Raw genomic sequence first — 230,686 nt, forward strand, 5'->3', positions numbered from 1 at the left:
GACCATCGTCTGGTTCGCTGCGGTAGGAGGCGTATTCTACAGAAGTTTTTCTCATTGTCAACGCTAATCTTTATCTATTTTTAATTCGCACATCGCACGATCTAAAAAACAACAAATCCAAACGCCAAAACTACTCAAACACTCCCTAAAACACTTAAGCTACTGTTTTACTTACTTATTTCTAAGCCAGTCACCGTCGCTGTGGGGTGCATTCTATACATTCCACATCAACTGTCAAACCCTTTCTTCTCTTATTTAATCAAGTGGTCAGTTTGTAGGCGGAAACGTGAAATTTGTATCGTTTTAAGGCGGTTTTAAGCTTTTTAGAATAGCGTGTTTTATTGCTCATCATAAACTGCAAATCTTCGGGCCAGTAGGCTACATGCCACAATGGTAAAAGACTGTACGGTGCTATAGCTAAATAAAGGAATCGAAACCACCAAATTGCCATATTTGTTTAAATTAAAGAACGAACTCATGGCTGGGCTATGACTGATGAAAAAGATGTACGGGACAACAAGTAAAAATATAGTCGCGAGAAGAACAGGTTTTTTGGCGAACTTATTTCTTTTAATAGCAAGATTCGCTTGATAAATTCTTTCTTTATTCAGACCCATTAGCACACATATAAAATAAATCAGAACCAGTGGAATATAAGCATCGACCAAGAATCGACAGGCACCGATTCCTCCACTATTGATAGATGAGGGTAAATAACCCGTATATCCATCTAATTCAGTCTTATACACCAATGCAATAACAGACAATACTAATCCGCCGATAAAGAAAAAATATCGGAATGGCTCAAAAAGCTTCACCGCATCGTAAATGAAGATTTCATTGATGGTGCTTTTCCAGACCTTGGCTCTATCGCGAATACTAATGACCCTATCTCCTATTTTCGCTGGCTCAAATAACAACCTGACTTGATACCATCTATTGTTATGCGTTGTCCGTCATCCGCTGCTGTAAAAAAGTGGTCAACGCTTCAACACGACCATGATTCGACAAAATACGCGGCAGGCCCAAAATGATTTCTACCTCACCATCAATCGTACATAAAACAACGAAGGGTGTACCTGGCTGCGGAAGCGCAACCATGTCGTCCACGATGAACCCTGGCGCACTCATGCCTTCAACATCCAACCGCCCCAAATTAGAGATCAAAAATGTCTCTAAAGGCTTCCGTGTCAAATAATTCTTCTCAGTACGCCCCAACAATTGATCAAACCAACATAGAGGCAACCAACGGGTCAAATTTAAAATCGGTGCAAAAGCTGCATCACGCTTGGCATCCAGTAAAGCCTGTAGCCGTTCTTTAAAAACGCCGATCCCATCGCCCTTTTCCAATCGCACCAACACCATGCTGCTAAAGTTGGTTGTCGAGATTAAACCCGGTGCATGACGACGTAGATCCACGGGGATCGCAACCATCACCGGCAATTCGCTACGCTGGTGCGCAAACTCGGCTAGTGTCACGGACAAATGAGCCAACAATTGCTTGCGTACAGGACCCAGCTTAATACGCCACCAATCATCGCCTTGCGTATCGCCTTCAGGCTCTCCTGTAAGCCAACATGTGGGTCGATGCATGGACTCACTTTTGGGAGCTTGTACCGCAAGCATCAAATCGACATCACTAAAGGAGGCATTACTGCCGAGCAATGGCTCTCCGCGCAAGGCACGAAACAACTCATAGAGCACATGAAAGCTGCCCATGCCATCTACAATAGCATGAAGCGTACGTAAAATGACCAGCACACGACCATTGCCTTGATTAGCGATAATGAATTCAACAGTCGGACCCTCACGCAGAGATAAAGGCGTCTCGGTAATGAACTCAGCGCCAGCACTTGAGCTCAAATCCCAATCACAATGATTAATCATACGTAATCGGGGCGGTAAACCATCACTGGTCCAACGTGAGAACCCCAGACTGCCATTCCAGCGCAGTCGGAGTCCAGGATTTACCGCAGTGATCTGGTCAATAGCGCGTTGCCAATCTTCTGCTTGCAGTGAACCATCTGTAACGCCTGCTAACACAAAGATGACCTTGCGGGGGCCTTCAAGTGTCTTCGGGCTTACGCCCACACTGGCGTGATAGTACTCCGGCGTTGAAACACGCCGATTGATTTCTGTCACGGGCGTTAAGGGGGGCAAGCGTGATAACGCATCAACCTGTTCTAAGGGCATCGACGATCTCCAGACGTGAAGCCCGTATCGCAGGCAAAACGCCACCTAATACACCCATGAATAAAGAGAACAACATGACTTGCAATACAATAGCAGGCGTCAAAATCAGTTTGAAGACCACCTCAGAAAAAGTCTGAATATTGGTCGTCGAAATTTCAACAAGCTGCATGAATGACGCACCGATTAATCCAAAAACACCAGCGATAAAGCCCAGTAACATCGCTTCTTGTAAAAATGCCGAGACGATATTACTTCTTTGAAATCCTAAAGCTCTTAGAGTACCAATTTCTCGCGTGCGATTCGCCACACTGGAATACATGGTAATCATCGCCCCGATCACGGCCCCCACCGAAAAAATAATCGTGATGGTATTGCCCAGAATATCGATAAAATTGGTCATCTTCTCAGACTGATCGGCATAGAATAAAGACTCACGGCGGATATCGACATTGAGGCGGGGCTGTTGTTTCACCGCTTCGGCAAAGACATCGTAACTGGCACGATCCCGCAGATTCACAACCACCGAAGAGTAGCTCTGACGACGGAAAGCTTGCATCATTTGCTCGCCGTCTCCCCACACCTCAGAGTCAAAGCCACTCGCTCCAGCGTCAAAGACCCCGACGATCCGCCACTCACGTAAACCAAAACTCATCGTATCGCCTAAACGTAATCCTAACTTTCCACGGGTTAAGCCCTTACCAATAATGACCTCCGAAGAGCCCGGTCTAAATTGTCTTCCAGATTGAATATGAATTTGGGGGCGCATATGCAGGCCATTTTCACTCGTACCCCGTACCACAATATTCGCCAGCCCCCCACCATCTTTACGTGGCATGTTCACCAGTACCAGTACTTCAGGTGACAAAATGGGATTGCCCACACCATCACTTGATAAGCCCGGTAATGAAGAGAGAATATTAGCCTGCTCACGACTGATCGTACTCTGTACTTCAGTTTGAGAGCCCTGTCGAATAATCATGACATTGTCATAGGAACCTGTCCCAGAGAGGGTTTGACGCAAACCTGCCGACGTCATGAGTACTGCCGCAAATACAAAGACCACCAGCGCCATACCACTCGCGGTCAGAATAGTAGTGAGTTTACGTACCACGAGATTACGGGCCACATATGAAAAAGATAATCCACGTTTCATATGTCCCCCTTAAGTCACAGCACGTAGGCCATCCACAATTCTCACTCGAGAACTGTTAATGGCTGGAGCCAGTGAAGCCATGATACCGATGAGTAAAGAGGCGATCACTTGCAACATAATCGTCATCGGCATCACTTCAAACACTAAAAACAAATCACGCGTGGCTGAGAAAAAAGCCTTCGATAAAGGAAAAGTCAAAGCAATCCCAAGACCACCACCAAGCAGAGCCATCGTGACCGACTCACCAATAATTAGACTGTAGACAAAGGCGTGACTAAAGCCCAAGGCTTTTAGCGTCGCATATTCACGGGTACGTTCACGCGCGGCCATCGCCATGGTGTTTGCCATCACCGCCATGATGATCAGGACGACCACATAAGCAACGGTTTGAATCGCAAGCAATATGGTATCGACCATCGAAATGAATCCCAGTTGAAAAGCTTTTTGCGTTTCGGTACGAGTTTCTGATAAAGAATTACGAAATAAGCTATCAATGCTTGCTGATGTAATCGCGGCATTGGCAGAATTGCTGCTATCAATCACAAAGATACCGACACGATCAGCAAGTGAAGGGACCAATGCTTTGATGTTTTCATTGACATAAGCCCAATGCATGAGGAATTGGCTGGTATCCACCTTGTCATCACGCCCGTGATAAATCCCGCGAATGGTGAAACTCCATGTCCCGGGATAGATCGTGCCTCTAAGCGGCACTTGATCCCCCACTTTCCAGCCATATTTATTGGCCGTTTTGCTACCGACGACCACGCCTCGGCGATCATGCTGAAATGCCGCAAGTTCAGTCGGGTCAATCACATATTCAGGATAGACCTTAAAATAGCTTTCAGGATCAACGGCAAATTGGGGAAAGAAATGTTTTTCATCAATATAAATACCGCCAAACCAGTTCGCCCACGTTACGGCATTGATACCTTGAAGACGGCGAATCCGCTCGCCGTAACTGAGTGGCAGAGGAAAAGCCAGTGAGGCCGCGTTGCGGGTGATCAAACGACCCGAAGCACCTAACTCAGCGCCTGCATACCAAGAATCCACCACGGTACGCAGTAAACCAAAAGAAATGATTGCAACTGCAATCCCTGCAATGGTCAGTACCGAGCGCAGACGACTCCGCCACATATTCCTACTGGCGAGACGAAAAATATAGGCGGCCTTCATCTCAGTGATCTTCTGTTGCGGAGATTAAAACACCTTTTTCAAGATGAATGAGGCGTTTGGCCCGTGCCGCCGATTTGGGATCATGCGTCACCATGACAATGGTTTTTCCTAGCTCAGAATTTAAGCGATCCAAAAGACTCAGGACATCATCTGCCGACTGGCGATCAAGATCTCCAGTCGGTTCATCTGCAACGATGAGCGTAGGGTCTGTGATCAATGCTCGCGCAATCGCCACCCGCTGCTGCTGCCCGCCTGAAAGCTCATTGGGATAATGATCCATCCGATCACTCAATCCCACCATGGACAATGCCGTCTCTACATGCTCACGGCGCTGAGACTTATTTAGTCCCGTCAACAAGAGTGGTAATTCAACATTTTCAAACGCATTCAAGACCGGCATCAAGTTATAAAACTGAAAAATGAAACCCACATTTCCTGCACGCCAAGTCGCAAGCTCACTTTCCGGCAAGGCAGCAATATCTACATTGCCAATCAGTAATGAACCGCTAGTTGGTTTATCAATACCCGCGATCAAATTCAGCAGCGTGCTTTTGCCTGATCCTGATGGCCCCATCAGCGAGACATAATCTCCCTCTGCAATTTCAAGATTAATATTCAATAGCACAGGAACCAGCTGATTAGCCCGTTGATACGTCTTGACCAGATTACTAATGCTAATCAGCGTAGGCATCAATGTGTCTCCGGCAGTTTTAATAACGTGCCATCAACGATTTTCTTGGCTGGCTCTAAAACAAGGACCTCTCCCACCTTAAGATTGCCTTGAATAGCACGCACACCGCTCAACTGTGCGCCCACCGTCACAGGGATCTCCTGTGCTGTGTTTTTTGCCGACAGGGTATAGACCACATCATGATCATGACGTTTGACAATCGCCTGCGGACTCACTGCAAGCACGGGCTTGTTTTGATCTGCAGGTACTTGCTTGGACAAGAAACTCACGCGAGCACTCATGTCCGGCAGTATTTTGGAGTCGATGTCAATAATCCGCACCTTGGTGGTCACCGTGGCACTGGCACGATTGACCGCAGGGACCACTGCGCTCACCTCACCACGGAAACGGCGATCTGGAAATGCATCTAAAGCAATTTCACAGGGTTGCCCGACACTGATACTCCCCAGTGAGGATTCAGACACATCGGCATTCACTTCTAAAGTACTCATATCCGCCATCACCGCAACAGCACCCTTTGCATCAGCCGCCGATGAGAGTGGCGTAACGATGTCCCCAACATTGGCAGAGCGGGCGATAACGACACCATCAAAAGGTGCGCGGATTTCGGTATAGTCCAGCGCGCTCTGCGCATTGTCCTGATTCGCTCTTGCCGCAGCCAAGGTGGCTTGGGCACCTGCAACCGATTGTTTTGCGCGTGTCACGCGTGAAAGTGCCTCATGCATCGTAATCTGCGCGACCAAGCCTTTGTTATAAAGAAAAGAGACACGGTGTAAATTGTCATTGGCATCGCTGAGTACCGTTTGCGCGGAGAGCACCCCCGCAGCTGCGCCATCACTGTTTGCGACCGCCGCTTTATAGGCTGAAGCAACATCATGGTTTTCTAGCCGAGCAATCACCGTTCCCTGTTTGACATGCTGACCTTCACTGACACCTAACCATTCCACTCGTCCTGTCCCTTTAGAGGCCACAGCCGCCTTACGTCGTGCTACCACATAGCCCGTAGAATCAAGTAGGACATACTGCTGAGATGGCCAAGCACTGACCACCTGCGTGGTCTGTACCAGCACTGCCGAAGGAAAGAAATGAAAATAAGCCAAAGCTGCAACGACGAGTAGCACAAGGATATGCCACACTTTGATACGGCGTTTCTTCGTCACGATTGGGGATGAAGTCTGCTGACGGTCCACCCTCAACTTATTGATATCAATGTCACTCAAGGTGTAATTCCTGTATTCGAAAAATGCTGTTGAAAGGCGGTGATGAGCTCATCAAGCTGACCATGATCGTTATACGTCGCTGGCGCCGCAAAAGTGACTGTCGTAAAGTTGGGGTAATTGGTAAAAACCACATTGATTTTACCGACCGCACCGGGAATGCCGTAAAGCATATGCGCATCAAACCCTGCGAAAGAGTAATCTTGGGCAACGAAATTCCCCATCGACACAATACCACCGCTGGGTAATGCGGGTGTCACCGTATGCAAAATGGTATCCACCTTTGGCATCAGTTGTCGCAGCATCAGCCAAACAGGCATCCAGAGCAGTTTATGAATGCCGGGGAATTGTCGGCAATCTGCTTTTGCACGAATTTTGCCAATGAGTTGCTGCATCAATTGGCGTGATGTTGCATCAGTTGGTACGGTCAGACGCACATAGCCGGTCAAATTACCGATACTCATTTCGTTCGTACGTAGGCCGCGATAATCAATTGGAATGGTAAAACCCACATCACCTTCTTCCCGCTTACGTGCCCATTCCGCCAAAAATATCGCAGTGCGGGTCAGCATCTGCGAGACATTATTGTCAATAACAGTGCGGCGCCAGATATAGGCGAGTGGCTTTTGTGCATGATCAACATCGGGCGGCACAACGGGAATACAATTGGAGGGAGTCTGAGGAGGCTCGGGCTCAATCTGGTCTTCGTACTGCGCTTGTATATCCAGATCAGTCAGAGACGAGTCTGAGCCTTGCAGGGTCTCACCACGCATCGCTCGGCAGACTTCAGTAACCCAATGCAAACAACCGCGACCATCAAAAGCGGCATGTAAGCCTCGAAAAACAATCCGCGTATAGCCATCACGGCATGGCACAATTAATACATCGGCAACCGCACCGCCACGCATCACATCGAAACGCTCTTTCAGAAAATCGGCATGTTGCTCGCTGCTACCATCCCAATCCGACAGAGGCATTTCACGCACCTGCGGTGAAATACCGCTATCCACCCATTTGGTATAGGCTAAGAAACCACGGAGACGTACGCGAATCGCAGGATTGGCGGCCGCAGCCTGATCAACTGCACTTTGTAAAAGAGCAGGGTTCACCTGCCCACGACCTTCAAGAATCGCATCGACATGGTAACGATAGACCCGATCCAGCACTAAAGAGTAACGCTCCAATGCAGATAGACGACGGATATAGCGAGGTTGACTCATATTGGCTCCTCAGTCGCTAGAGGCGCCGTCGAACTTGCACTGCAACAATAGATAATCGTCCGGCTCGGCACATTCGCCTGTGGCAAGTTCCAGAGACTTGCAATCTCTCCTGTGCTAAACGATTCAACCTGACCAAAACCACTAGCACGCAAATCTTGAGCAACATCGTCGCGATCACGTTGATCGTAAGCAAAATCACCCTTGCCAAATAGTTTCACTCGAAAAAAATGCAGAATAGCGCCTAACCAGCTCCGAGTTGGCTCCTCACTTAAGGGGATATAATCAAAGAGATAGACCCCTTCTGTCGCATTGACCAACCGCGCAATCGACTGCCATATCGGTAACTGTTGCTCGCGTGAAAAATACATCATCAACCCTTCGGTAATTACCGCCGTACGTCGATCAGCAAAATTTGCGGCAAAGTCGAGCGTCAGAATGTTATCGGAACGGAGTTTGAAGTTGGCACGGGCTAAGACTTCGCGGCCTTCAGCACTTTTTTGGAGTTGCCCTTCTTTGAAGGTGATCATATCTGGCAAATCGATTTCGATATATTCCTGTGCGGGGTCCGCACTCACGCTAGCGCCACGCGGTGAAAAACCACAAGCGACCTCCACCGTGCGCGTACAGCCAGACTGCGCACGCAAATAGTCTATTGCCGTGTGGCGATGCAAAAGCTGATGGCGCAGAGAAAACGTTCTGGGATTTAAAAAGGTATAAAACACCATATAGCGATTTACAAAACTGAAAACGCGTTCAGAGTCCGCTGGGGTCACCACATCAGCACCCGGTAAACCTGCCCATTGCCATGTGCCTGCCGTATAAAGCGCCGATACCGCGACATTGTCCTTATTTGTGTCCATTATTCGGATTCCGTGATGCGTTGTGTTTTTTTATTTAAATACTGTTCAAGGATTTGGCGTAGCGCATCGGGTGCCTCCACAGGCACATAATGACCGCAGTCCAACAAGCGCAATTCTGCATTGGGCAGAGTCTCATGCAAATGATGCCCTGCCGCAAGACACGGTGATGCACGGCCATAAATAAGAAGAACGGGCTGGGTATAGTCCCGAAGGTCCTCATCAGGTTCAGCATCCATCGCCAAGACATCGGCAACAATGCTCGTTCCAAACAAGAGCGACTCTAAACGCTTATGGATCCGTTCCCGTCGTCGGCCACGCACGTCGTTGGCCAAATAGGGTTGTTCATTGATCCACTGTGCCAACACAGAACTTGATTCTGCAGCCACCAAACTAGGTGCAACCCATTGCTTGGCTGGCATAGGTGCGTCGACTAGCACCAGTCGACGAACGAGGTGCGGGAAACGCAGTGCAAAGCGCAGTGCGATCAGAGCTCCCATACTATGGCCAACAAGATCAACAGGTTGACGCCCTGCCAAACAATAATTCAATACAGCAAGCAAATCCTGAACCTGACTATCTAGATCAAAACCTTGCTGTGGAAGACTACTGTTGCCATGTCCACGTAAATCATAAAGCACCACACGACTTGTAGTCGCAAGCGGGATAGCGATTGAGGTATACCACGTCGCCATATTGCCTGAAACTAAGCCGTGTAGCAGAATGACGGGCTCACCACCCTCTGGCCCTAAGCTCAACGTAGACAGCTCAACATCATGATGAATGACTGTCTGCATCCCTTAGCCACCTACTCGTAATTGCTGAGGCTGCAGTAAACTTTCCACAATCTCTGCAGCACCGTCTACACCGGGCGCGGCTCTTAAAGCTGCGCCTAAACGTGCTGACTCGACACCAAGCTGCAAATTGGCAAACAGCTCAAGGATGGTTTTACGTGCCGTATTGGCAGTCACTTTGCCATGCCGCATAAAGATCCCTGCACCCGCATCAATCACTTGCCGAGCAATAACGGGTTGATCATCACGGATTGGAGCCACAATAAGTGGCAGATCATGAGACAACGTTTCACACACTGTGTTATGTCCAGCATGTGAAATCACCGCATCCACCTTTTGTAGCAGCTCCCATTGCGGTACAAAATCAGAAATCAATACATTAGGCGGCGCTAGATCTTTCAGAACGGCAGGCGCCACCATGACGGCTTGTATATGATCCAGACCCGTCAAGGCCTCCATGATCACTTCGAAGAAACGCGTGTCTCGATCTCGACTCACCGTCCCTAAGCTCACATATAGTTTCTTTGTATCCTCTTTAAACCAATCCCAGGGGAAATCAACATGCCGACGTCCGCCACCCAGTGTTGGACCAACAAAGGCGTAAGGTGCATCAACCCGAGCGTGCTCCTGACCGAGCAGCGCTTCGATCGAAAACACAATGACGTGGTAAGGTGAGAAATCCGGGCGCTCCGTGGTCAGGTGAGGCGGCAGATAGCGCTTTTGTAATCCCAGATATTGCTCAGCAACCCACGCATCAAGCATAGGTGATAGCTTGAGGATGGATGCAGTTGTGGTGACGAGAGACACCCACGGCAACTGAAATTTGCGTGCGACCAACGCCCCTGCAGGCATTTGATGATCGACCACCATCACATCGGGTTTGAAGCTGCGGACCGCTTCTTCAATCAGAGGCAAACTTTGCTCGGCTAGCGGAATCGAATAATCCTCAAAGAATAAACGTACGCTTTCTATGCCACGGACCGCAGGAACTTCAATGCCATTGACCGCATCACCCGCATCCAGCGAAAAGACCCGTGCACCATCAGGCAGTCGAGAACCCACTCGCTCAGCATGTACAGCCCAAGCAATCTCATGTCCATGCCGCTCAAGGACCGCCGCAAGGGCAAGGGCTGGATTAAGATGCCCAACCAGTGGTGGCGCCGTAAATAGAATTCGTGCCATACGTTTTATCCTTTCGCTAATGCTGCGCTCACGTAATCAGTCAGTTCACCCACACTTAATCCAATCAATTCATGAATACTTTTTCCCGCTAGCCAATCGGCAATATTCAAATGCGTACCGTAATGTTGCTGGATGGCATTGGCAATTTTGACAAATTCAATGCTTTCAATTTCAAGATCATCATTAAAACGCGTCGTGGCATCAATCTCATAGTCCATGATCCAGTCTTCGTTAATGGATGTACGAATCCTCTCAATCACAACTGCTAAAACTGTTTGGTTATCACTCATAGTCACCTCTTAGACTTCCCTATTATTAATAATGTTATTAAAGAAATTCGTGTGTGGTTGATTCAGATTCTTCTTGAGAAAAGGACAACTGACTATCTAAACTCCACCCCAAGATATGATCATGCAGATGATGCGTGACGACCCAGCGATCATTAATGAGCAGGCAGTCTCCATCACGTGCCGTGACGATATAGTCACGTAAATGGCCGCCGAGCCCAGTCCCTGCGGCCTTGGCGACAACTTCTTTGGCCACCCAGCCTCGGGTATAGGAGACTTCCGGCAACTCGGCGGTCTGCATTAAGAGTGCTTGCTCTTGGTTACTAAAAACCATGGCAATAAAATCTGCATCCCGTGGTTCTACGCGTTCAATATCTATGCCAACCGGTTCAATACCCACAATCGCTGCTGCGAGATGGTCCTTATGCGAAATCGAAATATGTAAATGATCATCCCCATGATCATGCACACTCTTCGTGACATTTGCATGGACATGCGGCGCACCCTGCTCATCATTCACAATCACAATTTCTTGCGGATAGACTGAGCTTGCGCCTCGTTCACGAACCCAAGCCAGTACTGCATCCTTGGCTGCAACTCGGCCACTGAGCCACTGCCGACGCTTGCGTGGTGACAAGTTCTCATAGATGTGGCGTTCTTTTTCTGTCAGATAACGCCGACTCATGTAATCGCGCAATATTGCCGTATCATAACGATCATCAAAGAGCATGACGTTGGGCGGCACGCGCTTTGAGACGGTATGTTTAGACAATAATCGTGATGCTTCCCAGAATGCTTTGTCCATCTGATAACGGCGAGTGCGCCAGCCGTCGATGCTGATGCACACCTGATCCTGTGCGTTACGCAGCACAAGATCACTGACGCAATTGAGGGTATCGACTTCGCGAACACGCACCTCTGCCGTGGTCAGATCACCGGGTATGGGATCAGTGGCGTGAAAACGAATGCAATCCACACCGATCGGCATCGCCAAGCAATTATCCGGCTGTTCCATCACCCAATAACCCGCTAGCTGCCCCATGTTATCCAGTAAGGACCCACTGCCACTGGGCACACGCAGCACACCATCAATGCCATTGATCCCAATCTGTTTAAGCTGCTCCACCCCTTGATAGGCTGGACCATGGAACATCCAGCCTTGGCTATAGAGCTCTTGTGCACTCACCGCCGTATTCCGAGTCTGTTGTAATGGTGCCATCTTTTGAGTTTTCACGGCTGACCATTCAGCCGCCACGACAACTTGCGCTTTAAAATAACCGACGATTTCCACAGCGATCGTGTCTTCTGCAACGGACTGCAAGGTAATTTCAACCGTTACGGGCTGTGTGACCACCAACCAGTTATAGGCTTGAATGCTGCGCACTTCAATCACCTTCCAAGCTGGACGCAGATTTGCAATCGCCTGCTCGACAGCCTCCCGCACTAGCATCACCTCCATGGTCAATGGCACGACTGGATGGCAATCGGCCATGATTGGCCAGTTGGGTCGCTGCGGATAAAGCGCGTGATCCTTCACCCAAGGAATGGTGGTTTCTAAATCCAAAAGACGCGTAACCCGAGTATCGAGATGTAAAGCCGTTGATGTCGTCAACAACTCAGCTGGTAACGATGCTGGTGCGATATGACCCGCCCGATGTTGCTGCCAAAGCGCCAGTACGTCACGCCCAGCCTGCTCGATATCAGCCAAGGTATCGCGCATCAAACGACCGACAGGATCATTGGGCAATACGATGGAATCAGATAAGCGAGGTACTGCAACCGATCGCCCAGCATCCAAACGAGATTGACGAGGGAGAGGATCATGAACACGCAGCAATGGAACGCCCAGCGTTAAACGTCGGGATGTTGCACTCAGTGGCGAATCCATTGCCACTTGCGGCGGCTGTGTTTGTGTCGATTGCAGTAATCTTAAATCCAGCTCGGCCCCTTCGACCCAAAGCGCAGCACTCAGCATCTGTAACTGTGCAAGACCACTACGCGCTTCGTGATTAGCATGCAGTGCATGGTGTGGCCGACCCGTCAACGTGTCATCAATAAAACCGGGAAGTGAGCCGGTACCCACTTGAACAAAAACGCGAAAGCCATCGTCATAGAGCGCTTCTGTTAGCTCGCGAAAACGCACCGGTTCAAGTAAATGATCCAACGCCAACTGGCGCTTCGCATCCATGTCCTTGGGAAAAGGCTTGGTACTGGTCGCAGACCATACTGGAAGCGCGGGTTCACGCAGCTCTGCAGCCCCAAAGAAATCCCGATACCAATCCATATGATCGGCAAATAATGGAGAATGAAACCCTGAAACAATGGGTAAGATTTGGACAAAGATGCCCTGACTGCGTAAACGTTCAGCGGTCACCACAATTGCACTGCGCTGCCCACAGGCAATGACCTGATGTGGGCAGTTATCATGAGAGATCGCTATCTCGGATAGATCGACCAACGCGGCGCTTAAATTCGCTTGACCACAGGCAGCTGCAAGGAACTGGACATCGGGAAAACGCATGGCGTCAAAATCAAGACCTGCATTGGTCCGATCTGATAAAGCCTGATCCATCATACCTGAGGTCAGCATGGCACTCCATTCACCCACGCTATGCCCAGCGAATCCCTGTGGTTTAATGCCCAGTCCCGTCAAGATTTCAAATAAAAAGCGATTAAATCCGAGGAGGCCAAGGACGACTTTCAGCAGGTCTTGACTCGGGTCAAGCGTCTGACACCATGCAGGTAATGGCCGATTAAAGAAACCTGCAAGATCAGTTGCCTGAGGTGAGAATGTACTATCCACTCCCGGAAAGATAAAAGCCAACTTGCCTCCCGCCGTGAGTAATCCGCGCGGGGTAAACCAAATCTGTTGTCGTCCGGAATGTGGCTTGCCTGTCGCCACGACTTTTCGTGCAGTCACTAAACGCTTGGCATCAGGAGCAATCACCACTAAGCGACAATCGCCCAAACCTTGAGGCACCACTTGACCGGCTATCACGGCATCCAAATGAGTGAGCAATATTTCTGAATTTTCTGCGGCCAACATCAACACGTCGGGTAAGGCCGCCACCGAGTTACTTGTAGGATCACCGGGCAAGCCGCGCAGCACCAGGTGGGCATTGATACCGCCAAACCCAAACGCATTCAGTGCAGCAATCCGCTGTTCACGCGGTTGCAACCACGGTTCGCTTTTTGCCGTAACACGAAATCGCGTCGTCGCGAGTCGAGGATGAGGTTCCGCACAGTGCAAAGTCGGTGGTAGTACACCATGATGAATCGATAGCGCCGTCTTGATTAAACCCGCCATCCCTGAGGCAGGCATAGTATGACCGATCATGGACTTTACAGAGCCAATTACGGGACGCTCGCCACTCCCGGCATGTGGACCAAAAAATTCCGCCATGGTCTCAAGCTCGATCTCATCCCCTGTTGGGGTCCCGGTTCCATGTGCTTCAACCAAGCCGATATCATCACGTGTAAAGGGCAAGTTCTGCCAAGCACGCTCTAGTGCAATGCCCTGACCTTTAGCCGAAGGTGCGACCAAACTACTACTGCGACCATCACTGGATGAGCCTGTCCCTTCGATCACCGCATAGATCCGATCCCCATCCGTCACTGCATCCTCTAAACGTTTCAGTACGGCCATGCCCACGCCTTCGCCAGCCAGAATGCCATCGGCCTCTGCCGATAGTGGACTGATAACGCCACGCCGAGACAATGCCCCCAACTGACAAAATGTCGCCCAGAAGGTCAAATCATGTGTCAGATGAGCGCCGCCGACCAACATCATGTCGACATCACCCTGTGACAGCATGGCACAAGCCTGCTCAACGGCCAATAAGGAACTGGCACACGCGGCATCAACCGTATACGCAGGACCATGCAAATCCAGACGATTGGCAAGACGCGAGGCAATCAGATTTGGAATCAGGCCTGAGGCCATATCGGGGCCATAATAGGATAGCTCCGCTTGCAAGCGCGTACGCGCCTCCGCCAACGCCTCTTCGCTCATATCAGGAAATAAGTCACGCAGGGTCTGAATAATCTGCGGCAACATCCGCACATGCTGCTCTAACCGTAGCACCCCAGCACTCACATAGTTACCACGCCCGACGATAACACCCGTCCTAGCACGGGCAAAATCACGATCACTGTAGCCTGCATCCTGCAACGCCTGATAGCCAACTTTGAGGGTAAGCAGTTGATCCGGTTCAACGACCTCAGCAATATTAGGCATAATGCCAAATTGCAACGGATCAAAATCTGCATAGTCATCCACAAAACCACCACGGCGACAGTAGAAACGATCTACCGCCTTCGAGTTCGGATCGAAATAGCTAGCATCCCAACGTGCGTTTGGCACATCGCTGATCGCATCCACGCCATTGCAGATGTTTTCCCAGAACTGGCGCATATTAGATGCACCAGGAAACAAGCAAGCCATCCCCACAATTGCGATTCTAGCCATACACTAGATCTCAACCAATTTGGCTTTACGCGTCTCACCTGCAAAGCTTTCTGGTCGGCCGGACATCAGTACAATCTGCGTTTCAATGGACTGGCTACCCAGCTCTGCAAGAAGTGCAGCTACACCCTGCTGCTGTGGAATCAAGCCTATGCCCTTCCGGGCATATTCGTTTTTGAGCGACTCTGAGACCATGCCTGTATCTGCCCAGGGTCCCCAATTCACCGACAATACCCGACCATCAATTTGCGACTGCCAATGATGCGCCAATTTGTCGAGCACATCATTCGCAGTTGCATAGTCCACTTGTCCACGGTTGCCAAAAGCACTGGCAACGCTTGAGAAAAACACCACAAATCCGACATCTTTACGAATGTGCTGGCTTAAAATCACTGCGCCTTTTACCTTAGTGTCAAAGACACGGGAAAAACTTTCATCGCTCTTGTCACGAACCAGTTTATCCTCAACCACGCCGGCCCCATGAATCACACCGTCAATACGGCCACGCTGATGGTAAATACTGGTAATAAAATCACTAAAAATCTGATCATCACGGACATCCAGTGCCGTGTAATTCACTGTACTGCCCGCAGCACGAACGGCGGCAAGCGTAGCCCGAAAATCTCGATCGGCCAAAAGACGCCGCGCCAGTCTTTCGACCTCGGCAGGCTTACGGGCCTTGTCTTCGGTCAATAAAGCCTGACGCAGTAAACGCTGATCGCTAATCCCGCGCGTTGCCTCAGACTCCATATCTTGAGGTGGCGCAGAACGCCCCACCAATTCGACATGACATTGATAACGCCGAGCCAGCTCAACCGCCACCAGTGCTGTAATACCACGCGCCCCGCCCGTCAGCAGTACAACACTCTCTTGATTCAGTGGCAAATTCGCAATACTTGCAGGATCTAGTTCAGAATGCAGAATATTCAACTGACGACGATGTCCCTGACGCCAAGCCACTTCAGGTAATGCATCGGCTGAATGAAGTTCAGACTCGATATAACCCGCCAAGACATCAGGCGCTTCATGGCTATCAACATCAACCCAATGGGCACGGAGCTCGGTGAACTCCCGAGACAAGGACTTGATCATCCCTGCCATGCCACCACCACGTACATAGTCTGGGCTGGTCGCACTAAAATCACCACCCAGACCCGTCAACACCAACAGATGACGCATCTTATGTAAGAGTGCAGTACGGGTTGCGGTAAAGAAACGTTTGATATCATCGATCTGGCTCTGTGGATTTATACTCCACAGGTGAATCAACCCATCTATCTCAGTCAGTTCTGGGATCAACTCCACGCCACTCGTGAAATCGACCAATTGAACACTCGCTCCCAACCGCTCAAGGCGCGGCACCAGTAGCTCCGCGATCCCCAACCCATCATTGGTCATTAAAAGACGTAAACCTGACAAGTTTAAAGTCGCAGACTTCTGATGTTCGATGGTTTGGCTACGCAAGATATAACGTTCAAAGGGAATCGCATCTGCAACATGTTCTTCAACTAAAGCACTTGTCGTCGGTTGACTGGTAGCCTGATGATATTCTTGCAACCAGCCCAACATTGCTTTGAGTGTTTTGCAGGCTGCCAGATGATCCAGCATCGCGTCCCGATCAGAGCCACCTGTTGCATTCAGTTGATTAAGCAACTGACCCACGACCTCCAGACGCTTGATCGAATCAATCGACAAGTCCGCCTCAAGATCAAGATCAAGATCCAGTGCTTCAACTGGATAACCAGTACAGTCGCTAACGATCGCCAACAAGATATCAGCAACAGGTTGCTGGGTTTTCACAGCAGGTGTTGCAATTGTCTCTATCGGTTCAGCAGCGGACACTTGTGCATCCGGCAAATACTGTTTCAACCAGTCGAGTACTGCGCGTAATGTTTTTTGTGTTGCGAGCTGCTCAAGCAGTACATCCGCACCTGTGCCTAACGCACTGCGTAGCGACAACTTCTGAGACAACTCACCAATGATTTCCAGACGCTTGATTGAGTCGATTGACAAGTCCGCCTCAAGATCCAAATCCAGATCCAACATTTCGCTTGGATATCCGGTACGATCGCTGACTAAAGCCAGCAAAATACTGCGATGATCATGGCTGGACGGTGAGGCCAAAGAAGGTGTAACAACCTCTATCGGAGCTGTAACCGCAGACAACACAGGCGCTGCTGATGTAGAACTGAGTGCTGGGGCTCTAACCGTTGTCGGCGCGCCCAAGAAACCCAACAATACATCGCGCTGCGCATGGACCATGTCACGCATATTATTGAGATAACTGACGATCGCTTGCTCACCTGCATTGGGTGTGGTGCTGACTTGTGCAACAGCGTGCTGCACCACAGAACCTGCTGCAACTTGAATCACAGGATTCAATGTCACAACACCCGCATGTGCAGGCGCTTTACCTTTGAGTGGCCATGCACGTCCACCATTCACCATCCACGTCGAAGCAGACAAAACCTGTGGCTGATCCAAGTCAATGACCGTCGCTCGTCCCTTGTAAAGTGCACTGGCATCAAAATCAGGCAATAACGTTGCCAGTTGCGCAAGCGACTCAAGCAGCCCTTTTAGTCCTTTATGGTCATGATCAATGGCAATCGTCGTATGGGGTTTATCTTTTAAAATACGCCCCACCAGACGCGTCAATACCGTTCGCGGACCAATTTCAAGAAAAACCCGCGCGCCATCGGCATACATGCGCTCAATTTCAGCCACAAAACGAACTGGATGGCTAATATGCGCACTTAATGTGGTGCGGATATTGGCAGCGGCAGAGTCATAGGGTGCAGCGGTCAAATTGGAATAAACTGGCCATTGCAGCGCGCCAATCTCATAGTCAGCCAGTACCTCAGCATAACGTTGGCTAGCACCAATCATCTGCGGTGAATGAAAAGCGCAAGCCGTCTCAATCTGCCTACAGGCTACACCGTGTGCCTTCAGATGCGCCATTGCAGACAAAACATCTAGACTTGGGCCAGAAATAACTGTCTGAGTCGGACTATTTTGATTAGCCAAAACCACGGTGGAAAAATCTGCCAAAAGATGTTCAAGCGCCGTGGCATCCAGACTGACGGCCGCCATCTTACCTGGATCGCTACACTCGACGGATATCATGGCATTTGCACGTGCCTGCGATAGTTTGATCAGCGTTTTTACATCAAATGCACCGGCAGTCGCTAGTGCGGCCAGCTCCCCATAGCTATGACCGGCAGCCATATCAGGTTTCAAACCCAAATCCGACAACCAGCGGAAAGCAGCAAACTCAACTAGGCCGAGTGCTGGCTGTGCTTGACGGGTATCCGTCAGATGACGCTGCTGCTCGGCATGTGTCGCATCATCATAGGCCGTATTTGGATAGAGGATCGGTACATGCTCAGCACCCACTGCCAAAATATCCTGCAACTCGGGAAAGTAGACAAACAGTTCACGCAGCATGCCTGGATATTGGCTACCTTGTCCTGAAAACAAGTAGGCCAATTTTCCATGGCCAGCATTCACATCGCGATAGCTAATCCCTTGATCACGGCTTTGCGTTAATGCACCGCTGATTTTGCTTTGCAGTTGCTCTAAGTTTTCCGCAACAAAAGCCAACTGTACAGGACCCGAACCGACCTCCCAAAGTGTCGAGGCGAGGTCACGCAAGCAAAGCGCGGAACTTGAGGCCGTGATCAACGTGCTGAGACGACCCAGCGTGTTTGTCGCATCCGCCAGACTATGGCCGCGCACCGCAAATAACTCAGCAGGAAATGTCAGCGCCCCATAAACACTCTGATGTGCAGGCCATGCAGACAGTACCGCATGAAAATTCGCACCGCCAAAACCAAATGCGCTCACTGCAGCACGTGCAGGTGTGTGTTCAGGTGTCAGCCAAGGACGTGCCTGAGTATTTAAATTAAATGGACTACTGCTCGGTTGATACCAGTCATTCGGATTCGTAATAGACTGAGTTCCCGGCAGTACACGGTGATGCAGAGCTTTGGCAATCTTAATCAGCCCTGCCACACCCGCAGCACATTTGGTATGACCAATCTGGCTTTTCACCGAGCCAAGACCCGCCTGACCTGCAAGCGCCCCGCCCGCAGCGTACACCTCTGTCAAGGTCTGAAGCTCGGTGCGATCCCCAACGACAGTACCCGTACCATGCGCTTCAACCAAGCCAATGTCAGCAGGCAAGACACCGGCTTGCCAGTAGGCGCGTTCAAGAGATCGTTTCTGACCTTCTTTGCGTGGTGCCGTCAGACCTAAGCCCTTGCCATCACTGGATCCCGCAATTCCATCAATCACGGCATAGATCCGGTCGCCATCACGTTTGGCATCGGCCAAGCGCTTCAGGACCACCACACCCACACCCTCGCCTAAAGCAATACCATCCGCTTCATTATCAAAAGAACGACAACGCCCTCTAGCAGATAGCGCCCCTACGGAAGAAAACATCAAATAATCATTGATGCCATTATGAAAATCAGCACCACCGGCAAGCACCATCTCACTGGTATGTGCACGCAGCTCCTTAACCGCAAGTTCAATTGCAGTCAGAGAACTGGCACATGCCGATGTCACCGCATAATTCACGCCCCCTAACCCTAAGCGGTTGGCAATGCGCCCTGAAATAACATTGACCAACATGCCAGGGAAAGAGTCTTCGGTTAGCTTAGGCAACGTATTCGCCAGCTCTAGCGGGATATCCCCCCCATATTGCTGCCATAAATTGCGGAACGTGTATTGGCTGCTGAGATCCATCCCGGCCTCAGCTCCAAAAATCACGGAGGTTTTTTCACGGTCGAACCAGCGCTGCTCATACCCTGCATCCCGTAGCGCTTGGCCAGCAATTTCCAATGACAGCAGTTGCACAGGCTCAATCGCCGCTAAAGACGCTGGCGGAATCCCAAATTTAAGGGGATCAAAAGGCGTGTCGGGGATGAAGCCGCCCCACTTGCTCACACTCTTGTCGGCAGGTGCATTGGCACCGCGATAATACTGAGAAACAGACCAGCGTTCCTCAGGAACTTCGGTAACCAGATCACGCTCAGAAAGAATATTTTCCCAGTAACTTTCCAAATCTGGAGAGCCTGGATACAGACAAGCCATCCCGACTATCGCAATCGGTTCGGCCTGATGCGCAGGGATCAGTTCAGGTGGAGTCAACGCATTTAAGTATGCGACTGCACCTGTCGTCACTTCTTGATGCAGCTCAGCAATCGTGGTCACGGCACTTTTCATAGCAATGACTTGGCCGATCATATACATGCCTTCATCGGACTGGATTTGGCTGGATACTGCAACAAGCCGACCATTAATCCGATCAACGCCTTTGGTCGCAATACGCAAACGACCGACAGTCAAATCTTCAAGCTGTTTCCAAGCCTGCTTCTGATCCACCCCTTGTTGTTGTAACCGAGACTTTTCGTTGGCAAACAAGGTCATGAAACCCGAAGGGATACAACGAATCGCATGTCCCGGTGCGGTTTCAACCAATGCCGTCGTCGAACCTGCAAGCGCCCGACTTTGAAAATCGGCCAATACCGCACCAGCACTCACCGCCTCAGTCGTTGCGATATACGCAGTACCCATCAATATGCCAATTTTTGCACCGCGCGCGGCCAGTGGGGCCGCAATGGCTGCCACCATGGCACTTGATCGGGCATCATGGATTCCGCCAGCAAACAAAATATGCAAGCGTTCTGGATGCTCATATTCAGTCAAGTAATGCAGCACTTGTTCCCACAGCACAAAGCTATACCGCGGCCCAACATGACCACCACACTCACGACCTTCAAAGACAAAGTGTGTCGCCCCTTCCTTCAAAAAGAGGTCGAGTAATCCTGGTGAAGGGACATGGAGATAAGTCGCAATGCCCATCTCAATAAACGGACGTGCCTGTGAGGGTCGACCACCAGCCAACAGTAAAACATTGGGCTTAAATTCACGAATCAATGCGAGTTGAGGATCCAGAATTGTACGATCCGCAAAACCCAGTACCCCCACACCCCACGGCTGATCACCAACTTGCTGGCGTGTCGCTTCCAACAATTCCCGAGACGATGCTTCGTTCATGAGGGATAGTGCGGTAAAGGGTAAACCACCGGCATCCGCGACAGCAGCTGAAAAAGCAGCAGTATCACTGACTCGGGTCATTGGACCTTGTGCAATGGGGTAACGCGTGCCGTGTGACTTCGCCCAAGCATTGCCCTCTGCAAACACACTTAAACTTTGTGCCTGATGCAACTGACCGACTATCCGTGTTCGCAAGGTATTAATCAGAACGTCAATGGAAGAACACTTCGCGGATACCGCTCGAGCAAGTGCCGCATCTTGACCAATTGCCAGCAGTTGATCCTCACCTGTTTCCAGCAATCGTGCACGAACCTCATCAGCGCTCAAATGATCAAGCATTGAAGGTTGCGGGTGCTTTTTGGTCAATACTTGATAGCCGGATAAGCAGCGGACCTCACTACCATCCAGCTCAAGGATGCGCTGTTTGAACTCTGGCGTCAGAGAGCTTTCTGCAAAAGGCGCAAGCACGGCATCAAGTACCACACCGGTCGCGCCTCCAGCAAAGGCCGCAGCCGCAGTGTGTAATCCGATACCACCTTGACACCAAACCGGAATTTCACGGGTTCCGACCCATTCCAGCAAACGTTGTAACAAGACAAAACTACTTTCAGCACCACTTAAACCACCACTTTCCTGACCTTTTGCAATCAGGCCAAGTGCACCGCACTGTACGGCATCTTGAGCCGCTTCAACGGAACAGACTTGCGCCAATCGGGGCACAGCCTGCCATGAGGCAGGCAAACTCACCTGCTCAGCAACAATTAAGAACTGCACCGACTTGGGCAACTCCAAACCATCAACAACCACACCATCTGGAATGCGTAAACCCAGGCCAGCTAAATGCTCCTGTGCAAGCTTATGCAATACGCTTGGCCATAGGGCAGCATCGCGACCAATATCAATTGCGGTTGCGACATGGTGCTTACACAGAATACGTGCCAAAGGGAGATCGGGGATTTCAAAAGGCGTAATCGCCAACAGACGCGCAGCCGAAGGCACAAATTCAGGAAGTGTGAGCCGTTCTTTAGACAAATCTTTAGACATCCGCTGCATACGATCCTACCCTTAAAAACTCAATTCGACCTAACGTGAGAAATTGGTCACAAATCCATTTATCATGGCTAAAATTCAAAAGATATAATTTCTTAAAAAGATGTACTTCTTATTAAATACTATACTATCGACAACACTATACTAAAAAAATACTCGACTGAACTTAGTGTAAAAATGTCGAACCATGACAAAACTTTATGTGTGTTTATGTAAAAAATCATTAAAGGGTGAAGCAGGTCGCACAATCCGAAACATTCTCTTTGCATACTGGATTAATCTGACCGCATACTTGGCTTAAAACGTTTGTAACTAATCTTTACGGGTATCCTCAATCATGCTTTTGAACCTGCGTTTACTCCCCTTGACGGCTGCAATGGTGCTTGGCACATCAGCACATGCTATGGATCTTTTAGAAACGTTGCACCTTGCCAACCAAAACGATCCCAACTTTGCTGCAGTCCAAGCGTCTCGTGGCTTGGCGGAACAAACACCGGCAATTGCACGTTCATCCTTGTTGCCGCAAGTGGTTGTCAATGGCGGTATTAGTCGCAACAGCTGGAATCAGGACCCTGTTACAATCTCATCTGCTTTTCCGACAGTTGGTGGAAAAACATCTTATAACTCTACCGTTTGGGGAGCGCGGGTTACACAGCCGCTGTTCAACTGGTCGGCTTACCATCAGTTTAAGGCCGCTAAATCACAGCGTTCGCGCGATGAAGCCAAGGCTGATGAACAAAGTCAGAATCTCATGCTCCGTGTCGCCGAATCTTACTTCAATGTGCTGCGTGCCGAAGAAACACTTATCCTTGCACAAACCCGTGAAGCGTCCCTCAATAAAAACCTGGAAGAAACCCGGGCACGACTGCATGTCGGACTCATTCCAAAGGTTGATGTGCTGGAGAGTGAAGCACAAAGAGACAGTGCCACCAGCGAACGCTTAACCGCAGAGAATCAACTCAACAGTGCCAGAGAAACGTTAAACGCCTCAACCGGGGTGAGAGTCGACTCGCTTGCACAACTGGGAGATAACCTCCCGATCGTCGCCCCCATACCTAATGACGTGGATGCATGGGGAAAACTGGCCATCACCAAGAATCCGCAACTTATCGCGCTCAATTATGATACTGAGGCCAATGAGGCCAATCGAACTTCATTACGTTCCGGGTATCTTCCCGCAGTCAACCTCTATGCCAGTTATAATGACCAGAACAACTCAGGGAATAGTAGTGTTGCGACGGCATTGAGTTCGGGTAAATCATCAGCCGTAGGCATTGAAGCCCGCTGGGAGCTATATGCTGGTGGCCGAACGCTGGCCAGTGAACGACAAGCAGCCTATCAAACCGATTTATCACGTCTCAATATGCAATCGACACAGCGCACCATTGAAAATCAAACGCGTTCACTGTTTATGACCGTCAACACCGATGCTTCCCGAGTACAAGCCAGTCGCCGCAATGTGGCTTCTGCCGAGATGGCTTACAATGTGGTCGAATCTGGATATAGTGTAGGTAATCAAAGCATGGTGGATCTGCTGGCGTCCGAAGCGCGACTCTATGCAGCACGCCGAGATCTCGCTGATAGCCGCTATGACTATGTTATCCATAGCTTGCGCCTGCACGCCTCCGCAGGAATCCTGGATGAAAAAGTCATTACTCAGGTCAACAATTGGCTAGTTGGACAATCTAAATCCAGAGCTAATAAACGCTAAAAAATTTCAATCAAAAACAGTATCATGAGGTTTTATTAAGGTAACGCAGTCCAAAGTGTACATTGGCTTCTAAGAAACCCACACGGCTACCGCAATCAAAGCGCTTACCTGACAGGGGCACACCGATCATTTTTTCGGTCTCCAGCAAAACAGCGATCGCATCTGTTAATTGGATTTCCCCTCCCTTACCTCGCGCAATATGTGGCAATGACGCCATAATTTTGCCATCCAAGATATAGCGCCCCACCACAGACCAATTACTGGGTGCGGCTTCTTGTGTCGGCTTCTCGACAATACCCTTGATCACTATCGGAGTTGTTTCATCATTTTCTGGCTTAATTACGCCATATTTTTCAACCTCTGGCCAAGCCACCTGCTCCAGTGCCAACACACTACAGTGCTCTCTTTGGTGTACAGCCATCAACTGCTCAAGTGCCCCGACCGGATAACCATCGATCAAATCATCAGGTAAAAGCACTGCAAAATACTCATTCGGACTAATCAGGGAATTCGCGCAGTTCACCGCATGCCCAAGTCCTAACGCCTCAGACTGACGAACATAGACACATTGCACATGTGAGGGAATGATATTACGCACGATCTCAAGCGCCTCTTCTTTTTGTTTTGCCGCAAGCTCATTTTCAAGTTCAGGATTCCGATCAAAATAATCAGCGATGGCATTCTTGGTTCGACCCGTCACAAAAATCAGCGTTTCGCAGCCGGCCTCAATTGCTTCACGGACTGCGTAGTCAATGATCGGGCGATCAACCACCGTGAGCATTTCTTTTGGAATGGCCTTGGTTGCAGGTAAGAATCGTGTCCCTAACCCCGCAACAGGGAAAATCGCCTTCTGAACTGACATATCAGGGTATCCTTAAATGTTTGATGATTAAAAGATCGATAAAAATGACAGACTAAAGTAGAAAAGTGAGCGCATGATGAATCAAATCGATAGAAAGCAAAAAAATCGTGCAGATCAATCTTTGTCCTATCGCCACCATCCCACAGCATGACTCATATTCGTATATGGACTATACGACAAATGACAAAGTAATCACTACACGACGCATGCATATTCAATCAAACTTCAACTGAAAATTACTATCTCTTAGTCATATGTGCAAAGTAATCCTGATAAACACCAGTCACCCACTCCACAAAAACTTTGATGCGCGGCGACAATTGATGATGCTGCGGATACAGCACATACACGGGCAGTTCAGGACTCGCCCACGCCATCAATACCTCAACCAGTTCACCAGTCTGTAGATATGAACAGACCCCCAAGTGGGGCACTTGAATCAACCCAAATCCACGTAAAGCACCTTGGATATAAGCCTCGGAAGTATCGACAGCCAACCAGCCACCGACTTTATAGTCCTGCTTCTGACCATTGATCAGTAAAGTGAAGGGGTACTGAATATTATGTTGGCGAGTAAAAAATGTGATGGCTTGATGATGCACCAAGTCCTCAGGCTGAGACGGGGTACCAAACTGGCTTAAATAGTCAGGACTTGCGCAAATGACCTCTCTTAAAGAAGCCAATTTTCTACCAACAAGGGAAGAGTCTTTAGGAACCCCGACTCTGACGACACAATCAATACCCTCTCCCACTAGATCCACGAGGCGATCACCACCGCTGATCGCAATATTCAAGCGCGGATAACGTGCATGAAATTCGGCAAGCTTAGGCAAAATAATGCGGTTCGCGTGATTCCCGTGTAGCCCTAATCGGATCAGACCACTGGGATTTAACGCCCCCTCATCAAAACACGATTCAGCATCTTCAACATCCGCAAGGATTTGTCGACATCGCTCATAATAACTCTGACCATCCAAAGTCGCCTTCACATGCCGTGTGGTGCGTTCAAGCAGCCGCACACCTAACCGATCTTCCAACGCTTTAATCGTATGTGTCGCCGTTGCTCGGGGAATATTGAGCACTCCAGCCGCCTTGGTAAAACTGCCGAGATCCACGATGTGAACAAATAAATTTAACGCATCCAAACGATCCATGATGATTGTTGACTCATATTGAATTGTGTAATCAATACTAGTGTATTTATCCCAATATCACCAACGATCAAAATACCACTCAAGCAGGCTCCATAGCCTAATACCCCTCTCTATTTCAAAGGTACAGCATATGAATAACGTGATCAAAACCGCAATTGTCACTGGCGCATCTCGAGGTATAGGACGTGAAATCGCCTTACGTTTAGCTCAGGATGGCTTTGCAGTCGCCATCAACTATGCGGGTAATCAAGCCAGTGCAGATAACGTCGTATCCGACATTCAACAAAACGGCGGTAAGGCCATCGCCATCCAAGGTAATGTAGCGGATCAACAGGACATGGTTCATCTTTTTAGTGAAACAAAGCGGATTTTTGGTCGAATCGATGTGGTCGTCAACAGCGCCGGGGTGATGGCAAACACGCCGATCATTGACGGTAACCTCGCACAATTTGACAAGATGATCAGCACGAATCTACGAGGGGCTTTTATCGTTATGAGTGCTGCTGCACAGCATATTGAAACAGGTGGTCGCATTATCGCGCTCACCACCAGTGTCATCGGAGCCTCTCTGCCCACCTATGGCCCCTACATCGCATCTAAAGTGGGTGTCGAAGGCCTAGTCCGCGTCTTGGCCAATGAACTTCGCGGGCGCAATATCAGCGTTAATAGTATCGCACCCGGTCCTGTGGCAACCGAACTTTTCTTCACGGGCAAGAGTGACGAGTTGATTCAAAAACTCAGTCATGCCGCACCACTGGAGCGTTTAGGCACACCACAAGACATCGCTCATGTCGTTTCATTTCTTGCGGGACCCGAGGGGGCATGGATCAACGCACAAATTATTCGCGCTAATGGAGGATTTGTATAATCAGCAGAGTTCTACAGGACGATATGCAACAGCATGGAGCATGGCGACAGAGTAGATCAACTTTTCTGCTTTGTCGTATTCAATGCGTCGAAAGTTACGTAGTGCCATAAATCTGATAGTATCGTTAAACCTAAGAAAACAGGTATTTTATAACAACAATAATTTTTTATTTTTAAGTATTTAGTTTCAAAAAGGGGGGAAGGATGGGGAACAATGATTTAACGAATACACTCATAAGAGCTTTTTACAGGCTAAGCTTAACTCAAAAGTCGTCTAAAGCCCCCGCTTACAATAACTTAGCAGAGTCTGCGCACTTTATTTATTTAAGCCCATTATTTATTTAAGCCCATTTCTAAAGATCAGTAGCATCAATAAAGATGATAGATTTGATTATGATGACCTATTAAATAGGCTTCGATCATGAACAGCCTGGCTTGAAGAAGAATTAATATGTTTGTTCTCATTGATATGCAAGCATGCCAGTGCGGCAGTAAGTACAGAGGCATTGGACGCTATACGATTGCTATAGTTCGGGCAATGTTATTGCAAGCTAACGAAAATATAAAAATTAAACTGTTGCTCAATGGCATGTTTGAAGATTCTATTGCCTATGTCAGACATGAGCTCTATGGATATATCGATCATGAAGACATACTGGTCTGGTATGGCGTACCTGATGAGGACAATGCTAGCGGGCGTGAGTTATCAATAAAACTTTTACAACACTTTATTCTGCGGCTTGATCCTGATATTTATTTTATCCCTAGTTTTTTTGAAGGTTTTCGTGATCAGTCAATCACGACGGCAAGTTTTCCTGTCAGAAATAAGATCAAAACTGTCGTTACCATCCATGATCTCATTCCTCTATTGCAAAAAAATACTTATCTTGACCCTTATCCTAAATTTAATAAATTCTATCTGAATCAAATTACGCAAGTTAAGCAGGCTGATTTCTTTTTGACCACTTCCGAATCTTCAAAAAGTGAGTTACTTGAGCTACTGGATATTGATCCCCATCAGGTAATTAATACGTCTGAGGGAGCCGAAGCTTTTTTTCAGCCTCAGCCCTTAAATACCCATTACGAAAAATTGGTACTCGCGAAATATAATATATCAAAGAAATTTGTTCTTTATACGGGTGCAAGCGATGAAAGGAAGAATTTGCTACGCTTGATAGAGGCCTATTCTCAATTATCAAAAAGTTTACAAGATGAGTTTATTCTGGTTTTTGCCGGAGGCATGCCCAATGAACATATGATTAAATTTAGAAGATATGCAGAAATATGCGGACTAGAGCCAGAGCAACTGATATTGACGGGACGAATCACAGATCGAGAAATGCTACAGCTTTATAGTTGTTGTACATTGTATTGTTTTCCATCTTGGCATGAAGGTTTTGGACTTCCTGTTTTGGAGGCGATGTGTTGTGGTGCTGCGGTAATCTGTGCGAATGCTTCAAGTCTGCCAGAGATTATTGACAATCCAGAACAGCTTTTTGATCCCTACGATGTTATGTCTATTGCTCACAAGATGGAGCTGGCATTGTCTAATCCAGAGTTATTAAGTTCCTTTCGCGAATATGCAGCTCATCGGATTCAAACATTCAGTTGGCATCGTGCCGCAGATAGTGCATTACAGCGTTTTAAAGAGTTGATCCATGAAAACTCAAAAAACGTTACCTTAAGTACTCACGCACTTGACCAATGGATTGAAAAAACGATTAAGAAAGATATGCGTAAAGGGGTAAGTCAAGAAGTGCTATTAGGGAAAGTCGCAGAGGCACTATATAAAAATTATCGCACGCTCTCTCTCTCTAAAGGTTTAAAGAACGGTAGAGTGCTAATCCATCTGAATGATCTTTTTGAAGAAAACTCGACCATCTCTTATATAGATCGATTTGCACTACAACAATTTATTCTAGATTTTGTTCATAAAAATGATGACCAATATCATTTTGAATTTACGTTCTCTCAAGAAAGTAAACTATTTAAGTTTGCAAGTATCCTTGATTTTCAAAGCTGTTTTTTTCTCAACCAATCGCCAAAGTCTGTATTAAATGAAATCGTTTCGTTGAATGCAAATGATACGATGATTTTTGTTTTGATTAATGGCCGGTTGATGGGTGACAGTCAATTCATCAGCCAACTTAAAAAGTCAGGCGTTCGGACAAGTGCATTGATAGACGCGATCCCAATAGAATTGGAAGTCGAATCGTCACAGGAGCTTAAGAGAACTTTTTACGACATCATCTCTGAAGCCGTGAATACCAATAACGCCTCTTTGCACTATTTCGCACCATGGTACATCAACATATTAAGTATGGATAAAATCTTTACCACAACAGAAAAGTTAAGAACCGACGTCACGGACACCTTCGCAAAACTGAATGTCTCTATACCTCAGCAAGACATTCCAGTATTAAGCATAGATCATGATATGGTCACTTCTGATCAATATCAGCCAAAACCAAGATTTTTACAGCACTTGAATAAAGGTATGAAAAGTAGTGCAAACGAGATCGATATCTTGATCAATTGCTCTGCTGTTGATCTACAAATGAATATTACGATTTTTAAAAAGTTTAGAAATAAAATCTTAGCAAAGAATAAAAAAGGAGATTTCCTGCCAACCATTGGATTTTTAGTGCCACCCATTCATAAAATGGAGCTGCTTGAGGAACTTATAAGAATTGAACCCTTATGCAATGAAGCATATTTTCTGCTCAAGCCTACTGACTTAATGTCTATGACTATGACGATCGACAAGGCTTATGCTTTCATTGATTTGAATGCATCCTCTGGAATTAGCTTTTTACAACAGCTTGCCAAAAACAACCATATTCTTTATCGGAATGCTCAAGCTCTAGATGACCACTCTATCGATCATGTTTTTCAGCGACCAAACAAACCTTCGATGGGAAACTGGAGTGATTTTTTCGCTAAAAATGCGACTAACTTTGAGTTCAAAGATCGCTTTAAATCACTTTCGAATATAAATGAATCAGAGTCTTTTTTAAAAACTTCAGGTAAACACCTCAATTTTCCATTAGGGAGTGGTCAGACTCGCTGTAAGACAGCCATTGGCTCTCTTGCGGAAGATCATATCTCGACGACAGGATCTAAAGGCATTCTGGTGTATGGGCCTTATACAGAGCTCGCATCAGGGTCTTATATTTTTAAAATTCTATATACCTCAGATCATGAACAGCATGTGACTTTTGATATCGCGAGCGATAATGGAAGAAAAATATTAGTCCCAGCCAGAAAGTTGCTCTTATCGGCAGCGCAAGAACCCACGATGTTATCCATATATACAGTATTTCTCAAAAATAGGACGTCTCATCTTGAGTTTCGGACCATGGTCGATGAAACGAATCATCTAAAGATTTATGCGGTGACCATCGCTTTTGTTTCAGATGATTCTATTGATTTGGAAAAGGAGATCATCATTGCGTGATGGCATTAATCCCACATAAGTCGTCTTGGATGACTCAAGACAGCAAAAAGCCCTAGAGTTACGCTCTAGGGCTTTTTAACAAACTTAAATTTCTTTCAAACTAAATATGGTGGCGTGGCCCAGGATCGAACTGGGGACACATGGATTTTCAATCCATTGCTCTACCGACTGAGCTACCGCGCCGAAGGTCTGCATTAAATCGAAATCGCCTTTTCAAGTCAAGGGGCATATGCACGAATATGCGTTATATGGCGGATTCTTGTTCGTATTCGTTGAAATAAAGGTAATTTCGTTCAAATACCGACCTACAAAGGTGTGTGAATTAAACCCAAGTGCGCCAAGGTCCGATGAATCGCTCCGCAACCCGGTTGAAAACTCGTCACACCCAGCGCTTGCTCATGTTCCGTCACCGCACGAATGAGCTGCTCCGCAACACCACGACCCCGGTTAGCAAAATGCACAACGATATATTGCAGTATCCGCTCAGCACCACGGCCCGTCACCCAGATTGCTGCGATGACTTTATCGTTAAACTCTGCGGTATACAGTTTGGCATGAAAGTCCGTCGTATAAGATTGTGCGCTCAATGCCAACGCTTTCTCTAGACGTTCGACAGCATCCATCCCGTCCGCAAACTCAGGACTGATGTCGTATAAGTTCTCTAGTTGATCTTTTAAATTATCATCGAGCGTTTCATAAGCATGAATCGTAATCGGCATGTTTATCCTCATTGAATCAAATGATTCAGGTAGCAAGTCCCCAATTATACAACAGTTGCGCTATAATTCAGCGCTATCCCTATTTTTACTCTGAGTTCCAACCCGGCAGAAGCATGATGACTGAACAGAGCACCAATCCAAGCAGCGATCGTATCGCTGAAGTCGTGCGCAATACCAATGAAACCAAAATTCGTGCACGCGTCAACCTTGATGGGACTGGCGCAGGGACATTGAATACGGGCGTTCCTTTTCTTGATCATATGATTGATCAGATCAAACGTCATGGTTTATTTGATATTGATATCGAATGCGATGGTGACTTGGATATTGATGATCATCATACTGTTGAGGATTGCGGCATCACGCTCGGCCAAGCGTTTGCACAGGCACTCGGAGATAAAAAAGGCATTCGTCGTTATGGACATTTCTATGCGCCTCTCGATGAAGCCCTATCACGCGTGGTTGTCGATATCTCTGGCCGTCCTGGTTTGTTTATGGATATTCCATATACCCGCGCCCGCGTCGGATCATTTGATGTGGATTTATTCTCAGAATTTTTCCAAGGTTTTGTCAATCATGCTCTGATGACCTTGCATATTGATAATCTCAAAGGCAAAAACAGCCATCATCAGATTGAAAGCGTATTTAAAGCATTTGCGCGTGCGCTGCGCATGGCCTGTGAAGCCGACCCCCGCGCAGCAGGAACAATCGCTTCAACCAAAGGTAGTCTGTAAATGACCCGTATCGCGTTACTTGATTATGGGATGGGCAATTTACACTCCGCGGCAAAAGCACTGGAACACGTTGGTGCGACAGTTGATGTCACCAATGATCCGCTACTCATTACCAAAGCAGACAAAATCGTTTTCCCGGGTGTCGGTGCCATGCGCGACTGTATGGCGGGCATGCGTGATGCTGGTGTTGATGTTGCGGTCAAAAATGCCGTATTTAATAAGCCCGTATTAGCCATCTGTGTCGGCATGCAGGCGTTAATGCAGCATTCAGTGGAAAATGGCGGTGTCGACTGCTTAGGTATCTTTAAAGGAACGGTTGAACGCTTCCCCGATGTTGCCGGCTTAAAAGTGCCGCATATGGGCTGGAATCAAGTCCAACAGCAAGACCCAAGCCACCCCCTGTGGCAAGGTATCGCGCAGGACAGTCGCTTTTACTTTGTGCATAGTTTCTATGTGGTGCCACAAGACCCCGCACTTGCCGCAGCAACCTGCGAATACGGCAATCGCTTTGTCTGCAGTCTGACTAAAGAAAATCTCTTTGCTGTGCAGTTTCACCCAGAAAAAAGTCACACCGCAGGCTTACAACTTCTGAAAAATTTTGTGGAATGGCGAATCTAATTTCGCCATTTCATCTCGCATTATTAAACCATCATGTTTATATATCTATTTTAATTCATTTAATTTTTATAATTTAATTTGACTTATACACTCGAGGCATTTATATCTCATTGGGTTGTTACGCAATTTAAATTCACTCATTAAAGAATAAAGGATTTCAATCATGACCGAGCAAACATATACGCCGCCCCCACTACTGCCCAATGAATTGACCAATGATAAACCGTGGTCAGCCAAGGGTCGATTTGGGCGACTTTCATATTTGGCATGGACACTTGTAAGCACTATTGCTTTTTATATAATTTTGTTCCCAGTTGCATTTGTCTTTGGTGGTTTTAGCGCACTTGCTGGAGGCAGTGAATCAAGCTTTGCAGGACTGGGGATCGGTTTAATACTGGTGTTTGCCGTACTTTATATTGCATTTATTTACATCACGATTGTTTATGGTATACGACGGGCGCATGACATCAATATCAGCGGTTGGTGGTTATTATTATTTCTCATTCCTATTGTGAACATCATTTTTGGGCTTTACCTGCTCTTTGCAAGAGGAACTGATGGTCAAAATCGATTTGGCCCACCACGTAAAACGTCTGAATGGGAAAAAATATTAGGTTGGATCTATATCGCCTTAATCCCGATATCCATCATATTTTTCGCGGTTTTTGCCATCCCTGCTTACCAAGGCTATGTTACTAAATTACAAGAAACACAGCACAGCCAGACTATTGGCAATCAGACCTACACAGAAACATCGACCACTGAAACAACCACCGCTTACCCAGCAACGCCTGCCAGCTAAATTGAGTTCCCAATAAAGTTGCTTCACTGAAAACTTGCATTTCAGTGAAGCATTTTTTTTACCTACACCCACCACTAAGCCGCTTTAAATGTCAGCCATTAAATCTTTTTTCGACATGCACATGAATATGGCATAATGCGCGCCTTGATTTCTACCTTAGACAATTCGCACTTATGTTATTAATTCCTGCAATCGATCTTAAAGATGGTCAATGTGTACGCCTGAAGCAAGGCCGTATGGAAGATGATACTGTATTTTCTGATGATCCTGTCGCCACCGCGACCCATTGGGTCAACGAAGGTGCACGTCGTCTCCATTTGGTTGACTTAAACGGCGCCTTTGCAGGCACACCAATTCATAAGAGCGTTGTTGAAGCAATCGCCAAAGTCCATCCCACTTTACCCATTCAGATTGGTGGTGGCATTCGTTCATTAGAAACGATCCAACACTATCTAGATGCAGGTGTTTCTTACGTCATCATCGGCACTAAAGCCGTTCGTGAACCTGAATTTGTAGAAGAAGCCTGCCGTCAGTTTGCAGGTCACATCATTGTCGGCATTGATGCCAAAGATGGCTGGGTTGCTACTGATGGTTGGGCGAATGTCACCGATGTGAAAGCCACAGACCTCGCCAAACGTTTTGCCGATGCGGGCGTGTCGTCTATTGTCTACACCGATATCGCACGTGATGGCATGATGCAAGGCGTCAACGTTAGCCAGACTGTGAATCTGGCCACCGCCTGTGGACTGCCTGTGATTGCTTCTGGCGGCGTCACCAATCTTGATGATATCCATGCCTTAAAAGGCCAACCGGGTATTTTGGGCGCGATTACGGGTCGTGCCATCTATGAAGGTACATTGAACTTGCGTGAAGCCCAAGCGATCTGGGATAACTGATTTTTCCGCAAAAGAGTAGTACAAAAAAGGCACTCAAAAGTGCCTTTTTTTAATTCAGATTTTAAGCGACTTGCCGATTCTGCTCGACCGCCTTCAAACGATTGACACAGGCTACAATGGCTTGAACTGATGCCGTAGTGATGTTGTCATGAATCCCCACACCAAATGTGGATACATTCCGCGCTTTATCCACAAGTTCAATCACTGCGATCGCTTTGGCGCTGGCGCCTTGCCCTAATGCTCGCTCTTCATAACTCACGACTTCTATCTGCGGCAATGATGCATGGTTAAAGGCATTCAGCACTGCTGAGATAGGACCATTACCCTGTCCCACCCAGTGCTGGGTGATGCCGTCCTCCTCAACCACCAGAGTGACTTTTTCAGTATTCTCATCAATATGCTCAGGCTTGTAGCTCACATACTGATAAGGTTGCTGCACTTGAACATACTGCTGATGAAACAACTGCCAAATGTCTTGTGCCCGCACTTCAGAACCACTTTCATCCGTCAACACTTGCACCACTTGACTGAGCTCGATCTGCAAACGCCGCGGCAACACCACACCATAATTGGACTCGAGCAAATAAGCGATACCGCCTTTACCCGACTGGCTATTCACACGAATCACCGCATCGTAGTTGCGTCCCAAATCTTTGGGATCAAGCGGTAAATACGGCATTTCCCAGAACTCGCCTTCCTGACGCATTGAGAAACCTTTTTTGATCGCATCCTGATGCGATCCTGAGAAGGCCGTAAAGACCAAATCCCCAGCGTAGGGGTGACGTGGATGTACAGGTAAACGAGTGCACTCTTCGACAGTACGAATCACTTCATTGATATCAGAAAAGTCTAAATTAGGGCTAATGCCTTGGCTATATAAATTCAAAGCCAATGTCACCAAATCAACATTCCCTGTACGCTCGCCATGACCAAATAAACAGCCCTCTACGCGATCAGCACCTGCCATCACACCCAACTCTGCAGCAGCCACCGCACAGCCTCGATCATTATGGGGATGCAAACTCAAGATCACGCCTTCACGGCGCGCAAGGTTACGATGCATCCATTCAATCTGATCGGCATAGACATTCGGTGAAGCCACTTCAACCGTGGCAGGCAGATTTAAAATCACTTTGTTGGTACTGCTCGCCTCCCATACTTCTGTAATCGCATCACAGACCTCTTTGGCAAAGGGCAACTCCGTCGCGGTAAACGTCTCAGGACTATATTGAAAAGTCCACTGTGTCTCAGGATGCTGTGCTGCAATCCCTTTGATCTTTTGTGCGGCATGAACTGCAAGTGCTTTGGTTTCGGCTTGATCTAAATTAAAGACCGTCTGACGAAAAACGGGAGACGTCGCATTGTAGACATGGACGATAACTTTTTTAGCACCGCGCACCGACTCCATCGTCCGCTCGATCAAGTGATCACGCGCTTGGGTCAGTACTTCAATCGTCACATCATCCGGAATCAAATTGTTTTCGATCAAACCACGTACAAAATCAAAATCGGTTTGTGATGCTGAGGGAAACGCAACTTCGATTTCTTTAAAACCAATCGCCACCAGTGCTTTAAACATCCGTAATTTTTGTTCAGCATTCATCGGCTCAAACAATGCTTGGTTGCCATCCCGTAAATCGGTACTCATCCAAATCGGCGCTTTGCTGATGGCATTGTTTGGCCAAGTGCGGTCTGGTAAATCCACACGCTGGTGGGCTGGGCGATATTTTTTGCTGGGATCAGTTAACATCATGGTCATTACTCCACTCATAATTTAATTTTTACTTAATCTTATCAATATATTAGATAATTTTTTTAAATCGAAGACGAATCCTGTTCTGGCCAGATCCATTCAATAGATCAATTGAATGAACGATAGGACGATCAACATGGATCGAATCGGGTGTGCTATAAAAATAGCGCGGGGGCGAGGTGTTAAATTATATGCGCGCGACGCGCAGCAGCAGGTTCAGGCTAAGAGAGCCTGTCAAAAGAAGGGCGAAAACCGCAGTTGTAGAATTCATTATGGGTCGAAATTAAAGGATTTTGGAGAATCGGTCAAGCGCTATTTTAATCAGTGCTCAATCAAATCCTCCCAAGCAGCAACCGCGATACCTCTCGGCAAATGCATGTTCTCCAAAAAATGGCTATAAAAATCAAAGTTATTCTCTCGCTTTGGCAAAATAATGATGGCAATATCCTCAATAGAGAATTTAAACGTACTCGTCGATCGCCATTCACGTTCGCAATAAATCGTATCGAACTCGCTTTCATTAAACGTTTTGATGTAAGCTAGGAAATCAGCATAACTTTTTCCAATCTGATCCCTGCCATCTCCCAAATTCTCGAGTGCAGCGGATACGCTGAATGAATCCACTTTCTCATCAATCTCATTCGTGATCAGAATATCTTCAACTTCACTCTCAAAACTATCCAGCTCGCTTTGAGCCTCATAAGGATCAATCTCGTCGATCGCAGAATAGCCTTGGTAAATAGAGTTCAGCAGTGCGGTATCTTCAAGGGTATACATGACGGGGTTAAAACCAGCTCGAACAATGGCGTCTCGATGGAACCCAATCGCAATCTTCCCATATCGATGTGCATGATAAGCCAGATGCTGAAGCGGGATATCTGCGACACAGCAGACAGGACTGGATTCCACAACAACAGGAAAATTTACAAGATGCTCGACTTCTTTTGAGTCAGTGTTAAATCTTCTTTTTTGCGGAATGATAACCTTAACAACTTCACGATAATTGCCGACCCGGAGTTCACGACTACTCACTATAGATTTGAGCGCTTCATACGCGGATGCTGCGGGCTTTAATTGCGCTAATTGCTTATTGGCATGGATATCCCACTGTGGGCCACCGGTAAAATGCCACAGTATCTTTGAAACAGTTCCTGGTCTAAAACTCATGTTCTTCTGCACAATAGGGTGATGTTCAGCAATTTTATGGCGTGTCTTCAGGCGGATGCTCAGTAAACCATGCCGCAATGCCTGCCATATGACTCTCAAAATTACCGGGTATAGAGAAGTTTAAAACGCCTGCACGACTCGTACTTCTATTCTCAAAATCATGAGTCACGCCACTAGGCGCTAAAATAAAAGACCCTCTTGGGGCATCGACCCAACGATCTCCTAGCAAAAAACTCATCGTGCCTTCTACCACATAAAAAACATCATCTTCATCATGAGTATGCGCACCCGGACCTTGCGTCTTGGGTTCAAGCCACCATTCAGAAATAGAATATTGATTCTGCGTTTCGGCCTCATCGGCTTTAAAGGTCGCACTGATGCGCCCCATGGGATAATGCCGCCCTTCACTGGGTGCTAAAAAAATGCCTGTACGCGTGGGTTGCTTTTGTTCGGTACTCATCGGAAACCCTCTTTATTATTTTATGATTCGACTCATTCCTAGAGTCTTAAGGCCGTATAAAGCGCTGCAAAAATAAATGGCTTACCCTAACCATTTGTTCAAAGCTACTTGTTCAAAAAACACGCTTTCTGAAACTATCTTGAAAGGCAGTGACTGTCAATCTCTAAAACAAAATGCAGCACTGCCCTATCATTCATTCACTGTTTATTGGCAAACACTCTTCAGCCGATCCACCACCATTCTCCGCATTTCCTCAGGATCTTTTTCCATCACGTCCTCACCGACTCGACCCTCTGCATGATTCACACTGGCCACATCTAGACGCAAGAACCAGAAGCGACATGCTGCAATCGCCAGATAAATGGACAATGCAGCAAGCTCGTCATCCGTCATGGGGCGGATATGCTGATAAGCCGCCAAGAAGATACCGACTTTGTCGGCATTAAGCGCCACAGGATTCTGTACATCATCCCACGTACTGCAAAAGTCATTCAGTGTGATGGCAATATCCAACAACCAGTCATCAACCATGACTTCAGAGAAATCCAACAACCCACTGAGCTGTGATCCGACATAGAGCGTGTTATCACGGAATAAGTCAGCATGAATCAATCCCTTCGGAAGATCAGGATGTTGCCGTTTGATCAAATCAAACTTCGCAAAAACCTCATCAACCAATTGCTGATGCGCTAGTGGCATATGGACACGAAGTTCATCTTTGATCCGTCCCCACCACACATGACCCCGTGTCGTTTGCCGGGTCGTATTATGTTGTAGTGGATCCTCTTGCAACGCTAAGTGAAATTGAGCCAACGCAATACCAATCGCTTCAACCTGAGGAATCGTCGGTATCGCTTGCTGCGGGAGATGGGGAGATGAACCTGCCAAGCGTGGTGCAAGCTGCGCAGGCTTACCCGCAAGGATATGAATCCGTTGACCTGCATAATCTGCCAATGGCACTGCAACGGGTAGGCCATGTGTCGACAAACGATACATGAGCTCTGCCAATATGTTGGCATTCTCAAAAGGAATAATCTCAAATAGCGTCAACACAAACTCACGCCCATCAGAGGTCGTAACAAAGTAATTAGTATTTTCAATGCCCCCTTTAATCGGGTTCAACGCGACCACATGTAGGTTGAAGCACTGTGCAAAATCTTGCACCGCATCTAAAGAGACGACCGTATACACTGACATAGAAAAACCGTTTTACTTGACTGATGACATGGCCTTGCACCTTATAAATCGAGATTTTATAAGCCAAGGTTTGTTAATATAGCGCGATTGAATCGCCTTGTACGATTTGACTTTTGCAATCTGAACCACTTGGACAAAAATTATGCTGGCTAAACGTATCATCCCCTGCCTTGATGTTGATAATGGCCGCGTAGTCAAAGGTGTACAATTCCTCGATATTCGCGATGCAGGGGATCCTGTCGAAGTTGCTCGTCGTTATAACGACCAAGGGGCAGACGAGATCACCTTTCTCGATATTACCGCAACGGCCCATGGACGTGATACCACCTATCGCACGGTCGAACGCATGGCTGAAAGTGTCTTCGTTCCGCTGACCGTAGGTGGCGGGGTTCGCAAAGTCGATGATATTCGTCAATTACTGAATGCCGGCGCGGATAAGGTCTCCATTAATTCTGCTGCAGTATTCACGCCAGAGTTTGTCGAAGAGGCATCATCGCGTTTTGGGGCCCAGTGCATTGTTGTTGCGATCGACGCCAAAAAAGTTGCTGATGGCAAATGGGAAATTTTTACCCATGGTGGCCGTAAGCCTACGGGAATCGATGCAGTCGAATGGGCCATAAAAATGGCAAAACTGGGTGCTGGTGAATTATTGGTGACTAGTATGGATGCGGATGGCACCAAAGCAGGTTATGACCTCGGACTCATGAGCGCCATCACCTCTCAAGTCAATATTCCCGTCATCGCTTCAGGCGGTGTAGGCAATCTACAGCATCTGGCAGACGGTGTTCTAAAAGGAGGCGTTGATGCGGTGCTTGCAGCCAGTATTTTCCACTTTGGGCAATATACCATTCCAGAAGCCAAGCAATATATGGCTGATTTGGGCATTGAGATGCGTCTATAAAGTAAATTTTGTGACGTGATTCTCATGAATTATTACAAAACATTACTTGGCATAGCATTTGCGTTGTAGTGTGCGATGGTGCTGGCGGGGTGGTAAGTTCCGGTTTGACGATAGGATATCACCCATTACTCAGAATCTTGCACCCCCTGCCACCATCACCTTATTTTTGTTGAATATAATTTTAATAATGCACCAAATGGATCCATATTTGACGTACACTCGTCATGATAAAAATACCATCATCACCCTTGATAAATGGATGATCCCTTGCTCAATTCCAACGCTGCAATTCCCCTGCTTGAACAAACACCGTTGTTAGTCTTTATTCATTTGACTGCGGCGATATTGGCCTTTGTCTTCGGCCTAATCATGCTGATCAGAAAAAAAGGAACGCCCGTACATAAACGCTTGGGGAGAGTTTGGGTCGCGCTTATGGCCTTTACGGCACTTAGTTCTTTTTTTATTCAAACCCAAGGTCACTTCAGTGTGATCCACGTGTTAAGTGTCCTGACCTTGATTGCCTTATTTCGTGGGGTTTATGCCATTCGCCATGGCGATCAACGGACTCATCGACGCAATATGCTTCTTGCATATGGAGGCCTTGTGATTGCTGGACTATTCACATTAGACCCCCATCGCCTGCTTGGTCATTTACTATTGGGTTAGTCCCTTTTACCTAGGCGGGGCACAATTTGCTCAATATTTTCTTTGAGCAACTCTCGCCCTTCTTTCAAGGTTTCACGCCCCTCTTTGATCCCTTCTTTGAAGGTTTCTCGGCCCTCTTTAATCCCTTCTTTGATATTTTCACGTAGATTGTGTCGTAATGATCGTGCAGCATGCGTCAGACCTGCCGTTAGGCCACTCCGCTCTTCATGTTCATTTTGATGCAATAGATCATTACCCACCGTGAGTTCAAGCGCAAAGATCCGTTGACGTAGCTCAGCAGGCAGCGCTGCTTTCTCTAAGGTCTTTGCATCGACCATGACCGCAATTGCCTCGCCCGTTGCGACCAATTCTTGTTGTGCCGTACTAAAAAGCGTATATGCCATACGGAAACCAGAATTACGCACCTCGACCACTTGTACGCCGATTTCAAGCACATCCGGAAAAAATACGGGGCGTAAATAACGACAACTGCTGGATGCAATCACTGCCGATAACCCTTGAGCAAAGGCATCCAGTTTATTGAGATACTCCACACGCGCACTTTCGATATAACGGTAATACATGACATTATTTACATGTCCAACCGCATCCATATCGCCCCAAGCGACATTCTGAAGATAAATCACAGCAAATTCTTTGAGTGAACTCATGGTGGAAATTCCAAAGAAAATTTCAAATATCGATAAATAAGAACCGTCTATAAGATCCCGTTTTCAAAACAAAAACGATCCTACACACTGACTTAAAATGCATTATACGGCAGGATCTATGACGAAATTTTAAAAATCAACTTAATGCACGATATTATCGCAGATGAATTGTTGCGCATCATTGGCCTGTAGCCAGCTCAGTAAGGCGCTTCGTGTTGCATCATCCAAAGGTTTGTTTTCTTCAATGAGCCAAATGAGTTGATAATGCTGAATAAGCGCATACGATTGATAAGGCTCTAAACGTGCTTGTATAGCCAATAGACTCGCCTCATCCAAACCTTGTTTCTGAGCTTGATGTCGCGCAAAGCGAACTCGGGCCAAAACAACATCAGGCTGTGCAGGATAGCGCTGCTCTAGACTGACCAGTAGCGCGTTGATGGCATCCGTCGTCTGATTATCCGGTAACGTCAACGCAAGACTCATCCACTGATCCAGTAGATCAATCTCCAGTCGATCCGCCAATGTGCGCTGTGCGAGCTCAAACGCAGCTTGATCAGCCCCGACTCGGTGCAGCAAACCAAACAACAAACACACCTGTTGATCTTGAACGGTCTGTGGCATCAATTGCAATAAACGATCCACACGCTCCAACACATCATCAGGCTGCTGTGCGAGTGTCAAGCTCTTCAGCCACCCCGACCAGTCTATCGACTGCGTATGTGGAAAAAGACTATTGGACAACATCTGCCACGGCTGTAACACCGCCAACTGACTCCAAACCGATCCAACATGTTGATCAAATGCAGGCTGAAGGGATTCCCGCACCGGTTCGATAAAACCACGATCAGGATAACTGAGTAGAAAATCGAGTAATCCCTGCGCTTGTAATAACTCACCCGAATCTAGCGCTATCTTAGCGCGAAGCAGGGTGGCCAACTCATGATCATCACTGTCGATATGATTCAAATGCTCTAAAGCCGAAGGATAGAAGCCCGCTAAGCGCGCCACATCGGCCTGTAGTAAATGCAGAGCTGACCCCTTTTTTTTATTAAATGGCCTCAGGTTCAAGCTATTTTTAGTCAATGACTCTTCCATCGACATGAAGGAAGCTGGGATATTGCCGACTAAACGATGTCGAATCGACTCATCCAAACTCATCAAGGTCTTACGCCGTGTCAGTGCTTTACGCTTCTGATAATAATAAGAGGAGCCAAACAAAATAGCGCGAATAATAAAAAACAGGAGCAGGAAGACAACCGCAAGCAGCAGAATCATAAGCAGTGAAAAACCAACGCTACTCTGCACTTGCCAATGTTGCCAAACCAGCAACACATAACCGGGATCATCAGATAACGCGTTCGCAAGCAGCGCCAGCGCGAAGAGTAAGATTAAGCTAAATAGCGTCAGCAGAATGCCACTGGTCATGATGCAGCACCCTGTGTCACAGTGGCTTGTGGCTGCGGTGCTTTTAACTGCGGCTCGGGCGGTAACCATTGAAACGCTGTCAGATGTAACTTCACATGCTGGGCCACGTTGAGGGAAGCCAGCGTAGACTGAACCTGATGCGCATCGGCATCGACAAGCCCCGATAATTGCGCGTTACTATCCGCTAGTAACTGCATCACACGTTCAGACTGGCCTTGCGCCAAGGCTTGTCTCGCCAACCCTAGAGTCAATGCCGCTTCACGGCACAATAAACTCCGCTGAAGCATGTTGGCACGCACATCAGTTGCAGGCTCTTCAATCACGACGAGTTGACTAATGCGCTGCAAAAAAGAACGTTCGGAGGGTGCAGTCTGAGCGGTGCTTTGATTCGTTTTTTGAGTATTCTGATTTGCAGCACTGGTCACATGTAAACTCGGACCTTGTCTTGCCATATGATCGAGCTGCTGTTGGAGCTGGGCAATACTGCGGTCTAAGATTTGGTTGCTTTGAATCTGCTTTTGTCCATTTTCATCAATCATGACAAGATCGGCATCTATCGCCTTAGTCAATGCAGAAGCCGTTAGCTCAGAAATTGCCTTACCCTCAACTAAGGAAGGCAACGACTCTTTGATCTGATTGAGGGAGTCTTTCGCTGCACTATACGAATTGGAATTAGCGGTATTTAATTGTTGTGGACTAGTGAGTACGGCAGCTTGATCCAATTGCGATTGAGCCAGTTGTACGGTTTGCCTAAGCCAATGCTGTGGCAATTGTTGCGCATAAATCGCGATTGCCGCGTCGTTATTACTCTTGGTATCGTTTGGGGCAGAGGACGGCTTAGTACCGCGAGTCACTGCAATTAAGCGATCATTCAGGTCCGAGACCTGAAGTGCGAGCTGAGCCTGACGTGCTTCGATATCTTGATAATGTTGATTGCCAGTTTGATAGAGCTGATCGCCCACAAAACCAATCCCCGCAATCACGGCTAAAGAGACCGCCATACTCGTCCAGCGCTTCATCTCACCCACCTAACTGCAAAAATCGCTAAAAAATCTGTCGCCATATTTGAATCCTGTCGTCCCATTCTAATCACGATGCGCTCCCCAATTCAGCCAAAACACTGACTATATGCGCTGGCTGCAAGTCTATCAGTTGCTGAACACGCGATGTATATTGACCCACATCTATCATCAGTCGCTGTCCTAACACCAATAACCATGGCTCCAGCGCACGCGCGCCAGCCAATCTTTGCCAATACCGCCAAGACTCACCGCTACTTAATAACACAACATTGGGAAAATCACTGTCACTTTTTTTTTCTAAAGATATCCATTGCTGCTGGCTAGACTCCGGTAATTGTCGACAATACAGGTTAATAATCTGTAAGGAAACCCCGCGTGCAAGGAGCCGCTCTTGCACCAACTCACGTCCACCCTCGCCGCGCCAGACCATAACGGTCTCACCCACAGGCAACGACGCCAGCACATCTGACGCAATCAACCCTTCACTGGTCTCAATCATGGGGATATCAGGATTTAGATTCTGGGCCTGCAAAACCTGTGCTGTACCTTGCCCAACGGCAAGCCAACGAACTGGCAGCGTATCAGGTGCAATGCTCAGCATAGCCAGCGCTTGTAGACCCAAGCTTGCCGCAGTCGGACTCACGACCACAATCACACTGACAGGATTGGATGTCAACAATTGCAGACGATTGAGCTCGGACTCACTCAGCGGCAAAGCAACCAACTCAAGTAAAGGCAACTCCGATACGCGCCAGCCCGCTTGCTGAACAGCAGTGGTCAGTGCTGCTGCCCGGGTACTTGGGCGAGTATTCAGAAAATGTCCGATCGGCATAGGCCTACTCGACCCACTAGTGCTTTTGATCAGAGGGAGAAATTAACTGGGCATCCTGACTGGGGAAAATATTCACTTGAGCCAGCAATCGATCCGCACCAGCAGCCAATAAGCGATCAGCCAATGCCTTGCCGAGTAATTCAGCCTGTGCTGGATCACCGACTATCTCGTCCTTAAGTAGTTCTTGACCATCAATGCTGCCGACTCGGCCCTGAAGAGTCATTTGCCCCTGTTTAAGGGTGGCGAAACCTGCAATCGGTACCTGACAGCCGCCCATCAGACGGTGATTGAATGCCCGTTCTGCACGCACACAACTGTTGGTTTGGGCATCTGCCAGTAGTGCAATTAGATCAGTTACCCGAGTATCCCCTACTCGGCACTCCAGCCCCAAGGCGCCTTGGCCCACTGCGGGTAGGGATAACGCAGTATCTAATCGTTCACGAATTCGATCACCTAGCCCTAAACGCAATAAACCCGCGCTTGCCAAAATAATCGCATCGTACTCTCCAGCATCCAGTTTGGACAATCGCGTGCCCACGTTACCCCGTAAATCCACAATACTAAGATCAGGGCGATAATGCTGTAATTGGCTACAACGGCGCAGGCTCGATGTCCCTAACCGCGCACCAATCGGTAGATCTGCAAGCGTCATATATTGGTTTGAGACAAACGCATCCGTCGGATCTTCCCGCTCACAAATCACGGCAAGCTCTAAGCCTTCAGGTAAATCCATCGGCACATCTTTCATCGAATGCACGGCCAAATCTGCCCGTCCATCTAACAGCGCCTGCTCAAGCTCTTTGACAAACAATCCCTTACCACCAATTTTAGACAGGGATGTGTCCAAGATCTTGTCGCCCTGCGTCACAAAAGTGACGAGATTCACGTGCAAATCAGGATAAAGCACCAGCAAACGGGCTTTGATATGCTCCGCTTGCCACAAAGCCAAGGGGCTTTTACGAGTGGCAATATTAAGAATCTGTGGGATGTTTGGGCTTGAAACTGGCGTAGACGACGCGTTGGGAGGATTCATATGATCAGTTCCAAAAACAACTTTTGCAAAAGCGCTCTATTTATAAACTAAAACCGAGCATGTGATGCTCGGCTAACTGCATGTAGACGATTGAGCTACGAGGAAAACTGATGCTCAATAGTTTTATCATTAAACGACCCAGAGTCGCCTATAACATATGCATTTTATCCTTTAATTGAGGCAAATGGCGACGACTGACCGCCAATCGTTCATCAATTCCACGGAATCGCACCTGGTATTGTCCTGTAGCCACCATTTCGATGCCCTCAAGGAAAGGAATTGCGAGGAGTGCATTGCGGTGTACACGAATAAACCGATCACCAAACTCCGCTTCAAGTTCTTTTAACGTTTCATCAATCAATACTTCACCACCAGCGTGACGAACCGTGACATATTTCTGATCGGCCAAGAAGTAATAAATACTATCCAAGGGAATCAACTCCATGCCACGATGGGTACGCGCCGTGATGTGCTGCCTGGTTGAGCTATCCCCATGATTTGCAGCACGCAATTGATTGACTTGGGCAGCATTCAAACGACTGGCACGGTTTAACGCCGCAGAAAGATCATCTCGATTGACGGGTTTCAACAAGTAACCAATCGCTTGTTTTTGAAAGGCTTCTATCGCATGTTGATCGGAGGCCGTCACAAAAATCACAGCAGGGGGGTTTTGCAAGCCAGTTAGAGCTTCTGCGCACTGTATACCGTCCATTTCTGGCATGCGTACATCCAGCAATAACACATCCGGATGAAACTCACTGACTTTGGCCAACGCATCTAGGCCATTGGGAGCCTGCGCTACAACATGATGACCCGCCTCTACCACCAAGCGACTCAAACGCTCCCGACCCAGAGGCTCATCATCACATATTAGGATATTCATTTAAACCTCCCTCTTTCCTCGTCCTTGTTTTCGTGCACATGACCTGTTGGCAATATTATTCATCGGCACGTTTAGGCTACGTTAGTTTGGATAACTAATTTTAATAATCATTCTATCCCAAATTACATTTCCGTATATATTCAACACTGAATACTAACCTACATCATACACCCTATATAATGCGCTGAATAAAATCAATAACCCTAAACATTTCTTGTAAATGGATAGCAAAGATACGCGGTAAAAAACTCACGCGCACGATGCGTCGTTAAGCGAGCAGTCGTTCCATATTGCGCTTGCAACCGTTCATGGATATTGCTCAAAGCCATTTGATTGCCTGATCGCCCACTGTGGTGTGCATTGCCCATATGGATCGGATTGGTGACTACAATTTTGATTTCATCAGCAGCCCACTCAATCAATACCGTGATCAAACTCTTATTCGCACTGACCTCTACCCCATGCACGACCGCATTTTCCAGAAGGGGTTGTAATGTTAATGAGGGAATTTTTAGAACTTTCAATATGCTTTCATCCGGAATATGCCACTCAACCTGCAGACGTTCTCCTAGACGCAGCGATTCAATGGCTAAGTAACGCCGACACAGCATGACTTCATCCGCAAGGGTAACCTCTCCTGATGACTGTAAGCTCGCGCGAAACAGCGCCGATAAGTCCTCAACCACCGCACCCGCTTGGTGGCTATCCGTTTCTATTAGGGAAAGTAATGTATTCATGGAATTGAATAAAAAGTGAGGATGGATTCTGGCTTGCAAGGTATCTAATCGAGCAAATAATTCAGCTCGCTCGCGGATTAGCAATTGCTCACGCATATATAAGTAATGCAAAACCACACCACTGATAATCATGGCCAGCACTAAATGATGAATGACCTGCTCTTGTAACGCGAGTGAATCCCAAGGTTTTAAATGCGTCAGAACCTCGACCGTGTTCACCAATATCGTGTACACAACCACGATCACCCCAATAATCACATAACAAACAAATACGGCACGAATCCGTGACCAGCGCATCAGGCGCTGTCTTAAAAACTCTGCCACAATAGCAAAACTCACCGCAACCCAATTCATAAAGAACGTAAAAACGAATAAACGCTCCCACGTCAGCATCTCAAAACTTGACGAAGTAGACAGGGCAAAGAACAAAGCCAATAGGCTGGCAAGTACCATCAAACGAATCAGAGCACGCCCTTCAGAAAAACGCGGGATGAAGAATGCATGATCAATTTCGACAGAAGCATTCGGCACCACAGGTTTATTGGTCTGTTTCTTCGGTGAATTTGCTATACTCGCATTTATTTTGTGTTTGCGTACCGATGATGACCACACCTGACAATTCTCCTGTTTTAAATAACACCACAACTTCTGACACATCTGCTGTAAAAGCTGAATCGTCAGGCATGTGGGGTGGTCGCTTTAGTGAAGCGACGGATGCCTTTGTTGCTCAATTTACAGCATCTGTGCAATTTGACCAACGTCTATATCGTCAAGATATCCAAGGGTCGATCGCCCATGCCACGATGTTGGCTTCCGTAGGTGTACTGACCGATGCTGAGCGCGATGACATTATCAAAGGTCTCAGCAGCATTCAGGCTGATATTGAGGCAGGTCGTTTTGAATGGCGTATCGATCTTGAAGATGTACACATGAACATCGAACATCGCCTGACTAACCTGATCGGAATTACGGGTAAGAAGCTACATACAGGCCGCAGTCGTAATGATCAAGTCGCAACCGACATTCGTCTCTATTTACGAGATGAAATCGATCAACTGATGCAGCTTCTAGCCAAACTTGAGCGCGGCATTCTGACACTCGCAAGTCAGCATACCGACACGATTATGCCCGGATTTACCCATCTGCAAACGGCACAACCCGTTACTTTTGGTCATCATCTGATGGCGTGGTTTGAAATGCTGCTGCGTGATGGCGAGCGCCTGATTGATTTACGCCGCCGCGTCAATCGGTTGCCATTAGGCTCTGCTGCACTTGCAGGCACCACCTACCCGATCAATCGTGAATACACCGCCCAACTCCTAGGATTTGAAGCCGTTTGTGAAAACTCACTAGATGCGGTCTCTGACCGTGATTTTGCAATTGAATTCACCAGTGCTGCGGCTTTGATTATGATGCACTTATCGCGCATCAGCGAAGAACTCGTGCTGTGGACTTCTGCGCAGTTCCGCTTTGTGCAAATTCCGGATCGTTTCTGCACGGGCTCATCCATCATGCCACAGAAGAAAAATCCCGATGTACCAGAACTGATTCGCGGCAAGAGTGGTCGGGTATATGGCGACTTGATGAGCCTCCTCACCCTCATGAAAGGTCAACCGCTGGCTTACAACAAAGACAATCAAGAAGACAAAGAACCGCTGTTTGATGCGATTGATACCGTTCGTGGTAGCTTGCTCGCCTTTGCTGACATGATTCCTGCGTTGGTGCCGAATATCGACGTGATGAAAGAAGCTGCACTGCGTGGATTTTCAACTGCCACCGATCTGGCAGATTATCTGGTGAAGAAGAATATTGCCTTCCGTGATGCGCATGAAATTGTCGGTAAAGCTGTGGCGCTCGGTGTACGCGAGAACAGAGATTTGTCAGAACTGACGCTTGCTGAACTACAACAGTTCTCCAACCTCATTGAGCAAGATGTCTTTGCGGTATTGACCTTAAGTGGTTCAGTAGCAGCACGTGATCATTTGGGTGGTACTGCGCCACGCCAAGTCAAAGCGGCGATTGAACGTGCGGCGGGGAGATTGGAAGTATTGCTAGGGTAAGCAAGTATCTCGCTTTTAACCTCACTCTTTTAGAAAAAAGTAGGTGATCTAAAATCAATGCGGGTGGATAAATTGCTTATCCATCCCGCATCTTTATACGTTACGCTTCAACATCACTTCGAATAAATCTGATCAAAGATGCCGCCATTTGCAAAATGGACTTTCTGCGCATTGCGCCAGCCGCCAAACACTTTATCGATGGTAAACAATTTGATCGGTGCAAATTGACTCGCGTATTTAGCTGCAATCTTAGGGTCACGAGGACGATAGAAGTTCTTCGCCACAATTTCCTGACCCACAGGGGTATATAGGTAATTTAAATACGCCTCAGCGATTTTACGTGTGCCATGCTTATCAACCGACTTATCCACGACCGCAACGGAAGGTTCAGCCAGAATTGAAATCGATGGCGTCACGATATCGAATTGATCAGGACCAAGTTCTTTGGTGGCCAGCAATGCCTCATTTTCCCAAGTCAGGAGCACATCACCAATGCCGCGTTGGGCAAAAGTCGTTAATGAACCACGAGCACCGGAGTCAAGAACCGCGACGTTTTTATAGAGTTTGCCGACAAAGTCCTGGGCCTGTGTAGCATCACCGCCTTTGTCTAGGACATAGCCCCATGCAGACAGATAAACCCAGCGCGGTGCACCACCGGTTTTTGGATTAGGGGTAACAATGCTCACACCGGGTTTAACCAAGTCATTCCAGTCTTTGATGTGTTTTGGATTACCTTTACGCACCAGAAAAACGATGGTTGATGTATAAGGAGCAGAGTTATATGGCAGACGTTTCTGCCAATCTTTGGCAATCTGACCAGAATCACTGATTGCATCGATATCATTCGCCAAAGCCAAAGTCACTACATCGGCGTCGAGCCCTTCGATCACGGCACGGGCCTGTTTACCTGAGCCGCCGTGGGATTGCTTCACCTTAACGTCTTCACCAGTTTTGCCTTTCCAATATTTAGCAAAAGATTCATTAAAGTCGGTATATAACTCGCGCGTAGGATCATAGGAAACGTTCAATAATTCCGTTTCAGCCCATGCAGATAAAGGAAGAGAGAGTGACAATGCCGCGCTGACGACAAATATCGTTTTTCTAATAGTAGATTGAGACACGTGATACCCCGTTATTACGCCTAATGTAGGGCTTCAGGGTATCAACTCCGTGTTTTCTAAAAAAATAATTAAATCAGGTTTGCTTATTGGTAAAAATGCTAAGCAGACTTATCTATAGATTCGACTGACACATGCTTTAAACGATTGGCATAGCGCTGGGCCAGCACAGCACACACCATGAGTTGCAGTTGATGAAACAGCATCAGCGGTAGAACTAACATCCCAATCGGGTGTCCGACGAACAAGACTTTTGCCATAGGTACACCGCTAGCCAGACTCTTCTTTGAGCCACAAAATACGATCGTGATTTCATCTTCTTTATTAAAGCCAAGCAAACGACTGCCATACGTAGTTAATAGCATCATCAGAGCTAGCAAAATCGCGCTCACGACAGCCACACCAATCAACGCAGGTAACGGTAATTGATGCCATAAGCCTTCAACCACTGCCTGACTAAACGCCGTATAGACAACGAGCAGAATAGACCCTTGATCCACCACTTTGACCAAAATGGGATGGCGTTGGATCCACGCATAAATCCAGCGCCGCGCAATCTGACCTAAGATAAAAGGCACCAAAAGCAGCATAATGATTTGCAGCACCGCCGAACTAGAATCATAACCACCCGCTCCGGAGTGTGGCATGATCAAAAGTCCAACCATGATAGGCGTGATAAAAATCCCAATAATACTGGATGCCGATGCACTACAGACGGCTGCTGGGATGTTGCCATGCGCCACCGAGGTGAATGCTATGGATGACTGGACAGTGGACGGGAGCACGCAGATATAGAGGATACCTAAATAGAGCGCAGGGGTGACCAATGGTTCAAGGAGTGGACGCAAAACCAACCCAAAGATTGGAAACATCACAAATGTACAAACCAAAACCGTCAAATGTAGGCGCCAATGCGTCAACCCAGCCAAAGCCGCCTCACGCGACAGTTTTGCGCCATGCAAAAAAAACAGCAAGCCGATTGCGATATTGGTCAGATGATCAAAACCAACAGCGGCGCTCCCCTGACAAGGCAGCACACTCGCCAAAATCACCGCAGTAATCAGCATTAAGGTAAAGTTATCCGGTAAAAAGCGCGGTCGTCTCATTCATCTCGTCCAATTCAAAAGCGATCTGCCCGTCTCTCCCATGGACAGACAGGCAGTCAAAAATAATATGCTGGTCTGGTGCTTAGTCTTTTGACCACTCAGCACGTGGTACGTCTAAGGACTGACCCGTAACCCCTTTACTATCAGGACCGATCAGATACAAATACGATGCCATTATATCTTCAGGCTTGGGCAGTGTGTTTGGATTTTCACTGGGGTATGCCGTGGCACGCATCTGTGTACGAGTGGCACCGGGGTTCAGACAGTTAAAACGAATATTCGAGGTATTGGCAAGTTCATCGGCAAACAAATGACTTAAACCTTCAATCCCTTGTTTAGAGATCGCATACGCCCCCCAAAACGCCTTCACGGTCCGTCCCACACTACTCGACGTGAAAATCACTGAGGCATCATCGGATTTGCGCAAAGTCGGCAGCAGAGCTTGCGTCAGTTGGAAAGGCGCGCGGAGATTGGTGTTCATCACGTCATCCCAGATGGTAGGGTCATACATCTGCAGGGGCGTGAGAGGTCCCAGTATCGCAGCGTTATGTAAGATGCCATCCAAACGGCCAATTTCTTCATCAATCGTGCGCTGAATCGACAAATAATCATCGAGTTTCGCAGTGGCGAGATTGAGGGGCAAAAGCGCGGGCTGTGCCCCACCCTGCTTCTCAATCTCATCATAAACCGCTTCGAGCTTGCTCAGTGTCCGCCCCAAGAGCAGCACTGTTGCGCCATGTTTGGCAAAGGCCAATGCCGCTGCTCGGCCAATCCCATCACCTGCACCAGTCACCAAAATGACTCGATTTTTCAGTAAATCTGGTTCTGCATGATACGTCGATAAATCTATAGGGAGATACATAAGACGTTCCTTTCTAATGGGTTGAATCGGTGTTGATCAAGTATTAAAAAATGCATTACTCATCTGAATTCAAGATATTCATTTAAAACGGTATACAGGATTCTCATGACAGTGATGTTGACAATTCCTCACAAACCCCATCACAACACTTCACCACATCAAGCCGCCCACAAGGCCTGTAACTCTTTGGCGTGATGGACGATAAAATCCGCTTGCCAACTGGCTAAATCATCAGCTCTCTCAGGTGGCAAATAGCCATACGCCGCCAAAATCGTTTGCATGCCTGCCGCACGCCCAGCATCGATATCACGCGGATGATCGCCGACATACACAATGTCCTTAGGCAAAATATCCAGAATCTTCGCCGCCAGATACATTGGTTCTGGATCTGGCTTGGTATGTCGAACATCATCCGGACAAACCAACACAGCACAGCGCTCACTTAAATGCATGGCCTCAAGCAACAATGCCGATAATCCCCGTGGCTTATTGGTGACGATACCCCACGGGATTCCCTTTGCTTCCAAAGCCCGTAACACCTCATCCATACCGTCAAACAACGTGGTATGCACCGCAATGTTTTCAGCATAACGCCGCAGAAACTCGTTGCGATAGCCTGTTAATTCAGGACTATCGTCGCTGAGCTCTGGATGTAGCGCACGTACCATTGCTTTAGACCCTTCGGAGACCTGTACACGGATCACCTCATCGGCAGGAGGAATCACCGAAGCTTCTGTACAGAGTTCCTTAATGATCCGGATAAAGTCAGGCGCGGTATCAATCAACGTGCCGTCCAAATCAAACAGTACCGCTTTAATATTCAAGAGCTGACTCATGGGGCAACCTTACGGGTTGCCAACATGTAGTTCACATCCACATTCGGCGCTAACCAGTAGTTTTGGGTCAACGGATTAAAGTGCAGCCCGATCATATCTTGTAGCGTAAGCCCTGCATCACGAATAAAACCAGCAAGCTCAGAAGGGCGGATAAACTTCTGATATTCATGGGTTCCGCGCGGCAGCATCCTCAAGACATATTCAGCCCCAATAATGGCAAATAAATATGACTTTGGATTGCGATTGATGGTCGAAAAGAACACATAACCACCGGGTTTTACCAATCTCATACAGGCTTCCACAATCGATGCTGGATCGGGTACGTGTTCCAGCATCTCCATACAGGTCACGACATCGAACTGTTCTGGCATTTCTACTGCAAGCTCTTCTACAGGAATCTGACGATATTCAATGTCTTGTACATTTTCTTGCTCGGCATGCAGACGCCCCACAGCCAGAGGAGCAAGCCCCATATCAATACCCAATACATTCGCGCCACGTCTTGCCATCGACTCAGCCAGAATCCCCCCACCACAACCCACATCCAGTACGCGCTTACCCGCTAAGCCAATACTTGCATCGACATGATCGCTAATCCAGTTGAGACGTAAAGGATTGATCTGATGCAGTGGACGAAATTCAGAGTTTGCATCCCACCACTTCGATGCCAATGCTTCAAACTTTGCAATCTCTTGTGCATCAACATTGTGTACCGTACGCGGCTTAGCTTCAGCAGTATCGACTGAATTTAATTGGGAATCTGGTGCAGCATCTAATGTAGTCATGATATGGAGACAATTCCTAATTCGAGCAAGATGAAAAGACTGCGTTGTGTGAATGCTTTATATAAGAAAGAGTTCAACGACCTCGTGGTCTAGCCTAAGTGTAAAACAAAATCAGGGCAAACAAACTGATTCCTATAAAACTTCACACTGTGGACATGAAATTCACAGACAAACTACTGAATTATTCCGATTATTATCCTATGTTACACATGTAAATTCAGTGACAATAGGATCACCAGCACACAAACTGCTCTCCCAGACTTTTTAAGGTGCGTGCTGTCTTTTTTAGAATCGCGTCCGCAATGACGATGCTACAATGATACCGCTGCGATCACAGCGTGACGACTACTCTGATCGAAACCACAGTATTCCAGCCAAGGATGTAAAGGATATTTCATGACCACTCAGACGTTAAACCCTATGAACATGCTCTCTATGACTACACCACGCAGTTTTATCAAAAAGACCCTTTTTGCAGCAGTCGTCACTCTCACCTTCGCAAGCCTATCAGGCGCAGCCAATGCGGCTACTGAAGCGTTCACAGCGGGTAAAGATTACAAAGTCCTGTCTAGCCCAGGCCCAGTCGACAAGCCAGGTCAAATCGAAGTCCGCGAGTTCTTCTGGTATGGTTGCCCGCATTGCTTCCGCCTTGATCCCTTCGTTCAGCAATGGCTTAAAACCAAGCCTTCTGATGTGAACTTTGTGCGGACACCCGCTGCGTTAAACCCAGTCTGGGAACAAAATGCACGCGGTTTCTACGCGGTGGACATGCTGGGACAAACCGAAAAAGTTCACAGTGCATTGTTTAACGCGATTCAAGTGAAAGAACAACGTTTGTTTGATCAACCTTCACTGGCATCTTTCTACGCAAGCCAAGGCATCGATGCAAACAAATTCAATGGCCTCTATAATTCATTTGCAGTCACTGGTAAGGTCGCTCAATCTAAAAAGTTAGCGATTCAGTATCAACTTGAAGGCGTACCTGCTGTCGTCGTAAACGGTAAATATGTTGTACAGGGTGAAGATGGTAAAGTTCTGGAAGTCGTGAACTTCCTCGTGAATAAAGAACGCACTGCAAAGAAATAACAGACAAAATGAGGTACATCCTCATTTGAGAAACTTTGCGAAAAAAACCGCCGCTTACTCGATGCAAGCGGCGGTTTTTTTTCACTTACTCAGTCTAATGCATCATGGCACTTAGACCTTGATCTTAACTTCACCCAGAATCAGCAATGATGTGTGATTGGAAAAGGCGATGAGTGAAAGCGTGTGTACCCCATGCTTTTACAGCCTGATTTATACCTTTGCAGTGATGAGCTCAGGATTACTTTGCCAATTTGAAACACCGCGATTGAGAAGCTGAGCTTGACGCGTAGCGCGCTGCATCAATTGTTCTTGCTGCTCTTCAAGAGAAAGCTCTTCATCCGATGAGGGTAAGGTGATCCAGGTCATCGCCCATGTAAAGGCAAGGTTAACAAGCACCTCAGAGATAATGGTCAGATCTTCACGCTCAAGCAAAGAGAATGCTGGTAACTTATGCAGATCCTCTGCCATATCCACCGTAAAAAAACGCACTTCTTTATCAATCGCACGGCGCACCACAACCGATGCTCCCCAGCGCTCACGAACCAGAAAAGCCCAATAGTTTGGCTGTTTGGCAATCGCTTGAAAGAAACGTTCGATGCTATCTCGTGTTGTTGATGTCTTGGTCGGTTTGCTGGATGAGAGTGCAAAGCCATCTCGTAGGCTCATGCGTAAACGATGGAGGGTGCCTGAGACATAATCGACCAGATCGGCTCCAAGCTCATCCATATCCTGGAAATGTCGATAAAACGCTGTGGGAACAAGCCCCGCCTCTCGTGCAACCTCACGCAGGCTAATCGTACCAAAAGACCGTCCGCCTTCACTACTCAAGCTAAGCGCGGCATCAAGCAAGGCTTGTCTACTTTGCTGTTTGCGCTCGTCGCGTAAAGACATAGGCGAATCATCCAACTACTAATATGAAACAGATTAAAGAAAATAACTTTAAAAAAGCGACTATTCGATCAAAACAAATAGCCCATAAAAACCAAGGGTTCGAGTCTAACAAATTCGGCGCAACATCAAAAAACAAATTTAATAAAAATTTTCAGTGTACAAGTGTTGACTAAAATAAAATTTCACGTATATTAGTGTACAAGTGTTCACAAAGATTACATGCGTTCACTTAAGAACGTATTGTACATAATTTAATTAAGCACAACCAAATGAAAGCGCCAGCCGCAGCAAACTGCACATGGCAAGCTAAGGGGAATGACATGCAAGCCACTCTAACCAGCAGCACAAACTATCAACCAGCCGCTTATAAACCGCACTGGGTTCGTGAAGATTTTGTCGATTTTGTTTTAGCAAAGATCAATCCATTATGGACTGTCACACGTACGATGGCTCGTGTTGAGAACATCGAATACATTGAAGACGACATGGTGAAAGTGACGCTATCAACCAACCATTTGTTGAATCGTCGTTTCAAGGCCTTTAAAGCCGGTCAATTCATCATGCTGACCGCAACCATTGCAGGTGTCCGTCATCAGCGTGCGTATAGCTTGGTCAACACACCAGAAAACTATGCCAAGACAGGTCGTTTGGTGATTGGGGTTAAACGCCAAGGCCGTGTTTCAAATTATCTGGCAAAACAAGCCAAGATTGGTGACGTACTTGAGATTGCACCAGCTTCAGGCGAGTTCATGCTGACTGAGGAAGCCACACCTGCTCTGTTCATCTCTGCGGGTAGCGGTATTACCCCGATCGTCCCAATGATTCAGCAAGCGTTGGAACGTTCAAAGCTTCCTGTGACATTGATTTACTACTCACGTGATCCAGCTTTCCGCATGGAACTTGAGACCCTAGCAGCCGCTTATCCACAGTTCGACTTGAACATCATCGTTGACTCTGCTGAAAAACCAGCCTTCTTCGATGTCGAAACCTTAGAGCGCATCTGCCCTGACGCTGCAACTCGCGAAACTTATGTCTGTGCAGCTCCAGGCCTTATGACAGCGACCCGTAAAATTTGGGAATCCTTTGGCTGGTCAGACAAGATGCGCCAAGAAAGCTTCTTGCCAATCAAAGTCGATGAAAATGCCGAAGCACAATTGGTGAACTTCCGCCGTAGCCAACGTGAATTCGAAGCCAAAGGTAACCTGCTCGCTTCTGCTGAAGCCGCCGGACTGACACCAACTTATGGTTGCCGCATGGGTGTATGTAATGCCTGTGTCTGTACCAAGGTTTCAGGCTCTGTGCGTAACCAAGTTACTGGTGAAATCAACGATCAAAACAATGTCCAAATCAAGCTTTGCGTCAATGCAGCGATCAGTGAAGTGGTCATTGATCTGTAAGCCTTATCGATCTGCAAACACAAATACCATATTAGACCTAATTAACTGAATTAAAAGAGAGAATAATCATGAGTACACTGTATCCTGAAGTTCGCTTTAACCGTAAAAGCCGTGTGTTATCGCCTGAAGAAGTTGCTGAGTTTGGTCGTCGTATCGATGCCCTGCGTGATGAAACCCGTGCCAAGATCGGAGAACAAGATGCAAAATACATCTACCGTGTGCGTAACTTCGTACGTTACACAGAAATCGCGAGCCGCAGTGCACTGATGTTTGGCGGTTGGATTCCACCCGTCTGGTTATTGGCATCAGTAGCCCTTGGCGTGTCCAAAATTGTAGAAAACATGGAACTCGGTCATAACGTCATGCACGGTCAGTTTGACTGGATGAACGATCCCAGCATGAATGGCGCGAGCTACGACTGGGACACTGTATGTTCAGGCGAAGACTGGAAACATACTCATAACTTTATGCATCACACCTATACCAATGTGCTGGGTGTAGACCACGATATCGGCTATGGCGTACTGCGTATGACCGATAGCCAAGAATGGAAACCGCGTAATCTGGCTAATTTGCCAATGGCATTTACCTTGATGGTGGGCTTTGAATGGTTATTGGCTTTGCAAAACTTGCACTTGGAAGATTTCTTAGATGGCAAAGCACCCTTAACGAAGGTACTCTCGAAAGGCGGCAGCTTTGCCAAGAAAGCGACCCGTCAATTTACCAAAGACTATGTGATCTTCCCTGTACTTGCAGGTCCAATGTTCCTGCCAGTGCTTGCAGGTAACGTGACAGCCAACCTGATTCGAAATGTCTGGGCCTTCTCGATCATTTTCTGCGGTCATTTCACTGAAGACGTCGAAATGTTTGAAAACAATCTAGATAAAGAAACCAAGGCCGAATGGTATCTGCGTCAGTTGAAAGGCTCAAGTAATATGATCGGCGGCAAGGTTTTCAACTTCTTGACAGGTAACTTGAGCTTCCAGATCGAACATCATATGTTCCCTGATATGCCAGCTAACCGCTATGTGGAAATGGCACCTGAAGTGCAAAAAATCTGTGCTGAGTTTGGTCAACACTACAATACCGGTAGCTTTGCCAAACAAATGACGGGTGTGGTGAAACGTATCGCGATTCACTCTCTGCCGAACGAAACAGTAAAAAGTATTCGTACGACACTGAACCTGCAAGCTGAGAAAAAAGGCATTACCGGTAAAGTATTCAAACGCTTAGCGAAAGCAGCAGAATACGCACCGCTGTAATAACAATAAAAAATGAAACAATAACAACATATTATTTCATTTTAAACCACGATTTCATTGACTTGAGATCGTGGTTTTTTATTTTCTCGATAGCTGCTTAGTTTAGTGGCACCGGATTCAAATTCAACTGTAGATAAGGGATCTGTGGGATAGCCAGCGGACAGGTCATCGAAACACGCAAGCCCTTTAAAAATGCCCGGCGCGTGATACCCGCGGCAATCGTGGATGCAATCTTCTTGGAATATCGCTCAGCTCCAGTTAGCTTCCGCACCCAACTTCTAAAGGGTACAACCCCTTCTGTCGTTCTACGTAAGGCCCCTATAGCACGAGACCCTGCCTCATCCATGCCTTGATCGACCCAATCATGCTCACTCGACTTGGGCATATCATAATCTGAGCCAAGTACTCTATTTAGCGCATGAATGTCGCTATCCAAAGTAGCGCAACTCAGGTCATTAGGAATTTTATAGGGCTGTTTTGAGGCTTCTATTAACACGTCAGGAATTTCTGTACGGACGATATTCAAGTCACTGAGCGGTACCACAGCTGCATCAACATAGCTCGGCTGCTTAGTCATGGTACAAGAGATGAGCAAAAAGACAGATAACAGTGACGTTATCTTAAGAACAATACCACCCAAAATTTTCCTTTGATTTTGCTGCATTTTCTTCCATAGTGACGGTTCGCCACCCCTCTTGGATTGCAGTTTTATAGTCTATTTTTATTATATTGAGGCGAATATTGATTATACCAGAGCAAAAAATACTCGGCTTTAGTCTGAGATCATCGATAAAATCGATAAGAATTTTTCTTCTTATAAATAGCATCTTATTGTGCAAGCGGCAGCACTCACGATGATTTGTCACTTTATCCAATAGTTTTACAGAGCAGATTGGGTTATTATTTTTTTTGATCGACTTATCGTGCAAACTTATATAACAATTTGGGAGAATAAGCCCATGAAAAAGCTAGAATTTCCAATGCAATGGTATCAAGAACATATCAATTGGATGCTTAGAGTTGTAGCTGGCATCTTTGCATTAGGATCGTGTTTTGCGCTCTCCGACGACATCTTAAGTCTCTTGGATGAGTATTCACTTGAGCTCAGCATCTCAGTCGTACTCAATGCCTATTTTATTTTGGTAATGAGCAATGTCTTTTTTTATGGACATACGCCAAAACACTGGAAAAATATGGACGAAGCCAAAAAGCAGCTGTCCAAAAGACATTGATCAGTCCTGTCACTTCACACGATCATCAGACCTATCCAGCATCTTAATGCTTTACTGATGATCTGTGTCATACCTTATTATAAGAGCGCAAATATTTCATCTTGATGAAACCTGTCTATCGAAACACTCTTCTCGCTCAGAGCAAAAAGTGTGGCCGTTTGAATCATTTTTGAAGATATAAAACAATCATTCTGGCCACTAATCCTTTGGATGTTCATCCTTGAATCGCTGCTCTGCTTTCACCAAATGACTGATCAAAATATGCGAAATCATATTAATGCCGATCCCAGCAAACAAAGCTGGCAATATATACAGCGCAATAGAAACTTCTGAGACAAATACAGCATCATCCATCAAAGACACGGTATGCTTGGCGAGTGTTGCCAAGCTACGCAGCAAATAAACATCGATCCCTGCAATGACCACTAGCACAAAACCCAAAATCAGCACCGCATGGCGCGAAATGGCTCTCTTGGCAAGCAATATCCCGTAGATTCCAAATGGGATAACCAGTGAAAAGACAATGAGTAGCCAGAATCTGAGTTCGGTGAATATGGTGGTCGTCATAGTTTTAAACTGAACATTTATGAAGAAGGAGCCTGCTCAATGAACAGGCTCTTTACAGAGAGGAAAAAATCTTTAAATACGGGGATTAACCCAACTTCACACCACTCACACCAGCCGGAGTTACTTTCGCAATCTCCACTTCAAACACCACATTACGCCCTGCCAATGGGTGATTGAAATCCACTTCAACTTTGTCGTCATTGACTGCCTTAACCACGCCTGCAAGCGTGCCGCCGCCTTTATCCTGAAACTCCATCATCGTGCCAATCTCAGGCGTTGTATCGCCAGCTTTAACGAACTGAACAGTATCAAACGACTGAACGTTTTCTGGATTCCATGGACCAAAAGCATCTTCAGGTGGCAAATGCACCGTACGGCGATCACCCGCACGCAGTCCGATCAATGCATTCTCAAAACCTTCCAACAAGTTACCATCACCGATCACTAGGCTGACTGGCTCTGGATAGCTGCGGGTATTGTCAATTTCAATACCGTTTTCAAGGGATACAGAAAAATGCAGCGCCACTTGCGAACCTTGCGCAATCCGCGTGTCTTCGTTGGGATTGGTAAAGGTCGTGATGTTATTTTGAGTCATTGCTTGCCTGATCCTTTTTGCTCTGACGAATCTTGTCCAAGAACAACATATCAATAATTAAAAAAATGGTACCCAGCGTAATCGCGCTATCGGCAAGATTGAAAGACGGGAAATAATGACCGTTATAGTAAACACTAATAAAATCGACCACATAGCCCAATGACATCCGATCAATCAGATTGCCAATTGCACCGCCAAGCACCAAGGCGATGCCTGTCGCCAGTACTTTGGTATCACGCGGTAAGCGCAGCAGCCAACCAATAAAAAGGACTGAAACAATGATGGCAAGGCCCGTAAACAAATAACGCTGCCAACCACCAGCATCAGATAAGAAGCTAAACGCTGCGCCATGGTTATGCAGCAGGGTCCAATCCAGACTAGGGAATACTGGTTGCGCCTCACCATAAGTCAGATGAGTCGAAGCGATATGCTTGGTCCATTGATCAAGCAGAATTGCCAGTACACTGAGTCCCAGCCAGACCAAGTTCTCACGGCGGAAAGATTGGATAAGCTTAAGCATAGTGACGTACCTCACCGCTACCATCGACATTTTCGACGCAGCGCAGACAAAGATCAGGGTGCGCAGGACTGCTGCCCACATCGGTACGCACATGCCAGCAGCGTGCGCATTTCACGCCTTCTGCCGCAGTCACATAGGCATGTAAGCCACTGAGTTCTGTCGCTTCACCTTCCCCGACACCATTATGATTCAGCTCAACATCACTCACGATCAGCACGAAGCGTAACTCGTCTTTCAGTTTAGCAAGCACTTGATAGATATGCGGCTCTGCCCAGATCTGTACTTTAGCAGAGAGATTCGCACCCACAGTTTTGGCATTGCGTGCATTTTCAATCAGTTTATTGATTGCAGACTTCACATCCCATATCGAGAGCCATTCAGCATCACTAATTTTTTCTACACTCGTAACCGGAATATCATACCACTCAGTCGTAAAAACATATTTATCAACGAGTTGATTCTCATTTTGTGGAATCAATGGCCATACTTCTTGCGCGGTAAAAGTCAAGATTGGGCTCATCCAACGCACAAAGGCATTGACCAAGTGATACAGCGCCGTTTGCGCTGAACGGCGCGCCAGTGAATCCGACTTGGTGGTGTATTGACGATCTTTGATGATATCAAGGTAAAAACCACCCAGATCACTGGTACAGAACGCGACCATCTGGCTACATACCACATGGAAGCTCATTTCATCATAAGCCGCTTGGATGCTATTTTGTACCGCCGCAGCACGCTTCAAAATAAACTGGTCCAAAGCAACCATATCTTCAATTGCGACCAAATCAGTCGCTGGATTGAAGCCATTCAGATTCGCCAATATAAAACGCAAGGTATTGCGGATACGGCGATAGCCATCGGTAGTTCGGTTAAATATTTCTTTACCTGCAGTCATTTCGTAACGATAGTCACTGGATGCAATCCAGAAACGCACACCATCGGCACCAATGTCTTTGATCACATCTTGCGGGGCAATGATATTACCCAGTGACTTCGACATTTTGCGGCCGTTTACATCAACCACAAAACCATGTGTCAGCACTTTCTTAAACGGTGCAGTATTGTCGATCGCCAGACCCGTCAACAGTGATGTCTGGAACCAACCGCGATGTTGGTCTGAACCTTCGAGGTATAGATCAGCTGGGAATGACAATTCAGGGCGTTGTTTGAGGACGCAATAGTGCGTCACACCCGAGTCAAACCAAACATCGAGGGTATCGGTTGCTTTGTTGTAGTGTGCAGCATCCGCACCGATTAAATCCGCAGCGTCTGCTTTAAACCATGCGTCCACACCGCCTTGCTCAATCAGGTCAGCAACCTTGTCGATCAGCTGTTCGGTATCTGGATGTAATGCACCGGTGTCCTTATGGATAAAGAACGGGATTGGCACGCCCCATGTGCGCTGACGCGAGATACACCAATCTGGACGACCATCAATCATCGCCTCAATCCGGTTTTGACCCCAATCCGGAATCCAAGTAACCTGTTTGATCGCATCCATGGCTTCAGCGCGCAGATTTTGTTTCTCCATGCTGATAAACCACTGCGGCGTGGCACGGAAGATAATCGGCGTTTTATGGCGCCAGCAGTGTGGATAACTATGGGTAATCGCAACATGCGCCCAGAGCTTACGATCCGACTTCAGTTGTTCGATGATTTGTGGATTGGCTTTATAGATATGCTGACCGGCAAACACGGCGGCCTCGGGTAAATAGACACCGCTACCACTTACCGGATTTTCAACTTTCAGGTTGTATTGCAGACCAACTTTATAGTCGTCCACACCATGGCCCGGCGCAGTATGCACCGCACCCGTACCACTGGAATCCATGACATGCTCACCCAAAATCACAGGCACCTGACGTTCTACGATCAATGGATGCTGCAGCGTTAAATGTTCCAGCACGGCACCTTTGAAGGTTGCCAAAACTTTAGGATTTTTCAATCCATAACGTTCAGTCGCTTCACCAGACAGTTTCGCAGCCAGAATCAAAGCGATAGTGCTCGCCTCTGACTCAACTTCAACGAGTTGATAATCCAGATCCGCATTCAGCGCCACCGCTTGGTTGGCAGGCAGTGTCCATGGTGTCGTGGTCCAGATCACCACTTCAACAGGATTCTTCACCTCAACATGGATGCGTTTCGAGAGATCAGCAAGATCAACCACACCAAAGCCGACGTCAATGGCATCAGATTTTTTGTCTTGATATTCCACTTCCGCTTCAGCCAAGGATGAACCACAATCCAAACACCAGTTCACTGGCTTGAGACCCGGTTGCACATGGCCCGCTTCAACAATTTTACCCAGCGCACGAACCGTATTGGCTTCTTGCTTAAAATTCATCGTGAGGTAAGGGTTATTCCAGTCCCCCAACACACCCAGACGTTCAAAGTCTTTCTTTTGTAGCTCAACTTGGCTTGCGGCGTATTCACGGCACAGCTCACGGAACTTGGTCGCATCGACTTTGACACCAACTTTGCCGACTTTTTCTTCCACTTTCTGTTCGATCGGCAAGCCGTGACAGTCCCAGCCGGGAACATACGGTGCATCAAAGCCCGACAAGGTTTTGCTTTTGATAATGATATCTTTCAGAACTTTATTGACCGCATGACCCAAGTGGATCTGGCCGTTTGCATAGGGCGGGCCATCATGCAGCATATATTTTGGCTTGCCTGCGCGCGCAGCACGGACTTGCTCGTATAGACCGTCTGCTTGCCAATCCGCAAGCCACTGCACTTCACGGGTTGCAAGTTTAGCTTGCATCGCAAAAGGCGTATCTGGCAGGTTCAGCGTATCTTTATAGTCAGTTTTAGAATCAACTTTGTCGTCTTTACGATCACTCATCAGGTTCTACGATCCAATTAAAAATTAGCAGTTAATTTGCAGTTTAATGTTTAAAATCACTCAAGCTCTTGTTCCCTATATGAGGGACTTATTACTTCAAAACCATCTTTTCAATATTAATTTTTTCAATATCAGCATCATCGACTACCACATGCAAATCCGTGATCTCTATCGGAAATACGCTATTTGACTGCCGATAATCCATCAATTGCTTCACATCATTCTGGATGCCGTTTTGCAGTGCTTCCAGTGAGGGGTAATTTAGTTCACCGTGCAAGAAGTGCAAGAATGTCACGCTCACCCGTAAACCATACAGATCCACAGACAACTTCTCTGGATGTGCGGTATGCGGTAAAAACACTTCTAGACGCCAGGTCTTTTTGCTCTGATCTTTGATCGCAGGGCGAGTACCCACATGCCCCGCCCCAAACACACTACCAGTTGCATAAGCAGGAATCGCTTGTCCACCAGTCAGATCGAAGAGACTGGTACCATCTGCCAAGTCCATTTGCACGGCATAAATACCATGCAAACACGGTGTCAAACGATTCAAGGCGACATTAGCCGTTGGGAAATCAATGGTTCGACCAATCTGATCCCCGTATTGCACCCGCCCGGTAATGCGATACGGACGCCCTAGTAAACGGGCGGCAGCCACAAAATCACCGCTGGCCAGTAACTCCCGAATACGCGTCGAACTGACCCGTGCGCCATCCACCAAGATCGTCGGTAAAACCGCAACGGGAAAGCCATAGTCCTTCAAAAACGCTACATCACCAGCCCGATCACAGCCAAAACGGAAGTCATCACCAATCACCAGTTCACGTGCATTGAGAAGGTTTTTGAGCAGATCGGCAAAGGCTTGTGCCGTCAATGAGCGAAACGACTGATCAAATCGCACCAGAAGCACGTAATCCACATCAAGCGACTTCAGGATTTCGACTTTCTCACGCCATGACGTAATCCGCGCAGGCGCTTCTTCACCGCGAAAAAACTCTTGGGGTTGAGGCTCAAACAGCATGACGAGCGTCTTGAGACCCAGTTCCTTTGCTGTATCTTTCAACGTTTGGATCATCGCTTGATGACCCAAATGTACGCCATCAAAATTACCAATCGTGACCGCAAGCGGCGGCAACACACAATCATGGGGCAAGCTGTGTAAACGAAGCAGTTTCATGCGCGATAAATAATCAGCAATAGAGAATATGTATAGTGTGCCAGATTTGTGCGCTGTCGTCTGCTACCCAACCTTGCACGCCTAAGTACACACTGCCTAAAACACATGAATCAATTCATCTTTAATCAATGGTGTCGAATCTGACTCGGTCTAAATCCAGTCAGTAATAAACCGACACCGTAAGCGGTTGCACCCAGCAAACATAATGACGCCAATTCGGCAATGCGCTGTAGTTGAGGAGCATCGTGTTGATAGAACTGCAAACCACCGACCAAGACAACCGCCATCAAGACATTGCCACAGAGATAGCGGAAACCAATCACTTTCCAGTGCGATTCAATACGATAGACACCATCCCGTGCCAATGCACGATAGAGCATACCCGCATTTAAGAAAGCCGATGCTGTGCTGGCGAGAGACAAAGCCGCATGCAGTGGCCATTGCAGCAAATGGAAAATTCCGACCAAAATCAGGTTAAATACCATATTGGCAACCACCGCAATCAAGCCAATCTTGACCGGGGTCTTGGTATCTTGGCGGGCATAAAAGCCCGGTGCAAAAATTTTGATCAACATAAACGCCAAAATACCGCCGGATAAGCCACGCAGTGCCCAGACGGTCATATCAACATCCGCCTGCCCAAAGCGACCATGCTGAAATAACGCTTGGATCATGGGTTCTGCGAGCAAAATCATGGCAAGACTGGCAGGAATCCCTACTAGAGCAATGACTTGAGTGGCCCAATCCAGCATACGTTTGAAGCGATCATGATCTTTTTCGGCATGGATCGCAGAAAGTGAGGGCAAAATAACAGTCGCAATCGCAATACCAATCAAACCCAATGGCAATTCTGTCATCCGCTCTGCGGTATACAACCACGACACAGAGCCTTCTTTCATAAAGGACGCCAACACGGTGTCTAGCAACAAGTTGATCTGTACCACAGACACGCCAAAGAGTGCCGGAAGCATCAGCTTCAAAATCCGCACTACACCTTCGTGCTTAAAATCGACTTTTGGTGGAATCAGCAGTTTTTTCTTCCAGAGTTCCGGAATCTGGATTGCAAGCTGAATGAAACCCGCAGCCATTACGCCCCAGCCGAGCGCCATGACAGGTATACTCATTAGCGGCGCAAGCCACCACGCGGCGGCGATCATCGTCACATTCAATAAGACGGGTGCAAAAGAAGCCGTGGCAAAAGAGCCATAGCTATTCAAAACGCTACCCGCAAAAGCAGTCATTGAAATGAGTAACAAATACGGAAATGTCAGGCGCAGCAGCTCCACAGCCAACTGAAATTTGACTTCCTGACCATGAAAGCCCGGGGCAAAAATAAAAATCACTAAAGGGGACGCGACAACTGCAAAGGTGGTTAGCACACCTAAGATGAGCATGAGCGAACCCGATGCTCGACTGATCAGAATCTGGACTTCTTCATGTGTTCTGGTGGTTTTATATTCAGATAAAACAGGTACAAACGCTTGCGAAAACGCCCCTTCTGCAAAAAGTCTGCGCAGGAAATTGGGAATTTTGAATGCCACCAAAAAGGCATCCATCACACCGCCTGCACCAAAGACATTGAGCAAAACCATATCCCGCACTAAACCCAAGATACGCGACAGCATTGTCATTGCACTGACAATAAAGGTGGAACGCCACAACGATCGCGCCATGCTATGCCTCAACACTTCTAGCAAAAAAGAGCGCTATTGTAGAGGATTTAAACAAATGGATTGCACTAATCCACACAAAGATTTTATAAAAAATAGACTTTCGTGACATAACCGCAACGATTTAAAGCTATAGATCAGGCATTGATCGCTGTTGCATAGCTTTGCACCATTTAGCCCATTATGATGATGGTCTCCTTAGAGTCTCTCCAATCATGACCACGATAAAAATACATCCTCAGAAACCCAAAGCCCTCATGTGCTGGAGTGGCGGCAAAGATTCCGCCATGGCATTGCATCGCGCTAGTCAAGATTTTGAGGTCGTCACATTAATGACGACACTCAATGTTGAGTTTAAGCGCATCTCTATGCACGGTGTACGGGAGGAATTATTGGATGCTCAAGCGGATGCCATTGGTTTACCCTTGATTAAAGTCTGGGGCAGCACAGGCAGCAATCAAGAATACGAAAAGCAAATGACAAACGCATTGAATCAAGCCAAAGCGATCGGCGTGACTCATGTTATTTTTGGTGATATTTTTCTGCAAGATCTGCGTGAATATCGTGAGCGCCAACTCGCCAAAGTCGGCTTAATTGCTGAGTTTCCACTCTGGCAATCCAATACGACAAAGCTTATCCAAGAATTTGTGACTCAAGGCTTCCAGACCATCACCTGTTGTATCAATGATGGATATCTTGATGAGTCTTGGGCAGGACGTGAGATCGACACGCAATTTATTCAGGATTTACCTCCAATTGTCGATCCTTGCGGAGAGAATGGCGAATACCATACTTTCTGCTTTGCTGGGCCGATATTCCACCAGCCCATCAGGTTCACACGCGGTGAAGTGATCTATCGACCACTGCCAACGCCTATGCCGATCAGCACTCAAAATCACGATCGAGACGATTCAAGTTCTGATCAATACGAGTGCATATCCCTCGTAGAAACCAAAGGGTTTTGGTTTTGTGACTTAGAAACATTACCAACTTAAGCTATAATATAGCTGACTATTTGGTTTGATCATGCGCTATTCGCTTTAGATTTTTACCGTAGCCCTTTCCCTTTGAGCAGCTCCTGATGAATAAAACCTGCCAGCGATGCCAAGCCAGCTTTGGTTGTTCAGCACTGAATAATGAGCCGTGCTGGTGTATGGATTATCCTAAAATACTGCGCTATCCAGACCCAGAGACTGAAGTGAGCGACTGCCTGTGTCCGACTTGCCTCACGTCTATCATCAAAACGCGGATCGAACAGACCATTGATGATCGCAAGGTTCATCTATTTGCCCCTGCGGTGGCAATGGCTCTAAAAGATCAACCGTTGATCGAAGGTTTGGACTACACCATTGAAAATGGTAACTGGGTACTTTCACGCTGGTATCTGCTCAAGCGTGGAGATTGCTGTGGGAATGCTTGCCGTCATTGTCCATATGGGCATGCCAATGTCAAAGCCTCATAGAACGATACTTCGTCTTGGCCCCATTGTTTTTTTTAAGACAATATCGATTTAGACACTGCTTGTAGCACCTCTTCAGACAGGGTTTCGTCATCCACTGCGCGGGCGATTACCATCGCACCAACCAGACTGGCAACAATGGCCAGAGATCTTTCGCGTTTAACTGCTTCTGATTCATGGGTAACTAAGCCTGCGAAAAGATCAACCAGCGACCTGAACCCTTGCGTTAGTTTATGACGGATTGTCGTGCTTTGGCGCGAGGCGTCAATACCGAGTGTCGCCATGACACACCCCGCACCAGGCTCTGCACAGTGTTTTTTCGACAGATAAGCCTGCGTAATGACTTTTAGCGCACTACCCGCCTCCCGTTGCTCCGCAAACGCTGCAATCTTATGCCAGTTGCCAATCGTCTCTTGAAACGCGCGGTCACTGGCCTCGGCCATCAACTCTTCTTTGGAATCAAACTGACCATAGAACCCGCCATGGGTCAGACCTGCATTTTTCATCAGTTCGGCAACACCAATGCCGTCAAAACCACGCTCACGGAATAACTTTGCGGCAACATCCAGTACGCGCTCACGATTTTGTTCCGCCTGAACTTTACTGACTTTCATCCTGTTCACCATTATTTTTGAGTATGCTTGACATTATACATGACAAGCGTAATATATAAAAATAAATGATGACCATAATTTAAGAGTACAACTTAAAGCGACTTCATTTATACAATATCTATTCTGATCACAGGAGAAATCCATGAAAACCCTACAGCGCGTTGCAATTCTTGGTGGTTCCCGCATTCCTTTTGCTCGGCAAAATACCAACTATGTCACCACCAGCAATACAGAAATGCTGACCGCTGCACTCAAAGGTGTGGTCAATAAATTTAAGCTTGAAGGCGAACGCCTCGGTGAAGTTGCGGCTGGTGCCGTACTCAAGCACTCCCGCGATGCCAACATCAGCCGTGAAGCCGCATTGGATAGTGGCCTCTCCCCCAACACACCCGCTTATGATGTCCAACAGGCTTGTGCCACATCATTACAAACAACGATCAGCGTGGGTAATAAAATTGCGCTAGGACAAATTGAAGTCGGTATTGCGGGGGGTGTTGATTCATCCTCTGATGCACCTGTCGCATTGAATGAAAAATTGCGCCAGTTACTGCTGAAATTTAACCGCAGTAAGACCCGTTCAGAACGCTTTAGTGTGATAACCGAAATCCGTCCGGACATGTTTGTACCGTCTATTCCCAACATTAACGAACGCCGCACAGGGCTTTCAATGGGTGAGCACTGCGAACTGATGGTCAAACGCTGGAAGATCACGCGTGAGGCACAAGATGAGCTCGCACTGGCCAGCCATCTGAATGGCGCAAAAGCTTACCAAGAAGGCTTCTACGATGACTTGATCGTGCCGTTTCAAGGACTCAGTCGCGATAACAATCTCCGTGCAGATACCTCAGCCGAAAAACTGGCGAAACTGAAACCCGCTTTTGATAAGACCTCAGGTCAAGGTACATTAACGGCGGGCAACTCGACTCCCCTTACGGATGGTGCAGCAGCAGTATTGCTCTCCTCTGAAAGCTGGGCCAAAGCTCATGGCTTTGAACCCCAAGCTTGGTTGATCGATGCTGAAAGTGCTGCGGTAGACTTCTTTGGTCCCAATCCTGAAGGTCTGCTCATGGCGCCCGCACATGCAGTACCCCGTTTACTTGCGCGTAATGGTTTAACCTTACAGGATTTTGATTTTTATGAGATCCATGAGGCCTTCGCAGGCCAAGTCCTGTGTACTATAGCAGCGTGGGAGAGCAGTGAATACTGCAAAAATACACTGGGCTTAAAAGCCGCATTAGGTGCGATTGATCGAAACAAACTGAATGTAAAAGGTGGATCAGTTGGATTGGGGCATCCTTTTGCCGCAACAGGTGCGCGTATCCTTGCTACTGCTGCAAAGAATCTTGCTGAACACCGTGCCAAAACGGGTCAATCAGGACGGACATTGATCTCCATGTGTACCGCCGGCGGGCTTGGCGTCACCGCAATTATAGAAGGCTAGTTTGACTCTGACGTAACATCTGCTACATGACTCAAATGAAATAAGGGCTTGATACCAAGCCCTTATTTTTTTAATTAAACCACTCTGTACCATCAATAAGTGTATTTCAGCTCGCCAAAGAACGTGCGCTCAGTAAACGGATGGAATAAAAAGTAACGCTCATTATTCAGGTTGTCGACCCCAACAGCCGCACTCCAATGCTTGGCAAAGTTATAATTCACCCGCGCATCCATCACAAAGAAGCTCTGAAAACCTTGATAAGTTTCAGGATTAGTATCGGTATTATCCACCGTCGCATATTGCTTGCCGCTATAGCGCCCTGCCAAGGTAAACGCCCAGAGCGGATTAGGACGATACGTCGCGACCAACGTTGCCCGCCAGTCAGGCACATAAGGCGTATGCTTGCCCACTGACGTTGCGCCAGCAATCGTCGGTACGTAGCTATCATTAGCCAGTATCTTGGCATTGACATAGGTCACGTTACCAGACAACTCCAATCCTTGAACCAAAACATTGTCATGCTGCGCAAATAACTCAATACCACGCTGACGGGTTTTATCAACATTCTGAGTAAAGGACACGGGGTTTGTCACACCCGCAATCATTGATGTTTGAGAAATCAGCGCATCGGATACGCGCTCTTCAAACAAAGAGATACGCAGCTTGCTCTCTGCCGTTTTACGCTCAAAAGCCAGCTCATCCGATAGTACGCTCTCAGGCTTTAGATAAGGGTTTGGTTGTGAGAACGTCGCTCCCGTCTGTACGCTCTGATAAAGCTCGCCAACCGTTGGGAAACGAAGAGCCTTGCCGATCGAGCCCGTTACCGTCCATAAATCATTCGCTGTCCATGCGAGTGAGGCTTTGGGCGAGAATCCTGATTTATCGACATTAGGCTGATTGATCGGAAAACCTTTACCATTACTGGTGACCGCATAGTTAAAGCCATCATTCGCCTGCCATTGCTCATAGCGCCCTCCCAGTGTTGCCTTCAGGACTGGCGTCAACTGCCAGACATCCTGCAACCACAGCGCACGAGTTTGTGTTTTACCGCGTGCATCGGTATAGAGACTGGTTGGGTTACCCGCTGACCAATTGTTGGTATTAAACGTTGGGCTGGATAATTGATACCAATCCCCATGCACCCCAAAACTAAAATCATGGGCAACCAATGCCTCAGTGGGCGCTTGCAAGCGTCCCTTCAAATCCAAGGTCGTCCAGCCTGTGCCTTTGGCATCTGCAATACGCCCTGCGCCGCCATACTGTGCCGCAGGATAAATCCCCGTTGAGGTGCGCGTGAGGTCTTCAAGATATCTAAAATTACTGGCCACCAGTTCCCAGTTGAAAGGTCCAGCATTATGGCTCTTCACATTTAAGCTCTGCATCAAACGCTGCTGTTCCACTGAATTACTGGCAAATTGGCCTGCAATGCCGCTGGCACTGTAGGCATATCCACCAATATTAACTTGCCCAGTAGATGCACCGTAATAAGAATTTCCGGCACTGTCAGCCAGATATGAACGCGCTGTTGCATTGGCATCATTTTGCCAATAGCCAATCATATAGTTCGCGCTCAATGTCGGACTAAAATCATAGCCAAGCTTGAGCTTGAAGTTATCCTGCACGGTATGATTGATATTGCCTGCACCCAGATACTGAATTGCACCGCCCGTACGGTTCTGATCCGCGATCGCACCGCTAATCACAGGAAGGTTACCTCCTGCCTTGGTCGTTGACTGAGCAATGCTGCCGAAGGTGATTGGCTGACTATCACTTTCTAGATGATTGGCGCTAAATACCCAAGAAAAATCTCCAACGCGGTCGCCTAAGAAGACACTGTACTGCTGCGCTGGATATTCATCTTTGGTTCCATACTGGGCGTAACGCTGTGAAGTGCCACGAATCGTTGCACTGGCTTCGAAGTGATCAGGCATGCGCGTGGTGATTTCAGCGACCGCGCCATAAGAGTTACCTGCGTAGGCGGCAGAATATGGACCATACATCAGGTCAATCCGACTAATCTCTTCAGGCGCAACCATAAACCACTGCGGTGAGCCGTTGCCGTTATTGTTATTCACCAATGTAGACAGCAACACGCCATCGGCAAAAATCAAACTGCGGGCACTGCCATTCACACCGGTTGTACGCGTTGCGAGCGGTGCATTGGTGTCGCCGATATAGCGTTTACGCACCAAGACATCAGGCAAATATTTCAGCGCATCTTCGGTATTGACCACGTTGATCGTTGCGGCGGCTTGTTTAGCCGTGATACTGGCAGTCGTGGCTGGAAATTGATTGTTTTTTTCAGCCATAGGGGACTTACCCTTAACGACGATAGTGGCCATTTCAGCTTCTGGCGTTACTTCGGCATGCACAGTCAATGATGTTGCAGCACAAGCAAAGGCCAAAGCGGTTCGTTTAAAACGGACCTGTTGAGTCACATGACGCATAGATTCTATTCCTGATAAAACTGGATGAATAAAAAGCTGAATGCGTAGAACACTTGCACTGACAATCATCAATGCAAAGCGTGACGCGGCACATTCAAGCTTTTTGGGATCGTTTTGATAGATCAGGAATAAACAGGTGGTGCGTGAGGTTGAGGTCTAAAGAAGACAACAGATTTTGAATGAAAAGTACGATAAACACTTCGAACAATCGACTTCGATGAAGTCAATAACAGCATGAGCAACACCAGCACAATCGCCAGTGTTGGTAATAATCCGCCATCCAGTCCATGCGAACACAATGGACAGCTTTTCATAATTTTTGCCGCAAGCTCCATAACTTCATGTACGCGTGCATCATGATGATGCAGCATGCTGCTATCCATCATCGGCGCAGGCTTAACAATCGACTCAGGTAGAGCTGGCATCGACATCCCAGACATATCCATTCCGGACATGTCGTGCATGTCGTGCATGTCGTGCATGTCGTGCATGTCGTGCATGTCGTGCATGTCGTGCATGTCGTGCATGTCGTGCATGTCGTGCATGTCGTGCATCATTGCGGAAGGCGTAGCGGGTGTCGAGGAGATTTGGATAGACAGTGGTCGGCAATGCTCAGAGAGCCCGTAGATGGCTGGCATCAGACCAAAGTTGATAAAGGTTGGCAACATTAAATGCCACAGCAAACAAAGCAGCGCCACTGAACCAATGCTGGTTCGCGTCGCTTTAGATCGCATGTGTTGAATGATCAAATGTTTGCCAAATCGCCTATTTATCGCGGTGGATTGTAGCAAGATGTAACTCAAAAGTGGAGAAATCAGGGGGAAATAATGATTCTGTCCTCATTGCATGGACATCTTATACGCTATAGCTCATCCCAAGTCGGCTGTTGTGCAAACCACCCCACCAGAAAATCTAGCATGGTTCGAAGCGTTGCGGGCATGTGCTTACGCGAGGTGTAAACACCATAGATACCTAGCTCAAGCGCATGATAATCAGGCAAAATCACCGTAAGCTCACCGGTCCGAACCAAAGGCGCCACTAAAGATGTGGGGAGTAGCGCAACACCCGCCCCTGCAATAGCGGCTTGCATCAAAATCGATGCTTCATTCGCGCATATTCTGCTATGGATGGAAAAATGCTTAAGTTTGCCCTCATGCTCGAATTGCCATTCATTTTTGCCATGATAGGCATGCGTTAAACAATGATGACCTGCCAAATCTTCCCCACATAAAGGCGTGCCGTATTCACTGAGATACGCTGGAGAGGCGCAGACCACTGAACGGCAAACGGATAATTGACGGGCAATGAGATTCGGCTCGAGATGGTTCGTAATTCGGATCGCTAAATCAATGCGCTCATCCACCAAATCAACCGTATGGTCAAATAACAATAACTCAACACTCACCTCTGGATATTGCTTCACATAATCCGTGATCGCTTGCATGATCTGAACCTGAGCAAAAGATGAACTGGTCGTAATTCGTAGTAAACCATGGGGCTGACTTTCTGTTGGGGATAGCACTGCCTGCATATCATTGGTCATCTCCAATATCTGACGGCAGCGTGTCAACATTTCGCTCCCTGCCGCAGTGAGACTGAGTTTGCGCGTGGTGCGATGCAGTAAACGACTGCCAGACCACTGCTCAAGTTCCGCCAAATAACGCGAAACAACGGGGCGAGACAAATTCAGTTTTTCAGCGGCCGCCGACTGACTACCCGACTCGACGACAGTCACAAAGACCTCCATCGCTGACAACTTATCCATCGTTTCCCCTCATGATTTGACCGATTTACGCAACAAACTATATCGAATAGTACGCTTTTTCACAGGAATAAAAACGCCTATCGTACAGATACAGCAACAATGACATTAACAGCGCACCTTATAAATCATTTGGAGTAAATCATGTCTCAGTTACGTTCAATCGCAATCCTCTCAAGCACGCTACTCACCATCGCGGCAACCTCATATGCGATGGCCGCACCACTCAAACTAGATATCTATAATCCGGGTAAAGACTCGATTTTCCCTGTCTCATCGGTGCTGGTCACCGGTAAAACCGATGCGATTCTAGTGGATGCGCAGTTTGGCAAATCACAAGCTGAAAAAGTGATTGAAAAGATCAAAGCCAGTGGCAAAAAACTCACCACCATCTATATCAGTCATGGTGATCCTGACTATTATTTTGGTCTAGATACCATCAAAGCGGCTTACCCAGATGCCAAAGTCTTCGCGACCCCACAAACCGTGGCCCACATCAAAGAAACGGTTGCAGGTAAACTGGCGTTCTGGGGACCTAAACTGGGTGCAGATGCGCCGAAACAAACCATTATTCCAGATGTGCTCCAAGGCGACAGCCTGACCCTTGATGGCAAGAAACTCAACATCATTGATCTTAAAGGCAATCAACCTGAGCGCAGTGTGGTCTGGATCCCTTCGCTTAAAGCAATTGTGGGTGGCGTAGTAGTCGACGGACCAAACATTCATGTCTGGATGGCCGACACTCAAACCCCAAAATCACATACAGACTGGCTGGCGACCTTACAAACGATCAAAAATCTGAAGCCTAAAACAGTCGTCCCTGGACATTACTTACCGGGTGCTCCCCTAACCCTTCAATCCGTAGATTACACCGCAAGCTACATCAAAACATTTGATGAAGAAACCGCTAAAGCAAAAGACTCTGCCGCACTGATCAATGCGATGAAGAAACGCTATCCTCAAGTAGACGACGTGTCATCACTTGAACTCAGCGCGAAAGTGGCCAAAGGTGAAATGAAGTGGTGATTGATATCATTTTCTTTTTCCCATTTATCTGATTATTCAATATTAAATTTATTTTAGGAGTTATCTCATGAGTCATATTGCCATCATCGGCGCTACAGGTCGCGCTGGAAGCCAACTGTTTGAGGAAGCACTGCGTCGTGGTCATACCGTCACTGCAATTGCACGCAAAGCATCAAGCTTAGCAGGGCGCGATGGCGTCACCACCAAAGATGTGGATATCCTGAATGCTGCTGCACTTGCAGATGCTGTAAAAGGCACTGATGCCGTATTTAGTGCAGCGCATTTCTCCTCAATTCCTGCGCATGCCATCATTGATCCGGTCAAAAAAGCAGGCGTACCTCGTCTACTGGTTGTCGGTGGAGCAGGTAGTTTGTTTGTCGCACCGAATGTCAGAGTCATTGATACCCCGAACTTCCCTGAAGAATATAAAGCGGAAGCCACTGCAGGTGGTGTCTACCTCGATACCCTGCGCTCAGAAAGCGAACTCGACTGGACGTTCCTCTCCCCTTCAGCGTTGTTCATCGAAGGTGAGCGCACAGGTAAATTCCGCATTGGACAAGATGACTTGCTGGTGGATGCCACAGGCAAAAGCTGGATCACCTTTGCAGACTACGCGATTGCTTATATTGATGAGTTAGAAAAACCTGCTCACTCACGTCAGCGTTTTACTGTGGGTTATTAATCCTATCGTTTACAGATAAAAAAATCCGCGTATCTACGCGGATTTTTTTATGAATGACCTTCAAAACGCGCGATGCGCTCCGATGTCGGGGGATGTGTTGAGATATAATTTTTAAGACCATTTTTCAACGAATCATTGCCATCATTTTCACCACCGCCCACTGTCTCCAAACGTAGCAAGATATCGGAGAAATAATGCAGCGGAAGTTCCTTTTTCACCATTAACTCATAGGCATAATCATCCGCTTCGCGCTCGAATTCACGAGAATAGGTCAGCCCAACCAACTGTGCGGGCGTTTCATTCAGCAAGCTCGTGGTATTTCCAGTCACTGCGATGATCAGCGCTTTTAAAGAATCATTAGTAATGGATTGCCGCAGTGCATGGCGGCGTTCGATATGTCCCGTCTCATGGGCAAGTACCGCCAGCAACTCATAATCATTAGCCACCAGATTGACCAGTTCATCCGTTACCACAATTCGACCATCAGGCAGTGCAAACGCGTTGGGACCCAACTTCCCCCCTTGACGAAAGATAATTTCCCGCTCCGGATTTGCAGAAATCCAATGCTTATATTCCTCACGAATCTCGATCCGCCGAGAGATTGGCAATTCACTGTGCTTAAGCGTGTCATGATCAAGTGTTGCCAATGTACTGACACCAAGATCGTCTAAGGTATGCTCAGGCAGTGCATAAGCCGTCTGCTTAGCAATCAACGGTATCCCATACTGTAAGACTAAAACTGCAAAAATAATGGTGACCACAACACTGACCAATATCCAGCGCGGACTACTCTCCCAGCGCCAAATCCGGCTCAACCACATCCGCTTTAACCATGCGAGGCGTGACTCCGTCCAGTCCGTTGGCGTCAACCAATCGGGTAAATCCATTTGCAGTAGCTCTATACACACATCATGCGCGAACTCAATCATTGGCGGAGTCTGACCAATGGCAGCGCGAATCAAACCATCTTTTAATCGAAACGACTGCGCGTCACTATCTCCTTCTAAATCGACCCAAATCACCCCGCTATCATCGCTGGGATACATACGCCCCTGACGCTCACGCGAACTCTGCCCATCAAAGAATCGGATCGCGATGGCTTGCTTCAGATGACGATGTTGCTTTGAATCCATAGATGGGAATACCTTGAGATTGATAAAAGTCTGACTTCAGGCTTACAAGGAGAGATCGATTCCGATCAGATCATTAAGCTCCTCGCCAAATGCTTTTAGGTCGGCTTGCATCACTGCAAGAATCTCTTGTGGATTGTCCTGCCACTCGATACTGACCGAATTAATCCGATAGCGCTGGACACGAATAATGGCCCAAGGGATCATCATGCCGAGCGTCATGACACAGATCCAAAAATTACTATAGGCGATCCATAAATACTTAAAGACGCTAAGATCACTGGTAAAAGCACTCCGCCCCAGTGACACCCGTGACCAGCACAACCGAAAGACCAGCGCAGAGGTAATCCAATACATCGATGCGAGCACCATCAAAAATACAAAAATCAGCGGACTTAAGCGCCATAGAATATTCTTGGCATCCTTCCAATCTTCGATATGGATATCCATGTTGGATAGATAGATCGCCAGCGCAGTCAACCCAGCATACAAACCGACCAATAACAGCATCGGAAACCACATGGCGACATAAAAGTGTCGCACCTTCGCGTGAAATTGAAACTTTAACCGCCCAAGCTGTAAGTTACTGAACTGATATCGCTTGTGCCGATAAATATAATAGGGCAACAGCAAACCTAGACTGATGATTACCAGCAGACCAAAGCCCCAATAGGTCATAAACGCCTGTCGCCATGTTCCGGTGAACTTAAATCGCACATGACGATAGACCGTATTTCTGGCTTTAAAGCGGTAGGTTGCCCGAAACAGATAAGGAATGATGGCATAAATAGCAAAGAGCAGCACACCGGCAACCCACTGTAACCAAGAGCCCTTTAAGGCGCCTTCAGAATGCGCCCCGAAATACACGGCTAAAGCCGCAATCCGCCCAATAAAGATGGCACGCGCTTGACCCGTGAAGTCAAAACGAGCCCCTTCAAGTGCGGTATGCGTATAGAAATAACGTAGGCGTCTCACCTTAGCCCAAGGGGAATACAAGCTTAAGGTCATAATTGTCAACAGCCAATTGACCAACCAAATGCCGAAATATTCACTCGCTTTGCCATAAAAACGAAAACGGCTCTTTTGCCCAAACAATTCCGGCAGTGCACTTTCAGATTGAGGCTCGCTTGAAACCGTAGGCAGAGTAGGGACATTCGACTGAAATGGCAAAGTCGTCATGGCTGCATCATCGATAAATCATGAGAAAGGAGAGTTTCCATTTTTGTCCTTCTTGCTATCCTATTTTTAAAATCCTATTTTTTAAAACGCAAAATTCGTTCCATAGTGAACAGACGAGCAAATCAATGATGTTTAATCTGCTGTAACAGTACTGCCTATTTATATTTCTTTATTCCCTTGGAACTCAGATATTCGGAAAAAGTTATGGACAGTAATACCCCATTGAAACCTCATGGAGGGCATCCACTTTTGTGATAATACCCTAATCCAATCAACACTTAGAATAATCTAAGTGGTCGTAAAAATATATAAATAGAAATGAAATTGGACCAATTAGACAAAGGCTTCAACATGAAAAACAACATGATCAGTCATCACACTTTGAATAAAATAATAACCATGATCATAGTGCGCATGACGGCGTAGTTGCAGCGGCTGCCCAACATGAGCACAGGCTGCCTCAAAGAGATCAGGATTAAGTTGATTTAGGAATTTATCCTCCAAGCCTTGATCAATCAGGATGTTGTTAAACAGCTTGCCTTTAGCCCGCACCAAACGCGTCGCATCGTGTTCAATCCATGTCGATTGATCCGTGCCCAAATACGTTGAAAAAGCCTTAATCCCCCATGGACAATCAATCGGTGCGGCTATCGGCGCAATGGCGGAGACCGAGCGGAATAAGTCTGGATGGCGGAGTGCCAGTGTCAACGCGCCATGGCCCCCCATAGAATGCCCCATCAGCCCAAGGCGTTGTACGGGGAAACTGTCCTGAATCAGCGTATACAGCTCACGGGTGATGTAGGACTCCATCCGATAATGCTTAGCCCAAGGCTGCTCAATTGCGTCTAAGTAAAAGCCAGCCCCTTGACCGATATCCCAATAGTCTCCAGTTGCAACACTCTCTCCGCGAGGACTGGTATCAGGAGAAATCAAAATCACTCCCAAATCAGAGGCAATTTGCTGCGCATGGGCCTTAATTGGGAAAGTTTCTTCATTACAGGTCAGTCCTGCAAGATAGATCAATGCGAGGCAACGTTCACCGACCAAAGCCTTTGGCGGTAAATAGATGCCAAATTTCATTGGTAAGCCGATCTCTTTTGAATCATGCTGATAGAAGCGTTGTTCACCGTTGAAGCAGTGGGTGGTACTTAATAATTGCATGAATTTTCTCATAAAGAATTTAGTGGGTTTGGGATAATTTTTAGCATTACTTATTTATGCAAAGACCGCTTCAGCTAAAACAAAATTCATTTTATTCTACTATTTTGAGTTATATTTTTTGAAAATGAAATGAAGTTTATAGTTAACTTGCTAGAACAAAAAAAAATTTTAAGTTAGGCAGAATCTTATGTCCTCAGACTCAAAACAAACAAATAAGCCGCTGACCAAAGAACAGTATTATTTCAAAAATGACAAGGAATGGCGTAACTGGTTGCATGAAAATCATCACTCATCCAAAGGGATTCATTTGATCTTTTATCGTGTCGATAGCGAAACTGAAAGCATGCGTTGGGAAGAAGCGGTACAAGTTGCTATTTGCTATGGGTGGATTGATTCTACGGTCAAAAAATTAGACGATGAACGACGCATTCAATTATTTGCACCCAGAAAAGACAAAAGCGTCTGGAGTAAACTCAATAAAACTTATATCGAAAAGCTCATTAAACAGAACTTGATGCACGAAAGCGGCTTGCGGAAAATTGAACTTGCAAAGCAAAATGGCTCTTGGGAATCACTCGACGATGTTGAGAATCTAGTCATCCCTAAAGATTTGGAGTTAGCTTTCGCAGCTCATCCAATGGCGCTTGAGAATTATCAGCGTTTCAGCCCGTCCTATCGAAAAAACTATCTGTATTGGCTAAATCAAGCCAAACGAGTAGAAACACGTGACATACGAATTGCTGAAATTGTGCGGCTTTGCGAGGAAAATATAAAATCGAGGCAATAACATCAATGTAAAATGTGGCCAGCCGAAGGACATTGCATTCATTTCAAAATAGATTACCCTCAGTCAATGACTCATTCATTTATTGGTCGAATAATATGTCTGAAGAATCACCCTCATGCCCAATGGCATACACTTTGCGATTACCCTCCTTGGAGGAACTTTTGTTTTTTTAAGTGCTGTGCTTATTTACCAGCTATTAACCAATCCATTCGAATGGAAGTTTTTTACTTTGACCGCGGGGATCTTTTGTATCACGATAGATTTTCTGAGCGGGGGCATTTACGCAGCGTTATCCTTTTTTAGTGCTGATCTGGTTGGTTCCCGAACAGTATGACTGACTCATCTGCATTGACTCTCTAGATCCATGCTGATAGCTTCGAGATACTTAAAGACTTCTTCTAGATGAGTTCGATAGAGCTTCATGATTTCAACCCAGTTCATCAGCCGAATCACACTAAAGCGAGAAAAAGTCGAGTCATTTGATCGCTATCCCTTTTCGCTCCCTGCGGTCCGTTCCTTTGAGCACCTAAACATCCATCCCAAGGTGACCTATTTCATCGGTGAGAATGGTTCTGGAAAATCGACGCTGCTGGAAGCAATCGCAGTCTCTCTAGGGTTCAATCCCGAAGGCGGTACTAAGAATTTTAGCTTTGGCACTCGACGTTCGCATTCTGAGCTCCATGAATATCTTCGGATTGCCAAGGGCGTTCTTCGTCCACGCAATGGATTTTTTCTAAGGGCAGAAAGTTTCTTCAACGTCGCGACAGAAATCGAAAGACTGGATGATGGACCTGGTGGCCCACCTATTATTAACTCTTATGGCGGGCGCTCTTTACACGAGCAATCTCACGGTGAGTCTTTCCTCGCGCTCATGACTAACAGATTTAGTGGGCAGGGTTTATACATCCTTGATGAACCCGAAGCAGCGCTGTCGCCGCAAAGACAGTTGGCTGTTTTATCACGCATGCACGACCTGATTTTGGATAACGCTCAGTTCATCATTGCCACACACTCCCCCATCCTCATGGCCTATCCAGACGCATGTATCTACCAATGCAGCAAAGAAGGTATCTCACAGATTGCATATGAAGACACTGAACATGTGCAAGTCACCCGAGATTTCCTATCCAATCCACAGCGAATGCTAAAAATTCTGATGGAACGGTAAAGCAAAACATGATTCAAACTCAAAGACTCATCATTCGTCCATTTCAGAAAGCAGATAGAAATGCTCTAGTCAAATTGCTCATGGATGAAGAGTTTATGGCATTTTCAAACTCAGGGGCATTCGGCAGCGAAGGTGCTCATCAACGATTTAATCAAATCATATCGTTCACGTCAAAAGGCTTTGGAAAACAAGCCATTATTTTGGCGGAATCGAGTGAGCTCGTGGGATATTGTGGAATCGAGCCATTTGAATTAAATGGTTCCCAAGAAATGGAGCTGGGTTATAGAATAGTTTCACACCAAAGAGGTCAGGGAATCGCCACTGAAGCGGCCCTTGCAGTTTTAGCTCACTCATCTATGCATCAATTATTTGCTTATGTTGAAGAATTGAATCGCAAGTCGATTAGAGTTTTGGTTCGCCTTGGCTTTAAAAACCAAGGCGAATACATAGTCAATGGAAAACCCTATCAATTATTCGAATATGACCGTGACTCGATCAATACACAATCACCGACCGAATTGACTCCCCTCGCTTCATCAAATCAAAACCTTCATTGATCTGATCTAGACGCAGATGATGGGTGATCAAGTCATCGATATTCAGCTTACCATCCATATACCAGTCAACAATCTTCGGTACATCGGTACGGCCACGTGCACCGCCAAATGCCGATCCTTCCCACTTACGACCCGTCACCAGTTGGAATGGACGAGTGCTGATCTCTGCACCCGCTTCAGCCACCCCAATGATGATACTACGTCCCCAACCTTTGTGCGAAGACTCGAGAGACTGGCGCATGGTGGTGGTATTACCAATACATTCAAACGAATAGTCTGAGCCACCATCAGTCAATTGAATGATGGCATCGACAACGTTTTCGACATTTTTGGGATTGATGAAGTGCGTCATGCCAAACTTACGCGCCATTGCTTCACGCGCAGGATTGGTATCGATACCGATAATCTTGCCAGCACCCACCATCTTGGCACCCTGAATGACATTCAAACCGATGCCACCCAATCCAAATACCACAACGTTAGCACCCGCTTCCACTTTGGCCGTAAACAAGACTGCGCCTACCCCTGTAGTAACGCCACAACCTATATAGCAAACTTTATCAAATGGCGCATCTTCACGGATCTTGGCCAAAGCGATCTCAGGCACGACAATATGATTAGCAAAGGTCGATGTGCCCATGTAATGCAGAATCGGTTGACCATCCAGCGAGAAACGCGAAGTGCCATCGGGCATCAGCCCTTGACCTTGGGTCGAGCGAATGGCTTGGCAGAGATTGGTTTTTTGCGATAGGCAGAATTTGCATTGACGACATTCTGGGGTGTAAAGCGGAATCACGTGATCACCGGGTTTGAGTGAAGTCACTCCAGCACCCACTTCAAGAACAACCCCCGCCCCCTCGTGACCAAGGATCGCCGGGAAGCGCCCTTCAGGATCTGCGCCGGATAGGGTGTAATAATCGGTATGACAAATCCCTGTCGCTTTGATTTCAACCAAGACTTCACCCGCACGCGGCGGTGCGAGATCAACTTCGTGAATGGTGAGTGGCTGACCTGCTGACCATGCAATCGCGGCACGTGTTTTCATCATAAGACTCCGCTAGATGAATTTGAAAATGAACTAATGTTTCGGGAAAGGCGATACTACATGTTTATCAGAAATGACCTTGTTCCGATGCGGTGTTTGAATCGGAACGCCGCTGATCGAAGAATCAATCGCAGGGGCAATCGACAATGTAGAAGGCAAGTTCACCGCAGAATCACTCGGAAATAAGCGGCTCTCTAATTGCGGTAAAACAGCCGCGATATTACTACCTATCCGCATTTGTGGGTTAGACGCGGGAAAGTCATCCTGCTTTTCACGTGCGCGGATACTGGTTTGAGCAACTTTAAAAGCATCCGTCAAAGAATTCTGCGTACGCATCGCTTCTGCAAAGAAGGCACGCCCAAAGTAGGTGTAGTCCGCTTCAGCCTGACAACCAAACGACGCGCGATCAGCCGCAGATGCAGTAATAACGATCGTATCTGGCGATTCTAAAGCGGGAATAAAGCTTCCTGAATAACACGCAGAAATGACCAATACACGCCAACGAATTTTGGCATGATCCAGCGCACCGCGCAGCCACTGCGGATCAATTGAATTCATCCCTATAGGATCATTGGCCAATTCAAAAATATTTTGATTACCATGTGAGGTCATAAATAAAAACAGCACATCGCTGTCTGGATTCATATCCTGACCAATACGATCAAGCGTTTGCGCAATGCTGGTCCGGCTGGCGATGGGCAATGTGCCTTGCGTATTCGCATTGTTGATCAAGCCTACCGAGCGTCCAAGCGTCCCAAAACGGGTATCGAACTGACGCTGTGTCGTCTCCACTTCTGTCTTAAACACGTCCTGATAACCCGCACCTGCCACACCAACAAAATACCAGTGCGTTTCCCCAAAGATGCCTTTTTGCAGTTGATTGAGGACATTATCCAATAAGCGCGGCTGAGCATAGAGCGCATCTTCGGACAGCATGACGGGTTGAATCTGCTCTTCAACTTTCCAGATTGGCTGACTGCTGACGGTTTGCTGCCAGATGGCCAAGGTCACAATCGTTCCAGCGAGGATCAGGATTTGTTCCCACCACGGCCATTTTTGTTGTCTTGCGAAAATCCAGAGGAGTGAGACGGTCTGCCAAATAAACAGCACCAAGAATAAGGAGTTCATCCACGGTAAGATGAAATCAGGGAGGCGATCAATCAACCCTAAATATTGTAATAAGCTCTGGATAAGCGCGATATAGATATCCGCGGCCAACCATAAGATGACAGGGACCAACATCAAACGCCCAAGCCCGCTGCGTTGGGCTAAAAAAATCCCTGCAATCAGTGCAATAAATGGCCAGAGCAAATAACTGACTAGTCCTTGACCATTAAAATGACCCGCACCATTTGCGGTAAGCCAGCTAAACAGGGTATTGGCAAGGATCGCCAACACCCCCAAAAACACCAGTTGCACTGCGCTCGGAGTGACATAACGGAATGCACGACGCGAACCCAGCAACATCCATAATGCAGCTTTCTGATTTGCAAACAAATCCGCAAAAAAACTTCGAGAAGGTGGCAATTCAATCATGGGATTTTCAGCTGGATACTCTCAAAACGCTTTACGTTATACATGAATAACATCACAAAACTGGATGATATCAGCTCAACAACAAAAATGTTAACTAGTTCTCTTTTTTTGAATATTTTCCCAAAAACATTGCAAAAGCTAGAGTGACAAATTAAGACCGAAAATGACATAAATTGATACAAAATATTTGTAAATCTGCCCATTTTCTGCACAATCAATTTGACCAATTAATCCAACTTTAGCCCACCACAATTTCCTCGCCCGGCAGACGAATCAAATCCACCAGCGCATCAATATCCAACGTCTCCTGGAAAGGTAAAATACCTAAACAAGGGGCACGCAATCGCTCTCTTAAGGACTGGATCTGTGCGGTCACATAATCGGCATCTTGATCGGTGTCTAAAATGGTCACCACCCAGCCCGCCAAGGGCAAACCATCACGCTGGATCGCCTCCGCAGTCAATAATGCATGATTCAGACAGCCTAAGCGAACACGAATCACCAAAATGACTGGCTTTTGCAATTGTTTGGCAATGTCAGCCAAAGTCTCTCTCGCATTGATCGGTACACGCCAGCCCCCAGCCCCTTCCACGATCACCAGATCAGCTCGTGTCGATAGCGCAGCACGAATCTGTCCAACAACGCGATCTGCACGTAATGCTTGGCCTGCGGCTGCCGCAGCCAGATGAGGTGAAATGGGATCAGGTAAACGGATGGGTGCACGGAGCATTGGATCAATGTCTATGCTGGAATAGCAATGCATGTTTTCCGCATCTTCGCTTATGAGCTTACCCATGCTATCCATTGCACAGCCCGCTGTAATCGGCTTAACCCCAAAGGCACTCCACCCTAATCGCTTTGCTCGCGCCAAAAGCACACAGGAAACCACCGTCTTGCCGACTTCGGTATCCGTTCCCGTGATAAAGAAAACCTGCCTGAGTTTCAGAGGCGCAGGATGATTGGATGAAGAGTTGGATGAAGGGCTGGGCACTACGGAATCAGTCACACATATTCTCGCTTTATCACACGGTGAACAAAAAACAGATTTTTTTACTGATGCAATTGAAGCAGATCTATCGTTTTCTAAGCTGCATATAGAGTACTTGATATTCCAATGTGATGGGTTTGTGATCTCGTAACCATGCCCGAAACTGCGCTGGAGGTACAGGTTCTTGCACCCGACCCAAGCGATGCCCCCCCATCAGTTTGAGCGTATGAAGCAGCTCTTGCAAATTGGCAAACGGTTGCGACCACACTTCCTGAGTCATTGAAACCAACTCGACATCCAGAGACTGCACTTGTTGCAGCCACGCTTCCACCGCTAAAAAGTCAAAAATCGGCAATTGTGGATAGCGCGCGCTTACGGTTGCAAAAGACCCCAAAACAGGTAGGGCCAGCCATAACATGCCATTACTTTTCACGATCCGACTCAACTCAAGCAATACACTGGGTTCAAGCCAGTGCAAGGCGAAATGACTCACGACATGATCCACGCTACGGTCAAGAAGCGGCAAATCACGCATATCGGCCTGTATCGTTTGAATCCCCGCAAGAGATTGCAACTGGGCCAACATGGCTGGGGATTGATCAATGGCAAAAACCTGATGTTGTTGCTCGACCAGTCGCTTCGCCAATGCGCCCGTACCAGTACCTACATCAGCCCACTGAGATACAGATTCGGACTTAAACGCATCGCCAGTGATCATTAGCTGAAATAAAAACTCCGCGGATTGACGTTGCAAAATGCTCACACGATCATAACTTGGTGCGGCAAGGTCAAAGGCCTGCCAGATCGCATCATCTACTGTAGATTTAATGACGGTCATGACTGAGCGTCGTCCTGATCCGTCAAGGCGGACTCGATATTTATGGCGTGCGGCTGAAAATAACCATCGAATCGACAAGCATCCCCCACCCAGCGATGGTCTGGCTCAATACCTGACAATGGCTCGGCCAATTTAGGTCGCTTTACAATCACCCGTTTTGCCACTTTCTGGGCTAGGGGTAACAGAGCATCCCCCCAATCCACGACCACACTGTCATCAGATGAATGCAATAGATACTGCAGTATCTGCATTTCTTTTTTAACAAGAGGTTGTTTTTTCTCCGTTGCACTTTTGGGAAACATTGGATCGAGATAAATCACATCAAACTGAGTATCTTCTTTTGAAAGCTGGATAGATTCAGTCAATAACTCTTCAGACTTGGCATGAACAAGCGTTATGCGTGACAAAGCTTGCTGCAATCGTTTATCCGCATGTGTCATCGCCTGCTCTTTCGCCGAGATGAGTAATAACGCAAGAATGGGGTGGCGCTCGACCAGCGTCACAGTCGCTCCGCACCATGCGAGGAGTAAGCCATCATGTCCAAGCCCCGCAGTGGCATCCATGATTTTTGGCGACTCTGTAGCTAGACATGCGCGCGCCAACACTTCACTCCGCACACCAGCACGTTGTAAACGCGGTAACTCCCCCACCCAATCCGGCTGCATTTTCATGCCATTGACCGCCAGCCATAATCCGGCATGATCGCAGATCAATGCCAGTTCTGGGTGCAAACGCAATTCACGCGCAGTCGGCGTGACCTCTTGTTCATGCAACGTCAACGTGAAATGATAATCACGCGGATGAGTCGCAGTATGATTAGCTGCGTGATTAACGATATAGTCATCAAGCCACTGCTTTGCTGCAGAAGCCTGCCTTGCGGTATCAGGCAAATGGATCAGACGTAAGTTCATCAAATGATGATGAACCGATGTGCATGAGCATGCAAGTTACGCATTCCAGTTGACCCAACCGAACCAAGAGGTAAGTAGGATCAATATCCCAAAACCAATGCGATACCAAGCAAAGATTGTAAAATCATGCTTTGACACATAACGCACCAGTGCCTTAACTACCAATAACGCCACGATAAAAGCCATGACAAACCCAACAGCGATCACGGGAAAGTCGGTCAACAAAAACTCATGGCGATGCTTGGCAACGGATAATACCGTAGCGCCCAGCATGGTCGGAATCGCTAAGAAGAATGAAAACTCCGCCGCAGTCTTCCGCGACAAACCAAAAAACAAACCACCGATAATCGTCGCCCCTGAACGGGAGGTGCCGGGAATCATAGCAAAGCACTGGGCAAAGCCGACTTTCAGTGCTTGCTGCCAGCTCATGTCATCAACTTCTTCAGCAGATACTTGGTGTGTTCTACGCTCAGCCCACAAGATCACAAAGCCGCCGAAAATCAACATAAATGCGACGACAAGTGGATTAAACAAATAGTTCTGGATCGTGTCGTGCGCAATAAAACCAATAATTGCGGCGGGCAAAAACGCCACTAACACATTGCGCGTAAAACGAATGGAGCTGGCATCGCGGCTGATCAATCCGGCGGTGACATGAATCAATTTTGCACGATATTCAAAGCAGATGGCCAGAATCGCACCCAACTGAATCGCAATTTCAAACACCACGCGTTTTTCAGCAGTCCAAAAGTTCAGTAGCTCACCGACTACGATCAGATGCCCCGTACTGGATACAGGCAAAAACTCGGTCAAACCTTCAACGATTCCCATGATGAAAGCTTGAAACAACAATAATAAATCCATGCGATTAACTCTAAAAACTGATGAATAAGCCTCTGAACATCCAGAGGCTCCGCCTAAGTTCAATACTACATCTTGCGTTGCTGATCTAATTTTTTCCACGCATCGTCGCGTAGATAGACAGGGAGAGCCTGTTCTGCAGGCAGTGCCGCCCCCTGTTTGAGTAATTGCCAACCCAGCACCGCAATATCCTCTGCGGTTGCGATGCAATCAACATGACGTGGCAAACTCGATACCGCATCACTATTGATCAAAAGACTGCCACTGCCTACCAAGGCCTGCACACCATCTATAATGGTCACCACATGATAAGCCGCTAGTTGCTCCTCACCGATCAGTTGCATCATCCCCTGCTCATCCACTTGATAGGACGCGGCGTAGACTTCATTCATTCGCGCATCAATCACCGCCAAGACCTTGGTCAAACCTAATTTTAAATAAGCGTGCTGCGCCAAGGCTTGCAACGTCGAAACAGGAATCACGGGTAAATCATGTGCCCACGCTAAAGCCTGCGTCACTGCGGCATTGATCCGCACACCGCTAAATGAGCCTGGTCCACGACTGAAAGCGACTGCTGATAAGTTTTTAAAACTCAACCCTTTTTCAGTCAATATTTCATCGATCATAGGTAAAATCAGACGTGTCTGCTCACGCGCACGGAGGTCCAAACGCTCGGCCTGTATACCATCCGCATCATATAAAACAACTGAGCATTGATCTGTGGCGGTTTCTAACGCAAGTAACATGGTCATCCTTCAAAACAGCAGGAAATCAGTGCAGCGGATCATTGAGGCAATTGCTATTAGAGCAAGTCAGGATTAGCATATCATTAGCTCAATACTGCACGATAATAAATGAACATCAGAAACGCAGAAATGGCGAGATTACCCATTTCTGCATATCACTGATAAAAATTAAAGACAGGATTCTAAGCCAATTATGCCCACTCTGCTCACCTCACCCCATAAATCTCCTGACAAATTTCAGGAGCAAATGCTCCCGCCACTGTCCGCAATTATCCTCGCAGGCGGTGAAGGACGACGCATGGGGGGTGCCGACAAAGGGCTGGTTGAATATCAAGGCAAACCACTGGTGCAATGGGTCAAGGAAGCACTTCCCGACCATGTCGATCAGGTTGTGATCAGCTGTAACCGTAACCAAGCCATTTATGCAGCGTACGGTCAGACTGTCCATGACTTACCCAGTCATGAGACTTACGCAGGCGCACTTGCAGGCATTTTAGCAGCGCTTGAAGTTTGTACCCATGATTGGGTCATCATTACGCCTTGTGATTTGATTTATTACCCGACCCACTTTGCAAAATACGCTTGGGCAGCACTGAGCGCTCATCAAAAAATCGATCCGAACACCAGTCGAATTGTGGTGGCTCATGATGGTGAACGACGCCAGAATCTCTGTCTATTGGTCCATAAAAGTGAACGCGCTGGCATCCATGAAGCACTCAAAACCAGTCATGCGGTCCATCACTGGTTAGAGTCAAGGAAAGCGTTTATCATTCAATGGCATGATAAACAGGCGTTTATCAATGTGAATGATCCAGCGCAACTCAGTGCGCTGGATACAAAGTAAACGCGATGTTCTGAGACGATGACTGTCTCCAAACGTAGCGATTAGATCGCAACCATGGCACGGATATTTTTTTCCTGCATCTCTGCACCAGGCCCACTGGCAACCACTTCACCACGTGCCATCACGATATAAGCATCCGCAAGTTCCTCAGCAAAGTCGTAGAACTGCTCGACCAAAATAATCGCCATGTCCCCACGATCCGCCAACTTACGAATGACACGTCCGATGTCTTTAATGATGGAAGGCTGAATCCCTTCCGTTGGTTCATCCAGAATGAGTACTTTAGGTTCAGCCGCAAGCGCACGTGCAATCGCCAACTGCTGTTGCTGCCCGCCAGACAAATCCCCACCGCGGCGATGCTTCATTTCCAATAAAACCGGAAACAGCTCGTACAAATACTCGGGGACTTTCGATGATTTCTTTGCGGAAAACCGCGCCATCCCGATTAAAATATTTTCTTCGACGGTCAACATCGAAAAAATCTCACGGCCCTGCGGCACATAGGCCAATCCTTCGCGGACGCGATTCTCTGGAGTCAGTGTTTGAATCTCCTTTTGATTCAAACTGATGGCACCACTCTTGATCGGGAGTTGCCCCATCAGGCATTTCAACAGGGTCGATTTCCCCACACCATTGCGGCCTAGTACCACGGTACATTTGCCGATCTCGGCCGTGATCGACACATCCCGCAGAATATGACTACCGCCATAGAATTGATTTAAGCCTTTTATTTCTAACATATAATTGAGACCTCTATCTATTTTCTAAACACGGGTTAGCGACCCAAATATTTTTCAATGACATCACTATTGGCTTGTACGCTCGCCAGTGTCCCTTCTGCCAAAACTTGCCCTGCGGCAAGCACCGTGACTTTCTCACTGATGCGATCAATGAAGCTCATGTCATGCTCAACCACGATCAACGTGTGGTTTTTCTTCAGTTCCAGACACAGTTCAGCCGTGAGCTCAGTTTCATAATCCGTCATCCCTGCCACGGGCTCATCCAAGAGAATCAGATGAGGTTTTTGCATCAGCAGCATGCCGATCTCGAGCCATTGCTTCTGTCCATGCGACAGTAGACCGGCTTGTTTATTGCGAAACTCACCAAGACGCGTCATCTCAAGCGAAGCTTCAATATTGGCCTGTGTTTCGCCTGATAACTTACTGAACAGACTTTTGCGTACCGTTTTATCTTTTGGCGCAGCCAGCAGTAAATTTTCTAACACCGTAAAGGCCTCAAATACCGTCGGCTTCTGAAATTTACGCCCAATCCCGGCCTCTGCAATTTCTTCAGTACTCATTTTGGAGAGATCATGATGCTGTCCGAAGAAAGCAGTGCCTGATGTTGGACGGGTTTTTCCAGTGATCACATCCATCAACGTTGTTTTTCCCGCACCATTGGGACCAATGATGCAGCGTAGCTCTCCTTCATCGATATATAACGACAAATCGGTTAATGCACGGAAACCATCAAAATCGACATTTACTTTTTCTAAGTAAAGCGCCACGCCATGGCGCATATCCACGCCATCAGTTTTAAAGTTAATCCCCGTCTCATCACCAATCAGCAGGTCTTGCTCCGCGTATATAGCATTGGTACTGGAAGATATGCTGGTCTGTTGCAGTGCATGTTGTGCAGTCATCATCTTTATTTACCCTCACGCTTTGCAAAAAACTTGCTGTGTTGTAATTGTTTAAACAGCCCAACGATGCCGTAAGGCAGAAACAAGGTCACCACGATGAATAAGCCGCCCAGCAGCAATAACCAGACTTCTGGATAAGCCACGGTAAAATAGCTCTTTGCCGCATTCACAATCCCAGCACCCAGCAGTGGCCCAATCAAGGTGCCACGTCCACCCATAGCGACCCAAACCGCCATCTCGATTGAATTAGATGCTCCCATCTCACTGGGATTGATGATCCCGACTTGTGGCACATAGAGCGCACCCGCAATCCCAGCGATCACCGCAGACAATGTCCAAGCGGTGAGCTTGTACCACTGGGTGCGATAACCCAGAAAGCGCAGACGATTCTCACTGTCGCGAACGGCACCGAGCACACGCCCAAAGGGGAGCGACATCAGATAGCGCAGTCCGACAAAACACAACATCAAGGATACGGCCGTCAACATACAAAGCACGACACGCGTGGTCGGTGAAGTAATCGAATAACCCATGATCGTGGTGAATCCGGTAAAGCCATTGTTTCCGCCAAATCCGGTCTCATTGCGAAAGAACAGTAAGGTCGCCGCAAAGGTCATGGCTTGGGTAATGATCGAGAAATAAACGCCTTTGATTTTTGAACGAAATGCAAAGTAGCCGAAAACAAATGCAACTAAACCCGGAACAAGAATCACCAGTAAACTGGCCCACCACAAGTGCTGAGAACCCGTCCAATACCAAGGTAAAGCTTTCCAGTCGAGGAAGACCATAAACGGTGGCAGAGCATCGGGCGATGCTTCACGCATTAGATACATCCCGAAGCAATACCCCCCGAGTGCAAAATACAAACCATGACCCAGACTCAAAATACCCGCATAACCCCAGACTAAATCCAAGGCCAAAGCTACCAGTGCAAAGCACATAATCTTGCCCAGCAAGGTGATCCAGTAAGCCGACAGATAGAAAGCAGAATCACTGGGCAACAGATGCAAAAGAGGTAAGAGCAGCAAAATCAGGAAGCTGACTGCAATACTCATCGCACCCCATTTATTGCCCGCAAATAACTTCAAAACATTCGAAATGATCATCATTATTACTCCACGAATCGACCTTTCACCGCAAACAAACCTTGCGGACGACGTTGAATAAACAGAATAATCAAGCCTAATAACAATATTTTGGCAAGCACTGCACCCATCATCACTTCCAAGAACTTGCCGGATACACCAAGTCCAAATGCAGCCAGCATTGCCCCAAGCAACTGGCCCACTCCCCCCACCACCACAACTAAGAAAGCATCAACAATATAGTTCTGCCCAAGATCAGGACCGACATTGCCAATTTGCGATAACGCACAGCCTGCAAGGCCTGCAAGTCCTGAACCCAAACCAAAAGCCAGCATGTCGATACGACTTGAGCGAACACCGATTGCACGTGCCATTTGACGGTTCTGCGTGACTGCACGGACAAACAATCCAAAACGTGTCCCTGAAATCAACCACTTCACAGCAAGCAATACCGCAAGGGTAAAACCAATAATCGCAATCCGGCTATAAGGCAGGGTGAGTGAAGGGGATATGATGACCCCGCCACTCATCCAAGACGCATTGGCGACTTCGACGTTTTGCGCACCAAAAATCATGCGCACCAATTGCATTAGAATCAGACTCACTCCGAATGTCGCAAGCAAAGTCTCTAATTGACGCCCGTATAGAGGACGAATCACTATTCGCTCGATGATCATGCCAATGACCGCACTGACCAGAAATGCAGCAGGAATGGCGGCAAATAGATAACCATCGGCAATGCTCGGCAAATAATGGTTGAATAACCCCTGCATCACGTAGGTGGTATAGGCGCCAATCATGATCAGCTCACCATGCGCCATATTGATGACGCCCAGCAAACCATAAGTGATCGCAAGCCCCAGTGCTGCGAGCAGTAAAATACTTGCCATGCTCAACCCTGAAAATAAATAACCACCCCACTCACTGCCTTTGATTTTGAGCGCAATCTTGTGCTCAGCACTGATTAGCGCCGCCTTAAGTGTCGGTGAAATGCTCGGATCAGCCAGTTTCTCTTGAACAAGATTAAGAATCTCTGGATCGTTACTACTCGCCAACGACTCCGCACCCGCAAGCTCGCGCTTGGCATCGCCTGAAGCCATATCTTTCTGCGCTTGAATGCGCGTCAGGATCGCAAGGACACTCGGCGCTTTTTCGACTTTAAGACGCTCGGTCAAAATCGCATCATCGACACTCAGCGGGTCTGCCGCTAATGTTGTCGCCGCAGCTTGTCTGGTCGCCACATCTGCCGCCATAAGCCCTGCTTTGGCACGATGTTCATCAATCGCAGTCCGCATGGCATTATTCAAACTGATCGCCGTTAATGCGTCTGCAGAAATATTGGCTTTTTGATCCGTCACATAGTCTGTAAACGTGCCATCACTTTGCATCAAATAGGCATGACCTTTGGCATCGGCATAGAGCTGATCATTTTCAAGCGCTGTGAATAACTTCTCCAATGACGCAGGAGAATCAGGCCAATGTTCAATCAGTGCCATTTGTCCATCAAAATCAGCCAACACAAACTTCGACACCGGCGAGATTGCAACAGCGTCGGCAGCCGTACTTACAGGCGCAACAGACGTGGTGACGTCATCGGCAAAGACAGGCGATAGACAGCTGATGGATAACAAAAGGGTGAGCATGGGACGCAACATAATCTGCTCCAGACAATCAGGATATAAAATACAAACGCAAAGATTTTTCACGCATCAACCAGTAGAGCATTCAAAAATCTTTCAAAAAAAAACCAGAGAGGTCAGTGCGTCAATCTCTCTGGCTTGCACAGGCAAAAACGCATAACTCAAAAAACTCGTTAACTTCTATTCAACATTAACTTATTTAGGAACGTAAGGACTCCATGGCTCAGCTCTGATTGTCGTTGGTGTCTTGTAGACCACATTAAACTGACCATCAGCACGGACTTCACCAATCATGACGGGCTTATGCAGATGATGATTAGTCTCATCCATGGTTAAGGTATAGCCAGATGGTGCTGCGAAAGACTGGCCTGCCATAGCATCACGTACTTTATCCACATTGGTGGTACCGGCTTTTTTCACCGCTTGTGCCCACATGTTGATCCCTACATAGGTCGCTTCCATCGGATCATTGGTCACGACTTTGTCCGCATTAGGCACATTGTTTTTAGCCGCCCAAGCGCGATACTTGGCAATAAACGCAGTGTTAACTGGATTTTTCACCGACATGAAGTAGTTCCATGCAGCAAGGTTACCCACCAAAGGCTTGGTATCGATACCACGTAGTTCTTCTTCACCGACTGAGAATGCAACGACAGGAACCTGGGTTGATTTCAGACCTTGGTTACCCAGTTCTTTGTAGAACGGTACGTTTGAGTCACCATTAACTGTTGAAATAACGGCTGTTTTCTTACCGACTGAAAATTTCTTGATATTGCCCACGATGGTTTGATAATCACTAAAACCAAATGGGGTGTACACTTCCATAATGTCTGAATCAGCAACGCCTTTTGATTTCAGGAAGGCACGAAGAATCTTGTTGGTGGTCCGTGGATAGACGTAGTCTGTACCGAGTAAGAAGAAGCGTTTTGCACTGCCGCCTTTTGGACTCATCAAGTATTCTACCGCTGGAATCGCTTGCTGGTTTGGCGCAGCGCCAGTATAGAAAATGTTTTTAGATAGTTCTTGGCCTTCATATTGCACTGGGTAGAACAGTAGGCCATTTAACTCTTCAACGACAGGCAATACTGATTTACGCGATACAGAAGTCCAGCAACCAAAAATGACATCGACTTTATCTTTGGTGAGCAGTTGGCGGGTTTTTTCCGCGAACAGTGGCCAGTTAGAGGCTGGATCAACCACGACAGGTTCTAATTTTTTACCGAGCAAACCGCCTTTGGCATTAATTTCTTCAATCGCCATGAGTGCGGTATTTTTCAGAGAGGTTTCTGAAATCGCCATCGTGCCAGATAATGAATGTAACACCCCGACTTTAATAGTATCTGCAGCCTGAACAAGGCTTGTGCTTAATGCCAATGCGGTGGTGACTGCGGTCAGCATAAAATTACGACGACTTATCATGTTGTGATCACTCCGAATACTTGCTTTGATTGAATGCGTACTTTGATTAAGTGTTACCCGAGCATATTGTTGCTGCTTGGTATAACCTTATGCGTAATTATGCTATCGGGCTATACGTCACTTACCGTATAGCCATGCGTAGAGGGAGTCGGCAATCTGTGCTTTTATCGTGCGTCGACCATGTAAAACGTAGCAATCCTCATCATTAGACGGCTTAAAAGAGTCTGTAAAACGATGCAAAATGTAATATTTATAAACCCTATAAACACTGATGGTTGTCCATGACTGTGAATCACGCACTAAATCATCAAGCCAAAGAGAAGAAACCCATCGCGCCGCAGCGCATTATTAAAATCAGGCGCGATTACAATATTTGGGTTGCTGATGAGACTCTAGAGGACTATGCGCTCCGCTTTACACCGCGCAGTATGCGGAAGTGGTCAATTGCCCGGGTTGCCAACACCGCTTATGGGGCGGTGGCCTTCTTAGCACTGGAGGCAATTGGCGGCACAATTGCATTGAACTATGGATTTACCAATGCGGTATGTGCGATCTTGGTGGTGTCACTGATTATTTTCTTAAGCAGCTTACCGATTAGCTATTACTGCTCGCGCTATGCCATAGACATGGACTTGCTGACGCGCGGTGCAGGTTTTGGTTATCTGGGTTCCACCTTAACCTCACTGATCTACGCCTCATTTACCTTTATTTTATTTGCCATCGAAGCATCGATCATGGCCATGGCACTCAAGCTGTATTTTGATATGCCCTTGCCCATCGCCTATCTGGTCAGCGCCTTGGTCGTTGTGCCCATCGCGATGCGCGGCATCACTATGATTAGCCGCTTGCACGTCTGGACGTTACCGTTGTGGTTGATTTTAATGATCACACCCTTTGTATTTGTGTTGATTCAACATCCGACGTTAATCAGTGAGGTCACCTCTTTTACGGGGTTCAACAGTGACCATACCCCGCGTGCAAACAATGCCTTCAATCTCCTATCCTTTGGTGCGGCATCGACGCTGATCTTTGCACTGATTGCACAGGTGGGCGAGCAAGCCGACTATTTACGTTTCTTACCCGAGAAGACCAAGCAGAATAAATGGCGCTGGAACTTTGCCATGATGTTTGCAGGACCCGGCTGGATCTTCTTGGGTGTGCTGAAGATGCTGGGCGGCGTGCTACTCATGTATCTGGCGCTGCAATATCACACCCCGATTGAACATGCCGCTGAGCCTGCGCAAATGTATTGGATTGCCTATACCTTTATTTTTAGCAATCCCCAAGTCGCACTCGCCGTGACCGTATTACTGGTAGTGATTTCTCAGATCAAAATCAATGTGACTAATGCTTATGCTGGCTCGCTCGCCTGGTCAAACTTCTTTTCTCGCCTCACCCATAGTCATCCGGGACGCGTGGTGTGGCTTGTGTTTAACGTGCTGATTGCCATTTTACTCATGGAAATGGGGGTATTTCGCGCAATTGAACAAGTCCTTGGCCTCTATGCCAATTTGCCCATTGCCTGGATCGGTACTCTGGTCGCGGATCTGGTGATCAATAAACCGCTCGGATTAAGCCCCAAAGGCATCGAATTTCGCCGCGCGTATCTTTTTGATGTCAACCCTGTGGGTGTTATTTCGATGGTATTTGCCTCGATTTTGTCGATTACGGCGTTTTGCGGCGTTTTTGGCGAAACCACTAAAGCTCTCGCCTCCTTTATCGCTTTAGGTAGCGCTATGCTTTGCACTCCGCTGATTGCATGGCTCACGAAGGGTCGCTACTACATTGCACGAAAACGCCCCAGTCACTTGACCGCTAATAGCAGTTGCTGTATTTGTGAAAAGACCTATGAGTCAGAAGATATGGCGCATTGCCCCGCCTATAGCGGTCCGATTTGCTCACTGTGCTGCTCACTGGATGTGCGCTGCCACGATCTCTGCAAACCCGACGCGCGACTAGCCGTTCAATTCTCAGGCGCGATGCGTAGATTCTTACCACGTTCGATTGCCAGTAAAGTCAATACACGACTGGGAATCTATATTCTGGTTGTGGTGACGCTCTCGCTCATCATGGGTGCGATGCTGGGTTTACTCTATATTCAAGAAATCCAGTCTGCGGGGGTATCCTCATCTATCGTGCTCCAAGAGCAATTGCGCTTCTTATTTATCAAGATCTTTGCCCTGTTGTTTGTCTTGATTTGTGTCGGCTCGTGGTGGTTAACCCTCACCCAAGAAAGTCGTAGCGTCGCTCAATCCGAATCCAATCGCCAAACCAGTCTGTTGATGGAAGAAATCAGTGCCCATCAAGAAACAGACACCCAGCTCCAAGCCGCCACCAAAAATGCCGACAGCGCCAATCGGGCAAAAAGTCGCTATATCACGGGGATCAGCCACGAGATTCGTACACCGCTGAACAGTATCTTGGGCTATGCCCAACTGTTGATGCAAGACAGCACTTTGTCTCATGAGAACAAGAAATCACTCGATATCATTAAGCGTAGTGGTTCGCACCTCGTCTCTTTGGTCGATGGCCTTCTGGATCTCGCCAGCATCGAAAGTGGTAAACTGAAGCTCGAAACGATCGAAATCAACTTGCCGATTTTCATCCAACAGATTATCAGCATGTTTCAACCACAGGCTGCTGATAAAGGCATCCGCTTTATCAGCCATATCTCTGAACAACTGCCGATCTTTGTCCGAGTTGACCAGAAACGACTTGAACAAATCCTGATTAACATCTTGGGCAATGCTATTAAATTTACCCAACAGGGTGAGGTCGTCCTCCGCGTCTACTATCGCTCGGTGACTGCAATCTTCGAAATTCAGGATTCCGGTTGCGGGATTCCTGAACATGATTTACAGCGGATCTTTAGCCCGTTTGAACGCGGTGGAGGCATTTCAGCAAACTCGCCATCGGTTAGCGGTACTGGGTTGGGATTAACGATCTCAAAACTCCTAACGGACTTACTCGGCGGGGAGCTCACGGTTTCAAGCACCTTAGACGTGGGCAGTACGTTTCAGTTGCGTTTATTCCTACCTGCGGTGCGTTTACCTCAGCATATTCCACTTGAAGATGTGACGGATATTTCAGGCTATCGCGGTGAACGCTTACGCATCTTGGTTGTGGATAATGAACCTAATGATCGTGAGCTACTCTCGAAGTTGCTGAGCAAGTTGGGCTTTATCGTCCAAGAAGCTGTTTCTGGGATCGAATGCTTACGTCTCGTTGCAGAATTCCAGCCCGCTTTGATTATTATGGACATCAACATGCCGATGATGGATGGCTGGCAAACCAGTGAATTACTAAGGCGTAACCATCTCAGCTTTGCACCGATCTTAATCGTGTCTGCCAATGCCTTTGAACGCGGCAAAGAAAATTCCGCCGGAATTGCGGAAAGCGACTTCTTAGCTAAACCCATCGATTTTACTAAATTACTTGATAAAATTCATCGGGTTTTGGATCTCGAATGGATTTCCCCTTCAACTGCTACAGAAGACGCTCATCAAATCATCCACGAGGCCCACTCTACTCAAGAAGAGGGTATCCTCTTTGAGGATCATATCCATCAGCGTGATAACCCCTTACCGAGCCCAGTAGATATCAATGTGGAGATTAAACATATTTTGAATCATGTTCTCTCTCAGGATGATCACCAATCACTGGTTGATCTTGCGCATATGGGTTATGTCCGAGGATTACTCAACACCTTGGATCACATTGAAGCACAGCAGCCGGAGGTACTTCCCCTGACCCGTCTACTGCGTGAGTGTGCCATTCACTTTCGATTTCCAGCATTGATTAGACTCTTAAAAACAGGGGAACGTGAATGATCAGCCCCCTACCTAATCCGCAAAATGCCATGGTGTTAATTGTCGATGATGCCCCAGAAAACCTCTCGCTCTTGCATACCATGCTCGAGCAAGCGGGTTATACCGTATTGGTTGCAACCGATGGTCAAACCGCGCTTGAGCGTGTTGCCAAGTTCACCCCCGATGCAATCCTGCTGGATGCGCTGATGCCAGGTTTAAACGGCTTTGAAACTTGTCGTTTGCTGAAGACCAACCCACTGACCCAATATATTCCGGTCATTTTTATGACAGGTCTGACGGAAAGTGAGTATGTGGTCAATGGTTTTGAGGCAGGGGGGGTGGATTATGTCACCAAGCCGATCAGGCCCAGCGAGGTGCTTGCGAGGCTGGCAACCCATATCAAAAATTCACGCTTGGCCAGTCAAAATCGACAAGCCATCGATGCTGCGAAAGTTGCAATCCTCGCTGTATCGCAAACCGGGAAATTACGCTGGCAAACCGATGCCGCCATGCATTTGCTTGCACATTATGATTGGGCGGCGAGTTGGCAGAATAATGAGCCGCCACTAGAGATTTTCAATTGGCTTCAACACCCCGAGCTCGAATCTCTAACCCTCAACTGGCTAGACCAACGTTTAATCTTGAGTAAACTCGGCGGGACAAACGACGGAACACAGCTGATCTTACTCAAAGAAATTGATGCCCCCAAAGATACGACACCCAAGCCAGACCTCATTATGCAGGTCTGTGGCCTCACCCATCGTGAAGCCGAAGTCATTCATTGGGTGACTCTAGGCAAAACCAATCGCGATATCGGAGAAATTCTCGAACTCAGCCCACGTACAGTAAATAAGCACCTTGAGCACATCTTTACCAAACTCGGTGTAGAAACTCGAACGGCGGCTGCATCCATGATCGCAGCAAAGATTCGTCAACGCGTGGATGTCACTTAAACGATGTCGTTGTCTACGCGTTCATTATGCAAACGTATGGATGCGTAGTCCTGTCTTAAAACGCTTGCAATGCTCCGCATAGTGCAATGCGCTCATACGAATCATCGCCTCAACGGCTTCGCTTGCGGGTTTCACAATCTTACCCGGAGAACCCATCACAATGGAGTTATCCGGAATCACCATGCGCTCTGGAATCAGGGCATTGGCGCCAATAATGCAGTTTTTACCAATCACCGCATGATTCAGAATCACGGCATTGATTCCGATCAAACTATTGTCACCGATTTGGCAACCGTGTAGTGTCACTTGATGCCCAACCGTCACGTATTGTCCAATGCTCAGGGTAATTCCAGCATCAGTATGCAGCACTGAATTTTCTTGAATATTACTAAAGTCCCCAATCTCGATCAGCGCGTTATCGCCACGAATCACCGCACCAAACCAGACACTGACCGACTGACCTAATCGTACCTGCCCAATCACCGCAGCACTGTCAGCGACCCACCCTTCCCATGGTGTTACTAAAGAATCAACCGTAGTCGTGGGGCAATACTCTTCAAAACAATACAACATACACGCAACTCCATTTGAATCCGATAAACAGCACTGCCGCTAGCGCACGATAAGACTAGACTCATCAGCAATGTCCGAAATAGCGGTCATTTCACATAAAAGATGGGCCAATCAATTTTTTTGCCGAGACCATAACGAACCAGATCGACCAAGATCCGTCCTGTTAAGCCCCAAACCACTTCATTCTCCACCTGAAAACTGGGGACAACAAATGCGCCAGCTTTCATTTGTACACGGTATTGAGTAGGCTTTTCATTCAATAAAAAAGACAGACGCACGAAGAATAGTTTCTCAATTTCATCAGGCTGAGCCACCAGTACCGCATCACGCGGAATAACACCAACGATTGGCTTCACACGCAAACCACTGCGTGCCTTTTGTGTCGGGAGCTCCCCCAGTAAACGCACTGAAAACGGGTCTAATGCAGTCTCTTCCCACGCCTCCCGCAGCGCCACAGCGATATTGCTGGTATCACTCGGATCGCGCTTGCCACCCGGAAAGGAAACTTCTCCCGCATGCTGATTCAAATGCCCTGCTCGCTTAGACAACAAAATCTGCGGATCATCTTCATCCGTCATTGCTAATAACACTGCGGCATCGGCCATGGTACGATGCTTGGCAAAACGCAGCTGTGACTCCAGACGAGTCAATAACGATGATGCCGCTGCAGGCTCAGAATGCATGGTTCGATGACTTCTAAATTTAGGTAAAGTTAAGTATTTTTTCATATTTAAATCTTAAATTTATCCTTGAGCGCAAACTAGCAGTTTTTCGTTATTCTGACTTGATTCCATCTGCATTATCGCAGTTTATCGGCTGGGTTTGCAGACAATAGTTCTGGGATTTTGAATGGTTGTTTGATATTGTTGACGGTCATCCAGAGTAACCAAATGCAGTGATGCAGGGTTGATTAGAAATGCCCGTTTTTGGGGCTAGGTTTAGGAACAGGCTTTATGTCTTTTTGTTTGAAATGTGGTCATGCAACAGAGAATGCCATTCCCGCAGGTGACTCACACTACCGTGAGGTCTGTCCCAATTGTGGTTTCATTCACTACGAGAACCCCAAAATCATTTGCGGTGCGCTTGCCCTGTGGAAAGACAAAGTCCTGCTCTGCCGCCGCGCCATAGAACCCCGTTACGGACTCTGGACACTGCCTGCTGGTTTCATGGAGCTGCAAGAAACCATGGAACAAGGTGCCGCACGTGAAACCTGGGAGGAAGCCGAGGGTAAGGTTGCCATCGATCAACTCTATTGCAGCTACAATATTCCTAGAATCGGGCAAGTATATATGCTGTTCAAAGGACAGCTTGAAGAAGGGGCTTTCGGTGCTGGTGAAGAGAGCCTAGAGTGTGCATTATTTGATGAAGCCGATATCCCGTGGGACAATCTGGCTTTCCCCAGCATCTACCGCACGCTCAAGCATTACTACCATGACCGTAAGACCTATGACTTTGCCAAAGATCAAGTGCCTTTTCATCTAGAAACCATTTCAGGTGATGACACCGTCATTGAGTAAACATCCTAATCAGCATCATGCAAAAAAGAGACCGTAAAGGTCTCTTTTTTAGGCCTATATTACTTGCCTATAGGTTGTGCGTAACACTGAGTCAACGCCATGGTTACCGTACCTGAACTGCGTGCAGTAATAGTCTTGTCAGTTGCCGTTTGGGTGGACTTCAGCGAATTCCATGAATCATAAAAATTCGTGTATGCAGCAGGAAGTACACTTTGCTCACCAGTACTGACCACAGTGACGACACCCGTTTGAGAGTCTGTTGTCGTGACATTGGTATTATCACTGATATTGATATTGCGGCTCGAAATCCCCGCCACATTCACTTTGACAGAATTCACTTGGGAAATGATCGTGCTTAATGTACCGACTTGAATCCCATCTAAGGTCCCTGTGACTACACCATTACTATCTAGTTGATCAAATTCATGACCACTGAGCATGATTACTGGGCTGATATATAAGTTGTTGATGTTTGAAACGCCTTGGAATGCCGCACCGACTAGACCAATACGCTTTTGCTGAGTGGGTTTGGTCGGATCAGCTGATGGACTTAAGAGCGTCGTCGGATCTGCAGGGCTGCAATCCTGTTTCATATCGGTAATGATATTGCCATTTGCCAAAATCACAATGCCTTGGGTTCCAAGCACACAGCCCGCCGTACAATTGGTGGAATTGGTATAGTGGAACGTCAAGGTAGCATACAATGGAAAAATCGCTTTATTTCCCGGACCAACATTCGATGCGGTTTTGAAAACCACAGGGTCTAAAAAGCTGTCTACGCTTCTTGATTTAGTCAATGTCATCGTGCCATTGTAGTAACTTGGATTTGAGTTTCTTCCTTGCTGCCAAGTCGCAATCTCGTTAACAGGTGCTGTGGCTGCTGGTGAAGGCTGAGTCACGTTTTGCCACAACGTATTGCTCCCGACAATATACGTCCCACCGATTAAACGACCATTCGTAAAGGTCGCAATACCTAATAAATTATTCGGATCCATACTTGCCTGCGGCTGCCAGAACCCGTTGGTATTCAGCGTAACTGCCTCAGGCTTCCAGACGTAGTTACTGTTCACAAAATTATTGACTGGATTTAAGAATGAAGGAGCGCTTACCGAGCTATTGTTTAAAGAGAGCCGCGTAAAGCCTGATCCATTGGTGAGCAAGGTATAAGCCGTTGCGGTCGCTGAAGTTGGTGCTCCTGTACTATCTCTTGGTGTGGTATCACCATTCCATTCAGCACCCTGACCAATCAGGAACCCACTGCGATCAATCACGTTATACAGGCCCAGCAATGCCTTATCATTGGTTGCAACACCTGTAGCCTGCGTTGCCACGTCGGCTCCACCCAGCAGTCCACTCAAAATGAGCCCAGGGGAGGAATAATACGAACCCGCTTGTAAAACTTGCAAACCTTGATTTAAGCGCGCAGTCGCGTCGTCTTTCGAAATCAACGTACGACCCAATTGATTCAGGATCGGCTGAAAGGTATCGATAAACGCGCCATTTGACATATCGGTTGCAGCGATATCTTTAGTGAGCGCATTCATGGCATCTTTAACCGTGCTATCAAGCACTAAACGACTCGTCGGCTCAGTGGGATTATAGGAGTAGTTCGGACTTCTGAGCGTCTCAAGCAATTGGGTAATATTAACTGCACCTGCAGTAATGGTACCTATCGCAAGTGTTGACGGTGGAACGAGATCATTGGGGGTGATACGAATCAGTGTGGCAACACCTTTTTTCAGGGTATAGGTGCCCAAGGTTACTTTACGCTTAGCATCGGTGGATTGTAAAAAGAATGTGATATTCGAGTTATTTTCGCAAGAGACGGTGCCTGTGGCATCCGTGATATTGTTGTATGTTCCGCAAGTATAATTGAGTCCTGCAACAGGAGAATCAACAATAAACTGTGTCGTAATACACTTGGTCGTATCGGTACAAGCAACGATGCCTGTAGTTGGTGAGACAGTAGGATCTGCTAAGTTATTACTCCCTCCCCCACACGCACTCAAAGCACCGGCCAAGGCCATGATCGACAACGCTGGCAATGCAACACGTCCCATCGATTGAGACTTTCCTGCATTTATCGGTTTATTTAAGTCCATTTTCATTAACCTCATCTCATCAATCATATAAATTACGAATTAAAACGGCATACACCGATTCATTATCGCAGGGGCAGTAACCGCACTTGTCCGACTGGGGATAATGTGGTCCCCGGTAAATCAATCGCCTCAACAAGCGGTGTCAGCATCAGATAACGCGTATGATCCGGCACATGTAAAGTTCCGATTAAAATCGAAGGTTGCAGCAATGTAGCAGGGAGTTTCTTTTGGTAAAAGCCATTGACGCCTTCCAGTACACAGCCTCGTTCATCTAAAAAAATAGGCAAAGGCCAATAGTAAGCAGATTGCTGGCTCAGAGGTGCAAAAGATTGTAGCGATATGTCTTTTATGGCTGATCGAAACTCAACCAACTCATAATTCAAGCTCGCCTTATGATTCACCGCAGGCTTATCAGAACGCGGCCACAGAATAAGCAATTGATCACGGAGCAATTTTGATTGCTGCAGTTCTGAAATAGGCAGACAGGTCTTATTAATGAGCGGTGTAATTTCTGAGGCAGGGACACGCTGATATTTTGAAGACAACGTCACCAAGACTGGCGGTTTATTGGCTTGAATCTTGGGTTGTGGTTGGGGCTTCTGAATGGCGCCAGGCACACGTTCAATGACTTCAGTCCCACCCTGACCATCGGGAATCGGATAAAATCTGGATTTACCCTCCAAATTAAATTCACGTTTCTCTAGGTAATCGCTATCAACGTACTTTTCACCATTCAACGTCAACGTTGGTGATTCTGGTGTCACCGCTTTACTCGGTGCAGGCGTAGCAGAGATAGGGGCTTGATCCGTATCGCGCTGAATAGTCCGCATATGACCATCCGAATCAATCACGGTATAAAACTTGGATTCTGCGTCGTCCGCATAAGCCTGACCCATGAAAGCCGCATCAAGTGCCGCATACTGCAATACGATCCCAGACACACATAGGAAGAGACGACTACAGTACCGCAATAAACTCATCACATCACCAACGTGTACGATAAGCAATCCCGAGGATCGCAATTTTGGTATTGGTTTTCACATCCAAACCTGCATAAGGATTCAAAATCAAGTTATCAATAGCGGTACTGTTTGACAGATTACTGGTGTTGGCAGGAATACTATCTTTACTGCGGATAAACGCAGCAGTTAAATCAATATCGGTATCTTTATCAAATCGATAGCCCAAACCTAAACCAAACAGTTGTGCACCATTCACAGGAACCAGCGTACTGCGTTGGTTGTCTGGAATAGCACTGGTCCGGGGCTCATATCCTGCCCGTAATTTCAAACGGTCGGTCATACTATACTCAATACCAATTCCATAATTCCATGGACTTTGGTAATTCAGTGGTACGGTCAGTGAGTCAGCAGTCACGCCAGGTGCCAGTAATTTTGCAAATTGCAGTACCGCGAGAGGACGGTCAAATACAATCGGCAAGCCCTGCCACGCGGCATAATCGGTCCAGCCAATGTCAAAGTTAACTTGTAGGTCTGGGAAAACTTTATATTTGATACCCGCTTGAAAGTGCGCTGGGTACTCTTGCGTCATTGACGCAATTCCTTCGGATGTGGTTGGAATGGCACCAGGAAAACCCAGCAGTGCGGATAGAACCTGCCCCGTTACGGAAGAATTCAGAGCTGCAATCAGTTCTGGTGCGCCTGGATCGATGGTCACCTTATAATGACCTTTGAGCTTTTCGGTCGCGCCGCTTTGGTAGACCATACCGAACGCAAAATCATTGCTCGGTTCCCAAAGTAAACCTAAGTTATAGCTGGGTGATAGCGTTTGCTGCATGGCAACTTCCATCGTTGCCACTTTTTTAAAGGGACCCAGTGTATCTTTCGCATTACACAGTCCGAACAACAACAGATCGGTGACAATACTGCCATTCTGTTTAAATGGCGCACAGATATTCTCATCAACTAAGCGCAGCACACCAAATAACTCATTGGGAAAGCGTAAATCTGTTTTTAGAGCCACTGCGGCATAGTTAAAACCAACGGAAGCACCCACCGATAGATTGTCGCTGATTTGATAGGACGCAGATGGGGAAAGATAAGTAATCCGCTCCAATGCAACCTGCTGACCCATAAAATTACCCGGATCACCATCTTTTTGATTGAAGCCCACCGCAAGAGGTGCGTAGAACGCATCAGCATAAGTAATCTTTGAGCCTGGCGCGCGATACGCAATCGCAGCAAAAGGAATGGTCACGGGCAGACCGGCTGGCCAATTCACAAACTTATCTAAGATGGGAACATAGAGCGAAACACCATTTACTTTGCTAGAACTGGTCTTAAAGTTCGGACACAATCCATTGCTGTTCACTTGTGTTTTAGGCACGTCACAGACGACAGGGTCGTCTGAATAACCAAACACGTTGAATCCCGGCGGTGCACTAAATTCACGTTTAATATCCAGATTGAGCATTAAACCTTGAACATCAGTTTGTAAACCCTGAATATGGGACAAACCTGCAGGGTTAAAGTGAATCGCACTGATACCCGGTGGATCTGCGGTCACCGCGTTACCCAAAGACAGAGAACGGATATCAACCGATAAGTTTTGAGCAAGCTCAGCATGCGCAAACTGATTGGCGACTAGCAATAGCAATGCCGGTACCGCTTTAAGACTCATTGCTTTACTGCTAGAAAAATCCATGTTAAAGCTCATTTTTTTTGTTTGCTCAGTCCTTTTCTTCAGACCAAAACGACTATTCTCAATTGAGTCCATTCTCGTAGAGCCAACACCATCAGGATCACGCTTTATCAGTGACTGCAAATTCATGCTTGCCTCCTTACTTCACTTGACGACCAATGCCTAAGAAATCAAGTGGGAGCGATAGGCCAAGCAAAACATTGGGTGAATCTGGGGTTAAACCAAAACCTAAAGAGACGTTTACGATCGTTTTTGGAGACACGCGAATACCCAGTGAGGAGTTCAACGTTGCCGCGCTGGCTACAGAAGATCTGGACACATCACCGTTCGTAAACTTGTATTCACTACCAAATGTGAAACTTTGTTGATAGGAAATGGTCAGGGAAACGTCGTAGTTCAATGAGTACGCAAAACCAAAACCAATCCCCGTGGTATAGCCTGGTGTAAAGGATTTTAAAACTCGGTTACCAATCGCTTGATTCAAGCCACCGACATTTAACCCATAATTTCCAGATAAGGTTCCAAATAACACAATCGGATCAATAAATTTACTGGTACTGACACCACCGCCAAACGAATAATAGCCACTGCCCGTCGACAAATCGGTCTGCGGATTAATCTTGTATGGGCTATCCCCTGTGGGCGCCGTCACAGTTCCAAACAGTGTAATCGGTAAAGGGGTTGTGCCTGATGGGAAAGGCTGCCAGCGCGCACCGACGTTAACATCACCTAATCCAACGGTACTGGTGTCATTGGGCGGATTCACTTTGGCCACAAAAGGCAGGCCTGCGGTTAGAGTAACGTTATTCAATAAACCGTACTGAAAAGTGAACGTATTGGTAATCGCATGCTGTGCGTTGTTCTCAACACGGAGTCGGTTAATGGTGGAACTACTTGAATCCAAAGCCAGATCAAGTGCGGTATTGGCATAATAACTATAGCCAAAGTCATAAATCAGGGAATAAGAACCTTCCTTAGACAAGGAATATTGACGCTCTGACGCTTTAAAGGTTTGATCTAAGTTTTTTTCGACCGTGGTATCAGTCGCTTTTTGTTTGAGGGCGCTGCTGGCCGTACTTGCAGAAGCTTCAGTCGGAACCATGGATGGTGTGGGCTGCTGTACAGGTGCAGGAGTAGCAGCGCCTACGGCTGGTACAGCTACCGCACCCGCCGTCGGAACAGCGGCATCAGGAGTTGGGACACCTGGAGCCGGAGTAACTGGCGCCGGTGCGTCAGAATTCGCTGGAGCTGTCGGTGCAGGGGCACTGGCTGGTGCAGCAGGGGCTTTGGATGGATCAGCGTCTGCAGCATATGCTCCCATACCACTCATCACCGCGATCACACTCGCAGCTATCGTGGTGCGACTTACATTCTTAGCCCATACGTTCTTTTGCATATTTTCATCCATAACAGCCATCACCCTTAATTATTTATTCATCAACAAAAATCACAACTTTTGTCAAAATTCCCTGAATACCCTATTTTTCATGCGACACAATCAGATCAATGTTCTCTATCGACCACTGTAATAAAGCCTGAGTGAAGTATTAATCGCTTTATTATACGTTGGTGAGTTAGGATCACTATCGATCACGCGTTGCATGGTTGCTGCAGCATCACGCTGTTGCTCACGACCCAATTCAGGATATTTCACATCAACCAATGCAAACTGATTGATCAACGCGTCATCAATAACGCGCATATCCCCATCTTGTAATGCCAATAGATTATTCGTCGGCTGACCGACATCTGGCGTAATGATAAACATAATACTGTTATCCCACACTTCCTGAAAATGTGCGGCAGTAAAACTGATATTACCCAGAGCTGGATCTGCTACAAAGACATGTCCGTCTTTGAATGCTTTATATACCACAAAATGTTTAAAACCTGCATAGGCGATCGGAACAATGGCAGGTTTATCCAGACTAACGAGATCCTGGAAAGTCCCGCGAAATCCATTACTGTTGAAACCAATCGCATTCACATAACGCTTCATGTCCAGCAATGAAAAGCTACGGCGCTGAATGATCCGATCATATTCACCATACTTCAGCAGGCCATCCATGACCTCGCGTTCATTTTTTGTTTGCGCCATATAGCCATTCAGCAACGTCGTGAGTGCAGCCGATCCACAGCTATAATCATAGGCCTGCTTCACAATACCGCGAAACTGTGTTGAAGACAGCGGCTTCACAACCACAGGACGTTGATGCATCAGCGCGCTGCTATTATTGGTTAAGCGCGAATCTGTTAATTCGGTGTAGTAAACAGAACCGCCAGGGATATCTGCGGTATCAAATGTGTCGGCCGCGAAGTTATACATCAGCGCCGAACCAAGCGTGAGAAGTAGCAGCATAATGAACTATTTTCTTTTATTCGCCAGCGTAACTGCTGAACCATCCTGATAAAATCAGACCCACAATAAGCGCTTCACCAGCGAGAAATGTGAATCCGCGTCCGTATAATTGAAGAAGATACCGTTTTTCTGTAATGAGTTCACTCTTTTTTTACATTTGACCAAGAGTTTTATGTAATGTTACATACCACTCACACCAATTTTCAGGTTGGTGGCGCCCATACCCACAACACCAAACGACCCCATAGGCGCATTGCCCATGCCAGCCGCAAAGGCAGTACCCGCAGGTAATGACGTATTGGTTGAAACATTGCCGGGTGTTCCTGCAGTAATACTAGAGAAGACCATACCGGCATCGGTCAAAGCACTTTCTTGAAGTAAAAGCCCACCCGTGGTCGCCGTTGAAAATACGCTTTGCATTTGACTCGTTGTGAGCAAATCTACTGTTGCCCCCGTCAGATTTAAGCCAGTAATAGACGGCGTCACACTCAAGCGCGAAGAACAAATATTTGTTGTACAGTTTGTGCTGCCTGCATTCGGACTTTCCAGATTCAATGCCTGACCATTGAAATCAATGGATGCAATATTCAGATTATTAAAGGCAATCATGGGTCCGGATCCAAATGCACCCAACTTCAGACCAATACTTACATCACTGGCGAAATTGATATTCATCCGTTGCGGAGATGTTGAAACTGTAGAAATAGGCGTTGCCGCAGTACCCGAATATGCATAAGTACCTACGGACAGAATCGGAGTAATCGTCGGATCATTAACGGACAGCGCGCCAGCAAGATTTGCACCCTTAGGTACAAGACCAAGCAAATTTCCCGCACCGTTAATATTGGTATTAAAGAAAACACCAATCGTCCTGACCTGAGCCAAACTTAGATTGGCAGATAAAGTCGGATTCGCACCAATACCAGCACCCGCCGCGCCACCACCAGATACATCCATAGTCAAACCCATGGAATAGGTATTCAGTGCACCAGTGTTGATGGTGTTACCCACGCTATCTACCACGGTACTTGCTGAACCAAAAAACTGCACTTTGGTTAAGTCGGTACGCAAGGATGCAGCACTACCATAGCCCGCCAGACTACTGGCAGGAATGCCGTCAGAGTCACCCAAAGTCACACTCTCAATCGGAATGGTTGGGATATTTGAAACAGAATTAGGAATAATTAAAACAGAAAGACCGCTTTGTCCAGTTGTGGCATCCAGTTGACCATCAGTCAGCGTATCCATCGACCACACAGATACAGGGAGCAACACCGAACCCAATAACAGGCTTGGCGCAATAAAAGTACTACATAGACCTCTCATACCCATACTCCCTAGTACACAATTAAATCCATTTACATCTTGAATTTTACATAAAATTATTATTTAAATTACCAAACACTAGATAGAACTAAGGCAGCTCATCGCCGCCTTAGTAATTACATCTTTAGGTCAAAGGACTAAGAATTAGTGCCCTTGAATAACAACTTTAGCACCAGTCAAGTCCAAACCAGTAACACGCACATCACCCAATGTTGATGCTGCGTCACCCAAGGTTACACCTTGCATGTAAGCATTGTATTTGGCAGATCCGGCAGTTGCATTACCCAAACCAATCACCATACCACCAGCAGTGACAGCAGTACCGTCAGCATTGGTGATCCCTTGGGTAGTCAAATTTGCAGCTGTACCGAAGTCAATATTCGCAATAAGTTTCAGATCGCTTGCACTCGCCGCACCACCACCTGTCAAAGTCAGATTACCTATACCAAGAGTACCAGTATAGTTCGTGCTCCCATCGATCAAACCAATGTTCGCAATGCTCAAACCGTTAGTAAGCGTCGCATTAGCTGCGATCATTGCACCCTGAGCCGCAGTTGGTGTACCCAACTGGATATTCAAGCTTGCACCACCTAGACCAATGGTCATGCTGTTCAGGATTTTCACAACACCTTTACCAGTTGTTGTATTCGCATCCACTTTATATGCACCCGCAGCACCTTGAGCACCCGCCACACCAATATCACCAGTAGTTACGTTCAATGTCGCAGGCAGTTTAACTGCAATATTCAATATAGGTGCTGCACCCGTCGTTGCACCTGAAGCACCGCCACCGCTAGAATCAATCACTACGCCGATAGGACCGCTAGCCGCAATACTGAAACCTGTACCCAGGGTTGGTGCAGTACCTGCAGCAATTCCCGCACCATTTGCAGTTTTACCCAATACAATGGCACCAGACTCAAGGGCGCCCGTAGTACCATCGCCATCAAATACTGCAATTTGATCAATTTTTAGAGTATTACTTGGCAAGGAAATAAGGATAGTAATCCCATCTTGACCAGTCGCGTTACTCAGCGCCGCGTCATCCATGCTTTGCATCGCAAATGCACTACTTGTTGATGCAATCGCGCTAACCAGTGCGAGTTGAGTAAATAATTTCATCTATGTTCTCCTAGAACACTAATAATTAATAATTTTTTTTAAAACGATCCCAATAATCCAATGTCAGTACATCGGATCACTTACAACCCCTTTGATACTGCATTTCCATAGCACAACTTTCTTCAGCAAAGATACAACGAAGCAGGCGTTGATCGCAAGTTTTTCTTATACTTTTTGTAATCCGCCCGACAAGTGGTTCATTTTTTATTACCAATACATTCAACATACTAGTAACCTAAACATCTACAACAATATCTTCGACCACATATATTTTACAATTCTTTCACTACCCTACCGCAATACATTCACTTACATCAAACTTTAACGCTCAATATCGGCTCTCTTTTCTTTAAGTCTTTATTCACCCATTACAAATATAAAAAAACTAAGGCAGCACAAAGCCGCCTTAGTTTTTATTGCTTTCAAAGCACTAAATTAAATTAGTGACCTTGGATCGCAATATGAGTACCAGCAGATTGAACATTGATCAATTGCAGGTCGCCCAGAGTTGAGTTCGCTGAACCCAAAGTAACGTTTTGCAGCATGATGTCGCTTGCATTACCCGCAGTAGTGATTACCAAACCACCCGCTGATGCTGCGCCGCCCCACAATGTGCCCACATCTTTAGTCACAGTGATGCCAGCATTCAGAGTCAGGTTAGCAGAGCCAGTATCAGTTACTGTCAAACGGCTTACACCCAAATCACCGCCCAATGATACGCCATCATAGGTTGCATCATGTACAGACAGGTTCGCGATTGACAAACCACCAGTGATGGTACCCGCTGCATTGATGAATGCACCTTGTGGGGTGTGACCCAACTGGATGTTCATTGTCGCGCCGCCCAAAGCGATGTCCATGCTGTTCAATACTTTAACCGCATTACCAGTAGTACCACCAACAGCAGCGTTAGCAGCAGTAGCGCCTGCAGCACCAACAGCAATCGCACCACGGTTAGAACCGTCTACAGAAATGTCACCAGTACGGATCAGCAGATCAGATGGCAAGCCTAGTTTAACGTTCAACACTGGTGAAGTACCTGATACAGAACCAGCTGCGCCGCCGCCAGAAGCATCAAGAACAACGCTGATTGGTGTGCTACCGAAGATACCCAATTGAGTACCAGCAGTGTTTGCTGCGTTAGCTTGTTTTGCATCACCGATGATGATCGCACCACCAGAAGTACCAGTTGTATTGGTCGCGTCAACAATACCGTCTTTATCATGCAACACAGCTGCACCGATCAAAATACCATTGGTTTGAGTCACGCCCAATGATGTTTGCTGTGCGCCTGTCAGTTTTGGCGGAGCAATCAGAATCGTGATACCGTCTTGACCAGTGGTTGCACTGAGATCAGAATCATTCATCGTTTGCATAGCGAATGCACTGCCGCTAGTAGCGATTGCAGTAACGAGTGCGAGTTGTGTAAATAATTTCATTGCTTACTCTCCCAGAGCATTTATTGATAGTTGACTTTTGCCTGTATCGCATCAGACTCAACTTTAGTTATCAAACTAAACTTCGCGTCCTTGCATTGCGTTTTTAATAGCATGTCTAACAGGGATCAAAGTACAATGAAGTGTGTGTTTGTCGCAAGTGTTTTTTGTGCTTTTTGTAATCCTCCCGACAGGCGGCTGAGTTTCAGAATAAACGGTTTTCAGGTTTTTTTACTATATTTTTCAATATATTATATTTATTAATTTTCGCTCTTCGATTTTCCAAAAGACACAAAAATGACAGTTTCTCCATCTAACGTAATCCAAAGACTACAAGCAACGTCAGTCAAAACTTCTTCTATTTTGAAGCGACTTTCTGAACCCTTTTTTTTCGACGGAACTCCGACGGATTGGTCCATGGGTCTGGTCTATTTTCATCGATTTGCAGTAACTGAATTTGACGACTCAGCCACACTGCCATCTGAGCAAGAGATCATCGCTTTTTGTCCAAAATGGCTGCTGACTGCGCATGCCACTCCAGCTTCACACAAAACAACGCTGTTCAAGCGTTCCGCTTTAGCTGAGTTAAATCCAGATCACGAGTCCTCGACGTCTGATTTTTTTTCACAATTACACACCGTGCACCCTGCCCATGAGCAAACCTTTAGTACCGAATATCTAGAAGTCATTAATCAAAGAACCTTTCAAGGCGGCTTAGCAGGCTTTATCGGATATGACTTGGCAGGAAGCCCACACAATCACCCTACTTCGAGCTCAACTACACCGCAACAACTCATCGCGGCGATGGGTGATTATGATATTTTTCTCAAAAAAGAAAAAAACGACTGGGTGCTATATGGTCCTGATGATCAGGCGCTGTCTGATTTATATCGACGTATTCATTTCAGATTGACCAACATTCTGAGTGCCTCTGGTGATAGTGCCTCTGATCAAACCGATGATTCGATCGCTGCGTCAAACTTCCGTGTGTTAAAATCGTTCCGGCCGATATGGTCTAAAACGCAGTACTGCGATGCATTTGATCAGATCCAGTCTTACTTGCATGCGGGCGATTGCTACCAAGTCAATTTGACGCAGCCTTTTATAGCTAAAGTCTCTGGAAATCTGCTAGATACTCTGGATGATCTGCTACAACTCACACAAGCGCCTTATGCAGGCTATATGCGCGTTGGTGCACATGAATTATTAAGCTGCTCGCCAGAACTTTTTTTAGCCTTTACAGGGCATACGGGCCAAGAAGGCAACACAGTGATTACCCGTCCCATCAAAGGGACTTTTCCACGTTCTGCAGACCTACACACGGATATAGAGAATAAAAATAAGCTCTTTGATTCAGAGAAGGATCAAAGTGAGAACCTGATGATCGTTGATTTATTACGCAATGATTTGAGCCGTCATGCCATCGTTGGGTCAGTCAAGGTCCCCGTACTCTTTGAGATCGAAAGTTTTGCACAGGTTCATCATTTAGTCAGTGAAGTGCGGGCGCAGTTAGACGTTGGGATATCACCACTGGATGTTCTTATCGATGCGCTCCCTGGTGGGTCCATCACGGGTGCGCCAAAAAAACGCGCCATGGAGATTATTGCTGAACTTGAAGCAAGACCACGAGGTGCGTACTGTGGATCGTTTGGCTATCTAAATCATGATGGCTCAGGTCAGTTCAACATTCTGATTCGCACGCTACAAAAAAATCATGATGAGCTGGTCGCTTGGGCGGGCGGAGGAATCACTGTCGCGTCGCAAGTGGATGCGGAATATCAGGAATGCCTCGATAAAATCGGCGCTATATTAAGTTGCGTCAACCAATATTACACTCCATAGATATAATAGTTGTTTTGATCACCTACATCACAGACTTCTCACATAAAAAATACGCTCAGATATAAATAGCGTTTGACAGAATTCTGTCAAAGGTTGAAACTAGGAATAATTCTCATTTATACCTAGGTTATCTGTTGCTGTGCGCCTTTCCGACTTATCCAAAAATACGACTGCCACAATCACATCTGTCGAAGAGACCCAAGCTGTCCCGAGTGAAGCAACAAAGGTAACTACAGTCATAAATGCACCGATAGATATGATTTCACATCGTCTTAAAGAGCTCGGATTTGTGCCGGGTGAGCGGGTTCGGTTGATTACGACCGCACCCTTTGGCGGAGATCCCTTGTTGGTTCAGATTGGTTTTACGCGTTTTGCACTGAGGCGGAGCGAAGCAGCCCGTGTCCTCGTCGAGGAGATCACTGAATGACCGCTGCAGCGATGAATGCTGATCAGATGATCAATGCCATCCAACATATTGCATTAGTGGGAAATCCCAATTGCGGTAAGACCTCCTTGTTTAACCAGCTTACGGGCGCACGCCAAAAAGTGGCTAATTACGCTGGCGTCACCGTTGAGCGTAAAGAAGGCTTTCTGACTTTAGCATCAGGTCGCCACGTGCGTATTTTGGATTTACCTGGTGCGTATAGTCTGGATGCGACGAGCCCTGATGAAGCCGTGACGCGTGCAGTTTGCTTAGGTGAGCTTGCTGGTGAAGCACTCCCCGACTTACTGGTCTGTGTAGTCGATGCAACCAACTTAAGACTACATCTGCGCTTTGCTTTGGAAATCCGTCGCCTCGGTCGCCCGATGGTACTCGCCCTCAATATGATGGATGACGCCAGACGTCGTGGTATTCAAATTGACGTCGCTAAACTGTCTCATACACTCGGGGTTCCGGTCATTGAAACCGTTGCGGTCAAACGTCATGGTGCAGCTGATCTGCTGAAGGCTTTTGAAAATCAGACTCCTCGCGCACCCCACATTACAGAAGATGCCGAGCAAATCGATATTCATGCTCAAGTGCGTGCACTACTTGCAGAAACCGTCGTCATGCCACGGACCACCGATCAGCGCGATGATGCATTAGATGCTGTTCTGCTGCACCCCGTATTTGGCCTTGCGATCCTTGCAACACTGATGTTCTTTGTCTTTCAGGCCGTATTTACATGGGCCGCCCCCTTTATGGATGGCATTGGCTACACCGTTACAGCGCTCAGTGATTGGACGACGTCATTCCTTGCTGACGGCATGCTAAAAAGTTTACTCAAAGATGGCATATTTGCCGGGTTAGGTACGGTTTTAACTTTCCTACCGCAGATTCTGATTTTGTTCTTCTTTATCTTGATGCTTGAAGAGTCAGGTTATCTACCGCGCGCCGCATTTTTGCTGGATCGATTAATGTTTGGTGCAGGCCTGACTGGTCGCGCTTTTATTCCGTTGCTCTCCAGTTTTGCCTGCGCGATTCCAGGCATCATGGCGACACGCAGCATCAGTGATCCACGCGACCGGCTGACCACCATCATGGTTGCACCGCTCATGACTTGCTCAGCACGGCTACCGGTTTACGCCCTGTTGATCAGTGCTTTTATTCCCGTCAAGACGGTGTGGGGACTGTTTAATCTGCAAGGTTTAGTGCTATTTGCCCTGTATTTTGGGGGCATCATCAGCGCGCTGTTGGTCGCTCTGGTGATGAAGCGCTTTCGCCGTGACCAAAGCGATCATGCCCTACTCATGGAGCTCCCCAGCTATCGTTTACCCAGCTGGCGCAGTGTCGGCATAGGCCTTTATGAACGCGCAACAATTTTTATCAAGCGGGTCGGTGGCATCATCTTATCGCTGATCGTGATTTTGTGGTTTTTGGCTTATTTCCCACAGCCACCTGCTGGAGCAACCTTGCCACCCATCGACTACAGCTTTGCCGGTCAGATTGGTCATGTGATTGCACCCATCTTTGCGCCGATTGGTTTTACCTGGGAAATCTGTATTGCACTGATTCCGGGATTGGCTGCACGGGAAGTTGTGGTTGCAGCGCTCGGTACGGTTTACGCGCTATCGGGGAATGAGGACGCTGTCAGTCATCAATTGGGTAGTCTAATTGCAGCTCAGTGGTCACTGCCCACCGCACTGTCGTTGTTGGCTTGGTTTATCTTTGCCCCGCAGTGCCTTGCGACTATGGCAACCGTACGCCGCGAAACAGGCTCCTGGAAATACGTCGGGATTATGGCGCTGTATTTGTTTAGCCTAGCCTATGGCGCATCCCTCATAACCTACCATGTTGCGGAGGCACTACTATGAATTCGATCATGAGTGAACTCGTGCAAACCGGCATTATTGCCGCTTTGCTAGGTTGGAGTGTGTTTTTTATGCTGCGGCGGATGCTGCCCAATGTGGTGCACCGTCAGCAACAGCGTTTAGCGCAAATGGCTCAAATGCATGGTTATCCTAAACTCAGCAAATGGCTTGCACCGGTCCTGAATAGTGGTGGCGGTTGTGGCAGCGGCTGTAGCAACTGTAGTTCCTGCGCATCGAATCCAGCGACTTCTCAGGAACAAGCAGTCCAATGGAAAACCCCACCTTCCAAAAGCTCAGGCTGTCATTAATCGCAAATAACAGCACATTGACGTCGATTCAAGGCAGGCAAAGCCTTGAATCAGGTTCTGTAATCATTGTGCTGACTTTCGTGTTATACAATACACTCCATCACGACCCATCAAAACAGATTCTGCTGACATGACTTCGCGCCCTGCCCGTAAACCGCGCTTACCCACTCCAGTGACGATTCCTGATGACGCACCCTACTTACAAGTCTTTCGCGATAATCTGGTGGCTCAGGCCGTTAGCCCGCATACCCGTAATGCCTATTTAAGCGATTTAAAACAAGCCCAACTGTTTGATGACACGCCGTTGCCAACATGGTCCGCACAACACGTGAATGATTATCTGTTGACCCTCACGCGCGCCGAACGTAGTCCACGCTCCATCGCCCGCAGCCTGTCTGCCTTTAAGCAGTTTTTTAAGCTCCAACTGGCACTAGGCACGCGTGAAGACAATCCCACCGCCAACCAAAAGACACCAGCCTTAGGTCGCCCACTCCCCAAAGACCTCTCTGAACAGCATGTGGAAGCCTTACTGGAAGCCCCTAATATAAACACCGCGATTGGTCTGCGTGACAAAGCGATGCTTGAAGTGCTCTATGCCTGTGGCCTGCGGGTCTCTGAGCTCACGGGGCTCACCTTAAATGGCATCAACTTAAAATCTGGCATCATCCGAGTCAAGGGTAAAGGCAGCAAAGAGCGACTCGTGCCTCTTGGTGAAATTGCCGTAGATTGGCTGTCACGTTACTTGCATAGCGCACGTCCAGAACTGACGCATGGCTTAGTCACTGATGCGCTCTTCGTCACCGTCCGCGGTGGCTTTATGACTCGGCAGAATTTTTGGTATTCGATTAAAAACTACGCCAAAATTGCGAATATTCAAAGCGAACTCTCACCGCATACCTTACGTCATGCTTTTGCAACGCATTTGCTTAATCATGGTGCAGACTTACGCGTAGTGCAAATGCTCTTGGGACACAGCGATTTATCCACAACACAGATCTATACCCATGTCGCGCGTGCACGCCTACAAGAACTGCATGGCACCTTTCATCCACGTGGATAGTGCAATGATCGAAAATATCATTCTTAATCGCGTTCTCACAAGCGCACTACAATGATTCCGTGCTTGGGTTTGCTATGATATTGCCTAATCAAAATTGAACATCTCAAGACCGTTTAAAACTAAGGATTTTTTCGTATGAAAATGCTACTCCCTATTGCGACCACACTCCTCTTAGCGATCAGCGGTTGTAGCAAAGCTGCACCGGAAGCGGCAGATAAAAAAGCGCCGGCTCCTGTCGCCGCAGCGACACAACAAAGCGCTGAAATTACAGGGAACGCTCCTGAATCAGTGCGTAAGGCGATTATTGAACACCTCAAAACTGCAGAAATTCCTGCGCATATCAATGCCATCACCAGCACCGAATTACCCAATATCTATTGGGTCACATTTGATGATGTCCCGCCGGTCTTTATCAGCGGCGATGGACTGTTCTTATTGCAGGGCAATGTGGTGAAACTGGGCAAAGGTACTGTCACCAATGTCTCTGACGCGCTCAATGCCACTGAAGCCAAGCGTTTACTGGCTACTGTTGCCGATAAAGACATGATCATCTTCTCTCCAAAAGGTAAACCCAAAGCCGTGGTCTATGCCTTTACCGATGTCGATTGCGGTTATTGCCGTAAATTGCATGCAGAAATGGATCAAATCAATGCCAAAGGCATTGAAGTCCGCTATCTGGCTTGGCCAAGATCACCCGCTGATGTCGCCGTCAATAAAGCCGTGTGGTGTAGTGAAGACCGTAAATCAGCGATCACAACCGCCAAGCATGGTCTCCCAGTACAAGCCCCAGCCTGTGCAGACCCCGTCATGGCTCAACGTCAAATCGGTATGAAGATCGGTGTCAATGGCACTCCTGCACTCTATACCGTTGATGGTGATTATCTGGGAGGTTACATCCCTGCTGATGACCTGGCCAAAGCACTGAAAATCGCCAAATAAGCGATTTTTGCAAAAAATACACCTCTTCTGACTTCCTACGCTTTGTGAAAACTTTGACAAAGCGGCGGGAAAGCGCGGGATTGGACTAGAGAAAATAACCACTTTTGGCTATGATAAGCGCCTTTAAAATCTGTACGCGAGGCATCTGCTTGTGAAACCAGTCAAACTGGCAATTTTGGGTCTAGGAACCGTAGGTGGTGGCGCAGTGCGCTTACTACAGGACAATGCAGCAGAAATTGCGCGGCGTACAGGTCATGAGATTCAAATTACTCACGTTGGCAGCCGCCGCCCACGTCCAGATTTAAGCTTAGAGGGCATCAAACTCAGCGATGATCTGCTGGATATCGCCAAGCAAGATGATGTCGATATTGTTGTCGAAGTGATCGGTGGCACCACCCTCGCCCATGATGTGGTGATGACTGCCATCAAACATGGCAAACATGTCGTGACTGCTAACAAAGCTTTATTAGCCGAATACGGCAATGAAATTTTCCAAGCCGCTGAAGCTGCGGGTGTCTATGTGGCCTTTGAAGCCGCAGTTGCAGGCGGGATTCCCATCATTAAAGTCCTGCGCGAAGGACTGTCTGCAAACCGCATTGAATGGCTGGCGGGCATCATCAATGGCACGGGCAACTTCATTCTGACTGAAATGCGTGAAAAAGGCCGTGCTTTTGAAGATGTGTTGACAGAAGCACAAGCGCTCGGTTACGCCGAAGCTGATCCGACTTTTGATGTTGAAGGCATCGATGCCGCACACAAGCTGACCCTATTGGCATCACTGGCATTTGGTATCCCGCTGCAATTCGAAAAAGTCTATACCGAAGGCATTACCAAACTCACCGCAGAAGATGTGACCTATGCTGAAGAACTCGGTTATCGCATCAAGCATCTGGGGATTGCCAAGCGTACTAACGCAGGCATTGAACTGCGTGTACATCCAACCCTGATTCCTGAAAATCGCTTAATCGCCAACGTCAATGGTGTAAAAAATGCGGTTCTCGTACAGTCTAATGCCGTCGGCTCTACCCTGTACTACGGTTCAGGCGCAGGAGCAGGACCGACTGCATCGGCCATTGTTGCGGATGTTGTCGACTTGGTACGTAATTTTGGCAATGAAGGCACAGGCCGTGTTCCTCACTTGGCATTCCAACCAGACGCCTTGCATAACACCCCAATCCTGAATGCGGATCAGATGACCACCGCCTATTACCTGCGCCTTACCGCACAGGATCATCCGGGTGTGCTGGCAGATGTTACAGGCATCTTGAGTCGTGCTGGCATTAACATTGATGCGATTCTACAAAAATCAGTTCAAGCGAAAGGTAATGTACCTGTGATTATTCTGACACAGCCTGTACTTGAGGCCACCATGAATACAGCGATTCGTGATATCGAAGCATTAAGTGCAATCGAAGCCCCTGTCGTGCGTATCCGTCTTGAAAATTTAGATGGTTAAGGCCTCCCTGCTTAAAGGGTAGAAAACAATCTTCCTCAAAAAAGCCTTCAATGATTGAAGGCTTTTTATTTTAAATATTCATCTCAGTGAATAACATCGACAAGCACAAACTTCACGCATTAAAAAAGCCCAGAACTCATAAATGAGATTTGGGCTATCAAAGCATCCTTTCTTGTAGAGGTACATCCCTTCAAGGTCTACTATAACTCTTTAATATTTCAATAATATTAAAACGGCTATGTAGATGACTGACGAGTATTTGCAAATATGTGATGTGGTTGGCATTATATGCACCGTATATTTGCTTTATTTTTTAGGTTTTAACAATGCAATCGATCTTGATTAACTATGAAATTGAATCAGGCGAGAACATGGATTTTCTTTTAGACCGCTTCGAAAAAGTCACTGGAACCTTCTGGCACAAATTCTCGGAGTCGGCGTGGGTCATCAATACGCGTCATCATCCAGATCACATCCTTGAACTGATCAAGCCGTTCCTCTATCCAGACGACAAAGTCTTTATTGTCGAACTGGGCAGTAAGGCCATATGGCAAGGCTATTCCTATCGCGAACTGGACTGGCTCAACCACTCCTTCGCCCTCAAAAGACACGTCTTACTCTCATAAAAAGACGCTTTAAAAACGCCCTTTTTTAAATATTTAGTCCTTAGCCAAAGCATAAAAAAAGCTTAACTCGTGAGAATTAAGCTTTCTATACTTCGACTTCAATACATTAAACACAATAAACTTTCTAAAACAACAATAAAAACAGCCCACCCCTTTGGAAAAATGGACTAAAACGATCAAAAATGTTCGTTACAACATCACTCGGCAATGGTTAAAAAACTATCATGTCTAGTATGTTGAGTCAAGCCATTTGGTATCTACAGCATATACTCAAAAGAAATCGAGAAAAGACACTCTCCCAATTGCACATCCTAATGTACAAGCGCTTGAGTCGTGTACTGCATCAGCTGTTTGATACGCTCATCATTCAAGCGGATAAGGCAATCATTTTGAGTCGCTTCAGCATGGGAAAAATCCGCATCCAGATACTGACAGGACTTATCGCGGTAAAGTCGCCAAGCATCCTGCGCCTGATACAGCGCCTTAATCTGATCTAATTTAAACTGCTTACCCAGCACTTCAACCAGATGCATATAGGCATCATTGACCTCTGTATCACTTTGCGCAAGGGTGCAGCTTTGTGTACTTGAGCGCGTTGTCGCCGACTCGCAGCCGTCTGCCCATGCCTGCGGGCTTCCTATCAGCAGTATCATGAGACTCAGCAATATGCCCTTCATGATCCGTCTCTTTTTTAAGGTATTGAATGATTCATGCATTAAATTTTAAGCACAAGGGTGTAAGAATGGTATAAAAAAACATCGTTTCTCAATAAAGAGACAGTAATCATTTCTGCTATTTTTTAGATAGCCACTTAAAATTAGTCGCTTAAAAATAAAAACCGCCATCTAAGGCGGTTTATGTTTTCTAAATCTTTATAAGTTTTCTTATCATGAATTGGGGATGACCGACTATAGACATAGTCGCGAATCATCGAAGAGGATATTAAGTGAAATCAGCGCCACAACAAACCAAGATAACTTCATCATCATATGAAGTATTTAACTATAGACAAACATTTTCATCTGCTATTTTAGGATAACGTATTGAAAGCCTTTTGGTGCGTTTTGTCATAAACCTTTTGCTATAATCGCACCGCTTTATTTCAATCTCTTTTATAGACTCCGCAGGTGATGAAAATGGGTAAAGATAAAAGTAAGTCAGATGATGATCAGATCAAAGATAAAGACGATGCCAAGAAGAAAAAAAGCCGTAAACACTGGAATGAACTACAACTCGATCAATTGATTGAGGACAAGAAAAAAAAGAAGAAAAAGAAGTAATGCGTTTATAGCCACAAAATGCCGTTCATGGCATCGTTTTTGCCTATATATTGTTCGAGAGGTGCGTCTACTGCATCTTTAAGAGAGGCTAGGGTTCCGGCTTGCGTACTGCAAGTGACTGGTCCGAGAGCCACTCGGTCTTATGGCCTATCCTATGATTGATAGACCCTAAGGCTTCACGGAGGGATAAAAGCCCGGGAGGTCGCGAATGTATTTCGTCGCCCCTCTCTTTTTATCTATCCCCTCTTCCGTGGAGCAACTTATGTCATCGACTACTGTTACGTCCGACCGCGCACCAAAAGCACTCCTCACGTCCTTCTTCAAACGCACCATCTTACCGATGGTGGCACTGATCTGTTCATTAGCCGTGCAAGCGGCACCGCCGTTAAAAATTGCTTATAACGATTGGCCCGGTGCAATCGCTTGGCAAGTTGCCATCGATAAAGGCTGGTTTAAACAAGCAGGGGTGGATGTCAACTTCATGTGGTTTGATTACTCCGCATCTCTTGATGCCTTTGCTGTGGGTAAGCTGGATGCCGTAGGTACCACCAATGGTGACCTGCTTGTCACTGGGGCTTCTGGCGCAAAAAGCATCATGATCATGCTCACCGATTACTCCAGCGGCAATGACATGATTGTCGCAAAATCGGGCTTCAAAAGTCTAAAAGACCTTAAGGGCAAAAAAATTGCAGTAGAAAAGGGGCTGGTTGATCACTTGATGTTGCTGGATGCACTGAAAAAATCAGGCATGCGTGAATCGGATGTGGTTCTGGTCAACGCCAAAACCAACGAGCTGCCTCAAATCTTGGCTTCACCAGACATCTCAGCCGTTGCACTCTGGCAACCCGTGGCAGGTCAAGCGATAAAAGGCGTAGCAGGAGCACGCCCGATCTATACCTCAGCCAACGCTCCCGGTCTGATCTATGACGGTATCGCAGTGAGTCCCGCCAGTCTGGCTGCACGTCGAGCGGACTGGATCAAAGTGGTGAAGGTCTGGGATCGGGTCGTCAGTTATATCAATGACCCTAAAACACAGCCTGATGCCGTAAAGATCATGGCGGCTAGAGCCGGAATCAAACCAGAGACCTTTTTACCACTGCTCAAAGGAACCCATCTGCTCAATCTCAGCGACAACCGTAAGGCCTATGTCAAAGGAGATGGTTTTGACTCACTGTATGGCTCATGCAAAGTGGCAGATGCCTTTAACGTCAGCAATTCAGTCTATGCAAAATCACAAAATATCGACCCTTATCTCGATAGTTCATTGGTGAACGCCAAATAAATAGTCTTTTGGACCAGTTCCGTCATCCCATGAAGGAACTGGTCATTTGCTTAATATCATTGGCATCATCGAAGGGATGAGAAAAAATATGATCACGTCAGTAATAATTTCCGATTTTCAAAAGACCCTGCCTGTCGCAAAGACATGGTACCAACGTCTCGATCTAGCCCATGGCGTGACTCGTTTTTGGGAACCGCATGTCCACCCTTTAGAGCAAGCCAATTTTTGGCATATCAAAGGCAGCGACAGGGATCTCCTAATTGATAGTGGTATGGGCATCGTGCCCCTGCGTACCAGCTTTCCAGACCTTTTTGACCCTCATAAAGAAATCATCGCGCTAGCCACCCATACCCATATCGATCATATCGGTGCGATCCATGAGTTTGAACACCGCTGGGTGCACGCAGCAGAAGCGCATCAGATGGCTCATCCATCGGGCGTGGTCACTTTGGTCTGCGCGGATATTCCCCCGCTACTATGCGAACTGTTTGTCGCTGCTGGGTATCCGCCTTTTGAGGACTTGCTGCTTGATGCCTTGCCTCATGTGGGATATAACCCGCACGACTACAGGCTACACGGGGCCGCACCAACGCGACTCGTTGCAGATCAAGACATCATTGATCTGGGGGACAGAACCCTACAGGTATTGCATCTGCCCGGACACTCCCCCGGCAGCATCTGCCTGTGGGAGGCGGCTACGGGCACGCTCTATACGGGTGACCTGATTTACGATGGTCCACTGGTGTATGAAGGGCCGGGGATGGATTTAAACGTCTATGCCGACTCCTTACGCCAGCTCAAAGCGCTTCCGGTTCAGATCGTCCATGCCGGTCATGACCCCAGCTTTGATCACAAGCGACTGATTGAAATTATTGATACGTATCTGGCACGCTGGAACATGGCGTCGTAGGGTTAAGCTCGCCCTTAAGAAAAGCTCTACAGGCTATCTGCTAAAAGGTCATTCTGATAAAGAAGAGCAATAAAAAAGGATAGTCTGACTATCCTTTTTCTTCGAGAGGGCACTTTAAAAGTGAGTCCAGCATTAGACCCGCTCTGGTTGAACGCCAATTTCTTCTTCGCCTTCATCCAGCAAGAAGCCGCCACTTTGGTGCTCCCAAAGTCGCGCATATAGGCCATTTTGAGCCAATAGCTCTTGATGGGTACCCTGCTCCACCACCTTGCCTTGATCCATGACGATCAATCGATCCATCGCCATGATGGTGGACAACCGATGCGCAATCGCAATCACGGTTTTACCGCGCATCAATTGATACAAGCTATGCTGAATTGCCGCTTCCACCTCAGAGTCCAGCGCACTGGTCGCTTCATCCAAGAGCAGGATCGGGGCATCTTTCAGCATAACCCGCGCAATCGCAATTCTCTGACGCTGACCACCGGAGAGCTTGACACCGCGCTCACCGACATGGGCATCATAACCCGTACGTCCACGGGGATCGGTCAGATCAGCAATAAACTCGTCGGCCTCAGCCTGCTCTGCCGCAGCGACCATATCCGCTTCTGTCGCATCAGGACGACCATAAAGGATATTGTCTCGTACCGAACGATGTAGAAGCGACGTATCTTGCGTCACCATGCCGATTTGAGCACGCAGGCTCTCTTGCGTCACCAAGCGGATGTCTTGTCCATCTATCAGGATACGCCCCGCCTGCGGCTGATAAAAATGCAGCAGTAGATTGATCAGGGTTGATTTGCCCGCACCCGAACGCCCGACCAGCCCGACCTTTTCACCCGCATGAATCGTCAGGGATAAATTATCCAGAATCTGCTGATCGGCATGATAACCAAAGGTCACATGATCAAATTGAATCTGACTATGCTGTACGTTAAGCGGTTTGGCGTCTGGCACATCCTGAATCAGATGCGGTTTGGTCAAGGTGGTAATGCCATCCTGCACCGTCCCGATGTTTTCAAACAGCGATGACATCTCCCACATGATCCAGTGCGCCATACCATTTAAACGCAGCGCCATCGCCGTTGCTGCCGCAACCGCGCCAATACCGAGTAAACTTTGTGTCCACAACCACAGCGCAACGCCAGCGGTAGAGACAATCAATAGCATATTCAGAGCATGATTGATGATCTCAAATCCGGTCGCAAGGCGCATTTGGCCATGGACCGTCGTCAGAAACCCTTGCATCGCATCTTTGGCAAAACCCGCCTCACGACCCGCATGGGAAAACAGCTTGACGGTCTGAATGTTGGTATAGGCATCAGTCACTCGGCCCACCATGATCGAACGTGCATCAGCTTGCTGCTTGGCGATACGACCTAAACGCGGAATGAAATAGAACAGACTAGCGATATACGCCGCAAGCCAAATCAAAAACGGCGCCAGCATCCACAGATCAAACGAGCCCATCACCACGGTCAACGTGACAAAGTAAACGATAATAAAGGCAAAAATATCCGCCATCACCATCCAGAAATCACGCACCGCCAGCGAGGTCTGCATGACTTTGGTCGCAATCCGTCCGGCAAAGTCATCACTAAAGAAACTGATACTTTGACTCAGCATCAAGCGGTGGAAATTCCAGCGCAGACGCATCGGGAAGTTACCCAGCAGTGCCTGCTGCTTGATCATCGATTGCAGCGCGATCAAAAACACACTACCCAGAATAATAGCTGCCAAGATCAGCAGATGATGGGTTTCTTTTGCCCAGAGCTGTGCGGGTTCAACGTGACTCAGCCAATCAACCATCTTGCCCATCATGGCAAAGAGCAGTGCTTCAAAGACACCAATGATCGAGGTGAGGATAGCCATACTAAACATCAGCGTTCGCAAACCTTGAGTGCTCTGCCAGACAAAGGCAAAGAAGGTCTTGGGTAGCGCTTTGAGAGGTTGCTCAGGATAGGGATCAACGCGGCTTTCGAACCAACGCAGCATGACTGTTCAACCTGTATCTTCAGAATAACTTGGAAGCTTATTACAAAAATGGATGCCTAGCATCCATTTGGACAAAATTTTCGGTCTATCGACACCATCTTTAGCGGGAATGACTCAGCCGATCACGAGTCGCGCCTTCAGTCCAGGATGATTATCTTCGAGTTCCAATCGTCCCCCGTGTAGTCTTGCCACAGCATCGACGAGCGTCAGCCCCAGCCCCACACCGGGCATATCGTTACTGGCGCGACCTCGAAAAAAACGCTCGGTGACTTTCGGTTTTTCGGCATCGGGGATGCCCGGACCATTATCCGCGATACTGATTTGCACCGTCTCCCCACTCAGACTCGACACTTCGACGGTGATCATGCCATGACTACCCACGTATTTAAGGGCATTGTCCATCAGATTGCTCACCGCTTGCGCCAGCAACACGGGGTCGCCAAGCACTGGTGCACCGCCGTTATGGTGAAAAATAAGTTCGATATCATTCAACTCGGTCACAGGCAGATAAAAATCCACCGCATCGGTGACGATCTTGACCGCATCAACCAATACAAAGCCTGAACGACGCAGCCCGGCATCAATCTCGGCAAGCCGTAGCAGCGCATTAAAAATACGGATGACCCGATCCACATCACTCACCGCTGCATCAATCTCGGCAAAGGTTTCTTCAGGTGTCGGCTGGGTCAGTGCAAGCACTTCCAATCGCGAGCGTAGCTCGGCCAGAGGAGTCCGCAGATCATGGGCGATGGTATTGGAGACATTGCGAATCCCATGAATGAGCTGCTCGATCTGATCCAGCAATTGATTGATGGTAATGCTCAAGGTATCCAACTCATCACCACTGGATTTGGTCACCAGCCTGTGACCAAGGTCGCCTTGCACGATGGCAGACACTGTCTGATCAATGCCTTGAATACGAAACATCAACGCACGGCGAATCAGTAACCCGCCCAACATGCCGTCGATGATCAGGATTAAGATCGCACCAGACAATCCATACCAGAATCGGGTTTCAAGCGGTGCAAAGCGCGACAGGTCACGCCCGACCAATAAGTTATAACCATTGGGCAAGTAAGAGCGCACCACCACGACTTGCGCGGGAGTACCGCCCAGATTCATCGAGATAGTATAGATACCGGGTTTATCGGAGACATTTTGCGGCCATGCAGGCATGTTGCCTGCCAGTAAGTGCTTGTCGCTATCGGCCAAGATCAGAATGCGTTCACCGGGAATCTGCATGCCGACCCGCGCATTAATGAAGTTGATCAATTGCATCGCGCCATCACGCTGAAACACGGCATTAAAGCGCTGGGTATCGGCTTGCAAGAGTTCCGCACGCCCATCGTTGATGGTCACTCGCCATGCATACCACAGGGGCGTAGCAAACATCCCCAGCGCAAGAATGCCCAAAAAGACATAGCCGACAGCCAGAAAGAAGGCGGAAGAACGGATGAGTTTCATAGCGTGATTGTCATAACATTGTGCGCCTATTCGTCATGGGCCGTCAGCATATAGCCTGCATTGCGTACCGTGCGCAGCAACGGTCGCTCAAAGTCACTGTCAATCCGCTGACGCAGCTTACTGATATGAACATCGATCACATTGGTCTGCGGGTCAAAGTGATATTCCCAGACATTTTCAATCATCATGGTACGCGTCACCACTTGTCCCGCATGACGCATGAGGTATTCCAGCAGTTTAAATTCCCGCGGCTGGAGCAGGATATTGCGCTGCCCGCGCGTGACCTTGCGCGACAGCAGATCCATATGCAGATCCCCGACATCCAAAGACGTGGCCTTCGGGTTACTCTGGGTACGACGCGCCAAGGCATCCAAACGCGCCAACAATTCGCCAAAGGCAAAAGGCTTGGTCAGGTAGTCGTCGCCACCGCTCTGTAAACCTTTGATCCGCTCATCCACATCAGACAAGGCACTCAAGATCAGGATCGGCGTACGCACGCCAGCACTGCGCAGGGTTTCAATGATCGCCAGTCCATCCACATTATCCGGCAGCATGCGATCCATGATGATCACATCAAACGCGCTACTGGCGGCGAGAAAGATACCATCACGACCATTATCGGCATGATCCACCGTATGCCCTGCTTCCTGCAGGCCTTTTACGATAAACATGGCGACGCGCTCATTGTCCTCGACCAGCAATACTTTCATGATCAACCTTTCCCCAAAATAAAGTCATGCCAGACCACGGACAGCCTAGGGGCTGCGACGAATATTGTCAAAAAACCTATGACTTCTGTACCAGCGCCGCCTGCTCCCGACGTGCCTTACGCGCCTCACGGCGACGCGCCAAGCGTAGACTAAAACGATCCAAGTACAAATACACGACCGGTGTGGTAAACAAGGTCAACGCTTGACTAAGCAGCAAGCCACCGACCATGGTATAGCCCAGCGGTTGGCGCAGCTCCGAACCCGTACCATGTCCAAGCATCAGCGGCAATGCCGCCAGTAGCGCTGCCATGGTGGTCATCATGATCGGGCGGAAGCGCAATAAACACGCCTGACGGATTGACGCCTCAGGCGACAGATGCTGCTCCCGCTCGGCCTGAATCGCAAAATCCACCATCATGATACCGTTCTTCTTGACGATCCCGATCAGCAGGATAATCCCGATCAAGGCAATCACCGACAGCTCAAAGTGAAACAACATCAGCATCAACAGCGCCCCTGCACCGGCCGAAGGCAAGGTCGAGAGAATGGTCAGCGGATGGACATAACTCTCATAGAGCACACCCAAAATCAGATACACCACAACCAATGCCGCCAAAATCAAATACGGCTGACTCTTGAGCGAAGATTGAAAGGCTTGTGCGGTGCCTTGAAAGGTGCCCGATACGGAACTCGGCATGCCGATCTTGCTCGCAGTATTGTTAATCGCATCCACCGCCTGACTCAGCGCAATGTTCGGCGCAAGGTTAAACGACAGCGTCACGGCGGGGAACTGCCCTTGGTGATTCACAGAAAGGAAAGCGACATGCTGGGTATCAAAATGCGCAAAGGTCGATAGCGGCACTTGCTCACCGGTCAGCGGTGAGGTGATATACAGTTTGTTCAAGGTATTCGGATCAGCTTGCAGGGTGGGTGTCACCTCCAGAATCACGTGGTAGCTGTTGAGCTGGGTAAAGTACTGCCCGACTTGACGCTGACCAAAGGCATCATATAAGGTCTGGTCAATCAACGATGGCTGAATGCCAAAGCGTGCCGCCTGATCCCGATCAATGACCAGTGACAGCATGGTACTGTTGGTCTGCTGGTCAGAGGCGACATCGCGCAATTGGGGCAATGCCTTCAATGCCGTGAGCAACTTAGGTGCCCACTCATCCAGCTCATCCAGATCCGCATCCTGAATCGTGTACTGATACTGCGTGCGTGACAGCCGCCCACCGACATTCAAGTCCTGCGATGCTTGTAAATACAACGTCGCACCCGGCACTTTTGCCAGTTCTTTGCGTAGTCTGGTAATGATCTCATCAGCCGATGCCGTACGCTCATCGCGCGGCTTGAGACCGATATTGATCTGACCATTATTCAGCGGTCGTGACCCCCCAACCGAAGCCGCCCACCCTGCAATGTCGGGATCTTTGGCAATCACATCGGTCAGGCGGTGCTGAACACGCACCATTTCATCAAAGGAGATATCCTGGGCTGCATCAGACAATCCCGCAATGATGCCGGTATCCTGCTGTGGAAAAAATCCTTTAGGGATCGCAACGTATAAGAATCCGGTACTGACGATGGTGAGGATAAAGACAATCATGGTCAGGCCTTGATGGCGTAGCACTTTATCTAAGGCACGGGTATAACCAGCAAGCAATTTATCAAATAGCCCCTCGATAAACATATAGACCTTACCGTGCTGGGCATGGCGTTCATCACGCAAAAACAGCGCGCACATCATCGGTGACAGTGTCAGCGACACCAGCGCCGATACCGCAATGGTCATGGTCACAGTAATTGCAAACTCACGGAACAACCGCCCAATAATCCCGCTCATCAACAGCAGCGGAATAAACACCGCAATCAGCGAAATACTGATGGTCAAAATGGTAAAGCCAATCTCTTGCGAGCCTTTCAGCGCGGCTTCCTTAGGCGTCATGCCCTCTTCGATATGGCGATAGATGTTTTCCAGCATCACGATGGCATCATCCACCACAAAACCCACCGCGATGGTCAAGCCCATCAGTGACAGGTTATCGAGGCTATAGCCCACTGCATACATCAACGCCGCCGTACCCATCAATGCTAAAGGCACCGTAATGCCGGGAATGATGGTCGCCCAAAAGGTGCGTAAGAACAGAAAAATAACCATCACCACGAGGAAAATGGTCAGGATCAAGGTGAACTGCACATCATCCACCGACGCCTTGATGGTGGTCGTTCGGTCAATGATCTTGTCCATCTTGAACGACGCAGGCGCCGCTGCCATCACGTCTGGCAGCACTTTTTCAATATTGGCGACGGTGTCCAAAATGTTAAAGCCGGGCTGTTTAAACACTTGCAGAATGATGCCGGGCTTGCCGTTTTGCCATGCTGCGAGCTGAGTGTTTTCTGCACCATCCACCGCGATACCGATATCACGTACCCGAATCGGCGCGCCATTTTTATAGGCGATGATCACGTCATTCCACGGCGCGGCTTTCTGCAATTGATCGTTGTTATAGATGGCAAAGCTATGTTTGGTGCCGCTGATCGATCCCTTGGGTCCGTTGACACTCGCTGTGGTGATGATATTGGCGACATCTTCAAGCTGTAGACCTGTCGCAGCCAGCTTAGCGGGATCAACTTGAACGCGAATCGCGGGCTTCTGCTGACCACCAATCGACACCTGCGCAACGCCCGCAATCTGCGATAAGCGCTGTGCCACTACAGTCTCGGCATAGTCATCGACTTCGGTGAGGGGCAAGACATCGGAGTGCGCGCTATAGGTCAGGATCGGCGCATCGGCAGGATTGACCTTGCGGTAAGACGGCGGCGAAGGCAGGTTCTTCGGCAGTTGACCACCCGCAGCAGTGATCGCCGACTGGACATCCTGTGCGGCAGCATCGATATTGCGATTGAGATCAAACTGTAGCGTGATCTGGGTCGAGCCCAGCACACTGGTCGAGGTCATCTGACTGACCCCGGGGATCTGGGCAAACTGGGTCTCTAGCGGCTGAGCCACCGACGACGCCATGGTCTCAGGGCTGGCACCCGATAGCTTGGTCGACACCAAAATGGTCGGAAAATCCACCTGCGGCAGCGGCGCAACTGGCAGCATGGGATACGCCACCAGACCAATCAAAAAGATGCCCGCCATCAACAGTGACGTGGCAATCGGGCGGTGAATAAACGGTGCGGAAATATTCATGATGCCGCACCTGCCTTATACGCTGATGCGTCATCTTTGGCGTGTGATGCCTTATCTTTTTGGGCATCTTTATCTTTAACCTTGACGCTACTGCCCGGTTGTAGGCGGTATTGGTTATTGGTCACGACTTGCTCACCCTCAGCAAGACCACTCTCCACCACCATGACTTTACTGGTATCAATACCGACTTTGATCGGTCTTGCCTCGACCGTCGAGTCCGGTTTCAACACATAGGTAAACATGCCATTCGGGCCACGCTGTGCGGCGCTATCGGGAATCGTCAAAGCTTGCTGATGGACTTGCAGCAGCAAACGGGCATTGATGAACTGTCCCGGCCAGAGCTGGAGATGGTTATTGGCAAAGGTTGCTTTGAGTTTGATGGTGCCCGAGGTTTGGTTGATCTGGTTATCCACCAGTGCCAGCGTGCCTTGATCCAGTATCTTGCTGCCATCCCGCGCCAGTGCAGCGACGGGCACTTTGCCCTTCTCCAGCGCCTGATTGACTTGGCTCAGAGCCTCTTCAGGCAGGGTAAAGATCAGCGAGATGGGCTGCATCTGGGTCACGACCACGATGCCTGTGGTATCGGTGCTATGCACCATATTGCCGACATCGACCAAGCGAATCCCGGTGCGACCCGTAATCGGTGAAGTGATGGTGGTGTAGTCGAGTTGGGTTTTGGCATTATCCACTGCGGCCTGATCCGCTTGTACCTGTGCAGCAAGCTGGGCAACCGTGGCACGCTGGGCGTCCAGTGTTTGTTTACTGGTGAGCTGCTGGGGTTCTAGCACTTGGTAGCGCGCCAGATCGCGTTTGGCATTGGCAAGCTGGGCTTCATCTTTGGCTTTATTGGCCTGTGCCAGTAGCAACGCCGCTTGATTGGGCCTGGGATCAATCTGCGCCAAGACATCGCCGCGATTCACGGTTTGTCCTTCGGTAAAGCCAATCTTTTGCAATTGTCCATCCACCCGCGTATTCACCGTGACAGTGTTGAACGCCTGTACCGTCCCCAGCCCTTCCAGATACTGCGGCATGTCCATACGTGTGACGCGAGTGGTTTCGACCGTCACGGCTTTGGGCTTACCCGTATCAGGCTTGGCGGCTTTGTCATGCGAACTGCTGCCATACCAGACCAGTCCACCGATCACCACCACGGTTGCCCCGATCAGGATTACGCGGGTCTTTTTACGCTCAGGCTGAACTGGGGTTTGCGGTGTTGCGGCTGGCGCTGGAGTCGGGTTGGGCGTGGGATTAGTCATGGGTATTTCCTAAACGGGCTTGCGCGATCGCAGATGAGGTGCTGGTTGGTGAATGTTGTGGTTCTTCTTGCTGCCAGCCGCCACCAAGGGCGTTATACAGTGACAGCAGGGCTTGCAGATGGGCGAGTTTGACTTGGGCCAGTTGATCATCGCTACTGAATACGGCTTGCTGGGTACTCAGCACGGTGAGGATATTGACCGTACCCGCATGCAGTTGGGCATTGGCAAGGCTATAGGCATGTTGTGCCTTATCAAAAGCGGCCTGCTGTCGGCTTTGCTGCTCAGCGGTTTGCTGTACGGCGACCAGTGCGTCCTCGACATTGGCATAGGCGCTGATCACGGTCTTGTGGTAGTCCGCCAGTAACTCGGCATAGCGCGCCTTGCTATAGTCGTATTGCCCGCTGATCGCCCCGCCTGCAAAGATCGGCTGCGTCAGACCTGCCGCAAGGCTAAAGACCCGATTGGCAGGACTCAGTGCCGTGGACAGCGTATTGCTAACAAAGCCGCCATTCGCGGTCAGGCTGATACTGGGGAAATACGCGGCACGCGCCACTTTGATATTGGCATTGGCAGCGATCAATTGCGCTTCCGCCTCGGCGACATCGGGGCGGCGCGCCAGTAACTCAGAGGGCAAGCCTGCTTCGATCACGGGTGTGGTCAGCCCTGCTAGACTACCGCTGGGGATATCAACAGCCTCGGGCAGTTGTCCCGTCAGGATCGCCAATGCATCACACAGTTGACGCAGTTGTTGTTTCAGCGGGGGGATCGAGGCATAGAGGGTCGCCACGGCTGTTTCTTGCTGTGCGGTATCCAGCGCGGTGATGATGCCGACGCTTTGCTGGGTTTGCAGACCTTTTAGGGTGGTTTGGGCATTACTCAAGTTGTTTTCAGCGATGTTGATGCGGTCGCGCAGTGCTAAGGCTTGGAAGTAGTCACTGACTACACTGGTCATGACGGCAAGCTCTACGGTCGCTCGGTCATAGCGACTGGCTTTGGCAGCGGCAACGGCGGCTTCGCGTGCAGCGCGATTCTTGCCCCAGAAGTCGACCTCGTAACTGGCGGAGAGTAGCGGGCTATATTGGGAGTGGGTTTGCATACCGCCACTGGAGGCTTCTGAGCGGGCATGGGTTGCGGTGGCACCAAGGTCTACTTGGGGCAGTAGGCTTGCACCTGCGATCCGTGCTGTCGCATCCGCTTGCTCGACCCGAGCCATGGCGGCGGCGAGGTCATCATTTTTATGGGTGGCCTTCTCAATCAGGCTATTTAATTCTGGTGAGCCAAAGCGCTGCCACCACTGCCGATTGGTGTCCTGCGCGGTTGCTCTACCCTGCTCGGTTAACCATGCGCTGGGCTGTGGTGTGCTTGGGCGCACATAGGTCGGACCGACACTACACGCAGTCAAGGTGACGCTTGCGCAGATGAGTAATCCGCAGGTGCGGACCAGGGAAAAATGATTGAAGGCTAAAGGTTTATCTTTCTGACGGGACATAGCAGCGCATCACAGGGTGTAGTGAGCAATGATACGCGTGCGCGGATGAAGGGAGAGCTGGGTGAATTATTAAATTCTGTTCATGTATTCACAAATGAATAAGAGAATAACTGCTCTATTGTTGCATCGCCAAACATCACGCTAACGCAACTTAGAACATATTATTTAAAGAGATCACCATTATTGAAATAAAAACTAGAACTACATCTTATAAAAATCGCACTCACGATAAAATTTAAGTTTTTACTTAATAGCCCACTCCCCCATTTAAAATTTAGAATATATCTCCTTATCGCCCAAGATTAAGAATCTATAACGTCTAGATAGTATTAATGAAGAAAATTAATAGAGGTGTTTCTTCAAATCCGACTATCATCGAAGATTCATATTGACAAAATTAGTGTAGTCTTTCTGACCCTTCATATGATCATGTCCAGATTGTTCAGCATGACACCTGACACACAATACTTTCAAGTTACTTGGCTCATTATCATCTTTAATATGATTAATATGATGCACATGAAGATATTGTTTTAAATTGCGTTGAGACAATCTGACATTACATTCTTGGCATGTCCATGAATAACTTTCTCTTAAAGACTGACTGATACTCTCCCATTCAGTAACATAATTATGCCCGCCTTCAATTTCTTCAACAGACCCTAATAATCCTGCCGCGAGCTCCTTATCAGAAACTCCACTCCCAGGACTTAGCATGTCTTTGGCCAGCTTACGCTTACCATTCAATAAGCGATCAAGCTTCACCTCGAAGGTTTCAATATCTGTTGAAAATACTGATGGGTAATACACAAATACTTCCTTCTCTTGCCCAATTCGATAAGCGCGATCCGTTGCCTGATCCTCTTTCGCCGGATTCCAGCAACGAGTGTAATGAATCACATGATTTGCTTTCTGAACATTTACCCCAAAGCCAACAGCTACGGGAGACATAATAATGACATTGAATCCAGGCTTTGCTTGGAAGTGATCAATAATCTTCTGCCTCGTGACCCCGCTTTGACTTGTACTAGCAGTATCACCATTCACCGTATCTACTGGCAACCCAAAGAACTCTTGAATCAATCTTCTTAAGAATATTTGAATATCTCTAAGCTCTGTAAAAATAATGACTTTTTCTTGTCTTTGTTGGATATCTTTAAGACCTTTGAGCAGCCATTCCACTTTTGGAGACTCTTCCCGAGGTTGTCTGGGGTCTATCTGTAGTGGATGAGCACAAATCATTCTCAACTTGTGCAGTGCACTAAGCATTGCAGTCCCTCGCTCACTAGCAGGCTTATTACTGTAGCTCGCCATTAGACCGCTGTATAAATCACGTTGCAATCTGGAAAGCGGAATCTGCTTACAATCTTCTCTTTCTGTTTTAGGCGGCAGAGCAGCAACATCAGACTTCATACGCCTTAAAGTTTGAGGTTCAATTAATAGCTTCAATTTCTCACGAATTTCATCATCCTCATCATCTTCGATTGGACGCTTATAAATTCTATTGAACTCTTTTAATGAACCCAATAAACCACTCTGGATGAAATCAAATAAACACCATAAATCAGTAAGCGAATTTTCAACTGGCGTGCCTGTGCATGCAATCTTAAAGTCTGCATTCATGGCTAATGCTGCTCTAGTTACCAATGCACTTGGTGTTTTAATCTTTTGTGCTTCATCACAAATCATCATGCTCCAGTGCTCTTTACCTAAAGAGAATTGGAGATCACGTAATGTTTCATAGGTAGTCAGGACAATGTCAGCCTCACCACGCCAATCTTGTATTAACAGATTTTTAATACCTTTTGAGTTTACCGGTACATCTCGCATTTTCCGTTGCTTCAACTGCTCTCCGTACAAACTCAAGATTTTTCCAAATTTTGAACTAAAGAACTTATTAGCTTCAGCTTGCCAGTTTTCTAACAACGATACTGGAGCAACAATCAATACTGGCTTTCTATTATCTTTATTCGCCTCCAAATATTGACCAATAAAACATAACAATTGAATGGTCTTTCCTAAGCCCATGTCATCGGCCAGCAAACAGCCATTTACTTGCTCTGGGGCTAAACTAAATAAATGCTGAAGCCAAGCAATGCCATAATGTTGATGAGGCTTTAGCTGAAACTCTTGCGACCTAAAACTGCTTGGTAATGTTGGCGAAGCCAATATATCTAGATTTAGTAGCACACCGCGGTTATGGATATACTCCTCATCATCAATATTACTTTTAACCAATAATATCGCGGGTTTGTCATTAGGTTTATCAGATGGCTCTTTTTCTATGGGCTGTCTTTTCTGCAAGAACTCTTTAACCCTGTACTCAACATCCAGAGCCGTAGGCATTGATACTGGATGATCAATATATGGCAAAATAACCTCTGATGACTCAGCCTTCGAAGCCACCTCAATCGCTATCTGGATATATTCTAAAGTTGAACTTGTAATATGCGGTTTTATTTCATCAAAGAAATGCTCTGATTGTGGTGTTGGCAGCCAAGCCTCGCCACTACTTTTATTGGAAACACTTCCTGCTGGAGGCTCTCCAACCCCAATAACACGATCAGAGTATGCTGATATATTGAATATACCCTGTAAGAGTTCTTGACCATTTCTGCCGATGATTGCAGCCAAATCTGAGCGTAATCGCTCTAATTGCTGAATAGATTTAGGCGATAAAATGATTGGATATCCATTCCAATAAAACTGATTTTCCTCGTCTTTCTTAGCTGTATTGAAATTCTCAATGAAATAACTAGCATGATTAGAATCATTAAGAGCCAGTTCTAAGGTAGCTTCATCTTGTTCTGTGCAAGGATCCAACTTCAAATCCGCAGATTGAAAATACCCGGCCTCGTCATAATGACTATCAATCGTTAAATCATATTTAAAGATGCCTGCTTCAGATTTTGACTTCTCAAAATCTGAAGCATCTATCACTTTTGCTGCAGAATCGCCTAATTGAGCAAATGGATTCTCAATGAATTTCTGGGCACGTTCACCAGCTACACGTCTCGCAGGCATGCTTTTTATTTCACTTAAAACCTGTTTGACCTCATCCTCAATCAATACATGGACAACCGCGCCATCAGGAAGATTGACACTGTATCTCGACTGAACTTCGTTATACTGATCAAATGATTCCAGCCAATTATTTGGAGCACCTTCAAAGACTGGCTGAATCTCAATTAATGAATCATTTGCAAGGTGAACCTGACGCATTTTTAATTGTAATGCTTCTGGATGCAGCACAATGGTTTTACTTAAAAAAGAATCCATGTGTGCTTGAGCTTCATTGGCTAGTTTGCGTATCTTTCCCCAATATCGCTCATTATCTTGACGGGTTTTGTCATTTTCTAACCGCGCCATTTTTTTTATTTGCTTAGTCAGTTCAAATGATGCTTCAGGCAATAAGTACTTTTGTCCATTTAGAGCGATAACAGCGCCAACTCGCTCTACTTCAGCATTACTTTTAACCGAACCAGTTTCATCTTTCCAACCGTTTAGGCTAATTCCAAATGATGAATCTGATAGTGCACCCTTACTATTAATGACTGGCCTTAAAGAGGTTTTGGCAGGGATTTGGAGAAGATTAATGACAGCTGCATGTTCCTCATCTTTAAGTAATTTATAAAGCTCACTCCACGGCAAAACATAATGGCTTTCAGTTGGATACGCTATACACTCTTGCTCAAGATCCTTCCAATAATAGTCCGCATCAGATTGAGGTATAGAAAAATATGGATACAGCACTCCATCCTCATTGCACTCAAAAGGACGAGCTGCCGCAACACTTACGGCTTCTACAGACTGAACTTTAGATTTAAAACGTTTCCAAAATGAAAGTGCCAATTTTAAAATCCTTTTAATATGTTCTGTTTGTTTGGTCAGGTGAAATGCCTAAGGGTTTTTTAAGATAATTATCGAATTTTCCCTCCCACGAACCACTATGACTCAAGGCTTCCTTAAAGTACCCTGAAGCCTTATTACTTAAATCACCCCGCTCTGTAACTCTACCAACACGTGCAGGCATTCCACTATAAAAATAACAAGCATTCCCTGTTTCTGAAAATTCAACAATATAAATAGAACCTATCTTGATCATGAAAGCATTTAATGTTGATTGACCTCCACGAATTTGAGCATAACGCTCACTATTTTCATCTAGAAATTTCTTCCTAGCTGGATGAGTAGTTCGGATTGAATCGCGCCCAAAAAAAAGCTGAGAGTAAGAGATCTGCTTAATGAATCTCATCCAGTAGTTGAATCGCCGTTTATCTGCATTGTCTGTGAATGTCATAAAGAATGCCTCTAAATCGGCCCGAACAAACCACTCCATGACCATTTCCTTGGTCTTAGATTCAACATTCTGCCACCCCCTATTCTCAGAAAACTGCGGAGCCTTCCAGAAATCTAATGAAATTTTCTGAAGTGTCTCATGAACCTCACCCCGATATTTTGATGTAGCGTAACGATTCATCGTTTTTGCGAGGATTTCAGTTTTATGAGATGGATGTTCAATCATAAGACCAACTAAGCTATCAATCCTTTGTTTAAACTCTGGATCAGACATATCACAAATAACTGAGACAATCTCACGAATGAATTGATCCCAAAACCAACCATTACTAGGAACCCTCAACTGATTTGTAAGCTCTTTAACAAGGCTATCGTTTCCTGAAGAAACACTTTCCTTTGCAAGCTGCAGTGTTGGTTTTTCCCTTAGCAACTCTGGATATTTACTTAAAGTCCCTATCCAATCTCTTGGACGCCTCGCTCTCTGCATCACATTATCTTTGGTAGAAGTCAGAATACCTCTTAATACCAACCAATTTTCTGCAGCTTCCTCAACCTCAAGTTTTGTCAGTGCAAAATAGCTATACAGCAAGGGAAAATATATAGAGCCTGTAGCTATCAGATCCTTTTTATTTTCATCAATATATTTAAGAACTGTGCCTCCATCCGTATGAAGAATGAGTTTTTTTCTCTGAGGAAACTGAACACTTAGTCCCCAAGCAATATTTCGCCAATCTTTTAAGGATAAGTCGATAAGCGGTAGTCGTCCTATTTTTTGTATTGCTTCAAGAAGTAAATCTTGATTAGGTCGTCCATCTCCGCTTATATCGTATTTTCTAAGCAATTGATCAACACTTCTATTCAATTTGTTTGGCTGATGTAAAACAATAGGATTACTCTCGATTACAAGGAGTAATTGATCTTTTAAGGCCCGATCTAAAGATAAAATACTCATTGCACTACCTCGTCAATTGGCATGACTCTAATGGAGCCGACACAAAATGAGGTTGCTGACTCATATTCTCTTTTTCTTTTAAGCCATAGAACTGTAACTTCAACTCAACACGTCTTGATGCATCCTTACTATCTTTGGCACCATTAAAAGCCACACCACCAGCCAAGAATAACTGCTTAACCTGATTCTTTTGATCCTCAGTCAACTTTGAACTAGAAAACAACGGATCCAATAAAACACACATCACCCATTCTGAGCGTCTTAAGCTCAAGTCCAAGTTATACAAATATGAACCATCAGTATCCGTAAAGCCCTCGATCACAATTTGCTTAAACCATTTCTGGCCTTCTTTGCTATTAGCCGCACTCAACACAATTGGTACCAGCGTATTCAAAGCCTGATTTCCTGCCGGACTTAACCTATAGTCATTATGACCAAAACGCCCAGCTTCACCGAAGCTAATACGGTTATCCTTACAATCAACTTCAATCACTTGATTCTTTAATGCTGAGTTATGTTTTATATCCTCACATATTTGCAGGATATCTTTCTTCCTCGAGTTTTCAGCATTGGTTGCTTCATTAATACGCTTAGTCACAACCATCAATGAGACCGCCATAACAACAAGGAATAGAGTCATGAGTGCTGTCATTAAATCAGCAAAGGAAATCCAGAAAGGCTTTTCTCCTTCATCTTTTTGATGAGGTATTCTTTGATACCGGTTATTCAACATGATTTAACACCTTATCAAGAGCGTTTGGAAACCAGACCTTCCATATCATCAACTAGGTTTCTAAAGCCATCCGTTACGCCAGCAATGCTGGTTGTCGCCCTGCTGAGAGCTGTTTCATAAGCCTCTAATGTATTGTTCAGACTAGTACCCACTCCATCTGTGAAGCCTTTAAAACTATTGCTAAGTACATCATTTACTTTGCTTAAATAGCCATCCATATCGTTTCGGACACCTTCTAGGGCATTAGTCATCTGCTTCATGTCATTTAGCATTTGACTACTCATGCCAGCTTCCTGTTTTGCATTAGCAACAACAGCTTCTAGGGCTTGTATTGCGGTATCGACACTCTTACGGGACTGTTGATAATCAGATAACAATGTATTGAGCTGTGTTCCAGCCATTGTTAGCGCACCAGAAATACCTTCCATTTGAGTAAAGGAATTGCTCAAGGACATACCAGCATTTGTAAACCTATCAGCAGCAGTAGTCATTTTCTCAGCACCATCATTCATGCCTTTGATGCTACTTGTGGACACATCAGATAATTTATTAATGTTTTCTTTAAAGCTTTGACTTGCCAGAGCACTGGCTTCCAATACTTGAGACATTTGAGACGATAAGTTATCCAGAATTTCCGTTTTCATATGACCCGTAATGTCACTCAACGTACGGGCAACACCTTCATTAATCAGTTGTGATGCATTCACACTGGTTTGACTAACTTCTTGCGAACTTTTTTTCATCTCCTCTACCATAGAGCTGATGGAGCTGGCCATTTCTTCTTGCTTGGCTTTAATAGCGTCTAGAATCTCGACCATTTTTCCTTCTAAAGCATTTGATGATGCCTCACTGGTATGTTGCATATCATCAATCAACTTAGTAAAACCAAGCTGCATATCACGCATCGCAGACACAGACTGAGCCATCATGTCACCAAGACCTTTCATTTGATTACCAAATGTAGTCTCAAGCTTTTGCATGAACATGGTCAGAACATCGGTAATCAAATTTTGAACAGAAGAGCTCTGATCTCCACTCACTTGCTGCACGCTATTGGCAATTTTGCTTAATGGTTCATGGAAAGCGTCTTTAATCGAGTTACTAATCTTGGATGCAATATCATCACCTGATTTTTCATAGGACTGAGACAACTGTGATGCAAAAGCCATTTGACTTTGCTGGTTAGCCTCAACCAAATTGGTCATCATAACTTTGAGCTCATCAACCAAGCTATCTTTCAGTATCTTGGCTTGATCCACGCTATCACCAGCGTATTTCACCAACTGAGCAAGTCTTTTCTCACCCACTTCGTCCGCCTCAAACAAACCATCTATTTCCGCACATAAATTCTCAAGTTGCGAATAACAAGTTCTTAACCAACGTTTTTCGATTGTGGTGACGACCATAGCCATAAAAATAGCAAAGCCGGATGCAACAAAAGCCTCACCAACTGCGTGCAATAGAATCTTTAAGCTACTTTGAATATGACTCGGGTCACCATCCGGATCAAACTGAAACAAACCAATCAATAAACCAAAGAAAGTGCCGATAATACCTATACCCGTCATCAAACCGGGCAAATGCTTAAAGAACTCGATATGCAAAGGGGTATCGATAAGCAATGTCTGGCTAAAAAGGTTTGCACTACTTGTTGTTGCACGTGATCTTACAACCCGTTCCTCACCCTCAATCGTTTCAACTTCATCATGCAAAGTACTTTCATACATACCCCATACATGGTTGAACTCCGTTGATGCAAAGAGATGTCTTAACTTCAACTTCGCCTGACTGTTATCACACGTTTCTTTGATTGTGTTCAACACTTCGATAGATTGCGTCAATTGACCACTCAATCGTTTTGCTGTGTTTCGGTACCTTGACCAGAATCGATAAGTCAAACCAATGATGAGCAAAATAACGAAACCGGGAATGATCCAAAATGATTGTAAGAACTGTGCAATTGCCAACATTGTCCCCCCCTAATCTTTTTTGAATAAACATATGTTTTAAAATAATCTTTTAAAGATACCATTCATTCCTGTACGCTCAAAGATTTATATTTTAGATACCTCTAATGAAAATAATTTGGAGAGGGTGGTAGATATTATTACGTCATGGTTTGTTTAGCAGACCTCGAAATGAAAAGGCTGTATATATGGAGTTGGTCGAGATTAAGAGAAACTGACGCAGAAAAATAAATCTGTTTACTATAAACCAATGTCTAGATATTGCTGTGAAGCAAGCAGTCTATTCCTTGTATACGCAAAGAATCTAGTACTTCACCATTATATGTGACGCGATGAAAACTCGTTTATGACAGCAGAATTTGGCTCATATGTTTTCTATAGGAAGTTACTTTACTGTGAGGCCGGATGGGACTGCGGCTTCACATTCATTCGTTTTGAACGGACAACAAAAAACCCAGCACCTTTCGGTTACTGGGTTTTTTTAACTATATCCGGATCATATAGGTCTTACATTTTTTGGCGAGAGAGGGAAGCGATCCAATCATTCAAAACATTGATTTATATAATTTATTTTTAGTTTGTGTTTTGGTTGTACCAACAAAAATACCAACATACCACATTTCCTTAAACTACTGATAATATTGAAAAATAATTTTTGTAAAAATTCTGTTTTTCGCTACCAAGGGCATTCAATCAATAGCTGGCTACAACGCATGGATTTTCAGCTAGTATAGAAAGCTCGCTACCGAGTTCGATGGTCTGTGCATAAGAATGAAATGATTAAATGACTGAGATAATGCTTCGCGCTAATATAAACCAATTCTTCAGTCAGGCATTCACAATAGGAAACAAGGGGGAGTTTGTGGAGTATGAGCACATTTCACACAAACCTTATCCATTTTAACCAAAGCATCTGAGGATCGTGACCTAAAAAATCCTGTTCAACACCTACTACAACAGCACTGCATCTAAAATTGCCGCCAAAATACGGGAAAGTCAGAAACGCATGTTGGGCATGGAGGATTGAACATTAAAGCCCGCTATCATTTGCAAGCACAAGAATTTTTCTTAGGTGAGCTAGGGGGTCTTCGTATAGTGGCTCTTTTTCTAAAAGCTTCATAAGCCCCATGAACAGGCTTTTGCCATAAGTGCGCGCCTTTCTATCTTGAGCAGGAGTCAACTCGGTCTCTGGATCATTATCATTTATTTTGAAAATCTCCAGATATTTTGCATGAATGTAAAATATTTCCTTTAGTGTGGATTCAAGATTTGTATTTATTTCTTTTACTTTGTTATATTTTAACAGCAGTTCACTATTCTTTAATTGTTCTCTTTGGTTTTTTACCCTCAGTTGTTCAACTTCGTAATTTGTTACTTTTTTTAAACGACTGAATTTTTCTTCATACTCTTTTTTTATAACGCTTTCTATGTTGCTAGTGTTTAATATAAGCTCTTCCAGAGATTGGCTAATCGTTCCTTTTGGGTTGAGCTGCTTCAGCTTCGCTTCAATCTCATTGCTCATAATAAAATTATAAGCTTTTCTGCCATTCTTGGTACGTAGCTTTTTCTGACTCCATGCCGCCTTTGTCTTTTTCATTAGAGTTTCATAAAAATAGATACGATCCACATTCGCATCAATGTCACTCTGAATTTGCTGATCCAAACGCATTAGCCATGCTTGGTTATTAGGAAACATGCTCCTATCAGCCAATGGCACTTTTTGTTTCAGCAAATACCGTTCAATCCACAGTTGATCCTCAATGCTTCTGGGCTTAAACCATGCGAACCAGTTATCTCTGCTCACTCTTCCCCTCCTACATGATGAAATGGATCGACATCTCCTGATCAAGAGAAGGTACATCAAAATTCAATTGATCACAAGTGATCACAATGTCTTTTATAAAGACACAAGTGAAAAAATCACAAGCAATCATTATTATTTAACTTAAATCACAAGTGAAAAAATCACAAGTGTTTTGATACTCACAAGTGAATCACGAAGCTTAAAGCTTGCTTTTCATAGTATGTTTTTCGCATCTGGCGTTGCTTCTAGGAGTCTAATCGACTAAGGTAGGCACTCATCTACAGTACAAGGACTGAGCAAGCGATGCAATCAAATATTATTAAGTATTGCTATATTGTGATACGCCTAGAAGATGAAAAGCTGACTGTTGCTGAGAAGTACTTACTGCTCCGTGTATTGTTGATGTATGGTCTTGAACCAGTCGAGGGTTCAGCTAACAAGCTGGTGAAGGGTATGGGCCTGACCGTGTCTCAAATCAGGAAATCAAGAAATGAACTGTTGGAGCTAGGCTACCTAGAAAGAAGACGAATTGAGCCTTTAGTTGAGGATCATGCAGGCAAGTCACTTGAGGGGTTTGCTTTCTCAGAAAGCCATGAGCATTTTAAAAATCAAAGAAACTTGAGCGCTTGGGAGCTTTATTTGTGGGGGTCATGGATCCAGCCTATATTGATACAACCCAAGCGAACGCGTGATAACAATCATCCACAAAAAGAACTTCTTTATTCTACACGTGTACTATTGGCCGTGCTCTATGCGCAGGCCGATGAGTTGGGCGTGATCAGCAATATGGGCACGTCCAGACTATTAAAGCTGACTGGGATGGGGAAGGATGGATTAAAGGCACAATTGGAAAATATATCTAAGCTTGGATATTTGATGGTGCGCGTTGCGGGGATGATGGAGTCGAATATCTTAAAAAACTTTTCTGGTGATTTTTATCTGAATGTTTACGATTTCTATCCATCGGCAGATCATACGCCATGTACGCTGGTGTCTTTCAATAGCGCCATGACTGATCGTTACAACACGACTTTTGGCGGCAAAATGATTGTTGATCATAACAAGCCAAATCAATCGCAGAGGGTGCAGATCGTCGAACAGAATGACAGCGCCTTGCTATGGAAGATCGAAGTTGATGAAGAGTCTTTGGCTAAAATTAGGAAAGAAGAATTAGATAAATTGAATGAGTTAAAGCAGTCTTATGAAAATGCCAAACAGGCTTTTAGTGCGAAACGCATATTTGGCGGTAACTTTCAGGGCAATATCCGTGAAAACGCCAGACGCATACTGGTTGGTATAAAATCTGATGAGTCTTGGGGATGGCTCGCTTTTTTTAAAGATTTCGACCTCGGCATGTTCTTGCAAAGCCCAAAACCGCTAGTTTTTGCCAAAACCCTGGAGTTCAAGGTTTATCACTACGCGTCAGTGCTGCTTAGCCAGCATTGGGCGGGTATAGACTTGGATATTGACCTTGAGGATAAAATCCAGCCGACGATCCTAGAGAAGATCAAGCAGGATCTGTTTCTAAAACATGATTTTGACCCTGACAATACAACATTTGAACATCAGATTGAGGAGCAAAAAATAAATGCCTTATGTTTGCTGTTGTATCGGAACGCGTTTGAACTTGCTTTGATTGGCAAGGCGATGGTGCTTGTTACAGCGGATAATTACTCAATCTCAACTAATCTTTTGCAAGATGGACAGTATCGCATTGTTCCTTTTGATTTAAGCATGAGCATGAAGGATCAACATAAAAGGTTTATGATTGCGTTTCGTCTAAATCATACGTCCTGTGCACCCAGCCTATCATCCTGCGTTTTTATAAAACCTGTATTAGATAGCACTAGGCATTTTGATCTAGATGTTCGTAGCAAGGAAAAAACGGGCAATGCTCAATGGCCTGTGGGTGAAAGACAGACCTTTGAGCGCTTTGGCTTCTTTCAAACCAAAAGTATAAATTACATCTAGGCAGTCGGTCACGCAGCATGGATACGTGAGGATTGCACCAATTCAACGCCGACTCTTGGTTATCCTCGACTCGATCCATGTCTGCATCTCGCTTTCGAGCCAACCGATTGAAGATTGAGTCAAATGGATACTTCTTGGAAAGCTCGGATCGTGGCGTGGAGAGTTCTTGTCCAGTAAATCGTAGACGGTTGATCTGGATAAACCAGTGCATTCTAGCACTTGTTTCAGGCGAAGGATTTTGTAGGGAGGTTGCACTGATTGGGCCGATGGTTTTGGCTTGATCTCTTGATGCGTGGTCATTTTCATTGATCTCGAAATTGTACGCGGGTTACTCCGCATATCATTCCGAGTGCTGTAAAAATTTACACGCGATAGCACTGCCCTACACCTCTGAGGACAGCTTGTGCTATTCCTAGAGTGATGCATTTAAAGGTGGTTAAAAAATATGCCCTCTCTGTTGTGAATTCGGCTAACCCTACAAGACCTGCATCACCCCTATTTCTATCGTGTTTACAGTCATAATCACTTGAAGAGTCTGGCTGGCCCAGCGAAAAACGGTTCTAGGCTTTCCCTCATTCGCAGGTATATTAATTTATTGCCTCTGCTCTTTGTTCACCCTCTTAACCCTATCAGTAAACCCCTCAAGGGTTTACGTTGAATATTGAGATTAAAAAATCCGAATCTTTTAAAGATGGTCTAAGTCACGCCCTATGCAAAGCAATGCTGAATGACGTCTAGTTTTGGCTGTTTTACGAAGGGATTGTAATTCAAGTACGATGATGGCACCTGTGGAACATGGTGCATGTGAGTGCTCAGTAAGGTCAGTCTTCTGCTTTTTGTGTAAAAAAATATCAGATCACCTCTTGTATGTGTATTACCACATCCAAGGAGCCCTGAAATGCACAATACGTTAGATCGATCACCTGAGCCTGTTTATTTAGTTGGTCAAGGCCAGATTACATTAGAAATTGAAAAACTGGTCAATGACATCAAGGCAACGTTTAAGCCCATTGCTCTGTCTAGGAGCGGTTTCACGGAAAGCGCGTATTTTGATGGAATGTTCTTTATTCGCCTGAAAAACTCTTTAAACAGATACTTTACACAGTTCAGTCCGCATTATCAGTACTCACCCCATCTGAACGTTTTCTGGCAAGCATGCCGTGATATTGGATTATGGCCGGAAGGTCAAGGACTTATGACCCGTGGCTTATATCAAGTAACTATGGATCACATCATTGGGCTGGTCAGAAAAATTGCTGAATACTCCCGTAGTAAACAGTTCGATGAGGCGGTGAAGCGCAGACATTATCAGGTTCGGGAGAATCAAAGAAGCCTGCGTAATTTTGCCAGCCATATTCATGACCACTACGCTAGAGTGCTTTTGATCAGGGTGGATCTGAGTTATAAGCCGGAGTTCTATGGGTTTATTACCATCGATGATGTGTTAGAACACCGATCATCCTTCTTTAGGAGGAAAGAATACCATCCTGTTTTTAATCACTTGGTGGCTCATGCTTGGGCGGTTGAACAGGGCAATGATACGGGAGGCTTTCATATCCATGCAGCGTTCTATTTTCGCGGAGATCGGCGGCAATATGACTGGGCCATAGGGAAAGACATTGGTGAGTTATGGGAACAGGTGACAGGTCATGGTCGCTACTTTAACTGTAATACGCCTAAGCACAAGGAATACTTTAGACAGCGTAATAAATTGGGTATTGGCATGATCCACAGGGATCGACCGCTAGAAGTGCAGAATGGCATCAATACCACCACGTATTTGACTGATCCGACCAAGCAGGACCAACACTTACGAGTTCAGCCTATTCAATCACGCGTATTTGGTTCTGGATGTATCGCCGCTCTACGAAAGGATAATCGCCATGTGTGATGAATATGGAAGTGTCTTAGTGCACGGTGACTTATCAGACTACGATAAGATCCAATTGGCACATTTTGCGAATGATGAACCGCCAGAAGACGACATGATCTCTAGTAAACCCGCAGAGATTGAGCCTGAGGAAGACGATTGCGACGATGATCTCTACTCCGCACCTTCTTCACTAGCAAACGGGAACAGCCGATGCCCTGATGGTTTTTTAGGTAACATTGATAAAGTCGTGATAGGGTGGTCAGAGCCTTTTTAGTCGTTTACGGCAAAAAAATAGAGAGAAGCATTAGCCTCTCTCTATTTTTGATTCACTTAATTGATTTACCAACTTTTATTGAAGATCAGTTGATTGAATCTAACTCAGACGAACATGGAATGTTGTCATTTCCAGACTGGGTATCGCTACAGGATGTAGTGAACGGTAATAAGTCCTTTGGCGAATATACATCAGTTTTTCAGAGCGCTGCTGACGGAGGCTTATTGGATAATCCATGAGACATCACCCGTATCGATGCAGATGAATTGTTTTCTGAAGTTTGAAAATCTTTGCGGATTACTTTTTCATCAGAGAGCACAGTCGATTAACCAAGCGCATCGTTATACTTAATTTCTAATGTTTTTTGAACTACACTTATCAGCTATCCCATAATTCGAGCCGCCTCATGAGTGGTTTATTTGCAGTCCCTATTACTTCAGTCACTCAACTCACCTCTGAGCAATTAGTCCATGTAATACGCGCTGTACTACGCTCAGAATGTAGATACGCGAAGGTCAGGCCATCCTGCTTAACCATTTCAAACAGACTAACTGTTGCTGATGGTGGAATTGACGCAGAAATCTGTACCGATTCAGGGCATGTTGTTCCTACAGACTGCCTCTTTCCTTCGGGATTGTCTGGCATCCAAATTAAATCGGGCACATCTTTTAAGCCATGGACAAGTAGCTCAATTAAAGGAGAGTTGCTTAATTCAGCCGATAACTTATATCCCGAGGTCGCTCGCCTTGCTGAACGACGTGGACGCTATATCGTTGTATGTTCAGGTCATGACTTAACACCTGAACAAAGGAATGATGCTAAGGAACATATTAAGAACACTCTGGAATCAAAAGGGCATCTGAACTATAGCGATCTAATAGATGTCATTGGAGCCAGCCAACTCGCGGAGTTCATTGAGCGCTATCCTGGTATCGTATCAATGGTCACCCCTGATCCAGTGGAAGAAGCATGGGTACTTGAGGAGTGGCAGCAAGATGCCCACATGAACAATCCATTTGCTCCTTCAGAAGAGCAGCTAGCACTGATCCAACATATCCGTGAAGGAGTTATCCTCGGCGAAAGTAAACATATCCGAATTTTAGGTGAACCTGGCATCGGTAAAACGCGTCTCGTCTTAGAAGCACTAAAAGATCCTAATATTGCGCCCTACGTTTTATATATTGCACATGGATTAGACTTTGCTAAAACAGCAATCTTCCGTAGGCTCTTAAAAACCACTTATGACAAACCACTTGTGCTAGTCATTGATGAACTCCCAGAATATGAGCTCTCGGAGATTTGGAATAATTTAAAAAGACGTTGTGGCTTTCTAAGGATCATCTCACTAGATCATGGTCATGATGAAACACGAGATGAAGAAATAGAACGTATTCAAGCTCCTCGACTTACAGATGAGGCAATAAAACAGATTTTGGTCAATTGTATTGGTGAGTCTCGAGCTCTGGATCGATGGACTACTATTTGTGATGGGTCTCCTCGGGTTGCTCAAGCAGTCGCTGAAAATCTCCGCGCCAACCCAGATGATCTTCTCAAACCACCATCAACAGTTCCTCTTTGGTCAAGATTTGTCCATGGCTATGGACTCGCTGATAGGATATCAACACGTCAAATTGATTGTGTCACACAACATTTAGCACTTTTCAATCGATTCGGTTTTGAATTCCCTGTGCATGATGAAGCAATCTATATTGCGGAAATGATTGAAAGTGTAGACTCCACAATCGGATGGGCGCGCTTTCAGGAAATTGTACAAGATCTCAGAGCACGTAGGGTTTTACAGGGCAGGCATACACTCTTCTTTGTCCCCAGAGCCCTGCATTTGTACCTATGGCTACAATTCTGGAAAAATTACGGACGTAATTTTGATTTCGCAACAACGTTCAAAGAAATGCCTGAGTCTCTACAGGTCTGGTTTATGAACATGTTTAAATATGCCGATGACACGGCGCGACATGTTATTGAAGACATCATCAATCCAGCAGGTGTTTATGCTGACTCTTCCTTTCTAACTTCTGCCAAAGGATCGCGCTTTCTCTCAATCTTGGCTGAAGCCAATCCATCTGGAGTAATGAGGCTCCTTGAGGCTACGATTGGCACTTGGTCAGATGCAGATCTACTGGCATTTCAAGAACATCGCCAAAATATCGTATGGACTTTAGAAAAAATCGCGGTTTGGACACCCTTTACAGTTAGAGCAATTCGGTTACTAGTACGCTTGGCCATTAACGAGAACTCTAAATTCTCGAATAATGCCACAGGTACTCTATTCGCATTATTTAAAATCGGGCCTGAATGGGCGGCTACAGAATCTACACCAGAAAATAGACTGCCTGCGATGCTTGAACTTCTCAATTCAAGTTCTGATGCTTTAAGGATACTGGGACTCAAAGCCATGGAATCAGCACTTGATGCTCGTGGATTTGGCAGTCGTATAGTTGGTCCTGAATATCAGGGCTTAAAAGATCGAGCCAAGTTATGGATGCCTGAAACTTATAACGACTTATGGAACGCCTGTTTTCTATACTTCAATACATTAGTCAATGAGACACAGAGCTGGCCAGAACACCTTAGACCGCAAGTCTGCGAAGCCTTACTCAATGCTGTTGAAAGACAAATAGATATTCCTCCATGCACAGATTTGGCATTCGATGTACTTCAAACTCTTATGAATGACAGCAATACGTCAGCCAGTAAATTGAATCATTTTTTTTGGTTCCGGCAAGAGTACATGGATGAGGATCACTTAAAAGGAACATCAGACCGACTAAAAGCTTTAGAGAGATATAACACTCAGAAAAGCTTAGCTACTCGCTTTCAAAGATATGTTATCGATGTGGAATATGCCGAATGGGACGAACACTTCAGAGAAGGCAGTAATAAACCTAAAAATCGAGCTAAACATCTTGTAGATGCATTTGCTAAACGCATAGGAGGTCATCCTGAAAAATTCACTGAAATACAGCATCTCATTACGCCGAACTTTGATAAATACACTCAAGCATTCTGGTATTTCTCAGAGCAACTAGGACGTTATGATGCCAATCATAAGCTGCTACCCACTCTCATCCACATAGCGTTAGAAACAAAGCATCAGGGGTGCTTACATGCCTATCTTAGTACGGTCAAAACAACTAGGCCGGATCTGTATACCCGCACGCTAACTGAACTTCTTGAAGAAAAAGAATCCGCTTGGCTAGGCGCTAGTATTACACTAGGGTCTAGCTACGATCCCGTGTTATTTGATCTTTGTATATCTGCATTAGAAAAGCAGTGGGTTGACGGTTGGCCTTTCAGGCGACTAAGCTTTGGTAAAGCTTACGCAGAAATTCCTTCGGCTCAAATAAATCGCTTACTCCAAATATTTGATACAAGAGATGATCAAAATTCACTATCACTTATTATCGATCTATTAGCCGCGATTCCTTTCGATAGTGATGCACCATTCACCTCTGACTTTGTTTTCAAGAGTGTATCGCAATCAACCATAGGAGAAACCAGTCAGGATGGAATAGAAGGCTATCGCTGGAAAGAAGTCTGCGAAAAGCTTATCCGATGGAATCATGGATACACAATGCCATTGTTTAGTGCATTACTAACCAAAATGGAAAAATCGTATCGTCTAACCTACGATTCATACGTTGATCCACTAGCCAAGGAACTTGTACTCACGAATCCCTCAAATGCTTGGCAAATTATCAAAGAACACCTCGATAGCCCATTGACAGAATCAAGTTATCACTTACTTAATTGGATGGGTGGTGGCTTGTCTGTTTTTCAAAATAGAAAGGTCACACCCATTTTAGCCCTTTTACCAATTGATGAGATTTTGCAATGGATTGAAATTGATCCTGAAGAACGAGCAAGACTTATTGCTCATTATGTCCCCAAAACGCTTAGTGACGAAGAAGGCGGACAACTGACCCGAGACATATTATGCCGCTTTGGTCAATACAAAGGTGTTCAAAGTGGGGTTTCGGCTAGATTCCATTCTGGAGGATGGCAAGGTCCGACAAGTCTATACCTCCGGGGTAAACGCGAAAATTTTCGTCAATGGTTAACGATGGGCTTCCAATCTGAAGTAACACTCTGGATTGAGTCAGAAATTGAGTACCTTGACAGAAGAATCGAACATGAAGAAATTAGTGAGGAGCGCTCAAATTTCGATTGAGAAGCAAATTTATCAAAAAATAAAGACAAAAAATAATGGAGGCAAATTTGCCTCCATTATTTTTCATAAAGCTCAAAGGACAGCGTTAGTTCACATTGTCGAGCTCTGATGAGCATGAAATATTGTCTTTTCCAGACTGAGCATCGCTACAGGATGTATCAGGTTGTCCGTTCACCAGTCTGAATACCTTGCCATCTTTAAATGAAAGGCCAGTCCCAGAGCCATCTTTCAGTTGAATCGGATTGGTAAATTTGCCTTTGAATGAAGTGACAAACTTTGAATTCTGACCAAAATCGCTGTGAATTTCTTTGATGATGACAGTCCCATCACTTTTAATGGTGATGTGTTGAACAGTCTGCGCTCCGCCATCAAAGTTGTACTCTCTGGTTCCAACGAATGGTAGAGCTTCAATCGGTGCTAGCGTTGCCGCAACAGTAGTCTGGGTTGGCGCGGACGCGACGACATTTCCTTTGTGATCTACGGTCAGATCAGCGGCATCTGTAGCAAGTGGCACGGAAGCTGAAGGCGTAGCTGATGCTGATGAACTGGCTGACTCTTTGGCTGAGTTGCTGGCGTCGTCTTTATGACCACAGGCTGAAAGAGAGATCACCAGAATTGCGAGTGTGACGGCATTGAATTTGTATTGCATGATAAAGTTCCTAAAATAAGCATCTATGAAATAAATGAGATTGTTCAAAATCTCGTTCACCTAGGTAATGTGGATTTGAAATGATTTGGGATCATGGGAGGGTCAACTGATTGCGATTGATCCATTCTTCATTAGCCACTTCAGTACGGAAGGAAATACAAAAGGGGCTAGATGAATGACTCATCATGGTGCACACATTTTTATAGGTTTGAAGCTTGACCAGATTGCCTTTGATCTCAATGACTAATCCTTGAGCGGCTCGATCCCCTTCCCTGACGTTTTGGCGGAAAAGGGCTGTGCGACGTGCTAGATTTTCTTGCTGGGTTTGGGCTGCTTTGGCTCTCAGTTCAGGAAGCTTTAATACATAATTTGCGAATTGCAAAACCTGCGGATAAGTGTTTCCTGTAGCCCCGCCCCGAACCAGTCGAATTTTTAAAAGAGATGTCGGCGAATCACTATCTTGGCGATAGGCTTTAGGAAAATATTGGGTCTTAAGTCCATTTAAATTTAAAGTATAAGAAGATGACCACTCATTAAAGCCGCCTCCATTGGTAGTTTCATAACTGAAGTTGTCAGGAAGCATATGAGAAGGTATTTCTTGATCCTGATCGTAGTTGCAGTTATGAATAATTAAACTTTGGGTGTCATTCACTAATTCGTAGTATTGATTTCCATAGCTCATGCTATCAATTCCATTAAGACAACTTAGGATTCCTCCATACTCTCGCAATGTAGGGACTCGCCAATCATTGTATCCTCCGAGCCTTTCATCTTTTGCGGCAAGCATGGCATGCGGCCAATCAAATTGCTTTGGTGTCCCTACGCAGCTCTTGCCATTCCAGTTTTCTCCCACACGGCATAAACTCCAGATCAATCCTGTACTCGGGTCATGCCATAGACCTTTTGCGAAATAGCCTTGATCTTCGGCAGTCATCGGTACAGTAGTATTAGCTGGAGCTGGGATTGATTGCGCTAAGGCTTGAGTTGAAGATGCTGAATTTGTGCTAGATGGTGTAATGGCTTGATGGATGAGATTTCCTAAGAGCGATCCCACGGCATTTCCTATTGATGTCCCTTGAGAATCTGAATCATCGGCAAGCGCATGTACGCTGCAAATAGATAATAACACCCCACAAATGGACGCTTTATTTAGTTGAAATAGCATACGAATTCCCTTTTATATGTTTGGCGGATTGAGCGGCACTGACAGCCACATCTTGTTCTCAAGTGCCCAGAAGACGCTGAAAAAGAAGCCGAGCCAACACCATCCTTGTTTGACAGCTTTTACAACGCCTGAGCTATTGACATATATCTTGTACTCTTTCATCTCCCTGTACCTTTAATTAAATAAATCTCAACTAAATTAACTGTCTATCTCACCTTTCATCCTAAGTTCTAAGCAGCCCACCTCAAACACACGACCATGCGCAACTGAAAACACAGTAGTAGCGTTCAGATTCTTTAAAGCTCTTTTGATGAGTCCTGCGAAGCGGCGGAAATATACGTTTTTCGAATATATACGATATTCGTATGACTAGCCAAGAGTTTTTATACGAAATTCGTATTTTAATTTCGTGATTAATTTTCGAATGACAAATGATGCAAAAACGATCTTTAGTAGGCGGTTAAAGGAGGCACGACTTGCTCGGAAGCTCACGCAAGAAGCTTTGGGAGTTGCAATTGGATTGGATGAGTCGGCTGCTAATACCCGGATTAGTCGCTATGAACACGGAATCCATGCCGTAGAGCCCAACACGGCAGAACGGCTTGCGCAAGCATTGAACTTGCCGTTAGCGTACTTCTATGCTGATTCAGATGAGATGGCAGATCTGATTAAAAACTTTGCTCTCTTGAGCGATGAGCAACGACTAAGTTTTTTAGAAAGGATGCGTGAGTCTGTAAACGACTATTCGCAAAAGGGATAGCAACACATTCGTATATAACAAAGCGAACATGGAGATTAGAGTCGCCAGACTGGACGCTACATGGGTTCGTCTCGTGTGCCAAGTATGTGATGCATAAAGCGAGATCGTTAGATAAATCTTACACATCTCGATTGACAGGATTCGCTTCTTCGGTATACTTGCATAAGGGAGCCAAAATTTGGCGCCGATTGCAGGATACTTTATGAGCACCCCTACAGAACGCCGCACTAGTCTTCGTCTCACGAATGCGCAATACGAAGCTATTGATCACCTATGCCATTTGGACGGTGGCAAGATTCCCATGAGTACATGGATTGCTCAGGCTATTGACGAAAAAATTCTACGAGAGACTGAGCTTGCTCATACTAACCCAGTGCATTCTGGTCGCGTTGGTCGTCGTTTCTATGAGTTCTTTGCTGGCGGAGGCATGGCTCGTGCTGGGTTGGGTGCGGAATGGGATTGTCTGTTTGCCAATGACTTCAATCCGATGAAAGGCCGTGTCTACCGTGACAATTGGGATAATGGCTTGGATCTATTGGTAGAAGATATTAATAAAATTAGTAGTACACATCTTTCTGATCAGGCGGATCTAGTATGGGCCTCATTCCCTTGCCAAGATCTGTCGTTGGCTGGTGTTTATAAGGGTATCGGTCATGAGAAAGACAAGGATCAAACTCGTTCGGGGACATTCTGGCCATTTTGGCGACTGATGCGTGATTTGATAAGCGAAGGTCGTGCACCGAAGGTTATAGTACTTGAAAACGTCTATGGTGTAATGACTTCCAATAAAGGCAAAGATTTTGCAGCGATTGGAACCGTATTTTCAGATGCCGGCTATCGCTTCGGAGCGATGGTGATAGATGCTCGTCTTTTTGTACCACAATCGCGTCCTCGTGTTTTTATTGTAGGTGTACGGCCTGACGTGGTGTTGCCTAAAGATTTATTATCCTCAAAGCCAATTGATCCGTGGCACCCAGATCGCATGATTGCTGCATATGGAGGATTGTCGAAGAAAGTTCAGCAATCATGGGTGTGGTGGAATATGCCGCAGCCACAGGAGAGGACAACGAAGTTCGCTGATCTGATTGACGATCATCCGGAAGGTGTGAAGTGGGATGGTGCAGAGAAGACCGAGCGTCTGCTGGCTATGATGACTCCGACTAATCTTCATAAAATCCATATGGCTCAGAAGACTGGTAAGCGCACAGTTGGAGGGCTTTACAAGCGCACTCGCTTAGATGAAAACGGGGATAAGGCGCAACGCGCCGAGGTTCGATTTGATGATATTGCTGGTTGTTTACGAACACCAGCAGGTGGCTCAAGCCGCCAAAGCATTATAGTCGTAGAAGGTGATAGTATTCGTTCACGTTTGCTCTCTCCACGTGAAGCTGCTCGTTTGATGGGGTTGCCCGATACCTACAAGCTTCCGAGCAACTACAATGATGCTTATCACGTTGCTGGGGACGGCGTGGTGGTTCCAGTAGTACGGCATCTTGCCAAATTTATTTTTGAACCTATTCTGGCTGGGTCGGGCGGCATGGAATCTATTCGGAAGACAGCTGCATAATGAATCAACCTATATCTGCGCTTATAGCAACCTTAGAGGCTTTCGCCACGGATAAATCAGCCAATGGCAATAAGGGGCCTATTGCTGCTCTACTTGTGATCAATCGACAGGCCTTTGATTTGCAGAAAGCTGGCACCTTAGTATGGCCACTGAACAGCGACGATTGGAAGACCAACAAGCAGGGGCAAGTAAAGGGGTTGGGTGGTCCTGCAACGCAGAAGATTCTTAAAGAATATGAGATAACGCGAACATTGGCTAGTGAAGGTGGTAGAACAAGCCGTGGCAGTATGCAGCTTATGCTCGACTATATCGACCTACTTAATCAGTATCAGGCATCATACGTCGAGGTGGATCTTGGAGCGTGCGAGCGTTTTTGGGTTGAAAAAGCTCGTGAATATTTTGAACGAAAACCGTATGTTTTAAGTGTTGACCCGCTATGGGGAACGCGTAGAGCCATTCGGCATTTGCTACAGCAAGCACAAGCCCGACAGAAAGAAGGGACGGGTACTAAGTTCGTGGGAACCCTGATGCAGCATATGGTTGGCGCGAAGTTGGAAGTGCTATTAGGTGAAGGACATATAACTCATCACCATTCTAATCAGAATGATGCTGGATCGAATCGTAACGGTGATTTCGACTACGAAGACATGGTATTCCATGTTACAGGCATGCCAAGTGAAGCTTTGTTAGGTAAATGTATTGAGAATCTGAACAGCGGCTGTAAGCCAGTTGTGATCACTTCATCAAAAGGAGCTTTGGTATTGGAAGCGTTGCTTGAAGATTCGAGAAATGGCACCTATGATGGTCGCGTAGATATTCTTGAGTTCGAGCAGTTTTTGGCTTCCAATGTGATCGAACTCGGTCGATTTAACGCTTCAGGGCGTAGAGCTACTTTGCAAAAAATCATCGAGACCTACAATCTGATTATTGAAACTGTCGAAAACGATTTCAGCATGAAGATTGATCTCGGCGATAAATAACTTATTGCTCAAATTTTTACATTATTTATAAAGAAGAAATCGGATATAACGAAGGAATAAAAATGCATCTTGCAAATTTGAAAATTCTTAATTTCCGAAATTTTGAAGCGGTTGATATTCCTCTGGCAGGCAACATGGTTCTTTTGGGGGAGAACCGTGTTGGGAAAAGTAATTTACTTTTCGCTATTCGACTCGTGCTTGACCAAACTCTTTCAGATTCCGCACGCCAGTTAAAGCTCTCTGACTTTTGGGATGGTTGTGATTTGTCACAAAGCCCACAAATTGAAGTCCATCTCGATTTTGCCGACTTCGGTAGCGACCCAGCTTTAGTAGCGTTATTGACTGACTATCGTACTGCTGAAGATTCTACGGTTGCGAGGCTAAGTTATGTTTTTCGCAAAAAAGTAGAAGTTGCTGGTGCGCCTCGGACAGGTGAAGATTGCGAGTTCTTGATCTTTGGTGGTGGGGATGAAACTCGCAACGTATCCAATCGGGTACGTCGTAGAATTGCACTAGACATGTTGGATGCTTTACGTGATGCAGAAGGTCAACTTGCATCTTGGCGCAACTCACCATTACGACCATTAATAGAGGACGCAATTGCGTTAGTAGATCGGACTGAATTAGAAAAGGTCGCCGCTGATCTTGAATCCGCAACTAAAAAAGTAGAAGGCTTCCCATCAGTAAAAGCATTAGAAGACTCTCTGCGAGAGGGGATTCTTGACCTGGCAGGGAGTGCTCAAGATATCGACGCAAGATTGCGTTTTGCCCCTACTGATCCGTTACGTTTATTTCGATCAATCGGAATGTTCATTGATGGCGGAAAGCGCAGTATCAGTGAGGCTAGTTTAGGCTCTGCGAACGTTGCACTAATTGCTTTGAAGCTCGCAGAGTTTGCATGGCGAAGGTCTAAGAATGAGCGTAACTATTCTTTGCTCTGCATTGAGGAACCCGAGGCCCATCTCCATCCTCAACTCCAAAGAGCTGTTTTCGACAAACTCTTTCTAGATTCTGATCCAGAACAAGCGTTAATAGTCACTAGCCATTCGCCTACCCTTGCGGCGATTGCACCACTACGTTCAATCGTGAATCTAAGAACAGTAAAAGGCAGGACACAAGCCTACTCTCTTGCAAAACTACCTGTTTCACCCGATGAACTTGATGATATAGAGCGTTATCTAACAGCTACTCGATCAGAATTACTTTTCGCACGAGGTGTCATTTTTGTCGAAGGAGATGCTGAAGAGGCTTTAGTGCCGGGATTCGCAGATGCTCTAGGCCATAATTTAGACGAAATTGGAATTACAGTGTGCAATGTTGCTGGAGTCAATTTTACTCCATATGTGAAACTTGCTGGTAGCTTAGGTTTGCCTTTTGCGGTTATTACAGACTGGGATCCTTTGGATGGAACCAAGCCTCCACTTGGAAAAGCACGGACAATTGGAATATGGGACGCCTTATGTGCAGTATGTAAATCTGCCCCCGTTTTGAAAACAAAAGGCCGGAAATGGTGTGATACAGCAAACTTTCTTGCTTTCAGCAAAGCTTGGGCGCGTAGAGGCATTTTTTTGAATGATCAAACTTTTGAGGTTGCAATAGCTGACACTCCTGATTTACTTGACACTTTACTTGATATTCTGGATGAACAAGGATTTGGCCCAAAGCGCACGGCAAGAATTAAAGCATGGCGTGCAGGTAATCCAGTAAATAGTACACAACTATTGGCAATGGTTGCAGATATTGGAAAGGGGCGCTTAAGTGCCAAACTCAAGAAAAAAATCTCGGGATTAGAACCGCCAGCCTACATAGCCTCCGCTATTCAGTATGTAGTGTCTCATGTTTAATCGTACTGCAATGTTACAGGCGCTAGAAGATCTCAAGCGTAATCAAGAACAATTTGATGCAGTTCACGAAAGTGGACATTGTGTAGTGCTTGCTGGTCCCGGCAGTGGAAAGACCAAAACCTTAACAACTGCAATTGCACGCGTGCTTATGGACGAAGTCATAGATCCCCAAGGAATTGCGTGTATCACCTATAATAATGAGTGCGCGATAGAGCTTGAAACACGTTTGGCGAAATTCGGTGTGATGGGCAGTGACCGTAATTTTATTGGGACTGTTCACAGTTTTGCTCTGACTCAAGTAATCATGCCCTATGCTCGATGTATTCCTGGGCTTCTTCCTAATGATTTTCGAGTCGCAACTTATGATGAGAGAAAGGATGTAGTGGAGGCGGTCTATAACAGGCTCTATAACGATGGAGGTGATCCGCATAAACAGTGGGGGTTTGCCGAGGAAAAGCGTCGTAGTGAAGTTGATCGTAGCCTCTCATCGTGGAAAGGACGGAACCTTGAGCTCGCTGAATTCATAGAAGCGTATGAAGAGGAGCTACACCGAAGAGGATTGATTGACTTCGATGATATGCCACTGATTGCCTTCCGAATGATCAAAGATCATTCTTGGATTCGAGAAGCTTTATGTGCCCGTTTCCCAATCCTATTTGTCGATGAGTATCAAGACTTGGGACATGCACTTCATGATTTGGTATTGTTGCTTTGCTTCGAAGGGAATATTCGATTGTTTGCGGTAGGTGATGCCGATCAATCTATCTACGGTTTTACAGGAGCAAATCCTGAGTTGCTACAAAGTCTCACTCAACGACCAGATGTACGGACAATTCAACTGCGTTTTAACTATCGCTCTGGTGCGAAGATTATTCGAGCATCTTTAGGCGCACTTGGTGAGGAGCGAGACTATCGCGGCGTTGATGACGCGCCTGATGGGGAGCTAACTTTCAGGCCAATCAACGGCGATCATGACTTACAGGCTCAATATATCGCAGACACTGTCTTGCCAAGTTTGATAAATAGAGGCATTCCACCTGAGGAGATCGCAATTCTCTATCGTGCTGCTTGGCTCGGAGATAAGGTCGCAAACGCTCTCGAACTCAGAAGTATTGCATTTCAGCGTAATGACACCAATGCCTTGGTGAAACGCAGTTCTCGATTCGCTCGATTTATCGAGGCATGTGCTATCTGGGTAACGGGTGGGTGGAAAAGTGCAGAGCCGCCGTTCATGCGGTTACTTAATCAGGCACTTAGCATTGTATTTGGCAGGCACTTCAGCGAATCAGAAGAGCAGATGTTGACGCTTCAGCTAATAAGTTTCTTACAAAGCAGTATTGATGCTGGAGAGACGACTAATGCTTGGCTATTACGATTTTATCAAGAGTTGGTCTTGTCGTGGCAAAAAATTACTCGCAATACTGATCCTGAATGGGACGTTTGTTTGAAGTTAATTGAGCGGACAGATCCATCGAAAGAGCTTGACATGCCACTTAACATTTTTTCTGGCCGAATTGAAGGTAGTGGTCGAGTTACATTGACCACGCTCCATAGCTCTAAAGGCCGTGAATTTGATGCGGTCATTTTGTTTGGAATCAACGATGGTGATCTGCCAAATTGGCGTGACCAAAAAAGTGATCGTTCTCTTCGTGAGGCGAGGCGTCTCTTCTATGTAGGGGTGACCCGCCCTAGAAAAGAACTGTGTTTAGTCTATCAAAGTAAAAATCACTCACCATGGGTTGCTGAGCTTTATCGCCGAAGTCAGCAGGTTTAAGTAAAAATCTACTCTGGTAAATAGCTACTATAATCCTAGACGATGATTGCATTAGCTCCCTCTTTCACCTTTAAAGGTGAAAGAGGGAGCTATATGTCTTAGTACGTTTATGGACTACAAAATGAAGCTTCCTTGGTCCGAAAAACCTGCAGGCTCAATTACTGCTTGAGCTACCCGTGCCTGTATAACACGTTTGCATGAAAAGCCTTCGCCTCCGTCCATGATCCACGCGCCCACTGTTCGCTCCAGCCAACCGTGCGCAAAAGCCATCCCATAAGTTGTTCCATAGCATTCAGAAGCATTAACCTCGTTATTACGTGGAGCAAGAAGCACATGGAAGGTTAATGCACCCCCGCTGGATGCCATAACACTGGCTATTGCTGGGATGTTGCTATCAAATAAGAATTGATATTGATAATGTGCGCTTTCTCCTCTTGGCCACCAATTCTCTTCTGGCGATAAACCAAAGAGTCTTTGCTCTAAGCCCGCGTTGATTGCTGATACCATGAGGTTGCGCCATGCTTTCCAACGTACACCACGAAACTTGCGAAGTGGGTAGTTACGAAATGGCGAATAGGACTCGTCAAAGGCAGGTAAAATAATCAGATCATCTGGTATTGAATAGCCAAATCGTACTAAGCATTCGATCAGTTGAGTATTATCGGGTTTATTAACCTCTGCAGTAGCATTTCCAGCAAACTTTGCTCGAAGTGCTGCATAGGTCTTGAACCCCAGAGCGGCTGCAATTCCTTCGCTCAGGTGAGATGAAGAAACGTCACTTAAGTGGCTCTTCGCCGACTTTTTTAGATTGCGGAATGCAACCTTAGAAATGAAGATGGTAGATTTAGACATGCCTATTTCCTTTTTGCTAAGTCGATGTCTGCCGATTACACATCGACCGCCAAAGAAAAGGCGAGATCGGATATAAAATGCAAAGAACGTCGTTTAACCCGGCAGAAGGTTCAGCATGACGCGGCTTGATATGGTTATCTTAGCACATCTATTTCGAGAGGCAAGAGTAAGGAGTTGGCCTTGCCTAGTCACTGCTGAAGACAAAAAAATCATTTCTTATTTAATTACTTAAAATGAATATGATGACTTTTGTGCAATGATGAATGTAGAAAAATAAAAATTCAAATAGATTTAAAATGAAAAACCACATCCATCTCACTGGGAGACAGATGCGGCTTGTTAAGCTGCCTGATTTGATGAGCTTAAGGATTTTTGATCCAACTTCTGCTTTAGACTTGATTTTTCACCAGTGATTGGTGGAGGTGCAGTATTAGTCTGAACACGTTGGATTTCCCCATTCTCTTCCGTCGAGTAGAACTCCTCCAACACTTCAGGAATCTCATCCTCACTAAACTCATATGCCGCATTGCCAAAACCAAGCCGAGCAGCATTCTCTAAAGCCTGTTGATCATAACCACAGGCTTTACGATGGGCATTGAGCTGAATGGCATCCGTAATGGCCTGCTCAATCGAAATGCCGTCTCGGATGGTCAGATCGACATAATAGATCGCCGACCGATGACTCTGCGTAGTGCTCTTGCCACGAAGCCTAAGCTGGAGTGGCAAGCATGAGAGCAAGTCACCCGACACCGCTTGGTAATAACTCAGCCTCGCAGCAAGGCTACGAATGCTGTTATACCCCGTGGTTCTAAAGATGAATGTCCCCATCTCATCGTCATCGCCAATCTTCACATTGAGCCTGCCATATGGTTTGCACATGTTGTTCTTGGCTAGAGGGCAATGATCTGGCGATGGGCAAGGCAAGGTTTCAACGCCGTTATCGGTATAACGACGGCATGTCTCTCCATTGCCAACGCAGAGCGGTCGCCCATTCTGCCGATCAAACATACTGTATTCCGCACGCAGATTCAGATCAGGATCGTTAAACAGCATCCTGACAGGGATTGAGCGGATCTTGCCATTGGGTGAGTCCTTACGAAGTAGCTCATCAAGCGGATGGTTGACCCATCCGTCTCTGGTTTGTACCTGTGAGGTAATGGTAAATTGGTCGTCCTTTTCAGGTAGACGTTTACCATCCTTGACCACTACTCGACCGATACTTATTCGCCCCAGAATCGGCGGTGTGATTGCGAGACCTTTAATCATGATGCTGCTCCTGAGGTTCAGATTGAATGGTTTGAGTTGATGAATTACTTGCTGCCGATGCTGCATTGACTAGAAAGCGACGGCTCCCTGACTTACTGCGCTTCCACGTCACACTCCCAGATCGAAAGATAGCTTTACTGGCCTCACCCATGCACTGTTGAATCGTTTGCTTGAGCTCAGATTCAACCAGCTGACGTGACTCGATTTCGGCACGCATCTTCACCATGCCAACGAATGCCGTCGTCATGGCTGGATCATCGGTGAGATCCAGAGAGTTGCCTGAGTCGTAGGGATACAAAGCCCGTAGCGCTTGCCCAGCCGAATCAGACCCATCAGCCGGTGGCTCCGTATCAGTTATCACGTACTGCCAGAACTTACGCTCTAGCTCGATGAGACGATCAATCAGCTCATCATCGCGTTCAATACGATAGACCCGGATCTCCTGACCACAGATCAGCACACAGACATCTGCTGCTTTCTTGCCTGTGACTGCCAGTTGATGCTGTACCTGACACTGCACATAGTCCGGCACGCCATCCCGCCACAAACGACTACCAAATTCACCTGCCGTCTTGCACTCCAGAATCTGCACCTCATCATTACCGACTATCGAATAGTCTAGATTGGCCAGCATCCAGCTTTTGTCTGGATCGGTGTGCTGAAGGACAGAGTTGATGCGCCGTACCTTGTGGCCGGTGCGTTTGGTGTAGTGCTGCGCCACAATCGGCTCTAAGATATGGCCCCAGTACATCGGTGAGGTTTCATCATCGGGATCAATCTTTGGCAAGTTGTCATCACGACCTGTTTTAATCATCCATAGCTCAAGCTGGGATTGGTAGGGATTAAGACCCACCGCAGCAGCGGCATCACTGCTACCGATCCCTTGTTTACGAGCTTCCAGCCATTCGTCACGGCTAAGGGCTTTGGTTGAGACTAAACGCAATGCACCATGTACCCTACGTGAAGAGTTTGAATCATCAGGTGGTGTATTGGATGGAGTAGCTGTACGGCCTCGTTTGGCTATAACAGGCTTGGCCGTGGTAATAGCTGAGACTGAAGAAATAGCGGTATTCATAAAAATCTCCTTAAACGCATAGAGGCTCTTTACCAGATCGGTAACGAGCCTCTATGCCGTGTTGAATTTAAAATGGGGTGGATTAAAACGCTGTAGCTGAGCTGTGAATGTGTAGCTGGGGTAAAAGTGATTGCAGGTTTAGATATTAAGGCTTAAAAAATTTCTGAAGCAAATAACTGATATGGGCCTGTGCACACGCCTGATCTGGTAGATGTCCTGTATGTAGCACGGCATGTTGTAGCCATATCCCGAATGCCACAATCACCTCATACTCAAAGACGCCTGCAAAGTCCGTATCGACATGATCCCAGATATTCGCGACTTCATCCCAAACCAGTGGCAAATAGCTACAAGCAGCCATGACTAGCTCCAGACAACCCTGATTCCAATGTGTCAGGACTGTATCGAACGTCTTAGGATCAGATTGGATAGCAAATATGCCTTCATACAGAAAAGCTCCCCAGACCGCCGCAACAGCAACGGGTAGAGAGGAGCCTTTTTGTGGTGTTTCAATAATAACCATGACGACCTCCTCGAATTGAATCAGCCGTCATGCCGCCATCAACACAGCCTGCTCTAAAGCTTTCTGCTTAATCAGCGCACCCTGCCCAAACCATGCAGAATCGAGACGATGATCAGTGCTGCGTGCACGGCGCTCAAAATCGATGTATTCCGTGACCGCATTGAGTAACCCGAAGGCTGTTCCTTTGGCTGAATCCAGATCAGCACCTTTACCCCGACCTTGGTAGAGCTCTAAGGCTTTAGACATGGCACGCTCATTGGCCTGACCCAGAGATTTAGAGTTAAGGTTTTGATCGCTAAAGACGCGGAGGAAGTAAAGTTCCGCTTCTACCGATTTGACTTTACGCTCACTCAAGCCTTTCATGCGATACATGAAATCATCCCATGAAGAGACAGTAATCCCGAGTTGCCGTTTGACAGCATCTGGATCGAAGCTGGTACTGTGGGGGACTTTGACAGCTTGCGCTCCACCAGCCAGTGCAACTGCTAAAGTATTGTTGCAGACGACGCGGATACTGGTGAATTGAGCGGTAGTAGCGAGTGTGCCATCACAAGCGGTTGCCAGTAAGACATAGCCATTAGTCACGTCTTTGCCTTTCAATGCTGTGGATTGACCTGTTTTAGCCAGTGCCCAGATCTTGCGACCACCTTTAAGAACTCCCGCAGTTTCGAGTTCAAAGCCAGATTGTTCGGTCCAATCACGGTAAAATTCTAAGATCGCACGGGGTTGTACGACTTGGTAACGCTGACTGACGACGGACAGTGGTACATGGGTATCAGAACGGAATAAGACCTTGTTATCCATAAAGGCATGAATAGATCCTGATGTACCACTGGCTTCAGTCATGTAGCGAACTGGTGATTCCAAGATCGACCAGTCCATGCCTGCTTGCTCTGCCCAGACCTCTAAAGGTTGATGCGGTGAGAGCTGATTACCGAGGCCATGCCAAGGGGTTGAGCCTGTAAAAGCCATTGTTTCGATAAGATGTGCCATGATGTATTTCCTTAAATGATTTGATAAATAGCGCGCACAGCAAAGCCACTGAACCCTGTCAGTTGGGATTTAGACCATGCGGATTTGGGGTTAAACAGAAAAGATCGCGTTTGAAACGGTACGGTGAAGCTTGTTAATGATGCTCACTGCTAAAGTTATAGCCGCAGTCGATACAGTGGTAGTTATTGAGAATCTTGTCATCGATGACTTCACCGAGTGCTGCACCCGTGGCATAGCCTGTTAGACCCCCGACTAGACCACCAAGAATTGCGCCGGCAAGGCTACCGATTGGACCTCCGATGAAACCAACGGCGGCACCGATTTCTGCACCGCCCATTGCACTGGCTGCACCAGCAGCAGTACCAATAGCACCGCCTGTTTTACGGGCATAGTCTTTGGTTTCAACGCGGGCTGAATGACATCTTGGACAGATGATGGGCATGTTGAGTTACTCCTGAAGGTAAAGAAAATGGATATAAAAAAAGCCTGCCATTGGCAAGCTTCTCTAGTTTCTAGAAAAAAGTAGAAGAGGAGTATTGGCTCCATCTATATGTTATATATCTGAAAAAATTTACTTTTCTAATCTAAGCAAAAGCCTCAATTACTGAGACTGCTCTCCGGAAAGTCGTCCTGATAACTCGTCAGTCCTTGTCTTATATAGCTGGCGAATACATTCAGTATTCGTACACTGATTGCGAGCATGCAGCCAGCCTCTTTGCTCATGTTTGAGATCATCAGTTTTTTTAAGTGCGGCATACTCGCTATTTAATTTAGAATCAGCAGCAATAAGCTGTAGATCATTACAAATGATGTGCTCAACACTCGTTCGAGCAAACTCGCAGTTAAATGATGCGGATAGATTAGATGGTGAATTATTCACAGTTGCAGATGCTTGCGAGGCTTCTGTATTTTGTTGAGTAGGTGCTGTATTGGTTTCGGCTGTACGTATCGTCTGTATTGCTTGAAATTTTAGGTTCTTAGTGAATCCAAATACTCTGCCCATTCTTGCATCATCTTACGTCGGTAATCTAAATGCTGTGCATGGTTGTATGCTGAAGATACAGCGCTGCCTACCGTATGCGCCAATTGAATCTCAATGGCATCGTGCATGTAGCCTTGCTCATGCAAAGTTGTAGAGGCCAGCCCCCTGAAGCCATGTCCCGTCATACGCCCCTTATAGCCCATACGCCATAGAGCACTCAGCACAGCATTTTCGCTTAACGGTTTATAAGAGCTTTGATTAAAAAATACGTACTGGCGCTTACCCGTTAGTGGCACCAAGCTCTTCAATACTGCAATCGCTTGGGTTGATAATGGCACGATATGCTGAGCCTGCATCTTCATTTTCTCTGCGGGGATGCGCCACTCTTTCTTTTCAAAATCAACCTCTGTCCATTCCATAAACCGCATTTCTACGGTTCGAACAAAAGTTAGGCACATCAAGTTTAAAGCAGCTACAACAAGTACATCTCCTGTATAGCTATTAATATCTGCAAGGAGTTTTGGAAGATCTTTCGCATCAATCCTCGCCATGTGCTTCACTTTACGCGATTTGAGCGCTTCAGCTAAATGCGGCGTGGGATCGTTCTCTATCAAACCTTGCCTAATTGCATAACGAAAAATTGCCCCTGCTAATGGAATGCTACGCTTGGCCATCTCCAGGGCACCACGAGCTTCAATTTTCTTTGCCGCAGCAAGAACATCTTTGCCCTTGATAGTATCAATCGGCATATCACCTATTTCAGGGAACAGATCTTTTTCGAACGTGGACAAATCGCGAGTCATAGTCACTGGCTTGATTACATCTCGACGATCATCCATCCAAGCTAGCGCGAGTGTTCTAAATGTCGACTTGCCACTGTCTACATTTTTGGCTTCATGCTTTGAGGCCGTTGGATCTATGCCCTGCTGTATTAGCTTGCGAGCCTCATCACACTTCAGCCGCGCTTCCTTAAGAGTCACCTCGGGGTAAATGCCTATGCTATATGTTTTCTGCTTACCTTCAAACCGATACGCCATACGCCAATACTTACCACCATTAGCAAACACATGGAGTTGCAGCCCTTTCCCATCAGAATGTTTGACGGGAGCCTTCTGACCTAGGGGTGGCAACTCGACTTTTCTTAAAAATGCATCTGTAAGCATGGCTATTTGCCTTCGCAGTGTTGGTATGTTGGTATTTCTTCAAACACCGTTATATACCAACAAATCTACCAACACAATAGCTCGGATTCGGCGACATCAGACTGGACATCATCGGACATAAAAAACCCCAGAACCTTGCGGTTACTGGGGTTTTCAGACTATATCGGATCATATAGGACTTACATTTGGCGGTGAGAGAGGGATTCGAACCCTCGATACGGTATTAGCGCATACACACTTTCCAGGCGTGCTCCTTCAGCCACTCGGACACCTCACCAAGGGGCGGTAGTCTAACGAAAAACCGATTGAAAGCCAATCATATTTTTTGAAACCCTGCACTGCGACTGTCATTCATTCAATGTTACCATGTGCGCTACAGTACAGATTGGATTTAGACCTATGCAGGCTATGCAACAGCGCCCAGCAATGTCCGCGTTGACTCTCGCAGCATTGGGTATCGTGTTTGGCGATATCGGAACCAGCCCTCTTTATGCATTAAAAGAATGCTTCCACGTATCTCACGGTATCGCGCTCAACCATGCCAATGTTTTGGGCGTATTGTCCCTGATCTTCTGGTCACTGATGATCGTGGTATCCATCAAATATGTCATGGTCATCATGCATGCGGACAACAACGGCGAAGGCGGAATCATGGCGCTGCTGGCGCTAAGCCTCAGAAGCAAACGCATCGGCGCCAAGACCCGCGCCGGATTGATCGCGATTGGTCTCTTTGGCGCGGCGTTGTTCTTTGGGGATGGCATCATCACCCCTGCGGTGTCCGTACTCTCAGCGGTTGAAGGCTTGTCGATCATGACGCCCGTCTTCACCCCCTTCGTGATCCCGATTACCATCGCGGTGCTGATCGGCTTGTTTATGATTCAGCGCAAGGGCACAGGCTCGGTCGGTCGTTTCTTTGGTCCGATTACCCTGCTGTGGTTTGTCTCCTTGGGTGTGCTCGGGATCATGAGCATCATTCAAAATCCTTCGATTCTACAGATGGCAAGCCCGCACTGGGCGGTGATCTTTGTGGTCAGTCATCCAATCGCTTCCTTTATTACCATGAGTGCGGTCGTGCTGACCATCACCGGTGGTGAAGCGCTCTATGCCGATATGGGTCACTTTGGGCGTAAGCCAATCCAGATGGCGTGGTTTGTTGTGGTGCTGCCCAGTTTGCTACTGAACTATGCAGGTCAAGGCGCACTGCTGCTGCGTGATCCTGCGGCGATTGCCAATCCGTTTTATAAGCTGATCCCTGAGATGGCTCTGCTGCCGATGATCGTGCTTGCGACGATTGCAACAGTGATTGCGTCTCAAGCAGTGATCTCTGGCGTGTTCTCGATTGCGCGTCAGGCGATGCAATTGGGCTATCTGCCCCGCTTTACGGTCATGCATACCTCAGAGTCTGAGATTGGTCAGATCTATATTCCTTTTTTAAACTGGCTGCTGCTGATCGCCATCCTCGTGCTGGTGGTGATGTTTAAATCCAGCTCGAATCTGGCCTCAGCCTACGGTCTGGCAGTCACCATGACCATGCTCTGCGATACCTTGCTGGTCGGTTTTGTGATGTACAACCTGTGGCGCTGGAAAGCCCCAAAAGTCCTGCTCATCGTGCTGCCCTTCCTGACTCTAGACTTGGTGTTCTTTGGCGCAACATCGATGAAGATCATCGCGGGCGGCTGGTTCCCGCTGCTGATTGGTTCGATTGCCTTCACCATCATGATGACGTGGAAACGCGGTCGTCAGTTACTGTTTGCCAAGCTGCAAAAAGATACCCTGCCACTGGATCTGTTTATCAATAGCGTCAGTACCACTGCACATACCGTGACAGGTACGGCTGTCTTTATGACTGCCAGCCAAGCCATTGTGCCGCATGCGCTATTGCACAACCTGAAGCACAACAAGATCCTGCATGAAACCAATATCCTGATGACGGTGCAGACCGAAGATGTACCTTACATCGATGAGGCGAAGCGGGTCACGGTTGAGCGGATCAATGAGCGCTTCTCGCGGATCATTGCGCGCTATGGCTTCAAAGAACAACCGAATGTGCCCGATGCAGTAGAGTTGGGTTTAAAAGAGTTGGGCTTGCCGTTTGATATGATGATGATCAGCTTCTTTGTCTCGCGCGAGCGTATCCTGCATACCGTAGGCGATGGCATGGCGCCATGGCGTGAGAAGCTGTTTATCTCGATGTCACGCAATACCAGTGCGGTCAGTGACTTCTTCCAGATCCCGACCAATCGCGTGGTCGAGATGGGCAGTCAGATCGAGATTTAGGATTGCGATGTGGCAGGATATTCCGCTGAATGTCCTGCCTCTAAACGAAGACAAAGTTGAAACCTCGGCTTTGTCTTTATTTTTGAGCTTCGATTTGAGCTTTTGTCTTTAAGCTTTTGCTTATATGTCTAGTTTCTTAATGTTTAACCGATTAACACGAGTGTCCATGTTCACTGTTTACCGATCCCTCCCTGCCGTACTGTTGATCTTCGCCATACCGTGCAGCACGCTCCATGCAGAAATCGCCACGGCTTATGCACCGGGCTATAGCAAAACTGACACTGCGACCAGCTCCGCATCGCAAGCGACTGCCACGGCAACGACTGAACCTACGGCGGATGAAGAAGCTACAGAGGCCGATGATCCGCTGTGCAGTCAGAACTATTTTAAGGGTGAGGCGCCAGACTTTAACAATCCTAACCTGTCGCAAAGCACGCAGGAATTGTGCTTTGATGGTTTTACCGTGATGTATTCGGGGATTACCCGTACCCCGCTCTGGTCCGCCGAATACCTGACCCGCGACCGCATCGAACGTGCACAAGCACTCAGTCGCATGAATAACTTCCACGAAGAAACCCGCATTGACTATACAGAGCGGTCAACACTCTCTGACTATAAAGGTAGTGGCTTTGATCGTGGTCATATGTCTCCCAATGGCGACATGGGCACGCGCGCGCAACAGTTTAATAGCTTCTCGCTGGCCAATATTGTGCCGCAAAATAGCTATAACAACCAAAATCCATGGCGGCTGCTTGAAGAAGCCACCCGAGAATTGGTCAAACAAGAAGACGAAGCTTATGTCATCACGGGGGCGGCGTTCTTGGGCAATAGCCTGCAAAAGATCGGCAATGTGATTGTGCCGTCGGATATCTATAAAGCGGTGTACTTCCCGAAACGCCAAGCCGTTGGAGTGTACTTCTCGCCCAATGATTCATCGGGGCAGGTGCAAGTGCTGACGCTTGCTGAGTTGAATGCCAAGATCGGCTTGGATCTGTTTCCACAGCTCTCCAATGAGATCAAACAAAAGCGCGTCAACATGCCGCTCTCGACCATGATGGCAACGCGGCGCGGGGATTTTGCAGGGCGGGATACACGTAGTGCGCGTAGTGACAGCTATCGCAATTATGGCGTCTCATCAGAATCACAACTCCAGCCCTCTCCGCGAGGGTTACTGGAAAGACTCTGGCGTGCGCTATGGAAGCTGAATTAAGTCAGTCGCGACTGGGCATGTTTATCCAAGGCGATACGCGCGCAAGAAGCGTTTGACGATTTCGCGGGCATATTCTTCGTCTTCATTAGCATCAGATTGAGACTCCAGGCCAAAATTACGAAGCAATTGCTTGCAACTCCCGCCAAAAGCAGACAAAAAGTGCTCGGATGCAAAAACTGGATTGGGAATGTCCAGCTTGCCTTGATCATGGGCTTGCTGCAATAAGCGCTTCATTTCATCTTGGGTATGCTGTGGGCCCGCATTGTAAAAAAGCCGAGTCAACTGCGGATTTTGCTTAGCCTGCGCCACCATTAACCGATTCAGCTCAATCGCTTCTTGCGTCTGTAGCATGCCTTGAAAACGACGCGCGATTTCATACAGCGCTCTAGAGACGGGCAACTCTTCCGGCAGATCAAATAAAACCGAAGGCAACTGATGTTCACAGTGAGCTTCGATCGCGGCGGCAAATAACGATTCTTTGTCATTAAAGTGGCTATAAACCGTCAGCTTAGACACGCCTGCCTCTGCTGCAATGGCATCCATACTACTGCCTTCAAACCCTAAACTTAAAAACAGATCCTTGGCGGCCTGCAAAATAGCAGCGCGCTTGACCATGTCCTTTGGGCGGCCGGGGCTGGCTGGAGCTGGAGATTTAAGAGGGAGTTCTGCGCTCATAGTGTTTTCAAACCATCTTCGATCCTCGGCTTATATAAGGATCAAAGAAGTATTGAACTTTTTTCACCAAATATTGAACCAGAGGGTTTACTAATATTAATATACTGCATAGTATAGCAATAATTCACCACGCTGACGACTTTTTGAGCATGGCTTTTATATCAAGGATATCGATGACATCGTCGCGATCAAAGTCGTATTCAAAGATGAAACAACAAACACAAGATCTTCTGTCTTAAAGGATACATCCCATGATTTCTCAGCAAATCAACCGCCCCATCCTCTTGCTCTCTATCGCAGTGCTCAGTGCCTGTAGCAAGCAGGAACCTGCCAAACCACAGCCGCGTCCTGCCATGGTCACTCAGCCGATCTCCGCAGGCCTACTGCTCAATAGCTATGCAGGGGATGTGACCGCACGCGTACAGCCTCAGCTCTCTTTCCGTGTGGGCGGCAAGGTGATTAAACGCATGGTGGATGTCGGCAATACCGTGAAGACAGGACAGATCCTTGCTGAATTGGATCCACAAGACGCACAATTACAACGCACCGCCGCAGCCGCACAGCTTGCCAGTGCAGAATCCGCTGAACGCGTCGCCAAGTCAGAGCTGGATCGCTACAAGCAGCTCCTTGCACCGAACGCCATCAGCCGCTCGCAGTACGATCAGGTTGAGAACCAATATAAGTCAGCAACATCCGCACTACAGCAAGCCAAATCACAATTCGATGTCGCCTCCAATCAAGCCAACTACAATACGTTGCGCGCACCTGAAAATGGCGTGATCGTACAGCGCCAAGTCGAAGCCGGGCAGGTGGTGACTGCAGGTCAAGCCATCTATACCTTAGCTGCACAGGGCGACCGCGAAGTGGTGATCGGGCTGCCTGAGCAGGACTTGCCGCGCTTTCATATTGGACAGCACGTGACCGTCACCGTCTGGTCGCAACCGGATGCTCGCTTCCCTGCCCACGTACGCGAATTGTCGCCCGCAGCGGATCAATCCCATACCTTTGCGGCACGCATCGCCTTTGACCAGCCCAATCCATCAGTCGATATCGGACAGAGCGCACGCGTGTATGCGGCAGATCCTAAAACCGCGAGCGCCCTATCTATTCCACTTTCGGCAGTGACCGCAGAGCAAGGCGCTGCCTATGTCTGGGTCCTGAACCCTTCCACCTCTGCCATCAAGCGCACCTTTATTAAAACGGGCGCTTATGATCGCGACATCGTTCCGGTGCTGTCTGGATTAAATCCCAGCGACTGGGTGGTGGTTGCCGGTGTTCAACTCCTGCATGATGGACAGAAGATTCAACCCGTAGATCGACAAAACCGCCCTGTAACCGCGACGACTGGAACACAAAGTACACCTGTGGTCGCAACGGCCCCAAACAGCAAACAGGGTTAATGCCATGAACTTTAATCTTTCTGCTTGGGCACTCAAAAACCGCCAGCTCGTGCTGTACTTCATGGTGCTACTCGGCATTATCGGTGCCATCTCCTATACCAAACTCGGTCAGAGTGAAGACCCGCCGTTTACCTTTAAAGTCATGGTGGTTCAGACCTACTGGCCAGGTGCCAATGCCGAGGAAGTCTCCAAACTGGTCACCGATCCCATCGAAAAGAAACTGATGGAGACCGGTAACTACGAAAAGATCGTCTCCTACTCTCGTCCCGGCGAGTCGATGGTGACCTTTGTTGCACGGGATTCGATGCACTCCTCCGAAATTCCCAACCTCTGGTATCAGGTGCGTAAGAAGATTGGTGATATCCAACAGACTTTACCTGTGGGCATCCAAGGGCCTTATTTTAATGATGAATTCGGCGATACCTACGGCAACATCTATGCCTTAACGGGTAAAGGCTACGATTATGCAGTGCTGAAAGACTATGCCGATCGTATCCAATTGCAATTGGAGAATGTTCCTGACGTTGCCAAAGTCGATCTGGTCGGTCTACAGAATGAAAAAATCTGGATTGAGGTATCAAACACCAAGATCGCAAGCCTAGGCTTGCCCCTACAAGCCGTACAAGAGGCCCTGCAAGCGCAAAATGCCATCGCGCCTGCGGGCTTCTTTGAAACCCCGACTGATCGTATTCAACTGCGGGTCAGTGGACGCTTTAAATCGGTGGAAGAGATTCGTAACTTCCCGATCATCATTGCAGGCAAGACCTTTACGCTGGGCACGGTTGCCGATGTCCATCGCGGTTTTAGCGACCCTGCGCAGCCGCGTATGCGCTTTATGGGGGAGGATGCACTGGGTATCGAAGTATCAATGAAACCGGGTGGCGACATCTTGGCTTTGGGCAAAAATCTGCAAACCACCTTTGCCTCCTTACAACAGACGCTACCTGTCGGGATGCAGTTGAGCAAGGTCTCCGACCAACCCGCCGCCGTAAAATCTGGTGTCAGCGAGTTTGTCCATGCCTTGGCTGAGGCAGTCATTATCGTGCTCCTCGTCAGCTTCTTCTCCTTGGGTTTTCGCACGGGAGCGGTTGTTGCCCTAACCATTCCGCTGGTCTTGGCGATGACCTTTGCGGCGATGCATTTCTTTGATATTGGTTTGCATAAGATTTCTTTAGGCGCGCTGGTTTTGGCGCTCGGACTGCTCGTTGATGACGCGATCATTGCCGTGGAGATGATGTCGATCAAGATGGAGCAAGGCTTTAGCCGTCTTAAAGCCGCCAGCTTTGCGTGGACCTCAACCGCATTTCCGATGCTGACTGGGACATTGATTACTGCTGCAGGCTTCCTCCCGATCGCAACCGCTCAATCCAGTACAGGGGAATATACGCGCTCCATCTTTGAAGTGGTGACCATTGCCCTACTGGTTTCTTGGCTTGCTGCGGTGATCTTCGTGCCTTATCTGGGTGACATACTGCTGCCCGACTACACCAAGAAGAATCAAGCCAAAAAGAATCAGCAAAAAAGCCTATCTAAAGTCGGTAGTTTAAAAGAGAAATACTTTGGCAAAGACCCTGAGCCCAGTCCAGCCCCGCCTGTCGAGACCACAGCAAATCCAAATCTTGACCACGAGGCGCATGATCCTTATGCCAGCAAGTTCTATCAGCGCTTTCGCACACTGGTGCAGTGGTGCTTGAACTTCCGCAAAACCGTCATTGCCATTACGATTGCAGCATTTGTGGGTTCTATCGTTCTATTTGGCTTCGTTCCGCAGCAGTTCTTCCCCGACTCCAGTCGCCTTGAGCTCATGGTCGATATGAAGCTGACGGAAGGCGCTTCGCTGACCGCCACAGAAGCCAAAGCCAAACAACTGGAAGCCTTGCTTAAAACACGTAAAGGTATTGATAACTATGTCAGCTATGTGGGCACAGGTTCTCCGCGCTTCTATTTGCCTTTGGATCAACAATTGCCACAGGCAAGCTTTGCCCAATTCGTGATTCTGGCGAAGACCTTGAAAGATCGTGAAGAACTGCGTGCATGGTTGATCCAGACCCTCGATAAGGACTTCCCCGATGTTCGCACCCGTGTTTCACGTCTTGAAAATGGTCCGCCCGTGGGTTATCCGGTTCAATTCCGTGTTTCCGGTGAAGATATCCAGAACGTCCGCGCTCTCGCCCGCCAAGTCGCCGCCAAGGTGCAGGAAAATCCGCATGTGGTGAATGTCCATCTGGATTGGGAAGAGCCGAGTAAATCAACCTACTTAACCGTTGATCAAGCACGTGCGCGTCAGTTGGGGGTAAACAGTCAAGAACTGGCTAACTTCCTACAAAGCGCACTCACCGGCGCAACTGTCAGCCAATATCGTGAAAATAAATCATTGATCGATATCCAACTACGCGGTGCAGCGTTAGATCGTCGTGAAGTCGGCATGCTCTCTAGTCTGGCCGTGCCTTCTGACAACGGTGGCACCGTACCGCTCTCGCAGATCTCGACCATTGAATACGGTTTTGAAGAAGGGATTATCTGGCGCCGTAACCGCCTACCCACGGTCACAGTGCGTGCAGATATTTATGACAATACCCAGCCCGTTAGCCTCGTCAATCAAATCTCCCCGACGCTGGATAGCATCCGCGCCAAGCTCCCCAGTGGCTATCAGTTAAACATCGGCGGTACGGTGGAGGACTCCGCACGCGGACAGAACTCGGTCAATGCCGGTATGCCACTCTTCTTGGTGGTGGTGATCACCTTGCTGATGTTGCAACTACGCAGCGTCTCACGCAGTATCATCGTTTTCCTGACCGCGCCGCTGGGTTTGATTGGCGTGACGCTCTTCCTGCTGCTTTTCCAAAAGCCCTTTGGTTTTGTGGCGATGCTGGGGACGATTGCCCTATCAGGCATGATCATGCGTAACTCGCTGATTCTGATTGATCAGATTGAGCAGGATATCCGTGCAGGTCACAAGCCGTGGGATGCGATTATTGAAGCCACGGTACGACGCCTGCGTCCGATCGTGCTCACCGCACTTGCCGCGGTACTAGCGATGATCCCGCTGTCACGCAGCGTGTTCTTTGGACCGATGGCGGTGGCCATCATGGGTGGATTGATTGTCGCAACCGCACTGACGCTACTCTTCTTGCCTGCGCTCTACGCAGCCTGGTTTAGAGTTAAGAAAGAGCCACCACCTACCACTTCCTAGAAACCTATAGAAAGCTGCTCTCTCCCAAATCCCCCGAAAATCTAATTTTCGGGGGATTTTTTATGTCTGAAACCTAAATGACAGACACAAAAAAGCCTGCATAATGCAGGCTTTTTGCGATTCAATATGGTGCGCTGGGAGGGAGTCGAACCCCCGACCCTCAAGTTCGTAGCCTGATGCTCTATCCAGCTGAGCTACCAGCGCAATATGTAGACGATTGAAGTCGTTCACATTTTTTCAACGTTTCTGCATTTCTATCTGCAGTGCGTCGAGGTGGCGTATTCTATTGAAATACTAACGCTACGTCAACACTATTTGCATCTTTTTTGATTTTTTATTTCAACATCTTATCGATACTGAACATTTTAGAAAAATCAAAAATACCACTGACACAAATATAATGGCGGTGAGGGAGGGATTCGAACCCTCGGTAGGGGTTAACCTACTCTCCCTTAGCAGGGGAGTACCTTAAGCCACTCGGCCACCTCACCACGAGGCGGGTATATTACAAAAACAAAAGCATAATCACAAGACTAATTATCATTAATCTTGATGACAGGTCAGGAAACCACCAGTTTTATCAGTGTGACTTGTCAGCCTGTTGTGTTTGTTGGTATTTTCTTCCGGAGGCTTCGTTATCCTTCAGCGCAGTGATTCGCGCCTTTTCAGCATTGGCTTTCACATCACCTATATTCGCGTTCACATCGTCAATAATACTATCTTCAACGACAACGCGTTCTTTATTATCAACTTTATAGTAGTCAGCAGAGTGTTTATCTTCTTCTTGTTGCTTGATAAATTTCTCTGCGGCGCTTAAAGAAGCGGTTTGTGTTTCAGGTGTCTCCATGGCTGGATCCGCTTTTTTCTTACTACATCCCCCCACACTTATTAAAATCACTGCCATCAAAAAACAGGTTGGCCATTGGTGCGATATACGATGCATCATATTATTGTTCTCCATTTTTAAAATCTGGACTCATTCTTTAAGTCCCAATATCGTTCCTATCACTAAGAACTTTTTAATTTATTACCCATGAATCAGTATTTTATTCATCGGTGGCGTAATATAGCACCACTTTCTTGCGTTTTTCCAACAGAATAAAACAGCTAGCGATTGCCCCGACAGAAATCACCTCGTACACTGGACACAACTCCAAGTTACGGCATCTAAAAACTATGTCTCGCCCAGCTCTGATTTCTACGCTTTCCATTCAGCGTATGTTGTTGCCCATCCTGCTCGGAATTCTGGTGTTCTTTAGTTTCGAGATTGTACGGATTTTTATCTCACCCATCGCTTGGGCTGCCATCTTGGTCTATATCACGTGGCCGTTGTATCAATGGACACTGCATAAATTCTCAGGGCGTGAAAGTCATGCGGCAGGTATTGTCACTGCGGGACTCATGACGCTGGTCGGCGTACCCATCGGTATCGCTTTTCTGGTCACCGAACATCAAGCCGTGACGTGGTACCACCAGTTACATGATCAACTGAATGCTGGTCAGCTGGTACTGCCTACAGCACTCGCCAATCTACCTTGGGTCGGTAGCGATTTACAAGATATGGTCGATCAATTGAATGATGATCCCAGCCAATTCATCACCCAACTGCGTAGCATGCTTCAAGATCAGGTCGGCAAAGGTGCGCGCTTAGTCGGCAATGTGGCCGAACATATTGCTTCTGTCGGTTTCTGCTTGATCACCATGTTCTTCTTTTATAAAGATGGTGTGCGCATCATGGTGCAGATTCGTGCGGCATTGGAGCGTATTGTTGGTGTGCGTGGTGATCATTACCTATCGGCTATTGCGGTCACAACGCGTGCGGTTGTCTACGGCATCGTCCTCACCGCAGCAGCTCAAGGTCTGCTGGCAGGGATCGGCTATGCGGTTGCGGGCATGCCAGGAGCATTACTCTTGGCCGTCATCACCGCTATTGTCGCGATGATTCCTTTCGCATCCCCATTGGCTTGGGGGCTTGCGATTGCTTGGCTTGCGATTACGGGGCACCCGATTGCCGCAGTGGCGTTAGCCGTTTGGGCAGGTGCAGTGATTTTTATCATCGATAATATTTTGCGCCCGATGGTTATTTCCAGCGCCACTGCAATCCCCTTCTTGGTCGTGTTGTTTGGCGTGCTGGGGGGGCTTGCGACTTTCGGGATGATCGGACTCTTTATCGGTCCGGTGATCCTCGCCATGTTGCTTGCGGTTTGGCGTGAGTGGCTCACCCATGAGCATGAACAGCAGCAAGTGATTGCGAGTCAAAATACCGTAGTGGTGGAACCCGCTGCTGAAGAAGATAAACCGTCATAACATTATGACGGTTTTGAAGTCAAATATGGGCGTTAACGCATGAATACCGTTAACGCTTCTATTCCTCATTTCTTTAGTTATAAACAATCGTGTAGTTGGTTCGGCTGCTGACCTTGCCTTCGGTAGCAGGGCCGCCCACTGCCGTATATTGCACATAGTAATTCATGGTGGCCGCGCCCGTATTTAAAGCAACCGCTTTCAATCCATTCACACCGTTTTTAGCCTGATTCAATTGCAGCCCTGTGGTGTCATCATTCAACAATTGCAGTTGCACATTGGATGCCTGAGCTGCGCCCGGATCATTCTTCAAATAACCCGTCGCAAGGTCTGTCGACACACCGGGCTCAAAATAAGTCGCGACACTCCCCGTCGCCGGTGCACAGCCACTTAAGGCGATATTAAAAGCGGTCCGCCCTGCCCAAGCCGATGCGTTTGGCAACGCTTGTGCTGATACCGTAGGCAGCGTAACGGTAAAGTCTTTACCTGCGCCGTTGCCATTGATCGTACACGTGCGCGTCGTAACCTGCCCTTCAAAGCTGATCAAACCATCTGATGCTTGGGCATGTATAGGGAGTAAAGTTGCAGCACTGAGGGAGCAAATAAAAGCGCAGTTTAATGCGGAAGGTAATGCTGAGTTTTTCATGGGATTTCCTTTCCATATTCGAAAAAAATGTTTTAGAGCACCACAGCCTCCTTTTGACGGTCAATCCATTTGACCGATCAAGAAGGTGTCTTTAAGACGCATGCTCTACTACCGATTGTATGATGTCAGGCTAGAATCGCAAGCGAAAGCCCATGAAAAATTTGTAATTTTTTCAATTTAAATCTAAAGCTACCAAATAGTACAAAATACGATCAAGACCATCATCAAGACAATAAAAAAAGCCCTATAACGTTAGCTATAGGGCTTTTCAAATCTGCGATAAACACAGAGGATTTCAATTTGGTGCGGATGAGAGGACTTGAACCTCCACGATTTTACTCGCCAATACCTGAAACTGGTGCGTCTACCAATTCCGCCACATCCGCGTAGGTCGGCAATGCTATAGATTTCGACAAAAACCGTCAAGCCTTATCTAAGCCGCCAGCCTATTAATTTTCACAAATTTGAAAAATTTCTGCCGTTCGACCTAAAAACATCCAGAAAATGTGGAGATATCTCCAAATTCGTGCAACGTTTTGAACCAAAATCTTACGCAAAATCATCCATAGCCCTGCTTGCATTTTCCGTATTGTCATAAAAGCTGTGTTAAACTCGTCGCCATGAAAAATACAAAAGACCCCGCTATGACTTGGAATGACCCTGATGCGCTCAGTGAAGCTGAACGTTATGAATCACCCATCCCAAGCCGCACTCTCATTCTCAATATCTTAGGGCAAAATCCACAGCCTTTAAGCCACGCAGAATTCGTTACCCTCTTTAACTTGCACGAACCCGATGCGATCGAAGCCGTCAGCAGACGCTTATCCGCCATGGTACGTGACAGTCAATTGACCACGGTGGGACACAACCCACAGCGCTATCGCCTGATCAGTGAAGACGATCTATTTATCGGTAAAGTTCAATCCCATACCAACGGTTTTGGTTTTGTGGTGCTCGCCGACCACCCTGATTTATTCCTTACTGAACGCGAAATGCGTTTAGTGTTCAATGGCGATACAGTCAGTGCTCGCGCGACCGGCACAGATCGTCGTGGCCGCCCACTGGGCCGCATTGTTGAAGTCAAAACACGTCAGCAAACCCAAGTCATTGGTCATCTGCAAATGGTTGAAGGGCAATTTTATATCCAGCCTTCACACCCCAATGCACACCAACCGATTGCGCTTGAGCCCGATCAAGTCCAAGCCGCGCAATTAAGCGTGGGCGATGCCGCACAGATTGAAATCGATGATTGGCCGACTCGCGAAGAATACGCCAATGGTCATGTGGTCGAAGCCTTCTCTAATAAAGTCGACACCCAGCTCATCATTCCGACGACGCTGATCGACTTTGATTTACCGCATGTATTTAACAAAGCGGTTTTAGCGGAAACCAACAAATACAAAGAGCCCTCTGCCAAAGATCGTGCAGGTCGCAAAGATTTACGTGAATTGCCTCTGGTCACCATTGACGGTGAAGATGCCCGTGACTTTGATGATGCCGTTTATGCAGAGAAGCGTACTGGCGGTGGTTTCCGCCTGATCGTCGCGATTGCCGATGTCAGTCACTACGTCAAACTCGGTATGGCACTGGATGACGAAGCACAATCTCGCGGTACGTCGGTTTACTTCCCCAACTACGTGGTGCCGATGTTGCCTGAAGCCTTATCCAATGGCTTATGCTCACTGAAACCTGAAGTCGATCGTCTGTGTATGGTCTGCGATATTAATTTATCACGTGCAGGCAAAGTGATGAGCTACGAATTCTATGAATCCGTCATGCACTCCCAGGCCCGTTTGACCTACAACCAAGTGGCTGATCATTTGGCGGGTAAAGCCGATGCCATTCCCAACATCCCAGCCGTGCATAAATCAATTGAAACCTTAAATCAATTGTTCCACGTCATGCTGGATGTGCGTGCTAAACGCGGTGCGATGGAATTTGAAACCACTGAAACCTACATGACCTTTGATGACAAAGGTGGGATTGCGTCAATCAAGCCACGCACGCGTAATGATGCGCACCGCTTGATTGAAGAATGTATGTTGCTCGCGAATACCTGTGCAGCAGCCTTCGCACTGAAGAACCTGATTCCAGTGCTGTATCGTAACCACGAGCCACCAGAAACCAATCGCGTGCAAAAGGTCCGTGATTACGTCAAGCTACTGGGCTTAAGCTTCCCAGAGAAACCGATCCAATCCGATTACCAGAAGATTATCGAAGCGACCAAAGATCGTATTGATGCGGCAAGTATCCATACCGTGCTGCTGCGTTCGATGATGCAAGCGGTCTATGCCCCAGAAAATCTAGGTCATTTTGGCTTGGCCTATGAAGCGTACACCCACTTCACCTCGCCAATTCGTCGCTACCCAGATCTGCTATTGCATCGTGCGATTAAAAACCACCTGCAAGGCAAGCCTCCTGTCTTGGAAGGCAATCAACTGATTGCGGCAGGCGAGCAGTTCTCTCGAACCGAACGCCGAGCAGATGATGCCGCACGCAGTGTCATGAGCTGGCTTAAAACCCAGTATATGCAGCAGCATATCGGTGATCGCTTCACGGGTGTCATTACTGCTGTCACTGAATTTGGTTTCTTCGTGACGCTCAGCGATCTCTATGTAGAAGGCCTCGTGCATGTGCGCAATCTGGGTAATGATTTCTATGAATACAATGTCGCAAGCCAAAGTATGAATGGCAAAACCCACGGTCAGAAGTTTGCACTGGGTGATAAAGTCGAAATTCAAGTGGCGGGTGCCAACCTTGAAGAACGCAAAATCGACTTCCAGCTCGTGAAACAACTCTCCAGTGGTGGCAAAGCCGTTCGCGAAAAAGCGCCACGCGCGAATACCGCCAATACACCTGCAGCTAAGGCACCTGCAACCAAAGCACCCGTCAAACGTGCACCAGCAAATCAGCCTGCAACCAGTAAGCCAAACGCACCTGTTGCGGTGCAAACCGCTGTAGAGGGTGCATCGACCAATGCGCCCCGTACTGGACGTAACTCACGGAGAAAACCAGCAGCTCAAGTAGCAACGCCAGCGGTGAAGCCAGCAACACCGGTCCAAGCAGTACCGACTGTGGCCAATAAACTGACCACACCGCGTCCAAGCCGCCGTAAAACACCTGCACAAAATACAAATCAGGGCAATCAAACTGTCGGATCAAAGGCAGCCGATGTGAATCTGGTTGTTGCTCCTCAAGCCGATGTGATTAAAACCACACCTGCGGTGCAGACTGAAACTCAAGTCAGCATTGCAGCGCCTGTGGTCGATACCATCCAAACGACGAAAGCATCTGCCGATGATCAGCGCGATGTAACGGCCAGCAAAACCAAATCAGAGAAGTCGAAAAAAGCTGAAAAGGGTGAAGATAAATCAGCCGCTAAAGCCAAATCGAAAAAAGATTCTGCTAAGGACACATCCAAAAAATCTGCTGATAAATCCGACAAGGGTGGCAAAGCAGAGAAAAAATCGGGTAAGAAGTCTTCAGGTAAAAAAGAAGACGCACCTAAAGCTAAAAAGAAGAAATCTTCTTAATCTTTAGCGCCCATGCATAGCAGCGGGATGCCCCACGGTATCCCGCTGCTATTCTTTTACTTTGCTATAAGCACCTATACAAAAGCACTCCTTCTCTGTAGAAAATCACCAATGTCTATACAAAAACGCCTTGAAACATCTCTCCCCAAGCCGTATTAATAAACCTGAATCCGACATTATTAAAGTACATCACATCATCATGAACGCGACCATCCAGACCCCACTCCTTCCAGCACGTCTTCCGCTCCCTGATTTCCCGACACTCACCAATGCAGGCATGAAATCGGATATTGAAGCCTTATTAGTTGAAGCTTTTGGCCTACTGAATCAAGCGAACCATATTCAAAGTGGCGGTGAACTCGACTTTATCCATCAATTAGAAGCGTTTGAAAACCGTCTACATCAGGTTTGGAGCGTACTCTCCAATCTGAATGCGACCTGTAATACACCAGAATTACGCGAAACCTATAACGCATTGCTGCCTGAGCTATCACGCTATTACACCGAACAGGGCCAGAATAAAGCCCTTTATCAAGCGTATCTCACAGTTCAGCAGCAAGCCGATTTTGCGACGCTTGCGCCTGCAAGACAGGAAGCGATTCGTCTGGCCTTGCGAGACTTTAAACTGTCAGGCGTTGCACTCGAAGGCGAAGCCAAGAGCCGCTATGCGGCGATAACTGAGCGCTTGTCTCAGCTCTCCTCACAATTTTCAGATCATTTACTCGATGCGACTCAAGCGTACCAACGCCCGCTGTCCAAAGCAGAGCTTGCAGGCTTACCTGAGTCCGCTGTTGCGTTAGTGCAGCAGATGGCAAAACAAAAAGCGACAGATGATCCCTCCATCGAAGCTTTGGCCACGTTAGATGCACCCGTTTTTATCGCCATATCCACCTATGCCGATGATCGCGCCTTACGCGCGGAACTCTATCGCGCCTACACCACGCGCGCCTCTGAACTTGCAGAGGTAGCTGATGCCAAAGCACAAGATAACAGCGCGATTATTGAAGAAATCTTGGCATTACGCTTAGAAATGGCACAATTGCTTGGCTTTACCAGCTATGCCGAGCTTTCACTAGCCAGTAAGATGGCTCCAGATGTTGCCACGGTACGTGAATTCTTGGTGGATATCGCCACTAAAGCACAAGCAGCAGCCCATGATGATCTGGCGGAGCTCCGCGCGGAAGGCGCACGCATTGGACTCACTGATATCCAGCCTTGGGATACCGCTTACTTGGCTGAGAAAGTTAAACAACGTAAATACAATCTCTCTCAGGAAACACTCAAGCCTTATTTCCCTGCTCATGTCGCGATCAGCGGTTTATTCCAAGTCGCCAAACGACTGTATGGCATTGAGATGGAACAGCGCAGCGCACCCGTTTGGGCTGATGGCGTGCAATATTATGAAATCTCTGAGCAGGGTCAGGTCATTGCGGGTTTCTATTTTGACATCTATGCCCGAACGGGCAAGCGTGGTGGCGCCTGGATGAGTGGCTTCCGTCCTCGCATGCAAACCAGTCAGGGCTTACAGTTGCCAGTGGCCTTTATGGTCGGCAACTTCACACCGCCTGTTGATGGCAAGCCCGCATTGCTCAGCCACGATGAGTTGGTCACGCTCTTTCACGAATTTGGGCATGGTCTGCATCACATGCTCACCGAAGTCGATGTAATCTCAGTTTCAGGCATTAACGGTGTGGCGTGGGATGCGGTTGAACTCCCGAGCCAATTCCTCGAATTCTGGACATGGGAACCCGATGCATTAGCGCTCGTTAGCCAACATCACGAAACCAGCGAGCGACTCCCGACTGAACTGTTAGATGCCATGCTGGCAGCACGTCATTTCCAAAGTGGTATGCAGGCACTGCGTCAAATCGAGTTTTCACTGTTTGATTTGGATATTCATCATCAGAGCCCCGCGCCAGATATTCATCAGGTTCAGGCGGTATTGAACAGTTTACGTCAGCAATTTTCCGTATTACCACCTCCTGCCTATAACCGTTTCCAACATGGCTTTAGCCATATCTTCGCCGGTGGTTATGCAGCTGGATATTACTCCTACAAATGGGCAGAAGTGCTCGCCTCCGATGCCTTTGATCGTTTTGAACAGGAAGGTATCTTTAATGTCGAAACTGGGCAAGCTTTCCGCCAACATGTGCTTGCGGCAGGGGGTAGTAAAACCGCTTTAGAAACCTTTAGAAACTTCCGTGGTCGTGATGCATCCATCGATGCGCTGCTGCGTCATAACGGCTGGTCGATCACCACAATACCTTCAGTTGAGCAAACAACATGAGTACAGACGGACGGATCAAGAAACGCTTTATCGCAGGAGCACGCTGTAGCGCTTGCCAAGCCCAAGACAAAGTCATGATTTTTATTGCGCCTGATGATGAATGGATCGAGTGTGTAGAATGCGGACATACTGAGCGACGACCAAAAACTGTGGTTTCTAAAGGATTCTTTGATGCAGTTCACAAAGATAATTCAGAATCAGAACAAGTGAATGTGGTACAGCTGCGTTCGATACGCTAGAATCAATGTGACCGCAATTGTCACTTATTACTTAGTATGGATACACGAATATGTCACTTGTAGAACGCGTACTTGCTCGACCAACACTGATGATTGCATTGGTTGTGGCTGTTATTGCGCTGATACTGGGGGCATGGCTACTCTTAGGGTCAAATAAATCTTCGGTTGTAGCGGCAAAACCAAGCACTCCAGCTACAGTCCAGCCCGTATCTGTACAAGATACCACGGTCGCCTCTGCCGCAAGTGCGGTAATTGCCAGTACACCGGTTCCAGCAGTTAATGTTGCCAGTGCCCCCCTACCGACGGATAAAGCAACCGCTGCAGAAGAATTGGATCGTCTCCACGATGAAAATAGTCGACTCAACGAACGTAAGGCTCAACTTGCCAAACAGCTTGAAACCTCCAATAAAATTCTTGCTCTGAAAGAACAACAAATCAAAGAACTTGAGAAAAACCCGCTTTGATCCACTCCTGAACGCATTGTAAAAAGTGCGTTCTATCCGGTCATCAATGACAAAAATGCACCCCATCCATCACGCTCTGTTAGACTAGCGCCCTATTTTGCTGCCATGCCTCCATTGCTTTGAAATCCAATCCTCCTACGAATACTACTCATATTAGCCGCGGCCTCGCCTTGTTGACACTCTCGGCTGCACTCTTTGCACTGATGGGTGTGTTAATCCGACTCGCTTCACACTCTGTCGATAATGCGACGATTGTCTTCTTTCGTAATTTCACAGGGCTCTTGCTGTTATTGCCTTTTATACTGATGAAAGGTCCGACTTTTCTGAAAACAGAAAAACTGTGGATGCACAGCTGGCGTGCTTTTGTGGGCTTGATCGCGATGTATGGATTTTTCTATGCCATTGCTCATCTCAAACTTAGTAATGCCATGGTATTTACCTATTCATCGCCGATCTTTATTCCACTGGTCGCATGGCTATTTCTCAAAGAACGCATGACATCCCTCATGTGGCTTGCCGCATTGGTTGGACTGGTCGGGGTGATCTTGGTGGCTAAACCCGAGCAAGGGTTTTTCAACGTTTTATCCATCATTGGCATTATTTCGAGCTTTCTGGCAGCGATGGCCTTTGTGACGGTACGTGCTCTAACAGCAACCGAGCCCGTGACCCGAATCGTGTTTTACTTCTGCTTAATCGGGACATTGTTCTCTAGCCTTCCGATGTTTTGGCATTGGCGTGCATACACTCTGCAAGAACTGGCACTGCTGATGGGTGCTGGTTTGCTTGCCACGACCAGCCAGCTATGCTTATCCAAAGCCTATAGCTATGCTCCTGCAGGCAAGATTGGCCCAGCCAACTATCTGGCGATCATCTTTGCTGGGATCTTTGCTGCGCTGATTTGGCATGAGTATCCAGACCAGATGAGCATATTCGGCATGATTCTGATTTTAGTCGCTTTAGTACTTTGTATGCCACGGTCTCCCAAACTAAGCGCTCTGGATAAAGCTTAAGGAGGATCAGCGCAAGTATGGCGCTGATTATCAAACCTGCGACACTTGTGTCAGATATTTACGACTCTGAACCTCAAGTAGGTCAATGATTATTCTTAGCGATATGCCATCGGCATGATTGTGATCCCGCTTTTTGTAGCCTACCAACTAACAAACTCATCGCATAAAAAAAAGCACCGCAAGTAGCGGTGCTTTTTTGCACGTTCAATCTGCGCTGTTATTTACCGTAGAGAATCAACGGCACATAAGCAACGATGATCAAGCTGATTGAAATCACCATCACCGGTAGCAACCAGCGCTCGTAGCGATAGTAGAAGCTCTTATGTCGAACTTCTGCATCGGCTGCATTCATGACTTCCTCACCGACTACCTGACGCGTCAACAACTGATTGAGCGCCACAGGAGGCAATAAGTAACCCAGTTCAAGTGCAGTCAACACCATCATCCAGAAGTGCACAGGATCAATGCCATTCGCATACGCAATCGGTGCCAAGGTCGTTGAAACCAAAAGCATCGCTCCCATAGGCTCCATCACCATACCGATAAACACTTTGACCAGAACCAAGAAGGTCATGGCAACCCAGATGTTCGGGAAGTGATGAGGCAGCATATGCATCAGACCCGTACGCTCTACAACCCCTGCCAAGCTCATTGACAATGACATGAGGAGCAGCAACGCGCCGATATGACTAATCGTCTCATTGGTTGCAGTACGAATCGCTTGTTCAAAACCAACACGACGATCTTTACCACTGCGACGGTTACCCCATTCCGCTTCTGATTCCGCACTACGGCGTTCTACAGGTGCTGGTGGAATTTGTCCGCCTGCTGTTGGCGCTGGCACTGGGTGTGCTGGAGCAGGCTCACGACGGATTTTGTCGAAGAACACAATAGCGAGCATCACATACGGCAGAATCATCGCTGCAGTATATTCATCCAGTTTGGTATCCAGTACATAGCGGTAGAACATGACAACCAGCATCATGATCACAACATAAGGGGCAACTGGAACCAATGCACGTGCTGACGCAGGGAATGCGACTTTTGCAGGGACTAAGCGATATTTCGGACCACCTTTCTCACGTACCAGCAGAGAGACAATCAGGAAAATCGTTGAGGTCATTGCAAAAACCCAGAGACCATGACCATAGAGCTGATCAGATGTCACTTCTTTATTCATAGCGGTGATCAAAATGATCAACAGACACGGACGCAGAACCACACCGAGTGAACCCGACATGGCCGTTGCAGCAAGCGCATATTGCTTACGCGCACCCGCATTGGCGACTTCGTAATAAATAATCGAACCCGCGGCCAGAATGAAAATACCCGATGCTCCGGTATACGCCGTTCCGAGTGCGGCAAAGAGCATGATAATCCAGGTCAAGACCTCTGGTGACAATCCCCATGGACGGAAAATGTCGAGCAACATGTCAATCAGGCGAGTCTGTCTAAGCAACATCCCGATCCAGATAAATAGCGTCAAACTCAGGAACAATGCAGAGTAATCAGAAAGCTGACCCATGTAGATGAGCAAACCACTGTAATACTGCTGTAAGAAGAATACGAGACCAGCGACCACTGCCATCACCGCATAGAGCGGAATTGACAAATAAGCCATGATGAAGCTACCACCTGGGGTCGCACTCTTAGGAATATTAAAGGCTTGAACAATACTGATGATGGTCAAACCCGTAAACAGGATCAACCAAGTAATACTGATTACCATGTTCACCGGATCCATCGCGATTCCTGAGGCACGCTGCCCGATCAGGAAGAAGATGGACGATGCCATACCAATCGCATTACCGATAATGGTCGCCGCAAAATAAACGCGATAATCGATCACGCTTTGTGGCGGGCGCAACGTCAGATGATGACGATTCAGTGTGGTGGACAATGCAGCAAAAGCGATCATCAAAATCAGAATCAATGAGCGATATTGTGTACCGAAGTGGAAAATATAAAAGAATGCTTCTTCAAAAGTACGATAGGCGCGTACTGGGGTAGTCACATGCTTAGATACATTTTCATAGAAAGTGTATTTCTCTTGACACAATGATTGAGCTGCCAGCAATGATTGCTTAATTTGCTCTGGATTCTTGGCATCATTGAACAATCCGCCCAAGCCATCATCCGTGGCAGGTGCTGCCATTTCTTTTTGCACGAGGGCATCAATATTGGCATCTTTATCACAATCAGGTTTTGCAGGATCTGCACGAAGGTAAGAATATTGGATCCCCGCAGCAGGATCTCCAAACATACGTTCACCCATGCGCAGTAACTGCCCATGGATCATTTCCCCTGTACCGATTAGTAGTGTCAATATAAGTAAACAGAAAACTGGAAGGGTCGTTAACCACTCCATCCATGTCCGATTTAACGGACCCATTCGCCCATCAGCGTTTGTATGTTCCATAGTACCCTACTTGTCTTTTTTTGATTTTTGACTTTAATAACGTCAAAACGCGTCCTAGCATTTTTCCATAGCCGACCAATAGATCGTCACACATCCTCATTACTGGCAGTGCTATTCAAAAAACAAAGAATATGCGTTTAGTCCGTTACGCCTCCATGAAGCTTTAATACTCAAGGCAAATCATTTAAAGATCATGAAATGCTTTAGACATCATTCGTCCATGTTGCATATAATGCCTGATCTAAAATTTAATTTATATGGCTTTTAATCCATATTTTCATTCTAAAAAGCCAATAAAATCACAAAACCATACGACTTTAGTCTAATTTTGCCTTATTTTAATGAGAACCACTTATCAAAACCAATTCTGTACTCCCTCTCCTCTAAACATCGTTTAAGGTAAACTATGACGCATTCTTCCCCATACCAGAATGAATAACCACAGTATAAATCCTAGCCCCACACCATACTGATGTGCCTGAAGGATTACCGGTGCACCAATAAGTTTTGCCGTTTGACTATTTCCGGAGTAAAGCTCACAACCGACTTTTAAGCAAACCCCGAACACTACGATCCATCCCATGAAGCGCTCGTTGGCATTTTTTGAGGAGATCGCATTCAGCGCCATGACCAAATAAAGACCGTGCAAAACTCCAGAAAGCCCCGCATACAAAGACAAGGTGGGCATGAAGAAGGAAAATAGCAGACTGATTAAAATCGGTAATGCAAACCAGAGAAAAAGGAAAACTCTTGAAGATGCTTGAAAGAAAATCTCTGGGAGTAAAACAAGGGCAATAACATTTAACCCCCAATGCCATGCGCCCAAATGCACCCAGTGCCCCGTCCACAATCGCCAGGGTTCTGCATGCAACAAAGAGGAGATGTAAACCAATTGCGAAAAAAATAACTGACAACAGGTCATGAAGAGTGCTGCGCCATAGACCACCATTCGCAGTCTATAACGCGGATTCTCCCATACCAGCTTTAACCTATTCAGCACCTTCACTACACTCAGCCAATGATGGCTCTTTCTGACAACGAATTTTTTTCAGCAAATTCATCATGCGCTTATCGTAGATCCCATCTTTGATCAAATCAATGCGCGATGTACGCGCCATATCTTGATAACGCTTACGGCTATCCGCAGTAATGCGAACCCAGTAGGCAGGGTCCACTTCACTCTCATAACCTTGAACAGTCTTAAAGTAAGCATCGTATTGCGAGGCCAGATAGGTTCGCGACGCCTGTCCAAAGCCTTCAGGGAAACGGTCAGGATGAATCATTAACTGCAAGCTAACTTGCGCCAAAACATAATCAACAATACCGCCTGTTTTCCCCAAACCACGATAGAGTTCAAGTGGACGATAAGCTGTTGCTGGGGAAATCACGATATCGACTTTGCCGTTATTAAATTTACCTGCAAAGTTTGTGACATCGGAAGGATCAGATTGGGCGCCGAGATTGCGTACTAACTTCGCTTCCGCTTTATCATAATCAAAGATCGCAATCTTTTTGCCCGGCAAACGCTCAGGACTATCAATTTTGCGATCATTCACAAACCCATAGGCCGCACCAAAAGGCATAATCCCCGCAACTTCATAAGTCTGACCATCCATAGTGGTCGTCATATATTGTGCGGCCGCAGGATTACTAAGGACTGAAATTAAAGTCCGCATGTGATCGTAACTGGGAATCGCTCCAACCGCTTCGATAGAACCGGTAAATGAATTAAAAGGGCGGACCCGAAGTCCGGTCACCACAGCCGCATCGCAATAACGAACGCGGAAGTCCTCACTGGCGACACGCTCATCGACATAGCCTTTCAAATCAAAATCCACGCCCAATGTCGCTGCTTTGACTTGGTAATCTTTCAGCTTGGCGTAGATTTCACCGTTTTGACCCATGATATCCCAAACACATAGGCGTCTTTTGACCAGCTCCGTAGAACTACGTACGATCGGTTGGGCTTTTGATGATGCTGAAGGTGCAATGGTTATAAGGTTTTTGTTTACATCATGCGATGGTAACGCAGCGACCACGCTACCAGCACTCCCCATAAACAACATTAAACCGAGTAGAGAAACCACACCTTGTGATTTTGCATACTTCTGCGCCTGAGCAATCATTCCCTGTTTGCTGACTTCTAGATAACCACGCAACCTCATCACACACTCCATTTTCATCAAAACTACGCTAAAAAACCAAGTTCTTCGCAGCGAACTGACTGCTCAATCCCGCTTATCAAATCTGGGCAAACCATAGATCACTTTTCTTAAAAATGCTATGACCTTAAAGCTTTGTATTGGAATCAAATAGTACAAAACCGCCACGGACGGCGGTTTTGCTTTATTACAGGCTTAAGACCACGTGAATAAACATCACGCCAGACTTAGTTCAGCAGATCATCAACTTTAACGCTGGTATCGACAGAGCTTTCATCCCAGAACTTGGTCATACCATCTTCAGGGGCACGCTTACCAGTTTTATCGGTCCAGTAACGATCCGCAATGCCTTGAACCAAATGTCCACCCATCGCATCGAACAATTTATATTTCGGATTGACTGGCATGTTTTGATCGACTGAGTGACCGTATGTACGCAGCGCATCACGAATGAGTTCATCTTTACCCGTTGCTTGAGCCGCTAATGCATAAACCGCATGCGATAGACGCACCCCTTTACGCTCACCCAAACGGGTTGAGTCTTTCATGGTTTGGAATGGATCAGGTTTTCCTTCTCCGGCACCCGGTAGCAAGACCCAAATCGCCGCACGAACAGCCATTGGTGTGCCCCAGAACTGTTCATTGTCTAAACACTTCATACCGCGTTCAACAACAGCCGCAATATCTTTAGGCACATTGACCGCACCTTGTGAGCTGATGTCGTTCACAACGGCCTCTAAACCCGAAACCATACCCAGTAGATAAATGGTTTTGTCTAGATCAGTACGCATTGTTGGACATTGCTCGCCCAATTTGATGTGGTAATCACGTTCCCACTTCTCTTGGAACATTTGATAAGCCGCATACTGACGACGGGAAGCAATCGCTGACCAGCGTTTCTGCGCAATACGTGCATCTTCTGCTTCTTCGACTTTCCCTGCACGTGATGCACGTAGATAAGCAAGTTCATGCTCTAGCGCGGTATCTTCAGCACAGAGTGCAGAACCGGCATACAGCAATACCGCAAGTTTAGTGGCATCTGCACCCATAGCTGCTGTTGCTAAAATCGCAGGCTGAAGCGATGTCCCCGAGACACAAACCATATTGGTATCGTCGAGTGCAATGATGGGGGGAACAATATTACCTTCGGCAAAATGTAGCGCGACATTTGCACCTGTTTTATAAACTTGAGAACAACCAGCCAACGTCATTGCAGCAGTCATGGCAACAACCATACTTTTTGCAATAAGGCCTTTCATTGAACGTGGTTGAACAGATTGATGAAGCACTTGATTGGTATTGTGATTGGATGTATTTGTATTTGACTTGCTATTGAACATTTTTTCATTCCTTTTCTGGCTGTATCCCTACACCGTGCGACGATAGCACGAAGCCTGCGCAGTTAAAAGCCAAAATCAGCGAAAAAGGGGCCACATTTCACAAATGAATGACTTTGTCTCGCCCATTGCTGCATTTTTATGGAATAACGCTGACGAATTCTTTCACCTATAAAAAACCCACTCGACGATGAGTGGGTTTTTTCATAGCAAGCATTTGATCAAGATATCGATCATATCAATGATATTGATCTCGATAGATCAACACACTGAATCTTTAAAGCGAAGTCTTTAAAGATCAGACAACTGCAGCAAGGTCTTTCATCGATAGCTTGATACGACCGCGCTGGTCAACGTCCTGCACTTGAACACGGATCTTCTGACCTTCTTGCAAAACGTCTGCAACGTTCGCGATACGCTCATTTGATATCTGTGAAATGTGCAGTAGGCCATCTGTGCCTGGCAGCAAGTTCACAAACGCACCAAACTCAACGATACGCACAACGGTGCCTTCGTAAATGGTGCCGGGTTCGATTTCAGCAGTAATCGCTTGGATCTTGGCAATGGCCGCTTGAGTGGCCGCTTTGCTTTCGCCAAATACACGAACCGTGCCGTTATCTTCGATATCGATGGTCGCTTTGGTTTCTTCGGTCAGGGCGCGAATCGTTGCACCGCCTTTACCGATAATGTCACGAATCTTGTCTGGGTTAACCTGAATCACGGCATAGGTTGGCGCATGCATGTTGATTTCAGTGCGGCTACGCGCCAACACTTGATTCATGCCATTCAGGATATGAATACGACCTTGGTACGCTTGACTGAGTGCCAACTCCATGATTTCTTCGGTAATCCCTTCAATCTTGATGTCCATTTGCAGTGCGGTGATGCCATTTGCAGAACCGGCAACTTTAAAGTCCATATCACCCAAATGATCTTCATCACCAAGGATGTCAGAAAGAACCGCGAAACGATCGCCTTCTTTCACCAAACCCATCGCGATACCCGCAACTGGTGCTTTCAATGGCACGCCCGCATCCATCAACGCCAAGCTTGCACCACAAACAGAAGCCATTGATGACGAACCGTTTGATTCAGTAATATCAGACACAACACGGATCACGTACGGGAAACGGTCTGCTGCTGGTAATACTGGGTATACACCACGACGCGCCAAACGGCCATGACCAATTTCACGGCGCTTTGGACCTGATTCACGACCAGTCTCACCCACAGAGTATGCAGGGAAATTGTAATGCAGCATGAATGGATCATTGCGTGTACCTGCCAATGAGTCAACCATCAGCGCATCGCGGGTATTACCCAGTGTTGCGGTGACCAGTGCCTGTGTTTCACCACGGGTAAACAAAGACGAACCATGTGCACGGGGAAGCACGCCAACTTGGATATCAAGCGCACGAACGGTCTTAGTATCACGGCCATCAATACGTGGTTTGCCCGACAAAATATTGTCACGAACAGTGCGGTATTTCAGATCTTCGAAGTAGTTTTGCAACTCAGCTGGATCAACATCGCTGCCTTCGGGGGCAAACTCAGCCAATGCCGCTTGTTTGATCGCATCTAATTTTTCATAACGTAATGCTTTTTCGGTCTCAGTGTACGCAACGCTGATTTCTTCCGCAAAGCGGGTCGCCAAACGTGCTTTTAATTCGTCGTTTTGAACAGCAGGTGTCCAAGTGCTTGCAGGATTACCCACTTCGGCAGCAAATTGTTTGATCGCCTCAATCACCACTTGCATTTCGTCATGACCAAACAAGACTGCACCGAGCATTTGATCTTCTGATAACTCTTTCGCTTCTGATTCAACCATCAGTACTGCTTTGTCCGTTCCAGCCACAACCAGATCCAAATCACTGCGGCTCAGTTCTTCAGTCGATGGATTCAAGATGTAATCGCCATCGATGAATGCGACACGTGCACCCGCAATTGGACCATTGAACGGTACGCCTGCAATAGACATCGCAGCACTGGTACCAATCATGGCAGCAATATCGGCTTCCATCGTTTTATCTGAAGAGACGACCGTTGCTGTCACTTGCACTTCGTTGAAATAACCTTCTGGAAACAACGGGCGAATTGGACGATCGATCAAACGGCTGATCAGCGTTTCACTTTCACTGGCACGACCTTCGCGCTTACCATAACCACCGGGAATACGACCCGCTGCATATTGTTTTTCTTGATAGTTCACAGTCAGTGCAAAGAAGTCTTGACCGGGTTTTGCTTTTTTCGCCGCTACAACCGCTACAAGGACAGTAACACCACCCAGAGTGACCAATACAGAGTTCGCTTGACGAGCAATACGACCGGTTTCAAGCACTAACTGATGACGTCCAAATTGAACTTCTTTGCGGACGATATTAAACATCGACATGATTATTCCTTTTTTAAAACATTAAATTTCGTAAATACCAATGCATATGGAAGCCCCTAACGGCGATTGTTTTCATTGTTATGATTCTATAAAAGTCCATTCTTACGGATAAACCTTCAGGTCTAAAACCCTCTTAAGATCAACACCAAACAATCGCAGTTAGAAGCCTCTCCACATGTAAACCAATTTTTTAGCAAATGTTTTGAATGACATTTGCTCTAAATCCTGTGCATGACTTTATTTATACATAAAAAGTATGCCGCAAGATCAAACCACACTTAACCGCATGAACTCAACAACTATTCCACGGCATCTTCGTTACCGATGAATCTCAAACCGCAGCCGAGCGAAGAGATTATTTTTCTGTATCTTTTGCAAAGCTCAAACAGCAAAAAAGGGAGCATATGCTCCCTTCTCTTTTATCGATCTATAAAGTCTGCCACTTTTTGGCTAAACAATCGCAATCTTAGCGACGCAGACCCAAAGTACCGATAAGCGCTTGATAACGCTCGCCATCTTTACCTTTGAGGTAATCCAGCAATTTACGACGTTGGTTAACCATACGAATCAAACCACGACGACTATGATGGTCATGCTTGTGTGCTTTGAAGTGGCCTTGTAAGTCATTAATGGTTGCAGACAACAACGCAACTTGTACTTCTGGCGAACCTGTGTCATTTTCTGCACGAGCAAATTTTGCAATGATATCAGCGCGATCAGCATTAGTTAATGCCATGATTAATCTCCGAGATGCATGAATAATATGAGTGTCTGCCGTGCATCACTACAGCAGGTGGCGGATTATAGCGAAAACTACAGGGAATTACTAGAGGCTGATGACGCTTGGTTTTACATTGTCGGAATGAGCATATAGACGCGTAAAAGAGTACGATTAGAAAACGTCTCTGACAGGGTAGGATCAAGCAAAGCCATCATGACGATAGAACAACACCCCATGCCTATAACACGCGCTTTAATCGGCTTGCGCTGGATAGCCAACTTGCATGTCTTTGGCGGTTTGTGCCTCGCAATCGTATTATGGATTCCTGATCTGCATCCTTTGCTGTTCAAGATATTATATGGCAACACGCCCATCACCGATTCAGCACAGACGCTCTTTTGGATTTGCATCCTCGGCCCTACTGTGGCCAGTTGGGGAGTACTCTGTCGCATTTGTGTTGATTATTTTGCCGAACAACCTTGCATGCGAACTTACCGACGACTCATCCTGTCGTTATGGGTATGGGCACCCATCAATGCAACCATGTGCATCACCCATGGCGTTTATATCGCAGCGATTTTGAATACCAGCGTTGTTATCCTTTTTTGGTACCTCTGCCACCAGATATGGCGCGATCACCAGAATAAACAACAGCGTGAACCTCAACAAAACATAAATTTTTAGTCATTGTGAAATGGGGTGTCAGCACGATCAATGAGCGCTTATCCGATAGCTACTTTGAAGGTTTACTCACCAGTTAGAAATTCCATCAGCAAAAGCCACCCAGCGCATACAAACAATCTTTAGATGCCTTTGTATGCGCTTTTTTTAACTCCCCCAAAGCAACTCATCATCATATTAATCATAAGTTTTAGCCTGTTATCTGACTAAAAAGAACGCCCTCTACGACTAAAGCATGATTTCATCAGCACTGTATGAAGCACACAATAAAGACAGAACATCACCAACTGATCGGCAATATGACGCTTTTCGCGATAAGTACGGTCATTCACATGGAAGGAATATATGATGCTGAACACACCATCCTCTACTGCGATTTCACATACTGAACAGACCCATTCGTCCACTGGGACGACGATACCAACGTCTACCACCGAGCTTCTTTACCCCGTTCCAGCCGCATTTGCAGCCAACGCACGCACATCAAGTGTTGAATATCAAAGTCGATATCAACAATCCATTGAAAATAATGATCAATTTTGGCGTGATGAAGCGGGCTGTGTGGATTGGATTAAACCGTTTAGTATCGTAAAAGATGTCTCTTATGATCCCAGTAATTTCAAAATCGAGTGGTTTGCCGATGGACAGCTGAATGTTTCAGCAAATTGTCTCGATCGACATCTCATCACACACCCTGATAAACCCGCCATTATCTGGGAAGGTGATCATCCCGCCGAGCATAAGATCATTTCATATCGCGAGCTCCATGCCGAAGTCTGCCGCTTTGCCAATGTTTTGAAGAATCAGGGTGTCAAGATTGGTGATCGCGTCACGCTCTACATGCCGATGATTCCAGAAACCGCTATCGCCATGCTGGCTTGTACGCGCATTGGTGCGGTGCACTCGGTGGTGTTTGGTGGGTTCTCTCCTGAAGCACTTGCAGGTCGCCTCGATGACTGTCGCCCTAAAATTGTGATCACCGCCGATGAGGGCATACGCGGCGGCAAGGCGGTGCCCTTAAAAGCCAATGTTGATGCTGCGCTAATGATTGAAGGTACAAGCAGTGTAGAACATGTGATCGTGGTGCGCCGTACGGGGGGTGACATCCTCTGGAACTCCCGCGACTTGTGGTATCACGAACTCATTGCCAACGCCTATGATGTCTGCCATCCCGTCGCCATGAATGCAGAAGCCCCCTTATTCATCTTATATACCTCAGGCTCAACGGGAAAACCCAAAGGCGTGTTGCATACCACAGGCGGCTATCTGGTCTACGCCACCAGTACATTCCGCGAAGTTTTTGATCTGCGTCCTGACGACGTGTATTGGTGTACAGCAGATTTAGGCTGGATCACCGGCCATAGTTATTTACTCTATGGCGCCTTATCGAATGGCACCACAACCCTGATGTTTGAGGGCGTTCCACAGCACCCGACGTGGGCACGTGTCGGTCAGATCGTGGATAAGCATAATGTCACGATCCTCTATACGGCACCGACAGCAATACGCGCAATGATGCGTGAAGGTGATGATTTTGTCCGCCAAAGCGACCGCAGTAGCTTACGCTTGCTTGGCTCAGTCGGTGAACCCATCAACCCTGAAGCGTGGGGTTGGTATTACAAAGTGGTGGGTGAGTCACGCTGCCCCATTGTCGATACCTGGTGGCAAACAGAGACGGGGGGTATTTTGATCTCCCCCATTGCAGGCGCAACAGCGCTCAAGCCCGGATCGGCCAGTAAACCCCTGTATGGCGTACAGCCCGCCATTGTGGATGCAGAAGGTCAGACCTTAGAAGGTGCCTGTGAGGGTAATCTGGTGATTCAAGGTAGTTGGCCTGGACAGATGCGTACCATTTACGGGGATCATCAGCGCTTTATCGAAACTTATTTTTCAGTCTATCCCAATAGTTACTTTACGGGTGACGGCGCCAAACGCGATGCGGATGGCTACTATTGGATTACCGGTCGCGTGGATGACGTGTTGAATGTTTCAGGTCATCGCTTAGGCACGGCAGAGATTGAAAGTGCATTGGTTTCACACAGTAGCGTCGCTGAATCAGCCGTCGTTGGCATGCCACATGAAATCAAAGGACAAGGTATTTGCGCTTTTGTGACCCTGCAGGCAGATGTAGCCTATAGCGATACCTTACGCCGTGAGCTGCGCGATTGGGTACGGCGTGAAATTGGTCCGATTGCCACGCCTGACGCTATTTATTGGGCACCGGCACTACCGAAAACACGCTCAGGCAAAATCATGCGCCGCATTCTGCGCAAGCTTGCGGCTGGAGAGCTTGATTCTCTGGGAGATATTTCTACCTTGGCCGACCCATCAGTCGTGGACAATTTAATCGCGGCAGTCTACTCTCATGCAGATGAACATACTCATCGTTGATGACCATCCGCTTTTTCGTAGTGCACTGACCCAAGCGGTCAGACAAGCATTGCCTGAAGCACAATTACACGAAACAGCATCGGTAGCAGGGCTGCATGAGATCTTGGATCAACAGCCTGAGCCTGACTTGGTGCTGCTTGATCTCAACTTGCCGGATGCCTCTGGATTCTCGGCATTGGTGCACTTGCGCGCAGCCTATCCTGCTCTGCCTGTCATTGTGGTTTCTGCTCATGAAGAAAGCTCAATCATGCAGCGGGCATTAGCACATGGTGCGCTGGCTTATATCCCAAAATCAGCACCGCCTCAGCATATCAATGATGCGATACAGGCTGTGTTGGCGGGTGAAACATGGCTGCCAGATCCACAACTCAATCAACATGTTTCGAATCACTCAGACCCACGTGCCAGTCATGAAGCCGATCTGGCCACCCGACTGCAATCCCTCACCCCCCAGCAGTTTCGCGTTCTCATGATGCTGGCAGAAGGATTACTCAATAAACAGATTGCCTATACCTTGAATGTTTCAGAAGCAACCATTAAGGCACATGTGACTGCAATTTTTCGAAAAATGGAAGTCCAAAATCGTACACAAGCGGTACTGGCTTTAGGCGCCCTCAACCTTGAGCCTGCAAAGCTTTAGCGGGATCTCGGATTAAGTCACCTTTACAGACATGAGGAATGCCCTTAATGCGGCAGGCTTAAGGGGCTTCTTTAATAAAACAGCACCTTGAGCATGGGTACGCTCTGGCAAGTCAGGATCACTATCCGCGGTGATGAGTGCAGACTTGCTGTCTTGCGCATACATGCGAATCAAATCCAGCCCCTCACAATACGCATCCAGATGCTGATCCACCAGCCAGACTTGAATTGGTTTCGCCTGTTGCTGAGCCTGCTTGGCAAGTTCAATGGCTTGATTCGGCTGTGTTGCGGTCCAGACATCACACCCCCAGCGTGTTAACAACGTCTGCATCGCATCCAAAATCGCCACATCATTATCGACACAAAGCACGCGCAGACCCTGCAACACCCCAGAACCCACAAGTGTCGGTATCGATCGCTGTTGCACAGGCTGGGCTATCGCTAAAGTCAGCATAAAGCATGAGCCCTTACCTAAAGTAGAATAAAGATTAAGCGGATGCCCTAAACGCGTTGCCATTCGTTCCACAATCGCAAGCCCTAGACCTAAACCCTGCTCTCCCCACGGCGATACACTTTTACCGCGCTGAAACTCGTGAAAGATTTGTTTTTGTTGCGCGATGTCGATACCCGGTCCAGTATCCCATACGCCAAGTCGTAGGAAACCACTCTGGGAATGGCCTAAAACGCCAACTACCACTCGACCTGATGCGCTATAACGTAGGGCATTACTGACCAGATTTTGAACCATTCGACGCAACCACTGTGGATCACTGCTGACCCAGAGTCGTGTCGGATGGACATGCAGTTTTAAGCCACGCTGCATAGCGATTGGGGCGAACTGCCCCTCCAGATCAGTCAGTAATGCCGAAAGATCAATAGCCGTGATATTGGGCTGCAACATGTCGCTATCCAGCCTTGCGATCTCCAGTAAAGCAGACAAAATGCTCTCAGCGCCGTGTAGCGCACGATCAAGTTGCTGCAAGGTCTGCCGATCCAGCTCATTAAGATCGCTTTGCTCCAGCACGCCCGAAAACAAACGTGCAGCATGCATCGGTTGCAATAAATCATGACTGGCCGCAGCGACAAATCGGCTTTTAGAAATATTGGCTTTATCGGCTTGTATTCGCGCAATTTTTTGCTCATACAGCGCCGATTCAAGCTGCTCGGTTCGCTCTAAAACACGCCCCTCCAATACCGCCTCGGTCTGACGAAACTGCGTAATATCGGCAAAAGTCGTCACAAAACCGCCACCCGTAATCGGCTGCCCCCGCATTTCAATCACTTGACCATTAGCACGCACTCGCTCAAAGACATGCGCATTACCCGCACGCAGCCAATTCAAACGTTTTTGAATATGGGACTCAACGGACCCTTCGCCACATTCACCGCGCTCAGCGTTATAACGTATAAGATCTGCGACTGGACAGCCGACATAGACCAGACCACTGGGATAGTTAAAGAGTTCCAGATAGCGGCGATTCCAAGCCACCAAACACATCTGGCTATCGACCACACTGACGCCATGCGTCAAATGATCCATCATAGTCAAGAGGAGTTGCTGATTAAAACGCTGCCACTGTGAAGCCTGATCCAGCAGCCCTGCAACCTGCGCCAAACCCAGTCCGTTGTCGCGTAAGGCCGTCGTCAGCAATGTACGAGCCGAGGCAGCGCCTATCGCCCCCGCCAACAACTGCTCAGTGAACTGCCACCACCGGCTATCAGCTCGCATTTGTAAATTTAATGGCTCTCGTAAACTTGAGGCAAATTTGGCGAAGGCTTTTTGCGTCACGGAAGCACCACTGATCCGTTCAGCTAACGCGGCCAAATCACCCACGGTAAAAGTCTGACGTGCAACCGCCCCAGAAATAACATTCTCCGATAGTGAGATTTCATCTGAAAATTTACTGGCAGATGTATCCAGTTCATCCGGCTGTAAAAAAGGGGCAGCTTGCATTTGCTCACTGACGGTTGGGCGAAATCGACGTGAGACCCAAATGAATAATCCGATATTGGCACCCAAAGACCAAATCACGCCATGAGTCAGCGAATCACCGACCTGTAGCCCGAACAATGCTTGAGGCCGCAATAAATCTAAACCGAATAAACCATGATGCTGCCAATTGAGCAGTGCGGTTTGAATACCCATAGATAAGTGACCATGCAATGTCGATACGAGCGCAGGAAACAACAGCGTATAAGCCCACAACATAAAACCGGCACATAAACCTGCAATCACTCCCGCTTTGCTGCCGCCTCGCCAATACAAACCGCCAATAAGTGCAGGAGAAAACTGGGCAACTCCGGCAAAAGCCAGCAAACCAATGGCCGACAGTTGCGTAGACTCTGCAAATAATCGATACGCCATAAAACCCAGTAACATCACACTCAGCATGCATAAGCGCCGCACGATGCGCATCACTTTTTCAAACTGCGCACCGTCATGCTGAACCAGTCTAAACCGCCAGAGCAAAGGTAAAATCAACTCATTACTGAGCATAATGGATAAGGTCACTGTCGCAACGAGCAGCATGCCAGTTGCCGCCGAAAATCCACCCAAAAAAGCCAATAGGGCAAGTCCCGTCTCGCCTTTGAGCAAGGGCAGCATCAACACCGCAGTATCAGGATTAGGCAACACGCTGATCGGCATGTTCAATGCCCAAAGCGCAATCGGAACAATGGCAAGTACAGTCAGGAAGAGATAAATTGCAAACCAGCGGCGTGCTCCGCGCACATACGTGACATCGCGACACTCCACCACACCCACGTGAAACTGCCGCGGCAAGCAGATCATCGCAAGACTGGCGAGCAAGGTCTGGGTCCAAAATCCAGCGGGCAAACCGTCCGCATGCAAACGGCTCACACGCTGGCTTAACTCTTCTGAGATGGAGTATGGTGATTCGATATGCATGACGGCAAAGATCGCTACTGCCAAGAGTGCGATCAATTTCACCATCGACTCCAATGCAACTGCTAACATCAAACCATTGTGTTGTTCGCTGCTGTTCAAGTGCCGTGTCCCAAAGAGCATAGCCAGCCCCGCCAGCAAACCAGTAAGCACCAAAACACCATTCGAGGTCACCCCACTACTGGCTTGGTCGGACATCAACACATCCACACTGAGTGCAACAGCACGCAATTGCAACGCAATATAAGGCAATATCCAGATGACGGCACAGATCGTCACCAAAGCAGCCAGTTTTGGTGACTTGCCATAACGTGCCGCAATAAAGTCTGCAATGGAGGTGATCGATTGGCGATTGCGAATCTGAACCAGACGCTGCCAGATATCTCGCCCTAGCCATAAGAAGAGCAGAGGCCCTAAATAGATGGGCAAAAAACTCATACCATCGCGTACGGCCGCGCCAACTGCGCCATAGTAGGTCCATGACGTGCAATACACACCTAGGGTCAGGCTAAAGAGCCACATCCGCCCGCGCGGACTCAGCCAGCTGTTTTTTCGTTCACCCAAAAATGCACAGGCAAACAACAGCACGACATATAGCACCAATACGCCAAAGACCAACCAACCATTCATGATGACCTTATCCTTGCTTCTTTTTAGCTTTTTGAATGCTTTCCTGCATCCACATCTTATTCAATTTCTTCGCAGAAACACTATATCGCAACTTCAGCGCCAATAGCGTATGAACGCTGTCTTACTCGACTAAAGTCGAAGTTCAATTTAATCCAATGCCTGCTAATGTGATCGTGTACAAAATCCTGCGTAATCGAACTCGGAAGGGATTGCGCTTATAAAACAATGAATGCTCAAAAATTGATAAATGACCAAACATCATCATTTTTTGAACTTAAAAAATCGCATCAAGGAGTAACGCATCATGGAAATCGATCGCGTCAAAAACATTATCCAAAACCCGAAATTCCAGCAGTTGGTTCAGAAAAAGTCCCGCTTAAGCTGGTCACTCACCATCATCATGTTGTTTATCTACTTTGGCTACATCTATCTGGTGTCCTATCACCCAGCATTCGTTCATCAGTCTTTGGATGGGGGGGCAACAACGATTGGTATTCCGCTAGGGATCAGTGTGATTGTGAGTGCTTTTGTACTCTGCGGAATCTATGTCTGGCGTGCCAATGGTGAATTTGATCGTCTGACTCAGGAAGTGCTGGAGGAGATCAAAAAATGAAATCAACTCAATTGGCTATTGCAACAACGCTGGCCTATTCTGGTCTAGCCGTTGCTTCTCCTGATCTGGGTCAAACGGTTCAGCAGGCGACCAACTGGACTGCGATTATCATGTTCGTGGTCTTTGTCGCTTTGACACTGTACATCACCAAATGGGCAGCCACCAAAAATCGAACCACTTCCGACTTTTATACAGCAGGGGGGAGTATTACGGGCTTTAAAAACGGCCTTGCGATTGCGGGAGACTACATGTCTGCAGCATCGTTTTTAGGCATATCGGCGATGGTCTTTACCAAAGGCTATGATGGACTCATGTACTCGATTGGCTTTTTAGTCGGTTGGCCACTGTTGTTATTTTTGGTCGCAGAGCGTTTGCGCAATCTGGGTAAATATACCTTTGCGGATGTGGCGTCATTCCGCTTAAAACGTTCGCCAATCCGCACTATGGCTGCGATTAATACGCTGGTGGTTGTCGCTTTCTATCTGATTGCTCAGATGGTCGGAGCAGGCCAGCTCATTAAATTGTTATTTGGTCTGGACTACTCAATCGCGGTGATCGTAGTCGGGATATTAATGATGGTTTACGTCCTATTTGGCGGCATGCTCGCCACCACATGGGTACAGATCATCAAAGCGGCAATGTTGCTGGGCGGCGCGACGTTCATGGCATTCATGGTGCTCTACCACTTTAACTTTAGCTTAGATCGGATGTTTGCAGAAGCCATTACCGTCTTTGGTACGGTCAATCATACTGACGGTAACAAAATCATGGGACCCGGCACACTATTTAGCAGTCCGATTGATGCGATCTCTCTCGGCATGGCACTGATGTTTGGTACCGCAGGATTACCGCATATCCTGATGCGCTTTTTCACCGTCAGTAGTGCGAAAGAAGCGCGTAAATCCGTTTTTGTTGCGACAGGTTTTATCGGTTATTTTTATATTTTGACTTTCATCATCGGCTTTGGTGCCATTCTGTTTATTGCTCAAAATCCTGCGTACCTTGATCTGGCTAAAATGGCTGTAACCGGTAAGTTAGAGCTGCTTGGTGGCGGAAATATGGCTGCAGTTCATTTGGCGCATGCGCTGGGTGGTAATCTGTTCTTGGGCTTTATTTCAGCCGTTGCTTTTGCCACGATTCTGGCCGTTGTCGCTGGATTGACCCTGTCTGGTGCCTCTGCGGTATCGCATGATCTCTATGCCAATGTGATTGCCCATGGTCGCTCAACTGAAAAAGACGAGATGCGCGTCTCCAAATATGCAACCGTAGCTCTGGCTATCTTTGCCATGATCTTGGGGATTGTTTTTGAGAAACAAAACGTCGCCTTCATGGTCGGTCTTGCCTTTGCTGTCGCAGCATCTGCCAACTTCCCCGTACTACTGCTGTCCATGTTCTGGCGCGGACTCACCACACGGGGGGCAATTGCAGGTGGTGTCATCGGCATGTTGTCTTCGGTCTTATTGATCTGCCTGACCAAAGCCGTCTATGTTGAAACATTCCACTTCGGTACCACGGCACCGATTCCTTACCAGAATCCTGCTCTATTTTCGATTGTGTTGTCCTTCTTCTGTTGCTGGTTCTTTTCGATCACGGACAAGAGTGCACAAGCCAAACTTGAGCAAGAAGCCTTTGATGCCCAGTTCGTTCGCTCCATTACGGGTGTAGGTGCGGAGCAAGGGAAAGCCCATTAATCGCTCTTAAGTTCTCAATCCTCTAAAATAAAACCGCCCTCAATCCAGGGCGGTTTTATTATGCTGCAAGAATCTGTTTCTTAATGCTGGTGATGATGCGGCTCAGGTTTAGACTCGTGGTGCGAGAAATCATAGACAGAAACTTCGTGTTCCTGATAATGCTCCGTTTCTGGTCGACTCATCGCACACGGATGCTCTTCACATTGAATCGCGACATGGAAAATGGAGAAGCGCTTGGCCAGCAAATCCATCGCATCCTCAAGGACCTCTTGGGTAGAGCGCTCAGGACAAACCAGATGAATGGTCAAAGAGACTTTATCGGCTGTCAGCGACCAGACATGCAGATCATGCACACTCTCGACACCATCAATCGCTGTCAAGGCATCCCGGATCGCTTTTATATCCAGATGCTCAGGGACACTTTCAAGCAGGATTTGCACGCTTTGCTTCATCAGTACCCATGTACGGGGCAGTACCCATAATCCAATCGCAATCGCCACCACAGAGTCGACCCAAGCCCACTGGGTGAAATAAATAATCACTGCGCCAACAATCACACCCGTCGACCCCACCATATCAGCCAAGACTTCTAGGTAAGCCGCCTTCATATTAAGGCTACCGTCATTACCCGCAGTTAGAATCTTCATACAGACGAGATTGGCGATCAGACCGCCCAGCGCTATAAAAATCATCCCCGTCGAATGCAACTCTGGTGGGTTTGATAAGCGTAAATATGCTTCATATAAAATATAAATGGCGACTGCAAAAAGGAGCAGTGCATTCAAAACCACGCCGAGAATTTCAAAACGATAATAGCCATAGGTCCGCTGATCATCAGCTGGGCGACGTCCGACTCGAATCGCCGCAATGGCAATAGCAATCGCTGCCGCATCAGTTGAAACATGAGCAGCATCGGATAACAGCGCCAAGCTATGGGTCCAGATCCCACCGACTACTTCCGCAATGAGAAAAATGCAGGTAATCGATAGCACCCACCACAGACGACCTTCGTTTTGGGTGTTAAATTCATGATAATGGTCGTGCGTGCCACTCATAGCGATTGCTCATTGGAATCAAAAAGGGAATATTTTGAAGTGCTAAAACCATAACACAACTTTTTTTGGCTGTGCTGAACCATCCTTCACAGTATACTGAAAAGTTGACCAAGGAATGATGCAGTCTCAAGATGATCGCCTGAAACGACATCTTTCCTATAGAGAGAAGTATAAACGGCTTAAGCAGAATGCTGGATTAGCGATGTCATGAGAATATTACTGGTTGAAGACGACATCATGATTGCAGATGCGCTCCTCGTTGCACTGCGCGACGCGAGCTATGCCGTCGATCATGTGATGGATGGTCAGTTAGCCCATGCCGCACTACGCAGCGAAACCTATCAGATGATCCTGCTCGACTTAGGCCTGCCCTTACAAGATGGGCTAACTTTGCTTAAAAATTGGCGCGCGAATAGTGGTGAAACACCTGTCATTATCATGACAGCACGAGATGATGTGCAATCGCGCATTCAAGGTCTGGACTTGGGTGCGGATGATTACGTCGTCAAACCTTTTGAAGTCCCTGAGCTGTTAGCACGGATTCGAGCCGTTACCCGACGTCAAAGTGGCTCGGCACAACCCCTGCTCAGTAATGGCAAATTGACCTTAAATCCTGCCAATCATGAGGCATCTTATTGTGACGCAACTAACCCGCCGCAGACAGCTAGACTTTCGGGGCGAGAATACGCTTTATTACATGCATTGCTATCCCGCAAAGGAACCATTCTCTCTCGCAGCGATCTGGAAACCTCGGTCTACGGCTGGGGAGAAGAAGTAGAAAGTAATGCCATAGAATTTGTGATTCACAATGTTCGCAAAAAACTAGGGCCTAAATCCATTACCAATGTGCGCGGTGTCGGCTGGATGGTGGAGAAACACGCATGACAACCTCTGCACCACGCTTAACACCAGAACAGGATTTAAAAAAGTATCGTTCATTGCGCGATTATCTGGTCTGGTGGTTCTTTAGCCTGATTTTGATCATTGGCTTATTAGCCGCTTTCGGGGAGTACCATGCCACCCGCAAAGAAGCGCTGAATATGCAGGATCACAATTTAGAGTTGATCGCACAACTTGCAGCAGATCGACAAGCGCTTATTTTCCCGATCATGACTACTCATGGGCAACTCCCTCCCCAAACTCATCCCACGGACGAACCGCTTCAAACCGATCTCTCTTTAAAAAAGAAAAAGCATAAAGAGTCTGAACTTCAAGAAGCAAAAATCATTATTCAGCCTTTAGTTGTGGATGGGCAGCCCATCCAAGCCCACTGGATACAAGCGCCTAAGTACTTAGCAGACGGCTTATCCACTCTGCAAAGTCAGGGAGAGGACTGGCGTGTTTTTGTTCGCACGCTACCCACGGGACAGCAATTCCTCGTCGGTCAACGGACGGCGTTACGCGATGAGCTGGCACGCTATACCAGCCTACGCATGATGATTCCGCTGGTCGTCTTGTTTCCAGTATTGCTGCTGGTCATCACACTGGTTATTCGCCAAGCGTTTAAACCCATAACGGCATTGGCGCTGCATACCGATCAGCAGAAAGATGGTGTTCCCTTACCACTTCACAATCAGAAAATTCCGCGAGAAATTCTACCTTTTGTTTTTTCAATCAATAAACTATTGCGAAGGCTTTCTCACAGTCTCAATCACCAGCGCCGTTTTATTGCTGACGCAGCGCATGAGTTACGGACACCGATTACCGCACTCACGTTGCAAACAGAAAACCTTGAACACACCGCGCTCACCCCTGAAGGCATCGAACGCGTCCGTCAGCTTAGGCAAGGTCTGAATCGCTCCCAGCATCTCCTTGAGCAGCTTTTGAGTCTCGCCAAACAACATAGTGGCTATACGGGCAATATTGAGTATGTCTCGCTGATTGCCTGCTTACATGAGGTGCTTGGTGATCTCATGCCACTCGCACTGCAAAAAAATATCGATCTTGGCGTGGTACAGCAAGATGACGTTGCAGTCCATGCGGCATTACAAGACGTGCAGACCATCCTTAGGAATGCCATCAGTAATGCGATACGTTATACCCCCGAAGGTGGACAAGTCGATATCCGTATCTATAGCGAAGAGGCATTGGCCGTGATTGAGGTTACGGATAGTGGCTCAGGAATTCCTGAATCAGACTTATCTCGCGTCTTTGATCCTTTTTATCGCGCGCTCGGTCAAAGCGACACAGGAAGCGGTTTGGGGCTCACGATTATTCAGGAAATAGCCCAGCGCTATGGCGGACAAGTGACGTTGCATAATCTACCAAATCAAGGTGGACTACGCTTTGAATTCCGCATGGTGGGTGCTTAACCGGATTGCCAAATTGTCCAATCACGCCCACCATATGTCTAAGCTAAGTCTCACATGCTAATGTAAAGCCAGAATTGAGTCTTCATGCTTTAAATCACTCAAATCAGGTTTTAATTTCCCAATGAAGACGAAAAGGCTGTGAAATGATTATGTTAATCTTCACAATGTGCTGAATTAACCAGTAGTGGCTGACTTATGGCGAACATTGTCTTTTGTGCAGATGATTATGCGTTGAATACGCCGATTAGTCAGGCCATTGTCAATCTCATTACCCATGACCGCCTTCAAGCCACCTCCTGCATGACCCAAGCACCGGATTGGTCTATCCACGGCACCACACTCCGTGAACTTCAGCTCAGTAAACCACAAGCGCAGATCGGGTTACATTTCAATCTGACGCATGATTTTAGTGATGGAATGCTATTCCTGCCACTGGGACAATTGATGCAAAAAGCTTGGCTTCGGACCCTATCCAGATCCCAAGTTGAACAGACGCTGATCTATCAGTGGCAACGCTTTATCGATATCATGGGACGCGCTCCGGACTTTGTTGATGGGCATCAGCATGTCCATCAGTTCCCCGTGATTCGTGATGTATTGATGAACTTCCTCGTTGCGCAAAATTTTACAGGCTGGATCAGGAGCCTGAGTGACGCGGTGATCACCCCACGTTTTTGGTTTAAAAGTAAGATGCTACAGTTCTTGGGCGCGCAAGCATTAACACGACTGAGTGAAACCGTAAGCATCCCACAAAACCAGAAATTTGCGGGAATCTATGATTTTTCAGAAACCACGCCCTACTCAACACTGGCACAATTTTGGTTAGACCACGCCAACAGCACAAAGCCGATTCAGATACCTACACGAAAATCTCGGATCGATCCCAGTTTACTGATTATGTGCCACCCTGCAGTCGATGCATCCGATCTTAGCGACAGTATCGCGGCAGCCCGCGTCCGCGAATACCAGTACCTGAGTTCTGATCAATTTCTCAAAGACTGTATTGATCGTCATATTACACTTGCAGCAACGCCCTCAGGAGCGCTTTAAATGTCACGCGAACATCCTTTTATCTCTTGTGTGATTCCTGCGTATAACGAAGCGGAAAATATTCCGTTATTCATCCCGGCCTTGGCCAAAAATTTGAGTGAACTCGGCGTTTCTTATGAAATGATCGTCATCGACGATGGCAGTAAAGATAATACCATCGCATCGCTGCAACCTCTGCTTGCCCATTACCCGCTTAAGGTTCTGGCTCTGTCCCGTAATTTTGGCAAAGAAGCTGCAATCACCGCTGGTTTAGACCATGTGAATGGCGATATTGCCCTCTTGATTGATGCTGACTTCCAGCATCCGATCAGCGCAATTAAGACTATGCTGGATTTATGGCGGAGCGGCTATGATATGGTCTACGGCATTCGTGACCGTAATACTGAAAGTAATCTAAAGCAATGGCTTACGCGAAACTTCTACTGGTTACTCAATAAAAGCTCATCCATTGATATCCCCGCCGATGCCGGTGACTTTCGCTTGATGGACAAGCAAGTCGTCCTTGCACTACGCAACCTGCCGGAGCGGACCCGCTATATGAAAGGACTCTACGCCTGGGTCGGCTTTCACAGCATTGGTGTGCACTTTACCGAAGCCCCGCGCCTCAAAGGCGAATCCAATTTTAATTGGCAGCGCCTCACCAGTCTTGCTTTAACCGGGTTAACCGCATTTTCGGATTTGCCCTTGCGTATTTGCGTCTTCCTCGGTGCAGCAATTGCACTGTTGGCACTCGCTTATGGCATCTATATCACTGGCGAAACCTTGGTGGATGGCGTACAGCAACCCGGATGGGCAACCCTTGCCGCAGGCATGATGTTGCTGGGCGGAATTCAACTGCTGTTTATTGGCGTATTGGGTGAATATATCGCGCGCATCTATAACGAAACAAAGGGTCGTCCCAAATACATCGTCGCGCGCCAATACGACAAGGAACACAACATTGCCCCACGTAACTTAGAAATTCCAAAATCGGATGTCTCTGCGCATGGCTCTGGCCATGATTAATCGCCAAACGTTCTGGCAACTGGCACGCTTTGGCGTCATTGGCGTTTTGGCGGCACTGACGCATTATGCAATTGCTATTGTGCTCACCAATCATGGCATTGCGGCGGGCTGGGCTAATTTAGTTGCCTTTGTAACTGCATTTTGGGTCAGCTATTTTGGTCATCGTTATTTTAGCTTTGACGCTGGGGATATCTCTCACCAGCAGACGTTGCCCCGTTTTATTTTGGTTGCGGTGATTGGCTTTATATTTAATGAAACCTTGCTACTGCTGATGCTACGCTTTACGTCCATTTCGATCGATATTGGTCTACCGTTTATTATTATTTTAACTGCCGCGATGACCTTTATTTTAAGTCGGCAGTTTGCATTTGACACAACAGACTCTAATAAAAGAGCCCCGAGATAAGCTATGTTTACGATTCGCTCCAATAAAGTCTTTCTAGCCCTTATTGCACTTTGGCTAGGTATCGCCGCCAGTATTCGGCAATTGAGCGTCCCTGATGAAGGACGCTATGCTGATATTACTCGCTGGATGATTGAATCAGGGGATTGGCTCACCCCACGCATTGACGGGGTTCCTTTCTTCCATAAGCCTCCGCTGCTACATTGGCTGGGCGGGGGGCTAATGGAAATCTTTGGCGTCCATGTCTGGGTCATGCGCCTCGTGCCTGTTTTTGCTGCAATGGTGATGCTGACCGGCGTATTCTGGTTTATCTCGCGCCATGCAGAAGTCAAAAACCGTCAAACTCTGGCAAGAACCAGTGTGCTTGTACTGGCCAGTAGCGTGTTGGTCTACGGCAGTAGCCAGTATATTAACCATGACCTCTTGGTGGCGGCTTGGATCTCCTTGACGGTCTTTGCCTTCGCCGATTTCACATTGACACGTGAGCGCAAAAGTTTATATCTGGGCTATGTGGCAGCCGCTTTAGCGCTACTCTCCAAAGGCCTAATTGGCGTGCTGATTCCGGGCATGATTTTACTGCCTTGGCTGATCGTGACGGGAAATTGGCGCCGTATTCCTGCACTGCTGCATCCACTGGGCATATTACTGTTTCTCGCGATCATTTCTCCGTGGCTGTATTTCGCTCAGCAAAAATATCCAAACTTTCTGCATTATTTCTTTATTGAACAACAATTTGATCGTTTCTCATCTGGCCAGTTTAATAATAAACAGCCATGGCCATTTTATATTGTGTGCTTGATCATCAGCTTCCTGCCTTGGCTACTATTAATTGGCAAACGCTACACATGGAAGCCTGCCGCAGCACTGCTGAATAAGCCTGTATTTTTATTACTGGTCTGGTGGGCAGTTTCTGTCATTGTCTTCTTCTCGATTCCACCGTCGAAATTGGCCGGTTATATCTTGCCCGCAACACCGCCACTGGCCATTTACCTAGCCTGTGTCTTGCATAAAGCATTTAGTGTTGATGGGGCTTATCGTAAAGTCTGGAGTGATTGGATAAATTTAGGATTCCTGACTCTGATTGCTGCGGCGTTGTTTGCACTGCCTTATATCCCCAAAACGGCCAGTCAATTGACCCCCAGCGAGTCAACCGGACTACTGATTCTTGCAACCGTGTTGACTGTTGCCATTGTACTGACGGGTTATCTCTTTCACCGCAACCAAATTAAAGCCTTTCAAGTGGGATTAATTTCAGCACTGCTGCTGTGTACCAGCGTCACATTCCTTGTGAAATGGTTAGACCATAAATCCAGTGCCGATCAGATCGCCTTCCAAGTTGATTTGAAACCCAATATGCCGCTCGTGTTCTATCATAATTACTACTATGACATCCCATTTGTATTAAACCAAAAGCGCCAAATCCAATGGGTTGAAGATTGGCCTTCAGTCAAAGGTGATAATGGCGCGGCCCAAATCAAAGATGGTCTGCGCTTTGAACCTCAGCAAAGCCACCTGCTCTGGAATGAAAGTGATCTGGATGCTCGGATCAAAAACAACGAACAAATGATGATTCTGGTACCGAAGGACGAGAAAGTTGAAGCCTTGGGAACCCTGAAACCTATCTATCAAGAGCGCAATTTTGATGTGTTTATGACGGGGACATCGACTGTAGAGACTCCCAAGTAGGCATGATCAGTATAATCCTTTCATACGGGTGATGTGTATGAAAGGATTGTCGTTTTAGTCTAAATATTTTTTCGGTGTTTTGCCTGTCCAGCGCTTAAACGCACGAATAAAATTGGTGGTGTCGGTATAACCTAACTTTTCAGCAATCAACTCTAAACTAAACTCGCGTTTCTTCACCATTGCCGTTGCCTTACGCTGACGAAGCTCGTCAATCAAGGTACTAAAACTCTGATTCTCCTGTGCAAGCTGGCGCTGAAGAGTTCTTGTCGAGAGATGCAGCTTATCGGCAACCTCTTCAATCGTACAAAAGCCTAGCGCCTCATCATAAACCAGTTCACTCACCAGACGACTAAAGCTGGTGTCTTTCATTAAAGCGTTCAGCTCACGTTTACACTGCTCACGCGCCAAACGTGCGGTCAGTGGGTCAGCCATGATGAGAGGAAGTTCAAGGTATGCTGCTGGAAATACGATTCGCGTATAAGGTTGATCAAAACGAATCGTCCCGGGAAGCAATTGCTGGAAGCGATCAAAATAATCAGGGCATTTAAACATGACATCACCGGAGCCCTCTAAATGATGTCCCGTAATGGCCTCACCCATCATCACAAAACCAAGCAGGATGGCTATGGTGCCGACCTCACCCAATGAATAATCAGGATAAACTTCATTGACATAATAATAAGCAAGATCCCCTTCAACTTCGAGACGCAGACTATATGCTGAGGATTGTAAATTTATAAATTGCTGTGCAATTTCAAGTGCTTCACGCACATCTTTCGCGATCATCGCCGCAAATCCGATCAACCCATGGCAGGACACTTTCATTTGTTTGCCAATGTGAAAACCCAGTCCAGGTTCATTGGTCAGAATCACTGCACGCTTAAAAAGCTCAGAGAAAGTCTTAAAGTCAACGTACCAGAACACATCATGCAGTTGCTCAGGTTTGATACCACTCCCGTCTAGCAACTCTTCTGCGGAAATATCCCAACGCGCAACCACATCAACCAGCAGTCCGAGATAAACCCCGAGTACGGTAGGTGATGCCGTTGGTAAAGGTGTCGATATACTCATAGCAAAGTTACTTGTCGTGAACTGACAGAAAAATGTCGTATGAAGAACTATAACACGTGCGATAGCCGTCACATAATATGGGTGTACGATTGTTCACTAAAGGAAGAACTTCCATGAGCGCGATTACCTCGATAGAACCAACTAAAGCAAAACCGGCGGCAGGTGTGCAGGCAAAAATCCCACCAAGAAGAATCGATTTTGACTTCTCTGCAGACAGAGTACCGCGCTATTATGTTGATGGCAATCCGTTTAAAACCACATTCGTGACCGCATTATCTTCGTTATTTCCGGAAGGCGAGTTCTTCTTTGTCGAAGCGGTACGCCACTACCGCAATCAGATTACTGATCCCGTCCTCAAAGCGCAAATCTCAGGATTCATCGGTCAGGAGGCGTTGCACTCTTTGGCACATAAAGCTTTCAATGACGCTGCGACCGTTCAGGGCTTTCAAGTCGACAAGCTGGATCGTGATGTTGGCTTTCTTTTACGCCAGGTCAAACGCTTTACGCCGCCGATCGTCCATCTTGCGGCAACAGCTTGTTTAGAGCATTACACCGCGGTGTTCACAGAAATGCTTCTCAAAGATGAAGAGGTGATCAATACTTTCTCGCCGGAGATCCGTAACCTTTACCTCTGGCATTCGGTCGAAGAGAACGAACATAAAACGGTGGCCTTTGATGTCTATGAAGCTGTTGGCGGCGGCTACCTGTTACGAGCCAGTTTTATGATTCCGACAACCATCGTTTTCTTTGCGGTGATTTTCTGGTTCCAAGCCCGTTTGCTGGCAAAAGATGGTCAGCTATTCAAAGTGCGTCAGAATCTAAAAGGCTTCAATTATATTTTCGGTCGTAAAGGCGTGCTCTCTAGTCTCATCCCTCAATATTTGGACTGGTTTAAGCCCAACTTCCACCCCAGCCACCACGATACCGATGCGCTGCTTGCGACATGGCAGGAAAAACTCTTTGGGGAAGATGGCTTGCTGACCGCAAAGATCAGGACGCCCAGCAAGAAGCTCCCACACTAAGCGGGTCTTGCATCATTAAACAGGATGGCTACGACGGATAGACTCTAAATCAATCTCTCGTAGTGGTCCTATTTTTACACCCGAAATTGTCGCCGCCATTTGCTTACGTAACCATGGCAAACGATACATCCATGTAAAAGCAACATCCCGCATTACCCCATACGATATCGAATGAGACTGGTAAAAAGGGGTCAATAAGCGACTCATCGACTGATAAAATTGGATCGATGGCTGACGCAGTTGATGATACTGCGACCAGACTTCGGCATAATTTGTTGATTTTGCAAATGCCTGACCTATGGCCCAAGCATCGAGTAACGCCATATTTGCGCCTTGTCCAAGCTGCGGACTCATGGCATGCGCCGCATCGCCAATCACGCCTAAGCGATTCTGCCCGTAGCGTGACATCACCACATCACGATAGCGTGCAGCCATAAACTGCCGGCTACTTTGGATGCTGTCTTTAATCCAAGCACCTGCGGCAGGCCAAATCTGACTGACTTCATCTTGCCATTTTTGGAATTCATCTTGCGATGCGTTAATCCAAGGATCGATCTGTGCACTCGGCAAACTCCAAAAAATACTGGTTAAACGCTGCCCGCTGTTTGGTACCGATCCCGTCGGTAAAAGTCCCATCATGCGTGAGGCGCCGTGATAGAACTGATGCAAAATTCGATAATCCAGCGTGGTCGTCTCGGGCACTATCGCCCACACGGCACCCCATGGATAGGGCTGATCCAACCGTGTCCAAACTTCTGGGCGTAACTGACTGCGCGCACCATTGGCAACCAAAACCATATCAAACTTCAAAGAAGCGTTGACGTCTTGCGTTAGTGTATCAACCTGCATCTGATCCTGATGATCAACCACAGCAGTGACTTCAGTTGCCATATGGATTGGAATATCAAGTGCTTTAAGCTGTTGCATCAGGACCGCACAGAGTGCAGCACGATGCATTCCCAGACCAGTCCACTCGGCTGCCGCCTCGGCATAGCGACTATTAACCAATAGTCGTGTCTTCGACCAGCCTTGCAGCGCATCCACAGGTGCACCTAAATCCAAGGCATGCTCTAAAGCACCTAAATGCTGAAAAACAGCCATGCCTGAAGGCTGAAGTAACAGCCCAGCTCCAACGTTTTCCATGACGACGGCTTGTTCAAAGATTGTGACGTCATGCCCTTGTTTCGCCAGCACAATTGCCGTCGCCAAACCCGCTGTCCCTGCGCCGATGATGGCGACTGACTGTCTTTTCATGCATGCACTCAGACTATTTTAATTTCAACTGATATCGATTCAAACGAGCATCACGAAAGAGGGTTAGTTCACCACCCGTTTTGGATGCAAAGTTCTGAATTTATCCACAATTCCAAGTCCCAGAAAGCGTCCATTTTCAAAGGCAAGTGTTTCACCTTGTGGCACATTTCCGGCATTGATGGCTTGTCCACGGCTAAAGAAAATCGCTTCATCCAGACTGAGATCAATACGCGGTAGATACTCCACTGCCGCATAGGTAGGAAGCAACAAGGCATCCCGCGCAGTCTCATCCAGTGATTCTAAATACTCGATGGTATTGTGCTCATCCAGCACAAAGGATGCGGTCTGTATGCGATGTAGCTTGGCCACATGTCCACCACAGCCCAACGCCGCGCCAATATCTTCTGCCAGAGTGCGGATATACGTCCCTTTGCTACATTTCACCGTCAAGGTCAGTGTCGTTGCATCAAAGGCGTTCAGCTCAAGATTAAAAATAGTGACAGGACGTGCAGGGCGATCAATCTCAATCCCTTGACGAGCCAGTTCATACAGTGGGCGACCATCTTTTTTTAATGCCGAATACATCGGCGGCACTTGCATGATCGGACCGCGAAATTGCGCAAGCACACTTTCAATCAGCGCATCATTTAAAGGCGGTATCGCAAACTCTTGAACGATCTCGCCTTCTTCATCACCTGTCGTCGTTGTCGCACCAAGCTTGACGATCGTCTGATAGGTTTTATCCGAATCCAGCAGATAGTGGGAAAATTTGGTCGCCTCGCCTAAACAAATCGGCAGTAAGCCAGTCGCCAAAGGATCTAGTGCACCCGTATGCCCTGCTTTTTGCGCACGATATAACCAACGCACCTTTTGCAGGATGCCGTTTGAGCTATGGCCTTGAGGTTTATTCAGTAAGAAAACACCGCTGACTGCACGGCGAGCAATTTTAGGACGAGGATCAGACATTAGACAAAATCAGTAGAAAGCATTGCGCGGATTTTAACAGGTTTCGTGTAGAACAGCTTTTGATCTTAGATCGATCATTTTGCAAAATAAATTGATGCCTTAAAAGATGAGTCCAAATAAAAAACCTCAAGTCATGCAGCAATCTGACAGACAGTTTGCTAATCTAAAGACACACAAGTCATCATGCTTTGATTAGAAAGTTTGAGTCTCAGCAACTCACCCCCATGTCTTTAAACACGGCTCATCTATGTACGACGATGAAATACACATTGCCAAACGCATTAATGCGGGTGACCAAAAAGCACTACGTGAGCTGATGAAGCTGCATGGCGGCGCGATGATTGCTGCAGCACGTGCAATTTGTTCGCATGCAGTGGATGACATCGTGCAGGAAGCCTGGATTTCAGCGCTTTCGGCACTACCGAATTTTGAGCATCGTTCGAGTTTGAAAACATGGCTGGTGCGGATTACTGTCAATAAAGCCTATACCTACATTCGCCAGACACGTCGAGAAGTCTCTTTAGAAGGATTAAGCGACACACAAGATCCGTTGCAACATGCCTTTGATGCGAGCGATCACTGGGTAACACCATGGGAAACATGGACAGATGACTCGCCGGATAAACTCCTTGAAGCGCATGTGCTCAAGGAGTGTTTAGAACGTCACATGGAGAATTTGCCCAGTGGGCAACGCATGGTGATGACGTTGACGGATTTGATGGGCCTAACCAGTGATGAAGTGTGTAACAATTTGGAGATTTCTGCGTCTAATCTACGCGTGCTGCTCCACCGTGCACGCGTGACCATCCATGCGATGGTGTCACATTACGAAGCGACGGGTGATTGTTAAGCCCGTTATTGAGGAGAAATATGTTTAAGTGTAAAGACATCGGTTACCGAGCAAGCGACTATCTGGCTGGCGAGATGAATCTCTCCGAGCGCGTACGCTTTCGTCTGCACTTAAGTATTTGTCGTAATTGTCAGCGCTTTATGCAGCAAATGCATTTACTGCACGACACGCTTCCTCAGCATCAATTTCCTGAGCCTGATGATGCGCAGATTGAGGAGTGGGTGAAGGGGTTGTCTGAGTGACGTATTATATTGATATATATATTATTCTATGCACTATATTAAAGACATTTAGGAAAATATTATGTTTTTTAAAAAATTAGAATTACGGCATTGGCAACAATTTGAAAAAATTGATTTAGACATTCATGACCGACTTACCATTTTGACGGGATCAAATGGCAGTGGTAAAACTACTATATTAAATATATTTGCAAAGCATTTTGGATGGAATCATTTCTCACTATCGACACCGATACAAGAAAAAAATACAGGTATAATAAAGTTTGTTTCTCGACTTTTTAATGGCATTGATAAGAGCACTGAGTCAGTTATAGGAAAAATCACTTATTCAAACAATCAAAGTTGTGATCTTACAATCTCAGACTCTAATTCAGCACAGTATCATCTTAATATTCAAAGCCAACAACATATCAGTTGTTTTTATATCCCTTCTCATCGACCAATATTCAGATATCAGCCTATTGGAAATATACCTACTATAAAAAAAATAAGATGACCGCTTTTGAAGAGGTATCAAATACTAATAGGGACAGGTACTTTGGTGGTTCGGCTAACTCTACAAGTTTTTTAATGAAAAATACTCTTATAGGCTGGGCTATCAATGGTTACGGAGTCCGAAATAACAATAAAGTTATAATGTACCAAGATAATGAACAAATTCAGTACTATGAAGGTTTTCAAGCCATTCTAAAAAAAATTCTACCAAAAACTCTTGGCTTTAAAGAACTTGAAATTAGAAATATGGAAATAGTCTTTGTTTGTAACAATGGTTCAGATGAGTTTTTACTAGAAACAGCTTCTGGTGGGATAAGTGCTCTTATAGATATTGCATGGCAAATATATATGTTTGCTTCCAAAGAAAACTCATACTTTACAGTTATTATTGATGAAGTTGAAAATCATCTGCACCCAACTATGCAAAGAACAATATTACAAGATTTATTAGATGCCTTCCCAAGTGCTAGATTTATTGTCTCTTCGCATAGCCCTCTTATTGTAGGTTCGGTCAAAAACTCTAGCGTGTATGCGTTAACTTATAATGACGATAAAAAAATTCAATCAAGAAAATTAGATTTATTAGGTGAGGCGCGAACTGCAACAGAAATATTGGATGAGATACTTGGAGTATCATTTACTATGCCAATATGGGTAGAAGAAAAATTGAATATAATAATTAACAAATATAGCAGCATGTCTCTTCAAAAAAATGACCTTTTATCTCTGAGACAAGAGCTAAGCGAAGCTGGGCTTGAGAGAATGATTCCTTTTACTCTTCAAAGTATTATGGAGAAAACTAATGATTAAGCTCAATAGACCTCCATGTCCTCACCCTGTGGCTTTAATTAACAATAACTATAAGCACCCAACGAACAAACAGGCCCTAAAAGATGCAAGTAACGACAAATGCATGTACTGTGAAAGTAAAATATCTCATATTGATTTTGCACATGTTGAGCATATTAAACCTAAGGCTATTGATAAGTTTCCAGAATTAGAATTTGTTTGGGATAATCTGGGCTATGCATGCCCTAAATGCAACAATGCAAAATTGAATCACTTTTACGATCACTTACCATTTATTGATCCATATAAAGAAGATCCATCGGATTTCTTCTTCGCCTTTGGATCATTCATATTTGAAAAAGATGGTTGTGAGAGAGCAGATATAACTATTCGAATAATAGAATTGAATAGGCCAGATTTACTAGAAAAAAGAATGAATAAGATAATTGATATTCAAAAGGCACTTAATGCTTGCCATCGTACAGCGAACTCAAGCTTAAAATGTTTAATTCTAGATGAGTTAAAAAAAGAAAGCGAACCTGACAAAGAATATTCTTTTTTTATTAAGGCCTTATTTGATAAGCATGCGGCATAAATTTTTAAAGCAATCAGATATTTATTTCTCCCTCTCAAAAATAAGAAGGAGAAATAAATCACCCAACCCAGCGTTTCACCACCCTTCTCACCCAATAATCTACACTCACAAAGCGCCCACCGCCCATCTTGATCAGCGCCAATAGCATTACCAAGTATGTCACGGCAAACTCAACGCCATTATTAATAATCGCAAAATTACCACTTGAAGTGAGCCAGTCGTAGTTGCCGTGTTCTTTTAGAATTTCTCTAGCGGCCTGAATCTTATCACCCGCTTCCATCACTCGCATATTGGCAAACGGTGCTGTCTGATCGGCTATCGCCTGCCAGCCATTCGGTAAATGCACTGTGAAGATTGCAACCAGCATCGTTACAATCAGCGGCATGCTAATCCACCGTGTAAATAGACCCAGTGCCAGCAGTACCGCACCTGATAGCTCTGTACCTGTCGCCAAGCTTGCCATGAGCGTTGGGAACGGCAGCCCTAAGCCATCGGCACCAAACCACGCAATGGTATCGGAGAAGGCTGCCAGCTTATTCATGCCCGCCGTCCAGAATACCGGAACCAGATAAAGTCTCAATGCCAACGCGGGTAGACCATCTACAGGCTGAATGATCTGCCCTAAGCGATCTAATAAAGCATCAAGGGTCGAAACGGAATTTTTAATGAAGGTGCTCATGGTGGTTACTCAACGCATCAATGGAAAGTAATCCATAGACACACCAGACGCCGTTTCATTACAACAAAACTGAAAAATAAATTTATTTATATTTTTTTTTGAAATCGATGTAACAAAACCAGATGAGCTTCGTCTATTCTCTGAACGCACACTATGACAGTGCGCGTCACTCTCCAATCAAGGATTTTTCGAGGATTATGCTCATGTCAAACAAACTACAAACTCTGACCCCAATTGCAGCAATGCTCGCTATGTCATTAACGGGTGTTGCTCATGCTGCTGAAATGCCTGCGGCCTCAGCACCTGCCATGTCTATGGCAAAAGACGCAAACTGTGGTGCAAACAAGAAAGCCCAAGAAGGTAAATGTGGTATCCATAAAGCCGCAATGGGCGGGATGAAAGAAGGTAAATGTGGTGAAGCAAAATGCGGCGCGGATAAAGGCAAAAAAATGAAAGACGGTATGGTCGTTGAGTCTTACGTCCATAAAGCAGAACATGGTGGGATGAAAGAAGGCAAATGTGGCGAAGCAAAATGCGGCGCGGATAAAGGCAAAAAAATGGCACACGGCATGGTTGTTGAAAAATAATCATACCGCCATCTATCAGGACAACTTAACGTGACCATACGCCCCGCTTCCCATCCTGCCCTCTCTGGTGCAGGGCTGGGCTTACGCCGCGACTTTATGTCTGCGCTGTATGCTCAACTGATCTCCAATGAAGTTCTCAACAAGCCTGACTTCTATGAGATCGCACCAGAGAACTGGATCGGTATGGGTGGGCGCTACGCGCGTGATTTACGCGCATTCACAGAGCGTTATCCTTTTGCTTGTCATGGACTGTCGCTGTCGATTGGCGGCATCAGTCCTTTAAATATTGAATTCTTAAAGCAAGTGCGAGATTTTTTGGATACGCATCAGATTGATGTTTACTCTGAGCATTTAAGCTATACCAATGACGGCTCTTACCTCTACGATCTGATGCCGATACCGATGACTTTGGATGCAGCCAAATACGTTGCGGATCGCGTGATTCAAGCGCAAGAGATTCTGGGTCGCCGTTTGATTTTAGAAAATGTATCGACCTATGCGATGCCTAACGCTGAAATGTCTGAAGCTGAGTTCGTGACAGAGGTCATCACGCGTGCGGATTGTGAGGTGTTGCTTGATGTGAATAATGTCTATGTGAATAGTATCAATCATGGCTCAAACGCCCATGCCTTTATCCAAGCTATACCTGCCGAACGTGTGCGCTATTTGCATATTGCAGGGCATGATGGAGAAGATCCAACGCTATTGATCGATACACATGGTGATGATGTCATTGCACCTGTCTGGCAGTTACTGCAATTTACTTATGAGACGATTGGCCTTCGCCCAACACTGCTGGAGCGGGATTTTAATGTGCCTGCACTGGATACATTACTGGCTGAAGTCGATCACATCCAGCAGATTCAAACAAAGCAAAAACCCGAATTCGTGAACTCATCGGATGAGCAGAACTATGCCCGCGCTTGATCATCAAATCGCAGATTTTCAGCAGCATCAACGGGCATTCACCCACTGGATTCGCCATCCACACACGGCGCCCATTCCTGATCAGATTGAGTCCCGGCGCATGCAGACCTATCGTGATCTGATTTTCAATAATGTTCGTAGCTTCATCGAACATACGTATCCCATCGCACAAGCCATGCTCCCCAGTGAGGCATGGGACATGCTCATCGACAGTTTCTTTAAATATGGTCAATGCGACTCGCCTTATTATTATGATATTTCACTGCATTTTAGAGAGTTTCTCGATCAAGAGCCGCAAGAGGAACTTGAAAACAAGGACGTTGAAGGTGCTGAACACCAAAGAGCCAGCACCCTCATCCAGCAAACTCACCAACGCTACCTATGGTTAAGAGAGCTGTTGCACTATGAATGGATGGCGCTCTATGTGGATATGGCAGAGACCTTATGGCTGGACGATGCGCTGGGGTCAAAGATCATACCCGAGCCCAATCCTTTAAAATTTAAAACGCTGAACAAAGACGTTCCGATCACCCTAAAAACAACCTGTTGGGTATTGGCCTACCAGTATCCTGTACATACTTGGTCGCAGGACAATGCTCAAGCCAGACCCGAAATCGCACCGACCTGCTTACTGATCTTTCGTAATCAGGACTTTCAAATGCGTGTTTTTAGTCTGCATCCCCTCTGGGCGTATTTAATTGAGCTGATCCAGAGTGAAACCGCTTGCACCATCCACCATTTGATCCAACAGCTCAGTATAGCGACTCAGTATACTGAGAAAGCATCGAGTAAAGAGGTCAAAGCATTAATCAAATGGTTGTTGAGTATCAACTTATTTCATATTCAGACGAATTCTTTAATCTGAGAATCACTTGATGCAATCTTGTATATTGTTCCGCACAAAGCCCTTTCACATTCATTAATTTATGCTATAAATTGATATGAGCGTTTGGTCCATCATCTTATGGTCACAGCGACTCGGCACGTAGTCAGGAAGTACTTCAAATAAAGCCAAATTAGTCCATCACTTAATGGAAATAGCTATGAAAACCGTTGCCCATATTCTCAATGACAAACCCAATCAAGCCATCTATACCATTACCCCGAAAGCCACGGTGCTTGAAGCCATTACCTTGATGGCAGAGAAAGGGATCGGTGCTTTGATCGTCGCTGAAGGTGACAAGGTTGTTGGTATTGTGAGTGAGCGCGATTACGCTCGAAAAGTGGCGCTGATGGAGCGCTCTTCATACGCCACCACCGTCTCAGAAATTATGAGTGCGGATGTCATCACGGTAACCCCTAAACACACCAATGAGCAATGCATGATTCTGATGACTGAGAATCGCTTACGTCATCTACCCGTATTGGAAAATGACAAACTTTTGGGTCTGATCTCGATTGGTGACTTGGTCAAAGGCGTGATTGAAGATCAAAAAAATCTGATTGAGCAATTACAGCGCTATATCCGCGGCGAATAAACCCCCGCTTCATTTCGATTTCTACAAACGTGTACTGGAATACTTGACGATTCCGGCATCGTTCTCTGCTTTATTTCACATCACTCATCAGGAGAACCGCTGTGTACCAATTGTATATCGCCAATAAGAACTACTCTTCTTGGTCGCTACGACCTTGGGCACTGATGACTGAATTCGGTATTCCTTTTGAAGAACGCAATGAATTGTTTACTGATGATAACTGGGAAATTTTTCGTAAATTCTCGCCCAGCGGTAAAGTGCCTTGCTTAATCGTCGATAACGACTTCGCCGTATGGGATTCTCTGGCGATTGCAGAATACCTGGCAGAGCACTACCCAAAGGTATGGCCCACAGGTGCAAAAGCGCGTGCATGGGCACGTTCGGCATCGGCTGAAATGCATTCTGGGTTTAGTCCATTACGCGACATTTGCTCGATGAATTGCAGTGTACGCATCCAGCTCAAGGATATTCCCACCCCTTTGGCCAAAGACATTGCGCGGATTGATGAACTCTGGAATGAGGGCTTAAGCCGTTTTGGCGGACCATTCTTGGCAGGTAATGAATTTACAGCAGTGGATGCCTTCTTCACACCCGTGGCGTTTCGCATTTCAACCTATGGTTTAGAACTAAGCCCGGCAGCGATGGCATATAGCCAGCGACTACTGGATCTTCCCTCTCTGAAAGCATGGGCTGAAGCTGCGATTCACGAGCCACGTCATGAAGAGCATGAAGACTGGTGCTTACAAAATGGCACCATCATCTCGGATGTACGTCTCACCAAAGCGTAAAAAACAGCTCAATTAACGTACCCAGCGAATCACATACTCTTCGATATCTTCGGGATTAATCAAAGTCTCGGAGATACAGCGCCCCGCAGCCGACTTCCTCGCTTGACGCACGCTATTGGCATTGCCTGTGATCAGCGGATGCCACTTCGGGAGTGATTTTCCTTCATCCAGCCTACGATAAGCACAGCTCGGTGGTAGCCAATTGAGCTGTGGAACACGCTCTGGAGTCAGCTGTAGACAATCAGGAACTTTGCTTTGACGGTTGGGGTAATCCGTACAGCGTGCAGTCTTGGTATCGAGGAGTTGGCAGGCCGCTTTGGTATAGACGACTTCACCTGTATCTTCATCTTCAAGCTTAACGAGACAGCATAGGCCACAACCATCGCATAGTGCCTCCCACTCATCGGGGGTGAGCTCAGTGAGGGTGTAATTCTGCCAAAAACGCTCCCGCAGTACTGGAGACACTATAGACGGTTGTGGCGATGGCTCTAACCGAGGTTCTGACATAATTTTTCAACTTTTTAAAATCACAGGCAAAGACTGCACTGAACAATACACCCTATCTGAATGACTATCACGCACCCGACACGACTATGATATAGGCTTCATGAAAAAAGAGCCATTTGATGATTCAAATGGCTCTTTTTATCACGCTCACTGAGTGCGCTTATGCAATCCATTACTCTTCGCGACGAGGCGCCAATGCCAAATAAGTCGCTGGATTCTGACGTTTGCCATCAAGCAAGACTTCATAATGCAGATGCGGACCCGTGCAACGACCGGTACAGCCGACAAGAGCAATTTCTTGGTCTTTCTTGATTTGATCACCAACCGATACCAAGAGGCGCGATGAATGACCGTAACGGGTCACATAACCATTGCCATGATCGATTTCAATAAAGTTGCCATAGCCATTTTTCCAGCCGGAATACACAACTACACCCGTACCCGTTGCATAGATTGGGGTACCGTAAGGAACCGCAAGATCCACGCCTGGATGGAACTCACGGCCACCCATGGTGCGATAACCGTAAGGTGAGGTCACACGTGCATTAGCAACAGGCTCTACGGCCAGAATGTCTCGCAGTTGAACCTTTGACTCAGGTGAAGTCATCATCGACTGATTCAGGCTTTGTAGACCTGACTCACGACGTTGAACCTGTTCGACCACTTGATTGATCGTATCTGAGATACGGTCAGAGCGAGAAGGTGTCACATAATCAGGATCGTAATCACCGCCTATACCATCTTGGTTGGTGTGGTGATCATGATCTTCGTCATGATCACGGGCGATCAAGCCCGATGATTCTAATGACGCAGTCAATGCAGACTGCTGTTGCCAAAGTTGCGCAATCGGCGCATCTGCTGCAGAAGCAGCACTTGTAGCAGAAAAGGAAACCACAGGATTCATCGTTAAAGATGCATCTTGCGTTGCAGCGAAGCTCAAAGAATTAAAACTAACACTACCTAAAACTACTGTAGATATCGCAAACAAAGCTCGCTGCACGCGAAACATCTTTAATTGCATAACAACCTCATTTTTAAGTCTTGCGTATCGGTCATGTTTGGGTTGTAAAGGACATTTTTTGTCACTCTTTACAACCAATACTGCAAAAGTGTTGCTGAAAAAGCACTGGTTCGTTAAGGTAGCAAGATCAATGCCACTTCACAGCGACTGAAACATGATGCAACACGCGTTGCATGCTTAGTGTTCAATCAACCCGTGCACAACAACTCAAAAGAGTAGTGATCCACATGAAACTTCCCGCTCAGCCCTTCCAAAAAAAATCATACAGGACTGCCGAAAATTCCTATTCACAAAGCAATTTAAAAAACCTTCAGACTCATATTGAGTACCTAAAGACATTAACTCAATTGATTTTGCCAATACTTACCGAAGTGCTTCCTCAGCAAGAGGGCGCACCACGCGTGAGCTGGCAAGTTGCAGCGCTGGATGGCGATGTTTTGTGCATTGCAACAGAACATCATACCGCGGGCAGTCAATTGAAGTATTTACAGCATCAAGTCATCAAATCATTACAGCAGCATCCGGAATTTGCCGCCGTTCGTCATTTGAAAATTGTGATTGAAGTCCAGCCTAAGCCCAAGACGATTAGTCATGGACGCTTGCCTGCTCTCAGTCCTGAGGTCAAACAAATACTGGATGATGCTGCTTCAGCGTTTCAAGACACGGATATTAGCGATACCTTAAGACGTTTAGCAAGAGAACGGCGATGAGTGGGTACGTAAACGTTACATTGTAACATTGCCTGCTTTTTACTCAAAAAATATAACTGCTGTTGTTTTTAAACATTTTTATGAATTAATCGGCCGCAATATAATGAATTGGGCAGTCATTTCTGTCACTAAATGTCACAATTTCATAGCTTGTAGGCTGTTCAAGTAAGGCTCTGAGCAACTGATTATTGAGCGCATGACCTGATTTATAACCGTCAAACTGACCAATGATGCTATAGCCCAGTAGATACAAATCACCGATCGCATCCAACATTTTGTGACGCACAAACTCATCTGCAAAGCGCAGCCCGTCTTCATTAACAATGCCATGATCATCAACCACGATGGCATTATCTAAGCTACCACCCAAAGCCAGATTGTTGGCTTGTAGATACTCGATGTCCCGCAAGAAGCCAAAAGTACGCGCATGACTGAGCTCTTCAACATACGATGTTGTTGAAAAATCCAGTTCAGCAGATTGATGCTCTTCATCAAAGGCAGGATGATCGAAATCGATAGTGAAGCACATGCGAAAGCCGTTATACGGGATAAACGCTGCGCGTTTATCTTCGACGAGAACTTCAACAGGTTTAATAATTTTTACGAATTTTTTCAGCGCATCTTGTTCAACAATGCCAGCCGTCTGAATCAAGAAGACAAAAGGCCCTGCACTACCATCCATGATCGGCACTTCAGCCGCGGATACATCGATCATGAGATTATCAATGCCAAGCCCGGCCAAAGCACTCATCAAATGCTCAACTGTACCGATCCGGGCACCATCATGCTCTAAATTAGACGACATAGTCGTTTCATTGACCAGTAGTGCCTGCGCGGGAATCTCAATCGGAGGACTCAAGTCCACACGGCGAAAAACAATGCCGCCGTCAGCAACATGAGGATGTAAAGTGAGATAGACTTTTTTACCGCTATGCAGCCCAATACCAGTCGCACGAATGGTTTGCTTAAGCGTACGTTGCCTGAGGCCTTGCGGGCTAGGGGAGTTCAGCATTTTATTTCAAAATATTACAGTATTGCGCCATGCTAACATTGATTGACTCACCTGCCAACACAAGAGTCATTCTCATTAGACAAAAAAAGAAATGTTATCCAGCATAATGCCAAATGAATCACACTTATTAGCTAAATGTCTCTATTAATCACCACTTTCATTAAAATTTTTTAATAAAAAAAGCCATCTTGAATGATGGCTTTTTATGGATTGTCAATTGTACAAAACGCCAAATTATAGCTGATAACCAGAAGCTATTAACGTTTTTGCTGGTTTTTCAAGAAATCTTGAATACGAATCGGTGAGGCCGCAGCAGGTGCTGCTTCAGTCGCAGCCGAAAGCGGTTCAGATAGTCCAGCATGACGACGATCAATTGCAGGTGCATCAGCATCATCCAAAGGCAAAGACACTTGGTCTTTACGTGTAGGAACTGGACGACGTGGTGCAGTACGGTCATCACGGCTCAAGCCCGTTGCAATCACGGTAATACGCAGCTCTTCACCTGCATCTGGATCCACAACCATACCCACGAAAATATTGGCATCTTCGTCTGCTATTTGAGCAATCACTTCACCCACGGTTTGGAACTCGTCCAGTTTCACATCCGCTGCAGTGATGTTGACCAATAGCCCTTGTGCACCTTCAAGCAGAACGTTATCCAACAATGGACTACGAATCGCCATTTCGGTCGCAATGCGCGCACGGTCATCGCCTTTTGCAGTACCGATACCCATCATGGCATGACCACGTGCAGTCATCGCCGCACGAATATCCGCAAAGTCGATATTGATCATACCTGGATTGATAATCAAATCAGAAATACCGCGTACCGCATTCAAAACCACATCATCGGCACGTTTGAATGCATCAACGA

184 protein-coding genes, 5 tRNA genes, 6 pseudogenes and 1 riboswitch (1 of these 196 cut by a window edge) are annotated in these 230,686 nt (G+C 46.9%); of the genes and pseudogenes, 79 read left to right on the plus strand and 116 right to left on the minus strand.

Features of this window, described 5'->3' with window-relative positions; translation table 11 throughout:
- Nucleotides 1-338 precede the first annotated feature (338 nt).
- From ACLHG7_RS08150 to ACLHG7_RS08210, 13 genes are read right to left on the minus strand one after another with little or no spacing between them, the layout of a single operon-like run.
- The gene (locus ACLHG7_RS08150; RefSeq protein ID WP_410210559.1) at nucleotides 339-920 is read right to left on the minus strand and encodes a hypothetical protein; all 582 of its coding nucleotides are present in this window, start codon (nucleotides 918-920) and stop codon (nucleotides 339-341) included.
- Nucleotides 921-942: 22 nt separating this feature from the next.
- Nucleotides 943-2,193 (minus strand): hypothetical protein, encoded by a 1,251-nt coding sequence (locus tag ACLHG7_RS08155; protein WP_410210560.1) that lies wholly within the window; start codon nucleotides 2,191-2,193, stop codon nucleotides 943-945.
- The gene (locus ACLHG7_RS08160; RefSeq protein WP_410210561.1) at nucleotides 2,174-3,346 is read right to left on the minus strand and encodes an ABC transporter permease; all 1,173 of its coding nucleotides are present in this window, start codon (nucleotides 3,344-3,346) and stop codon (nucleotides 2,174-2,176) included. Before ACLHG7_RS08160 ends, ACLHG7_RS08155 begins: the two co-directional genes overlap by 20 nt.
- A gap of 9 nt (nucleotides 3,347-3,355) precedes the next feature.
- Nucleotides 3,356-4,522, minus strand: a complete 1,167-nt coding sequence (locus ACLHG7_RS08165) for an ABC transporter permease (protein WP_410210562.1) — start codon at nucleotides 4,520-4,522, stop codon at nucleotides 3,356-3,358.
- A gap of 1 nt (nucleotide 4,523) precedes the next feature.
- Complete coding sequence (locus tag ACLHG7_RS08170; protein WP_114897858.1) at nucleotides 4,524-5,213, minus strand: ABC transporter ATP-binding protein; 690 nt, start codon at nucleotides 5,211-5,213, stop codon at nucleotides 4,524-4,526.
- Nucleotides 5,213-6,433 carry an efflux RND transporter periplasmic adaptor subunit gene (locus tag ACLHG7_RS08175; protein WP_410210563.1) on the minus strand — a complete coding sequence of 407 codons (1,221 nt, stop codon included), beginning with the start codon at nucleotides 6,431-6,433 and terminating at the stop codon, nucleotides 5,213-5,215. The genes ACLHG7_RS08170 and ACLHG7_RS08175 overlap by 1 nt, the downstream gene beginning before the upstream one ends.
- Nucleotides 6,430-7,650 (minus strand): hypothetical protein, encoded by a 1,221-nt coding sequence (locus tag ACLHG7_RS08180; RefSeq protein WP_410210564.1) that lies wholly within the window; start codon nucleotides 7,648-7,650, stop codon nucleotides 6,430-6,432. The genes ACLHG7_RS08175 and ACLHG7_RS08180 overlap by 4 nt, the downstream gene beginning before the upstream one ends.
- Entirely contained in the window at nucleotides 7,647-8,510 is an 864-nt protein-coding gene (locus ACLHG7_RS08185; RefSeq protein ID WP_410210565.1) for a class I SAM-dependent methyltransferase, read from the minus strand. The genes ACLHG7_RS08180 and ACLHG7_RS08185 overlap by 4 nt, the downstream gene beginning before the upstream one ends.
- Nucleotides 8,510-9,304 (minus strand): alpha/beta fold hydrolase, encoded by a 795-nt coding sequence (locus ACLHG7_RS08190; protein WP_410210566.1) that lies wholly within the window; start codon nucleotides 9,302-9,304, stop codon nucleotides 8,510-8,512. Before ACLHG7_RS08190 ends, ACLHG7_RS08185 begins: the two co-directional genes overlap by 1 nt.
- 3 nt (nucleotides 9,305-9,307) lie before the next feature.
- On the minus strand, nucleotides 9,308-10,483 hold the full coding sequence (locus tag ACLHG7_RS08195) for a glycosyltransferase (protein ID WP_410210567.1): 1,176 nt from the start codon (nucleotides 10,481-10,483) through the stop codon (nucleotides 9,308-9,310).
- Between the two features lie 5 nt (nucleotides 10,484-10,488).
- Nucleotides 10,489-10,773 carry a phosphopantetheine-binding protein gene (locus ACLHG7_RS08200; protein WP_410210568.1) on the minus strand — a complete coding sequence of 95 codons (285 nt, stop codon included), beginning with the start codon at nucleotides 10,771-10,773 and terminating at the stop codon, nucleotides 10,489-10,491.
- A 37-nt stretch (nucleotides 10,774-10,810) separates the two neighbouring features.
- Nucleotides 10,811-15,238, minus strand: coding sequence for a beta-ketoacyl synthase N-terminal-like domain-containing protein (locus tag ACLHG7_RS08205; RefSeq protein ID WP_410210569.1), 4,428 nt, complete (start codon nucleotides 15,236-15,238; stop codon nucleotides 10,811-10,813).
- Between the two features lie 3 nt (nucleotides 15,239-15,241).
- A complete protein-coding gene (locus ACLHG7_RS08210; RefSeq protein WP_410210570.1) occupies nucleotides 15,242-22,351 on the minus strand; it encodes an SDR family NAD(P)-dependent oxidoreductase in 7,110 nt (2,369 codons plus the stop codon).
- Nucleotides 22,352-22,685: 334 nt separating this feature from the next.
- Between ACLHG7_RS08210 and ACLHG7_RS08215 the strand changes: the two genes are divergently transcribed.
- Nucleotides 22,686-24,059 (plus strand): TolC family outer membrane protein, encoded by a 1,374-nt coding sequence (locus ACLHG7_RS08215; RefSeq protein WP_410210571.1) that lies wholly within the window; start codon nucleotides 22,686-22,688, stop codon nucleotides 24,057-24,059.
- A 22-nt stretch (nucleotides 24,060-24,081) separates the two neighbouring features.
- Here the strand turns inward: ACLHG7_RS08215 and galU are convergent, their stop codons facing one another.
- Both galU and ACLHG7_RS08225 read right to left on the minus strand, forming a co-directional pair.
- Nucleotides 24,082-24,921 carry a UTP--glucose-1-phosphate uridylyltransferase GalU gene (gene galU / locus ACLHG7_RS08220; protein ID WP_410210572.1) on the minus strand — a complete coding sequence of 280 codons (840 nt, stop codon included), beginning with the start codon at nucleotides 24,919-24,921 and terminating at the stop codon, nucleotides 24,082-24,084.
- A 239-nt stretch (nucleotides 24,922-25,160) separates the two neighbouring features.
- Nucleotides 25,161-26,075 carry a LysR family transcriptional regulator gene (locus ACLHG7_RS08225; protein WP_410210573.1) on the minus strand — a complete coding sequence of 305 codons (915 nt, stop codon included), beginning with the start codon at nucleotides 26,073-26,075 and terminating at the stop codon, nucleotides 25,161-25,163.
- A gap of 130 nt (nucleotides 26,076-26,205) precedes the next feature.
- On the opposite strand from ACLHG7_RS08225, the gene ACLHG7_RS08230 reads away from it, so the two are divergent.
- Nucleotides 26,206-26,943 carry an SDR family oxidoreductase gene (locus ACLHG7_RS08230; RefSeq protein WP_410210574.1) on the plus strand — a complete coding sequence of 246 codons (738 nt, stop codon included), beginning with the start codon at nucleotides 26,206-26,208 and terminating at the stop codon, nucleotides 26,941-26,943.
- Between the two features lie 450 nt (nucleotides 26,944-27,393).
- The gene (locus tag ACLHG7_RS08235; RefSeq protein WP_410210575.1) at nucleotides 27,394-30,399 is read left to right on the plus strand and encodes a glycosyltransferase family 4 protein; all 3,006 of its coding nucleotides are present in this window, start codon (nucleotides 27,394-27,396) and stop codon (nucleotides 30,397-30,399) included.
- A gap of 107 nt (nucleotides 30,400-30,506) precedes the next feature.
- Here ACLHG7_RS08235 and ACLHG7_RS08240 read toward each other — a convergent pair.
- A tRNA-Phe gene (locus ACLHG7_RS08240) sits at nucleotides 30,507-30,582 on the minus strand.
- A 122-nt stretch (nucleotides 30,583-30,704) separates the two neighbouring features.
- Nucleotides 30,705-31,118 (minus strand): GNAT family N-acetyltransferase, encoded by a 414-nt coding sequence (locus tag ACLHG7_RS08245; RefSeq protein WP_410210576.1) that lies wholly within the window; start codon nucleotides 31,116-31,118, stop codon nucleotides 30,705-30,707.
- A gap of 116 nt (nucleotides 31,119-31,234) precedes the next feature.
- Between ACLHG7_RS08245 and hisB the strand changes: the two genes are divergently transcribed.
- The 4 genes from hisB (at nucleotide 31,235) to hisA (ending at nucleotide 34,168) form a co-directional block, all read left to right on the plus strand.
- On the plus strand, nucleotides 31,235-31,852 hold the full coding sequence (hisB, locus tag ACLHG7_RS08250; protein WP_410210853.1) for an imidazoleglycerol-phosphate dehydratase HisB: 618 nt from the start codon (nucleotides 31,235-31,237) through the stop codon (nucleotides 31,850-31,852).
- Nucleotides 31,853-32,470 (plus strand): imidazole glycerol phosphate synthase subunit HisH, encoded by a 618-nt coding sequence (gene hisH / locus ACLHG7_RS08255; RefSeq protein ID WP_410210577.1) that lies wholly within the window; start codon nucleotides 31,853-31,855, stop codon nucleotides 32,468-32,470. It begins immediately after the preceding gene.
- Between the two features lie 163 nt (nucleotides 32,471-32,633).
- Nucleotides 32,634-33,272 carry a DUF805 domain-containing protein gene (locus ACLHG7_RS08260; protein WP_410210578.1) on the plus strand — a complete coding sequence of 213 codons (639 nt, stop codon included), beginning with the start codon at nucleotides 32,634-32,636 and terminating at the stop codon, nucleotides 33,270-33,272.
- A gap of 173 nt (nucleotides 33,273-33,445) precedes the next feature.
- Entirely contained in the window at nucleotides 33,446-34,168 is a 723-nt protein-coding gene (hisA, locus tag ACLHG7_RS08265) for a 1-(5-phosphoribosyl)-5-[(5-phosphoribosylamino)methylideneamino]imidazole-4-carboxamide isomerase (protein ID WP_114897843.1), read from the plus strand.
- 61 nt (nucleotides 34,169-34,229) lie between these two features.
- Here the strand turns inward: hisA and leuA are convergent, their stop codons facing one another.
- The 4 genes from leuA to ACLHG7_RS08285 form a co-directional block, all read right to left on the minus strand.
- Nucleotides 34,230-35,921 carry a 2-isopropylmalate synthase gene (gene leuA, locus ACLHG7_RS08270; RefSeq protein ID WP_410210579.1) on the minus strand — a complete coding sequence of 564 codons (1,692 nt, stop codon included), beginning with the start codon at nucleotides 35,919-35,921 and terminating at the stop codon, nucleotides 34,230-34,232.
- 321 nt (nucleotides 35,922-36,242) lie between these two features.
- Nucleotides 36,243-37,088, minus strand: coding sequence for an abortive infection system antitoxin AbiGi family protein (locus ACLHG7_RS08275; RefSeq protein WP_410210580.1), 846 nt, complete (start codon nucleotides 37,086-37,088; stop codon nucleotides 36,243-36,245).
- Nucleotides 37,089-37,122: 34 nt separating this feature from the next.
- Nucleotides 37,123-37,548: a cupin domain-containing protein gene (locus ACLHG7_RS08280; protein WP_410210581.1), complete on the minus strand. Its 426-nt coding sequence runs from the start codon at nucleotides 37,546-37,548 to the stop codon at nucleotides 37,123-37,125.
- A gap of 204 nt (nucleotides 37,549-37,752) precedes the next feature.
- A complete protein-coding gene (locus ACLHG7_RS08285; RefSeq protein ID WP_410210582.1) occupies nucleotides 37,753-38,745 on the minus strand; it encodes a homoserine kinase in 993 nt (330 codons plus the stop codon).
- A 139-nt stretch (nucleotides 38,746-38,884) separates the two neighbouring features.
- Between ACLHG7_RS08285 and hisF the strand changes: the two genes are divergently transcribed.
- Together hisF and ACLHG7_RS08295 are read left to right on the plus strand one after the other, a co-directional pair.
- Entirely contained in the window at nucleotides 38,885-39,646 is a 762-nt protein-coding gene (gene hisF, locus ACLHG7_RS08290) for an imidazole glycerol phosphate synthase subunit HisF (RefSeq protein WP_410210854.1), read from the plus strand.
- Nucleotides 39,647-39,913: 267 nt separating this feature from the next.
- Nucleotides 39,914-40,312, plus strand: coding sequence for a DUF2306 domain-containing protein (locus ACLHG7_RS08295; RefSeq protein ID WP_410210583.1), 399 nt, complete (start codon nucleotides 39,914-39,916; stop codon nucleotides 40,310-40,312).
- 218 nt (nucleotides 40,313-40,530) lie between these two features.
- Here the strand turns inward: ACLHG7_RS08295 and ACLHG7_RS08300 are convergent.
- From ACLHG7_RS08300 to ACLHG7_RS08330, 7 genes and pseudogenes are all read right to left on the minus strand, one after another.
- Nucleotides 40,531-40,962, minus strand: a pseudogene (locus ACLHG7_RS08300) (acyl-CoA thioesterase); the annotation flags it as partial.
- Nucleotides 40,963-41,103: 141 nt separating this feature from the next.
- Entirely contained in the window at nucleotides 41,104-42,387 is a 1,284-nt protein-coding gene (locus ACLHG7_RS08305; protein ID WP_410210584.1) for a heme biosynthesis HemY N-terminal domain-containing protein, read from the minus strand.
- A complete protein-coding gene (locus ACLHG7_RS08310) occupies nucleotides 42,384-43,406 on the minus strand; it encodes a hypothetical protein (protein WP_410210585.1) in 1,023 nt (340 codons plus the stop codon). The genes ACLHG7_RS08305 and ACLHG7_RS08310 overlap by 4 nt, the downstream gene beginning before the upstream one ends.
- Nucleotides 43,407-43,476: 70 nt before the next feature.
- Nucleotides 43,477-44,241 (minus strand): uroporphyrinogen-III synthase, encoded by a 765-nt coding sequence (locus tag ACLHG7_RS08315; RefSeq protein ID WP_410210586.1) that lies wholly within the window; start codon nucleotides 44,239-44,241, stop codon nucleotides 43,477-43,479.
- A gap of 16 nt (nucleotides 44,242-44,257) precedes the next feature.
- Entirely contained in the window at nucleotides 44,258-45,274 is a 1,017-nt protein-coding gene (hemC, locus tag ACLHG7_RS08320) for a hydroxymethylbilane synthase (RefSeq protein ID WP_410210587.1), read from the minus strand.
- 148 nt (nucleotides 45,275-45,422) lie between these two features.
- Nucleotides 45,423-46,157, minus strand: a complete 735-nt coding sequence (locus ACLHG7_RS08325; RefSeq protein ID WP_410210588.1) for a LytR/AlgR family response regulator transcription factor — start codon at nucleotides 46,155-46,157, stop codon at nucleotides 45,423-45,425.
- A 203-nt stretch (nucleotides 46,158-46,360) separates the two neighbouring features.
- Nucleotides 46,361-47,506 carry a sensor histidine kinase gene (locus ACLHG7_RS08330; RefSeq protein WP_410210589.1) on the minus strand — a complete coding sequence of 382 codons (1,146 nt, stop codon included), beginning with the start codon at nucleotides 47,504-47,506 and terminating at the stop codon, nucleotides 46,361-46,363.
- Here ACLHG7_RS08330 and argH point away from each other — a divergent pair.
- Complete coding sequence (gene argH / locus ACLHG7_RS08335; RefSeq protein ID WP_410210590.1) at nucleotides 47,497-48,954, plus strand: argininosuccinate lyase; 1,458 nt, start codon at nucleotides 47,497-47,499, stop codon at nucleotides 48,952-48,954. The genes ACLHG7_RS08330 and argH overlap by 10 nt on opposite strands.
- Before the next feature lie 113 nt (nucleotides 48,955-49,067).
- On the opposite strand, the gene ACLHG7_RS08340 is transcribed toward argH, so the two are convergent.
- The 5 genes from ACLHG7_RS08340 to ubiG all read right to left on the minus strand — a co-directional run bounded on the left by ACLHG7_RS08340 (nucleotide 49,068) and on the right by ubiG (nucleotide 53,661).
- The gene (locus ACLHG7_RS08340; RefSeq protein ID WP_410210591.1) at nucleotides 49,068-50,075 is read right to left on the minus strand and encodes a sulfate ABC transporter substrate-binding protein; all 1,008 of its coding nucleotides are present in this window, start codon (nucleotides 50,073-50,075) and stop codon (nucleotides 49,068-49,070) included.
- 98 nt (nucleotides 50,076-50,173) lie between these two features.
- Nucleotides 50,174-51,178, minus strand: a complete 1,005-nt coding sequence (locus ACLHG7_RS08345) for a bile acid:sodium symporter family protein (RefSeq protein WP_410210592.1) — start codon at nucleotides 51,176-51,178, stop codon at nucleotides 50,174-50,176.
- 82 nt (nucleotides 51,179-51,260) lie between these two features.
- The gene (locus ACLHG7_RS08350; protein WP_410210593.1) at nucleotides 51,261-52,040 is read right to left on the minus strand and encodes a YciK family oxidoreductase; all 780 of its coding nucleotides are present in this window, start codon (nucleotides 52,038-52,040) and stop codon (nucleotides 51,261-51,263) included.
- A 158-nt stretch (nucleotides 52,041-52,198) separates the two neighbouring features.
- Nucleotides 52,199-52,858, minus strand: coding sequence for a phosphoglycolate phosphatase (gph, locus tag ACLHG7_RS08355; RefSeq protein WP_410210855.1), 660 nt, complete (start codon nucleotides 52,856-52,858; stop codon nucleotides 52,199-52,201).
- Nucleotides 52,859-52,872: 14 nt separating this feature from the next.
- Nucleotides 52,873-53,661 (minus strand): bifunctional 2-polyprenyl-6-hydroxyphenol methylase/3-demethylubiquinol 3-O-methyltransferase UbiG, encoded by a 789-nt coding sequence (gene ubiG, locus ACLHG7_RS08360; protein WP_410210594.1) that lies wholly within the window; start codon nucleotides 53,659-53,661, stop codon nucleotides 52,873-52,875.
- Nucleotides 53,662-54,096: 435 nt separating this feature from the next.
- On the opposite strand from ubiG, the gene ACLHG7_RS08365 reads away from it, so the two are divergent.
- A complete protein-coding gene (locus ACLHG7_RS08365; protein WP_410210856.1) occupies nucleotides 54,097-54,747 on the plus strand; it encodes a thiol:disulfide interchange protein DsbA/DsbL in 651 nt (216 codons plus the stop codon).
- A 210-nt stretch (nucleotides 54,748-54,957) separates the two neighbouring features.
- Here the strand turns inward: ACLHG7_RS08365 and ACLHG7_RS08370 are convergent, their stop codons facing one another.
- Entirely contained in the window at nucleotides 54,958-55,638 is a 681-nt protein-coding gene (locus ACLHG7_RS08370; protein WP_410210595.1) for a TetR family transcriptional regulator, read from the minus strand.
- Nucleotides 55,639-55,907: 269 nt separating this feature from the next.
- Here ACLHG7_RS08370 and ACLHG7_RS08375 point away from each other — a divergent pair, with 269 nt between their 5' ends.
- Both ACLHG7_RS08375 and ACLHG7_RS08380 read left to right on the plus strand, forming a co-directional pair.
- The gene (locus tag ACLHG7_RS08375) at nucleotides 55,908-57,035 is read left to right on the plus strand and encodes a ferredoxin reductase (protein ID WP_410210596.1); all 1,128 of its coding nucleotides are present in this window, start codon (nucleotides 55,908-55,910) and stop codon (nucleotides 57,033-57,035) included.
- A gap of 68 nt (nucleotides 57,036-57,103) precedes the next feature.
- Nucleotides 57,104-58,297, plus strand: coding sequence for a fatty acid desaturase family protein (locus tag ACLHG7_RS08380; protein WP_410210597.1), 1,194 nt, complete (start codon nucleotides 57,104-57,106; stop codon nucleotides 58,295-58,297).
- 97 nt (nucleotides 58,298-58,394) lie between these two features.
- On the opposite strand, the gene ACLHG7_RS08385 is transcribed toward ACLHG7_RS08380, so the two are convergent.
- Nucleotides 58,395-58,874, minus strand: coding sequence for a hypothetical protein (locus ACLHG7_RS08385; RefSeq protein WP_410210598.1), 480 nt, complete (start codon nucleotides 58,872-58,874; stop codon nucleotides 58,395-58,397).
- 382 nt (nucleotides 58,875-59,256) lie between these two features.
- Here ACLHG7_RS08385 and ACLHG7_RS08390 point away from each other — a divergent pair, with 382 nt between their 5' ends.
- Nucleotides 59,257-59,529 (plus strand): hypothetical protein, encoded by a 273-nt coding sequence (locus ACLHG7_RS08390; protein ID WP_114897823.1) that lies wholly within the window; start codon nucleotides 59,257-59,259, stop codon nucleotides 59,527-59,529.
- A gap of 198 nt (nucleotides 59,530-59,727) precedes the next feature.
- On the opposite strand, the gene ACLHG7_RS08395 is transcribed toward ACLHG7_RS08390, so the two are convergent.
- The 6 genes and pseudogenes from ACLHG7_RS08395 to murJ form a co-directional block, all read right to left on the minus strand.
- The gene (locus tag ACLHG7_RS08395; protein ID WP_410210599.1) at nucleotides 59,728-60,096 is read right to left on the minus strand and encodes a hypothetical protein; all 369 of its coding nucleotides are present in this window, start codon (nucleotides 60,094-60,096) and stop codon (nucleotides 59,728-59,730) included.
- A gap of 85 nt (nucleotides 60,097-60,181) precedes the next feature.
- Nucleotides 60,182-60,676: an FKBP-type peptidyl-prolyl cis-trans isomerase gene (fkpB, locus tag ACLHG7_RS08400; protein ID WP_410210857.1), complete on the minus strand. Its 495-nt coding sequence runs from the start codon at nucleotides 60,674-60,676 to the stop codon at nucleotides 60,182-60,184.
- Between the two features lies 1 nt (nucleotide 60,677).
- On the minus strand, nucleotides 60,678-61,211 hold the full coding sequence (gene lspA, locus ACLHG7_RS08405; RefSeq protein ID WP_410210600.1) for a signal peptidase II: 534 nt from the start codon (nucleotides 61,209-61,211) through the stop codon (nucleotides 60,678-60,680).
- Complete coding sequence (gene ileS / locus ACLHG7_RS08410; protein ID WP_410210601.1) at nucleotides 61,204-64,056, minus strand: isoleucine--tRNA ligase; 2,853 nt, start codon at nucleotides 64,054-64,056, stop codon at nucleotides 61,204-61,206. The genes lspA and ileS overlap by 8 nt, the downstream gene beginning before the upstream one ends.
- Before the next feature lie 172 nt (nucleotides 64,057-64,228).
- Nucleotides 64,229-65,233 (minus strand): annotated as a pseudogene (gene ribF, locus ACLHG7_RS08415) (riboflavin biosynthesis protein RibF); the annotation flags it as partial.
- 125 nt (nucleotides 65,234-65,358) lie between these two features.
- Nucleotides 65,359-66,906, minus strand: coding sequence for a murein biosynthesis integral membrane protein MurJ (murJ, locus tag ACLHG7_RS08420; protein ID WP_410210602.1), 1,548 nt, complete (start codon nucleotides 66,904-66,906; stop codon nucleotides 65,359-65,361).
- Nucleotides 66,907-67,118: 212 nt separating this feature from the next.
- Between murJ and ACLHG7_RS08425 the strand changes: the two genes are divergently transcribed.
- Entirely contained in the window at nucleotides 67,119-67,898 is a 780-nt protein-coding gene (locus tag ACLHG7_RS08425; RefSeq protein WP_410210603.1) for a diphthine--ammonia ligase, read from the plus strand.
- 86 nt (nucleotides 67,899-67,984) lie between these two features.
- On the plus strand, nucleotides 67,985-68,365 hold the full coding sequence (locus ACLHG7_RS08430; protein WP_410210604.1) for a cysteine-rich CWC family protein: 381 nt from the start codon (nucleotides 67,985-67,987) through the stop codon (nucleotides 68,363-68,365).
- Nucleotides 68,366-68,397: 32 nt separating this feature from the next.
- Here ACLHG7_RS08430 and ACLHG7_RS08435 read toward each other — a convergent pair whose 3' ends face one another.
- Entirely contained in the window at nucleotides 68,398-68,976 is a 579-nt protein-coding gene (locus tag ACLHG7_RS08435; RefSeq protein ID WP_410210605.1) for a TetR/AcrR family transcriptional regulator, read from the minus strand.
- A 130-nt stretch (nucleotides 68,977-69,106) separates the two neighbouring features.
- Between ACLHG7_RS08435 and ACLHG7_RS08440 the strand changes: the two are divergent.
- Nucleotides 69,107-70,417: pseudogene (locus tag ACLHG7_RS08440) on the plus strand (acetyl-CoA C-acetyltransferase); the annotation flags it as partial.
- Nucleotides 70,418-70,509: 92 nt separating this feature from the next.
- Here the strand turns inward: ACLHG7_RS08440 and ACLHG7_RS08445 are convergent.
- The 3 genes from ACLHG7_RS08445 to ACLHG7_RS08455 form a co-directional block, all read right to left on the minus strand.
- Entirely contained in the window at nucleotides 70,510-72,864 is a 2,355-nt protein-coding gene (locus ACLHG7_RS08445; protein WP_410210606.1) for a TonB-dependent receptor, read from the minus strand.
- A gap of 122 nt (nucleotides 72,865-72,986) precedes the next feature.
- Nucleotides 72,987-73,598, minus strand: coding sequence for a hypothetical protein (locus ACLHG7_RS08450; RefSeq protein ID WP_410210607.1), 612 nt, complete (start codon nucleotides 73,596-73,598; stop codon nucleotides 72,987-72,989).
- A 128-nt stretch (nucleotides 73,599-73,726) separates the two neighbouring features.
- Nucleotides 73,727-74,629 (minus strand): LysR family transcriptional regulator, encoded by a 903-nt coding sequence (locus ACLHG7_RS08455; protein ID WP_410210608.1) that lies wholly within the window; start codon nucleotides 74,627-74,629, stop codon nucleotides 73,727-73,729.
- Between the two features lie 141 nt (nucleotides 74,630-74,770).
- Between ACLHG7_RS08455 and ACLHG7_RS08460 the strand changes: the two genes are divergently transcribed.
- Both ACLHG7_RS08460 and ACLHG7_RS08465 read left to right on the plus strand, forming a co-directional pair.
- Nucleotides 74,771-75,652, plus strand: a complete 882-nt coding sequence (locus ACLHG7_RS08460; protein ID WP_410210609.1) for an MBL fold metallo-hydrolase — start codon at nucleotides 74,771-74,773, stop codon at nucleotides 75,650-75,652.
- Nucleotides 75,653-75,719: 67 nt separating this feature from the next.
- The gene (locus ACLHG7_RS08465) at nucleotides 75,720-76,334 is read left to right on the plus strand and encodes an NAD(P)-dependent oxidoreductase (RefSeq protein WP_410210610.1); all 615 of its coding nucleotides are present in this window, start codon (nucleotides 75,720-75,722) and stop codon (nucleotides 76,332-76,334) included.
- Nucleotides 76,335-76,381: 47 nt separating this feature from the next.
- On the opposite strand, the gene ACLHG7_RS08470 is transcribed toward ACLHG7_RS08465, so the two are convergent.
- From ACLHG7_RS08470 to fghA, 3 genes are all read right to left on the minus strand, one after another.
- Nucleotides 76,382-77,467 carry a M48 family metallopeptidase gene (locus tag ACLHG7_RS08470; RefSeq protein ID WP_410210611.1) on the minus strand — a complete coding sequence of 362 codons (1,086 nt, stop codon included), beginning with the start codon at nucleotides 77,465-77,467 and terminating at the stop codon, nucleotides 76,382-76,384.
- Between the two features lie 42 nt (nucleotides 77,468-77,509).
- Entirely contained in the window at nucleotides 77,510-78,643 is a 1,134-nt protein-coding gene (locus tag ACLHG7_RS08475; protein ID WP_410210612.1) for a YjgN family protein, read from the minus strand.
- Between the two features lie 333 nt (nucleotides 78,644-78,976).
- Nucleotides 78,977-79,804, minus strand: coding sequence for an S-formylglutathione hydrolase (fghA, locus tag ACLHG7_RS08480; protein WP_410210613.1), 828 nt, complete (start codon nucleotides 79,802-79,804; stop codon nucleotides 78,977-78,979).
- Between the two features lie 187 nt (nucleotides 79,805-79,991).
- Here fghA and ACLHG7_RS08485 point away from each other — a divergent pair, with 187 nt between their 5' ends.
- From ACLHG7_RS08485 to ACLHG7_RS08495, 3 genes are all read left to right on the plus strand, one after another.
- The gene (locus tag ACLHG7_RS08485) at nucleotides 79,992-80,591 is read left to right on the plus strand and encodes a YdeI/OmpD-associated family protein (RefSeq protein WP_410210614.1); all 600 of its coding nucleotides are present in this window, start codon (nucleotides 79,992-79,994) and stop codon (nucleotides 80,589-80,591) included.
- 421 nt (nucleotides 80,592-81,012) lie between these two features.
- A complete protein-coding gene (locus tag ACLHG7_RS08490) occupies nucleotides 81,013-81,759 on the plus strand; it encodes an AAA family ATPase (protein ID WP_410210615.1) in 747 nt (248 codons plus the stop codon).
- Between the two features lie 8 nt (nucleotides 81,760-81,767).
- Entirely contained in the window at nucleotides 81,768-82,316 is a 549-nt protein-coding gene (locus ACLHG7_RS08495; RefSeq protein ID WP_410210616.1) for a GNAT family N-acetyltransferase, read from the plus strand.
- Here the strand turns inward: ACLHG7_RS08495 and ACLHG7_RS08500 are convergent.
- The 7 genes from ACLHG7_RS08500 to tsaB form a co-directional block, all read right to left on the minus strand.
- Nucleotides 82,255-83,361, minus strand: a complete 1,107-nt coding sequence (locus ACLHG7_RS08500; protein WP_114897800.1) for an S-(hydroxymethyl)glutathione dehydrogenase/class III alcohol dehydrogenase — start codon at nucleotides 83,359-83,361, stop codon at nucleotides 82,255-82,257. The genes ACLHG7_RS08495 and ACLHG7_RS08500 overlap by 62 nt on opposite strands.
- A gap of 33 nt (nucleotides 83,362-83,394) precedes the next feature.
- Nucleotides 83,395-84,897, minus strand: a complete 1,503-nt coding sequence (locus ACLHG7_RS08505; RefSeq protein ID WP_410210617.1) for a C13 family peptidase — start codon at nucleotides 84,895-84,897, stop codon at nucleotides 83,395-83,397.
- A 238-nt stretch (nucleotides 84,898-85,135) separates the two neighbouring features.
- The gene (gene bioD / locus ACLHG7_RS08510; RefSeq protein WP_410210618.1) at nucleotides 85,136-85,903 is read right to left on the minus strand and encodes a dethiobiotin synthase; all 768 of its coding nucleotides are present in this window, start codon (nucleotides 85,901-85,903) and stop codon (nucleotides 85,136-85,138) included.
- A gap of 67 nt (nucleotides 85,904-85,970) precedes the next feature.
- Nucleotides 85,971-86,723 carry a methyltransferase domain-containing protein gene (locus tag ACLHG7_RS08515; RefSeq protein WP_410210619.1) on the minus strand — a complete coding sequence of 251 codons (753 nt, stop codon included), beginning with the start codon at nucleotides 86,721-86,723 and terminating at the stop codon, nucleotides 85,971-85,973.
- Entirely contained in the window at nucleotides 86,720-87,634 is a 915-nt protein-coding gene (locus ACLHG7_RS08520; RefSeq protein ID WP_410210620.1) for a class I SAM-dependent methyltransferase, read from the minus strand. Before ACLHG7_RS08520 ends, ACLHG7_RS08515 begins: the two co-directional genes overlap by 4 nt.
- Before the next feature lie 36 nt (nucleotides 87,635-87,670).
- Nucleotides 87,671-88,498, minus strand: coding sequence for an undecaprenyl-diphosphate phosphatase (locus tag ACLHG7_RS08525; protein ID WP_410210621.1), 828 nt, complete (start codon nucleotides 88,496-88,498; stop codon nucleotides 87,671-87,673).
- A gap of 65 nt (nucleotides 88,499-88,563) precedes the next feature.
- Nucleotides 88,564-89,241, minus strand: a complete 678-nt coding sequence (gene tsaB, locus ACLHG7_RS08530) for a tRNA (adenosine(37)-N6)-threonylcarbamoyltransferase complex dimerization subunit type 1 TsaB (RefSeq protein WP_410210622.1) — start codon at nucleotides 89,239-89,241, stop codon at nucleotides 88,564-88,566.
- A 193-nt stretch (nucleotides 89,242-89,434) separates the two neighbouring features.
- Here tsaB and ACLHG7_RS08535 point away from each other — a divergent pair, with 193 nt between their 5' ends.
- Nucleotides 89,435-90,085: an NTP transferase domain-containing protein gene (locus tag ACLHG7_RS08535; RefSeq protein ID WP_410210623.1), complete on the plus strand. Its 651-nt coding sequence runs from the start codon at nucleotides 89,435-89,437 to the stop codon at nucleotides 90,083-90,085.
- 41 nt (nucleotides 90,086-90,126) lie between these two features.
- On the opposite strand, the gene urtE is transcribed toward ACLHG7_RS08535, so the two are convergent.
- The 5 genes and pseudogenes from urtE to urtA all read right to left on the minus strand — a co-directional run.
- Nucleotides 90,127-90,825 (minus strand): urea ABC transporter ATP-binding subunit UrtE, encoded by a 699-nt coding sequence (gene urtE, locus ACLHG7_RS08540; RefSeq protein WP_410210624.1) that lies wholly within the window; start codon nucleotides 90,823-90,825, stop codon nucleotides 90,127-90,129.
- Nucleotides 90,826-90,860: 35 nt separating this feature from the next.
- A pseudogene (urtD, locus tag ACLHG7_RS08545) lies at nucleotides 90,861-91,607 on the minus strand (urea ABC transporter ATP-binding protein UrtD); the annotation flags it as partial.
- Between the two features lie 125 nt (nucleotides 91,608-91,732).
- Nucleotides 91,733-92,782, minus strand: coding sequence for an urea ABC transporter permease subunit UrtC (gene urtC / locus ACLHG7_RS08550; RefSeq protein ID WP_410210858.1), 1,050 nt, complete (start codon nucleotides 92,780-92,782; stop codon nucleotides 91,733-91,735).
- A 56-nt stretch (nucleotides 92,783-92,838) separates the two neighbouring features.
- Entirely contained in the window at nucleotides 92,839-94,467 is a 1,629-nt protein-coding gene (gene urtB, locus ACLHG7_RS08555) for an urea ABC transporter permease subunit UrtB (protein ID WP_410210625.1), read from the minus strand.
- Between the two features lie 180 nt (nucleotides 94,468-94,647).
- Nucleotides 94,648-95,796: pseudogene (gene urtA, locus ACLHG7_RS08560) on the minus strand (urea ABC transporter substrate-binding protein); the annotation flags it as partial.
- A 356-nt stretch (nucleotides 95,797-96,152) separates the two neighbouring features.
- Here urtA and ACLHG7_RS08565 point away from each other — a divergent pair.
- Complete coding sequence (locus ACLHG7_RS08565) at nucleotides 96,153-99,701, plus strand: ATP-binding protein (RefSeq protein WP_410210626.1); 3,549 nt, start codon at nucleotides 96,153-96,155, stop codon at nucleotides 99,699-99,701.
- Nucleotides 99,698-100,633, plus strand: a complete 936-nt coding sequence (locus tag ACLHG7_RS08570; protein ID WP_410210627.1) for a response regulator — start codon at nucleotides 99,698-99,700, stop codon at nucleotides 100,631-100,633. Before ACLHG7_RS08565 ends, ACLHG7_RS08570 begins: the two co-directional genes overlap by 4 nt.
- 24 nt (nucleotides 100,634-100,657) lie before the next feature.
- Here ACLHG7_RS08570 and ACLHG7_RS08575 read toward each other — a convergent pair whose 3' ends face one another.
- A complete protein-coding gene (locus ACLHG7_RS08575; protein ID WP_410210628.1) occupies nucleotides 100,658-101,206 on the minus strand; it encodes a gamma carbonic anhydrase family protein in 549 nt (182 codons plus the stop codon).
- Between the two features lie 86 nt (nucleotides 101,207-101,292).
- Complete coding sequence (locus tag ACLHG7_RS08580; protein WP_410210859.1) at nucleotides 101,293-101,889, minus strand: NUDIX hydrolase; 597 nt, start codon at nucleotides 101,887-101,889, stop codon at nucleotides 101,293-101,295.
- A gap of 270 nt (nucleotides 101,890-102,159) precedes the next feature.
- On the opposite strand from ACLHG7_RS08580, the gene ACLHG7_RS08585 reads away from it, so the two are divergent.
- Complete coding sequence (locus ACLHG7_RS08585) at nucleotides 102,160-102,723, plus strand: NUDIX hydrolase (protein ID WP_410210629.1); 564 nt, start codon at nucleotides 102,160-102,162, stop codon at nucleotides 102,721-102,723.
- 59 nt (nucleotides 102,724-102,782) lie between these two features.
- Here the strand turns inward: ACLHG7_RS08585 and ACLHG7_RS08590 are convergent, their stop codons facing one another.
- The 8 genes from ACLHG7_RS08590 to ACLHG7_RS08625 form a co-directional block, all read right to left on the minus strand.
- Nucleotides 102,783-104,825, minus strand: coding sequence for a hypothetical protein (locus ACLHG7_RS08590; protein ID WP_410210630.1), 2,043 nt, complete (start codon nucleotides 104,823-104,825; stop codon nucleotides 102,783-102,785).
- A gap of 62 nt (nucleotides 104,826-104,887) precedes the next feature.
- Complete coding sequence (filE, locus tag ACLHG7_RS08595; protein ID WP_410210631.1) at nucleotides 104,888-105,805, minus strand: putative pilus assembly protein FilE; 918 nt, start codon at nucleotides 105,803-105,805, stop codon at nucleotides 104,888-104,890.
- 4 nt (nucleotides 105,806-105,809) lie between these two features.
- Nucleotides 105,810-107,465: an OmpP1/FadL family transporter gene (locus ACLHG7_RS08600; protein ID WP_410210860.1), complete on the minus strand. Its 1,656-nt coding sequence runs from the start codon at nucleotides 107,463-107,465 to the stop codon at nucleotides 105,810-105,812.
- A gap of 160 nt (nucleotides 107,466-107,625) precedes the next feature.
- A complete protein-coding gene (locus ACLHG7_RS08605; RefSeq protein WP_410210632.1) occupies nucleotides 107,626-108,882 on the minus strand; it encodes a transporter in 1,257 nt (418 codons plus the stop codon).
- Nucleotides 108,883-108,999: 117 nt separating this feature from the next.
- Nucleotides 109,000-109,842, minus strand: coding sequence for a C39 family peptidase (locus ACLHG7_RS08610; protein ID WP_210009479.1), 843 nt, complete (start codon nucleotides 109,840-109,842; stop codon nucleotides 109,000-109,002).
- A 183-nt stretch (nucleotides 109,843-110,025) separates the two neighbouring features.
- Complete coding sequence (locus ACLHG7_RS08615; RefSeq protein ID WP_410210633.1) at nucleotides 110,026-111,171, minus strand: hypothetical protein; 1,146 nt, start codon at nucleotides 111,169-111,171, stop codon at nucleotides 110,026-110,028.
- Between the two features lie 144 nt (nucleotides 111,172-111,315).
- A complete protein-coding gene (locus tag ACLHG7_RS08620) occupies nucleotides 111,316-112,293 on the minus strand; it encodes a DUF6160 family protein (protein WP_410210634.1) in 978 nt (325 codons plus the stop codon).
- Nucleotides 112,294-112,733: 440 nt separating this feature from the next.
- Complete coding sequence (locus ACLHG7_RS08625) at nucleotides 112,734-113,732, minus strand: DUF6160 family protein (RefSeq protein ID WP_410210635.1); 999 nt, start codon at nucleotides 113,730-113,732, stop codon at nucleotides 112,734-112,736.
- Between the two features lie 414 nt (nucleotides 113,733-114,146).
- Here ACLHG7_RS08625 and ACLHG7_RS08630 point away from each other — a divergent pair, with 414 nt between their 5' ends.
- The 8 genes from ACLHG7_RS08630 (at nucleotide 114,147) to ACLHG7_RS08665 (ending at nucleotide 122,252) form a co-directional block, all read left to right on the plus strand.
- On the plus strand, nucleotides 114,147-115,571 hold the full coding sequence (locus ACLHG7_RS08630) for an anthranilate synthase component I family protein (RefSeq protein ID WP_410210636.1): 1,425 nt from the start codon (nucleotides 114,147-114,149) through the stop codon (nucleotides 115,569-115,571).
- A 139-nt stretch (nucleotides 115,572-115,710) separates the two neighbouring features.
- The gene (locus ACLHG7_RS08635; protein ID WP_410210637.1) at nucleotides 115,711-115,998 is read left to right on the plus strand and encodes a ferrous iron transport protein A; all 288 of its coding nucleotides are present in this window, start codon (nucleotides 115,711-115,713) and stop codon (nucleotides 115,996-115,998) included.
- Nucleotides 115,999-116,024: 26 nt separating this feature from the next.
- A complete protein-coding gene (locus ACLHG7_RS08640; protein ID WP_410210861.1) occupies nucleotides 116,025-117,866 on the plus strand; it encodes a ferrous iron transporter B in 1,842 nt (613 codons plus the stop codon).
- An 8-nt stretch (nucleotides 117,867-117,874) separates the two neighbouring features.
- Nucleotides 117,875-118,171 (plus strand): DUF6587 family protein, encoded by a 297-nt coding sequence (locus tag ACLHG7_RS08645; protein ID WP_410210638.1) that lies wholly within the window; start codon nucleotides 117,875-117,877, stop codon nucleotides 118,169-118,171.
- Nucleotides 118,172-118,301: 130 nt separating this feature from the next.
- Nucleotides 118,302-119,231, plus strand: a complete 930-nt coding sequence (gene xerD / locus ACLHG7_RS08650) for a site-specific tyrosine recombinase XerD (protein WP_410210639.1) — start codon at nucleotides 118,302-118,304, stop codon at nucleotides 119,229-119,231.
- 135 nt (nucleotides 119,232-119,366) lie between these two features.
- Nucleotides 119,367-120,170 (plus strand): DsbC family protein, encoded by an 804-nt coding sequence (locus ACLHG7_RS08655; RefSeq protein ID WP_410210640.1) that lies wholly within the window; start codon nucleotides 119,367-119,369, stop codon nucleotides 120,168-120,170.
- A gap of 151 nt (nucleotides 120,171-120,321) precedes the next feature.
- Nucleotides 120,322-121,626 (plus strand): homoserine dehydrogenase, encoded by a 1,305-nt coding sequence (locus ACLHG7_RS08660; RefSeq protein WP_410210641.1) that lies wholly within the window; start codon nucleotides 120,322-120,324, stop codon nucleotides 121,624-121,626.
- 371 nt (nucleotides 121,627-121,997) lie between these two features.
- Nucleotides 121,998-122,252, plus strand: a complete 255-nt coding sequence (locus ACLHG7_RS08665) for a hypothetical protein (protein ID WP_410210642.1) — start codon at nucleotides 121,998-122,000, stop codon at nucleotides 122,250-122,252.
- A gap of 311 nt (nucleotides 122,253-122,563) precedes the next feature.
- Here the strand turns inward: ACLHG7_RS08665 and ACLHG7_RS08670 are convergent, their stop codons facing one another.
- Nucleotides 122,564-122,929, minus strand: a complete 366-nt coding sequence (locus ACLHG7_RS08670) for a lysozyme inhibitor LprI family protein (protein ID WP_410210643.1) — start codon at nucleotides 122,927-122,929, stop codon at nucleotides 122,564-122,566.
- A gap of 459 nt (nucleotides 122,930-123,388) precedes the next feature.
- On the opposite strand from ACLHG7_RS08670, the gene ACLHG7_RS08675 reads away from it, so the two are divergent.
- The 3 genes from ACLHG7_RS08675 to ACLHG7_RS08685 all read left to right on the plus strand — a co-directional run bounded on the left by ACLHG7_RS08675 (nucleotide 123,389) and on the right by ACLHG7_RS08685 (nucleotide 125,724).
- Complete coding sequence (locus ACLHG7_RS08675; protein ID WP_410210644.1) at nucleotides 123,389-123,532, plus strand: hypothetical protein; 144 nt, start codon at nucleotides 123,389-123,391, stop codon at nucleotides 123,530-123,532.
- A 77-nt stretch (nucleotides 123,533-123,609) separates the two neighbouring features.
- Nucleotides 123,610-123,735, plus strand: a riboswitch (guanidine-I (ykkC/yxkD leader).
- A gap of 59 nt (nucleotides 123,736-123,794) precedes the next feature.
- The gene (locus ACLHG7_RS08680; protein WP_410210645.1) at nucleotides 123,795-124,814 is read left to right on the plus strand and encodes an ABC transporter substrate-binding protein; all 1,020 of its coding nucleotides are present in this window, start codon (nucleotides 123,795-123,797) and stop codon (nucleotides 124,812-124,814) included.
- A gap of 88 nt (nucleotides 124,815-124,902) precedes the next feature.
- Nucleotides 124,903-125,724, plus strand: coding sequence for an MBL fold metallo-hydrolase (locus tag ACLHG7_RS08685; RefSeq protein ID WP_410210646.1), 822 nt, complete (start codon nucleotides 124,903-124,905; stop codon nucleotides 125,722-125,724).
- Between the two features lie 132 nt (nucleotides 125,725-125,856).
- On the opposite strand, the gene ACLHG7_RS08690 is transcribed toward ACLHG7_RS08685, so the two are convergent.
- The 11 genes from ACLHG7_RS08690 to ACLHG7_RS08740 all read right to left on the minus strand — a co-directional run bounded on the left by ACLHG7_RS08690 (nucleotide 125,857) and on the right by ACLHG7_RS08740 (nucleotide 145,589).
- Nucleotides 125,857-127,719, minus strand: a complete 1,863-nt coding sequence (locus ACLHG7_RS08690) for an ABC transporter ATP-binding protein (RefSeq protein WP_410210647.1) — start codon at nucleotides 127,717-127,719, stop codon at nucleotides 125,857-125,859.
- 114 nt (nucleotides 127,720-127,833) lie between these two features.
- Nucleotides 127,834-129,183: an ATP-binding protein gene (locus ACLHG7_RS08695; protein ID WP_410210648.1), complete on the minus strand. Its 1,350-nt coding sequence runs from the start codon at nucleotides 129,181-129,183 to the stop codon at nucleotides 127,834-127,836.
- 26 nt (nucleotides 129,184-129,209) lie between these two features.
- Nucleotides 129,210-129,893, minus strand: a complete 684-nt coding sequence (locus ACLHG7_RS08700) for a winged helix-turn-helix domain-containing protein (RefSeq protein ID WP_410210649.1) — start codon at nucleotides 129,891-129,893, stop codon at nucleotides 129,210-129,212.
- Nucleotides 129,894-129,969: 76 nt separating this feature from the next.
- The gene (locus tag ACLHG7_RS08705) at nucleotides 129,970-133,089 is read right to left on the minus strand and encodes a multidrug efflux RND transporter permease subunit (protein ID WP_410210650.1); all 3,120 of its coding nucleotides are present in this window, start codon (nucleotides 133,087-133,089) and stop codon (nucleotides 129,970-129,972) included.
- Nucleotides 133,086-134,345 (minus strand): efflux RND transporter periplasmic adaptor subunit, encoded by a 1,260-nt coding sequence (locus ACLHG7_RS08710; RefSeq protein ID WP_410210651.1) that lies wholly within the window; start codon nucleotides 134,343-134,345, stop codon nucleotides 133,086-133,088. Before ACLHG7_RS08710 ends, ACLHG7_RS08705 begins: the two co-directional genes overlap by 4 nt.
- Complete coding sequence (locus ACLHG7_RS08715; RefSeq protein ID WP_410210652.1) at nucleotides 134,338-135,834, minus strand: efflux transporter outer membrane subunit; 1,497 nt, start codon at nucleotides 135,832-135,834, stop codon at nucleotides 134,338-134,340. Before ACLHG7_RS08715 ends, ACLHG7_RS08710 begins: the two co-directional genes overlap by 8 nt.
- 372 nt (nucleotides 135,835-136,206) lie before the next feature.
- Nucleotides 136,207-139,686, minus strand: coding sequence for an SNF2-related protein (locus ACLHG7_RS08720; protein ID WP_410210653.1), 3,480 nt, complete (start codon nucleotides 139,684-139,686; stop codon nucleotides 136,207-136,209).
- A 13-nt stretch (nucleotides 139,687-139,699) separates the two neighbouring features.
- Nucleotides 139,700-141,085, minus strand: a complete 1,386-nt coding sequence (locus ACLHG7_RS08725; protein WP_410210654.1) for an EH signature domain-containing protein — start codon at nucleotides 141,083-141,085, stop codon at nucleotides 139,700-139,702.
- Nucleotides 141,086-141,089: 4 nt separating this feature from the next.
- Nucleotides 141,090-141,818, minus strand: a complete 729-nt coding sequence (gene zorB1, locus ACLHG7_RS08730) for a type I Zorya anti-phage system protein ZorB1 (protein WP_410210655.1) — start codon at nucleotides 141,816-141,818, stop codon at nucleotides 141,090-141,092.
- A 14-nt stretch (nucleotides 141,819-141,832) separates the two neighbouring features.
- Nucleotides 141,833-143,788 carry an anti-phage ZorAB system protein ZorA gene (gene zorA / locus ACLHG7_RS08735; protein ID WP_410210656.1) on the minus strand — a complete coding sequence of 652 codons (1,956 nt, stop codon included), beginning with the start codon at nucleotides 143,786-143,788 and terminating at the stop codon, nucleotides 141,833-141,835.
- 1,027 nt (nucleotides 143,789-144,815) lie between these two features.
- Nucleotides 144,816-145,589, minus strand: coding sequence for a hypothetical protein (locus ACLHG7_RS08740; RefSeq protein WP_410210657.1), 774 nt, complete (start codon nucleotides 145,587-145,589; stop codon nucleotides 144,816-144,818).
- A gap of 303 nt (nucleotides 145,590-145,892) precedes the next feature.
- Here ACLHG7_RS08740 and ACLHG7_RS08745 point away from each other — a divergent pair, with 303 nt between their 5' ends.
- Complete coding sequence (locus ACLHG7_RS08745) at nucleotides 145,893-147,560, plus strand: hypothetical protein (RefSeq protein WP_410210658.1); 1,668 nt, start codon at nucleotides 145,893-145,895, stop codon at nucleotides 147,558-147,560.
- A 42-nt stretch (nucleotides 147,561-147,602) separates the two neighbouring features.
- Here the strand turns inward: ACLHG7_RS08745 and ACLHG7_RS08750 are convergent, their stop codons facing one another.
- Nucleotides 147,603-147,986 (minus strand): helix-turn-helix transcriptional regulator, encoded by a 384-nt coding sequence (locus ACLHG7_RS08750; protein ID WP_410210659.1) that lies wholly within the window; start codon nucleotides 147,984-147,986, stop codon nucleotides 147,603-147,605.
- Between the two features lie 472 nt (nucleotides 147,987-148,458).
- On the opposite strand from ACLHG7_RS08750, the gene ACLHG7_RS08755 reads away from it, so the two are divergent.
- The 3 genes from ACLHG7_RS08755 to ACLHG7_RS08765 all read left to right on the plus strand — a co-directional run bounded on the left by ACLHG7_RS08755 (nucleotide 148,459) and on the right by ACLHG7_RS08765 (nucleotide 153,896).
- Nucleotides 148,459-149,451, plus strand: a complete 993-nt coding sequence (locus ACLHG7_RS08755; RefSeq protein WP_410210660.1) for a hypothetical protein — start codon at nucleotides 148,459-148,461, stop codon at nucleotides 149,449-149,451.
- A 19-nt stretch (nucleotides 149,452-149,470) separates the two neighbouring features.
- Nucleotides 149,471-149,707, plus strand: coding sequence for a hypothetical protein (locus ACLHG7_RS08760; protein WP_410210661.1), 237 nt, complete (start codon nucleotides 149,471-149,473; stop codon nucleotides 149,705-149,707).
- A gap of 406 nt (nucleotides 149,708-150,113) precedes the next feature.
- Nucleotides 150,114-153,896: an ATP-binding protein gene (locus ACLHG7_RS08765; protein ID WP_410210662.1), complete on the plus strand. Its 3,783-nt coding sequence runs from the start codon at nucleotides 150,114-150,116 to the stop codon at nucleotides 153,894-153,896.
- An 85-nt stretch (nucleotides 153,897-153,981) separates the two neighbouring features.
- On the opposite strand, the gene ACLHG7_RS08770 is transcribed toward ACLHG7_RS08765, so the two are convergent.
- Complete coding sequence (locus tag ACLHG7_RS08770) at nucleotides 153,982-154,545, minus strand: hypothetical protein (protein ID WP_410210663.1); 564 nt, start codon at nucleotides 154,543-154,545, stop codon at nucleotides 153,982-153,984.
- A 91-nt stretch (nucleotides 154,546-154,636) separates the two neighbouring features.
- A complete protein-coding gene (locus ACLHG7_RS08775) occupies nucleotides 154,637-155,710 on the minus strand; it encodes a hypothetical protein (RefSeq protein WP_410210664.1) in 1,074 nt (357 codons plus the stop codon).
- Between the two features lie 424 nt (nucleotides 155,711-156,134).
- On the opposite strand from ACLHG7_RS08775, the gene ACLHG7_RS08780 reads away from it, so the two are divergent.
- From ACLHG7_RS08780 to ACLHG7_RS08800, 5 genes are all read left to right on the plus strand, one after another.
- Nucleotides 156,135-156,470, plus strand: a complete 336-nt coding sequence (locus tag ACLHG7_RS08780; RefSeq protein WP_410210665.1) for a helix-turn-helix domain-containing protein — start codon at nucleotides 156,135-156,137, stop codon at nucleotides 156,468-156,470.
- Nucleotides 156,471-156,672: 202 nt separating this feature from the next.
- A complete protein-coding gene (locus tag ACLHG7_RS08785) occupies nucleotides 156,673-158,037 on the plus strand; it encodes a DNA cytosine methyltransferase (RefSeq protein ID WP_410210666.1) in 1,365 nt (454 codons plus the stop codon).
- Nucleotides 158,037-159,017 (plus strand): DUF4928 family protein, encoded by a 981-nt coding sequence (locus ACLHG7_RS08790; protein ID WP_410210667.1) that lies wholly within the window; start codon nucleotides 158,037-158,039, stop codon nucleotides 159,015-159,017. The genes ACLHG7_RS08785 and ACLHG7_RS08790 overlap by 1 nt, the downstream gene beginning before the upstream one ends.
- Before the next feature lie 62 nt (nucleotides 159,018-159,079).
- Nucleotides 159,080-160,861, plus strand: a complete 1,782-nt coding sequence (locus ACLHG7_RS08795; RefSeq protein WP_410210668.1) for an ATP-dependent nuclease — start codon at nucleotides 159,080-159,082, stop codon at nucleotides 160,859-160,861.
- A gap of 10 nt (nucleotides 160,862-160,871) precedes the next feature.
- Nucleotides 160,872-162,635 (plus strand): ATP-dependent helicase, encoded by a 1,764-nt coding sequence (locus tag ACLHG7_RS08800; RefSeq protein ID WP_410210669.1) that lies wholly within the window; start codon nucleotides 160,872-160,874, stop codon nucleotides 162,633-162,635.
- Nucleotides 162,636-162,749: 114 nt separating this feature from the next.
- Here the strand turns inward: ACLHG7_RS08800 and ACLHG7_RS08805 are convergent, their stop codons facing one another.
- The 9 genes from ACLHG7_RS08805 to ACLHG7_RS08845 all read right to left on the minus strand — a co-directional run bounded on the left by ACLHG7_RS08805 (nucleotide 162,750) and on the right by ACLHG7_RS08845 (nucleotide 169,766).
- Complete coding sequence (locus tag ACLHG7_RS08805) at nucleotides 162,750-163,487, minus strand: hypothetical protein (protein WP_410210670.1); 738 nt, start codon at nucleotides 163,485-163,487, stop codon at nucleotides 162,750-162,752.
- Nucleotides 163,488-163,826: 339 nt separating this feature from the next.
- Entirely contained in the window at nucleotides 163,827-164,753 is a 927-nt protein-coding gene (locus ACLHG7_RS08810; protein WP_410210671.1) for a hydrolase or metal-binding protein, read from the minus strand.
- Nucleotides 164,746-165,828: a YqaJ viral recombinase family protein gene (locus ACLHG7_RS08815; protein ID WP_410210672.1), complete on the minus strand. Its 1,083-nt coding sequence runs from the start codon at nucleotides 165,826-165,828 to the stop codon at nucleotides 164,746-164,748. The genes ACLHG7_RS08810 and ACLHG7_RS08815 overlap by 8 nt, the downstream gene beginning before the upstream one ends.
- Nucleotides 165,829-165,973: 145 nt before the next feature.
- A complete protein-coding gene (locus ACLHG7_RS08820) occupies nucleotides 165,974-166,351 on the minus strand; it encodes a hypothetical protein (protein ID WP_410210673.1) in 378 nt (125 codons plus the stop codon).
- 27 nt (nucleotides 166,352-166,378) lie between these two features.
- Nucleotides 166,379-167,344 (minus strand): DUF932 domain-containing protein, encoded by a 966-nt coding sequence (locus tag ACLHG7_RS08825; protein WP_410210674.1) that lies wholly within the window; start codon nucleotides 167,342-167,344, stop codon nucleotides 166,379-166,381.
- 133 nt (nucleotides 167,345-167,477) lie between these two features.
- Nucleotides 167,478-167,786, minus strand: a complete 309-nt coding sequence (locus ACLHG7_RS08830) for a hypothetical protein (RefSeq protein WP_410210675.1) — start codon at nucleotides 167,784-167,786, stop codon at nucleotides 167,478-167,480.
- Nucleotides 167,787-167,945: 159 nt separating this feature from the next.
- Nucleotides 167,946-168,347, minus strand: coding sequence for a lysozyme inhibitor LprI family protein (locus ACLHG7_RS08835; protein WP_410210676.1), 402 nt, complete (start codon nucleotides 168,345-168,347; stop codon nucleotides 167,946-167,948).
- The gene (locus ACLHG7_RS08840; RefSeq protein ID WP_410210677.1) at nucleotides 168,314-169,489 is read right to left on the minus strand and encodes a tyrosine-type recombinase/integrase; all 1,176 of its coding nucleotides are present in this window, start codon (nucleotides 169,487-169,489) and stop codon (nucleotides 168,314-168,316) included. Before ACLHG7_RS08840 ends, ACLHG7_RS08835 begins: the two co-directional genes overlap by 34 nt.
- Nucleotides 169,490-169,675: 186 nt before the next feature.
- Nucleotides 169,676-169,766: transfer RNA gene (locus tag ACLHG7_RS08845), tRNA-Ser, on the minus strand.
- Nucleotides 169,767-169,888: 122 nt separating this feature from the next.
- On the opposite strand from ACLHG7_RS08845, the gene ACLHG7_RS08850 reads away from it, so the two are divergent.
- Together ACLHG7_RS08850 and ACLHG7_RS08855 are read left to right on the plus strand one after the other, a co-directional pair.
- A complete protein-coding gene (locus tag ACLHG7_RS08850; RefSeq protein WP_410210678.1) occupies nucleotides 169,889-171,766 on the plus strand; it encodes a potassium transporter Kup in 1,878 nt (625 codons plus the stop codon).
- A 166-nt stretch (nucleotides 171,767-171,932) separates the two neighbouring features.
- On the plus strand, nucleotides 171,933-172,976 hold the full coding sequence (locus ACLHG7_RS08855) for a DNA/RNA non-specific endonuclease (protein ID WP_410210679.1): 1,044 nt from the start codon (nucleotides 171,933-171,935) through the stop codon (nucleotides 172,974-172,976).
- Between the two features lie 21 nt (nucleotides 172,977-172,997).
- Here ACLHG7_RS08855 and ACLHG7_RS08860 read toward each other — a convergent pair whose 3' ends face one another.
- Nucleotides 172,998-173,651, minus strand: coding sequence for a TetR/AcrR family transcriptional regulator (locus ACLHG7_RS08860; protein WP_410210680.1), 654 nt, complete (start codon nucleotides 173,649-173,651; stop codon nucleotides 172,998-173,000).
- A 251-nt stretch (nucleotides 173,652-173,902) separates the two neighbouring features.
- On the opposite strand from ACLHG7_RS08860, the gene ACLHG7_RS08865 reads away from it, so the two are divergent.
- Together ACLHG7_RS08865 and ACLHG7_RS08870 are read left to right on the plus strand one after the other, a co-directional pair.
- Nucleotides 173,903-175,051 carry an efflux RND transporter periplasmic adaptor subunit gene (locus ACLHG7_RS08865; RefSeq protein WP_410210681.1) on the plus strand — a complete coding sequence of 383 codons (1,149 nt, stop codon included), beginning with the start codon at nucleotides 173,903-173,905 and terminating at the stop codon, nucleotides 175,049-175,051.
- A 4-nt stretch (nucleotides 175,052-175,055) separates the two neighbouring features.
- Nucleotides 175,056-178,244, plus strand: a complete 3,189-nt coding sequence (locus tag ACLHG7_RS08870; protein ID WP_410210682.1) for an efflux RND transporter permease subunit — start codon at nucleotides 175,056-175,058, stop codon at nucleotides 178,242-178,244.
- Between the two features lie 127 nt (nucleotides 178,245-178,371).
- On the opposite strand, the gene ACLHG7_RS08875 is transcribed toward ACLHG7_RS08870, so the two are convergent.
- The 3 genes from ACLHG7_RS08875 to ACLHG7_RS08885 all read right to left on the minus strand — a co-directional run bounded on the left by ACLHG7_RS08875 (nucleotide 178,372) and on the right by ACLHG7_RS08885 (nucleotide 179,190).
- Nucleotides 178,372-178,448 (minus strand) — tRNA-Arg (locus ACLHG7_RS08875).
- A 197-nt stretch (nucleotides 178,449-178,645) separates the two neighbouring features.
- Nucleotides 178,646-178,735 (minus strand) — tRNA-Ser (locus ACLHG7_RS08880).
- 89 nt (nucleotides 178,736-178,824) lie between these two features.
- On the minus strand, nucleotides 178,825-179,190 hold the full coding sequence (locus ACLHG7_RS08885) for a hypothetical protein (RefSeq protein WP_410210683.1): 366 nt from the start codon (nucleotides 179,188-179,190) through the stop codon (nucleotides 178,825-178,827).
- Between the two features lie 230 nt (nucleotides 179,191-179,420).
- Here ACLHG7_RS08885 and ACLHG7_RS08890 point away from each other — a divergent pair, with 230 nt between their 5' ends.
- Nucleotides 179,421-180,551 carry an AI-2E family transporter gene (locus tag ACLHG7_RS08890; RefSeq protein ID WP_410210684.1) on the plus strand — a complete coding sequence of 377 codons (1,131 nt, stop codon included), beginning with the start codon at nucleotides 179,421-179,423 and terminating at the stop codon, nucleotides 180,549-180,551.
- A gap of 73 nt (nucleotides 180,552-180,624) precedes the next feature.
- Here the strand turns inward: ACLHG7_RS08890 and ACLHG7_RS08895 are convergent, their stop codons facing one another.
- Together ACLHG7_RS08895 and ACLHG7_RS08900 are read right to left on the minus strand one after the other, a co-directional pair.
- Complete coding sequence (locus ACLHG7_RS08895) at nucleotides 180,625-181,194, minus strand: fimbrial protein (protein ID WP_410210685.1); 570 nt, start codon at nucleotides 181,192-181,194, stop codon at nucleotides 180,625-180,627.
- 301 nt (nucleotides 181,195-181,495) lie between these two features.
- Nucleotides 181,496-181,580, minus strand: a tRNA-Leu gene (locus ACLHG7_RS08900).
- A 258-nt stretch (nucleotides 181,581-181,838) separates the two neighbouring features.
- Between ACLHG7_RS08900 and rnr the strand changes: the two are divergent.
- The 5 genes and pseudogenes from rnr to ACLHG7_RS08925 all read left to right on the plus strand — a co-directional run.
- Nucleotides 181,839-184,217 (plus strand): annotated as a pseudogene (gene rnr / locus ACLHG7_RS08905) (ribonuclease R); the annotation flags it as partial.
- A 709-nt stretch (nucleotides 184,218-184,926) separates the two neighbouring features.
- The gene (locus tag ACLHG7_RS08910) at nucleotides 184,927-187,014 is read left to right on the plus strand and encodes a M3 family metallopeptidase (protein ID WP_410210862.1); all 2,088 of its coding nucleotides are present in this window, start codon (nucleotides 184,927-184,929) and stop codon (nucleotides 187,012-187,014) included.
- Nucleotides 187,011-187,253, plus strand: coding sequence for a YheV family putative zinc ribbon protein (locus ACLHG7_RS08915; RefSeq protein ID WP_114897750.1), 243 nt, complete (start codon nucleotides 187,011-187,013; stop codon nucleotides 187,251-187,253). Before ACLHG7_RS08910 ends, ACLHG7_RS08915 begins: the two co-directional genes overlap by 4 nt.
- Nucleotides 187,254-187,303: 50 nt before the next feature.
- Nucleotides 187,304-187,717: a hypothetical protein gene (locus tag ACLHG7_RS08920; RefSeq protein ID WP_410210686.1), complete on the plus strand. Its 414-nt coding sequence runs from the start codon at nucleotides 187,304-187,306 to the stop codon at nucleotides 187,715-187,717.
- Between the two features lie 170 nt (nucleotides 187,718-187,887).
- Nucleotides 187,888-188,727 (plus strand): DMT family transporter, encoded by an 840-nt coding sequence (locus ACLHG7_RS08925; RefSeq protein ID WP_410210687.1) that lies wholly within the window; start codon nucleotides 187,888-187,890, stop codon nucleotides 188,725-188,727.
- Nucleotides 188,728-188,944: 217 nt separating this feature from the next.
- On the opposite strand, the gene ACLHG7_RS08930 is transcribed toward ACLHG7_RS08925, so the two are convergent.
- The 6 genes from ACLHG7_RS08930 to rpsO form a co-directional block, all read right to left on the minus strand.
- Complete coding sequence (locus ACLHG7_RS08930) at nucleotides 188,945-191,146, minus strand: TRAP transporter large permease subunit (RefSeq protein WP_410210688.1); 2,202 nt, start codon at nucleotides 191,144-191,146, stop codon at nucleotides 188,945-188,947.
- Nucleotides 191,147-191,540: 394 nt separating this feature from the next.
- Nucleotides 191,541-192,146 carry a rhombosortase gene (rrtA, locus tag ACLHG7_RS08935; protein ID WP_410210689.1) on the minus strand — a complete coding sequence of 202 codons (606 nt, stop codon included), beginning with the start codon at nucleotides 192,144-192,146 and terminating at the stop codon, nucleotides 191,541-191,543.
- Entirely contained in the window at nucleotides 192,136-193,311 is a 1,176-nt protein-coding gene (locus tag ACLHG7_RS08940) for a putative solute-binding protein (protein WP_410210690.1), read from the minus strand. The genes rrtA and ACLHG7_RS08940 overlap by 11 nt, the downstream gene beginning before the upstream one ends.
- Before the next feature lie 224 nt (nucleotides 193,312-193,535).
- Nucleotides 193,536-194,567, minus strand: a complete 1,032-nt coding sequence (locus tag ACLHG7_RS08945; RefSeq protein ID WP_410210863.1) for a hypothetical protein — start codon at nucleotides 194,565-194,567, stop codon at nucleotides 193,536-193,538.
- 376 nt (nucleotides 194,568-194,943) lie between these two features.
- Nucleotides 194,944-197,031 carry a polyribonucleotide nucleotidyltransferase gene (gene pnp, locus ACLHG7_RS08950; protein WP_410210864.1) on the minus strand — a complete coding sequence of 696 codons (2,088 nt, stop codon included), beginning with the start codon at nucleotides 197,029-197,031 and terminating at the stop codon, nucleotides 194,944-194,946.
- A 472-nt stretch (nucleotides 197,032-197,503) separates the two neighbouring features.
- On the minus strand, nucleotides 197,504-197,773 hold the full coding sequence (gene rpsO, locus ACLHG7_RS08955; RefSeq protein WP_114897743.1) for a 30S ribosomal protein S15: 270 nt from the start codon (nucleotides 197,771-197,773) through the stop codon (nucleotides 197,504-197,506).
- A 198-nt stretch (nucleotides 197,774-197,971) separates the two neighbouring features.
- Between rpsO and ACLHG7_RS08960 the strand changes: the two genes are divergently transcribed.
- From ACLHG7_RS08960 to ACLHG7_RS08970, 3 genes are all read left to right on the plus strand, one after another.
- The gene (locus tag ACLHG7_RS08960; protein WP_410210691.1) at nucleotides 197,972-198,442 is read left to right on the plus strand and encodes a hypothetical protein; all 471 of its coding nucleotides are present in this window, start codon (nucleotides 197,972-197,974) and stop codon (nucleotides 198,440-198,442) included.
- 345 nt (nucleotides 198,443-198,787) lie between these two features.
- Nucleotides 198,788-200,830, plus strand: coding sequence for an acetate--CoA ligase (acs, locus tag ACLHG7_RS08965; RefSeq protein ID WP_410210692.1), 2,043 nt, complete (start codon nucleotides 198,788-198,790; stop codon nucleotides 200,828-200,830).
- Complete coding sequence (locus tag ACLHG7_RS08970) at nucleotides 200,811-201,470, plus strand: response regulator (protein ID WP_410210865.1); 660 nt, start codon at nucleotides 200,811-200,813, stop codon at nucleotides 201,468-201,470. Before acs ends, ACLHG7_RS08970 begins: the two co-directional genes overlap by 20 nt.
- Before the next feature lie 12 nt (nucleotides 201,471-201,482).
- Here ACLHG7_RS08970 and ACLHG7_RS08975 read toward each other — a convergent pair whose 3' ends face one another.
- Nucleotides 201,483-205,004, minus strand: a complete 3,522-nt coding sequence (locus ACLHG7_RS08975; RefSeq protein ID WP_410210693.1) for a PAS-domain containing protein — start codon at nucleotides 205,002-205,004, stop codon at nucleotides 201,483-201,485.
- Between the two features lie 304 nt (nucleotides 205,005-205,308).
- On the opposite strand from ACLHG7_RS08975, the gene ACLHG7_RS08980 reads away from it, so the two are divergent.
- Nucleotides 205,309-205,617, plus strand: coding sequence for a DUF485 domain-containing protein (locus tag ACLHG7_RS08980; RefSeq protein WP_410210694.1), 309 nt, complete (start codon nucleotides 205,309-205,311; stop codon nucleotides 205,615-205,617).
- Nucleotides 205,614-207,308 carry a cation acetate symporter gene (locus ACLHG7_RS08985; RefSeq protein WP_410210695.1) on the plus strand — a complete coding sequence of 565 codons (1,695 nt, stop codon included), beginning with the start codon at nucleotides 205,614-205,616 and terminating at the stop codon, nucleotides 207,306-207,308. The genes ACLHG7_RS08980 and ACLHG7_RS08985 overlap by 4 nt, the downstream gene beginning before the upstream one ends.
- 80 nt (nucleotides 207,309-207,388) lie before the next feature.
- On the opposite strand, the gene ACLHG7_RS08990 is transcribed toward ACLHG7_RS08985, so the two are convergent.
- A complete protein-coding gene (locus ACLHG7_RS08990) occupies nucleotides 207,389-208,363 on the minus strand; it encodes a cation diffusion facilitator family transporter (protein WP_410210696.1) in 975 nt (324 codons plus the stop codon).
- Nucleotides 208,364-208,570: 207 nt separating this feature from the next.
- Between ACLHG7_RS08990 and ACLHG7_RS08995 the strand changes: the two genes are divergently transcribed.
- The 6 genes from ACLHG7_RS08995 to ACLHG7_RS09020 all read left to right on the plus strand — a co-directional run bounded on the left by ACLHG7_RS08995 (nucleotide 208,571) and on the right by ACLHG7_RS09020 (nucleotide 214,819).
- On the plus strand, nucleotides 208,571-209,248 hold the full coding sequence (locus ACLHG7_RS08995; RefSeq protein ID WP_410210697.1) for a response regulator: 678 nt from the start codon (nucleotides 208,571-208,573) through the stop codon (nucleotides 209,246-209,248).
- Complete coding sequence (locus tag ACLHG7_RS09000; RefSeq protein ID WP_410210698.1) at nucleotides 209,245-210,675, plus strand: sensor histidine kinase; 1,431 nt, start codon at nucleotides 209,245-209,247, stop codon at nucleotides 210,673-210,675. Before ACLHG7_RS08995 ends, ACLHG7_RS09000 begins: the two co-directional genes overlap by 4 nt.
- A gap of 195 nt (nucleotides 210,676-210,870) precedes the next feature.
- A complete protein-coding gene (locus ACLHG7_RS09005; RefSeq protein ID WP_410210699.1) occupies nucleotides 210,871-211,725 on the plus strand; it encodes a ChbG/HpnK family deacetylase in 855 nt (284 codons plus the stop codon).
- The gene (locus ACLHG7_RS09010; protein WP_410210700.1) at nucleotides 211,726-212,730 is read left to right on the plus strand and encodes a glycosyltransferase family 2 protein; all 1,005 of its coding nucleotides are present in this window, start codon (nucleotides 211,726-211,728) and stop codon (nucleotides 212,728-212,730) included. It abuts the gene before it with no gap.
- On the plus strand, nucleotides 212,723-213,136 hold the full coding sequence (locus ACLHG7_RS09015; RefSeq protein ID WP_410210701.1) for a GtrA family protein: 414 nt from the start codon (nucleotides 212,723-212,725) through the stop codon (nucleotides 213,134-213,136). The genes ACLHG7_RS09010 and ACLHG7_RS09015 overlap by 8 nt, the downstream gene beginning before the upstream one ends.
- A gap of 3 nt (nucleotides 213,137-213,139) precedes the next feature.
- Nucleotides 213,140-214,819, plus strand: coding sequence for an ArnT family glycosyltransferase (locus ACLHG7_RS09020; RefSeq protein ID WP_410210702.1), 1,680 nt, complete (start codon nucleotides 213,140-213,142; stop codon nucleotides 214,817-214,819).
- Between the two features lie 54 nt (nucleotides 214,820-214,873).
- On the opposite strand, the gene ACLHG7_RS09025 is transcribed toward ACLHG7_RS09020, so the two are convergent.
- A complete protein-coding gene (locus ACLHG7_RS09025) occupies nucleotides 214,874-215,890 on the minus strand; it encodes an AraC family transcriptional regulator (protein ID WP_410210703.1) in 1,017 nt (338 codons plus the stop codon).
- 113 nt (nucleotides 215,891-216,003) lie between these two features.
- Here ACLHG7_RS09025 and ACLHG7_RS09030 point away from each other — a divergent pair, with 113 nt between their 5' ends.
- Nucleotides 216,004-216,912, plus strand: coding sequence for a metal-dependent hydrolase (locus ACLHG7_RS09030; protein WP_410210704.1), 909 nt, complete (start codon nucleotides 216,004-216,006; stop codon nucleotides 216,910-216,912).
- 15 nt (nucleotides 216,913-216,927) lie between these two features.
- Here ACLHG7_RS09030 and ACLHG7_RS09035 read toward each other — a convergent pair whose 3' ends face one another.
- Together ACLHG7_RS09035 and truB are read right to left on the minus strand one after the other, a co-directional pair.
- The gene (locus tag ACLHG7_RS09035) at nucleotides 216,928-218,166 is read right to left on the minus strand and encodes an FAD-dependent oxidoreductase (RefSeq protein ID WP_410210705.1); all 1,239 of its coding nucleotides are present in this window, start codon (nucleotides 218,164-218,166) and stop codon (nucleotides 216,928-216,930) included.
- A 63-nt stretch (nucleotides 218,167-218,229) separates the two neighbouring features.
- Entirely contained in the window at nucleotides 218,230-219,132 is a 903-nt protein-coding gene (gene truB, locus ACLHG7_RS09040; protein WP_410210706.1) for a tRNA pseudouridine(55) synthase TruB, read from the minus strand.
- A gap of 247 nt (nucleotides 219,133-219,379) precedes the next feature.
- Here truB and ACLHG7_RS09045 point away from each other — a divergent pair, with 247 nt between their 5' ends.
- The 5 genes from ACLHG7_RS09045 to ACLHG7_RS09065 all read left to right on the plus strand — a co-directional run bounded on the left by ACLHG7_RS09045 (nucleotide 219,380) and on the right by ACLHG7_RS09065 (nucleotide 222,103).
- Nucleotides 219,380-219,982 carry an RNA polymerase sigma factor gene (locus tag ACLHG7_RS09045; RefSeq protein ID WP_410210707.1) on the plus strand — a complete coding sequence of 201 codons (603 nt, stop codon included), beginning with the start codon at nucleotides 219,380-219,382 and terminating at the stop codon, nucleotides 219,980-219,982.
- A gap of 20 nt (nucleotides 219,983-220,002) precedes the next feature.
- Nucleotides 220,003-220,224, plus strand: a complete 222-nt coding sequence (locus ACLHG7_RS09050) for a zf-HC2 domain-containing protein (RefSeq protein WP_410210708.1) — start codon at nucleotides 220,003-220,005, stop codon at nucleotides 220,222-220,224.
- Between the two features lie 61 nt (nucleotides 220,225-220,285).
- On the plus strand, nucleotides 220,286-220,720 hold the full coding sequence (locus ACLHG7_RS09055; protein WP_410210709.1) for an AAA family ATPase: 435 nt from the start codon (nucleotides 220,286-220,288) through the stop codon (nucleotides 220,718-220,720).
- Nucleotides 220,717-221,529, plus strand: coding sequence for an AAA family ATPase (locus tag ACLHG7_RS09060; protein ID WP_410210710.1), 813 nt, complete (start codon nucleotides 220,717-220,719; stop codon nucleotides 221,527-221,529). Before ACLHG7_RS09055 ends, ACLHG7_RS09060 begins: the two co-directional genes overlap by 4 nt.
- Nucleotides 221,522-222,103 (plus strand): HNH endonuclease, encoded by a 582-nt coding sequence (locus tag ACLHG7_RS09065; protein ID WP_410210711.1) that lies wholly within the window; start codon nucleotides 221,522-221,524, stop codon nucleotides 222,101-222,103. Before ACLHG7_RS09060 ends, ACLHG7_RS09065 begins: the two co-directional genes overlap by 8 nt.
- A 58-nt stretch (nucleotides 222,104-222,161) precedes the next feature.
- Here ACLHG7_RS09065 and ACLHG7_RS09070 read toward each other — a convergent pair whose 3' ends face one another.
- Entirely contained in the window at nucleotides 222,162-222,770 is a 609-nt protein-coding gene (locus tag ACLHG7_RS09070) for a DoxX family protein (protein WP_410210866.1), read from the minus strand.
- 215 nt (nucleotides 222,771-222,985) lie between these two features.
- Between ACLHG7_RS09070 and ACLHG7_RS09075 the strand changes: the two genes are divergently transcribed.
- The 5 genes from ACLHG7_RS09075 to ACLHG7_RS09095 all read left to right on the plus strand — a co-directional run bounded on the left by ACLHG7_RS09075 (nucleotide 222,986) and on the right by ACLHG7_RS09095 (nucleotide 226,562).
- Nucleotides 222,986-223,369 carry a hypothetical protein gene (locus tag ACLHG7_RS09075; protein WP_410210712.1) on the plus strand — a complete coding sequence of 128 codons (384 nt, stop codon included), beginning with the start codon at nucleotides 222,986-222,988 and terminating at the stop codon, nucleotides 223,367-223,369.
- Nucleotides 223,370-223,399: 30 nt separating this feature from the next.
- On the plus strand, nucleotides 223,400-224,296 hold the full coding sequence (locus tag ACLHG7_RS09080) for a DUF692 domain-containing protein (RefSeq protein ID WP_410210713.1): 897 nt from the start codon (nucleotides 223,400-223,402) through the stop codon (nucleotides 224,294-224,296).
- Nucleotides 224,283-225,161 (plus strand): DUF2063 domain-containing protein, encoded by an 879-nt coding sequence (locus ACLHG7_RS09085; RefSeq protein ID WP_410210714.1) that lies wholly within the window; start codon nucleotides 224,283-224,285, stop codon nucleotides 225,159-225,161. Before ACLHG7_RS09080 ends, ACLHG7_RS09085 begins: the two co-directional genes overlap by 14 nt.
- Nucleotides 225,162-225,339: 178 nt before the next feature.
- A complete protein-coding gene (locus ACLHG7_RS09090) occupies nucleotides 225,340-225,774 on the plus strand; it encodes a CBS domain-containing protein (protein WP_114897721.1) in 435 nt (144 codons plus the stop codon).
- A 101-nt stretch (nucleotides 225,775-225,875) separates the two neighbouring features.
- Nucleotides 225,876-226,562: a glutathione S-transferase family protein gene (locus tag ACLHG7_RS09095; RefSeq protein ID WP_410210715.1), complete on the plus strand. Its 687-nt coding sequence runs from the start codon at nucleotides 225,876-225,878 to the stop codon at nucleotides 226,560-226,562.
- A gap of 12 nt (nucleotides 226,563-226,574) precedes the next feature.
- On the opposite strand, the gene ACLHG7_RS09100 is transcribed toward ACLHG7_RS09095, so the two are convergent.
- Complete coding sequence (locus ACLHG7_RS09100) at nucleotides 226,575-227,027, minus strand: YcgN family cysteine cluster protein (protein ID WP_410210867.1); 453 nt, start codon at nucleotides 227,025-227,027, stop codon at nucleotides 226,575-226,577.
- Nucleotides 227,028-227,241: 214 nt separating this feature from the next.
- On the minus strand, nucleotides 227,242-228,090 hold the full coding sequence (locus ACLHG7_RS09105) for a M23 family metallopeptidase (RefSeq protein ID WP_322887813.1): 849 nt from the start codon (nucleotides 228,088-228,090) through the stop codon (nucleotides 227,242-227,244).
- A 227-nt stretch (nucleotides 228,091-228,317) separates the two neighbouring features.
- Between ACLHG7_RS09105 and ACLHG7_RS09110 the strand changes: the two genes are divergently transcribed.
- Nucleotides 228,318-228,800 (plus strand): hypothetical protein, encoded by a 483-nt coding sequence (locus ACLHG7_RS09110; RefSeq protein WP_410210716.1) that lies wholly within the window; start codon nucleotides 228,318-228,320, stop codon nucleotides 228,798-228,800.
- A gap of 85 nt (nucleotides 228,801-228,885) precedes the next feature.
- On the opposite strand, the gene lpxC is transcribed toward ACLHG7_RS09110, so the two are convergent.
- Nucleotides 228,886-229,812 (minus strand): UDP-3-O-acyl-N-acetylglucosamine deacetylase, encoded by a 927-nt coding sequence (gene lpxC / locus ACLHG7_RS09115; protein WP_410210717.1) that lies wholly within the window; start codon nucleotides 229,810-229,812, stop codon nucleotides 228,886-228,888.
- A gap of 257 nt (nucleotides 229,813-230,069) precedes the next feature.
- On the minus strand, nucleotides 230,070-230,686 hold the 3' portion of the coding sequence (gene ftsZ, locus ACLHG7_RS09120) for a cell division protein FtsZ (RefSeq protein WP_410210718.1). The gene runs 550 nt beyond the window's last position; only the last 617 of its 1,167 coding nucleotides appear in the window; its start codon lies off the right edge, out of view — the gene reads right to left on this strand; it ends in the stop codon at nucleotides 230,070-230,072.

The organism is Aquirhabdus sp. (assembly GCF_046462495.1).
In the GTDB taxonomy this organism is placed as follows: Bacteria; Pseudomonadota; Gammaproteobacteria; order Pseudomonadales; family Moraxellaceae; genus Aquirhabdus.

Bases quoted from the DNA above. Each gene is read 5' to 3' on its own strand.
- ACLHG7_RS08605 (WP_410210632.1), bottom strand. From the start codon at position 108,882: ATGCAAAAGAACGTATGGGCTAAGAATGTAAGTCGCACCACGATAGCT.
- urtE (WP_410210624.1), bottom strand. From the start codon at position 90,825: ATGTTAGAAATAAAAGGCTTAAATCAATTCTATGGCGGTAGTCATATT.
- ACLHG7_RS08275 (WP_410210580.1), bottom strand. From the start codon at position 37,088: ATGAGTTTTAGACCAGGAACTGTTTCAAAGATACTGTGGCATTTTACC.
- ACLHG7_RS08580 (WP_410210859.1), bottom strand. From the start codon at position 101,889: ATGCATTCTGAGCCTGCAGCGGCATCATCGTTATTGACTCGTCTGGAG.
- ACLHG7_RS08850 (WP_410210678.1), top strand. From the start codon at position 169,889: ATGCAGGCTATGCAACAGCGCCCAGCAATGTCCGCGTTGACTCTCGCA.
- ACLHG7_RS08645 (WP_410210638.1), top strand. From the start codon at position 117,875: ATGAGTGAACTCGTGCAAACCGGCATTATTGCCGCTTTGCTAGGTTGG.
- ACLHG7_RS08525 (WP_410210621.1), bottom strand. From the start codon at position 88,498: ATGGATTTATTATTGTTGTTTCAAGCTTTCATCATGGGAATCGTTGAA.
- zorA (WP_410210656.1), bottom strand. From the start codon at position 143,788: ATGTTGGCAATTGCACAGTTCTTACAATCATTTTGGATCATTCCCGGT.
- ACLHG7_RS08690 (WP_410210647.1), bottom strand. From the start codon at position 127,719: ATGCTGCGTTGGTTCGAAAGCCGCGTTGATCCCTATCCTGAGCAACCT.
- ACLHG7_RS08160 (WP_410210561.1), bottom strand. From the start codon at position 3,346: ATGAAACGTGGATTATCTTTTTCATATGTGGCCCGTAATCTCGTGGTA.
- galU (WP_410210572.1), bottom strand. From the start codon at position 24,921: ATGTCAGTTCAGAAGGCGATTTTCCCTGTTGCGGGGTTAGGGACACGA.
- ACLHG7_RS08685 (WP_410210646.1), top strand. From the start codon at position 124,903: ATGATCACGTCAGTAATAATTTCCGATTTTCAAAAGACCCTGCCTGTC.
- ACLHG7_RS08195 (WP_410210567.1), bottom strand. From the start codon at position 10,483: ATGGCACGAATTCTATTTACGGCGCCACCACTGGTTGGGCATCTTAAT.
- ACLHG7_RS08835 (WP_410210676.1), bottom strand. From the start codon at position 168,347: ATGGGCAGAGTATTTGGATTCACTAAGAACCTAAAATTTCAAGCAATA.
- hisA (WP_114897843.1), top strand. From the start codon at position 33,446: ATGTTATTAATTCCTGCAATCGATCTTAAAGATGGTCAATGTGTACGC.
- ACLHG7_RS09090 (WP_114897721.1), top strand. From the start codon at position 225,340: ATGAAAACCGTTGCCCATATTCTCAATGACAAACCCAATCAAGCCATC.
- rpsO (WP_114897743.1), bottom strand. From the start codon at position 197,773: ATGGCATTAACTAATGCTGATCGCGCTGATATCATTGCAAAATTTGCT.
- ACLHG7_RS09005 (WP_410210699.1), top strand. From the start codon at position 210,871: ATGGCGAACATTGTCTTTTGTGCAGATGATTATGCGTTGAATACGCCG.
- ACLHG7_RS08180 (WP_410210564.1), bottom strand. From the start codon at position 7,650: ATGAGTCAACCTCGCTATATCCGTCGTCTATCTGCATTGGAGCGTTAC.
- ACLHG7_RS08325 (WP_410210588.1), bottom strand. From the start codon at position 46,157: ATGAATATCCTAATATGTGATGATGAGCCTCTGGGTCGGGAGCGTTTG.
- ACLHG7_RS08910 (WP_410210862.1), top strand. From the start codon at position 184,927: ATGAACGCGACCATCCAGACCCCACTCCTTCCAGCACGTCTTCCGCTC.
- ACLHG7_RS08985 (WP_410210695.1), top strand. From the start codon at position 205,614: ATGAAATCAACTCAATTGGCTATTGCAACAACGCTGGCCTATTCTGGT.
- ACLHG7_RS08165 (WP_410210562.1), bottom strand. From the start codon at position 4,522: ATGAAGGCCGCCTATATTTTTCGTCTCGCCAGTAGGAATATGTGGCGG.
- ACLHG7_RS08190 (WP_410210566.1), bottom strand. From the start codon at position 9,304: ATGCAGACAGTCATTCATCATGATGTTGAGCTGTCTACGTTGAGCTTA.
- ACLHG7_RS09030 (WP_410210704.1), top strand. From the start codon at position 216,004: ATGAGCGCGATTACCTCGATAGAACCAACTAAAGCAAAACCGGCGGCA.
- ACLHG7_RS08655 (WP_410210640.1), top strand. From the start codon at position 119,367: ATGAAAATGCTACTCCCTATTGCGACCACACTCCTCTTAGCGATCAGC.
- ACLHG7_RS08235 (WP_410210575.1), top strand. From the start codon at position 27,394: ATGTTTGTTCTCATTGATATGCAAGCATGCCAGTGCGGCAGTAAGTAC.
- ACLHG7_RS08210 (WP_410210570.1), bottom strand. From the start codon at position 22,351: ATGCAGCGGATGTCTAAAGATTTGTCTAAAGAACGGCTCACACTTCCT.
- ACLHG7_RS08695 (WP_410210648.1), bottom strand. From the start codon at position 129,183: ATGAAACTCATCCGTTCTTCCGCCTTCTTTCTGGCTGTCGGCTATGTC.
- ACLHG7_RS08885 (WP_410210683.1), bottom strand. From the start codon at position 179,190: ATGATGCATCGTATATCGCACCAATGGCCAACCTGTTTTTTGATGGCA.
- ACLHG7_RS08990 (WP_410210696.1), bottom strand. From the start codon at position 208,363: ATGAGTGGCACGCACGACCATTATCATGAATTTAACACCCAAAACGAA.
- ACLHG7_RS08225 (WP_410210573.1), bottom strand. From the start codon at position 26,075: ATGGATCGTTTGGATGCGTTAAATTTATTTGTTCACATCGTGGATCTC.
- ACLHG7_RS08385 (WP_410210598.1), bottom strand. From the start codon at position 58,874: ATGACTAAGCAGCCGAGCTATGTTGATGCAGCTGTGGTACCGCTCAGT.
- ACLHG7_RS08215 (WP_410210571.1), top strand. From the start codon at position 22,686: ATGCTTTTGAACCTGCGTTTACTCCCCTTGACGGCTGCAATGGTGCTT.
- ACLHG7_RS09000 (WP_410210698.1), top strand. From the start codon at position 209,245: ATGACAACCTCTGCACCACGCTTAACACCAGAACAGGATTTAAAAAAG.
- ACLHG7_RS09025 (WP_410210703.1), bottom strand. From the start codon at position 215,890: ATGAGTATATCGACACCTTTACCAACGGCATCACCTACCGTACTCGGG.
- ACLHG7_RS08380 (WP_410210597.1), top strand. From the start codon at position 57,104: ATGAGTACACTGTATCCTGAAGTTCGCTTTAACCGTAAAAGCCGTGTG.
- ACLHG7_RS08800 (WP_410210669.1), top strand. From the start codon at position 160,872: ATGTTACAGGCGCTAGAAGATCTCAAGCGTAATCAAGAACAATTTGAT.
- ACLHG7_RS08750 (WP_410210659.1), bottom strand. From the start codon at position 147,986: ATGCATCACTCTAGGAATAGCACAAGCTGTCCTCAGAGGTGTAGGGCA.
- hemC (WP_410210587.1), bottom strand. From the start codon at position 45,274: ATGAATCCTCCCAACGCGTCGTCTACGCCAGTTTCAAGCCCAAACATC.
- ACLHG7_RS08285 (WP_410210582.1), bottom strand. From the start codon at position 38,745: ATGTCAGTGTATACGGTCGTCTCTTTAGATGCGGTGCAAGATTTTGCA.
- ACLHG7_RS08520 (WP_410210620.1), bottom strand. From the start codon at position 87,634: ATGAACTTACGTCTGATCCATTTGCCTGATACCGCAAGGCAGGCTTCT.
- argH (WP_410210590.1), top strand. From the start codon at position 47,497: ATGACCACACCTGACAATTCTCCTGTTTTAAATAACACCACAACTTCT.
- ACLHG7_RS08975 (WP_410210693.1), bottom strand. From the start codon at position 205,004: ATGAATGGTTGGTTGGTCTTTGGCGTATTGGTGCTATATGTCGTGCTG.
- tsaB (WP_410210622.1), bottom strand. From the start codon at position 89,241: ATGTTACTTGCGTTAGAAACCGCCACAGATCAATGCTCAGTTGTTTTA.
- ACLHG7_RS09060 (WP_410210710.1), top strand. From the start codon at position 220,717: ATGACCGCTTTTGAAGAGGTATCAAATACTAATAGGGACAGGTACTTT.
- ACLHG7_RS08765 (WP_410210662.1), top strand. From the start codon at position 150,114: ATGAGTGGTTTATTTGCAGTCCCTATTACTTCAGTCACTCAACTCACC.
- ACLHG7_RS08570 (WP_410210627.1), top strand. From the start codon at position 99,698: ATGATCAGCCCCCTACCTAATCCGCAAAATGCCATGGTGTTAATTGTC.
- ACLHG7_RS09065 (WP_410210711.1), top strand. From the start codon at position 221,522: ATGATTAAGCTCAATAGACCTCCATGTCCTCACCCTGTGGCTTTAATT.
- ACLHG7_RS08670 (WP_410210643.1), bottom strand. From the start codon at position 122,929: ATGAAGGGCATATTGCTGAGTCTCATGATACTGCTGATAGGAAGCCCG.
- ACLHG7_RS08940 (WP_410210690.1), bottom strand. From the start codon at position 193,311: ATGAGGTTGCGTGGTTATCTAGAAGTCAGCAAACAGGGAATGATTGCT.
- ACLHG7_RS09010 (WP_410210700.1), top strand. From the start codon at position 211,726: ATGTCACGCGAACATCCTTTTATCTCTTGTGTGATTCCTGCGTATAAC.
- ACLHG7_RS08515 (WP_410210619.1), bottom strand. From the start codon at position 86,723: ATGACCGTCATTAAATCTACAGTAGATGATGCGATCTGGCAGGCCTTT.
- ACLHG7_RS08305 (WP_410210584.1), bottom strand. From the start codon at position 42,387: ATGACCAGTGGCATTCTGCTGACGCTATTTAGCTTAATCTTACTCTTC.
- xerD (WP_410210639.1), top strand. From the start codon at position 118,302: ATGACTTCGCGCCCTGCCCGTAAACCGCGCTTACCCACTCCAGTGACG.
- ACLHG7_RS08840 (WP_410210677.1), bottom strand. From the start codon at position 169,489: ATGCTTACAGATGCATTTTTAAGAAAAGTCGAGTTGCCACCCCTAGGT.
- ACLHG7_RS08755 (WP_410210660.1), top strand. From the start codon at position 148,459: ATGCACAATACGTTAGATCGATCACCTGAGCCTGTTTATTTAGTTGGT.
- ACLHG7_RS08590 (WP_410210630.1), bottom strand. From the start codon at position 104,825: ATGGACTTAAATAAACCGATAAATGCAGGAAAGTCTCAATCGATGGGA.
- ACLHG7_RS08205 (WP_410210569.1), bottom strand. From the start codon at position 15,238: ATGGCTAGAATCGCAATTGTGGGGATGGCTTGCTTGTTTCCTGGTGCA.
- ACLHG7_RS08615 (WP_410210633.1), bottom strand. From the start codon at position 111,171: ATGAGAGGTCTATGTAGTACTTTTATTGCGCCAAGCCTGTTATTGGGT.
- ACLHG7_RS08430 (WP_410210604.1), top strand. From the start codon at position 67,985: ATGAATAAAACCTGCCAGCGATGCCAAGCCAGCTTTGGTTGTTCAGCA.
- ACLHG7_RS08775 (WP_410210664.1), bottom strand. From the start codon at position 155,710: ATGCTATTTCAACTAAATAAAGCGTCCATTTGTGGGGTGTTATTATCT.
- ACLHG7_RS08770 (WP_410210663.1), bottom strand. From the start codon at position 154,545: ATGCAATACAAATTCAATGCCGTCACACTCGCAATTCTGGTGATCTCT.
- ACLHG7_RS08725 (WP_410210654.1), bottom strand. From the start codon at position 141,085: ATGAGTATTTTATCTTTAGATCGGGCCTTAAAAGATCAATTACTCCTT.
- ACLHG7_RS08780 (WP_410210665.1), top strand. From the start codon at position 156,135: ATGACAAATGATGCAAAAACGATCTTTAGTAGGCGGTTAAAGGAGGCA.
- ACLHG7_RS09020 (WP_410210702.1), top strand. From the start codon at position 213,140: ATGTTTACGATTCGCTCCAATAAAGTCTTTCTAGCCCTTATTGCACTT.
- acs (WP_410210692.1), top strand. From the start codon at position 198,788: ATGCTGAACACACCATCCTCTACTGCGATTTCACATACTGAACAGACC.
- ACLHG7_RS08785 (WP_410210666.1), top strand. From the start codon at position 156,673: ATGAGCACCCCTACAGAACGCCGCACTAGTCTTCGTCTCACGAATGCG.
- ACLHG7_RS08860 (WP_410210680.1), bottom strand. From the start codon at position 173,651: ATGAGCGCAGAACTCCCTCTTAAATCTCCAGCTCCAGCCAGCCCCGGC.
- zorB1 (WP_410210655.1), bottom strand. From the start codon at position 141,818: ATGTTGAATAACCGGTATCAAAGAATACCTCATCAAAAAGATGAAGGA.
- ACLHG7_RS08375 (WP_410210596.1), top strand. From the start codon at position 55,908: ATGAAAGCGCCAGCCGCAGCAAACTGCACATGGCAAGCTAAGGGGAAT.
- ACLHG7_RS08865 (WP_410210681.1), top strand. From the start codon at position 173,903: ATGATTTCTCAGCAAATCAACCGCCCCATCCTCTTGCTCTCTATCGCA.
- ACLHG7_RS08345 (WP_410210592.1), bottom strand. From the start codon at position 51,178: ATGAGACGACCGCGCTTTTTACCGGATAACTTTACCTTAATGCTGATT.
- ACLHG7_RS08170 (WP_114897858.1), bottom strand. From the start codon at position 5,213: ATGCCTACGCTGATTAGCATTAGTAATCTGGTCAAGACGTATCAACGG.
- filE (WP_410210631.1), bottom strand. From the start codon at position 105,805: ATGAGTTTATTGCGGTACTGTAGTCGTCTCTTCCTATGTGTGTCTGGG.
- ACLHG7_RS08565 (WP_410210626.1), top strand. From the start codon at position 96,153: ATGACTGTGAATCACGCACTAAATCATCAAGCCAAAGAGAAGAAACCC.
- murJ (WP_410210602.1), bottom strand. From the start codon at position 66,906: ATGGCGCGATCGTTGTGGCGTTCCACCTTTATTGTCAGTGCAATGACA.
- ACLHG7_RS08960 (WP_410210691.1), top strand. From the start codon at position 197,972: ATGACGATAGAACAACACCCCATGCCTATAACACGCGCTTTAATCGGC.
- ACLHG7_RS08575 (WP_410210628.1), bottom strand. From the start codon at position 101,206: ATGTTGTATTGTTTTGAAGAGTATTGCCCCACGACTACGGTTGATTCT.
- ACLHG7_RS08365 (WP_410210856.1), top strand. From the start codon at position 54,097: ATGACTACACCACGCAGTTTTATCAAAAAGACCCTTTTTGCAGCAGTC.
- ACLHG7_RS08455 (WP_410210608.1), bottom strand. From the start codon at position 74,629: ATGGATAAGTTGTCAGCGATGGAGGTCTTTGTGACTGTCGTCGAGTCG.
- ACLHG7_RS09045 (WP_410210707.1), top strand. From the start codon at position 219,380: ATGTACGACGATGAAATACACATTGCCAAACGCATTAATGCGGGTGAC.
- pnp (WP_410210864.1), bottom strand. From the start codon at position 197,031: ATGTTTAATATCGTCCGCAAAGAAGTTCAATTTGGACGTCATCAGTTA.
- ACLHG7_RS09050 (WP_410210708.1), top strand. From the start codon at position 220,003: ATGTTTAAGTGTAAAGACATCGGTTACCGAGCAAGCGACTATCTGGCT.
- ACLHG7_RS08920 (WP_410210686.1), top strand. From the start codon at position 187,304: ATGTCACTTGTAGAACGCGTACTTGCTCGACCAACACTGATGATTGCA.
- ACLHG7_RS08460 (WP_410210609.1), top strand. From the start codon at position 74,771: ATGTCTCAGTTACGTTCAATCGCAATCCTCTCAAGCACGCTACTCACC.
- ACLHG7_RS08465 (WP_410210610.1), top strand. From the start codon at position 75,720: ATGAGTCATATTGCCATCATCGGCGCTACAGGTCGCGCTGGAAGCCAA.
- ACLHG7_RS08995 (WP_410210697.1), top strand. From the start codon at position 208,571: ATGAGAATATTACTGGTTGAAGACGACATCATGATTGCAGATGCGCTC.
- ACLHG7_RS08930 (WP_410210688.1), bottom strand. From the start codon at position 191,146: ATGGAACATACAAACGCTGATGGGCGAATGGGTCCGTTAAATCGGACA.
- ACLHG7_RS08280 (WP_410210581.1), bottom strand. From the start codon at position 37,548: ATGAGTACCGAACAAAAGCAACCCACGCGTACAGGCATTTTTTTAGCA.
- ACLHG7_RS08495 (WP_410210616.1), top strand. From the start codon at position 81,768: ATGATTCAAACTCAAAGACTCATCATTCGTCCATTTCAGAAAGCAGAT.
- ACLHG7_RS08350 (WP_410210593.1), bottom strand. From the start codon at position 52,040: ATGTATCTCCCTATAGATTTATCGACGTATCATGCAGAACCAGATTTA.
- ACLHG7_RS08625 (WP_410210635.1), bottom strand. From the start codon at position 113,732: ATGAAATTATTTACACAACTCGCACTCGTTACTGCAATCGCTACTAGC.
- ACLHG7_RS08680 (WP_410210645.1), top strand. From the start codon at position 123,795: ATGTCATCGACTACTGTTACGTCCGACCGCGCACCAAAAGCACTCCTC.
- ACLHG7_RS09015 (WP_410210701.1), top strand. From the start codon at position 212,723: ATGATTAATCGCCAAACGTTCTGGCAACTGGCACGCTTTGGCGTCATT.
- ACLHG7_RS08915 (WP_114897750.1), top strand. From the start codon at position 187,011: ATGAGTACAGACGGACGGATCAAGAAACGCTTTATCGCAGGAGCACGC.
- ACLHG7_RS08630 (WP_410210636.1), top strand. From the start codon at position 114,147: ATGGGTCTGGTCTATTTTCATCGATTTGCAGTAACTGAATTTGACGAC.
- ACLHG7_RS08450 (WP_410210607.1), bottom strand. From the start codon at position 73,598: ATGCGATCTAAAGCGACGCGAACCAGCATTGGTTCAGTGGCGCTGCTT.
- ACLHG7_RS08980 (WP_410210694.1), top strand. From the start codon at position 205,309: ATGGAAATCGATCGCGTCAAAAACATTATCCAAAACCCGAAATTCCAG.
- ACLHG7_RS08485 (WP_410210614.1), top strand. From the start codon at position 79,992: ATGTCCTCAGACTCAAAACAAACAAATAAGCCGCTGACCAAAGAACAG.
- ACLHG7_RS08815 (WP_410210672.1), bottom strand. From the start codon at position 165,828: ATGAATACCGCTATTTCTTCAGTCTCAGCTATTACCACGGCCAAGCCT.
- ACLHG7_RS08810 (WP_410210671.1), bottom strand. From the start codon at position 164,753: ATGATTAAAGGTCTCGCAATCACACCGCCGATTCTGGGGCGAATAAGT.
- ACLHG7_RS08535 (WP_410210623.1), top strand. From the start codon at position 89,435: ATGCCCACTCTGCTCACCTCACCCCATAAATCTCCTGACAAATTTCAG.
- ACLHG7_RS08505 (WP_410210617.1), bottom strand. From the start codon at position 84,897: ATGATTGAATTGCCACCTTCTCGAAGTTTTTTTGCGGATTTGTTTGCA.
- ACLHG7_RS08710 (WP_410210651.1), bottom strand. From the start codon at position 134,345: ATGACTAATCCCACGCCCAACCCGACTCCAGCGCCAGCCGCAACACCG.
- ACLHG7_RS08665 (WP_410210642.1), top strand. From the start codon at position 121,998: ATGGATTTTCTTTTAGACCGCTTCGAAAAAGTCACTGGAACCTTCTGG.
- ACLHG7_RS08805 (WP_410210670.1), bottom strand. From the start codon at position 163,487: ATGTCTAAATCTACCATCTTCATTTCTAAGGTTGCATTCCGCAATCTA.
- ACLHG7_RS08790 (WP_410210667.1), top strand. From the start codon at position 158,037: ATGAATCAACCTATATCTGCGCTTATAGCAACCTTAGAGGCTTTCGCC.
- ACLHG7_RS08675 (WP_410210644.1), top strand. From the start codon at position 123,389: ATGGGTAAAGATAAAAGTAAGTCAGATGATGATCAGATCAAAGATAAA.
- ACLHG7_RS08855 (WP_410210679.1), top strand. From the start codon at position 171,933: ATGTTCACTGTTTACCGATCCCTCCCTGCCGTACTGTTGATCTTCGCC.
- ACLHG7_RS08945 (WP_410210863.1), bottom strand. From the start codon at position 194,567: ATGAAAGGCCTTATTGCAAAAAGTATGGTTGTTGCCATGACTGCTGCA.
- urtC (WP_410210858.1), bottom strand. From the start codon at position 92,782: ATGAGTATTGCAGTCAGCTTCCTGATTTTGCTGCTCTTACCTCTTTTG.
- ACLHG7_RS08445 (WP_410210606.1), bottom strand. From the start codon at position 72,864: ATGCGTCATGTGACTCAACAGGTCCGTTTTAAACGAACCGCTTTGGCC.
- ACLHG7_RS08825 (WP_410210674.1), bottom strand. From the start codon at position 167,344: ATGGCACATCTTATCGAAACAATGGCTTTTACAGGCTCAACCCCTTGG.
- ACLHG7_RS08490 (WP_410210615.1), top strand. From the start codon at position 81,013: ATGATTTCAACCCAGTTCATCAGCCGAATCACACTAAAGCGAGAAAAA.
- ACLHG7_RS08585 (WP_410210629.1), top strand. From the start codon at position 102,160: ATGTCTTTTTGTTTGAAATGTGGTCATGCAACAGAGAATGCCATTCCC.
- ACLHG7_RS08310 (WP_410210585.1), bottom strand. From the start codon at position 43,406: ATGAAGCGCTGGACGAGTATGGCGGTCTCTTTAGCCGTGATTGCGGGG.
- ACLHG7_RS09105 (WP_322887813.1), bottom strand. From the start codon at position 228,090: ATGCAATTAAAGATGTTTCGCGTGCAGCGAGCTTTGTTTGCGATATCT.
- ACLHG7_RS08895 (WP_410210685.1), bottom strand. From the start codon at position 181,194: ATGAAAAACTCAGCATTACCTTCCGCATTAAACTGCGCTTTTATTTGC.
- lspA (WP_410210600.1), bottom strand. From the start codon at position 61,211: ATGCTTAAGCTTATCCAATCTTTCCGCCGTGAGAACTTGGTCTGGCTG.
- ACLHG7_RS08435 (WP_410210605.1), bottom strand. From the start codon at position 68,976: ATGAAAGTCAGTAAAGTTCAGGCGGAACAAAATCGTGAGCGCGTACTG.
- ACLHG7_RS08260 (WP_410210578.1), top strand. From the start codon at position 32,634: ATGACCGAGCAAACATATACGCCGCCCCCACTACTGCCCAATGAATTG.
- ACLHG7_RS08370 (WP_410210595.1), bottom strand. From the start codon at position 55,638: ATGTCTTTACGCGACGAGCGCAAACAGCAAAGTAGACAAGCCTTGCTT.
- ACLHG7_RS08315 (WP_410210586.1), bottom strand. From the start codon at position 44,241: ATGCCGATCGGACATTTTCTGAATACTCGCCCAAGTACCCGGGCAGCA.
- ACLHG7_RS08830 (WP_410210675.1), bottom strand. From the start codon at position 167,786: ATGCCCATCATCTGTCCAAGATGTCATTCAGCCCGCGTTGAAACCAAA.
- ACLHG7_RS08715 (WP_410210652.1), bottom strand. From the start codon at position 135,834: ATGTCCCGTCAGAAAGATAAACCTTTAGCCTTCAATCATTTTTCCCTG.
- ACLHG7_RS08745 (WP_410210658.1), top strand. From the start codon at position 145,893: ATGCAATCAAATATTATTAAGTATTGCTATATTGTGATACGCCTAGAA.
- ACLHG7_RS08700 (WP_410210649.1), bottom strand. From the start codon at position 129,893: ATGAAAGTATTGCTGGTCGAGGACAATGAGCGCGTCGCCATGTTTATC.
- ACLHG7_RS08155 (WP_410210560.1), bottom strand. From the start codon at position 2,193: ATGCCCTTAGAACAGGTTGATGCGTTATCACGCTTGCCCCCCTTAACG.
- leuA (WP_410210579.1), bottom strand. From the start codon at position 35,921: ATGATGTTAACTGATCCCAGCAAAAAATATCGCCCAGCCCACCAGCGT.
- ACLHG7_RS08470 (WP_410210611.1), bottom strand. From the start codon at position 77,467: ATGGATTCAAAGCAACATCGTCATCTGAAGCAAGCCATCGCGATCCGA.
- ACLHG7_RS08230 (WP_410210574.1), top strand. From the start codon at position 26,206: ATGAATAACGTGATCAAAACCGCAATTGTCACTGGCGCATCTCGAGGT.
- ACLHG7_RS09075 (WP_410210712.1), top strand. From the start codon at position 222,986: ATGTCAAACAAACTACAAACTCTGACCCCAATTGCAGCAATGCTCGCT.
- ACLHG7_RS08600 (WP_410210860.1), bottom strand. From the start codon at position 107,465: ATGAGTCTTAAAGCGGTACCGGCATTGCTATTGCTAGTCGCCAATCAG.
- ACLHG7_RS08890 (WP_410210684.1), top strand. From the start codon at position 179,421: ATGTCTCGCCCAGCTCTGATTTCTACGCTTTCCATTCAGCGTATGTTG.
- ACLHG7_RS09035 (WP_410210705.1), bottom strand. From the start codon at position 218,166: ATGAAAAGACAGTCAGTCGCCATCATCGGCGCAGGGACAGCGGGTTTG.
- ubiG (WP_410210594.1), bottom strand. From the start codon at position 53,661: ATGACTACATTAGATGCTGCACCAGATTCCCAATTAAATTCAGTCGAT.
- ACLHG7_RS08870 (WP_410210682.1), top strand. From the start codon at position 175,056: ATGAACTTTAATCTTTCTGCTTGGGCACTCAAAAACCGCCAGCTCGTG.
- ACLHG7_RS08970 (WP_410210865.1), top strand. From the start codon at position 200,811: ATGAACATACTCATCGTTGATGACCATCCGCTTTTTCGTAGTGCACTG.
- ACLHG7_RS08200 (WP_410210568.1), bottom strand. From the start codon at position 10,773: ATGAGTGATAACCAAACAGTTTTAGCAGTTGTGATTGAGAGGATTCGT.
- ACLHG7_RS08705 (WP_410210650.1), bottom strand. From the start codon at position 133,089: ATGAATATTTCCGCACCGTTTATTCACCGCCCGATTGCCACGTCACTG.
- ACLHG7_RS08640 (WP_410210861.1), top strand. From the start codon at position 116,025: ATGATCAATGCCATCCAACATATTGCATTAGTGGGAAATCCCAATTGC.
- hisH (WP_410210577.1), top strand. From the start codon at position 31,853: ATGACCCGTATCGCGTTACTTGATTATGGGATGGGCAATTTACACTCC.
- ACLHG7_RS08795 (WP_410210668.1), top strand. From the start codon at position 159,080: ATGCATCTTGCAAATTTGAAAATTCTTAATTTCCGAAATTTTGAAGCG.
- ACLHG7_RS08475 (WP_410210612.1), bottom strand. From the start codon at position 78,643: ATGACGACTTTGCCATTTCAGTCGAATGTCCCTACTCTGCCTACGGTT.
- ACLHG7_RS08820 (WP_410210673.1), bottom strand. From the start codon at position 166,351: ATGGTTATTATTGAAACACCACAAAAAGGCTCCTCTCTACCCGTTGCT.
- lpxC (WP_410210717.1), bottom strand. From the start codon at position 229,812: ATGCTGAACTCCCCTAGCCCGCAAGGCCTCAGGCAACGTACGCTTAAG.
- urtB (WP_410210625.1), bottom strand. From the start codon at position 94,467: ATGTTGCGTCCCATGCTCACCCTTTTGTTATCCATCAGCTGTCTATCG.
- ACLHG7_RS08185 (WP_410210565.1), bottom strand. From the start codon at position 8,510: ATGGACACAAATAAGGACAATGTCGCGGTATCGGCGCTTTATACGGCA.
- ACLHG7_RS09055 (WP_410210709.1), top strand. From the start codon at position 220,286: ATGTTTTTTAAAAAATTAGAATTACGGCATTGGCAACAATTTGAAAAA.
- ACLHG7_RS09110 (WP_410210716.1), top strand. From the start codon at position 228,318: ATGAAACTTCCCGCTCAGCCCTTCCAAAAAAAATCATACAGGACTGCC.
- ACLHG7_RS08500 (WP_114897800.1), bottom strand. From the start codon at position 83,361: ATGAAAACACGTGCCGCGATTGCATGGTCAGCAGGTCAGCCACTCACC.
- ACLHG7_RS08390 (WP_114897823.1), top strand. From the start codon at position 59,257: ATGAAAAAGCTAGAATTTCCAATGCAATGGTATCAAGAACATATCAAT.
- ACLHG7_RS09085 (WP_410210714.1), top strand. From the start codon at position 224,283: ATGCCCGCGCTTGATCATCAAATCGCAGATTTTCAGCAGCATCAACGG.
- ACLHG7_RS08245 (WP_410210576.1), bottom strand. From the start codon at position 31,118: ATGCCGATTACGATTCATGCTTATGAAACGCTCGATGATAATTTAAAA.
- truB (WP_410210706.1), bottom strand. From the start codon at position 219,132: ATGTCTGATCCTCGTCCTAAAATTGCTCGCCGTGCAGTCAGCGGTGTT.
- ileS (WP_410210601.1), bottom strand. From the start codon at position 64,056: ATGAGTGATCGTAAAGACGACAAAGTTGATTCTAAAACTGACTATAAA.
- ACLHG7_RS08425 (WP_410210603.1), top strand. From the start codon at position 67,119: ATGACCACGATAAAAATACATCCTCAGAAACCCAAAGCCCTCATGTGC.
- fghA (WP_410210613.1), bottom strand. From the start codon at position 79,804: ATGCAATTATTAAGTACCACCCACTGCTTCAACGGTGAACAACGCTTC.
- ACLHG7_RS08620 (WP_410210634.1), bottom strand. From the start codon at position 112,293: ATGAAATTATTTACTCAACTCGCACTGGTTAGCGCGATTGCATCAACA.
- ACLHG7_RS08395 (WP_410210599.1), bottom strand. From the start codon at position 60,096: ATGACGACCACCATATTCACCGAACTCAGATTCTGGCTACTCATTGTC.
- hisB (WP_410210853.1), top strand. From the start codon at position 31,235: ATGACTGAACAGAGCACCAATCCAAGCAGCGATCGTATCGCTGAAGTC.